The 230686-nt window shown below is 58.2% G+C and carries 201 protein-coding genes, 4 tRNA genes, 3 rRNA genes, 1 pseudogene and 1 riboswitch (2 of these 210 only partly in view); of the genes and pseudogenes, 85 read left to right on the top strand and 124 right to left on the bottom strand.

Going from position 1 to position 230686, the window contains the following annotated elements:
• The 3 genes from AC6I79_RS14850 to AC6I79_RS14860 form a co-directional block, all read left to right on the top strand.
• Positions 1-9: the 3' portion of a chemotaxis protein gene (locus tag AC6I79_RS14850; protein WP_021507259.1), read on the top strand. Its footprint begins 954 nt before the window's first position; the window shows 9 of its 963 coding nt (coding positions 955-963); its start codon lies off the left edge, out of view; it ends in the stop codon at positions 7-9.
• 738 nt (positions 10-747) lie between these two features.
• Positions 748-1875 (top strand): DDE-type integrase/transposase/recombinase, encoded by a 1128-nt coding sequence (locus AC6I79_RS14855; protein WP_159377460.1) that lies wholly within the window; start codon positions 748-750, stop codon positions 1873-1875.
• A 331-nt stretch (positions 1876-2206) separates the two neighbouring features.
• Positions 2207-3763: a methyl-accepting chemotaxis protein gene (locus AC6I79_RS14860; protein ID WP_136547420.1), complete on the top strand. Its 1557-nt coding sequence runs from the start codon at positions 2207-2209 to the stop codon at positions 3761-3763.
• Between the two features lie 99 nt (positions 3764-3862).
• Here AC6I79_RS14860 and AC6I79_RS14865 read toward each other — a convergent pair whose 3' ends face one another.
• The gene (locus tag AC6I79_RS14865) at positions 3863-5152 is read right to left on the bottom strand and encodes an HAAAP family serine/threonine permease (protein ID WP_021507261.1); all 1290 of its coding nucleotides are present in this window, start codon (positions 5150-5152) and stop codon (positions 3863-3865) included.
• Between AC6I79_RS14865 and AC6I79_RS14870 the strand changes: the two genes are divergently transcribed.
• Complete coding sequence (locus AC6I79_RS14870) at positions 5140-5385, top strand: hypothetical protein (protein ID WP_315655215.1); 246 nt, start codon at positions 5140-5142, stop codon at positions 5383-5385. The two genes, AC6I79_RS14865 and AC6I79_RS14870, sit on opposite strands and share 13 nt — an antisense overlap.
• A gap of 166 nt (positions 5386-5551) precedes the next feature.
• On the opposite strand, the gene AC6I79_RS14875 is transcribed toward AC6I79_RS14870, so the two are convergent.
• Genes AC6I79_RS14875 through AC6I79_RS14885 form a run of 3 tightly spaced genes read right to left on the bottom strand, consistent with a single transcriptional unit; the run spans position 5552 to position 8845 of the window.
• On the bottom strand, positions 5552-6547 hold the full coding sequence (locus AC6I79_RS14875) for a glycosyltransferase family 2 protein (RefSeq protein ID WP_241798724.1): 996 nt from the start codon (positions 6545-6547) through the stop codon (positions 5552-5554).
• Positions 6544-7851: an oligosaccharide flippase family protein gene (locus AC6I79_RS14880; protein ID WP_058775186.1), complete on the bottom strand. Its 1308-nt coding sequence runs from the start codon at positions 7849-7851 to the stop codon at positions 6544-6546. Before AC6I79_RS14880 ends, AC6I79_RS14875 begins: the two co-directional genes overlap by 4 nt.
• A 16-nt stretch (positions 7852-7867) precedes the next feature.
• Positions 7868-8845, bottom strand: coding sequence for a glycosyltransferase family 2 protein (locus AC6I79_RS14885; RefSeq protein ID WP_166709652.1), 978 nt, complete (start codon positions 8843-8845; stop codon positions 7868-7870).
• A 1203-nt stretch (positions 8846-10048) separates the two neighbouring features.
• Here AC6I79_RS14885 and AC6I79_RS14890 point away from each other — a divergent pair.
• Entirely contained in the window at positions 10049-11947 is a 1899-nt protein-coding gene (locus AC6I79_RS14890; RefSeq protein WP_498027357.1) for a flagellin N-terminal helical domain-containing protein, read from the top strand.
• A 9-nt stretch (positions 11948-11956) separates the two neighbouring features.
• Here AC6I79_RS14890 and AC6I79_RS14895 read toward each other — a convergent pair whose 3' ends face one another.
• On the bottom strand, positions 11957-12874 hold the full coding sequence (locus AC6I79_RS14895) for a LysR family transcriptional regulator (protein WP_498027358.1): 918 nt from the start codon (positions 12872-12874) through the stop codon (positions 11957-11959).
• Between the two features lie 104 nt (positions 12875-12978).
• Here AC6I79_RS14895 and AC6I79_RS14900 point away from each other — a divergent pair, with 104 nt between their 5' ends.
• A complete protein-coding gene (locus AC6I79_RS14900) occupies positions 12979-14397 on the top strand; it encodes an aldehyde dehydrogenase family protein (protein ID WP_159377465.1) in 1419 nt (472 codons plus the stop codon).
• A 205-nt stretch (positions 14398-14602) separates the two neighbouring features.
• On the opposite strand, the gene AC6I79_RS14905 is transcribed toward AC6I79_RS14900, so the two are convergent.
• From AC6I79_RS14905 to proB, 10 genes are all read right to left on the bottom strand, one after another.
• Positions 14603-14678: transfer RNA gene (locus tag AC6I79_RS14905), tRNA-Thr, on the bottom strand.
• A gap of 196 nt (positions 14679-14874) precedes the next feature.
• A complete protein-coding gene (locus AC6I79_RS14910; RefSeq protein ID WP_021507268.1) occupies positions 14875-16620 on the bottom strand; it encodes a putative phage tail protein in 1746 nt (581 codons plus the stop codon).
• Between the two features lie 50 nt (positions 16621-16670).
• Positions 16671-16874, bottom strand: a complete 204-nt coding sequence (locus AC6I79_RS14915; protein WP_125310414.1) for a hypothetical protein — start codon at positions 16872-16874, stop codon at positions 16671-16673.
• On the bottom strand, positions 16822-17115 hold the full coding sequence (locus tag AC6I79_RS14920; protein WP_058769339.1) for a hypothetical protein: 294 nt from the start codon (positions 17113-17115) through the stop codon (positions 16822-16824). The genes AC6I79_RS14915 and AC6I79_RS14920 overlap by 53 nt, the downstream gene beginning before the upstream one ends.
• On the bottom strand, positions 17112-17456 hold the full coding sequence (locus AC6I79_RS14925; RefSeq protein ID WP_031279668.1) for a DUF7940 domain-containing protein: 345 nt from the start codon (positions 17454-17456) through the stop codon (positions 17112-17114). Before AC6I79_RS14925 ends, AC6I79_RS14920 begins: the two co-directional genes overlap by 4 nt.
• A gap of 2 nt (positions 17457-17458) precedes the next feature.
• Positions 17459-17926 carry a lysozyme family protein gene (locus AC6I79_RS14930; protein WP_021507272.1) on the bottom strand — a complete coding sequence of 156 codons (468 nt, stop codon included), beginning with the start codon at positions 17924-17926 and terminating at the stop codon, positions 17459-17461.
• 178 nt (positions 17927-18104) lie between these two features.
• Entirely contained in the window at positions 18105-18383 is a 279-nt protein-coding gene (locus tag AC6I79_RS14935) for a transcriptional antitermination N peptide (RefSeq protein WP_021507273.1), read from the bottom strand.
• 413 nt (positions 18384-18796) lie between these two features.
• Complete coding sequence (locus tag AC6I79_RS14940) at positions 18797-19528, bottom strand: S24 family peptidase (protein ID WP_031279669.1); 732 nt, start codon at positions 19526-19528, stop codon at positions 18797-18799.
• A 353-nt stretch (positions 19529-19881) separates the two neighbouring features.
• On the bottom strand, positions 19882-21135 hold the full coding sequence (proA, locus tag AC6I79_RS14945) for a glutamate-5-semialdehyde dehydrogenase (protein WP_498027359.1): 1254 nt from the start codon (positions 21133-21135) through the stop codon (positions 19882-19884).
• A gap of 10 nt (positions 21136-21145) precedes the next feature.
• On the bottom strand, positions 21146-22249 hold the full coding sequence (gene proB, locus AC6I79_RS14950; protein WP_159377483.1) for a glutamate 5-kinase: 1104 nt from the start codon (positions 22247-22249) through the stop codon (positions 21146-21148).
• Positions 22250-22495: 246 nt separating this feature from the next.
• Here proB and ompC point away from each other — a divergent pair, with 246 nt between their 5' ends.
• Complete coding sequence (gene ompC, locus AC6I79_RS14955; protein ID WP_021507277.1) at positions 22496-23578, top strand: porin OmpC; 1083 nt, start codon at positions 22496-22498, stop codon at positions 23576-23578.
• 81 nt (positions 23579-23659) lie between these two features.
• On the opposite strand, the gene crl is transcribed toward ompC, so the two are convergent.
• From crl to gpt, 3 genes are all read right to left on the bottom strand, one after another.
• Positions 23660-24061, bottom strand: coding sequence for a sigma factor-binding protein Crl (gene crl, locus AC6I79_RS14960; protein WP_021313042.1), 402 nt, complete (start codon positions 24059-24061; stop codon positions 23660-23662).
• A gap of 109 nt (positions 24062-24170) precedes the next feature.
• A complete protein-coding gene (frsA, locus tag AC6I79_RS14965) occupies positions 24171-25418 on the bottom strand; it encodes an esterase FrsA (RefSeq protein ID WP_058781173.1) in 1248 nt (415 codons plus the stop codon).
• A gap of 120 nt (positions 25419-25538) precedes the next feature.
• Positions 25539-25997 carry a xanthine phosphoribosyltransferase gene (gpt, locus tag AC6I79_RS14970; protein WP_021507279.1) on the bottom strand — a complete coding sequence of 153 codons (459 nt, stop codon included), beginning with the start codon at positions 25995-25997 and terminating at the stop codon, positions 25539-25541.
• Between the two features lie 254 nt (positions 25998-26251).
• On the opposite strand from gpt, the gene pepD reads away from it, so the two are divergent.
• Positions 26252-27712 (top strand): beta-Ala-His dipeptidase, encoded by a 1461-nt coding sequence (gene pepD, locus AC6I79_RS14975; RefSeq protein WP_159377484.1) that lies wholly within the window; start codon positions 26252-26254, stop codon positions 27710-27712.
• Positions 27713-27821: 109 nt separating this feature from the next.
• Here pepD and dinB read toward each other — a convergent pair whose 3' ends face one another.
• On the bottom strand, positions 27822-28877 hold the full coding sequence (gene dinB, locus AC6I79_RS14980; protein ID WP_058758014.1) for a DNA polymerase IV: 1056 nt from the start codon (positions 28875-28877) through the stop codon (positions 27822-27824).
• A 244-nt stretch (positions 28878-29121) separates the two neighbouring features.
• Between dinB and dpaA the strand changes: the two genes are divergently transcribed.
• Complete coding sequence (gene dpaA / locus AC6I79_RS14985; RefSeq protein ID WP_021507282.1) at positions 29122-29865, top strand: peptidoglycan meso-diaminopimelic acid protein amidase; 744 nt, start codon at positions 29122-29124, stop codon at positions 29863-29865.
• Here the strand turns inward: dpaA and AC6I79_RS14990 are convergent.
• Together AC6I79_RS14990 and lpcA are read right to left on the bottom strand one after the other, a co-directional pair.
• Positions 29836-30603, bottom strand: coding sequence for a class II glutamine amidotransferase (locus AC6I79_RS14990; RefSeq protein ID WP_021507283.1), 768 nt, complete (start codon positions 30601-30603; stop codon positions 29836-29838). The genes dpaA and AC6I79_RS14990 overlap by 30 nt on opposite strands.
• Before the next feature lie 48 nt (positions 30604-30651).
• Entirely contained in the window at positions 30652-31230 is a 579-nt protein-coding gene (gene lpcA / locus AC6I79_RS14995) for a D-sedoheptulose 7-phosphate isomerase (protein WP_039333170.1), read from the bottom strand.
• A gap of 229 nt (positions 31231-31459) precedes the next feature.
• Here lpcA and fadE point away from each other — a divergent pair, with 229 nt between their 5' ends.
• From fadE to AC6I79_RS15015, 4 genes are all read left to right on the top strand, one after another.
• A complete protein-coding gene (fadE, locus tag AC6I79_RS15000; RefSeq protein ID WP_159377485.1) occupies positions 31460-33910 on the top strand; it encodes an acyl-CoA dehydrogenase FadE in 2451 nt (816 codons plus the stop codon).
• Positions 33911-34094: 184 nt separating this feature from the next.
• Complete coding sequence (locus AC6I79_RS15005) at positions 34095-35255, top strand: pyridoxal phosphate-dependent aminotransferase (protein ID WP_031279670.1); 1161 nt, start codon at positions 34095-34097, stop codon at positions 35253-35255.
• Positions 35243-36013 (top strand): amidohydrolase, encoded by a 771-nt coding sequence (locus AC6I79_RS15010; RefSeq protein WP_059010998.1) that lies wholly within the window; start codon positions 35243-35245, stop codon positions 36011-36013. Before AC6I79_RS15005 ends, AC6I79_RS15010 begins: the two co-directional genes overlap by 13 nt.
• A 118-nt stretch (positions 36014-36131) precedes the next feature.
• Entirely contained in the window at positions 36132-36572 is a 441-nt protein-coding gene (locus tag AC6I79_RS15015; RefSeq protein ID WP_236569448.1) for a helix-turn-helix domain-containing protein, read from the top strand.
• A 41-nt stretch (positions 36573-36613) separates the two neighbouring features.
• On the opposite strand, the gene katG is transcribed toward AC6I79_RS15015, so the two are convergent.
• The 10 genes from katG to hpxU form a co-directional block, all read right to left on the bottom strand.
• On the bottom strand, positions 36614-38812 hold the full coding sequence (gene katG / locus AC6I79_RS15020) for a catalase/peroxidase HPI (RefSeq protein WP_058776020.1): 2199 nt from the start codon (positions 38810-38812) through the stop codon (positions 36614-36616).
• Between the two features lie 294 nt (positions 38813-39106).
• Positions 39107-39442 (bottom strand): hydroxyisourate hydrolase, encoded by a 336-nt coding sequence (gene uraH, locus AC6I79_RS15025; protein WP_021507290.1) that lies wholly within the window; start codon positions 39440-39442, stop codon positions 39107-39109.
• The gene (gene uraD / locus AC6I79_RS15030; RefSeq protein ID WP_159377487.1) at positions 39439-39933 is read right to left on the bottom strand and encodes a 2-oxo-4-hydroxy-4-carboxy-5-ureidoimidazoline decarboxylase; all 495 of its coding nucleotides are present in this window, start codon (positions 39931-39933) and stop codon (positions 39439-39441) included. The genes uraH and uraD overlap by 4 nt, the downstream gene beginning before the upstream one ends.
• A gap of 12 nt (positions 39934-39945) precedes the next feature.
• Positions 39946-41205 carry an allantoate amidohydrolase gene (gene hpxK, locus AC6I79_RS15035; protein WP_058781167.1) on the bottom strand — a complete coding sequence of 420 codons (1260 nt, stop codon included), beginning with the start codon at positions 41203-41205 and terminating at the stop codon, positions 39946-39948.
• Complete coding sequence (locus AC6I79_RS15040; RefSeq protein WP_058781166.1) at positions 41202-42437, bottom strand: pyridoxal-phosphate-dependent aminotransferase family protein; 1236 nt, start codon at positions 42435-42437, stop codon at positions 41202-41204. Before AC6I79_RS15040 ends, hpxK begins: the two co-directional genes overlap by 4 nt.
• 21 nt (positions 42438-42458) lie before the next feature.
• A complete protein-coding gene (locus AC6I79_RS15045) occupies positions 42459-43190 on the bottom strand; it encodes an amino acid ABC transporter ATP-binding protein (protein WP_159377489.1) in 732 nt (243 codons plus the stop codon).
• Complete coding sequence (locus AC6I79_RS15050; protein ID WP_159377490.1) at positions 43171-43827, bottom strand: amino acid ABC transporter permease; 657 nt, start codon at positions 43825-43827, stop codon at positions 43171-43173. The genes AC6I79_RS15045 and AC6I79_RS15050 overlap by 20 nt, the downstream gene beginning before the upstream one ends.
• The gene (locus tag AC6I79_RS15055; RefSeq protein ID WP_498027360.1) at positions 43824-44492 is read right to left on the bottom strand and encodes an amino acid ABC transporter permease; all 669 of its coding nucleotides are present in this window, start codon (positions 44490-44492) and stop codon (positions 43824-43826) included. Before AC6I79_RS15055 ends, AC6I79_RS15050 begins: the two co-directional genes overlap by 4 nt.
• A 12-nt stretch (positions 44493-44504) precedes the next feature.
• The gene (locus AC6I79_RS15060) at positions 44505-45290 is read right to left on the bottom strand and encodes a transporter substrate-binding domain-containing protein (protein WP_031279673.1); all 786 of its coding nucleotides are present in this window, start codon (positions 45288-45290) and stop codon (positions 44505-44507) included.
• A gap of 194 nt (positions 45291-45484) precedes the next feature.
• Positions 45485-46324 carry a MurR/RpiR family transcriptional regulator HpxU gene (gene hpxU, locus AC6I79_RS15065; RefSeq protein WP_021507298.1) on the bottom strand — a complete coding sequence of 280 codons (840 nt, stop codon included), beginning with the start codon at positions 46322-46324 and terminating at the stop codon, positions 45485-45487.
• Between the two features lie 192 nt (positions 46325-46516).
• Here hpxU and AC6I79_RS15070 point away from each other — a divergent pair, with 192 nt between their 5' ends.
• The 4 genes from AC6I79_RS15070 to hpxZ are packed head-to-tail and all read left to right on the top strand — an operon-like array spanning position 46517 to position 50080.
• Complete coding sequence (locus tag AC6I79_RS15070) at positions 46517-48103, top strand: gamma-glutamyltransferase family protein (protein WP_159377491.1); 1587 nt, start codon at positions 46517-46519, stop codon at positions 48101-48103.
• Between the two features lie 11 nt (positions 48104-48114).
• Complete coding sequence (gene hpxX / locus AC6I79_RS15075; RefSeq protein ID WP_159377492.1) at positions 48115-48300, top strand: oxalurate catabolism protein HpxX; 186 nt, start codon at positions 48115-48117, stop codon at positions 48298-48300.
• Entirely contained in the window at positions 48297-49694 is a 1398-nt protein-coding gene (locus AC6I79_RS15080) for an AtzE family amidohydrolase (RefSeq protein WP_159377493.1), read from the top strand. Before hpxX ends, AC6I79_RS15080 begins: the two co-directional genes overlap by 4 nt.
• A 2-nt stretch (positions 49695-49696) precedes the next feature.
• Positions 49697-50080 (top strand): oxalurate catabolism protein HpxZ, encoded by a 384-nt coding sequence (gene hpxZ / locus AC6I79_RS15085; RefSeq protein WP_058769325.1) that lies wholly within the window; start codon positions 49697-49699, stop codon positions 50078-50080.
• A gap of 74 nt (positions 50081-50154) precedes the next feature.
• Here hpxZ and puuE read toward each other — a convergent pair whose 3' ends face one another.
• The 3 genes from puuE to AC6I79_RS15100 are packed head-to-tail and all read right to left on the bottom strand — an operon-like array spanning position 50155 to position 52594.
• Positions 50155-51108 (bottom strand): allantoinase PuuE, encoded by a 954-nt coding sequence (gene puuE, locus AC6I79_RS15090; RefSeq protein ID WP_021507302.1) that lies wholly within the window; start codon positions 51106-51108, stop codon positions 50155-50157.
• A 35-nt stretch (positions 51109-51143) separates the two neighbouring features.
• Positions 51144-51875, bottom strand: coding sequence for an allantoin racemase (gene hpxA / locus AC6I79_RS15095; RefSeq protein ID WP_021507303.1), 732 nt, complete (start codon positions 51873-51875; stop codon positions 51144-51146).
• On the bottom strand, positions 51872-52594 hold the full coding sequence (locus AC6I79_RS15100) for a GntR family transcriptional regulator (protein WP_058769324.1): 723 nt from the start codon (positions 52592-52594) through the stop codon (positions 51872-51874). Before AC6I79_RS15100 ends, hpxA begins: the two co-directional genes overlap by 4 nt.
• A gap of 144 nt (positions 52595-52738) precedes the next feature.
• Between AC6I79_RS15100 and AC6I79_RS15105 the strand changes: the two genes are divergently transcribed.
• On the top strand, positions 52739-54232 hold the full coding sequence (locus tag AC6I79_RS15105) for an NCS1 family nucleobase:cation symporter-1 (protein ID WP_459745897.1): 1494 nt from the start codon (positions 52739-52741) through the stop codon (positions 54230-54232).
• A 100-nt stretch (positions 54233-54332) separates the two neighbouring features.
• Here AC6I79_RS15105 and AC6I79_RS15110 read toward each other — a convergent pair.
• Both AC6I79_RS15110 and dnaQ read right to left on the bottom strand, forming a co-directional pair.
• Positions 54333-54409 (bottom strand) — tRNA-Asp (locus AC6I79_RS15110).
• Positions 54410-54543: 134 nt separating this feature from the next.
• Positions 54544-55275: a DNA polymerase III subunit epsilon gene (gene dnaQ, locus AC6I79_RS15115; RefSeq protein ID WP_498027361.1), complete on the bottom strand. Its 732-nt coding sequence runs from the start codon at positions 55273-55275 to the stop codon at positions 54544-54546.
• On the opposite strand from dnaQ, the pseudogene rnhA reads away from it, so the two are divergent.
• A pseudogene (rnhA, locus tag AC6I79_RS15120) lies at positions 55229-55796 on the top strand (ribonuclease HI). The gene dnaQ and the pseudogene rnhA overlap by 47 nt on opposite strands.
• Here the strand turns inward: rnhA and AC6I79_RS15125 are convergent.
• Positions 55781-56515 (bottom strand): class I SAM-dependent methyltransferase, encoded by a 735-nt coding sequence (locus AC6I79_RS15125; protein WP_021507307.1) that lies wholly within the window; start codon positions 56513-56515, stop codon positions 55781-55783. The pseudogene rnhA and the gene AC6I79_RS15125 sit on opposite strands and share 16 nt — an antisense overlap.
• A gap of 40 nt (positions 56516-56555) precedes the next feature.
• Here AC6I79_RS15125 and gloB point away from each other — a divergent pair, with 40 nt between their 5' ends.
• Positions 56556-57311, top strand: coding sequence for a hydroxyacylglutathione hydrolase (gene gloB / locus AC6I79_RS15130; RefSeq protein ID WP_211726394.1), 756 nt, complete (start codon positions 56556-56558; stop codon positions 57309-57311).
• A gap of 71 nt (positions 57312-57382) precedes the next feature.
• On the top strand, positions 57383-58759 hold the full coding sequence (gene mltD / locus AC6I79_RS15135; protein WP_031279674.1) for a murein transglycosylase D: 1377 nt from the start codon (positions 57383-57385) through the stop codon (positions 58757-58759).
• A gap of 192 nt (positions 58760-58951) precedes the next feature.
• Here the strand turns inward: mltD and AC6I79_RS15140 are convergent, their stop codons facing one another.
• Both AC6I79_RS15140 and AC6I79_RS15145 read right to left on the bottom strand, forming a co-directional pair.
• Positions 58952-59752: an endonuclease/exonuclease/phosphatase family protein gene (locus tag AC6I79_RS15140; protein ID WP_031279675.1), complete on the bottom strand. Its 801-nt coding sequence runs from the start codon at positions 59750-59752 to the stop codon at positions 58952-58954.
• Between the two features lie 148 nt (positions 59753-59900).
• Positions 59901-61079 (bottom strand): MFS transporter, encoded by a 1179-nt coding sequence (locus AC6I79_RS15145; protein ID WP_058758033.1) that lies wholly within the window; start codon positions 61077-61079, stop codon positions 59901-59903.
• A gap of 100 nt (positions 61080-61179) precedes the next feature.
• Between AC6I79_RS15145 and yafC the strand changes: the two genes are divergently transcribed.
• On the top strand, positions 61180-62088 hold the full coding sequence (gene yafC, locus AC6I79_RS15150; RefSeq protein ID WP_021507312.1) for a DNA-binding transcriptional regulator YafC: 909 nt from the start codon (positions 61180-61182) through the stop codon (positions 62086-62088).
• An 11-nt stretch (positions 62089-62099) separates the two neighbouring features.
• On the opposite strand, the gene dkgB is transcribed toward yafC, so the two are convergent.
• The 7 genes from dkgB to gmhB form a co-directional block, all read right to left on the bottom strand.
• Positions 62100-62903 (bottom strand): 2,5-didehydrogluconate reductase DkgB, encoded by an 804-nt coding sequence (gene dkgB, locus AC6I79_RS15155; protein ID WP_088516998.1) that lies wholly within the window; start codon positions 62901-62903, stop codon positions 62100-62102.
• 170 nt (positions 62904-63073) lie between these two features.
• Positions 63074-63150: transfer RNA gene (locus AC6I79_RS15160), tRNA-Asp, on the bottom strand.
• 100 nt (positions 63151-63250) lie between these two features.
• A 5S ribosomal RNA gene (gene rrf / locus AC6I79_RS15165) occupies positions 63251-63366 on the bottom strand.
• Between the two features lie 197 nt (positions 63367-63563).
• Positions 63564-66468 (bottom strand): 23S ribosomal RNA (locus AC6I79_RS15170).
• 214 nt (positions 66469-66682) lie between these two features.
• Positions 66683-66757, bottom strand: a tRNA-Glu gene (locus AC6I79_RS15175).
• 88 nt (positions 66758-66845) lie between these two features.
• Positions 66846-68387: ribosomal RNA gene (locus AC6I79_RS15180) — 16S ribosomal RNA — on the bottom strand.
• Together the 16S, 23S and 5S rRNA genes with 2 tRNA genes alongside form the textbook arrangement of a ribosomal RNA operon.
• A gap of 408 nt (positions 68388-68795) precedes the next feature.
• The gene (gmhB, locus tag AC6I79_RS15185; RefSeq protein ID WP_238561161.1) at positions 68796-69356 is read right to left on the bottom strand and encodes a D-glycero-beta-D-manno-heptose 1,7-bisphosphate 7-phosphatase; all 561 of its coding nucleotides are present in this window, start codon (positions 69354-69356) and stop codon (positions 68796-68798) included.
• Positions 69357-69544: 188 nt separating this feature from the next.
• Between gmhB and metN the strand changes: the two genes are divergently transcribed.
• From metN to proS, 6 genes are all read left to right on the top strand, one after another.
• Complete coding sequence (metN, locus tag AC6I79_RS15190; protein WP_159377282.1) at positions 69545-70576, top strand: methionine ABC transporter ATP-binding protein MetN; 1032 nt, start codon at positions 69545-69547, stop codon at positions 70574-70576.
• The gene (locus tag AC6I79_RS15195) at positions 70569-71222 is read left to right on the top strand and encodes a methionine ABC transporter permease MetI (RefSeq protein WP_021507464.1); all 654 of its coding nucleotides are present in this window, start codon (positions 70569-70571) and stop codon (positions 71220-71222) included. Before metN ends, AC6I79_RS15195 begins: the two co-directional genes overlap by 8 nt.
• Before the next feature lie 37 nt (positions 71223-71259).
• Positions 71260-72075: a MetQ/NlpA family lipoprotein gene (locus tag AC6I79_RS15200; RefSeq protein ID WP_021507465.1), complete on the top strand. Its 816-nt coding sequence runs from the start codon at positions 71260-71262 to the stop codon at positions 72073-72075.
• A gap of 127 nt (positions 72076-72202) precedes the next feature.
• Positions 72203-72604 carry an envelope stress sensor lipoprotein RcsF gene (gene rcsF, locus AC6I79_RS15205; protein ID WP_021507466.1) on the top strand — a complete coding sequence of 134 codons (402 nt, stop codon included), beginning with the start codon at positions 72203-72205 and terminating at the stop codon, positions 72602-72604.
• The gene (tsaA, locus tag AC6I79_RS15210; protein WP_282954705.1) at positions 72601-73308 is read left to right on the top strand and encodes a tRNA (N6-threonylcarbamoyladenosine(37)-N6)-methyltransferase TrmO; all 708 of its coding nucleotides are present in this window, start codon (positions 72601-72603) and stop codon (positions 73306-73308) included. The genes rcsF and tsaA overlap by 4 nt, the downstream gene beginning before the upstream one ends.
• A 91-nt stretch (positions 73309-73399) precedes the next feature.
• A complete protein-coding gene (gene proS, locus AC6I79_RS15215) occupies positions 73400-75118 on the top strand; it encodes a proline--tRNA ligase (protein ID WP_132466636.1) in 1719 nt (572 codons plus the stop codon).
• A gap of 32 nt (positions 75119-75150) precedes the next feature.
• On the opposite strand, the gene arfB is transcribed toward proS, so the two are convergent.
• Positions 75151-75561: an alternative ribosome rescue aminoacyl-tRNA hydrolase ArfB gene (gene arfB, locus AC6I79_RS15220; RefSeq protein ID WP_021507469.1), complete on the bottom strand. Its 411-nt coding sequence runs from the start codon at positions 75559-75561 to the stop codon at positions 75151-75153.
• A gap of 216 nt (positions 75562-75777) precedes the next feature.
• Here arfB and AC6I79_RS15225 point away from each other — a divergent pair, with 216 nt between their 5' ends.
• Complete coding sequence (locus AC6I79_RS15225) at positions 75778-75978, top strand: YaeP family protein (RefSeq protein WP_021507470.1); 201 nt, start codon at positions 75778-75780, stop codon at positions 75976-75978.
• Positions 75965-76228 (top strand): Rho-binding antiterminator, encoded by a 264-nt coding sequence (gene rof / locus AC6I79_RS15230; RefSeq protein WP_021507471.1) that lies wholly within the window; start codon positions 75965-75967, stop codon positions 76226-76228. Before AC6I79_RS15225 ends, rof begins: the two co-directional genes overlap by 14 nt.
• Positions 76229-76267: 39 nt before the next feature.
• Here rof and AC6I79_RS15235 read toward each other — a convergent pair whose 3' ends face one another.
• From AC6I79_RS15235 to rpsB, 21 genes are all read right to left on the bottom strand, one after another.
• Positions 76268-76576, bottom strand: a complete 309-nt coding sequence (locus tag AC6I79_RS15235) for a c-type cytochrome (protein WP_031279691.1) — start codon at positions 76574-76576, stop codon at positions 76268-76270.
• A 15-nt stretch (positions 76577-76591) separates the two neighbouring features.
• A complete protein-coding gene (tilS, locus tag AC6I79_RS15240; RefSeq protein WP_498027362.1) occupies positions 76592-77890 on the bottom strand; it encodes a tRNA lysidine(34) synthetase TilS in 1299 nt (432 codons plus the stop codon).
• Between the two features lie 54 nt (positions 77891-77944).
• Positions 77945-78334 carry a VOC family protein gene (locus tag AC6I79_RS15245; RefSeq protein ID WP_159377285.1) on the bottom strand — a complete coding sequence of 130 codons (390 nt, stop codon included), beginning with the start codon at positions 78332-78334 and terminating at the stop codon, positions 77945-77947.
• Positions 78335-78409: 75 nt separating this feature from the next.
• The gene (locus AC6I79_RS15250) at positions 78410-80560 is read right to left on the bottom strand and encodes a lysine decarboxylase LdcC (RefSeq protein ID WP_021507475.1); all 2151 of its coding nucleotides are present in this window, start codon (positions 80558-80560) and stop codon (positions 78410-78412) included.
• 231 nt (positions 80561-80791) lie between these two features.
• Positions 80792-81751, bottom strand: coding sequence for an acetyl-CoA carboxylase carboxyl transferase subunit alpha (gene accA, locus AC6I79_RS15255; RefSeq protein WP_021507476.1), 960 nt, complete (start codon positions 81749-81751; stop codon positions 80792-80794).
• A 12-nt stretch (positions 81752-81763) separates the two neighbouring features.
• The gene (dnaE, locus tag AC6I79_RS15260) at positions 81764-85246 is read right to left on the bottom strand and encodes a DNA polymerase III subunit alpha (protein WP_058780472.1); all 3483 of its coding nucleotides are present in this window, start codon (positions 85244-85246) and stop codon (positions 81764-81766) included.
• 31 nt (positions 85247-85277) lie between these two features.
• Entirely contained in the window at positions 85278-85904 is a 627-nt protein-coding gene (rnhB, locus tag AC6I79_RS15265; protein WP_159377286.1) for a ribonuclease HII, read from the bottom strand.
• Entirely contained in the window at positions 85897-87045 is a 1149-nt protein-coding gene (gene lpxB, locus AC6I79_RS15270; protein WP_058759532.1) for a lipid-A-disaccharide synthase, read from the bottom strand. Before lpxB ends, rnhB begins: the two co-directional genes overlap by 8 nt.
• Positions 87046-87048: 3 nt before the next feature.
• The gene (gene lpxA, locus AC6I79_RS15275) at positions 87049-87837 is read right to left on the bottom strand and encodes an acyl-ACP--UDP-N-acetylglucosamine O-acyltransferase (protein WP_021507480.1); all 789 of its coding nucleotides are present in this window, start codon (positions 87835-87837) and stop codon (positions 87049-87051) included.
• 3 nt (positions 87838-87840) lie between these two features.
• Entirely contained in the window at positions 87841-88296 is a 456-nt protein-coding gene (gene fabZ / locus AC6I79_RS15280) for a 3-hydroxyacyl-ACP dehydratase FabZ (RefSeq protein ID WP_013507953.1), read from the bottom strand.
• Positions 88297-88490: 194 nt separating this feature from the next.
• Entirely contained in the window at positions 88491-89516 is a 1026-nt protein-coding gene (gene lpxD / locus AC6I79_RS15285) for a UDP-3-O-(3-hydroxymyristoyl)glucosamine N-acyltransferase (RefSeq protein WP_021507481.1), read from the bottom strand.
• A 3-nt stretch (positions 89517-89519) separates the two neighbouring features.
• Positions 89520-90017 (bottom strand): molecular chaperone Skp, encoded by a 498-nt coding sequence (gene skp / locus AC6I79_RS15290; protein WP_021507482.1) that lies wholly within the window; start codon positions 90015-90017, stop codon positions 89520-89522.
• Positions 90018-90130: 113 nt separating this feature from the next.
• The gene (gene bamA, locus AC6I79_RS15295) at positions 90131-92542 is read right to left on the bottom strand and encodes an outer membrane protein assembly factor BamA (protein WP_021507483.1); all 2412 of its coding nucleotides are present in this window, start codon (positions 92540-92542) and stop codon (positions 90131-90133) included.
• A 51-nt stretch (positions 92543-92593) separates the two neighbouring features.
• The gene (gene rseP / locus AC6I79_RS15300; RefSeq protein WP_058759530.1) at positions 92594-93943 is read right to left on the bottom strand and encodes a sigma E protease regulator RseP; all 1350 of its coding nucleotides are present in this window, start codon (positions 93941-93943) and stop codon (positions 92594-92596) included.
• A gap of 12 nt (positions 93944-93955) precedes the next feature.
• On the bottom strand, positions 93956-94813 hold the full coding sequence (cdsA, locus tag AC6I79_RS15305) for a phosphatidate cytidylyltransferase (protein ID WP_010616187.1): 858 nt from the start codon (positions 94811-94813) through the stop codon (positions 93956-93958).
• A gap of 18 nt (positions 94814-94831) precedes the next feature.
• Entirely contained in the window at positions 94832-95584 is a 753-nt protein-coding gene (gene ispU, locus AC6I79_RS15310) for a (2E,6E)-farnesyl-diphosphate-specific ditrans,polycis-undecaprenyl-diphosphate synthase (protein ID WP_021507486.1), read from the bottom strand.
• A 165-nt stretch (positions 95585-95749) separates the two neighbouring features.
• Positions 95750-96952: a 1-deoxy-D-xylulose-5-phosphate reductoisomerase gene (gene ispC, locus AC6I79_RS15315; protein WP_058774798.1), complete on the bottom strand. Its 1203-nt coding sequence runs from the start codon at positions 96950-96952 to the stop codon at positions 95750-95752.
• A gap of 115 nt (positions 96953-97067) precedes the next feature.
• Entirely contained in the window at positions 97068-97625 is a 558-nt protein-coding gene (gene frr / locus AC6I79_RS15320) for a ribosome recycling factor (RefSeq protein ID WP_021507488.1), read from the bottom strand.
• Positions 97626-97773: 148 nt separating this feature from the next.
• Complete coding sequence (gene pyrH, locus AC6I79_RS15325) at positions 97774-98499, bottom strand: UMP kinase (RefSeq protein WP_010616191.1); 726 nt, start codon at positions 98497-98499, stop codon at positions 97774-97776.
• A 153-nt stretch (positions 98500-98652) separates the two neighbouring features.
• On the bottom strand, positions 98653-99504 hold the full coding sequence (gene tsf, locus AC6I79_RS15330; RefSeq protein WP_058780470.1) for a translation elongation factor Ts: 852 nt from the start codon (positions 99502-99504) through the stop codon (positions 98653-98655).
• A 180-nt stretch (positions 99505-99684) separates the two neighbouring features.
• Positions 99685-100404: a 30S ribosomal protein S2 gene (rpsB, locus tag AC6I79_RS15335; RefSeq protein ID WP_031279692.1), complete on the bottom strand. Its 720-nt coding sequence runs from the start codon at positions 100402-100404 to the stop codon at positions 99685-99687.
• Positions 100405-100721: 317 nt separating this feature from the next.
• Between rpsB and map the strand changes: the two genes are divergently transcribed.
• The 4 genes from map (at position 100722) to AC6I79_RS15355 (ending at position 106052) form a co-directional block, all read left to right on the top strand.
• Complete coding sequence (gene map, locus AC6I79_RS15340) at positions 100722-101516, top strand: type I methionyl aminopeptidase (protein WP_021507491.1); 795 nt, start codon at positions 100722-100724, stop codon at positions 101514-101516.
• A 197-nt stretch (positions 101517-101713) separates the two neighbouring features.
• The gene (glnD, locus tag AC6I79_RS15345) at positions 101714-104368 is read left to right on the top strand and encodes a bifunctional uridylyltransferase/uridylyl-removing protein GlnD (RefSeq protein ID WP_498027363.1); all 2655 of its coding nucleotides are present in this window, start codon (positions 101714-101716) and stop codon (positions 104366-104368) included.
• Between the two features lie 172 nt (positions 104369-104540).
• On the top strand, positions 104541-105365 hold the full coding sequence (gene dapD, locus AC6I79_RS15350) for a 2,3,4,5-tetrahydropyridine-2,6-dicarboxylate N-succinyltransferase (protein WP_021507493.1): 825 nt from the start codon (positions 104541-104543) through the stop codon (positions 105363-105365).
• A gap of 294 nt (positions 105366-105659) precedes the next feature.
• The gene (locus AC6I79_RS15355; protein ID WP_010616197.1) at positions 105660-106052 is read left to right on the top strand and encodes a DUF3461 family protein; all 393 of its coding nucleotides are present in this window, start codon (positions 105660-105662) and stop codon (positions 106050-106052) included.
• Between the two features lie 38 nt (positions 106053-106090).
• Here AC6I79_RS15355 and AC6I79_RS15360 read toward each other — a convergent pair whose 3' ends face one another.
• The 3 genes from AC6I79_RS15360 to dgt all read right to left on the bottom strand — a co-directional run bounded on the left by AC6I79_RS15360 (position 106091) and on the right by dgt (position 110518).
• The gene (locus AC6I79_RS15360; RefSeq protein WP_021507495.1) at positions 106091-107248 is read right to left on the bottom strand and encodes a CdaR family transcriptional regulator; all 1158 of its coding nucleotides are present in this window, start codon (positions 107246-107248) and stop codon (positions 106091-106093) included.
• Between the two features lie 200 nt (positions 107249-107448).
• Positions 107449-108888 (bottom strand): serine endoprotease DegP, encoded by a 1440-nt coding sequence (gene degP, locus AC6I79_RS15365; RefSeq protein WP_058759526.1) that lies wholly within the window; start codon positions 108886-108888, stop codon positions 107449-107451.
• 136 nt (positions 108889-109024) lie between these two features.
• The gene (gene dgt / locus AC6I79_RS15370; RefSeq protein WP_058770587.1) at positions 109025-110518 is read right to left on the bottom strand and encodes a dGTPase; all 1494 of its coding nucleotides are present in this window, start codon (positions 110516-110518) and stop codon (positions 109025-109027) included.
• Between the two features lie 98 nt (positions 110519-110616).
• Between dgt and mtnN the strand changes: the two genes are divergently transcribed.
• From mtnN to AC6I79_RS15385, 3 genes are all read left to right on the top strand, one after another.
• Positions 110617-111315, top strand: coding sequence for a 5'-methylthioadenosine/S-adenosylhomocysteine nucleosidase (mtnN, locus tag AC6I79_RS15375; protein WP_021507498.1), 699 nt, complete (start codon positions 110617-110619; stop codon positions 111313-111315).
• Positions 111308-112114, top strand: a complete 807-nt coding sequence (gene btuF, locus AC6I79_RS15380) for a vitamin B12 ABC transporter substrate-binding protein BtuF (protein WP_104094028.1) — start codon at positions 111308-111310, stop codon at positions 112112-112114. Before mtnN ends, btuF begins: the two co-directional genes overlap by 8 nt.
• A 106-nt stretch (positions 112115-112220) precedes the next feature.
• Positions 112221-112472, top strand: a complete 252-nt coding sequence (locus AC6I79_RS15385; protein WP_058780468.1) for a hypothetical protein — start codon at positions 112221-112223, stop codon at positions 112470-112472.
• A 33-nt stretch (positions 112473-112505) separates the two neighbouring features.
• Here AC6I79_RS15385 and erpA read toward each other — a convergent pair whose 3' ends face one another.
• A complete protein-coding gene (gene erpA / locus AC6I79_RS15390; RefSeq protein ID WP_021507501.1) occupies positions 112506-112853 on the bottom strand; it encodes an iron-sulfur cluster insertion protein ErpA in 348 nt (115 codons plus the stop codon).
• 221 nt (positions 112854-113074) lie between these two features.
• Here erpA and hemL point away from each other — a divergent pair, with 221 nt between their 5' ends.
• On the top strand, positions 113075-114355 hold the full coding sequence (gene hemL, locus AC6I79_RS15395) for a glutamate-1-semialdehyde 2,1-aminomutase (RefSeq protein ID WP_264240920.1): 1281 nt from the start codon (positions 113075-113077) through the stop codon (positions 114353-114355).
• Between the two features lie 35 nt (positions 114356-114390).
• Here hemL and fhuB read toward each other — a convergent pair whose 3' ends face one another.
• The 6 genes from fhuB to hrpB form a co-directional block, all read right to left on the bottom strand.
• Positions 114391-116367, bottom strand: coding sequence for a Fe(3+)-hydroxamate ABC transporter permease FhuB (fhuB, locus tag AC6I79_RS15400; RefSeq protein WP_159377290.1), 1977 nt, complete (start codon positions 116365-116367; stop codon positions 114391-114393).
• Complete coding sequence (fhuD, locus tag AC6I79_RS15405; protein WP_159377291.1) at positions 116367-117245, bottom strand: Fe(3+)-hydroxamate ABC transporter substrate-binding protein FhuD; 879 nt, start codon at positions 117243-117245, stop codon at positions 116367-116369. Before fhuD ends, fhuB begins: the two co-directional genes overlap by 1 nt.
• A gap of 9 nt (positions 117246-117254) precedes the next feature.
• On the bottom strand, positions 117255-118049 hold the full coding sequence (gene fhuC / locus AC6I79_RS15410) for a Fe3+-hydroxamate ABC transporter ATP-binding protein FhuC (RefSeq protein ID WP_088516628.1): 795 nt from the start codon (positions 118047-118049) through the stop codon (positions 117255-117257).
• A gap of 44 nt (positions 118050-118093) precedes the next feature.
• Positions 118094-120301, bottom strand: a complete 2208-nt coding sequence (gene fhuA, locus AC6I79_RS15415) for a ferrichrome porin FhuA (protein WP_159377292.1) — start codon at positions 120299-120301, stop codon at positions 118094-118096.
• Positions 120302-120629: 328 nt separating this feature from the next.
• Positions 120630-123170, bottom strand: a complete 2541-nt coding sequence (gene mrcB / locus AC6I79_RS15420) for a bifunctional glycosyl transferase/transpeptidase (RefSeq protein WP_498027364.1) — start codon at positions 123168-123170, stop codon at positions 120630-120632.
• A 98-nt stretch (positions 123171-123268) separates the two neighbouring features.
• Complete coding sequence (hrpB, locus tag AC6I79_RS15425; RefSeq protein WP_159377294.1) at positions 123269-125746, bottom strand: ATP-dependent helicase HrpB; 2478 nt, start codon at positions 125744-125746, stop codon at positions 123269-123271.
• Between the two features lie 35 nt (positions 125747-125781).
• On the opposite strand from hrpB, the gene thpR reads away from it, so the two are divergent.
• From thpR to panD, 9 genes are all read left to right on the top strand, one after another.
• Positions 125782-126321, top strand: a complete 540-nt coding sequence (gene thpR / locus AC6I79_RS15430; protein WP_159377295.1) for an RNA 2',3'-cyclic phosphodiesterase — start codon at positions 125782-125784, stop codon at positions 126319-126321.
• Positions 126322-127038 carry a DNA/RNA nuclease SfsA gene (gene sfsA / locus AC6I79_RS15435; RefSeq protein ID WP_159377296.1) on the top strand — a complete coding sequence of 239 codons (717 nt, stop codon included), beginning with the start codon at positions 126322-126324 and terminating at the stop codon, positions 127036-127038. It begins immediately after the preceding gene.
• Positions 127039-127277: 239 nt separating this feature from the next.
• Entirely contained in the window at positions 127278-127733 is a 456-nt protein-coding gene (gene dksA / locus AC6I79_RS15440; protein WP_021507512.1) for an RNA polymerase-binding protein DksA, read from the top strand.
• 70 nt (positions 127734-127803) lie between these two features.
• The gene (gene gluQRS, locus AC6I79_RS15445; protein ID WP_371815467.1) at positions 127804-128739 is read left to right on the top strand and encodes a tRNA glutamyl-Q(34) synthetase GluQRS; all 936 of its coding nucleotides are present in this window, start codon (positions 127804-127806) and stop codon (positions 128737-128739) included.
• Positions 128740-128777: 38 nt separating this feature from the next.
• The gene (gene pcnB, locus AC6I79_RS15450; RefSeq protein WP_206099480.1) at positions 128778-130193 is read left to right on the top strand and encodes a polynucleotide adenylyltransferase PcnB; all 1416 of its coding nucleotides are present in this window, start codon (positions 128778-128780) and stop codon (positions 130191-130193) included.
• The gene (gene folK, locus AC6I79_RS15455) at positions 130190-130675 is read left to right on the top strand and encodes a 2-amino-4-hydroxy-6-hydroxymethyldihydropteridine diphosphokinase (protein ID WP_058780459.1); all 486 of its coding nucleotides are present in this window, start codon (positions 130190-130192) and stop codon (positions 130673-130675) included. The genes pcnB and folK overlap by 4 nt, the downstream gene beginning before the upstream one ends.
• An 82-nt stretch (positions 130676-130757) precedes the next feature.
• A complete protein-coding gene (panB, locus tag AC6I79_RS15460) occupies positions 130758-131552 on the top strand; it encodes a 3-methyl-2-oxobutanoate hydroxymethyltransferase (RefSeq protein ID WP_088516660.1) in 795 nt (264 codons plus the stop codon).
• Between the two features lie 15 nt (positions 131553-131567).
• On the top strand, positions 131568-132422 hold the full coding sequence (gene panC / locus AC6I79_RS15465; RefSeq protein ID WP_021507517.1) for a pantoate--beta-alanine ligase: 855 nt from the start codon (positions 131568-131570) through the stop codon (positions 132420-132422).
• Between the two features lie 85 nt (positions 132423-132507).
• Positions 132508-132888: an aspartate 1-decarboxylase gene (gene panD / locus AC6I79_RS15470; protein ID WP_127833694.1), complete on the top strand. Its 381-nt coding sequence runs from the start codon at positions 132508-132510 to the stop codon at positions 132886-132888.
• Between the two features lie 36 nt (positions 132889-132924).
• On the opposite strand, the gene AC6I79_RS15475 is transcribed toward panD, so the two are convergent.
• The 4 genes from AC6I79_RS15475 to hpt form a co-directional block, all read right to left on the bottom strand.
• Positions 132925-133932: an acyltransferase family protein gene (locus tag AC6I79_RS15475; RefSeq protein ID WP_498027365.1), complete on the bottom strand. Its 1008-nt coding sequence runs from the start codon at positions 133930-133932 to the stop codon at positions 132925-132927.
• Between the two features lie 151 nt (positions 133933-134083).
• The gene (locus AC6I79_RS15480; RefSeq protein ID WP_021507520.1) at positions 134084-134854 is read right to left on the bottom strand and encodes an ABC transporter permease; all 771 of its coding nucleotides are present in this window, start codon (positions 134852-134854) and stop codon (positions 134084-134086) included.
• A complete protein-coding gene (locus tag AC6I79_RS15485) occupies positions 134851-135777 on the bottom strand; it encodes an ABC transporter ATP-binding protein (RefSeq protein ID WP_021507521.1) in 927 nt (308 codons plus the stop codon). Before AC6I79_RS15485 ends, AC6I79_RS15480 begins: the two co-directional genes overlap by 4 nt.
• A gap of 245 nt (positions 135778-136022) precedes the next feature.
• On the bottom strand, positions 136023-136559 hold the full coding sequence (gene hpt / locus AC6I79_RS15490; RefSeq protein WP_021507522.1) for a hypoxanthine phosphoribosyltransferase: 537 nt from the start codon (positions 136557-136559) through the stop codon (positions 136023-136025).
• A gap of 154 nt (positions 136560-136713) precedes the next feature.
• Here hpt and AC6I79_RS15495 point away from each other — a divergent pair, with 154 nt between their 5' ends.
• Positions 136714-138009 (top strand): cystathionine gamma-synthase family protein, encoded by a 1296-nt coding sequence (locus AC6I79_RS15495; protein ID WP_498027366.1) that lies wholly within the window; start codon positions 136714-136716, stop codon positions 138007-138009.
• Here AC6I79_RS15495 and cueO read toward each other — a convergent pair.
• Complete coding sequence (cueO, locus tag AC6I79_RS15500; protein WP_498027367.1) at positions 137996-139609, bottom strand: multicopper oxidase CueO; 1614 nt, start codon at positions 139607-139609, stop codon at positions 137996-137998. The genes AC6I79_RS15495 and cueO overlap by 14 nt on opposite strands.
• A gap of 177 nt (positions 139610-139786) precedes the next feature.
• Between cueO and AC6I79_RS15505 the strand changes: the two genes are divergently transcribed.
• The 3 genes from AC6I79_RS15505 (at position 139787) to speD (ending at position 141927) form a co-directional block, all read left to right on the top strand.
• Positions 139787-140134: a YacC family pilotin-like protein gene (locus AC6I79_RS15505; RefSeq protein WP_021507525.1), complete on the top strand. Its 348-nt coding sequence runs from the start codon at positions 139787-139789 to the stop codon at positions 140132-140134.
• 109 nt (positions 140135-140243) lie between these two features.
• The gene (gene speE / locus AC6I79_RS15510) at positions 140244-141098 is read left to right on the top strand and encodes a polyamine aminopropyltransferase (protein WP_141496261.1); all 855 of its coding nucleotides are present in this window, start codon (positions 140244-140246) and stop codon (positions 141096-141098) included.
• A gap of 19 nt (positions 141099-141117) precedes the next feature.
• Entirely contained in the window at positions 141118-141927 is an 810-nt protein-coding gene (speD, locus tag AC6I79_RS15515; RefSeq protein WP_058770602.1) for an adenosylmethionine decarboxylase, read from the top strand.
• A 78-nt stretch (positions 141928-142005) separates the two neighbouring features.
• Here speD and AC6I79_RS15520 read toward each other — a convergent pair whose 3' ends face one another.
• The 3 genes from AC6I79_RS15520 to dtnK are packed head-to-tail and all read right to left on the bottom strand — an operon-like array spanning position 142006 to position 145018.
• Positions 142006-142767, bottom strand: a complete 762-nt coding sequence (locus tag AC6I79_RS15520) for a DeoR/GlpR family DNA-binding transcription regulator (protein ID WP_022547144.1) — start codon at positions 142765-142767, stop codon at positions 142006-142008.
• A gap of 6 nt (positions 142768-142773) precedes the next feature.
• On the bottom strand, positions 142774-143802 hold the full coding sequence (locus AC6I79_RS15525; protein WP_220496590.1) for a D-threonate 4-phosphate dehydrogenase: 1029 nt from the start codon (positions 143800-143802) through the stop codon (positions 142774-142776).
• Positions 143747-145018 (bottom strand): D-threonate kinase, encoded by a 1272-nt coding sequence (gene dtnK, locus AC6I79_RS15530; protein WP_498027368.1) that lies wholly within the window; start codon positions 145016-145018, stop codon positions 143747-143749. The genes AC6I79_RS15525 and dtnK overlap by 56 nt, the downstream gene beginning before the upstream one ends.
• Positions 145019-145206: 188 nt before the next feature.
• Between dtnK and AC6I79_RS15535 the strand changes: the two genes are divergently transcribed.
• The 4 genes from AC6I79_RS15535 (at position 145207) to AC6I79_RS15550 (ending at position 149746) form a co-directional block, all read left to right on the top strand.
• Positions 145207-146361, top strand: a complete 1155-nt coding sequence (locus AC6I79_RS15535) for an iron-containing alcohol dehydrogenase (RefSeq protein WP_159377303.1) — start codon at positions 145207-145209, stop codon at positions 146359-146361.
• Between the two features lie 11 nt (positions 146362-146372).
• Positions 146373-147257 (top strand): dihydrodipicolinate synthase family protein, encoded by an 885-nt coding sequence (locus AC6I79_RS15540; protein WP_159377304.1) that lies wholly within the window; start codon positions 146373-146375, stop codon positions 147255-147257.
• A 174-nt stretch (positions 147258-147431) separates the two neighbouring features.
• Positions 147432-148385 carry a phosphoglycerate dehydrogenase gene (locus AC6I79_RS15545; protein WP_021507532.1) on the top strand — a complete coding sequence of 318 codons (954 nt, stop codon included), beginning with the start codon at positions 147432-147434 and terminating at the stop codon, positions 148383-148385.
• A 41-nt stretch (positions 148386-148426) separates the two neighbouring features.
• Positions 148427-149746: an MFS transporter gene (locus AC6I79_RS15550; protein WP_058780450.1), complete on the top strand. Its 1320-nt coding sequence runs from the start codon at positions 148427-148429 to the stop codon at positions 149744-149746.
• A 39-nt stretch (positions 149747-149785) separates the two neighbouring features.
• On the opposite strand, the gene yacL is transcribed toward AC6I79_RS15550, so the two are convergent.
• Together yacL and acnB are read right to left on the bottom strand one after the other, a co-directional pair.
• Positions 149786-150148 (bottom strand): protein YacL, encoded by a 363-nt coding sequence (yacL, locus tag AC6I79_RS15555; RefSeq protein WP_031279698.1) that lies wholly within the window; start codon positions 150146-150148, stop codon positions 149786-149788.
• Positions 150149-150316: 168 nt separating this feature from the next.
• Positions 150317-152914, bottom strand: a complete 2598-nt coding sequence (acnB, locus tag AC6I79_RS15560) for a bifunctional aconitate hydratase 2/2-methylisocitrate dehydratase (protein ID WP_159377305.1) — start codon at positions 152912-152914, stop codon at positions 150317-150319.
• Positions 152915-153681: 767 nt separating this feature from the next.
• Here acnB and AC6I79_RS15565 point away from each other — a divergent pair.
• Complete coding sequence (locus AC6I79_RS15565; RefSeq protein WP_021314460.1) at positions 153682-153828, top strand: Hok/Gef family protein; 147 nt, start codon at positions 153682-153684, stop codon at positions 153826-153828.
• Between the two features lie 149 nt (positions 153829-153977).
• Here AC6I79_RS15565 and lpdA read toward each other — a convergent pair whose 3' ends face one another.
• The 4 genes from lpdA to pdhR form a co-directional block, all read right to left on the bottom strand.
• A complete protein-coding gene (gene lpdA, locus AC6I79_RS15570) occupies positions 153978-155402 on the bottom strand; it encodes a dihydrolipoyl dehydrogenase (RefSeq protein ID WP_021507536.1) in 1425 nt (474 codons plus the stop codon).
• Between the two features lie 174 nt (positions 155403-155576).
• On the bottom strand, positions 155577-157469 hold the full coding sequence (gene aceF, locus AC6I79_RS15575) for a pyruvate dehydrogenase complex dihydrolipoyllysine-residue acetyltransferase (RefSeq protein ID WP_132466688.1): 1893 nt from the start codon (positions 157467-157469) through the stop codon (positions 155577-155579).
• 14 nt (positions 157470-157483) lie between these two features.
• Positions 157484-160150 carry a pyruvate dehydrogenase (acetyl-transferring), homodimeric type gene (aceE, locus tag AC6I79_RS15580; RefSeq protein ID WP_159377306.1) on the bottom strand — a complete coding sequence of 889 codons (2667 nt, stop codon included), beginning with the start codon at positions 160148-160150 and terminating at the stop codon, positions 157484-157486.
• Between the two features lie 126 nt (positions 160151-160276).
• Positions 160277-161041, bottom strand: coding sequence for a pyruvate dehydrogenase complex transcriptional repressor PdhR (pdhR, locus tag AC6I79_RS15585; RefSeq protein WP_021507539.1), 765 nt, complete (start codon positions 161039-161041; stop codon positions 160277-160279).
• A 512-nt stretch (positions 161042-161553) separates the two neighbouring features.
• Here pdhR and aroP point away from each other — a divergent pair.
• The 3 genes from aroP to AC6I79_RS15600 all read left to right on the top strand — a co-directional run bounded on the left by aroP (position 161554) and on the right by AC6I79_RS15600 (position 165420).
• Positions 161554-162909, top strand: coding sequence for an aromatic amino acid transporter AroP (aroP, locus tag AC6I79_RS15590; protein WP_058759500.1), 1356 nt, complete (start codon positions 161554-161556; stop codon positions 162907-162909).
• A gap of 154 nt (positions 162910-163063) precedes the next feature.
• Positions 163064-164470, top strand: coding sequence for a glycoside-pentoside-hexuronide (GPH):cation symporter (locus AC6I79_RS15595; RefSeq protein ID WP_031279699.1), 1407 nt, complete (start codon positions 163064-163066; stop codon positions 164468-164470).
• Positions 164467-165420, top strand: coding sequence for a glycoside hydrolase family 43 protein (locus AC6I79_RS15600; RefSeq protein WP_058770611.1), 954 nt, complete (start codon positions 164467-164469; stop codon positions 165418-165420). Before AC6I79_RS15595 ends, AC6I79_RS15600 begins: the two co-directional genes overlap by 4 nt.
• On the opposite strand, the gene ampE is transcribed toward AC6I79_RS15600, so the two are convergent.
• Positions 165402-166256 (bottom strand): beta-lactamase regulator AmpE, encoded by an 855-nt coding sequence (gene ampE, locus AC6I79_RS15605; protein ID WP_031279700.1) that lies wholly within the window; start codon positions 166254-166256, stop codon positions 165402-165404. The two genes, AC6I79_RS15600 and ampE, sit on opposite strands and share 19 nt — an antisense overlap.
• A 16-nt stretch (positions 166257-166272) precedes the next feature.
• Positions 166273-166824 carry a 1,6-anhydro-N-acetylmuramyl-L-alanine amidase AmpD gene (gene ampD, locus AC6I79_RS15610; protein WP_104094010.1) on the bottom strand — a complete coding sequence of 184 codons (552 nt, stop codon included), beginning with the start codon at positions 166822-166824 and terminating at the stop codon, positions 166273-166275.
• Between the two features lie 182 nt (positions 166825-167006).
• Between ampD and nadC the strand changes: the two genes are divergently transcribed.
• The 4 genes from nadC (at position 167007) to hofC (ending at position 171102) form a co-directional block, all read left to right on the top strand.
• Positions 167007-167903, top strand: a complete 897-nt coding sequence (gene nadC / locus AC6I79_RS15615; protein ID WP_498027369.1) for a carboxylating nicotinate-nucleotide diphosphorylase — start codon at positions 167007-167009, stop codon at positions 167901-167903.
• A gap of 176 nt (positions 167904-168079) precedes the next feature.
• Positions 168080-168529, top strand: a complete 450-nt coding sequence (gene ppdD, locus AC6I79_RS15620) for a prepilin peptidase-dependent pilin (protein ID WP_021507545.1) — start codon at positions 168080-168082, stop codon at positions 168527-168529.
• Entirely contained in the window at positions 168522-169910 is a 1389-nt protein-coding gene (gene gspE / locus AC6I79_RS15625; protein WP_159377307.1) for a type II secretion system protein GspE, read from the top strand. The genes ppdD and gspE overlap by 8 nt, the downstream gene beginning before the upstream one ends.
• Positions 169903-171102, top strand: a complete 1200-nt coding sequence (gene hofC / locus AC6I79_RS15630) for a protein transport protein HofC (RefSeq protein WP_159377308.1) — start codon at positions 169903-169905, stop codon at positions 171100-171102. The genes gspE and hofC overlap by 8 nt, the downstream gene beginning before the upstream one ends.
• A gap of 30 nt (positions 171103-171132) precedes the next feature.
• Here the strand turns inward: hofC and AC6I79_RS15635 are convergent, their stop codons facing one another.
• Positions 171133-172173 carry a GMP reductase gene (locus tag AC6I79_RS15635; protein ID WP_021507548.1) on the bottom strand — a complete coding sequence of 347 codons (1041 nt, stop codon included), beginning with the start codon at positions 172171-172173 and terminating at the stop codon, positions 171133-171135.
• Between the two features lie 208 nt (positions 172174-172381).
• Between AC6I79_RS15635 and coaE the strand changes: the two genes are divergently transcribed.
• The 3 genes from coaE to yacG are packed head-to-tail and all read left to right on the top strand — an operon-like array spanning position 172382 to position 173944.
• A complete protein-coding gene (coaE, locus tag AC6I79_RS15640) occupies positions 172382-172990 on the top strand; it encodes a dephospho-CoA kinase (protein ID WP_088516649.1) in 609 nt (202 codons plus the stop codon).
• 4 nt (positions 172991-172994) lie between these two features.
• Positions 172995-173738, top strand: coding sequence for a cell division protein ZapD (zapD, locus tag AC6I79_RS15645; protein WP_031279701.1), 744 nt, complete (start codon positions 172995-172997; stop codon positions 173736-173738).
• An 8-nt stretch (positions 173739-173746) separates the two neighbouring features.
• Entirely contained in the window at positions 173747-173944 is a 198-nt protein-coding gene (gene yacG, locus AC6I79_RS15650) for a DNA gyrase inhibitor YacG (RefSeq protein ID WP_058770616.1), read from the top strand.
• Positions 173945-173970: 26 nt separating this feature from the next.
• On the opposite strand, the gene mutT is transcribed toward yacG, so the two are convergent.
• Positions 173971-174366, bottom strand: coding sequence for an 8-oxo-dGTP diphosphatase MutT (gene mutT / locus AC6I79_RS15655; protein ID WP_058774821.1), 396 nt, complete (start codon positions 174364-174366; stop codon positions 173971-173973).
• 185 nt (positions 174367-174551) lie between these two features.
• On the opposite strand from mutT, the gene AC6I79_RS15660 reads away from it, so the two are divergent.
• Complete coding sequence (locus AC6I79_RS15660; RefSeq protein ID WP_021507552.1) at positions 174552-174938, top strand: winged helix-turn-helix domain-containing protein; 387 nt, start codon at positions 174552-174554, stop codon at positions 174936-174938.
• A 40-nt stretch (positions 174939-174978) separates the two neighbouring features.
• On the opposite strand, the gene secA is transcribed toward AC6I79_RS15660, so the two are convergent.
• The 22 genes from secA to AC6I79_RS15770 all read right to left on the bottom strand — a co-directional run bounded on the left by secA (position 174979) and on the right by AC6I79_RS15770 (position 200852).
• Positions 174979-177684, bottom strand: a complete 2706-nt coding sequence (secA, locus tag AC6I79_RS15665) for a preprotein translocase subunit SecA (protein ID WP_159377309.1) — start codon at positions 177682-177684, stop codon at positions 174979-174981.
• A 77-nt stretch (positions 177685-177761) separates the two neighbouring features.
• Positions 177762-178262: a secA translation cis-regulator SecM gene (gene secM / locus AC6I79_RS15670; protein WP_132466702.1), complete on the bottom strand. Its 501-nt coding sequence runs from the start codon at positions 178260-178262 to the stop codon at positions 177762-177764.
• Between the two features lie 272 nt (positions 178263-178534).
• The gene (lpxC, locus tag AC6I79_RS15675; protein WP_031279703.1) at positions 178535-179452 is read right to left on the bottom strand and encodes a UDP-3-O-acyl-N-acetylglucosamine deacetylase; all 918 of its coding nucleotides are present in this window, start codon (positions 179450-179452) and stop codon (positions 178535-178537) included.
• A gap of 101 nt (positions 179453-179553) precedes the next feature.
• Complete coding sequence (gene ftsZ / locus AC6I79_RS15680; RefSeq protein ID WP_021507556.1) at positions 179554-180708, bottom strand: cell division protein FtsZ; 1155 nt, start codon at positions 180706-180708, stop codon at positions 179554-179556.
• 71 nt (positions 180709-180779) lie between these two features.
• Complete coding sequence (gene ftsA / locus AC6I79_RS15685) at positions 180780-182036, bottom strand: cell division protein FtsA (protein ID WP_013507861.1); 1257 nt, start codon at positions 182034-182036, stop codon at positions 180780-180782.
• A complete protein-coding gene (gene ftsQ / locus AC6I79_RS15690) occupies positions 182033-182872 on the bottom strand; it encodes a cell division protein FtsQ (RefSeq protein WP_058770619.1) in 840 nt (279 codons plus the stop codon). The genes ftsA and ftsQ overlap by 4 nt, the downstream gene beginning before the upstream one ends.
• Position 182873: 1 nt before the next feature.
• Positions 182874-183794 carry a D-alanine--D-alanine ligase gene (locus AC6I79_RS15695; protein ID WP_104188113.1) on the bottom strand — a complete coding sequence of 307 codons (921 nt, stop codon included), beginning with the start codon at positions 183792-183794 and terminating at the stop codon, positions 182874-182876.
• Entirely contained in the window at positions 183787-185262 is a 1476-nt protein-coding gene (murC, locus tag AC6I79_RS15700; protein ID WP_031279704.1) for a UDP-N-acetylmuramate--L-alanine ligase, read from the bottom strand. The genes AC6I79_RS15695 and murC overlap by 8 nt, the downstream gene beginning before the upstream one ends.
• A 70-nt stretch (positions 185263-185332) precedes the next feature.
• Positions 185333-186391: an undecaprenyldiphospho-muramoylpentapeptide beta-N-acetylglucosaminyltransferase gene (murG, locus tag AC6I79_RS15705; protein WP_150360694.1), complete on the bottom strand. Its 1059-nt coding sequence runs from the start codon at positions 186389-186391 to the stop codon at positions 185333-185335.
• A complete protein-coding gene (gene ftsW / locus AC6I79_RS15710; protein ID WP_021507561.1) occupies positions 186388-187602 on the bottom strand; it encodes a cell division protein FtsW in 1215 nt (404 codons plus the stop codon). Before ftsW ends, murG begins: the two co-directional genes overlap by 4 nt.
• Positions 187602-188918: a UDP-N-acetylmuramoyl-L-alanine--D-glutamate ligase gene (gene murD, locus AC6I79_RS15715; RefSeq protein ID WP_104094004.1), complete on the bottom strand. Its 1317-nt coding sequence runs from the start codon at positions 188916-188918 to the stop codon at positions 187602-187604. Before murD ends, ftsW begins: the two co-directional genes overlap by 1 nt.
• A gap of 2 nt (positions 188919-188920) precedes the next feature.
• A complete protein-coding gene (gene mraY / locus AC6I79_RS15720) occupies positions 188921-190003 on the bottom strand; it encodes a phospho-N-acetylmuramoyl-pentapeptide-transferase (protein WP_021507563.1) in 1083 nt (360 codons plus the stop codon).
• The gene (gene murF, locus AC6I79_RS15725; RefSeq protein ID WP_498027370.1) at positions 189997-191358 is read right to left on the bottom strand and encodes a UDP-N-acetylmuramoyl-tripeptide--D-alanyl-D-alanine ligase; all 1362 of its coding nucleotides are present in this window, start codon (positions 191356-191358) and stop codon (positions 189997-189999) included. Before murF ends, mraY begins: the two co-directional genes overlap by 7 nt.
• Positions 191355-192842, bottom strand: a complete 1488-nt coding sequence (gene murE / locus AC6I79_RS15730; protein WP_021507565.1) for a UDP-N-acetylmuramoyl-L-alanyl-D-glutamate--2,6-diaminopimelate ligase — start codon at positions 192840-192842, stop codon at positions 191355-191357. Before murE ends, murF begins: the two co-directional genes overlap by 4 nt.
• The gene (locus tag AC6I79_RS15735) at positions 192829-194598 is read right to left on the bottom strand and encodes a peptidoglycan glycosyltransferase FtsI (protein ID WP_021507566.1); all 1770 of its coding nucleotides are present in this window, start codon (positions 194596-194598) and stop codon (positions 192829-192831) included. The genes murE and AC6I79_RS15735 overlap by 14 nt, the downstream gene beginning before the upstream one ends.
• A 16-nt stretch (positions 194599-194614) precedes the next feature.
• Positions 194615-194935 (bottom strand): cell division protein FtsL, encoded by a 321-nt coding sequence (gene ftsL, locus AC6I79_RS15740; protein WP_021507567.1) that lies wholly within the window; start codon positions 194933-194935, stop codon positions 194615-194617.
• A complete protein-coding gene (gene rsmH, locus AC6I79_RS15745) occupies positions 194932-195873 on the bottom strand; it encodes a 16S rRNA (cytosine(1402)-N(4))-methyltransferase RsmH (RefSeq protein WP_021507568.1) in 942 nt (313 codons plus the stop codon). Before rsmH ends, ftsL begins: the two co-directional genes overlap by 4 nt.
• Positions 195874-195875: 2 nt before the next feature.
• On the bottom strand, positions 195876-196334 hold the full coding sequence (mraZ, locus tag AC6I79_RS15750; protein WP_021507569.1) for a division/cell wall cluster transcriptional repressor MraZ: 459 nt from the start codon (positions 196332-196334) through the stop codon (positions 195876-195878).
• Between the two features lie 492 nt (positions 196335-196826).
• Positions 196827-197837, bottom strand: coding sequence for a catabolite repressor/activator (cra, locus tag AC6I79_RS15755; protein ID WP_010615604.1), 1011 nt, complete (start codon positions 197835-197837; stop codon positions 196827-196829).
• A gap of 197 nt (positions 197838-198034) precedes the next feature.
• Positions 198035-198526: an acetolactate synthase small subunit gene (gene ilvN, locus AC6I79_RS15760; protein WP_010615603.1), complete on the bottom strand. Its 492-nt coding sequence runs from the start codon at positions 198524-198526 to the stop codon at positions 198035-198037.
• Positions 198527-198528: 2 nt separating this feature from the next.
• Positions 198529-200253, bottom strand: coding sequence for an acetolactate synthase 3 large subunit (ilvI, locus tag AC6I79_RS15765; RefSeq protein WP_264249454.1), 1725 nt, complete (start codon positions 200251-200253; stop codon positions 198529-198531).
• A 419-nt stretch (positions 200254-200672) separates the two neighbouring features.
• Positions 200673-200852 carry a hypothetical protein gene (locus AC6I79_RS15770; protein ID WP_125308878.1) on the bottom strand — a complete coding sequence of 60 codons (180 nt, stop codon included), beginning with the start codon at positions 200850-200852 and terminating at the stop codon, positions 200673-200675.
• A 132-nt stretch (positions 200853-200984) separates the two neighbouring features.
• Here AC6I79_RS15770 and leuL point away from each other — a divergent pair, with 132 nt between their 5' ends.
• The 5 genes from leuL (at position 200985) to leuD (ending at position 205838) form a co-directional block, all read left to right on the top strand.
• Positions 200985-201068 (top strand): leu operon leader peptide, encoded by an 84-nt coding sequence (leuL, locus tag AC6I79_RS15775; protein WP_125308910.1) that lies wholly within the window; start codon positions 200985-200987, stop codon positions 201066-201068.
• A 93-nt stretch (positions 201069-201161) separates the two neighbouring features.
• Positions 201162-202724 (top strand): 2-isopropylmalate synthase, encoded by a 1563-nt coding sequence (leuA, locus tag AC6I79_RS15780; RefSeq protein ID WP_021507571.1) that lies wholly within the window; start codon positions 201162-201164, stop codon positions 202722-202724.
• A 2-nt stretch (positions 202725-202726) separates the two neighbouring features.
• Entirely contained in the window at positions 202727-203818 is a 1092-nt protein-coding gene (leuB, locus tag AC6I79_RS15785) for a 3-isopropylmalate dehydrogenase (protein WP_058759633.1), read from the top strand.
• Positions 203819-203822: 4 nt separating this feature from the next.
• The gene (gene leuC / locus AC6I79_RS15790; protein WP_275026361.1) at positions 203823-205229 is read left to right on the top strand and encodes a 3-isopropylmalate dehydratase large subunit; all 1407 of its coding nucleotides are present in this window, start codon (positions 203823-203825) and stop codon (positions 205227-205229) included.
• Positions 205230-205232: 3 nt separating this feature from the next.
• Positions 205233-205838 (top strand): 3-isopropylmalate dehydratase small subunit, encoded by a 606-nt coding sequence (leuD, locus tag AC6I79_RS15795; protein ID WP_058759635.1) that lies wholly within the window; start codon positions 205233-205235, stop codon positions 205836-205838.
• Between the two features lie 91 nt (positions 205839-205929).
• On the opposite strand, the gene AC6I79_RS15800 is transcribed toward leuD, so the two are convergent.
• Complete coding sequence (locus AC6I79_RS15800) at positions 205930-207111, bottom strand: MFS transporter (protein WP_058780435.1); 1182 nt, start codon at positions 207109-207111, stop codon at positions 205930-205932.
• Between the two features lie 253 nt (positions 207112-207364).
• Here AC6I79_RS15800 and sgrR point away from each other — a divergent pair, with 253 nt between their 5' ends.
• From sgrR to thiQ, 4 genes are all read left to right on the top strand, one after another.
• Complete coding sequence (gene sgrR / locus AC6I79_RS15805; protein WP_498027371.1) at positions 207365-209026, top strand: HTH-type transcriptional regulator SgrR; 1662 nt, start codon at positions 207365-207367, stop codon at positions 209024-209026.
• A gap of 70 nt (positions 209027-209096) precedes the next feature.
• Positions 209097-209190: riboswitch (TPP riboswitch) on the top strand.
• Between the two features lie 46 nt (positions 209191-209236).
• Complete coding sequence (thiB, locus tag AC6I79_RS15810) at positions 209237-210223, top strand: thiamine ABC transporter substrate binding subunit (RefSeq protein WP_159377314.1); 987 nt, start codon at positions 209237-209239, stop codon at positions 210221-210223.
• Positions 210199-211809 carry a thiamine/thiamine pyrophosphate ABC transporter permease ThiP gene (thiP, locus tag AC6I79_RS15815; RefSeq protein WP_498027372.1) on the top strand — a complete coding sequence of 537 codons (1611 nt, stop codon included), beginning with the start codon at positions 210199-210201 and terminating at the stop codon, positions 211807-211809. Before thiB ends, thiP begins: the two co-directional genes overlap by 25 nt.
• Positions 211793-212494, top strand: coding sequence for a thiamine ABC transporter ATP-binding protein ThiQ (gene thiQ / locus AC6I79_RS15820; RefSeq protein ID WP_125308886.1), 702 nt, complete (start codon positions 211793-211795; stop codon positions 212492-212494). The genes thiP and thiQ overlap by 17 nt, the downstream gene beginning before the upstream one ends.
• Here the strand turns inward: thiQ and AC6I79_RS15825 are convergent.
• Positions 212491-213255 carry a DedA family protein gene (locus AC6I79_RS15825; protein ID WP_021507580.1) on the bottom strand — a complete coding sequence of 255 codons (765 nt, stop codon included), beginning with the start codon at positions 213253-213255 and terminating at the stop codon, positions 212491-212493. The genes thiQ and AC6I79_RS15825 overlap by 4 nt on opposite strands.
• Positions 213256-213424: 169 nt before the next feature.
• Here AC6I79_RS15825 and polB point away from each other — a divergent pair, with 169 nt between their 5' ends.
• From polB to rluA, 3 genes are all read left to right on the top strand, one after another.
• Complete coding sequence (gene polB, locus AC6I79_RS15830) at positions 213425-215785, top strand: DNA polymerase II (RefSeq protein ID WP_498027373.1); 2361 nt, start codon at positions 213425-213427, stop codon at positions 215783-215785.
• Between the two features lie 151 nt (positions 215786-215936).
• On the top strand, positions 215937-218843 hold the full coding sequence (gene rapA / locus AC6I79_RS15835) for an RNA polymerase-associated protein RapA (RefSeq protein ID WP_498027374.1): 2907 nt from the start codon (positions 215937-215939) through the stop codon (positions 218841-218843).
• Between the two features lie 21 nt (positions 218844-218864).
• Complete coding sequence (gene rluA, locus AC6I79_RS15840) at positions 218865-219524, top strand: bifunctional tRNA pseudouridine(32) synthase/23S rRNA pseudouridine(746) synthase RluA (RefSeq protein ID WP_021507583.1); 660 nt, start codon at positions 218865-218867, stop codon at positions 219522-219524.
• 14 nt (positions 219525-219538) lie between these two features.
• Here rluA and djlA read toward each other — a convergent pair whose 3' ends face one another.
• Positions 219539-220351 carry a co-chaperone DjlA gene (djlA, locus tag AC6I79_RS15845; RefSeq protein WP_021312869.1) on the bottom strand — a complete coding sequence of 271 codons (813 nt, stop codon included), beginning with the start codon at positions 220349-220351 and terminating at the stop codon, positions 219539-219541.
• Positions 220352-220533: 182 nt separating this feature from the next.
• Here djlA and lptD point away from each other — a divergent pair, with 182 nt between their 5' ends.
• The 6 genes from lptD to apaH are packed head-to-tail and all read left to right on the top strand — an operon-like array spanning position 220534 to position 227359.
• Positions 220534-222906, top strand: a complete 2373-nt coding sequence (gene lptD, locus AC6I79_RS15850) for an LPS assembly protein LptD (protein ID WP_230857095.1) — start codon at positions 220534-220536, stop codon at positions 222904-222906.
• A gap of 54 nt (positions 222907-222960) precedes the next feature.
• Complete coding sequence (gene surA, locus AC6I79_RS15855; RefSeq protein ID WP_031279707.1) at positions 222961-224256, top strand: peptidylprolyl isomerase SurA; 1296 nt, start codon at positions 222961-222963, stop codon at positions 224254-224256.
• Entirely contained in the window at positions 224246-225238 is a 993-nt protein-coding gene (gene pdxA / locus AC6I79_RS15860) for a 4-hydroxythreonine-4-phosphate dehydrogenase PdxA (RefSeq protein ID WP_059010320.1), read from the top strand. Before surA ends, pdxA begins: the two co-directional genes overlap by 11 nt.
• Positions 225231-226055, top strand: a complete 825-nt coding sequence (gene rsmA / locus AC6I79_RS15865; RefSeq protein WP_021507587.1) for a 16S rRNA (adenine(1518)-N(6)/adenine(1519)-N(6))-dimethyltransferase RsmA — start codon at positions 225231-225233, stop codon at positions 226053-226055. Before pdxA ends, rsmA begins: the two co-directional genes overlap by 8 nt.
• 4 nt (positions 226056-226059) lie before the next feature.
• Complete coding sequence (gene apaG, locus AC6I79_RS15870; protein ID WP_021507588.1) at positions 226060-226437, top strand: Co2+/Mg2+ efflux facilitator ApaG/CorD; 378 nt, start codon at positions 226060-226062, stop codon at positions 226435-226437.
• Between the two features lie 52 nt (positions 226438-226489).
• Positions 226490-227359 carry a bis(5'-nucleosyl)-tetraphosphatase (symmetrical) ApaH gene (apaH, locus tag AC6I79_RS15875; protein WP_058780428.1) on the top strand — a complete coding sequence of 290 codons (870 nt, stop codon included), beginning with the start codon at positions 226490-226492 and terminating at the stop codon, positions 227357-227359.
• 176 nt (positions 227360-227535) lie between these two features.
• On the opposite strand, the gene folA is transcribed toward apaH, so the two are convergent.
• From folA to carB, 3 genes are all read right to left on the bottom strand, one after another.
• On the bottom strand, positions 227536-228018 hold the full coding sequence (gene folA, locus AC6I79_RS15880; protein WP_031279709.1) for a type 3 dihydrofolate reductase: 483 nt from the start codon (positions 228016-228018) through the stop codon (positions 227536-227538).
• 287 nt (positions 228019-228305) lie between these two features.
• Positions 228306-229448, bottom strand: a complete 1143-nt coding sequence (locus AC6I79_RS15885) for a porin (protein WP_058759645.1) — start codon at positions 229446-229448, stop codon at positions 228306-228308.
• Between the two features lie 234 nt (positions 229449-229682).
• On the bottom strand, positions 229683-230686 hold the 3' portion of the coding sequence (gene carB, locus AC6I79_RS15890) for a carbamoyl-phosphate synthase large subunit (protein WP_021507592.1). 2221 nt of this gene lie beyond the right edge of the window; 1004 of the gene's 3225 nt are visible here — the last part of the coding sequence; its start codon lies off the right edge, out of view; the stop codon is at positions 229683-229685.

Consider the following 230686-nt stretch of genomic DNA (forward strand, 5'->3'; position numbering starts at 1 on the left):
AAGCGCTAAGCGCTTGCCCCGATTATCCCCTCAGGCGCGATGTTCGCGCCTTTTTTGTGCCCGCTCGCCTGTCATCCGCTGCATTAGCGTAACGGCGTATTTATCCTGTCTTACTGATCTATTAATCGTCTAATGAAATGCGCGATGAATCGCGCCGCTACGGTTTGTGCGACGGGATAATGCAGATATCCCATCCGCAATGAATCATGATGGCGCGACGTGTCACGCAGATATCCCTTTCATAGGATGTCGCTGATAACCGCACGGGCGACTGATTTTCTTTTCGTGTGATGCCGCTGATAACCGCACGGATGGTAGCGGCGCAATTTATTGCGCATTCCGCCATGGTGCAGGAAATGAAATGCGCGATGAATCGCGCCGCTACGGTTTGTGCAACGGGATAATGCAGATATCGCATTCGCAATGAATCATGATGGCGCGACTTATCATGCAGATATTCCTTTCATAAGATGCCGCTGATAACCGCACGGGTAACTGATATTCCTTCCATGTGATGCCGCTGATAACCGCACGGGGAGTAGCGGCGCAATTTATTGCGCGATGCCTTTCAATTGCGCGTCTCAGGTCACCATGAAAGGTGAGCCTGCAGTCTCTGCGCGTTTTTGTAGGGTGCGCAATTTGGTACAAACCGGCCACATGGGTAACACTTTAGACCGGGCACATGGGTAACAGTTATAAACGGCATAGCAGAGGAGACTCACTATGCCCTGGACTGAGACTGTTACCATGCAACGCCTTGAATTCATCCTCGCCTGCCAGGTAGGCGGGGAATCCATGACGCAGCTGTGTCACCGCCACGGCATCAGCCGCAAAACCGGCTACAAGTGGCTCAGCCGCTTTAACCCCGGCGAGCTCTCCTCGCTTGAAAATCTCTCCCGCGCCCGCCATCTCCAGCCCGATAAAATCGCCCCCGACATCGCCGCGCGCCTTGTTCAGTTCCGCCAGCAGCACCCCGACTGGGGGCCAAAAAAAATCCGCCACTGGTTCCTCAGCAACGGCGCTGACTTCATCGTGCCCGCCGCCAGCACCATCGGCGACCTGCTGAAGGCGGCGGGAATGGTGCAGCCGCGGACGCCGCATAAGCGAACGCCGGGCAACCTGCGCAGTCTCACGACACCCGTGAGGAATAACCACGTCTGGAGCGCTGATTTTAAAGGGCGCTTCCGCCTGAAAGACGGCAGCTGGTGCCGCCCCTTCACGCTCACCGATAACCACAGCCGCTACCTGCTGTCCTGCGAGCCGGGCACGTCGGAGACCACGGTGTTCGTGCGCGGCTGCATGGAAAAGGCCTTCCTGGAAGGCGGGCTGCCCGACGTTATCCGCACCGACAACGGCTCGCCCTTCGTTGCGCCGGGCATCCTCGCGCTGACGCAGCTGAGCGTGTGGCTGATAAAACTGGGGATACAGCCGGAAAGAACCGCGCCGGGCTGTCCGGGGCAGAACGCCCGCCACGAGCGGATGCACCGGTCGCTGAAGGTCGCCATGAGCCATCACGACGTCTTTGGCTCGCTGCCGGAGCAGCAGGCGTGGTGCAGCGGATGGCGGAACGAGTTCAATCAGGAAAAGCCGCATGAGGCGCACGGGCAGCAGCCGCCCGCGAAAATATGGACGCCTTCACCGCGGAAATGGAACGGAAAAGTGCCGGAGGTGGGCTATCCGGAGGGGGCGAAGCTGTACAAAGTCGGTGAAAAAGGCGACCTGAGGCTGAACGGGCGGACCTTCCTGAGCGCAGCGTTACGGGGCGAGTACGTGCGGTTCCTGGAAGTGGACGACGGCATTGACGTCATCCTCTTCGACAGGCTCATCCTTGCGTATTATGACCGGGCAGAAAAGCGTATTATCCGGATCGACTGACCACAAAAAGTGTTACCTGTGTGCCCGGTCTGATCTGTTACCCATGTGCCCGGTCGTACCATTTTGCGCACCGGCACAGGCCTTGACGCCAGCTAATTACGACCAGTGATTAATCAACCTTAAGCCCCCTTAACCGTTTTGTGACAAATCCCTAAAAAATTAAAGTTAAAACATTAGCAACCGATAACTTTAGCGCCTGCGCAGGTGGCGCCAGACCCGTCTTGTCGCAACGGCAAAAAATCTTTCCTTTACACATCATCGACATATTGCAGACCCGTCGTCTGCGTTTCCGTTTTAATACAACAGCATTCTGGCATTGCGGGGAGATCCAATGTTGAGCTTAAAGAATATGAAGGTCGGCGTCCGCCTGGGCATCGCCTTTGGTTTAGTGGTGGCACTACTGGTGGTGATTGGTATTACCTCAATCATGAAGATCAACAACATCAAGAGCGGCATTACCTCGATTGTGGAAGATCGCTATGTAAAAGTGCGGCTCGGCTTTGACGTGCGCGATGGCGTCAACGATCAGATCAAATACCTGCGCGGCATCGTCATCGATACCACCCGACCGCAGTTCAACGTGCAGCGCTTTCAGCAGCTGGCAGACGCCACCGCCCGCACCAATGCGGCGATGAAGAAGATCGAAGCGATTCAGATTACCGCCGTAGGCAAAAAGAAAATTGCCAGCCTGCTGGCTGCCAGTCAGCAGTTTGAACAGCAGAAAAATGAGGTACTGGATCTGGTGCGGGCCGGTAAAGCCGATGACGCCAGCTACTACGTACTGAAAAAAATTACCGCCGTGCAGAATGCCTACCTCGACCTGGCGGTGGCGTTTGCGGATTCCCAGTCCTCGCAGCTCCAGCAGGAAGGCGCCGGCATTATTGATGATGGCACCACGGCGATTGAAGTCACGCTGGTGTTCTCCGCGCTCGCCATTCTCGCTGCCGTGGTGATGGGCTGGCTGCTGACCCGTTCGATTGTGCATCCGCTGAATGAAGCGGTGACCATCGCCAGCAAAGTGGCTGCCGGCGATCTCAGCTCGCGCATTGAAATACGCAGCAAAGATGAAACCGGCGCGCTGATGCAGGCGCTGCAGGCGATGAACGATAACCTGCTGACCATTGTTTCCGACGTACGCGCCGGATCCGACACCATCGCCGTAGCGTCCAGCCAGATCTCCAGCGGCAACATAGATCTCTCTTCGCGCACTGAACAGCAGGCCAGCTCGCTGGAAGAGACGGCGTCCGCGATGGAGCAGATGACCGCTACCGTGAAGCACAACGCCGACAATGCGCGCGAAGCCAACTCGCTGGTGGCGAAAACCTCCGGCGTCGCCAAAGAAGGCGGTGAAGTGATGGAGCAGGTGATTGTGAAGATGGAGGCGATTGCCCTCTCCTCGAAGAAGATTGTCGACATCATCAGCGTGATCGACTCTATCGCCTTCCAGACCAACATCCTGTCGCTTAACGCAGCGGTCGAAGCGGCGCGCGCCGGTGAACAGGGTCGCGGATTTGCCGTTGTCGCCACTGAAGTGCGTAACCTGGCGCAGCGTTCTGCCTCTGCGGCGAAAGAGATCAAAGTGCTGATTGAAGACTCGGTGGCGAAGGTGGATGAAGGCAGCCGTCTGGTGACGCACGCCGGTTCGACCATTGGTGAGGTGGTCAATAGCGTAAGCAGCGTGGCGGAGATCATGAGCGAAATCACCATTGCCAGCAGCGAACAGAGCAGCGGCATCAGTGAAATCAATCAGGCCATTACGCAGATGGAAGCGGTGACGCAGCAGAACGCCGCGCTGGTACAGGAAGCGTCCGCTGCGTCTCAGGCGCTGCAGGAGCAGGCCGATCGTCTGGCGCAGTCGATGAGCGTGTTTAAAACCGCTGCGGTTTAAAACAGACAGCCCCGTTCTGCATGCGTCAGACGGGGCCGTTCAGTGTCGCTGGCGTTGTCATGGCGGTGCGCATCGGGTCCGGCGCACCGCGCCCTGCTGTTAATTCATCAGCGAATAAGCGATGGACGAAATCGCCAGAATCCCCACCAGCACCACAAACAGGTTGCTGATTTTGCCGCTGTACTGGCGCATCGCCGGGACTTTATGAATAGCGTACATCGGCATCAGGAACAGAATCATCGCAATCACCGGCCCGCCCAGCGTCTCAATCATGCCGAGAATGCTCGGGTTCAGAGTGGCAACCAGCCAGGTGGTCAGCAGCATAAACAGCGTGGTCAGGCGATTCATTTTCTGCGGCGTGATGGTTTTGCCGCGGCTGCGCAGCGACTTCGCCACCATGCCGTTGAAGCCTTCACGCGCGCCCAGATAGTGGCCGAGGAACGATTTGGTGATCGCCACGATGGCGACAATCGGCCCCATCCAGGCAATCATCGGCACGTTAAAGTGGTTCGCCAGATAGGACAGAATGGTGATGTTCTGCGCCTTTGCTGCCTGTAAATCGGCGGGCGACAGGCTCAGCACGCAGCTGAACACAAAGAACATCACGGTCACCACCATCATCAGATGGGCGCTGGCCAGAATGCGTGAACACTTCTTCTCCGCGCCGGCGCCATACTCGGCGCGTTTCGCCACGGCAAAAGACGAGATAATCGGCGAATGGTTGAAGGAGAACACCATCACCGGAATCGCCAGCCACAGCGTCATCCAGATACTACTGTCGCTGCCGCTTTGCGCAAACGATAAGGTCTCCAGCGCCGCGCCGTGCCAGTGCGGCACCAGATACGCAGCCAGCAGCATCAGCACCGCCACAAATGGAAACACCAGCACGCTCATCGCTTTGACAATCATCTGCTCGCCGAAGCGCACCACCGTCATCATGCCAGCAATCAAAATCAGCGACAGCAGCGCACGCGGCGGCGATACCAGCCCGAGCTGGTGCACAATAAAGCTGTCCACGGTATTGGTGATCGCTACGCTGTACATCAGCAGGATCGGGTAGATGGCAAAGAAGTAAAGCAGCGTGATGATCTTACCGGCGCCGACACCGAAATGCTCTTCCACTACGTCCGTGATATCTGCACCGGGATTTTTGCCGGAGAGCACAAAGCGCGTCAGCGCACGGTGCGCAAAGAAGGTCATCGGGAAGGCGAGAATCGCCATGATGAGTAATGGAATCAACCCGCCCGCGCCGGCGTTAATCGGCAGAAACAGCACCCCTGCGCCAATTGCGGTGCCGTACAGGCCCAGCATCCACACCGTATCACTCTTGCGCCAGCCGGTAGCTGCCGCCTCCACCGTACCGAGGGTACCGGTTTGTGAGTTATCCATCTGTCTCTCCAAAATTGTCTCAAATGCAGCCGGAACGACGGCTAAAAATTCGCGGCGGCCTGCAGCGTGCGGTCGCTTCACAAAACGCGCCTATGCTACCCGTTTTTGCCCGGCGTGGATTGCCGCAACGCAAGACATGCATCACAAAGGCGGTAAAAATGCGCGAGATGGCGATAAAAGCAACAATTACGCACAAAACACGCACGCAATCGATTGCCTGGGGCGCTATTTGACCTGAGAAGCGTCAGGAGTGCAAGACACAGCGCGAAGTGGACGTGAGCGGGAGAATGAAGTGCGGGGATGTTGCCAGCAGCAGAGCGCTGTGAAGGAAACTCCCCCGGCAGCTAGCCTCGGGCAATGCTGTACTTCGCCAGAGGATAACGCCGGGAGAATTGAAAATCAGAACGCCCGCATTCTGTAGAGGGCGTAAAGGAAATAGTACGCTGTGATAGTATTCAAATTGATAATCATGTACTTCAGTTTTTCATTTTTATTCAGCAGCGTAAAAATACCTTTAGAATATTTTCCGCGCTTGATTTGATTAATTTCCTGCGCAATATCGGCAGGTGAAAACGAGGCGTGATACATGGCGGTGACAATCTGCATATCCAGTGCCAGCACGCGTTTCGAGATCGCTTTTAAAAAATGGTCGAGATTACCCGACGCGTACTTTTCCACAATCGAATCGTACAAATCGGTAAGCGACTGTTTACGCACTTTCAGTTCGCTGTACTGCACTTTACGTTTCGACAGCGATCCCGCCACATCCTCATAGTGATAAGCCGCGCCTGGGGTAATGAGAAAATTACTGACGCAGCTGAAAAACTTCAGGTTAAACAGCAGGTCCTCACTCATCGAGACGCCTTCCATGAAGCGCAGATGAAGATCGTCAATAATCTGGCGGCGATAACATTTATTATGCAGATAGCCAATGTTGTCGCTCATCTCCAGCTCGCCCAGCACGTAAGGAATATCCTGCTGGCTGAAGAATCCCGCCTGCGAGACTTTGCCGATACGGTTGTCGTTGAGATTGCCGACCATTAAGTCCACCGCTTCGGCCGGCCAGGCATTGAGATTGAGTTTGAAACTCATCAGAAAGTTATCGTCAACCCAGTCATCCGCATCGAGAAACAGGACATATTCCCCGCTGGCCTGCTGCAGCCCGCTATTGCGTGCCGCACTGACGCCTGCGTTAATTTGATTAAGCACCGTAACCTGCGGATAGTGAGCAAATTCCTGCAAAATTCTGGCACTGTTATCGCGACTGCCATCGTTGACAACAATTATTTCATAGCTACTGAAGGTTTGATTTAATACGCTTTGCAGCGTACGCCGGATAGTGTTTTGCGCGTTATAGACGGGAATGATAATACTAAATAGCGTTTTTTCATTCATGATAAACTCTCTTTACTGTCTGAGGTTTTGATAGTGCTAAAGAGCTGCCATAGTTTCCTGGGGTTGAAAAAGATCAGATGAATACGCATGACCGGCTGCGCCGGGAAAAAATAATTCAGCAGGGAGAACGATAAAAACTCGGTTAATACCACGCTCATGGCGGCACCGGTTAAGCCGAAATGCGGCACCAGCAGCAGCGACGACAGCACGCAAATCACTAATACCGCGAAGGTTTTTTTCACCAGATAGCGATAGCCGTTATATTTAATGATGAAACGATCCATGACGCTGCTCAGCACCGCGCACATCGCACCGAGGCTGAGTAATAACGTCGGCGCGACCGCATCAAGATATTGCTCACCGTAGAAGTCACGAATAAACCAGCCCGACAGCAGCCAGATCGCCACAATTACCGCAGCGGAAACGCCAATCACCAGCAGATGCAGTTTCTGCGCTTTGACGATCGCCTGCTGGTCATTCCGCTCGGCAAAAAATGCCGGATAAAACGACGCCAGCAGCGCGCTGGGTAAAAATACCCAGGCGGTTGACAACGTCAGCGCCACGGAAAAAATGCCCGCCTCTTTCACGCCGAGAAAATAAGAGACGCTGATTTGATTCACGCGGGTATAGAGCGCAACGGCAATCGCAGAGAAGATCAGCGACATGCCGGACACCAGCATGTAGCGCGAATACTTTTTCACGTGGCGCAGCGCCGGAAGCGGTGCACGCCGCTCATACAGCAGAAACAGCGTTAACTTGATGGTGAAAGGAATAAAGGTGGCGAGCACAATCGGAATCGCCAGCCAGGCCGGTTCCAGCTGGTAATAGGAGATCAGAAAGCGCACCGTCAGGCTGATAGCCAGGCCAATGACGTTGGCAATCACATTGAGACGCGCGTTGAGCCTCGCTTCGTTGTAAATATTGACCAGGTCAATGGATGAGAACAGGCAGGCAATGGCTGCCGCGCAGATAAAGACCAGCGCGTCGGCGCTCCACTCCTCTTCCATAATCGCCATGCCAACAATCGACAGCACGCAATACAGCACCAGTACCAGCAGGAAGGTCGCCATCATCAGGCGCAGGCCGGAGTGATGATTCTGCGCGATGCGTTTCAGCAAAATCACATCGCTGCCCATCAGTGCGATGGTCTGAATAAACTGAAATACCAGCATGGCGATGGAGATAATGCCGAAGGTGGTGGGCCCGACGTATTTCGCCACGTAGGAGGTGACAAAGATCAGGCCGAATACCGCAATCAGCTTTTCGGCAATCATCCACATGGAGTTTTTTAATTTGTCTTTCACAACGCCTCCGGTGCGATTATTTCTCTGCCAGCCGGCGCAGCCGTGAAACCAGGCGCGGGCTAATGAAAAACAGCGCAAAGTACAGGCTCCACGGATTAAGTAGCGGTCCGGCGGTGCACCAGCTGCGGAAACTGCGGCGATAGAGCGTGATGTATTCATCAATGAAGGCGCGGCTCAGGCTGTCGCTGTGCAGCCCTTTGTGGATGTAAGACGCCGTGACTTTTAAATAGAGGTGGTAATAGCAGCGATAATGCTGGCTCGATAAAAACGCCTTCATGCCGCTGAACGAGCGGGCAAAAGAGAAATGTTTTTCCCGCAGCGCCGAACGCGTGGCGGAGTGCGTGGATTTGACGTAGTGATAAACCACCCGCTGCGTCATCACTACCTGGCGATCCTGCTGCAGATGCAGGTAGTTCATGACAAACAGCAGGTCTTCGAAATTGGCGATCTCTTCGTTGAACCGCAGCCGGTGCTGACGAATGACATCGCCGCGAAACACCTTGTCGCAGATACCGTGGCGCGGATGGTAATAGAGCAGATCGTTAATCGCCGCCGATACCGACAGCGCGTGCGCCTGTTCACGGTTGGCGGGAAAATCCAGCGGGGCGCCGTCCGGGTTGAAGTGTTGTGACTCACCCACCACCATCGCCGTTTCATCACTCATCAGCCGCACATACGTCGAGAAGGCCTGGGGCGGCAGGAAGTCATCGGCGTCTAAAAAACACAGCAGCCGGCCGCGCGAGGCGCGAATGCCCCGGTTGCGCGCCGCCGAGACGCCCGCGTTGGCCTGGCTGATAAGGTGGAACTGCGGATAACCGGCGTAGCGCTGCAGGATCGCCAGCGAGTCATCGCTGGAGCCGTCATTAATAAAAATGGCCTCAAAGCGAACCTCATCCTGCTGCAGCAGGCTGTCGATGCATCTTTCCAGATAAGCTGCGGCGTTATACACCGGCACAATGACGCTAATCAGCACGTCGTTAACGGGAGTTTGCATATGACCTCAAAACATAATTTATTGGGGGTTGAACCCGCCGTGACAAAATAAAAATCGATACTGAACCGTTAATGCTTAACGTTTAACGGCCTATGCTTTCATCCGGCTTAACATTAATACACCGCTGTTTTCAGAGTTTCCTCAGCAAAATATGACCGCCAGAACACGTCTATTTTTTGCTGCAACAAGATAAGAATTTCGCTATATATTCAGGTCAGGTTTATCTGGCGATTTAAAGGATAAAAACCGCAGGCTACCGCCCCTGGCTTACAGCAACCAGCGTGCTGGAATTCTCTTTGGTGCATTTTCAGGCGTAAAGAAGGGGCGCTGCACTCCGCAGAGTTCAGTGATTTATCAGCCAGTTAGCCCCAACGTTTCCTGCACAGCAACGTATTTATTGCGTTGCTGCCGGGTAAAACATTTATCAGATAGAGGTTTATTCATTATCCTGATCGGCGCTACCTCTCCAGCTATTTTTTGCCGCATCAGGAGAACGGGAACTGCCGACCGCGGTTGAAAAGGTGCATCTTTCGACGGGCCTTCGCAACGAGCGTTACGACATTAACGATATTTGCTGTATGCCCTGCACTTTTATTACGCCGCGATGTGTGTTGCGCGGCGCGGGGTGCAAGTGGCGTTAATTCAGTCCGGCTATCGCAGCCGGACTGCAAATGGCACAAGGCCAAAAATTGCGATCTGATTCAAAACTTTTACCGCATTCTTACCAGGCGCAGTTATAAGGTCAATGCCTTCCAGACCAAAACGGAATTTACTCACCCGCCCCGCCGCCTTATTTCGCGCTGACTGATTAGCATGGATAAAGCGCAACCGCGGCGATTGATAAGGGCGGCGCGTGCTGCTGACCAGGAATAAGAGCAGGGAAACCGGCGGATAAGTCCAGTAGCGTCCTAAGCGGTTGTTATCGCAATGGGTTACGCCCTCGCCGTCCCGCTTAAGCAGTAATAATCTTTATTCATTGTGCTGACCTGCTATTTTTAGTAGTCGTCAAGCCCTGTCTCTATAAATTAGCGCCGCGCGAAAAAATACAGATCCTTACCGCATCACAAACTCAACTTAACGCGATTTCATGCTGCTTATTTTAACAATCAGCGCTTCGCTGACGTGACTTAGGCCAAATATTTTTTTAAAGAAAGCCGGTAAATGCCGATAACGCTATCAGTGTATTTATCAGTGAGCCCGGAAATGATCAGCCTGCAAACCAATCTCTCAGCCCTCAACGCCAGCAAGCAATCTGCCAGAAGTGGCGCGGCGCTGGGCGATGCGATCCGCCATTTATCGTCGGGTATGCGCATCACCAGCGCGCGTGACGATGCGGCAGGTCAGGCGATTGGTAACCGTTTTAGCAGCCAGCAGAACGGCCTGGCGGTGGCGCAGCGTAATACCGGTGACGGCCTGTCACTGGTCGAAACCGCGGAAAGCGCGCTGGATGAGATCAATAACCGCCTGCAGCGGATTCGCCAGCTGGCGGTTCAGGGATTAAACAGCACCAATTCGCAGAGCGACTCGGACGCCATTCAGGCGGAGATTAACCTCAATCTGAAAGAGATTGACCGGCTCAACACCACCAGCAGCTTTAACGGCATCAGGCTGCTGGATGGCAGCGCCGGTAAGCTGGGATTCCAGGTTGGCGCTAATGACAACGAGAAAATCAGTCTCGACCTGTCGGCGCCCGGCTTCAGCGTGGAGGCGCTGGGACTTAAGGATTTGGTGATCAGCGGCATCAGCGGCAAAGTGACTAATGTAACTACCCTCACCGGCCTCGCCACCAATATGGCGTTCAGCAACCCGGCAATTACCGTGAACTATCTGCCCGCCAGCGGCTCACCGCAGCTGGTGCGCAGCAGTGGTGATAACCGCCAGTACGTGCAGAGCAGCGACGCCGACGGCAAGCCGGTCTATTATCTGGCCGCCGTCAGTGCGCGCTGGGACACCGCCACGGCTGCCGGTAACGTCTCGATTAGCCGCAGCAATCCGGCGCCGCTGTACAGCAACGTCAGCAGCATTGCGTCGCGCACCATCCCGGCGGTTAATTTTCAGGACAGCAGTGGCAGCGCGCTGAGCACCACGCCCGCAGCCACGTTAACGCAGGATAATGGCCAGTATTATATTGAGCAGAACAACAGCTGGTATCCGGCCACGCTCAGCTTTGGCAGCAGCGGCGCAGTAACGGCACGCATGACCGGCGGTGCCGCCAAAACCGACAGCGATTTCGCGACCCTGCCGACCACGGTGACCGACACGCCGGCGATCGACACCAGCACCGCCAGCCTCAGCTTTAGCGATGCCAGCGGCAACGCGGTGAGCAATGGCCGTCTGCTGCGCACCAGCGGCGGGCAGTATGTAATGGAAGTGGATAACGGCGGCGGTAACTACCAGTATTACAACGCCGCCGTCAGCGCGACCTCGGATGGCACCAGTAATGCCCTGAGCATCGTCGCGACCAGCGCCAGCAGCATTAACAGCTTCAGTGCGGTAAACAGCGTGACCGGCACCTCCTACATCACGCTCGATCCGGCCAATGTGGATGTGCGCTATACCGATGTCGATGGCAACAGCAGTAATGATGTGCTGAAACTCGACGCCGACGGCAATTACTACATGGATGTGCCGAACGGCAATCTGGATAAAACCGCCACCTTCGTGCGCAGTGACAGCAGCGGCAACCTGATGCTGAAAACCCTGCAGGGCGTGGGTGACGTGCAGATTTACTTCCAGGCGGCTTTGTCGTCAGTGACCGATGCCTCCACCAACTTTACGACGCTGCGCGTGGCCGAGACCGGTTCAGAGATCCGCCTGAAGCATCCGGACGATCCGCTCGCCACGCTGGATCGCGCCATCGGGCAAATCGACAGTCAGCGCACCCGTCTGGGCGCCGTTGCTAACCGGCTGCTCTCGGCGCAAACGCTGCAGGGTAACGCCACCGCCGCGATTGCGGCATCGCGCTCCCGTATTGAGGATGCGGATTACGCCACGGAAGTCTCCAGCCTGTCGCGTCAGCAAATTCTGCAACAGGCCAGCAGCGCCCTGCTGGCGCAGGCTAATCAGCTGCCGCAGCAGGTGCTGAAGTTACTGAACGCCTGATAAAGGACGTCATCCGGCTTCAGATGAGGCAGAAGCATCACGCTGCTCACGCACAAATTCGGTGAGCGCCCGCAGTGCCGGCGGCACCAGCCGGTGTCCCGGATAGTAGAGGCAGAGCGCACCGAGGGGCACCTGCCAGCCCGGCAATAGGTGCACCAGTCGGCCCGCCTGCACATCCGCCGCAACCTGCTGTTCCGTCATGCAGGCAATGCCCAGACCCGCCAGCGCCGCCTGGTGGATGGCGCTCATGTCGCTGGCCGCCATACGCGGCTCGCCCTGCAGCCGATAACGCTGCTGCTGCTGGCTCAGCTCCCAGCGGTAAACGCTGCCGTCCGCCATGCGCATACACAGGGTTTGATGCTGATCGAGCGCCTCTGGCGTCTGCGGTGTGCCCGCGTGTGTGAGGTAGGCTGGCGCGGCCACCACAATCATGCGCATTTCCGGCGTCAGCCTGACGGCAATCATATCGCCCGGCACGTCCTCTGCCAGCCGAATGCCGGCATCAAAGCCGTCGGCCACGATATCCACCCGCTCTTTCTGGCTGTAAATATCGACGCGAATGCGCGGATAGCGCTGCAGGAACGGCAGCAATATCGATGCGTACCACAGCGCGCTGCTCTCCGGCGGCACGTTAAGACGCAGCATGCCGGCCGGATCGCCCGGATCGCTACCGGCTTCCTCAGCCGCGCTGCGGATCATCGCCAGCGCTGGCACAATTTTCTCGCTGAAACGCCGTCCGGCATCGGTCAGCGCGACGCTGCGCGTGGTGCGGTTGAAGAGCCGCACGCCCAGCCGTTTCTCCAGCGCGGCAACCGCATTGGTCACCGCCGAAGGCGACATCTCCAGCTCGCTGGCCGCCGCTTTAAAGGTGCCGCGGCGCGCGACCGCCAGCACAATTTCCAGTTCAGTCAGACCTGTCCGGTTCATCAATTATTCCGTTTCGCGCAATACCCTTTGCAGGCGGAGGCGGATTATCGCCGCCGGTGGTGCGTGCTACTTTGCCGCCACGCAACATGCAAAGGAGCATAGCCATGCACATGATTGAACACATCTATATCAACGGCCAGTTTGTCACTCCTGACGGCGATGAATGGCTGGATATTATCAAACCTGCCGACGGCAGCGTAATCGGTAAAGCGCGTCTGGCCAATGCGCAGGATGCTGAACGCGCAATTGCGGCAGCCGCGGCGGCGTTTCCCGCCCTGGCCGCGACCACGGTGGCGCAGCGCATCACCCTGCTGGAACAGATGTACCATGCGGTTAACCGTGCCGAAAGCGAGCTGCGCGCGGCGATCCTTGAGGAGTACGGCGCGCCCACCGCACGCTCCGAGTGGATGAGCCGCTATCCGGCTGATGTGATTCTGCAGGTGATTGAAGAGCTGAAACGCTATCCGTTTGTACAACAGGCAGGTCGCGCGCAGGTGCAAATGCTGCCGCTCGGCGTTGCCGGCCTGATCACGCCATGGAACAGCAACGCGGGCTTTATCTGCCACAAACTGGCGACCGCGATTGCCGCAGGCTGTACCGCCGTGATCAAACCCAGCGAGTTCAGCCTGTTGCAGACCCAGGTGATCACTAGGGCGCTGCACACCGCCGGTTTGCCTGCGGGAGTGTTTAATATCGTCACCGGACGCGGCGCCAGCGTCGGCGAAGCCCTGAGCCGCAGTCCGCAGGTGGCGAAAATTTCCTTTACCGGCTCGACCGCCACCGGCAAAGCGATTCTGCGCAGCGCCGCCGACACCTTTAAACGCGTCACGCTGGAACTGGGCGGTAAATCGCCGACGCTGATTTTGCCGGATGCCGATGCCGCGCAGGCAGCCGGGCTGGCGGTTCAGGCTGGCTTTATCAACAGCGGCCAGGCCTGTATTGCCGGCACGCGCATTCTGGTGCCGGAGCAGCGCAAGGCCGAGTTCGAACAAGCGCTGACGGCGGCAGTCGCTGCGGAGGTCTCCGGCGATCCGGCTGACGCGCGCACCACCATTGGGCCGATGGTCAACGAGAAACAGTGGCAGCGCGTGCAGCACTATATCGCGCTCGGCGAACAACAGGGCGCGCGCCTGCTGACCGGCGGCAGCGGCCGCCCGGACGGGCTGCACCACGGCTGGTATATCCGCCCGACGCTATTCAGCGATGTCACCAATGAAATGCCGCTGGCGCGCGAAGAGATTTTTGGCCCGGTGCTGAGCATCCTGACTTACCGCGATGAAGCCGAAGCCATCGCCATGGCCAACGACAGCGATTACGGCCTGTCGGCACTGGTGATCGGGGCGGATGAACAGCATGCACGCATCGTGGGAGAACAGCTGATCGCCGGCCGCGTGATGATCAACACGCTGGCACACGAACCGCGCGCGCCGTTCGGCGGTTTCCGCCACTCCGGCATCGGCCGGGAGATGGGTCAGGCGGGTATCAGCGCGTTTCTGGAACCACGGGCGCTGATTGCTGGTTAAGGATGAGGTGAGCGCTGCAGTGAATAGCACTGCGGCGCAGGGTGTCGCGCCAGAGCAATGCGCCTCTTTTAGATTGTGATTATCCTGACGCCCATCACCTTTCTGCGCACGCAAAAATCGCCATGTTTATAGGTGTTGAGGGCACAAATCTGTCACACAGGCTGAATCGGGACAGTAACAATATTAGATAAGGGATTGATTTAACTGGTGCCGGAAACAGGAGTCGAACCTGCGACCTTCGCATTACGAATGCGCTGCTCTACCAACTGAGCTATACCGGCATTGAGGCGGGAACTACGGGGAGTAAACATAGAAAAATCGGGGGGATGAGTCAAGATGGTGCCGGTTAAGTGCTGCGTTTTTCAGCATCAGCCGCGCTGGCCTTAGTTTTGACGCGGAAAAACCGCCGCGAACACTGCCCTCTCGCGCCAGGCACAAAAAAAGGCGAGGCCGCAGCCTCGCCAAAAGGTGCTGGCCTCAATCGTAATAAGGAAGCTTACGATCGACACCGTTGATATTGACCAGCACAAAGCCCGTCGGCGTGGTTTTATTGGTCGGCGTACCTGCTGCCGTCGCGACGGTAAGCACGCCTTTCTCGTTAGCCCCAATACCCGCGACGCCATTGTGCAGGCCAAAGCGCGCCGCCGGTTTGAGGGTGCCCATTTTGGTGGTATCCGTCACCACCGAGAAATCAGGCTGGAACAGCGAGCAGGAGCCAGCTTCAAAACGCGTCGGACCGGTGGTCTTCAGGTTAATCAGCGTGTCGCCGCTGTTGGCGCGCAGCTTCACCCATACCACGGCATAGGTGGTGCCGACGCGGCTGTAGCGAATATCCAGCACCGCCGGCTGCCCCATATGGCAGGCATCCGCCCATACCGTTTCCAGCCGCTGCAGGTTAATCCACGTTTTCCCGGTGCCCGCCAGATTGACCGGCGAGGCGGCCGTTCCGGTTGGCTGGGTGGCGTCGGCTTTACCAATCAGCTCCATCACCCACTGCTGATTCGCCGTCGGGAAGAACAGCTGGCCGAGGCGATACCAGTTATCGGTGTCGGTATTGTTGGTGACTTTGTGGCCGCTGTAGTAGCCCGCGCGGAATGAGCCGGTGATCAGCGTGCCGTGATGCTCTTCGCGACGATAGCCATAGTCAAAAGTCGACAGCCAGCGCGTGCCGGCCATATCGTTCGAGATTTTCGCCCCGGACTGCAGGCCAATCTGGCGCATGATGACGCGCGCATTATTGAGATTGAACGGCGTGCCGCAATCCTCAATGTTCAGCGTATCAATGCTCCAGGCACCGTCCGACAGATCGCCCGGATTACGCGTGTGCTCAATCCACACGTTACGCATGATGCCCTGCGTCACGCGCGGCATGTACAGCGTGGCGTCGCCGTAGCCGGTCTGGAAGTTACAGTTGCAGATCTCGATAGCCGTTGAGTGGTCCCACTTGCCGTTTGGCGAGTTCGACCAGCCAATGTCAAACACCCGGCCATAGGTCCACAGCGTGTAGATCTGGTCAAATTTACTGTCGAGCGTATCCAGCGCTTTAATCACCGTGCCGCCGCTGTTTTGCGCGCGGAAACAGTAAATATTTAACGTGGTGCCTTCGATGCAGGTGTTTTCGAAGAACGGCTGCACGTTGGTACACATCTCGGCGGTAATGGTACCTTTGTTGGTGGTGACGTCGGCCGATGCCTGACCGTGCCAGGTGATGCCTTTGATCGCGGTCCGCCGTGCCTTCACTTTGAACACCGTGTTGGCACTTTTGTCGGAGATGATGGTGGTGCGCGGCAGCGAACCCAGCTCCACGTCATCCCCCTGCAGACCAAAAAAGGCGATCTCGGTAGCGCTGATGTCGATCGGGTTAATCAGGAATTTACCGCCCGGGAAACGCACCGGCAGGTCACGGATATTACCGCTGTAACCCTGCGTCCACGCCAGCATGCGGTTAAAGGCGTCGGTATCGTTAGCGTAACCGTCACCTTTCGCACCGAAGTGGTAGACGTTGACGTCGGCCGGATCGTTGATCACGCGTTTCCAGTAAAAGCCATTGCCGACCGCCAGCGTACCGCCGTCATCGGCGGCCGTAGTGGTGCCGATAAAGCCGGTGAAATCCCCACCGCCACGGAAGGTGGAGTCCGGGTTGTAGCGGCGCAGGAACGCCAGATCGCCGTTTTTGGCCGGCACAGTGGTACGCAGTTCAGCAAAAGAGTTAACTTCGATCATCTTAGCCTCCTCGGCATTTCAGGTTTGCAATACAAAGCGAGAGAACAGCGTTAGTGCGCCGCCGGGCGGCAGTGCTGGTCCCAGAGATCGTTGTGGTTGTTGATGGCGCGCACGGTGCGAATGTCCATGCGTTCGGCGTCATTGCCGTGGGTGTAAATCGGGGAAAATAACGAACAGGCGGAGTCGATAACGACGGGCGCCTCAGGGTTGGTGGTATTTCGACTGCTGCAGCTTGTCACGAGCAGCAGCGTCATCAAGATTACCGTTACGGGTTTCCACACGTCTGGCCTCCTCACGCAGCTGTTGCTGCTGCTGATTAACTTCAACCGCCTGCGCGGCGGTCTTTTCGGCCTGCGCAACATCAGCTTTCGCCTGCTGCTGCACCTTGCCGATTTTTTTACCGCCGGCGTAGCTGGCAATCAGCGCGGCAATCACGCCGCCAATTGCCGCCAGCCAGTGCCAGCTGCCGGCAAGCTGAGAAAGAAGAAAGCTCATGGTTTGTCCTCCAGCGTTTTTCTCTGCTCCACCAGGTTCTTTTGACGCACGAACTGCGCCAGTACGCCCATCGCCACCATGAAGGCACCGATCAGGCCGAGATAGTTGTGCGGCAGGATCTCTTTGATATCCGCCGGCAGTGCGTTCCATGCATCCAGCGCTGACGAGGGAAACGACTGCACCCAGGCGCTGAGCATTGAACCCAGCGACGCCAGCCACACCGACCAGGTTTTAAACAACAGGCGCGCGTGTTTAACAAACTCCAGCGTGGTGAAGCGCTGCAGCAACAGCAAAAGAATGATGGCCGCCAGTACGGCGATAACGAACAACAACCAGCGCATGTTCATAACAGCCCCCGATAAATGTCGTAGGTGCCCGTGCGCATCACTTCGGCATGACGCCGGGCGCGCCCCGCAGTTTGCCGCGCCCACAGGCTGTCGAGCATGGCGTTCGCCGCCGCGTCGAAATCGCGTTGCGTCACCGCGGTGAGCATGCCGCGAAACAGCGCCAGACCGTCGACGCCCATCTGGTAGGCCATGCTGATCAGCACATCGCTGCGCGCCTCGTTGCATTGACTCAGTGCCTGCTGCACCAGTGCGCGCTGCTGCATCTCCTGCACCTTGCCCTCAACGATGCACTGCTTCCACACGTCACCAACGCGGCGCGGCACGCGGAAGATATAGTGGCTGAGCGACGCGCCTTTCGGCCCGATGCGAATACCGCCCGCAACGGTGGGAAACCCCTGCGTGTCGAGGTAAGGCGCTTCGCGGTATCCCTCTTCGAAATTCAAAATGGCAATGATTTGGCTCATAACGGTTCCTCTTTGACGGGCGCAACGGCATGAAAAGCTGCGCAAATAACCACAACACATAAACCTCGCTGATCGGTTGCGCCGGGCGACAGGCAGCCGTTAAGCGCAACGCTCAAGCGCAACTAAACAGTGAGGAAAGGTGAAACGTTCCGTTCAGAACTGGGAAAACAGCAGAGAATTAACGCACGGCGTACAAATGAACGTGGGGCAAACAGCAGTTATCAAAGCTGGGGTTGTCGTTGCAGGGCCGCGTGGGCGCCAGTACTGCGCGGTCTACCCGGGAGCGGATTTCCCGCTGGCAGATGCGCTCGGCGGTGCGCAGGGTGATCTCATCACACTCCAGGCCCAGAGCACTGTCGATGCTGCGCTTCAGGCGGCTGAGCGGCTGACGCCGCCGGTGGCGACGGGTGCGCGCGTTTCCGCTAAAGACTGATTTGCCATATTGAATAATCGCCATAACTCCTCCTGTGAATGAGTCTTTGGCGATGGGGTGGTGAGCACGGCGATTCGGCACAGACCGGGACGTCCGTGGCCCCTCTGCAATCACCCGCAACTGGCTTGCCCGGCCGTAAAAAACGGCCAGGTATAAGCAGAGGAGAGTGAAAGCAGAGGACAACTGACGACGCTGCTAAGTGCGTATCCACCCCATCCCAAAATTCACTGACTTTGGGTGGGTTGTCTCGCGCTTGTGCAGCGCCTCAATTGTTTAAGAGCGGGCTCATCCGGGAGCAGAGATGTCGTCCATCTATGGTCAAATTATTAACAGGTTCTAATGCATTGGCAAACACTGACAGTTAATTTTTTATTTACCGACAGTTAAATTTTTGATTTCAGCCGGATTATTTTTTTTGCCGGTTAACGCACTGCTGCTCAGCCCAGAATCTGATAGTCACGCGCCTGGCTCATGATGACGCGGGCAATCACCTGCAGCGACGCCGCTTCGTCCAGCGTCAGATACCAGGTCTCGTAGCGTTTGTTGTCGGAGATCACCGCCACCTTCTTGTGCTGTAACTGCAGTCGCTTGAGGTAGAGCTGGTTGTCGAGATTAAACAGGTAGATGCCGTCGCCGTCGAAGCGGTGCACGCTGATATCGACAAACAGCTGATCGCGCGGAGCAAAAGTACCGGCCATGGAGTCACTGTTCAGGGCAATCAGCCGGATATTTTCGGCCGGACGGCCGTTAAACAGCACGCGCGCCTCATCCAGACCGTATTCAATCGCCTGAATGGTCTCGACCAGTTCGTCGCGCGCGACAATACCCTGTGCGCTGCGTTGCCCGATATCCAGGCTTTCGACGCGGAACATGTGCTGCGGATCAATCAGGCGCTGACGGGCAAGCGCCACATCCGGTTTTTCCATGCCGAACTGCAGCCACTCCACGCGCACGCCTAACAGCTGGCTGAGCGCCAGCAGATTACTGTCATCCGGAATGGATTGCGCGTTAAACCATTTCCAGACCCCTGGAGTTGAGATCCTGCATCCCCGTTGTTGCAGTGCCTGAGCGACCTGTTTGTTCCGTCCATGTCCGACAATTCCCGCGCTCTCGCATGCGGCAATCAGCCTGGCAGTAAAAGCTTGTCTGGTACTCTCTTTTTTAACCATCAGTTAATAGTCTGCCATCAGTAAAAGACTGAATGTTATTTTCATTTTTGCTACCAGTTCATTTTATATTACCGCTAGTTTACTACCCAACCGCTTTTATCAATAAAGCTGGACGATCATTATCCTCTTCGCCCTGGTGGAAACCAGTAATGAATCTCTGACAGCTTGTTCTGACAGGGGTTTTCAGGATTGTTCTGTAACGCTGAGACCAGCACCCACAGCAAAAAATGGGCGAAAAGCCGCAGGCGCGCCACAGATGACAGGAATAAAACGAAAAGCTCTGAAAATAACTGGATCGAAAGCGATCAAAAAGGGCACCGCGTCAGGTGCCCATTATGATGCCGGAGAGAAAACTAACGGCGCAGGGTATCGTCGCCCCAGCCAATCCATTTGTAGGTGGTGAGTGCTTCGAGGCCCATCGGACCGCGCGCATGCAGTTTCTGCGTACTGACCGCCACTTCAGCGCCGAGACCGAACTGGCCGCCGTCGGTAAAGCGGGTGCTGGCGTTGACGTATACCGCCGATGAGTCGACCTGATTCACGAAGCGATTGGCATTGCCAATACTGCGCGTCAGAATGCCGTCGGAGTGCTGGGTGCCGTGCGCGCGGATGTGCGCGACCGCTTCATCGAGGTCCGCCACCAGCTTGACGTTCAGATCGTTCGACAGCCACTCATCGTCGTATTGGTGCATCTGCACCGCCACCACGCTGGCCGGGCCCTGCTGCAGCAGCGCCAGCGCGTTTTCGTCGGCGTGCAGCGCAATGTTCTCCTGCGCCATACGCTGCAGAAACGCCGGAATGAAGCGTTCGGCCTGATCGCGATGAATCAGCAGGGTTTCCAGCGAGTTACAAGCGCTGGGACGCTGCTTCTTGGCGTTGACGATCACCTCCAGCGCGGCGTCCGTCTCTATGGTTTCGTCGAGATAGAGATGGCATACGCCGATACCGCCGGTGATCACCGGAATGGTGGAATTTTCGCGACACAGCTTGTGCAGCCCGGCACCGCCGCGCGGGATCAGCATGTCAACGTAGCGATCGAGCTTCAGCAGCTGATTCACCAGTTCGCGATCCGGGTTCTCAATCGCCTGCACCGCTGCTGCCGGTAAATCATGCTCAATGAGCGCGTTCTGGATCACCCGCACCGTGGCGGCGTTGGTGCGCCAGGTCTCTTTGCCGCCGCGCAGAATCGCCGCGTTGCCGGTTTTCAGACACAGTGACGCCACATCGACCGTGACGTTCGGGCGCGCTTCGTAGATCACCCCAATCACGCCGAGCGGCACGCGACGTCGCTCAATGCGCAGGCCGCTGTCGAGCAGCCCGCCGTCGATCAGCTGGCCAACCGGATCGGCCAGACGGCACACCTGGCGCACGTCATCCGCGATGCCTTTCAGGCGCTGCGGGTTGAGCGTCAGACGATCGAGCAGCGCCGCACTCATGCCGTTAGTGTGCGCATCGGCCAGATCCTGCTGGTTAGCCGCCAGAATGTCGGCGCTTTCCGCTTCCAGCCGATCGGCGATAGTCAGCAGTACCTGATTTTTTTGTTCGGTGGAGAGCTCCGCCAGTTTGTACGACGCCTCACGCGCCGCTTTACCCATCTGTTCTAACATTATCCGCTCCTTAACTGACGATCATATCGTCGCGGTGCACCGCAACCGGGCCATATTCGTAACCGAGGATCTCACCAATCTCCTGACTGTGATGACCGGCGATCATGCGCATCGCATCGCTGTTGTAGCGCGTGACGCCGTGGGCGATATCGCGCCCCTGCAGGTTACGGATGCGGATCACTTCGCCGCGCGAGAAATTGCCCTGCACGTCACGGACGCCTTTCGGCAGCAGCGAACTGCCGCGCTCCAGCATCGCCGCCAGCGCGCCGTCGTCTATGGTGATCTCGCCCGCTGGTGGCGCGCCGAAGATCCAGCGCTTGCGGTTTTCCAGCGGTGACTGCTGCGCGTGGAAGCGCGTCCCCACCGGTTTGCCGTGCAGCACATCCCCGATTACATCCGGGCGGCTGCCGGCCGCAATGATCACGTCAATGCCGGCGCGGCAGGCGACATCCGCCGCCTGCAGTTTGGTGGCCATGCCGCCGGTGCCGAGACCGGAGACGCTGCCGCCAGCCAGCGTGCGCAGCGCATCATCAATCTGATGCACATCGCTGATCAGTTCTGCCTCGGGATTGGTGCGCGGATCGGCGGTAAACAGGCCAGGCTGATCGGTCAGCAGCAGCAGTTTATCGGCACCGCCGAGCATCGCCGCCAGCGCGGACAGGTTGTCATTATCGCCAACCTTGATTTCTGCGGTTGCCACCGCGTCGTTCTCGTTAATCACCGGCACGATATGGTTGTCGAGCAGCGCGCGCAGCATATCGCGCGCGTAGAGGAAGCGTTCACGGTCTTCCATGTCGGCGCGCGTCAGCAGCATCTGCCCGATATGGATACCGTAGATGGAGAACAGCTGCTCCCACAGCTGGATTAAACGACTCTGCCCCACCGCAGCCAGCAGCTGCTTTGAGGCGATGGTCGGTGGCAGTTCCGGGTAACCAAGGTGTTCGCGACCGGCGGCAATCGCGCCTGAGGTGACGATGATAATGCGATGACCGGCGGCGTGCAGTTGTGCACACTGCCGAACCAGCTCCACCATATGCGCCCGGTTCAGCCGGCGCGATCCGCCGGTGAGGACGCTGGTACCCAATTTGACCACCAGGGTCTGACTGCCACTCATGTTTTTCCTGCCATGTAAGAAAAAAATCTGCGAAGGGACGTTTTAACAGGAGTCAGCAAGGAAGCCAACAGCGGCAAGGGGAAAAGCACAAAAAACGCCTGACAAGCGGGTAGACCAAAAGTTCGCGATTAACAAGAAATCAGAAAAAATGTCATAAAACCTTCATTGCCAGTCGGTAAAACGTCCCGTGTTTTACAAACCTTTTCACGGGTACAACAAATTTTACTCATTGGGATTGATAGCAAAATGAAGAAAAGCACACTGGCACTCATCGTTTCCGCGCTGGCTCTGGCCTCAACCGCACAAGCCGCAGAAGTTTATAACAAAGACGGTAACAAACTGGATCTGTACGGTCGTGTGAAAGGCATGCACTACTTCAGCGACAACGCAGCCGCTGACGGCGACAAAACTTACATCCGTCTGGGCTTCAAAGGGCAGACGCAGATTAACGACCTGATGACCGGCTACGGTCAGTGGGAATATCAGTTCCAGGGTAACCGCGCGGAAACCAACACCGACGCTAACATCGGTAACAAAACCCGTCTGGGCTTTGCCGGTCTGAAGTTTGGTAACTACGGCTCTGTTGATTACGGTCGTAACTACGGCGTGGTTTACGATGTGCTGGCATGGACCGACGTGCTGCCAGAATTCGGTGGCGACAGCGCCTACACCGACACCTACATGCTGGGCCGTACTTCTGGCGTCGCCACTTACCGCAACAGCAATTTTTTCGGTCTGGTGGATGGCCTGCGTTTCGCGGTGCAGTATCAGGGCAAGAACGATTCCACCAGCGCCAACGGCCGTTCAGAGATTCCTAAGCAGAACGGCGACGGTTACGGTGCGTCACTGGGTTACACCCTCGGCGATAGCGGTGTCAGCCTGATGAGTGCGATCTCCTCTGCTGACCGTACCAACTCGCAGGACGTGGCGACCCGTCTGGGCCGTGGTGACAAAGCGGAAGCCTGGGGCGCGGGCATCAAATATGACGCGAACAGCATTTACCTGGCATCGACCTACTCTGAAACCCGTAACATGACGCCAATCACGGGCGGCGTGGCGAATAAAACGCAGAACTTTGAAGTGGTTGCACAGTATCAGTTCGACTTCGGTCTGCGTCCATCGCTGGGCTACGTGCAGAGCAAAGGCAAAGACATTGAAGGCATTGGCGATGCGGACATCGTGAAATATGTCGACGTGGCGATGACGTACTACTTCAACAAAAACATGTCGGCCATGGTTGACTACAAAATCAACCAGCTGGATGACAACAACCCGCTGGGCATCAACAGCGATGACGTGGTGGCGGTCGGTCTGACCTACCAGTTCTAAGCGTCAGCATTACCCTGTCTGTGTCTGCAAAAAAAGAGCCGGCTCATCACCGGCTCTTTCTTATTCAGGTCTGACTCAGGTTCAGGCGCTGAGTTTAACCGGCTCTTCTTTGAACCCCGCCGCGGGCCTGAGATCAAGCTTAAACTCATGCAGCGTGGCTTTCAGGCGCTCGTGGAAATTACGCAGCGTGCTCTCCACTTTCTCATTGTTCTCTTTGCCCTTGATCGCGGCCACGCTCCAGTCGCCGTCTTTATCAAACAGGCCGAAGTGGTATTCGTAGGTGAAGTGATCTTCATAGGCGTTCAGCGTCATCCACCAGCCCCAGAACTCGCGGCTTTCCGGCGCCGGTTTGACGTTGACGCACGCCGCCAGGCAATCAAAGAAGAAACGCGTCTCTTCACACTGTCCTTCACGGATGTACGGCCCCAATTCGGTGAAGCGCTTAAGCAGGCGACTACGGGGGTGACCACTCGGTAACGTCATGCTAACTCTCTCCCTCAAATAAACCGTATAAAACGCAGCGCGGCGGCAAAACGCCACCGCACGTATTTTCCCGAAGATAAGTTGTAGCAGAGTCTGCGTATTTCGCCAGTTAGCGCTGCAACTGTTTTGCCAGCCAGTCGCAAATTTGATTGAGCGCCTTGTCAAAGCTGGCAAACACTGGCGTGGCGGGAATCGCCAGCGCCTTGCCCTGCGCCGAGGAGTTGACGATCAGCTGCGCCTCCTCTTCCGGGCTGAACAGATCGTTGGGCCAGTAAGCGGCCAGCATCGGCACCGGCGTCCGGCGGCCCAGCAGGCCCTGAACTTTGAGCGAATAGCGGTTGAGCTCGATGCGCAGATTGCTGTCGGAGGTCGACGACATGCCCAGCCGGCTGGCCAGCATGTCCATATACATATCCGGCAGCTGCTGCTGGCGCTGCGCATCGACAAACACGTGATGCACCATCGGCCCGAGCGACGCCACCGCGCGCAGACGCGGCACCTCAAGGTAAGCCAGCCGCGTCGCCACGTTGGCGCCAAAGCGGTAACCGAACAGCGCCACGCGCGTGTGATCAATCCACGGCACGTTGCTCAGCTCGCGCAGCACCTGCTGATGCAGCTGGCTGGTGTCCTGATTGAGCATCCATTTGCTGCTGAAACCCACCGACGGCATATCCAGCGTCAGCATGGCGATGCCGCGCGGTGCCAGATAATCGTGAAACAGCCGGTAATGGTCGCTCTGCAGCGAGTCGAGACCGCCGCACAGCAGCACGGTCGGATACGGCGCGCTGGCCTGCGCCGGCATATGCAGGAAGCCGGTGACCGGACTGCCGCCGCTGATGGGAAAGGTCAGGGATTTCAGCTCGCCGGGCAGGCGCTGGGTGGCTTCTTCATAAGCGCGATTCGCCAGCACCTGCGCCTGATCCGCCAGCTCATCACCTTTAATGTAGGGATACGCGGCCAGGCTGTACAGACTGGCGGCATGCAGCCACTGCTGGCCGGCCTCATCGTGATCGGCGTTCTGCATTGCACGCTGCTGCCACAGCGCCGCCTGCTTCGACCACTCATAGTTCCAGTTGCCGCCGCGATAGCCAATCACCGTGTCCAGCAGCGTTTCGTCGGTGTGTTCAAATTTACTGACGGCAATGCGCGCCAGCACTTCGCTGATCTCCTGCGGCGCCAGGCCGCGCCACGTCCACAGCAGCTTATTCAGCATGCGATACCAGCCGCGCTGGGTATCGCCTTCCAGGGCATTGTGCACCTGCGCCGTCGGGTGGTGCTGGCGATGCACCAGCGAGGAGGTTTCCGGGTGTTTGAAGCGGGGTTTGAACAGTTCTTCGCTGAGATTTTTCTCGGCCATCTTAAGCTTCTCCTGCGGCAGTCGCATAGATGGCTAAGAGTGTACTGCACCCGCCGCACGGGCGCGAGGCGCAGAAAGCACAACGCCCGGCATAACCGGGCGTTGTTTGCGTTGCATCAATCAGCTTTTTACAATCGGCGGAATGTACACCACGCCCATGTCCCACGGCTGCTCGATCCAGGTGTTCTGCGGAATATCGACAATGTAGTCGTCCACCAGCGCGCGGCCAGCCGGCTTGGCGAAGATGGTGCAGAAACGCGCTTTTGGATACATATCACGAATCGCCTGCGCGGTACCGCCGGTATCCACCAGATCGTCGATGACCACAAAACCTTCACCGTCGCCTTCTGCGCGCTTCAGCACTTTCATTTCACGCTGGTGATCGTGATCGTAGCTGGAGATGCACACGGTATCGACGTAGCGAATCCCCAGTTCACGCGCCAGCAGCGATGCCGGAACCAGACCTCCGCGGCTGACCGCGATGATGCCTTTCCACTGTTCCACAGGAAGCAGGCGCTGGGCCAGTTTACGGGCATGAATCTGCAGCATGTCCCAGGTAACGACGTATTTTTCGCTCATAAAAGGAATCCCGGCCAATGAGATTGGCTTAAAAATATGCAAGGGGGAAAAGGTTGCGCGAGATTATAAGGATCTGACGCGTTAAAAACCAGCACCCGTCACATCGGTTGCAGGTTTTTAGCGCGCCCGATGGCGCACCCGGCAGGAAACAGTGATATTCTCTGGCCCATCACGTCAGATGTGCTGACGGCGATCTTTCACTGGAAACCCGCGTGCGAGCGGTATGTCCGCCGCGCTGACACAGGAGACGCGTTGTGTCTGAATTGTCTCAACTTTCCCCGCAGCCGCTGTGGGATATCTTCGCAAAAATCTGCTCGATTCCGCACCCTTCTTACCATGAAGAAGCGCTGGCCGAATACGTTGTTGGCTGGGCTAAAGAGCAAGGTTTCTGGGTTGAACGCGATCAGGTCGGCAATATCCTGATTCGTAAACCTGCTACCGCAGGCATGGAAAACCGTACTCCGGTGGCGCTGCAGGCGCACCTCGATATGGTGCCGCAGAAGAACAATGACACGGTACACGACTTCACCAAAGACCCGATTCAGCCGTACGTTGATGGCGAGTGGGTGAAAGCGCGCGGCACCACGCTGGGTGCGGATAACGGTATCGGTATGGCCTCTGCGCTGGCGGTGCTGGCGGACAACAGCCTGACCCACGGCCCGCTGGAAGTGCTGCTGACCATGACCGAAGAGTCGGGCATGGACGGCGCCTTTGGTCTGCAGCCAAACTGGCTGCAGGCGGACATCCTGATCAACACCGACTCGGAAGAGGAAGGTGAGATCTACATGGGCTGCGCCGGGGGTATCGACTTTATCACTACCCTGCCGCTGAGCCGCGAGGCCGTGCCTGCCGGTTTCGAAACCCTGAAGCTGACGCTGAAAGGTTTGAAAGGTGGTCACTCCGGGGCGGACATTCATCTTGGTCTCGGCAACGCCAACAAGCTGCTGGCGCGCTTCCTTGCCGTGCACGCGGCTGAGCTGGATATCCGTCTGATTGAGTTCACCGGCGGTACGCTGCGCAATGCGATTCCGCGCGAGGCGTTCGCTACGCTGGCCATCGACAGCCATAAAGTGGATGCGCTGAAGTCTGCTGCCGCCCACTTCCAGGCTACGCTGCAGAATGAGCTGGGCAGTAAAGAGAAGAACGTCGCCGTGCTGAGCGAGCCGCTGGCGAATCAGGGCCAGGCGCTGACCGCAGACAGCCGCGATCGCTTCATCAACCTGCTGAACAGCACGCCAAACGGCGTGATCCGCAACTCGGACGTGGCCAAAGGCGTGGTGGAAACCTCGCTTAACGTCGGTGTGGTCACCATGGAGCAGGACAGCGCCGAGATTATTTGCCTGATTCGCTCGCTGATCGACACCGGTAAAGACTGGGTGGTCGAAACCCTGACCTCGCTGGGTGCGCTGGCCGGGGCGAAAACTGCGCCGAAAGGCGGTTACCCGGGCTGGCAGCCGGATGCCGACTCGCCCATCATGGCGCTGACGCGTAAGACCTATGAAGCGCTGTTTGGCAAAACGCCAAACATTCAGGTGATTCACGCCGGTCTGGAGTGCGGTCTGTTCAAAAAACCGTACCCGAATATGGATATGGTATCGATTGGGCCAACCATCACCGGTCCGCATTCGCCGGACGAGCAGGTGCACATCGACAGCGTTGGTCTGTACTGGAAACTGCTGACCGCGCTGCTGAACGTGGTGCCGGAAAAAGCGTAAGGCTGTTGCGATAAAAAAAATCCTGCCCCCGGGCAGGATTTTTTATTTACGGTAACGGTGCCGCGTCAGGCGACCGCGCTGTAGCGCTCTTCCAGCGGCAGCTCAGCCATTACAACCCCAGCACCAGCTGGCGCTCCAGCTGCGGATTAACCAGCGTGACGTGCAGCCCCACCAGCCGCACACCGCGTCCGGCGCGGCGCTCGTCCCAGGCCTGACGCGCTACGGCGATCATGTCGTCTTTATTCAGCACCGGCCAGACATGCTCCTGGGTGGTGAGCTGAAAATCGTTGAATTTCAGCTTTACGCCCTGACGTGCAATCTGCTTATCCGGGCGGATCGCGCTGAGACGGCGATCGAGCTCGGCGTAAAGAAAATCAATAATCTCCAGGCACTGCTCCCAGTGATGGATGTCCTCGCCCAGCGTACGCTCGACGCCCAGCGATTTGCGCTCGCGCTCCACCACCACGTCGCGATCGTCGATGCCGTTGCTGCGCTCCCACAGCACGCGGCCAAATTTTCCAAAGCGCTTCAGCAGCTGCGCCAGATCGGCCTGTTGTACGTCAGCGCAGGTGCGCAGTCCCATCTCTTCCAGCTTTTTGGTGGCCACTTTACCGACGCCGGGAATCTTGCTCAGCGGCAGCGTCAGCAGAAAGTCCGGCATCGCCTGCGGCGTAATCACATACTGACCGTCTGGCTTGTTCATGTCTGAGGCGATTTTGGCGAGGAACTTGATCGGCGCAATGCCGGCGGACGCGGTCAGGCCGGTTTCGCGCAGGATATCGGCGCGAATCGCCTGCGCCATCAGCGTGGCCGATCCCTGGCAGTGTTCACTGTCGGTGACATCCAGGTAGGCTTCATCCAGCGACAATGGCTCAATCAGTGGCGTATAGCGGGTAAAGATGGCGCGAATCTGCTGCGAAGCTTCTTTATAGGCGTCAAAGCGGCCGGGCAGCAGTTTCAGATGGGGACAGAGGCGCAGCGCCGTGGCGGTCGGCATCGCGCTGCGCACGCCGTATTTCCGCGCCGGATAGTTGGCGGTGCTGATTACGCCGCGCTGCACGCGGCTGCCGCCGATGGCAATCGGGATATCACGTAATGAAGGATCGTCGCGCATTTCCACTGCCGCGAAAAAGCAGTCCATATCGACATGAATGATTTTGCGCATACGCCCCTCCGGATACTGGATAAGTATACAGCAGAGAAAAACAACGGCAATATTTGTGGCGCGTGCGATTAAAGTTTACAAATTTGTGGCCGTATTCCCTTTAGGATTGCACCATTTTCTCGGACTCCGGCTTGATTAAACGCCAGACAATGATAATGTTGCGCTGCGGTAGCGGATATTTCCGATAATGCAATATAGTGACGCACTGCGTCAGCGTTCCTCTTCACTTCAAGGTACACACAGAATGGGCAGAATCGCATTATTGTTTGCGATGATTCTTATGCCGCTCCTGAGCTGGGCAATGACGCCTGAGCCAATGCAGCCGCTGGCTCCGGTGAGCAAAGAGTTAAAGAAACAATTACTGGGTACACCAGTATTTATTCAGATCTTCAAGGAAGAGCGTACGCTGGAACTGTACGGCAAAATCGGTAATGAATATCGTCTGCTGGACAGCTATCGCATCTGTAACTTCTCCGGCGGCCTCGGGCCGAAACGTCGTCAGGGCGATTTTAAAAGTCCGGAAGGCTTTTATAACGTGAAGATGAATCAGCTCAAGCCGGACAGCCGTTTTTATCGCGCCATCAATACCGGATTCCCGAATCAGTACGATCGCGCCAAAGGCTATAACGGTAACTACCTGATGATTCACGGCGATTGCGTGTCCGTGGGCTGCTATGCCATGACCAACGCATCGATGGATGAGATCTTCACTTACGTGAACGCCGCGCTGCGTAACGGTCAGCAGGATGTGCAGGTCAACATCTTCCCGTTCCGCATGACCGACAGCAACATGCAGCGTCATCGTTACTCGACTTACATCAGCTTCTGGCGTGAACTGCAGCCGGGCTATGCTTACTTCGCCAAATACCACGTGCCGCCAACGGTCAACGTGACGGCAACCGGTCAGTATGCGGTGAACAACACGCCGGTCATGACCACGCCGGAAGCGGCGTCGAAATCATTCCTGGCGCTCACCCAGGTAAAATAATGCCCACTCACCTGGCACGATGCGGTGCCAGGTTTCATTACCGGTCAGCGGCTGCGTCGCAATCACCGTCACCACGTCTTTCGGCGTGGTCTGCTGCAGAAAGTCAATCTCCACATCCTGATCGAGCAGCTTCGCTTTGCCAAACGGCGCGCGGCGCGTAATCCAGTACAGATTGGTTGAGCAGAAGGCCATCAGATAGCGTCCGTCAGACAGCAGCATATTGAACACGCCCTTCTGGCGCAGCTCCGTCGCCAGTTCCGCCACATAGCGAAACACCGCCGGCCAGTTGCCCGGCGTGCGCGGATAGCGCTCAGCCAGCTTATGCAGAATCCAGCAAAACGCCTTTTCGCTGTCGGTTTCGCCTACCGGACGGAAATGCCCGGTCTCCAGCTGGCGATAGCCCTTTAGCTGGCCGTTATGCGCGTAAGTCCAGTTGCGCCCCCACAGTTCGCGGGTAAACGGATGGGTATTTTCCAGTGACACCTGGCCGCGATTGGCCTGACGAATATGCGCCACCACCGAGTGCGACTTGATCGGATACTCCTGCACCAGGCGGGCAATCGGCGAGTTGTAGCTCGGCAGCGGATCTTTAAACGTGCGGCAGCCTTTATCTTCGTAAAAGGTGATGCCCCAGCCATCTTTGTGCGGCCCGGTTGCACCGCCACGCTGCACCAGACCGGTAAAACTGAAACAGATATCCGTGGGGACATTGGCGCTCATCCCGAGCAATTCGCACATAGCAACCGCCTTATCAGAACCTCCCGCGGGCGCGGGAGGAGCACGTCATCACTTAACCATCTCTTTTTCGACTAACAGCATCAGGATGTGGATCACTTTGATGTGAATCTCCTGAATGCGATCGGCATATCCGAAGTGCGGCACGCGAATTTCGATATCGGCCGTACCGGCCATTTTGCCACCGTCTTTGCCGGTCAGGGTAATCACTTTCATGCCTTTGGCGCGCGCGGCTTCTACGGCTTTGATGATGTTGGCCGAGTTACCCGAAGTAGACAGCCCCAGCAGCACATCGCCCTCGCGCCCGACCGCCTCAATGTAGCGGGAGAACACATAGTCGTAGCCAAAATCGTTGCTGACGCAGGAGAGATGGCTGACATCCGAAATGGCGATGGCCGGATAGCCAGGACGATTTTCGCGGTAGCGCCCGGTCAGCTCCTCAGCGAAGTGCATGGCATCGCAGTGCGAGCCGCCGTTGCCGCAGGAGAGCACTTTGCCACCGGCTTTGAAGCTGTCGGCCAGCAGCACGGCTGCGCGCTGAATGGCGTGAATGTTGGCTTCATCACTCAGGAACTTATTGAGCGTATCGGCGGCTTCATTGAGTTCTGAGCGAATAATGTCCTGATACATAGGGATGTCCTTTAGAGGAAAATTGACCCAGCAAGTTTAACGGAATGGGCCAGAGCCGCAAAGCGCCCGCAGCAGGGAAAAGCGCGACGCCGCGCTGGCGTCCAATTGCCGGCGCGATTTTGTGAGTTCGGTTGTAATTGCGATGTAAACAGATTGATAAATTTCGTGCGCTGCTCTAAACCTTATCACTAACAGGTCAGACCTCTTACAACTTACGGAGCGGTTCATTATGTTGCTTGCCTCGATCATCGCGACGCTGGTGTTAATTAGCGCCCTCTTCTACCATCAGGTTTCACTGCGGCTCAGCAGTGCGATTGTGCTGCTGTGGACCGCGGCACTGGCCGCCACCGGCCTGTGGACGCCGTGGCTGCTGCTGCCGCTGGCCATTATTCTGCTGCCTTTCAACCTGCCGGCGATGCGCCGCAGCATGTTCTCTAAGCCGGCTCTGCACAGCTTCCAGAAGGTGATGCCGCCGATGTCGCGCACCGAAAAAGAGGCGATCGACGCCGGTACCACCTGGTGGGAAGGCGATCTGTTTCGCGGCAAACCGGACTGGCAGAAACTGCACAACTACCCGCAGCCGCGCCTGACCGAAGAGGAACAGGCGTTTCTGGATGGCCCGGTAGAAGAAGCCTGCCGCATGGCTAACGACTTCGAAATCACCCATGAAATGGCCGATCTGCCGCCGGAGCTGTGGGCTTACCTCAAGCAGCACCGCTTCTTTGCCATGATCATCAAAAAAGAGTACGGCGGTCTGGAGTTTTCCGCTTACGCGCAGGCGCGTGTGCTGCAAAAACTGGCAGGCGTGTCCGGGATCCTGGCGATCACCGTCGGCGTGCCGAACTCGCTGGGTCCGGGTGAACTGCTGCAGCATTACGGTACCGATGAGCAGAAAGATCACTACCTGCCACGCCTCGCGCGCGGCGATGAAATCCCCTGCTTTGCGCTGACCAGCCCGGAAGCGGGCTCCGACGCCGGCGCCATTCCGGATACCGGCGTGGTGTGCATGGGCGACTGGCAGGGCCAGCAGGTGCTGGGCATGCGCCTGACCTGGAACAAGCGCTACATTACCCTGGCGCCGATTGCCACCGTGCTCGGCCTCGCCTTTAAGCTCTCCGACCCCGATCATCTGCTGGGCGAAACCGAAGAGCTGGGTATTACCTGTGCGCTGATCCCGACCCATACGCCAGGCGTTGAGATTGGCAGACGTCACTTCCCGCTGAACGTGCCGTTCCAGAACGGGCCGACGCGCGGCAAAGATATCTTTGTGCCGATCGATTACATCATCGGCGGTCCGGCGATGGCCGGTCAGGGCTGGCGCATGCTGGTTGAGTGCCTGTCGGTAGGACGCGGCATTACTCTGCCGTCTAACGCTACCGGCAGCCTGAAAAGCCTGGCGCTGGCGACCGGTGCCTACGCGCACATTCGCCGCCAGTTCAAAGTCTCTATCGGTAAAATGGAAGGGATTGAGGAGCCGCTGGCGCGCATCGCCGGTAACGCTTACGTGATGGACGCGGCGGCGACGCTGATCACCAGCGGCATTATGCTGGGCGAAAAACCGGCGGTGCTGTCAGCGATTGTCAAATACCACTGCACCCATCGCGGCCAGCGCGCCATCATTGATGCAATGGATATCGCCGGCGGTAAAGGCATCATGCTTGGCGAGAACAACTTCCTGGCGCGTGCCTATCAGGGCGCCCCGATCGCCATCACCGTTGAGGGCGCGAACATCCTGACGCGCAGCATGATTATCTTTGGCCAGGGCGCAATCCGCTGCCACCCGTGGGTGCTGGAAGAGATGAACGCCGCCGCGAAGAACGATCTCGTCGCCTTTGACCGCGCGCTGTTCAGCCATATCGGCCACGTCGGCAGCAATAAAGTGCGCAGCCTGTGGCTTGGCCTGACCGGCGGCCGCACCAGCGCTACGCCAACCCGTGACGCGACCCGCCGCTACTATCAGCAGCTGAATCGCCTGAGCGCCAACCTTGCGCTGCTGTCGGATGTGTCGATGGCGGTGCTGGGCGGCAGCCTGAAACGTCGCGAACGTATTTCGGCACGCCTCGGCGATGTGCTGAGTCAGATGTATCTGGCATCCGCCACGCTGAAACGCTATGACGATGAAGGCCGCAACGAGGTGGATCTGCCGCTGGTGCACTGGGGCGTGCAGGATGCGCTGCATCAGGCGGAAGTGGCGATGGACGATCTGCTGCGCAACTTCCCGAATCGCCTGGTTGCGGGCGCGCTGCGGCTGGTGATTTTCGCCGGCGGCAAACACTGCCCGGCACCGTCCGATAAGCTGGATCATAAGCTGGCCAAAATGCTGCAGCTGCCGTCCGCAACCCGCACCCGTCTGGGCCGCGGCCAGTATCTGACGCCGAGTGAGCACAACCCGGCCGGTCAGCTGGAGCAGGCGCTGCAGGATGTGATGGCGGCGGAAGTGATTCACGATCGTCTGTGTCAGCAGCAGAAAAAACACTTCTCCTTCACCCGGCTGGATGCGCTGGCCCAGCGCGCGCTGAAAGAAGGCTGGATTGACGAGAGTGAAGCGAAGGTGCTGACGCGGGCCGAAGCCAGCCGGCTGAAGGCCATTAACGTGGATGATTTTGCGCCCGAGGCGCTGGCGGTGGCCAAACCGGACAGCAAACCCAAACCGAGCGCCCGCCCCAGCGAAGCGGCGTAATCGTAAAAAGCCTCCAGCCGGAGGCTTTTTTTATGGCCTGCGGCAGCGGATAAGCGCACTCAGCGTCTGTGCCAGCCACGTTTAGACGTCTAAGCGTCTCGATTGCCAAGTGTTAACATCCTGTTTATAGTGGCTGCAGCACAAGGTTACTCCGCAACGACATTCGCGCTTAAGGCACCCGATGATGACGCAGCCCAACCTGATCCCCGAGAGCAAACTACCGGCGCTCGGCACCACCATTTTTACCCAAATGAGCGCCCTCGCCGCCCAGCACAACGCCATCAATCTGTCACAGGGCTTTCCCGATTTTGACGGCCCGCGCTATTTGCAGCAGCGGCTGGCACATCACGTCAGCGAAGGCGCCAACCAGTACGCGCCGATGATTGGCACCCTGCCGCTGCGCGAGGCGATCGCCGATAAAACCGCAGACATGTACGGTCATCGGCCGGATATCAACAGCGACATCACCGTGACGGCGGGCGCGACCGAAGCGCTGTATGCTGCGATCACCGCGCTGGTGCGGCCGGGCGACGAGGTGATCTGCTTCGATCCCAGTTACGACAGCTATGCGCCGGCGGTTCAGCTGGCTGGCGGCGTGCTGAAACGCATCGCGCTGCAGCCGCCCGCTTTTCAGGTCGACTGGCAGGCCTTCAGCAGCCTGCTCGGCGCGCGCACCCGGCTGGTGATCGTCAACACGCCGCATAATCCGTCCGCCACCGTGTGGCACGCCAGCGACTACGCCGCGCTGTGGCAGGCGATCGCCGGTCAGGAAATTTATGTGCTCAGCGATGAAGTCTATGAGCACATCTGTTTTGATGAGCAGGGCCATGCCAGCGTGCTGGCACATGCCGACCTGCGTCAGCGCGCCATCGCAGTCTCATCCTTCGGCAAAACCTTTCATATGACCGGCTGGAAAGTGGGTTACTGCATCGCTCCGGCGGCGATCAGCGCCGAAATTCGCAAAGTGCATCAGTATCTCACCTTTTCAGTGAATACCCCGGCGCAGCTGGCGATTGCCGATATGCTGCGCCAGCAGCCGGACCATATTGATGCGCTGCCGGCATTCTATCGCGCCCGGCGTGACCGTCTGACGCAGGCGCTGGCCGCCAGCCGGTTTAAGGTGCTGCCCTGTGCCGGCACCTATTTCCTGCTGGTGGATTACAGCGCCATTTCCGATTTGGATGATGTCAGTTTCTGCCAGTGGTTAACCCGCGAAGTGGGCGTGGCGGCGATACCGCTGTCGGTGTTCTGCGCGGACCCTTTCCCGCACAAGCTCATTCGCCTGTGCTTTGCTAAACAGGAAGCGACGCTCGACGCCGCTGCGGAGCGTTTATGTCAGCTTTAAAACTTACCGTATTGCAGGAAACCCTGAGCTGGATGGATGGCGCAGCCAACCTGCGTCATTTCGATGAGGTGCTGCAGGGCTTGACGGGCCGCGATGTCATCCTGCTGCCGGAGATGTTTACCACCGGCTTCGCCATGGAGGCGGCGGCCAGTTCGCTGCCGCAGGATCAGGTGGTAGCGTGGCTGCACGGTCATGCCAAAGCCCTGAATGCCCTGGTCGGCGGCAGCGCGGCGATTCAGAGCGACCAGGGCGCGGTAAACCGTTTCCTGCTGGTGGAGCCCGACGGCACGCTGCACCAGTACGACAAACGCCACCTGTTCCGCATGGCCAGTGAGCACCAGCACTATGTACCCGGTGAAACGCGCGAGGTGTTCCACTGGCGCGGCTGGCGTATTCTGCCGCAGATTTGCTACGACCTGCGCTTCCCGGTGTTTTCGCGCAACCAGAATGATTACGATCTGGCGCTGTACGTTGCCAACTGGCCGGCACCGCGCGCGCTGCACTGGCAGGCGCTGCTGCTGGCGCGCGCCATTGAGAATCAGGCCTATGTAGCCGGGTGTAACCGCGTCGGCAGTGACGGCAATCAGCATCAATACAGCGGCGACAGCCGGATTATCTCGCCGCAGGGTGAGATCCTCGCGGCCGCTGAACCCTTCGCCCGCGCGCGCCTCGACGCCGAGTTATCACTGGAGGCGCTGCAGGACTATCGCGAGCGCTTCCCGGCCTGGCGCGACGCGGATGAATATACGCTGAAGTAATCTTTTAGCCGCATCCCTGCGATGCGGCTTCCACATATCCTCCTGCCCTGTTGTTTCCCGTGTGGAAACATTCTATGTTGTGCGTTACAATGTTTCCACCCTGGAACAGTTCGAGGGAATGATGCACATTATCTCAGGGAAAGTGTTTAACGAAGCGATTCAGGCCTCCAACAATCTGATTAAAGCCGTGCCGCTGCTGGGCGGAAGTCAGTCCAGAGCCGATTATGAACAGGCGCTTGAACTGGTGGAATACCTGGTTGAGCATCAGCCGGGGCATCCGCTGATCGAGATGCTGGCCGTTAAAGTCGCGAAGTATGAAGAAACCGCAGCGGAATTTGCCGCGTTTAATGCACGCACTCAGGCGCTGCCGGGTGGCGTGGCGCTGCTGCGGGTGCTGATGGACCAGCACGGTCTGAATCAATCCTCTTTCGTGGCAGAAATCGGTCAGCGTTCGTATGTGAATCGCATTCTGAAAGGCGAGCGCAGATTAACGGATAAGCATAAGGCGGCGCTGGCGCGACGCTTTAATCTGCCGTTTGAGGCATTTCGTGAGGCATAAGCAGGAATAAGCCGCAGCGCATGACGCTGCGGCTCAGGGGATTACAGATCGAACCGGTCGAGGTTCATCACTTTGGTCCAGGCGGCCACGAAGTCGTTAACGAACTTCTGCTTCGCATCGCTGCTGGCGTAAACTTCCGCCAGCGCGCGCAGGATGGCGTTAGAACCAAACACCAGATCGGCGCGGGTGGCGCTGTACTTCACTTCTCCGCTCTGACGATCGCGGCCTTCGAACAGCTCAGCGCTCTCATCGGTGGCGCGCCATGCGGTGCGCATATCCAGCAGATTGATGAAGAAGTCGTTGCTCAGCACGCCCACGCGATCGGTAAACACGCCGTGCGCGCTGCCGTCGAAGTTGGTGCCCAGCACGCGCAGACCACCCAGCAGTACCGTCAGCTCTGGCGCGCTCAGCGTCAGCTGTTGCGCTTTGTCCAGCAGCAGGGTTTCGGTGGAAGAACCGCCCTGCACGCGGCGATAGTTGCGGAAACCATCGGCCAGCGGCTGCAATACGTTGAATGACTCGACATCCGTCTGGTCCTGACGCGCATCCACGCGGCCCGGCGTGAACGGCACCTGCACCGCGACGCCTGCCGCTGCTGCCGCCTGCTCAATCCCGACGCTGCCCGCCAGCACAATCACATCCGCCAGCGACGCTTTACCTGACTCCTGCTGAATCTTTTGCAGCACCGGCAGCACATCACGGGTGACGCTGGCGTTGACCGCCCAGCCGTTCTGTGGCGCCAGCGCCAGACGGGCCCCGTTCGCGCCGCCGCGCTTGTCGCCGCCACGGAAGGTGGAAGCTGACGCCCAGGCCGCAGAGACCAGCTGGCTGACGCTCAGACCCGAAGCGGCAATTTTTGCTTTCAGATCGGTGATGTCATCCGGCGTCGGCTGATGCGTGGCCTGCGGTAACGGATCCTGCCACAGCAGATCTTCCTTCGGCACTTCCGGACCGAGGTAGCGCGCTTTTGGTCCCATATCGCGGTGCGTCAGTTTAAACCAGGCACGGGCGAAGGCTTCGTTGAACGCCTGCGGATCGTTGAGGAAACGACGCGAAATCTTCCCGAACTCCGGATCGAAACGCAGCGTCAGGTCGGTGACCAGCATGGTCGGCTTGCGTTTTTTCTCTGGATCGAACGGATCCGGGATAATCGCTTCGGCATCAACCGCTTCGAACTGAATCGCGCCCGCCGGGCTGTGCGTTTGTACCCACTCATATTTGAACAGGTTCTCGAAGAAGTAGTTGCTCCACTGCGTTGGGGTTTGCGTCCATACCACTTCCAGACCGGAAGTAATGGCATCTGCACCGGCACCGCTGCCGTAGCTGCTGTGCCAGCCCAGACCCTGCGCTTCCAGCGGCGAGGCTTCCGGATCGACGCCCACGTGGCTGGCCGCAGCGGCACCATGCGTTTTACCCAGCGTGTGACCGCCGGCAATCAGCGCGACGATCTCTTCATCGTTCATGCCCATGTTGCCAAAGGTAGCGCGAATCGCCGGGGCCGCCGAGCGCGGATCGCCGCTGGCTTCCGGACCTTCCGGGTTCACGTAGATCAGGCCCATTTCCGTCGCACCCAGCGGCGCGTTTGCCAGGCTTTCCGGATGGCGGTGTGCCAGCCATTCGGTCTCATGTCCCCAGTCCACGTCCATGTCCGGTTCCCAGACATCTTCACGACCGGCACCAAAGCCAAAGGTGCGGAAGCCGGCGTTTTCCAGCGACACGTTACCGGCAAGAATGTAGAGATCGGCCCAGGAGATTTTCTGGCCATACTTCTGTTTCACCGGCCACAGCAGACGACGCGCTTTGTCGAGGCTGACGTTATCCGGCCAGGAGTTGAGCGGCGCAAAGCGCTGCTGGCCACGTCCGGAGCCGCCGCGACCGTCGATGGTGCGGTAGGTGCCGGCGCTGTGCCATGCCATACGGATAAACAAGCCGATGTAGCTGCCCCAGTCGGCTGGCCACCAGGATTGCGAATCGGTCAGCAGCGCACGAATGTCGGCTTTCAGCGCGGCGTAATCCAGCTTGCTGAACTCTTCACGGTAGTTGAAATTGTCACTGAGGGGGTTAGAACGGCTGGAATGCTGGTTTAACAGATCGACGCGCAGCATGTTTGGCCACCAGTCGCGGTTGGTGGTCCCGCTTCCGGCGCCACGCGCTAAAACGCTTTTCTCTTCCGATGCTCCATGATGAAAGGGGCATTTTCCTGAGGCGGCTGCATTATCATTATTTTCGGGCGTGCTCATTTCTCGGCTCCATTGGCTTCACGTTGTCCGGTTAAGATAACCGCACCGTGTTGCAGAATATATTTGGATGGACCGAAGGTTTTGATAGTTACTGGCTTTCAAGCGCGAGGTTTGTGATAGAGAGCACGAATTTCAGCGGGCCTGAGAAGGTATGAAGCCGGTACTGCAAGTCGCACAAGATTCGTAGCGGCGCGATTCATCGCGCAATAAATTGCGCCGCTACCAAAACGCAACCGTTGTTAAGCGAATTTACAATTTAACAGACAAGCATTGCGCCATTTATGGCAACCAGGATCAACTCCCGCGGTAGGTCGACCACGACCACGGGGAAATGAGGAACGGCAGGTGATAATGGCTGCCGGCGGAGCCAATCACAAAATCAATCTGCGCGCTGACGTACAGCGCATCACGCCCGTCGGCGGCGAAATAGTCACCGATCTCCGCGGTTAAGCGATAGTGGCCCGGCGCCAGCGGTTCAGGCGTGAGATCTTTGATGCGCCCGTCGCTGTCGGTTTCGCCCTCGGCCACTGGCAGCCATCCCTCAGGGCTGTTCTGCTCCAGCGACATCGCGACGCCAATCGCCGGTTTGCCCAGCGCGGTGTCGAGAATATGGGTGGTGATGGTGCTCATGTAATGCTCTCCTTAAGCCGTAACAGGGTAATTTCCCGCAGCTGCGCCAGCGCTTCCTGCTGCTCAGTCTCTTCATCATTGTTGAGCCTGCGCTGCAATTCCGCCAGCATCTGTTCACCGCTGCGCCCTTTGGCGCGAATCAGAAACACCCAGCCGAAGCGCTGCTCATAGCGCTCATTACCGGCCAGCATCGCCAGCTGCAGCGCGCCGTTAGCCTGCTGCATCGCCGCCTGTTCCTGCTGCGACAGCGCGGCCTCTTTACCCGCGCCTTGCGCTTTTTCGCCGATGCGTGGATGGGCGCTCAGCGCCTGCTGCAAGGCGTCGCCCTGCCACGCCTGCGCCAGCTGTTGCGCCGTGGTGTACAGCGCCGTCAGGCTGGCGAACGGCCGTGCCGCCACCAGCGCCTGCTGCCAGGCGGGAATCGCTACGCAGTGGGCAATCGCCGCCTGCGCCTGCGCGGTGCTTGCCTGATTAAAATCGTTCAGATCCATTTCGCGGCTCCTTTAGCTGCGCGCCAGATCGCACACCGCCTGCAGATAGGCCTGCACGCCGAGCGCCACATCGGCCACCTGCACCGATTCCGCCGGATGATGGCTGATACCGCGATGGTTGCGCACAAACAGCATGCCCACCGGCCAGCGCTCAGCCATCGCGATCGCGTCGTGACCGGCTCCGCTCGGCAGCGCCAGACTGCGCCCCTGTACGGTTTCTACCGCATGGCTTAGCGCCTGCTGCAGCCGCGTATCACAGGCGGTGGCCGCGATGCGATAGTACTCGTTAGCGCTGAAGCTGAGCCCGCGCCGCAGCGCGATGGCTTCCGCCTGGGTCAGCAGGCTGGAGAGCAGACGCTCCAGCGGTTCATCCTGCGGTCCGCGCACGTCGAGCGACAGTTGCACTTCGCCGGGGATAACGTTAACGGCGCCCGGCAGACAGCTCAGCGTGCCCACTGTAGCCACCAGCTGCGCATCCTGATCCTGCGTGGCCTGTTCCACAAACACCATCCACTCTGCCGCTGCTGCCAGCGCGTCTTTGCGGTGCGTCATCGGCACCGTGCCGGCATGACCGGCCTCCCCGACAAAGCGGCAGTTAAGACGGCGCGCGCCGTTAATCGCCGTCACCACACCAAGCGCCAGATCGTCCTGTTCCAGGCACGGTCCCTGCTCAATGTGCAGTTCGAGATAAGCCACAATGTCGCTCACCTCACGTGCCGCCTGCGGGATCAGCGCCGCGTCCAGGCCGAGGTCCTGCATCGCCTGCGCCACCGTAATACCGTTACCGTCCGGATGTGACACCCAGCTCTCCGGCCAGCTGCCGGTGAGGCCGCGGCTGCCAAGCAGCGTGATGCCAAAGCGCGTGCCCTCTTCATCGCCGAAGCCGACAATTTCAATCGCCAGCGGCAGGCGCTGCTGATGGTCGTGCAGCCACTGCACGGTTTCGATGGCGCTGAGCACGCCCAGCATACCGTCGTAGCGTCCGGCGTTGCGCACGGTATCAAGGTGCGAGCCGAGCAGCAGCGCCGGTGCGCCCGGCTCCGCCGCTTCATAGCGACCGCAGATATTGCCGACCGCATCCTGCCAGGTGTGCATACCTGCCGCCTGCATCCACTCAGCAACGCGCGCGTTGGCGCGCACCTGCTCCGGCGACAGATAGACACGGGTCAGTCCCTCTTCGCTTTCACTGATTGCTGCCAGCGCGTCACAGCGCGCCATCACCCGCGCCGCCGCTGACTGCGCCTCACTGGCGCTCATCAGGCTATGACTCATGCGTGGCTCCCGTAGTGGTCCCAGGCAGCCTGCAGCGCCGCACCCTGAGTGGTGCGGAAACCGACGTGATTCAGCACGGACTCCAGCGCGCTCAGCGTTAGCATCACGCAATCTTTGCGCGCGTTGTAGCCCATGGTGCCGATGCGCCACACTTTGCCGTGCAGCGGACCGAACGAGGTGCCAATCTCAATGCCGAAATCGTCCAGCATCAATTTGCGTACCTGGTCGCCGTTGATGCCCTGCGGGATCACCACGCCAAGCACGTTATTCATCTTGTGTCTGAGATCGCCAAAGGTTTCCAGCCCCATGCCCTGAATGCCTTTCAGCAGCGCATCACCGTGCAGCTTGTGACGCGCGATGCCGTTATCCAGCCCTTCCTGCAGGATCAGACGGGCACATTCGCGTGCGCCAAACAGCGCCGAGGTGGCTTCGGTATGATGGTTGAGCCGCTCCGGTCCCCAGTAATCCATGATCATGCCGAGATCGAAGTAGTTGGAGTAAATCATCTCGTCGACGCCATCCTGATGTGCGTCGGTACGGATGCCCTGCTCAACGCACTTACGCTGGCGGATCACCGCTTCCATTTGCGGGCTGAGGGTGATCGGCGAGGTACCGGACGGACCGCCGAGGCACTTTTGCATGCCGGCAGAGACCGCATCCAGCCCCCAGGCATCGGTTTCCAGCGGGTTGCCGCCCAGCGATGCGGTGGCATCGGTGTACAACAGCACGCCGTACTGGCGACAAATCGCACCGAGCTGCTCCAGCGGTTGCAGCATAGTAGTCGAGGTATCGCCCTGCACCGTCAGCAGCAGGCGCGGTTTGACTTTTTTGATCGCATCTTCGATCTGATCCGGGGTAAATACCTCGCCCCACGGCACCTCGATGGTATGGACTTCCGCGCGGCAGCGACGGGCGATTTCGCACAGCAGATGGCCGAAGCGGCCGAACACCGGCACCAGCACTTTATCGCCCGGACGAATCGCCGACAGCAGGATGGCTTCGATACCGGCGCGTGAGGTGCCATCAATCAGCAGGGTCCAGCGGTTTTCAGTGCGGAATACGCCACGATACAGCGCCATCACCTCGTTCATATAGTGCGTCATCGCCGGATCGTACTGCCCAAGCAGCTGGCTCGACATGGCGCGCAGCACGCGCGGGTCGGCGTTGATCGGGCCCGGTCCCATCAGCAGACGCTGTGGCGGATTGATTTGCGAGAACTGGCTGATATCCATGAGGGGTTCCTTATTGTTCGGTTACAGACGCACGGTGGAAATAAACTGCTTCAGCTCGGCGGTTTGTGGATTTGCAAACAGCGTTTTGCTGTCGCCCTGCTCCCACACGCGTCCCTGATGCATAAACACCACGCGGTCGCCCACGTCGCGGGCGAAGTTCATTTCATGGGTGACGAGAATCAGCGTCATGCCTTCGGCGGCCAGCTGCTCCAGCACTTTCAGTACTTCACCCACCAGCTCCGGATCGAGCGCCGAGGTGATTTCGTCACAGAGTAAAACTTTTGGCTGCATCGCCAGCGCGCGGGCAATCGCCACGCGCTGCTGCTGACCGCCCGACAGGTTGGCCGGGTAGTAATGGAGGCGTTCGCCGAGCCCGACTTTTTCCAGCATCTGCGTAGCCAGCATGCGGCACTCCGCCTCGCTCTTTTTCAGCACGCGGCGCGGTGCCAGCATCACGTTTTCCAGCGCGGTCATGTGCGGAAACAGGTTAAAGTTCTGAAACACCATGCCTACCGAGCGGCTGATTTCACGCGCCTGCGATTCACGATCGGTAATCGTCATGCCGCCCAGTTTAATGCTGCCTTCCTGATAACCTTCCAGCCCGTTCATGCAGCGCAGCAGGGTACTTTTGCCAGATCCGCTGCGGCCAATGATGGAGATCACTTCGCCGTTGTCGATATCCAGATCGACCCCTTTCAGTACGTGGTTATCACCGTAGTACTTCTGGACCTGATTAATGGTTATGAGCGGCATTGAATTTTTTCTCCAGGTACTGGCTGTAACGCGACAGCGGATAACACATCAGGAAGTAACCGAGCGCCACCAGGCCAAACACCTTGAAGGGCTGATACGTCACATTGTTGAGAATGGTGCCGGCTTTGGTCAGCTCGACAAAGCCGATAATCGACGCCAGCGCGGTGCCCTTGATCACCTGCACGGCAAAGCCAACGGTCGGCGCGATGGCGATGCGGATCGCCTGCGGTGCCACCACGCGATACAGCGTCTGGCCAAAGTTCAGGCCGAGGCAGCGCGACGCTTCCCACTGCCCTTTTGGCAGCGCGCGAATGCTGCCGTACCAGATATCCAGTAAAAACGCGCTGGTATACAGCGTCAGTGCCAGCGACGCCGCGGTCCAGGGCGCGACGTCGATGCCGAACAGGCCGACGCCGAAGAAGGCGAGAAACAGCTGCATCAGCAGTGGCGTGCCCTGAAACAGCTCGGTATAACAGCGAATCAGGCGGGTGAGCCAGCGCCGCTGCAGCAGACGCAGAAACAGCAGCGGCAGTGTTACCAGCGTGCCGCCGAAAAAGGCCACCAGCGACAGCAAAATCGTCCAGCGCGCCGCCAGCAGCAGGTTGCGCAGGATGTCCCAGTCAGTAAACATCGTCATGCCGGCTGCGCTCCAAACCATTTGCGACCCAGCGCCAGCAGCAGCTGACGCATGGCAATCGACAACGCCAGATAGATCAGCGTGGTCACCAGATAAACTTCAAAACTCAAAAAGGTGCGCGACTGGATCAGGTTGGCGGCAAACGTCAGCTCTTCGTACGAGACCTGCGACACCACCGACGAGCCGAGCATCACAATGATGCACTGGCTGACCAGCGCCGGATAAATGCGCTGCAGCGAGGGCGGCAGCACCACGCGGATGAAGGTTTGCGTGCGGCTCAACCCGAGCACGCGCCCCGCTTCCCACTGCCCGCGCGGCGTGACCTGGATACCGGCACGGATGATTTCAGTGCTATAGGCGCCAAGGTTAATCAGCATCGCCAGCAGCGCCGCTTCACCGGCCGTCAGTTTCAGCCCGAGATTAGGCAGACCAAACACGATAAAAAACAGCTGTACCACAAACGGCGTGTTGCGAATCAACTCGACGTAGATGCCCCACAGGCGGCTGGCCCAGCCCAGTTTGCCGCTGCGCAGCGCCGCGCCGAGAATACCCAGTCCGACACCGCCCACCGTCGCCAGCACCGTAAGCTGCACCGTGACCCACAGTCCGGCCAGCAGCTCTGGCCAGTGCGGCCAGAGATCTGCAAAGTTAAGTTGCCCAATCATTGGCCGTTCCTGTTATGCGCCGAGGTTGGCAGGCAGCGGCGCTTTCAGCCACTCTTCCGACAGCTTGTTCAGCGTGCCGTCTTTAATACCCTGCTCAATCAGTGCGTTCACTTTCTCTTTCAGCGCTGGCTCATTCTTTTTCAGGCCGATAAAGCACGGTGAATCTTTCAGCATAAACTGCGGCACCGGGGCTTTTTCCGCGTTCTGCCGCGCAATCGCCGCGACCACCAGGTTTCCGGTGGCGACATACTGCACCTGACCGGAGAGATAGGCGGACAGCGTAGTGTTGTTATCTTCGTAGCGCTTCACCTGAGCATCTTTCGGGGCGACATCGCTCAGCACCATGTCCTCTACCGCACCGCGCGTCACGCCAATCGATTTACCGCTCAGCGCCGCCGCATCTTTCAGCGTCTCGCCTTTCGGGCCGAACACGCCGAGGAAGAACGGTGCGTAGGCGCGGCTGAAGTCGATCACTTTTTCGCGCTCGGCGTTTTTGCCCATGCTGGAGATCACCAGGTCGACCTTGTCGGTCTGCAGATACGGTACGCGGTTGGCGCTGGTCACCGGCACCAGCTGCAACTTCAGTTTCATCTGCTTCGCGAGGTATTTCGCCATGTCGATGTCATAGCCCTGCGGCTGCAGATCGGTACCGACCGAGCCAAACGGCGGGAAGTCCTGCGGCACCGCCACGCGAATCACGCCACGCTTTTGGATATCCTGCAGCTGATCGGCCATGGCGCTGCCTGCCTGCGCCAGCAGCAATGCTGCCCCTGCTACTGCCAGTAATACTTTGTTCATTATGCACCCCGGTGAGTTAATGGTGAAACAAAAGATTCTTGATAAATTGATTTGCAACTAATGTGCCAACCACAACGGGCAGCAAACGCAGCGGCTAAGCGGAGGATTTAAGGCGGTTAAGGGCGCATCATAACGGGGATCACCCCGTTAGCATACGCGATCAAAAAAGGTGCAAAGCACCAAAACGGTGCCCTTTAGCGGTGTTCCAGCTCGTCAAGCTGCTGGTAAAGATCGGCAATCTGATGAATGCGCTGACGCCCTTGCGACAGCATTTCGTGGAGTAGCGCGTTGGCCAGCAGGTTGATCAGGCTCATTGCCGAGGCGTAGCTGTCAAAGGCGGAAACGCTGTCGAGCGGTGCGCACAGCTGCCAGCGCGCCAGGGTGAGAATACCCTGCGCCTGCGGTTCGCACAGCACCAGCACCGGGATGCCGCTCTGCTGCAGCTGCTGCATCAGTGGACGGATGATGCGTGGCCGGCGGCGAAACGCCATCACCACCACCACATCTTCTGGCGTCATGTCCACCAGCTCTTCGCCCAGCGTCTGGCCTGGCTGCGGCAACACCTGCACCTGGGCTCGCGCCTGCAACAGCTGCTGACGCAGGTGCAGCGCCACCGGATAAGCGTTGCGCATCCCAATGATGAACACCCGCCGTGCAGCGCCCAGCGCAGCAATCACCTCGCTAAACTGCCGGGCGTCAATGCTGTTGACCCACTGCGTCAGGTTCGCCATCTCCTGCTTGTAATGGCGCGACAGCAGCGTGTTGCCCTGCACCGCGTCGCGGTTATCGGTCAGCGGCATTCCGCTCTGGCGCAGGGTGCGCAGCTCATCACGCATGTCTTTGTATTTTTCATAGCCGAGGCGTTTGAACAGCCGACTCACCGTGGCCTTTGATACGCCGCTGAGCCGCGCCAGCTCAGCGCTGTTATAGCTAATCAGATCATCAAAATGGTCAAACACAAAGTCAGCAATGCGCTGCTCCTGCGGCGACAGTTGCGGATAGTGACTGCGAAGGCGTTCATCGAGCTGTTTCATCATCGGTCCTGTAACTTTCGTTTCATCACAAGCTAGCATAAATCGATCCAGGCTGGCGTAACACCAAAACTGGAACGGCTCTTGCTTTACCATTGCTACAGACTGGTAGCGGCGCAATTTGTTGCGCTTGTTTTCCCTATCCAGCGCGCCAAATCGCGCCGCTACAAAAGAATAATCCGGGAACAGTTCACTATGATTCAAAGCAATATGGCCCCGATGGGCATGGCGGTGACGCCACATCACCTTGCCAGCGAAAGCGCACTGGCGGTTCTGCGTGAAGGCGGCAACGCGCTGGAAGCCATGGTGGCCGCCGCGGCGACCATTGCGGTGGTTTACCCACACATGAATGGCCTCGGCGGCGACGGCTTCTGGCTGGTGGTGCCGCCCGGCGGCGATCCGATTGCCATCGATGCCAGCGGCGCCGCCGGCTCGCTGGCGCACCCCGACTTCTATCACGGTGAGAGCCATATTCCGCATCGCGGCCCTAAAGCGGCACTGACGGTTGCCGGCACCGTCAGTGGCTGGCAGGAAGCGCTGACGCTGGCGCACGAACTGGGCGCGACGCCGCTGCCGCTGAGCCGTTTGCTGCGCGATGCGATTCGCTATGCGGCCGATGGCATTCCGGTCACCGCCTCGCAGGCGGCAGCGACGGCGGCAAAACAGCATGAGCTGCAACATCAGCCCGGTTTTGCTGCCACCTTTCTGCCTGATGGCGCACCGCCCGCCGCCGGCAGTCGTTTTACCCAGCCGGCACTGGCACAGACGCTGAGCGTGCTGAGCGAGCAAGGGCTGGAGAGCTTTTATCGCGGTGAGCTGGCGCACCATCTGGCGCGCGAAATGGGCGCGCTCGGCATGCCGATTACGCTGGACGATTTACACCGGCAGCGCGCCCGGCGCTGCACGCCGCTGCACCTCGCGCACAGCGAAGGCGATATCTGGAACATGACGCCGCCGACGCAGGGGCTGGTATCGCTGGCGATCCTCGGGATCACCGATCGTCTGGCGATGGCCGACGCCAGTGAAGCGCAGACGGTGCACCGCATCGTTGAAGCCACCAAACAGGCCTTTGCCCTGCGCGATCAACACATCACCGATCCGCGTCACATGGCGATTGATGTGCAGTCGCTGCTGAATGCCGATCATCTCGGCACGCTGGCCGCGCAGGTGCAGGACGATCGCGCCGCGCCCTGGGGCACCGGACGCGGACCGGGCGATACCGTGTGGATGGGAGTGATGGACAGCAGCGGCCTGGCGGTCTCCTTTATCCAGAGCATTTACCACGAATTTGGCAGCGGCGTCGTGCTGCCCGGCACCGGTATTACCTGGCAAAACCGTGGCGCGGCGTTCAGCCTGCAGCCGGATCACCTGCTGACGCTGGCACCGGGCAAACAGCCGTTCCATACGCTCAATCCAGCGGCTGCACGCCTGAAAGATGGCCGCACGCTGGTGTACGGCTCGATGGGGGGTGATGGCCAGCCGCAAACCCAGGCGGCGATCTTTACCCGCTATGTCATTCAGGGCCAGCCGCTGCAGCAGGCGGTCAGCGCACCGCGCTGGCTGCTTGGCCGCACCTGGGGCCAATCCTCAGACTCCCTCAAGCTGGAGGCGCGCATCGCGCCTGAAACCGTGCAGCAACTGCGCGCGCTCGGTCATGAGGTCGAACTGCTGGCTGAATACAGTGAAGTGGTGGGCCACGCCGGCGCCATCGTCAGACACAACAATGGCATGCTGGAAGGCGCGTTTGATCCGCGCAGCAACGGCAGCGCTGCCGGTTTTTAACGGAGATAATCATGAGTGCACAACCGGACTGGGCAACCTATATCGTCCAAATGGAACAGATTCTGGCGCTGGAGCTGGACGACACGCGCCGCGCCGAACTGCTGACGCAGTTTAACCGTATCGCCGCAATGGCGCAGCCGCTGATGGCGCTGCCGCTGGACGATCGCCTGGAAGTGGCGGGAGTGTTTCATCCATGACGCTGGCAGCCTTATCGATTAGCCAGCTGCAGCAGGCACTGGCGCAGGGCGATCTCAGCGCGCACGACATCGCACAGCAGACGCTGGCCGCCATTGAACAGCATAACCCGGCCATCAACGCCTGGACCGCCGTCACCGCGCAGCGCATGCTGCGGGAAGCCGATCGGCTGGATCAGCAGCGTCAGCGCGGTGAGCCGCTGCCGGCGCTGGCTGGCATTCCCTATGCGGTAAAAAACCTGTTTGACGTCGCCGGTCACAGCACGCTTGCCGGTGCCAGCCTGTTCAGCGAGCGGCCGGTGGCACAGCAGGATGCGTGGGCGGTCTCTAAGCTGCAGCAGAGCGGCGCACTGCTCTCCGGCATGCTGAATATGGATGCCTACGCTTACGGCTTTACCACCGAGAACACCCATTATGGTGCCACCCGCAACCCGCGCGATCTGTCACGCGTGGCCGGCGGCTCGTCCGGCGGTTCCGCAGCGGCCGTCGCCGCCGGGCTGGTGCATTTTTCACTCGGCACCGACACCAACGGCTCGATTCGCGTGCCTGCTTCGCTGTGCGGCATTTTCGGCCTGAAACCCACCTTTGGTCGTCTGTCGCGCAGCGGCAGCCATCCGTTTGTCGCCAGCCTCGACCACATCGGTCCGTTTGCCCGCTCGGTGGAAGATTTGAGTCTGGTCTACGATGCGCTGCAGGGCGGCGACGCCAGCGATGCGTTTCAGGCGGCGCGCCCTGCGGAATCGGTCAGTGACAGGCTCTCTGCTGGCAGCGAAAAGCTGCGCAGCGCGGTGCTGGGCGGCTTTTTTGCTGACTGGTGCAGCGATGAGGCGCGCGCGGCGGTGGCGGTAGCGGCCCGCGCGCTCGGCGCGACAGAAGAAGTGACGCTGCCCCAGGCCGAACTGGCGCGCTCGGCCGCGTTTATCATGACCGCCGCGGAAGGCGGCAATCACTATCTGCCGGCGCTGCGCACCCAGCCAGAACGCTTTGAGCCGAATTCACGTGAACGCCTGCTGGCTGGCGCGATGCTGCCCGCCGCGTGGTATGTGCAGGCCCAGCGTTTCCGCCGTCACTTCCAGCAGCAGGTGCTGCCGCTGTTCGACCATTACGACGTGCTGATCGCCCCGGCCACGCCCTGTACCGCCACCACCATCGGCCAGGAAACCATTCACATCAACGGTCAGGATTTGCCGACACGCGCCAGCATGGGCATGCTCACGCAGCCGATTTCGTTCCTCGGCCTGCCGGTGTGTAGCGTACCGCTGCTCACCGCCAGCGGCTTACCGATTGGCCTGCAACTGATTGCTGCGCCGTTTAACGAACAGCTGGCGCTGCGCGCCGCCTGGGCACTGCAGCAGCAGGGTGTGACGCTGCCACAAACCTCTTTTATGGATGCCTGAAGATGACACCTGAACATATCGATCGTCCGGCGATACTGGCTGAAGTCACCGCCGCGTTTTACCGCTACGAGCAGGCGCTGGTGAGCAATGATGTCGCCGTGCTGGACGAGTTGTTCTGGCACGATGCGCGTACGGTGCGACTCGGTGCGGGAGAGAATCTGTACGGGATTGACGAGATTCGCGCCTTTCGCGCGGCGCGTCCGTCAAAGGGGCTCGATCGCACCCTGCGCAATACGGTCATCACCACTTTTGGCGATGACTATGCAGTGTGCAGCACCGAGTTCACCCGCGAGGGCGTAGAGAAGATCGGCCGTCAGCAGCAGACCTGGGTACGGCTGCCGTGCGGCTGGCGCATCGTGGCAGCGCAGGTGAGTTTGATGAGCTGACGCAGGCGCGAGTGTTGCCCTCTCCTGGCAAGAGAGGGCAAAAACGACCTGATATCCGTGAAAGGTAAGGCCGCTTACGCAGCCGGATGCGTCTTCATCCAGTGATCGGCAATCTGCTGACGCGTGCACACCCACACCTTGTCGTGCTGCTGAATATGGTCGAGGAAACGCTGCAGCGCGCGGAATTTCCCCGGACGCCCCAGCAGACGGCAGTGCATGCCAATCGACATCATCTTCGGCGCCGTCGCGCCCTCTTCATACAGTACATCAAAGGTATCGCGCAGATAGGTATAGAACTGCTCGGCGGTGTTGAATCCCTGCGGCGTGGCGAAGCGCATGTCGTTGCACTCCAGCGTATAGGGAATGATCAGATGCGGCTTCACCGTGCCGTCCTGACAGGTGACCTGCGTCCAGAACGGCAGATCGTCACCGTAGTAATCGCTGTCGTAGCTGAAGCCGCCCTGCTCGACCACCAGCCGCCGCGTATTGGGGCTGTCGCGCCCGGTATACCAGCCGGTGGGCGCTTTACCGAATAACTCGGTGAGCACGTCCACTGCCTGCTGCATGTGCTGACGCTCGGTTTTGGCATCCATCCCCTGATAGTGAATCCAGCGCCAGCCGTGGCTGACCACATCGTAATCGGCGGCTTTGATGGCCTCGACAATCTGCGGATGCCGCGCCAGCGCCATCGCGACGCCAAAGATGGTCAGCGGCAGGCCGCGCTGCTGAAACTCCTGATGGATGCGCCAGAAACCGGCACGCGAACCGTACTCATACAGGGAATCCATCGACATGTGGCGATCGGCATAGCTGGCGGCTCCGATGATGTCGGAGAGAAACTGCTCAGAGCCCGCGTCACCGTGCAGCACATTGTTTTCAGCTCCCTCTTCATAATTGAGCACGAACTGCACCGCCACCCGCGCCTCACCCGGCCACTGCGCGTGCGGCGGCTGGCCCGCATAGCCAATCAGATCGCGCGGATAGTTTTTGTTGAAGCTGTACTCTTTCTTTTCAGATACATCACTCATTCTGCAAGTTCCTGTCATCAGTCCTCAACCAGCCCTTAGTTTAGGTGCTGAAATGCCGCGCTGAGCGGTTTTTTAATCGGGTAAGCCAGATCGCCGTGTTTGCTGGTACCAAAGCCCAGCGCCAGTAATGACTCGACCATTTTCACCGCCGCACTGACGCCATCAATCACCGGCAGGCCCAGCTCTTTAGTCAGATCCTGCGCCAGCGACGCCATGCCGCCGCAGCCCAGCACAATCGCCCCGCTGCCATCTTCACGTTTCGCCTGCAGGCAGCGCTCGCGCACTTTCTCCTGCGCGACGCCGCTGCCGTCTTCAAGCGCCAGCACCGGCAGATCAATAGCGTGCAGCGCGGCACAGTGATGGCTGAATCCGTACTGCTGCAGCAGATGGCGGGCGATCACCAGCGTGCGCGGCAGCGTGGTGACAATCGAAAAGCGCGTCGCCACCAGCGTCGCGGTGTGCATCGCCGCTTCGGCAATGCCAATCACCGGTCCGCTCGCCAGTTCGCGCGCCGCCAGCAGTCCCGGATCGCCAAAGCAGGCGATGATATGGCCGCTGACGCCCTGCTCTTTGCCGCGTTTTACCTGTTCCAGCACGCCCACCGCGGCAATCGCTTCATCAAAGTGTCCTTCAATAGAGGGCACGCCCTCGCTCGGGCACACCGCCACAATCTCCGTGCCAGGTGCGGCCACGGCGCGTGCCGCTGCACCGATGGTCGCCGTCATGGCGGCGCTGGTATTCGGGTTGATCACCTGGATCAGGCTCATGATGCCGCTCCTTTATGACCGGCAAATAACCGGGTGAAATCAGGCAGGGTTTCGCCGCTGCGTTCAAAGTGCAGGCTGGCGACGATATGTTCGAAGTGATGCTGCAGCGCCGTAGTTAACGCCGGCAGATCGTTTTGCCGCAGCAGATCCACCAGCCGATCGTGATGATCGCAACGACAGCCACGCTGCCACGGTGCACCGTAAGCGGCGATCACCAGTGAGGAGCGCTGCGTCAGGCGCGTCACCATGTCAGTCAGCACCTGGTTGCCGGAAATCGCCTGCAGCTGGATATGAAAAGCCGCAGACAGACGGATGGCGGCGGCTCCGTCGTGCTGCTGGTGCGCCTGCTGCTCGTCGGCAATTAAGCCACTGAGCGCGGCGAGATGCGGCGGCTGCAGATGCGCCAGCACCGCCGGCAGGTTGGCGCACTCCAGCAAGCTGCGCGTGGCGAAGATGTCGCGCGCTTCCTCCACGCCCGGCGTCGCCACCTGTGCACCACGTCTGGGCGACAGGGTGATCATTTGCACCGCCGCGAGGCGCTGCAGCACCTTACGAATGCCGGTGCGGCTGACGCCAAACACCTCCGACAGCGCCTCTTCCGGCAATTTGCTGCCCGGCGGCAGCTGGTGCTCCACGATGGCGTTCAGCAACGCCTGATAGATAGGTTCGTCTCTGTCATTCAGATCGGCAGCCGTTTTCAGGCCTGTTTCACTCTTCATTACCCGCTCCGGCAAGTGACTGTATGCAGACATCGTATACGTGAAATTCATTTTTTGTATACAAGAAATCAATTTTGGCCTGGATCCTGCAATACCGTTTCACGCTGTCATTATTTTTCCATGAAGTTAAGAGGAGCAGGTTTCATGCCAAATCATTCTGAAGTGACCTCTGCGGTGGCCTCTGAAGCCAACGCCCATTACAGCCCGCGTCTGTGTAACGACGACCTGGCGCCGACCCGCAACCAGAGCTGGTCGTGGTACAACATTTTTTCGTTCTGGATGTCGGACGTGCACAGCATGGGGGGTTATGTAGTGGCGGCCAGCTTCTTCACCCTCGGTCTGGCCAGCTGGCAGGTGCTGCTGTGTCTGCTGGTGGGAATTTGCATCGTGCAGCTGTGCGCTAACCTGGTGGCAAAGCCGAGCCAGATGGCCGGCGTGCCTTATGCGGTGATTTCGCGTCAGGCATTTGGCGTGTTCGGGGCCAACATCCCGGCGGTGATTCGCGGGCTGATCGCCTTCGCCTGGTACGGCATTCAGACCTATCTGGCGGCGAATGCGCTGATGCTGGTGCTGCTGAAGTTCTACCCGTCGTTAAGCAGCATGACGCAGAGCAGCTGGCTCGGCCTGTCGCAGCTTGGCTGGTGCTGCTTCGGCGTCATGTGGTTGCTGCAGGCGATGGTGTTCTGGCACGGCATGAGCGCGATCAAACGCTTTATTGATATCGCCGGTCCGGCGGTCTACGTGGTGATGGTGGCGCTGGCGGGCTGGATTGTATACAAAACCGGTTTTGACGGTATCTCCTTCACTCTCGCCAGTAAATCACTGAGCGCGGGCGAGCAAACCTGGCAGATGATTACCGCGACCGCGCTGGTGGTCTCTTATTTCTCCGGTCCGCTGCTCAACTTTGGTGACTTCTCGCGCTACGGCAAAAGCATGGGTGAGATTCGCCGCGGCAACCGCTGGGGCCTGCCGTTTAACTTCCTGCTGTTTTCGATTGTGACCGTGGTCATTGTCTCAGGTACTCAGTCGCTGTTTGGCAAAATGATCATCGATCCGATTGAAACCGTGAGCATGGTAGGCAACGATGTGGCGGTCGCTATCGGGCTGCTGACCATGATTACTGCCACCATCGGCATCAATATCGTGGCGAACTTCGTTTCACCAGCGTTTGATTTCTCTAACTGCTCACCGCAGAAGATCAGCTTCCGCGCCGGTGGCATGATTGCCGCCGTGGGTTCAGTGCTGTTGACGCCGTGGAATCTGTTCCAGTCGCCGGAGCTGATTCACTACACGCTGGATGTGCTGGGATCGTTTATCGGGCCGCTGTTTGGCATTCTGATCGCCGATTTCTACCTGATCAAACGCAGCAAGGTATACGTTGATGACCTGTTCAACGATACGCCAAAAGGCCGCTACTGGTACCGCGGCGGTTTCAATCCGAAAGCGATTGCTGCACTGCTGCCTTCCGTCGGCATTTGTCTGGTGATTAGCTTTATTCCGTCCCTGCACGCGGTGGCGAACTTCAGCTGGTTCATCGGCGTGGCGCTGGGCGCTGGCTGCTACCGCTGGCTGGCGCGTGCTGAACGTGAGGTGCCGCAAGCCACCTATCGTGCGGAAGTGGCGGTACAGAAGGATTAATGCGCTGGCGGTCGCCATGAATGGCGACCGTACACCAGATGGGTATGATTTAGAAAAGCAAAAAGCCGATGCATTGCTGCATCGGCTTCTTTAAAGAGATTGGCGGAACGGACGGGGCTCGAACCCGCGACCCCCTGCGTGACAGGCAGGTATTCTAACCAACTGAACTACCGCTCCGCGCTTTGTTCCCCGTCGGGAACGAGGCGCATATTAATGGCAGCCTCATCCCTCGTCAACGCTTTTTGCAGGGGAATCTCTCGTTTGCCGGTTTTTTCAGCTTAACGACGCTTTTCCACGCAAAATCAGCGGTTTCAGGCGCGCCACAGGCAGTTGCCGCCCTTCTTTTGCACCAGATCGAGCCGGCTCTCATGCGCCATTATCTCTTCATCGCTGGCGCTAACCACGCGCAGGCCGGCGCCCGGACGAACGATGCGCTGTATATGCTCACCTGCCAACTCATTGCTCTGCTCGCCTTCCATCGAAAACGCCAGCGAGGTCTGGCCGCCGGTCATGGTGAGGAACACTTCGGCCAGAATCTCGGCATCAAGCAAAGCGCCGTGCAGCGTACGTTTGCTGTTGTCGATCTCGAAACGGTTACACAGCGCATCCAGGCTGTTGCGCTTGCCCGGGAACATTTTACGCGCCATCGCCAGGCTATCGGTGATCTGACAGAAGGTTTCTGTCTTGCCGATGTCGCGCTGCAGCATGGAAAATTCGTAATCCATAAAGCCGATGTCGAACGAAGCGTTATGGATCACCAGCTCCGCGCCGCGAATATAATCGAGGAATTCGTCGGCGATTTGCGCAAAGGTCGGTTTATCGGCGAGGAATTCATCGGCAATACCGTGTACGCCGAACGCTTCCGGATCCACCAGCCGATCGGGCTTGAGATACATATGGAAGTTGTTGCCGGTCAGGCGACGGTTGATCACCTCAACCGCACCGATTTCAATGATGCGATGTCCTTCGTAATGCACCCCGATCATGTTCATGCCGGTGGTTTCGGTATCGAGGACGATCTGGCGGTTATTTGCAGTGCTCATAGGACTCGTTTTATGTCAGACTTGGCGTTTTGTCAGAAGGAAGTCTACCAGAGATGCGCAAACAGGTAGAAATATTCACCGATGGATCCTGCCTGGGCAATCCCGGTCCCGGCGGCTACGGCGCCATTCTTCGCTACCGCCAGCACGAGAAATTATTCAGCGCCGGCTATCGCCTTACTACCAATAATCGCATGGAGCTGATGGCGGCCATTGTGGCACTGGAAGCGCTGACCCAGCCGTGTGACGTGGTGCTCAGCACCGACAGCCAGTACGTGCGCCAGGGGATCACCAGCTGGATTCACAACTGGAAAAAGCGCGGCTGGAAAACCGCAGAAAAGAAGCCGGTGAAGAACGTTGATCTGTGGCAGCGACTCGACGCGGCGCTCAGCACTCATCAGATTCAGTGGGAGTGGGTAAAAGGCCATGCCGGTCATCCGGAGAACGAACGCTGTGATGAACTGGCACGCAGCGCTGCCGGCAATCCTTCCCTCGACGATATTGGCTATCAGGTTGAGTCCTGATCGCTGGCTTCACGAAACTGCCGCGTGGCATTGACCGCTGGCCGTAACTGGGTTTTGCCGGGCATCATCTTCACTTTGCCCGGCGTCAGCGGGAAGGTGCGCTTACGCGCAACCACGATATTCAGACAGCCCAGCGCCGGCAGGTGCGTGCTGATCATCTTGCCGCCCTGGCGGTGCCACGGCACCACCTGAAAGCGCGTACGATACACCACTTCATAATTGAGTAAGCTCAGCCAGTCGAGCAGGCGCACCTGGCTGAACATCCGTCCGCTCCACGGTGCGCGGCGCTGTAATCCGGGCAGGCCTTTACTGATGCCCAGCAGGCTAAACGGATTGAAGCCGCTGATAATCATCCAGCCGTCATCAATCAGTACACGATCCACTTCGCGCAGTACGCGGTGCGGATCCTGGCTCCAGGCCAGCGTGTGCGCCAGCAGACAGGCATCTATCGATTTGGCTTCAAACGGCAACTGCGTTGCGCTGGCGATGACGTGCAGCCCATCGCCCTCATCGCCCACATTAACCTGATGCGATATGGCACACTGTCGGGTATTGATTTCTGCGCTGAGGCTGCCAATTTTAAGCATATGAAAGCCGTACAGCTTGCCGAGATACGGTTGCAGTTGCTGGGTTAACGCGTCGCGGAAATAGTCGCCCCAGGGCATATCCTGCCAGGAGCGCGGCGCAGTCAGGATTTGGCGTGTTTTCGCTGGCTTCATGCTCTACCATTTTCCTTTTTCTACGACCTGAGAGGTGTTTATGAATCTTACCAGTATTCCCGCGTTGCAGGATAACTACATCTGGACACTGAGCGATGAACAGGGGCACTGTCTGATCGTCGATCCGGGTGAAGCCCGACCGGTGCTGGAAAAAATTCACGCCAATCACTGGCAGCCGCAGGCCATTCTGCTGACCCATCATCATCGCGATCACGTGGGCGGCGTTAGCGAACTGCTGGAGCACTATCCACAACTTGAGGTTTATGGTCCGCAGGAGACCGCCGATAAAGGCGCGCGAACTATTCTCAGTGACGGTGATGAATTTACGCTGCTCGGGCTAAATTTCCGCGTCATCGCAACGCCTGGACACACTTTAGGACATATCTCATATTTCAGCTCACCTTATCTTTTCTGTGGCGATACGATGTTTTCGGGTGGCTGCGGACGACTGTTCGAAGGCACTGCGCAGCAAATGTTTGAGTCGTTTCAGGCGCTTAATCAACTTCCTGCCGATACGCTTATCTGCTGTGCGCATGAATACACTTTATCCAATATGAAGTTTGCTGCGGCTATTCTGCCTCAGGACCCGAAAATTTTGGCAAGGTATCAGCAAATTAAGGACTTACGCGCAGAAAATCGCATTACTTTGCCAACAAAACTGGCGCTGGAGCGTGAAATAAATTTATTCCTGCGTACGCAAGATCCTGATTTGCAAAAGGCTTTAGGCATTAATGTGTCGTCGGCTCCGTTATGGCTGACTTTTGCCGATCTACGCGAGAAGAAAGACCGTTTTTGATATTTCTGGTTGTGTTGTGCCGGTCGCTAACGTATAGTTGCTCGTCTTTTAAGCGAACTATTGACACACACATGAAGGCTAAAGCGATATTACTCGCCTCGGTCTTGCTGGTTGGATGTCAGGCATCAAGGAATGACGCCAGTATCCCGGTACAGCATGCACAGAGTCTGTCTTCAGCTGGTCAAGGTGAAAATGGAAAGTACGGAGATCGCTTGTTGTCGCCGCGCTGGCAAGATGATGGAACCAGCCTCGCAGAAGACACTGATCTCTGGAATCACATTAGTGACGAGTTGAAGATGGGGATTCCGGAAAACCCGCGAATCCGCGAACAAAAAACAAAGTACTTAAAAAATAAGAGCTATCTCCACGATGTAACATTACGGGCAGAGCCGTACATGTACTGGATTGTCGAGCAGATACAGAAACGTAAAATGCCGATGGAACTGGTACTGCTACCCATAGTGGAGAGCGCTTTTGACCCACACGCAACCTCTTCTGCGAATGCCGCTGGCATCTGGCAGATCGTTGCGCAAACGGGCAAAAACTATGGTTTGAAACAGAACCAATGGTATGACGGACGCCGCGATGTGGTGGCCTCAACCAAAGTTGCGCTGGATATGATGCAACGTCTGAACGGCATGTTTGACGGTGACTGGTTACTGACCATCGCCGCCTATAACAGCGGTGAAGGGCGTGTGCTGAAGGCGATGAAACAGAACAAGGCGCGCGGTAAGCCGACCGACTTCTGGCATTTATCGCTGCCACGCGAGACTACGGTTTACGTACCTAAAATGCTGGCCCTGAGTGATATTCTCAAGAACAGCAAGCGTTACGGTATTAAGCTGCCAACCGCCAATGAGAGCCGTGCACTGGCTCGCGTTGAAGTGGGACAGCAGATTGAACTGACGCAGGCCGCAGATATGGCCGGTATGTCGCTCAGCAAGCTGAAGACATTCAATGCCGGGTATAAAAACGGCACCACCGCGCCAAACGGACCGCACTATATTATGGTGCCAAAGTCCAACGTGGCTCAGCTGCGCAATTCGCTGGCTTCCGGTGATATTGCTGCGGTACAGCCCGGCGAGCTGGCGAAAGTCAGCGCTGCAGGCAATAGCTATAAGGTCCGCAAAGGCGACACCTTATCGGGCATTGCCAGTAAGCTTGGTGTGAGCGTTAGTGCACTGAAGCAGCAGAATAACCTGCGCAGCGCGTCAGTACGCATCGGTCAGACACTGACCGTTGGCAGCAAAGCTGGTGCGTCGCAGCTGGCGGATAACGGCAACAGCATCACCTACCGTGTACGTAAGGGTGATTCTTTTGCCAGTATCGCCAAACGTCACGGTGTTAACACCAAAGACGTGATGCGCTGGAACAGTGACGCTAAAGACATTCAGCCCGGCGACAAGCTGACGCTGTTTGTGAAGAATAGCGCAACACCTGATACCTGATGCACCGAAAAGGCTGACTTTTGTCAGCCTTTTTCATTATTTACCTTTTCCCGTTGCCGCAGTCAGACAACTCCCGCGTAAACCTCGTTATTTTCGCCGCTGCGCCATGCCTTTAGCAGTCTGAAGTGGCTTATTGAGCAGGGTGCGGCATCAGCGCTGTGAATCATTCGCCTTTGGCGCGCCGCGCCTGGCTTAACGTTTAGCCGCGCCGGGACTGAATTCAACCAGCAGAGGATTATGGTCAGAGGCACGCGTCACCAGCACCGACGCCTCGCTGACTTTCATGTCGCGGTAAAAGACAAAGTCCAGCGGGCGGCCAAAGGCCTTGCGCCGATGATCATCAGTAAAGTTTACTTCGCGCAGCGCCATCTCACGGGCAAAGCGGTAGAGCGCGTTCATACGCTGGCGGCTCCAGGCATTGAAGTCGCCGGCCATGATCACCGGCCCGCGATGATGCTGGATTTGCTCGCCAATCGGCCCCAGCTGTTTGCTGTACACATCAACGCCGAGGCTGAAATTGACCGCATGAATGTTCACCACCATCAGCATTTCGCCGGTGGGAAGCGGATAGGCAGTGACCAGAGCAGATTTAGACAGCCTCAGTAGCGGCTCACGTTCACGCAGCGGACAGCAGTAGACCGGATGGGCAGAAGCCAGCGTCATGACGCCAGAGGGGTGTTGTGGCAGCACAAAGGCCGGTACCTGATCGGCCGCAAGATAATTGCTGGTGGCGAACTGCACCAGTTCCGGGGTGGTCTGCGCCTCCTGCAGCAGCACCAGATGGGCATCTTTACCGAAGCCCTGCAGTACTGACATCCAGTCTGCCCGCTGCTGTTTGAAGATATTCCACACCAGCACGCGCAGGGTTGGGTCGGCTGGCAGCGGTGCACCGGGCGGTAACGCCTGCCCAAGATGCAGCATCGCCCCTGGCGGAAAAATCCGCTCAGCAGGCTGACCTGCTACATACCGCATTGCATAAGTTTTTTTTCGCACTGTCCCGCCTGGCTGATTTACGACTACAACTTCACCTGACTGTTATAGGGATTTTAGCGCGGGGTTTCAATTGCTGTTATTGATTGTCGGAATTCGCCTCACAGCCAGCAACGGCAACAGCCCGCCATGCGGCAGGCTGTTGTGTGGCTTATTCAATGATGGCTGCCGCGCGTGGCTTATCCAGCTGGCCGCTGAGGCGGACCAGCAGCAGAGCCGCAAACACGATGACGGCACCCACCCATGGCGTCTGCGCCAGACCGTAATGTTCCACGATGTGACCGCCGACGGTTGAACCCAGTGCGATGCCAATATTAAAGGCCGCGATATTCAGCCCGGACGCGACATCAACTGCGCCTGGCGCATAGTGTTCGGCCTTTTGCACCACGTAAACCTGCAGGCCCGGTACGTTAGCAAAGGCAAAGACGCCCATCACCAGCACCGTGAGCAGCGCGGGGTAATGCATGCTGGCGGTGAACTGAAATACCACTAACAGAATGGCCAGCGCGATAAAAATCAGCGTCAGCGCCGGTACCGCCCCGCGGCGATCGGCGAGCCTGCCGCCCCAGATATTCCCGATCGCCACCGCAATACCGTACCCCAGCAGCACGCCGCTGACAGCGGTCGGTGAGAAACCGGCCAGTGACTGCATCATCGGTGCCAGGAAGGTAAAGGTGGTAAAGATGCCACCGTAGCCCAGCGCGGTAATCGCGTAAATCAGCAGCAGACGCGGATTGATCATCACCGCGGCCTGCTGTGCCAGGGAGGTGGCAGGCGGCTGTGCGATGTTACGCGGTACCAGTATCATGCTGCTGACCAGCGCAATCACGCCCAGCAGAGAGACCGCCAGAAAACTTTCACGCCAGCCAAAGTGCTGGCCAATCAGTGTGCCAAGCGGTACGCCGGTGACCAGCGCCACAGTTAAGCCGCCAAACATGATGGCTATCGCACTGGCGGCCTTCTCTTTGCTTACCAGGCTGGTCGCAATGGTTGAGCCGACGGAGAAGAAAACACCGTGCGCCAGACCGGTCAGCAGACGCGCCATTACCAGCGTTTCATAGTTGGGTGCCAGCCAGGCCACCAGATTACCGACGGTAAACAGCGCCATCAGCCCCATCAGCAACTGCTTGCGCGGCAGCTTGCCGGTTAAAGCGGTCAGCACTGGCGCGCCGACGGCCACGCCAAGCGCGTAGATGGATACCAGCATCCCGGCAGAAGGTAACGTAATGCTGAGCTGTTCAGCGATGGTCGGAATCAGCCCGACGATAACAAACTCGGTGGTTCCGATAGCGAAGGCGCTGATGGTCAGCGCCCAGAGTGCAAGTGGCATGGTTGACTCCCAATAATGTTTTGATGGGCGCCATTATCGACTCGTGCTTTAATAACAAAAAGAAGCAAAGTAACAATAAACTTTTGCCTGAGGAGGCATAATGAAGGCATCTTCAGAGGAGTTAAAAGTCTTTATCGCTGTGGTGGAAAGCGGCAGTTTTAGCCGTGCAGCGGAGCAGTTACAGATGGCCAATTCAGCGGTGAGCCGCACGGTGAAGAAGCTGGAGAACAAGCTTGGCGTGTCGCTGCTGACGCGTACCACCCGTCAGCTGGCGCTGACTTATGAAGGCGAACTCTATTTCCGGCGCGTGCAGAAGCTGATCCTTGAGATGGCGACAGCAGAGAATGAGCTGATTGAGCGCCAGCAGGCGCCACAGGGCGTGCTGCGCATCGACGCGGCAACACCGGTGATCCTTAACCTGCTGATGCCGATGATTAAACCCTTTCGCGAACGCTATCCGGCGGTCACGCTATCGCTAATCTCTTCCGAAAGCTTTATCAACCTGATTGATCGTAAAGTGGATGTCGCTATTCGTGCCGGGGATTTAACCGACTCCACGCTGCGTGCCCGGCTGCTGTTCACCAGCTATCGTAAAATGGTCGCTACGCCAGCTTATCTGGCGAAATATGGTACGCCGGCGTCGGTGGAGGCGCTGGCACAGCATCAGTGCCTCGGTTTTGTCGAGACGCCTCGTCTTAATCGCTGGCCCGTGTCGGCCAATGGCAGCGATCTGTATGAAATTGACGCGGCAATGTCATCAAACAGCGGAGAGACAATCAAGCAGCTGTGCCTGAACGATCAGGGTATCGCCTGCCTGTCGGACTTTATGGTGAATGCGGAAATTGCGGCGGGCACTTTTGTTGAGGTGCTGGCGCACCAGTCGGTACCGGTTGAGATGCCTTTTAATGCGGTGTATTACAGCGATTTAGGGGTGAGCCAGCGCGTGCGGGCCTTTATTGATTTTCTCAGCGAGTGGGTCAGAGATCAGCCCTGGCGTGTGCAGGGCTGATGCACGGAGAATTAATCCCAGTCTGGTGCCAGGCCTTCCGGGCTGACCAGACGCTGCTGACGATCCAGCGCGGCGATTTGCGCCATGTCGTCTGCATCCAGTGTCAGATCCTGCGCCGCCATATTGCTGGCCAGGTTCTCACGTTTGGTTGAGGAGGGGATCACGGCATAACCCAGTGCCAGTGCCCACGCCAGGACGACCTGCGCGGGTGTGGCCTGATGTTTCTGCGCAATCTGCTTTATCACCTGTTCTTTTAACGCTTCGCCATATGCCAGCGTCATGTATGAAGTGATGTGAATGCCCTGCTGTTTCGCGAACTCCACGACCTGGCGATTTTGCAGGAACGGGTGCAGCTCAATCTGGTTGGTCGCAATGTTCTCTGCGCCCACAGCGGCAATGGCCTCTTTCATCAGGGCAATCGGGAAGTTAGAGATACCAATCTGACGCGTCAGTCCCGCCTCTTTCGCCGCCATCAATGCCTGCATGCTCTCTTTGACCGATACCGCTGCACCCGGCGATGGCCAGTGAATTAGCGTCAAATCGACATAGTCGGTACGCAGTTTCGCCAGGCTCTGCTGTAGGCTGGGGATCAGTTTGTCGGCGGCGAGATTCTCAATCCAGATTTTAGTGGTGATAAACAGCTCATCACGTGCCACGCCGCTTTCGGCAATAGCCTGACCTACGGCAGCTTCGTTTTCATAAATTTGAGCGGTATCGATGGTGCGATAACCGAGTTCCAGTGCGGTTTTCACTGAATGAATAACGACATCGTCCTGCAGACGAAATGTTCCTAAACCAAAAGCGGGGATTGTCATGTTTTCCTCATCATTGCGTTGAATGTTGCGATGAGGCGTATTTTGGCAGGATTATTGTTGCTGAAAAATCCGCTTATGAGCAGAGGAATTTTGCGTTTTACTCAACAATGTCGGGTTTTTAGCGGACATGAAAAAGCCCTGACTTCACAGTCAGGGCTTCTCAATTTAAGTGGCGGAACGGACGGGGCTCGAACCCGCGACCCCCTGCGTGACAGGCAGGTATTCTAACCAACTGAACTACCGCTCCACCGATTCTGTACTGATATCAGACCGTCGCTGATTTCAGGTGTTTCGCCCTTTCCGCGTCACCGGGAAGGTCACGACCCGATTAGGGGTCTTAAATTGATGCCTGGCAGTTCCCTACTCTCGCATGGGGAGGCCCCACACTACCATCGGCGCTACGGCGTTTCACTTCTGAGTTCGGCATGGGGTCAGGTGGGACCACCGCGCTGTTGCCGCCAGGCAAATTCTGTTTTCGTCCGCGTCTTTCGCGCTCTGACTGCGTTGCCCCGCTCGCGCCGCTCAGTCACATACTCGTGTATGCTCCTTCACGTCGTCTCGCGTGCCGCCTTGTCACAGCACAAAATCCACTGGACGTAATCCGGTGAACAAAGCTGAAAATTCTTTCTGTCTCTCAGACCAAAACGCCTCTGGCGTTGTAAGGTTAAGCCTCACGGGTCATTAGTACCGGTTAGCTCAACGCATCGCTGCGCTTACACACCCGGCCTATCAACGTCGTCGTCTTCAACGTCCCTTCAGGACCCTTAAAGGGTCAGGGAGAACTCATCTCGGGGCAAGTTTCGTGCTTAGATGCTTTCAGCACTTATCTCTTCCGCACTTAGCTACCGGGCAGTGCCATTGGCATGACAACCCGAACACCAGCGGTGCGTTCACTCCGGTCCTCTCGTACTAGGAGCAACCCCCCTCAATTCTCCAGCGCCCACGGCAGATAGGGACCGAACTGTCTCACGACGTTCTAAACCCAGCTCGCGTACCACTTTAAACGGCGAACAGCCGTACCCTTGGGACCTACTTCAGCCCCAGGATGTGATGAGCCGACATCGAGGTGCCAAACACCGCCGTCGATATGAACTCTTGGGCGGTATCAGCCTGTTATCCCCGGAGTACCTTTTATCCGTTGAGCGATGGCCCTTCCATTCAGAACCACCGGATCACTATGACCTGCTTTCGCACCTGCTCGAGCCGTCACTCTCGCAGTCAAGCTGGCTTATGCCATTGCACTAACCTCCTGATGTCCGACCAGGATTAGCCAACCTTCGTGCTCCTCCGTTACGCTTTGGGAGGAGACCGCCCCAGTCAAACTACCCACCAGACACTGTCCGCAGCCCGGATTACGGGCCTACGTTAGAACATCAAACATTAAAGGGTGGTATTTCAAGGTTGGCTCCACGCAGACTGGCGTCCACGCTTCAAAGCCTCCCACCTATCCTACACATCAAGGCTCAATGTTCAGTGTCAAGCTATAGTAAAGGTTCACGGGGTCTTTCCGTCTTGCCGCGGGTACACTGCATCTTCACAGCGATTTCAATTTCACTGAGTCTCGGGTGGAGACAGCCTGGCCATCATTACGCCATTCGTGCAGGTCGGAACTTACCCGACAAGGAATTTCGCTACCTTAGGACCGTTATAGTTACGGCCGCCGTTTACCGGGGCTTCGATCAAGAGCTTCTCCTTGCGGATAACCCCATCAATTAACCTTCCGGCACCGGGCAGGCGTCACACCGTATACGTCCACTTTCGTGTTTGCACAGTGCTGTGTTTTTAATAAACAGTTGCAGCCAGCTGGTATCTTCGACTGGCCTCGGCTCCGGGAGCAAGTCCCTTCACCTACGCGCCAGCGTGCCTTCTCCCGAAGTTACGGCACCATTTTGCCTAGTTCCTTCACCCGAGTTCTCTCAAGCGCCTTGGTATTCTCTACCTGACCACCTGTGTCGGTTTGGGGTACGATTTCGTGTTACCTGGAGCTTAGAGGCTTTTCCTGGAAGCAGGGCATCAGTTACTTCACCGCCGTGGCGGCTCGTCGTCACGCCTCAGTGTTAAAGAAGACCGGATTTGCCTGGTCTTCACACCTGCACGCTTAAACCGGGACAACCGTCGCCCGGATAACCTAGCCTTCTCCGTCCCCCCTTCGCAGTAACACCAAGTACAGGAATATTAACCTGTTTCCCATCGACTACGCTTTTCAGCCTCGCCTTAGGGGTCGACTCACCCTGCCCCGATTAACGTTGGACAGGAACCCTTGGTCTTCCGGCGAGCGGGCTTTTCACCCGCTTTATCGTTACTTATGTCAGCATTCGCACTTCTGATACCTCCAGCATGCCTCACAGCACACCTTCAGCGGCTTACAGAACGCTCCCCTACCCAACAACACATAGTGTCGCTGCCGCAGCTTCGGTGCATGGTTTAGCCCCGTTACATCTTCCGCGCAGGCCGACTCGACCAGTGAGCTATTACGCTTTCTTTAAATGATGGCTGCTTCTAAGCCAACATCCTGGCTGTCTGTGCCTTCCCACATCGTTTCCCACTTAACCATGACTTTGGGACCTTAGCTGGCGGTCTGGGTTGTTTCCCTCTTCACGACGGACGTTAGCACCCGCCGTGTGTCTCCCGTGATAACATTCCTCGGTATTCGCAGTTTGCATCGGGTTGGTAAGCCGGGATGGCCCCCTAGCCGAAACAGTGCTCTACCCCCGAGGATGAGTTCACGAGGCGCTACCTAAATAGCTTTCGGGGAGAACCAGCTATCTCCCGGTTTGATTGGCCTTTCACCCCCAGCCACAAGTCATCCGCTAATTTTTCAACATTAGTCGGTTCGGTCCTCCAGTTAGTGTTACCCAACCTTCAACCTGCCCATGGCTAGATCACCGGGTTTCGGGTCTATACCCTGCAACTTAACGCCCAATTAAGACTCGGTTTCCCTTCGGCTCCCCTATGCGGTTAACCTTGCTACAGAATATAAGTCGCTGACCCATTATACAAAAGGTACGCAGTCACCTAACAGGTAGGCTCCCACTGCTTGTACGTACACGGTTTCAGGTTCTGTTTCACTCCCCTCGCCGGGGTTCTTTTCGCCTTTCCCTCACGGTACTGGTTCACTATCGGTCAGTCAGGAGTATTTAGCCTTGGAGGATGGTCCCCCCATGTTCAGACAGGATACCACGTGTCCCGCCCTACTCGTCGGACTCACAACTCATGCATCTTCGTGTACGGGGCTGTCACCCGGTATCGCGCGACTTTCCAGACGCTTCCACTGATGCATAAGCTGATTCAGGTCCTGGGCTGCTCCCCGTTCGCTCGCCGCTACTGGGGGAATCTCGGTTGATTTCTTTTCCTCGGGGTACTTAGATGTTTCAGTTCCCCCGGTTCGCCTCGTTTGACTATGTATTCATCAAACGATGATGCACAGAGTGCACCGGGTTTCCCCATTCGGACATCGACGGCTGTAGCGGTTCATATCACCTTACCGTCGCTTTTCGCAGATTAGCACGTCCTTCATCGCCTCTGACTGCCAGGGCATCCACCGTGTACGCTTAGTCGCTTAACCTCACAACCCACAGGCGTTTTGCAACGCTGCGGACTGCAAGCATTTGAGAGACCCGAACGCATCGTGATTCATTTCTTATTACGGAGAAATGAAGCGACGCGTCGTTTCAAATTTTCAGCTTGTTCCGGATTGTTAAAGAGCAATATCTCAAACACGACGTTACCGTCAGTTTTGAGATATTCTGTTGAGACACCTTTCACCTGTCACCAAGCAGTGGCGTCCCCTAGGGGATTCGAACCCCTGTTGCCGCCGTGAAAGGGCGGAGTCCTAACCGCTAGACGAAGGGGACACAAAGTGTCACGACTTCGCAGCCGTCCTGCTCGTTACTTTTCTATCAGACAATCTGTGTGAGCACTTCGCGGGAAGGTATCTTCAGGTAAGGAGGTGATCCAACCGCAGGTTCCCCTACGGTTACCTTGTTACGACTTCACCCCAGTCATGAATCACAAAGTGGTAAGCGCCCTCCCGAAGGTTAAGCTACCTACTTCTTTTGCAACCCACTCCCATGGTGTGACGGGCGGTGTGTACAAGGCCCGGGAACGTATTCACCGTAGCATTCTGATCTACGATTACTAGCGATTCCGACTTCATGGAGTCGAGTTGCAGACTCCAATCCGGACTACGACGCACTTTATGAGGTCCGCTTGCTCTCGCGAGGTCGCTTCTCTTTGTATGCGCCATTGTAGCACGTGTGTAGCCCTGGCCGTAAGGGCCATGATGACTTGACGTCATCCCCACCTTCCTCCGGTTTATCACCGGCAGTCTCCTTTGAGTTCCCGGCCGAGCCGCTGGCAACAAAGGATAAGGGTTGCGCTCGTTGCGGGACTTAACCCAACATTTCACAACACGAGCTGACGACAGCCATGCAGCACCTGTCTCAGAGTTCCCGAAGGCACCAAAGCATCTCTGCTAAGTTCTCTGGATGTCAAGGCCAGGTAAGGTTCTTCGCGTTGCATCGAATTAAACCACATGCTCCACCGCTTGTGCGGGCCCCCGTCAATTCATTTGAGTTTTAACCTTGCGGCCGTACTCCCCAGGCGGTCGACTTAACGCGTTAGCTCCGGAAGCCACGCCTCAAGGGCACAACCTCCAAGTCGACATCGTTTACGGCGTGGACTACCAGGGTATCTAATCCTGTTTGCTCCCCACGCTTTCGCACCTGAGCGTCAGTCTTCGTCCAGGGGGCCGCCTTCGCCACCGGTATTCCTCCAGATCTCTACGCATTTCACCGCTACACCTGGAATTCTACCCCCCTCTACGAGACTCAAGCCTGCCAGTTTCAAATGCAGTTCCCAGGTTAAGCCCGGGGATTTCACATCTGACTTAACAGACCGCCTGCGTGCGCTTTACGCCCAGTAATTCCGATTAACGCTTGCACCCTCCGTATTACCGCGGCTGCTGGCACGGAGTTAGCCGGTGCTTCTTCTGCGGGTAACGTCAATCGGCAAGGTTATTAACCTCACCGCCTTCCTCCCCGCTGAAAGTACTTTACAACCCGAAGGCCTTCTTCATACACGCGGCATGGCTGCATCAGGCTTGCGCCCATTGTGCAATATTCCCCACTGCTGCCTCCCGTAGGAGTCTGGACCGTGTCTCAGTTCCAGTGTGGCTGGTCATCCTCTCAGACCAGCTAGGGATCGTCGCCTAGGTGAGCCATTACCCCACCTACTAGCTAATCCCATCTGGGCACATCCGATGGTGTGAGGCCCGAAGGTCCCCCACTTTGGTCTTGCGACGTTATGCGGTATTAGCTACCGTTTCCAGTAGTTATCCCCCTCCATCGGGCAGTTTCCCAGACATTACTCACCCGTCCGCCACTCGCCACCCAAAGAGCAAGCTCTTCTGTGCTGCCGTTCGACTTGCATGTGTTAGGCCTGCCGCCAGCGTTCAATCTGAGCCATGATCAAACTCTTCAATTTAAAGTTTGATTTGCTGCAACGAGTGCAGCGATGCTCTGTGAATTAAACTTCGTAATGAATTACGTGTTCACTCAGCAAAGACTTGATATTTTTTAAAGCCCGTAGGCTTGTGATATCAATCCTGCGAGTGCCCACACAGATTGTCTGATAAATTGTTAAAGAGCGGTGCGACGCGGCGTTCGGCCTGCTGTCGCGAGGTGGCGTATATTACGCTTTCCTCCTTCAGAGTCAAACACTTTTTTTAGCGTTTTTCTCCGGCGGGGTGAATCGCTTCACGCCCTGCTGAGCCGCCTGCGTTGCCGCTTTGCCGTCTCAGTGGTGGCGCATTATAGGGCGAACTTATGGAAGCGCAAGTGCAAATTTCAACTTTTTTACTGTTCGCTTAAGATTTGTGCAGAAGGCCTGATTTCAGGCCTTTTTCATGCGCGCCGGCAGCTCTGCGAGACTATCAATCACCCAATCCGCAGCCGCTTCGCCTTCGGCGGTGACCGGCTTACCACTGCGCACCAGCACTTTGGTTCCCACACCTGCCGCCTGCGCTGCCAGCATATCTTCCAGCTTATCGCCCACCATATAAGAAGCCGCCATATCGATGTTCAGGTGTTTCTGTGCCGAAAGCAGCATGCCCGGTTGCGGCTTGCGGCAATCGCAAGTCTGGCGGTACTCCACGACCGTTGCATCTGGCAGATGCGGACAGAAATAGATGCTGTCGAGATCGACATCGCGATCGGCCAGCGACCAGTCCATCCACTCGGTGAGTTGCATAAACTGATCTTCGGTAAACATGCCGCGCGCGATGCCAGACTGGTTGGTCACCAGCACCAGCGCGTAGCCCATCTTCTTTAACGCCTGCAGCGCTTCAATGGTGCCATCAATAAACTGAAAATTATCGATCTCATGAACATAGCCGTGATCGACATTCAGGGTGCCATCACGATCGAGAAAAATAGCCGGGACTGGGTTCGCCACGTAGAAACTCCTGCTGCAAATAGTGCCGCGCAGTATCGCATGATTGCGCATACCGTGAGAATGGCAGATTGAATGACTTTGATTGATTTAGCCGTCTGGATGCCTTACCATCCATCCAGATTTCGCCTGCCCCGGCGGCGCGAAGACCGATACACCACGGACAACGCAACACGATAACAATTAAACTAATGATTAAACTCGAAAATATCACCAAAGTGTTCCAGCAGGGTTCACGCACTATTCAGGCGTTGTCAAACGTTAGCCTGCACGTGCCTGCCGGACAAATTTATGGCGTCATCGGTTCATCCGGTGCCGGTAAAAGTACGCTCATCCGCTGCGTCAATCTGCTGGAGCGCCCGACATCCGGTCGCGTGCTGGTTGACGGTCAGGAGCTCACCGCGCTCTCTTCCGGGCAGTTGACGCTGGCGCGCCGCCAGATTGGCATGATCTTCCAGCACTTCAACCTGATGAACTCCCGCACCGTGTCGGGCAACGTTGCGCTGCCGCTTGAGCTGGGTAACCTGTCACGCGAAGCGATCAAAAAGCGCGTCAGCGAGCTTCTGGAGCTGGTCGGTCTGGCGGACAAACACGACAGCTGGCCGGCGAATCTGTCCGGCGGTCAGAAACAGCGCGTCGCGATTGCCCGTGCGCTGGCCAGCAATCCGAAGGTCCTGCTGTGTGATGAAGCCACCAGCGCACTGGACCCGGCCACCACCCGTTCGATTCTGGAGCTGCTGAAAGACATCAACCGTCGTCTCGGTATCACCATTCTGCTGATCACCCACGAGATGGATGTGGTGAAACGCATCTGCGATCAGGTAGCGGTGATCAGCAACGGCGAACTGATTGAAAAAGACAGCGTCAGCGAAGTGTTCTCGCATCCGAAAACGCCCCTGGCCCAGCAGTTTATTCAGTCAACGCTGCATCTGGATATTCCGGATGATTACCAGCAGCGCATGCAGGAGAGCGTGGGCATCGACAGCGTGCCGCTGCTGCGGCTGGAGTTCACCGGTAAATCGGTGGATGCGCCGCTGCTGTCAGAAGCCGCGCGCCGTTTCAACGTCAATAACAACATTATCAGTGCCCAGATGGATTACGCCGGTGGCGTGAAGTTCGGCATCATGCTGGCCGAAATGGACGGCAGTGAAACAGATACACAAGCCGCTATTGCCTGGCTGAAAGAAAATCATGTGAAAGTAGAGGTGCTGGGTTATGTCTGAAGCGATGCTGTGGTTACTGACGCGTGGCGTCTGGGAAACGCTGATGATGACCTTCGTTTCTGGTTTCTTTGGCTTTGTGCTTGGCCTGCCGGTTGGCGTACTGCTGTACGTCACCCGTCCGGGACAGATTCTGGCCAACACTGCGCTGTATCGCGTGCTGTCAGCCATCGTCAATATTTTCCGTTCTATTCCTTTCATTATCCTGCTGGTGTGGATGATTCCGTTTACCCGCGCCATCGTCGGCACTTCCATTGGTCTGCAGGCGGCTATCGTTCCGCTGACCGTGGGCGCGGCGCCGTTTATCGCCCGTATGGTGGAGAACGCGCTGCTTGAGTTGCCGACCGGACTAATTGAAGCCTCGCGCGCCATGGGTGCCACACCGCTGCAGATCGTGCGTAAGGTGCTGCTGCCGGAAGCGCTGCCAGGGCTGGTGAATGCCGCTACAATTACCCTGATTACGCTGGTGGGCTACTCCGCCATGGGCGGTGCTGTGGGCGCAGGCGGTCTGGGCCAGATTGGCTATCAGTATGGTTACATCGGCTATAACGCCACCGTGATGAATACTGTGCTGATTTTGCTGGTGGTGCTGGTGTATTTAATTCAGTTCTGTGGTGACCGCATCGTGCGTGCGGTGTCACATAAATAAGCAAACAACATCAATAGTCCTCTATTAAGGAAAGGATATGTCTTTCACATTTAAAAAGATTGCCGCTGTGGGTGCTCTGATTGGCGCGATTGCGCTGGCAGGATGCGATCAGAAAGAGAAAGATCCCAACCACATTAAAGTGGGTGTGATTGTCGGGGCTGAGCAGCAGGTTGCGGAAACTGCCGTGAAAGTCGCGAAAGAGAAATACGGTCTCGATGTTGAACTGGTTACCTTTAACGATTACGTGCTGCCTAACGAAGCGCTGAGCAAAGGCGATATTGACGTTAACGCCTTCCAGCACAAGCCGTACCTCGATCAGCAGATCAAAGACCGCGGTTACAAACTGGTGCCGGTCGGCAACACCTTCGTTTATCCGATTGCCGGCTACTCGAAAAAAATCAAATCGCTGGATGAGCTGCAGAACGGTGCGCAGATCGCTATCCCGAACGATCCAACCAACCTCGGTCGTTCTCTGCTGCTGCTGCAGAAAGTGGGCCTGATCAAACTGAAAGATGGTGTGGGCCTGCTGCCAACCTCACTGGATATTACTGAGAATCCAAAGAACCTGAAGATTGTTGAGCTGGAAGCGCCACAGCTGCCACGTTCACTGGACGATCAGCAGATTGCGCTGGCGGTGATCAACACCACTTACGCCAGCCAGATTGGCCTGACCCCGGCGAAGGACGGCATCTTCGTAGAAGATAAAGACTCGCCGTACGTGAACCTGATCGTTAGCCGCGAAGACAACAAAGACGCGGAGAACGTGAAGAAGTTTGTTGAGGCTTATCAGTCAGACGAAGTGTCTGAAGCCGCCAACAAAATCTTCAACGGCGGCGCAGTGAAAGGCTGGTAATTATCCCTTTCATGCGGTGCAGGGCGGCTTCGGCCGCCCTTTCTATTTCAGCATGTGGCAGCTGACTTGTTATTTCTGGTCGTCCTTGTTTCAATAACGCCACTTTTTATTACATGAGGATGTTGCCATGCGTTTTTTACCGCTCTGCTTGTTGGCATTGATGCTGACCGGGTGCGTGCGTGAATATCACCCAATAAGCAGTGCTCCGTCTCGCCCGCAGCAATCAACCAGCGAACCTCAGCGCAAACCGGCTGCGCGTCCGGCCCCGGTGAAGATCTATACCGATGCGACCGATCTGGTCAGCAATCCGTTCCGCGATCTGGGCGAAGTGTCGGGTGATGATTGCCAGAGCAGCACCCAGGACTCGCCGCCGAACCTCAATACCGCGCGTAAACGCCTGCAGATTAAAGCGGCCGGCATGAAAGCCAACGCCGTGCTGCTGCACAAGTGTGAAATTGTCTCCAGCACGCCAGGCTGCTATCGCCAGGCCGTATGCCAGGGCTCCGCGCTGAAAGTCTCGAATCAATGAGTGAATTTGCCTTTGCGCAAATCGGCGTGATCCGTTCGCCGTGGAAAGAGAAATTTGCCGTACCGCGCCAGCCGGGTCTGGTGCAGGACGGCGGTGGCGAACTGCATCTGCTGGCACCGTACAATCAGCCTGAAGCGGTGCGTGGACTGGAGGCATTCAGTCATTTGTGGGTGTTGTTCGTCTTTCACCAGACCATGGCCGGCGGCTGGCGCCCAACTGTACGCCCGCCGCGCCTCGGCGGAAATGCCCGCATGGGCGTATTTGCCACCCGCTCGACCTTTCGCCCCAATCCTATCGGCATGTCGCTGGTTGAGCTCAAAGGCATCCGCTGCGAGCAGCAACAGGTGATTCTGCAATTGGGCAGCCTCGATTTGGTGGACGGCACCCCTGTGGTGGATATCAAGCCTTACCTGCCCTTCGCCGAAGCGCTGCCTGAGGCGCGCGCGGGTTTCGCCCAGAGCGCGCCCGACGCCAGCATGCCGGTGCGTTTCTCCGCGCAGGCGCAGCAGCAGCTGCAACAGCAGCAACGCGATTACCCGCAGCTGGCGCGCTTTATCACTGAAGTGCTGGCGCAGGATCCGCGTCCGGCTTATCGCAAAGGCGAAAGCCCTGGCCGTGAATATGCCGCGTGGCTGCTCGACTTTAATGTGCGCTGGCGCATTGACGCGGCGGGAACCGAGGTGATCGCGCTCGATCCGCGCTAAAACAAGCTTTTGAGTGACGGATCTCGCTGGTACACTAGCCGCCAGCAAATTTTTTGTTCGTATCCTTCCGTACAACTGGAATCGTAAATTAATGCGTACTACTCAATATCTGCTCTCCACCCTGAAGGAGACGCCTTCCGATGCTGAAGTGATCAGCCACCAGCTGATGCTGCGCGCCGGTATGATCCGCAAACTGGCTTCCGGTCTCTATACCTGGCTGCCGACCGGTATTCGCGTGCTGCGAAAAGTTGAAAACATCGTGCGCGAAGAGATGAACAACGCCGGTGCGATTGAGATCTCCATGCCGGTGGTTCAGCCAGCCGATCTGTGGGAAGAGAGCGGTCGCTGGGAGCAGTACGGCCCGGAGCTGCTGCGCATTAAAGACCGCCACGAACGTCCGTTTGTGCTGGGTCCGACCCATGAAGAAGTGGTCACCGACCTGATCCGCAACGAGCTCAGCTCCTATAAGCAGCTGCCGCTCAACGTCTATCAGATCCAGACCAAATTCCGTGATGAAGTACGCCCGCGTTTTGGCGTGATGCGTTCGCGCGAATTCATCATGAAGGATGCATACTCATTCCACACCTCGCAGGAGTCGCTGCAGGAAACTTACGATGCGATGTACCGCGCCTACAGCCAGAGCTTCAGCCGCATGGGGCTGGATTTCCGCGCCGTACAGGCCGATACCGGTTCGATTGGCGGCAGTGGCTCGCATGAGTTCCAGGTGCTGGCGCAGAGTGGTGAAGATGATGTGATCTTCTCCAGCGAGTCCGATTACGCGGCCAACATTGAGAAAGCCGAAGCGCTGGCACCTGCCGGTGAGCGCCCGGCGGCAACGCAGGCGCTGACGCAGTTCGCTACGCCAGACGCGAAAACCATCGCCGAGCTGGTCGAACAGCATCAGATCCCGGTAGAAAAAACGGTGAAAACGCTGATCGTGAAAGCCAGCGAAGAGAGCGGCCATTCGCTGGTTGCGCTGCTGTTACGCGGCGACCACGAGCTCAACGAAATCAAAGCCGAGCATCTGGACATCGTGGCCGCGCCACTGGAAATGGGCAGCGAGGAAGAGATTCGCGCCGCCATCGGTGCCGGTTTTGGTTCTCTCGGTCCGGTCGGTCTGACCATCCCGGTGATTGCTGACCGCACCGTAGCAAAAATGAGTGACTTCGCGGCAGGCGCCAACATTGATGGCCAGCACTATGCCGGCATCAACTGGGGTCGCGATCTGCCAGAAGCACGCGTAGAAGATATTCGTAACGTGGTAGAAGGCGATCCGAGCCCGGATGGCAAAGGCGTGCTGATGATTAAGCGCGGCATTGAAGTCGGCCACATCTTCCAGCTCGGCACCAAATATTCGGACGCGATGAAAGCAGCGGTACAGGGTGAAGATGGTCGCAATCAGATCATGACCATGGGCTGCTACGGTATCGGTATCACCCGCGTCGTGGCGGCGGCTATCGAACAGAACCACGACGAGCGCGGGATTATCTGGCCTGCAGCGCTGGCACCGTTCGAAGTGGCGATTCTGCCGATGAACATGCACAAATCCTTCCGCGTGAAAGAGCTGGCGGAACAGCTGTACAACGAGCTGCGCGCCAAAGGCATCGACGTCATTCTTGACGATCGTAAAGAGCGTCCGGGCGTGATGTTCGCCGATATGGAACTGATTGGCGTACCGCACACTATCGTGATTGGCGATCGCAACCTGGATAACCAGGAGATCGAGTACAAAGCCCGCGCCGCCAGCGAGAAGCAGATGATTAAGCAGCACGACATCGTCGACTTCCTCAGCCGCGCCCTCAACAAGTAATCCCCTGACGCCTCCTGCCGGAGGCGTTTTTTTTAGCGTAGCTTGCCGCGCAGCGCCTTCACATTGCTGCGTCGTGATTTACCTTCCAGCCGCCGCTCTCGGGACGCCCGCGTCGGGCGCGTCGCGCGGCGCACTTTCTCCACCGTCGTCAGCTCGCGTATCAGGTTGATCAGCCGCTGCAGCGCCGCTTCGCGGTTCATCTCCTGGCTGCGATACTCCTGCGCTTTGATAATCACCACGCCATCGGCGCTGATCAAATGGTGGTTCGCCTCCAGCAGCCGCTGTTTATAAAACGGCGGTAGCGACGAGGCGTGAATATCGAAACGCAGATGGATAGCGGTCGACGTCTTATTGACGTGCTGGCCGCCCGCGCCCTGAGCGCGAATGGCACTGAGCTCCACTTCATTGTCCGCAATTGAAACACTACGTGACAGCACAATCATCTGCCACCTGCCGTTATCAGCGCGGTTGTATCCGGAAATAACCTGTTCATCAACTTAACCTTTTGTGCGCCGCCAGGCTGGCTGAGACCAGTGCTGGCTGTCACTTTTTGCCCTTTCTTTGCCACCTTCCCTGCGCCCCCTGGCTGATTTCCAGCGAACCCCTGTGATATAGTCGCATATCAACCAGAGTATTGATGCTCTGCTGAGGAGGTGTATGTGCAAAAGTATTGTGAGTTAGTTCGCCAGAAGTATGCCGGGATTGGCAGCGGCGACCTGGGGTATGTGCCAGACGCGATCGGATGCGCACTGAAAGCACTCAATGATATTGCCGCTAATTCTGCGCTAAACTCTTCTGTCAGGGAACAGGCAGCGTATGCCGCTGCAAACTTATTGGTGAGCGACTATGTTGACGAATGAAGCCTACAAACCCATCAACTGTGATGACTACGACAACCTCGAGCTCGCCTGTACCAAACACTGGACGCTGTCGCTGGAGCTCAAAAACGGCGACCAGCTGAAAGCGAAAGCCGTGGACATGGTCTCACGTAAAAACGTCGAGTATCTTGCGGTCGACCTCTCCGGTGAAACGCGCGAGCTGCGTCTCGACCACATCGCCAGCTTCAGCCATCCTGAGCTGGGCACCGTTATCGTCAGCGAAGACGAATAATCTCTCCCCGGGCGGGAAAGCTGTTCCCGCCCACCTCGCTTAAGGCTGCAGCGAAGCGTAGTACGCCGCTAAATCATCCATATCCTGATCGCTCAACCCGGCAACAAAGGCTTTCATCACCTCTGCCTGACCGCCACTGCGCTCGCCTTTTTTGTAGGCCTGCAGCGAATGCAGCAGGTAGGGCGCATGCTGCCCGGCCAGATTAGGGTAAAGCGGCACCGCGCTCTTACCTTCTGCGCCATGGCACGCCATACAGCTGGCGGCTTTCTGCGCGCCAGCCTTGACGTCGCCCTGCGCAAACGCCGGCAGCGCAGCAGCCAGTAGCGCCGCGACAATCCACTGTTTCATCATTGCTGTTCCTTTTTAGGGTGTTGACCAGATCGCCTGCCAGCCTTGCGTCTCGCCCGCCGCGCCTGCGCGGGTGACAAACAGCCCGGGCGCAGCAATCAGCGTCTGGTTGTAGTAAATCAACGGAATGCGTTCGCGCTGCCACGGCGGGACGCCCAGCTCCTGCCACAGTTTTTTCATTTCGCGACCACCAGCCCGGCCGACAACATGGTGATAGCCGCGGGCCTGAAAGCGCACAATAACCTGCTCATCCGCCGCCGGCTGGCGCAGTTCCGCCTGCGCCGGGCTGGCGCGCAGTTCACCCAGCCCATCAGGCAAAATTAATGGCTGCGTCAGCGGCTGCCAGGTTAGCGAGTGCTGACTCAGTGAGTGCTGTCGCGGCAGCCAGTAAAGCCGTTCCCGGTAGCGCCGCAGTTCGTGCGCGCCAAAGCGCAGACACGGCTGCGCATCTTCACGGCTGTGCATCACCTCGTCGGTAATGCGCTGCAGCGCGTCGCGCGCGGGCATTGCACCACCGCGTTCGCCAATCCAGCGCCGCAGCAGCGCGTGCCGCCGCGCCTCGCTACAGGCCAGCAGCGGCGGAAAATGCAGTGCGCCCTGAGCATCGGTCAGTTGCGCCAGCTGCTCGCTGAGCAGCTCATCCAGCAGTTGCTCCTGCTCACCGCACAGCGCTGCGCTGCGGGCACTGGCCGCGCTGAAGTGCGGCCAGCGCGCCTGCAGCAGCGGCAGCACGTCCTGGCGCAGGAAATTGCGATCGTAGCGACGGTCAGCGTTGCTCTCATCGTCAATCCAGTCCAGCTGGTGCCCGACAGCGTAAGCTTCCAGCTGCTGACGGCTGAGGTTGAGCAACGGGCGCAGATGCCAGTGGCCGTTAACCTGCCGCTGCTGCGGCATCGCCGCCAGACCCGCCGGACCGCTGCCGCGTTTCAGCGCCAGCAGCAGCGTTTCAGACTGGTCATCGAGGTGCTGAGCAGTAAGTAAGTACTCACCGGGTTGCAAGTGAGTGAATAACGCCTGATAGCGCGCCGTGCGGGCTGCGGCTTCGATACCGCCGGCGCGAGCGTCCACCTGCACGCGCAGCACCTCGCAGGGAATGTGCCACTGCTGACACTGCTGCTGGCAGTGCGCCGCCCAGCGATCGGCGTTGGGGCTTAAACCATGATGCACGTGTAATGCGCGCACGCGCAGCTGCGGCTGCTGGCGTTGCCAGCTCACTAACTGATGCAGCAGGACGCTGGAATCGAGCCCGCCGCTGAATGCCAGCACGCAGCGGGCATCGGCTGGCAGCAGCGCAGCAAGATGAGAAAAGGACATGCACGCATTCCGTTGAGGTGAACCGCCGGATTGCGGCTCACTGCGCGCGCTATTTTACGCCTGATACAGCTCCAGCGGCAAACCGTCCGGATCGGGGAAGAAAGTACAGGCTTTACCGGTGAGAGCATCGATGCGGATCGGCTCGCACACCACGCCCTTGTCTGCCAGCGCGGCAACCGACTGTTCGACATCATTCACACAAAACGCCAGATGGCGCAGCCCGCACGCTTCCGGCCCGCTGACGCGCGGCGGCGGCGCAGGAAACGAGAACAGCTCAATGGTATAGACGCCATCAAGGCCAAGATCGCCTTTCCATGAGTCGCGCTCAGCGCGATAGTATTCACCCAGTAGCTCAAAGCCCAGCACGTCGCAGTAAAACGCCTTACTGCGCTGATAATCGGTGGCAATAATGGCGATGTGGTGGATCTGTTTTATCTGCAGCATAGCGGCTCCGAAAGTATTCTGAGCCGCTTAGCCTACGTGCCCGGCGCGGCGCTGAAAAGAGGCAATTATCTGAAGTTAGCGCACAGGCTCGTCACGCAGCACGCGCACCAGATAGCGACCGTCGTCGGTGAGCGTGGCACCGTGAATATCCGTTTCAAAGCCGGGATAGTGCCGCCCGATGGTACAGAGCATCAGCAGGAAATCCAGCACCGCCCGGCTCTGTTCGGTAATCATCTCGCCCGGCATCACCAGCGGCACGCCTGGCGGATAAGGCAGGATCATGTTGGCTGAAATCCGCCCAACCAGCTCGCGAATGTCCACGGTTTCCACCTGCCCCTGCACCTGCCGCTGAAACGCCTGGTGCGGCGTCATCTTCATCTCCGGCAGAACGTCGAATGCCCGCAGCATCAGACGCGGCAGATCGTGCTGCAGGATCAGCTGATGAATGCCCTGCGCCAGCGTCTGGATGCGCATGTTACGGTAGAAGTCAGGATCTTCAGCATACAGATCCGGCAGCATGTTTTTTACCCGCAGATTGAGATCGTAGGCGCGTTTAAACTCCGTCAGTCCGCGCAGCACGCTCATCGCTTTGGTTTTATCAATGCCAATGCTGAACAGGAACAACAGGTTATACGGTCCGGTCTTCTCCACCACGATGCCACGCTGGTCGAGGAATTTCGCCACCAGCGCGGCCGGAATGCCCTCTTCCGCCATCTGGCCCAGTTCGCTCATGCCCGGCGTAAGTATGGTGACTTTGATGGGATCAAGGTACATATGATCGCGATCGGCGTGGGTAAAGCCGTGCCACGCCTCGTCACCCGGCTGAATTGGCCAGCATTCGGCTTCATCGACCTGCTCCGGCTGCCAGATATCAAAGAACCAGCCGTCAGACTCTTCGCGCAGCCGCTGGATCTCGCGGCGAAAATGCAGCGCGCGCTCCACCGAGCGATTAATCAGCCGCCGGCCCGGATTACCGCGCAGCATCGCCGCCGCGGTCTCAATCGAAGAGACGATCGCGTAGCTCGGCGAGGTGGTGGTGTGCATCATGTAGGCTTCGTTGAAGGTGTCGTGATCGTAATCGCCCTTGATGTGAATCAGCGACGCCTGTGAGAACGCCGCCAGCAGTTTGTGGGTCGACTGGGTTTCATAGATCACTTTGCCGGGAATGCGCTCGCCGCTCATGCCACTTTTGCCGCTGTAGATAGGGTGAAAATTGGTGTATGGCACCCAGGCGGAATCGAAATGAATGGACGGCACGTCCAGCGTCTGTTTGATGTATTGCGTGTTATACAGCAGACCGTCGTAGGTTGAGTTGGTGATGACCGCATGCACCGGCCAGCGGGCGCGCGGTGTGTCGTTAACTTTCTGCTGGATGCTGTCGCGGGTGAATTCGCGCTTAGGGATGCCACCCAAAATGCCCAGCGCGTTGCGCGTTGGTTTGAGCCAGATGGGGATGATGTCGCTCATCATCAGCAGATGAGTCAGCGATTTGTGGCAGTTGCGGTCAATCAGCACCGTGCTGCCGGCCGGTGCGGCGTACATTCCGACGATTTTATTTGAAGTCGACGTGCCGTTGGTGACCATATAGCTCTGTTCAGCGCCAAAGGTGCGCGCCACATACTCTTCTGCTTCGAGGTGCGGACCAGTGTGATCGAGCAGCGAACCCAGCTCGGTGACCGAGATCGATACATCCGCTTTCAGCGTGTTGGCGCCGAAGAAATCATAGAACAGGCTGCCGACCGGGCTTTTCTGAAACGCCGTGCCGCCCATGTGGCCCGGCGTGCAGAAGGTGTATTTCCCCTCTTTGACGTAGGTGAACAGCGCTTTGGTCAGCGGCGGCATAATTTTGTCGATGTACTCATCGGTGTACTGCCGGATATGCAGTGCAATATCGTCAGCGGCGTTGAGCGCGTATTCGAAGAAGTGCAGCGCCATGCGCATTTCATTAATGCTGACATCCATCTGCGAATGGGTGTTGATGAAGGCATACAGCGGCAGTGATTCGTTAAGCTGATTGATGTCGCTGCACAGCGCCAGGCTGTAGTCGTCCCAGTCAAATATCACCCCGCAGACGCGCGGGTTGTGTTCAATCAGTTTCAGCAGGTCGCTGGCATTGTTGGGGTAAACGGTCTGGAAACCCTGCAGCTTCAGCGCCGCGTCCAGTTCACGAATCGGTTCATCTTTGTAGAACGCGCCGTGCGGTCCCATGATCGCAATAATATTCAATGCTCACCTCCTGTGGTGTTGTGGCACGGAATAAGGATAGCGAAAAGTGGCGGGTGAATGTTCCGGAATCGCGCCGTTGTTGGCCTGATGTTTGTCAGCGATGCATCTCAGGTCGCCATGAATGGCGACCCTACAGGATTACTACCCGGTTTTTCCCAGGGTGCGCATTGAGGTACAAACAGGCATAAAAAAAGCGGACCGGGGTCCGCTTCTGTGAAGGCTTTTAGGCGTTTACGCGTAGCCGTAGCTCATCAGGCGCTGATAGCGGCGGTTGAGCAGCTCTTCCGTGCTCAGCACATCGAGATCGGCCAGATCGGCCAGCAGCTGCTGCTTGAGCGCTGCCGCCATGTCCACCGGATGACGGTGCGCGCCGCCCAGCGGTTCCGGGATGATCGAATCGATCAGCTTCAGCTCTTTCAGACGCCCGGCGGTAATGCCCATCGCTTCTGCGGCCAGTGGCGCTTTGTCGGCGCTCTTCCACAGAATTGACGCACAGCCTTCCGGTGAGATCACCGAATAGGTGCTGTACTGCAGCATATTCACTTTATCGCCAACGCCAATCGCCAGCGCGCCGCCGGAGCCGCCTTCGCCGATCACGGTACAGATCACCGGGATCTTCAGGCCTGACATCTCGCGCAGGTTGCGGGCAATCGCTTCAGACTGACCGCGCTCTTCCGCGCCCACGCCCGGATAGGCACCCGGCGTGTCGATGAAGGTGATCAGTGGCATCTTAAAGCGCTCGGCCATCTCCATCAGACGCAGTGCTTTACGGTAGCCCTCGGGTGCTGGCATACCGAAGTTACGCCGGATTTTCTCTTTGGTTTCGCGGCCTTTCTGATGGCCAATGACCATCACCGGACGCCCATCCAGACGAGCGATGCCGCCGACAATGGCTTTATCATCGGCATAGGCGCGGTCACCGGCCAGCTCGTCAAAATCGTCAAACGCATTGCGGACATAGTCCAGCGTATAAGGACGCAGCGGATGGCGCGCCAGCTGCGCAACCTGCCATGCACCCAAATCGGAGAAGATTTTACGGGTCAGCTCGACGCTTTTCTCGCGCAGACGCTGCACTTCTTCATCCAGATTAATATCGTGTTTCTCATCCGAACGACCAATCGATTTCAGCGAGTCGATTTTCGCTTCCAGTTCAGCGATTGGCTGTTCAAAATCCAGGTAATTAAGACTCATAATGTTCCTGTTTTAGTCAAACTCCAGTTCCACCTGCTCCGACCCTACTAACGACCGCAAATCGTTGAGTAAACGATCGCTGGGCGAAATACGCCACGCTGCACCAAAGCGCAGCTTCGCCCGCGCATCTGCTCTCTGATAATAGAGATGCACCGGAATGGTCCCGGAGCGATGAGGCTCCAGAGACTGGCGGAGACGGTTTAAAAGCTGGTCATCAATTTGCCTGTCCGTCAGCGAGATAGCAAGTCCGCGCGCGTATTTTTCCCGCGCTTCGTCGATGTCCATGACTTCCCGGGCGGTCATTTTAAGCCCACCGCTAAAGTCATCAAAGCTGACCTGTCCACTGACGATCAGGATACGGTCCTTCTCCAGCAGCTGCTGGTATTTATCTAACGCATCGGTAAATAACATCACCTCAAGACGGCCAGAGCGGTCGTCAAGAGTACAGATACCAATTCGGTTGCCGCGCTTGGTGACCATGACGCGGGCGGCAATCACCAGCCCGGCCGCAACGGTCACTTTACCACGTTCTGTTGGATGCATGTCTTTCAGGCGCATGCCGCCAACGTAGCGCTCAATTTCTTTCAGATACTGATTGATCGGATGACCGGTGAGATACAGACCGAGCGTCTCACGCTCGCCGTCCAGCTGCACCTGTTCCGGCCACGGCGTAATGGCCGCGTAAGATTGCTCAACCTGCTCGGGCTCTTCCGCCAGCACGCCGAACATATCCGCCTGCCCCGTCGCTTCGGCTTTGGCATGCTGGTCCGCCGCCTTCAGGGCGTCCCCCAGCGCGCTCATCAGCGCCGCGCGGTGCGGGCCAAGGCGATCGAACGCGCCGGACATGATCAGTTTTTCCATCACGCGACGGTTGATCTTTTTAGTGTCGGTGCGCGCGCAGAGATCAAACAGCTCTTTAAAGTAGCCGCCCTGATTACGCGCTTCGAGGATCGCTTCGATCGGCCCCTCACCCACGCCTTTGATGGCGCCGATGCCGTACACGATCTCCCCGTCATCGTTGACGTGGAACGGATAGAGCCCGGAGTTAATGTCTGGCGGCAGCACTTTCAGCCCCATGCGCCAGCACTCATCCACCAGTCCAACCACCTTCTCGGTGTTATCCATATCGGCGGTCATCACCGCCGCCATGAACTCGGCCGGATAGTGCGCTTTCAGCCACAGCGTCTGATAGGAGACCAGCGCATAAGCAGCAGAGTGCGACTTGTTAAAGCCGTAGCCTGCGAACTTCTCCACCAGATCGAAGATTTTCATCGACAGTTCGCCGTTGATGCCCATCTTCTCAGCACCGTCCTGGAACACCGAACGCTGCTTGGCCATCTCCTCCGGCTTCTTTTTACCCATGGCACGACGCAGCATATCCGCGCCGCCCAGCGTATAGCCGGACAGCACCTGGGCAATCTGCATCACCTGTTCCTGATAGAGGATGATGCCGTAGGTCGGCTCCAGCACCGGCTTCAGGCTCTCATGCTGCCACTGAATGTCCGGGTAGGAGATGGCTTCACGGCCGTGCTTACGGTCAATAAAGTTATCGACCATGCCCGACTGCAGCGGCCCCGGACGGAACAGCGCCACCAGTGCGATCATATCTTCGAAGCAGTCCGGCTTCAGGCGCTTAATCAGATCTTTCATGCCGCGCGATTCAAGCTGGAACACCGCGGTGGTTTCCGAGCGTTGCAGCATGTCGAAGCTTTTTTTGTCATCCAGCGGGATGGCGGCGATATCGATCGGCGGTAAACCCTGCTTTTCACGCCGCGGGTTGATCATCTTCAGCGCCCAGTCGATGATGGTCAGCGTGCGCAGGCCGAGGAAGTCAAACTTCACCAGTCCGGCGTATTCCACGTCGTTTTTATCGAACTGGGTGACCGGGAACTGGCCGTTCTCATCGCAGTACAGCGGCGCAAAATCGGTGATTTTGGTCGGCGCAATGACCACGCCACCGGCGTGCTTGCCGGCGTTACGCGTGACCCCTTCCAGCTTGCGCGCCATGTCGATCAGCGCTTTGACCTCTTCGTCAGCTTCGTAGATCTCCGGCAGCTGCGGTTCCGCCTGGAACGCTTTTTCCAGCGTCATGCCCGGATCCGGCGGGATCAGTTTTGAGATGCGATCAACAAAGCCGTACGGATGCCCCAGCACCCGACCAACGTCGCGAATCACCGCTTTCGCCGCCATGGTACCGAAGGTGATAATCTGCGACACCGCATCGCGGCCGTACATCTCAGCCACGTGATCGATCACCTGGTCACGTTTTTCCATGCAGAAGTCGACGTCAAAGTCGGGCATCGAGACACGTTCCGGGTTAAGGAAACGTTCGAACAGCAGGTCAAACTCCAGCGGATCGAGATCGGTAATTTTCAGCGCGTAGGCCACCAGTGAACCGGCACCGGAACCACGCCCCGGCCCCACCGGAATGCCGTTGTCCTTCGACCACTGGATAAACTCCATCACGATCAGGAAGTAGCCGGGGAAACCCATCTGGTTAATGACGTTGAGCTCGATGTCGAGACGCTCGTCATACTCCGGCCGGCGTTCGGCACGCACCTGCTCATCCGGGAAGAGAAACGCCAGGCGCTCCTCCAGCCCTTCGCGCGACTTCATCACCAGGAAATCTTCGGTCGACATGTCGCCGGTCGGGAATTGCGGCAGGAAATATTCGCCGAGGCGCACCGTGACGTTACAACGCTTAGCAATCTCTACGCTGTTTTCCAGCGCTTCCGGGATGTCCGAGAACAGCTCGCACATCTCCTCTTCGCTGCGCATATATTGCTGAGGACTGTAGTTGCGCGGACGTTTAGGATCGTCCAGCGTGTAGCCGTCGTGAATCGCCACGCGGATTTCATGGGCATCAAAATCTTCTTCGTTGAGGAAGCAGACTTCATTGGTGGCCACCACCGGCACCGATTCAGCAATCGCCAGCTCAACCGCGGCGTGCAGATAGGCCTCTTCATCTGGCCGGCCGGTACGCGTCAGTTCCAGATAGTAGCGGTTCGGGAAATGCTGCTGATAGAAGCTCAGGCACTGCGTCACCAGCGCGTTATTGCCGCGCAGCAGGCTGCGACCGACGTCACCGCGCCGTCCGCCCGACAGCAGAATCAACCCTTCGCCCAGCTCCAGGAGCCAGTCGCGATCGATAATCGGTCCGGCGATACCGTAACCGCGCTGGTAAGCGCGCGAAATCAGCAGCGTCAGATTCTGGTAACCGGTGTTATTAGCCGCCAGCACGGTGAGCTGCGTCAGCTCATCGCCCATCAAATCGCTGGCCACCTGGAAGTCAGCCCCGACGATCGGTTTGATACCGGCGCTGTGCGCGCTGCCATAAAAGCGCACCAGCCCGCACAGGTTGGTGTAGTCGGTGATGGCAATGGCTGGCATGCCGAGCGCGGCCGCCTTTTTTACCAGCGGCCCGGTCTTGGCCAGACCATCGACCATGGAGTAATCGCTGTGTACGCGCAGATGTATAAAACGAGGTTCAGCCATATCAGTTTCCGGTTAAAACAGCGTCAGGCTATTAAAGCGTAGTCGGCTGGCGCGCGGCCAGCACATCAGCATCAATCAGGGCGTTACGCACCGGCGCAAAGCTGCGGCGGTGGTGAGGTATGGCACCAAACTGCGTCAGTTTTTCCATGTGCAGCGCGGTCGGATAGCCTTTGTGCTGGGCGAAACCGTACTGCGGAAACAGCAGGTCCAGCTCAGCCATTTCACGGTCGCGCGTGACTTTGGCGATGATCGAGGCGGCGCTGATTTCCCGCACCAGACTATCGCCCTTCACCACCGCCTGCGACGGCATCGGCAGCGCCGGACAGCGGTTGCCATCAATCAGGACAAAATCCGGTGCAATATGCAGACCGGCAACCGCGCGCTGCATCGCCAGCATGGTGGCGTGCAGGATGTTCAGCTGATCAATCTCTTCCGGTTCAGCGCGGCCCAGGCTCCACGCCAGCGCTTTCTCTTTGATTTCATCAAACAGCGCAAGGCGGCGCTTTTCAGACAGCTTTTTGGAATCCGCCAGGCCGGCAATCGGCCGCGCTGGATCGAGGATCACGGCGGCGGTCACCACGGCACCGACCAGCGGGCCACGTCCGACTTCATCAACGCCGGCAATCAGCCGGGCATCAGGATAGATAAATTCAGCCATTGGCAATCTCCAGTACCGCATCCGCCGCCTGTTCGTCGGCGTTCCAGCGAATCTGCTGATGCAATTGGGTGAAAGTGGCCAGCAGCGCGTCACGCTCCGGACCGGCATGCAGCAGCGGCTCCAGCGCCGCGGCTAACGCTGCAGGCTGGCACTCCTCCTGCAGCAGCTCCTGCACCAGCTCACGGCCGGCCAGCAGGTTAGGCAGCGAAACGTACGGGGTTTTCACCAGCCGCTTCGCCAGCCAGAAGGTGAACGGCTTCATACGATAGCCCACCACCATCGGGCATTTCGCCAGCATGCACTCCAGCGCTGCAGTGCCGGAAGCCAGAATCGCCGCGTCGCTGGCGATCATCGCCTGGCGCCCTTTGCCATCCAGCAGGTGCATCGGCAATTCCGGCGCGACGCTGGCTTTAATCTGCTCGAACTGCGCGCGCCGCTTCGCGTTAACCAGCGGCACCACGATCTCCAGCGCCGGATAGCGCTGGCGCAGCAGCTGTGCAGCGCGCAGGAAATCGGCGCTGAGCATCTCCACTTCCGCGCCACGGCTGCCCGGCAGCAGGCCAAGGCACAGCGCATCGTCAGCGATGCCTAATTCACGCCGCGCGGCCAGTTTGTCCGGCTGCAGCGGCATCGCATCGGCCATGGTGTGCCCGATAAAGCGGCACGGCACGTTGTAGCGATCGTAAAACGCTTTTTCAAAAGGCAGAAACGCCAGCACCAGATCGGTGTTGCGGCCAATTTTGAACACGCGCTTTTGTCGCCAGGCCCACACGGAGGGACTGACATAATGAATGGTGCGAATGCCGGCACGCTTGAGGTTGCCTTCCAGCGTGATGTTGAAATCCGGGGCATCGATGCCGACGAAGACATCCGGCCGCAGCTCGGTAAAGCGCTGGGTTAAATCCTTGCGGATGTGCAGCAAACGGCGCAGGCGGCCAAGCACCTCAACGATGCCCATTACCGCCAGCTCTTCCATCTCGTACCAGGCTTCGCAGCCTTCGGCCTGCATCAGCGGACCGGCAACGCCAACGAAGCGCGCGTCAGGATGGCGCGCTTTCAGCGCACGAATCAATCCGGCACCAAGAATATCGCCGGAGGTTTCTCCGGCGACCAGGGCAATCGTTAAGGGACGCACTGACATGAATTAACGAATCAATCCACGGGTAGAACGGGCAAAGAAGTCGTAGAAAGGCTGCACTTCGCTATGAAGTTTAGCCAGTTCTTCAATCTCCGGCTTCACTTCATCCAGCGTTTTACCGCTGCGGTACAGCAGCTTGTACGCGTTACGAATGGCGTGCAGTGCTTCTTTGCTGAAGCCACGACGCTTCAGGCCTTCGATATTGACACCGAACGGCGTGGCATGGTTGCCCTGCGCAATCACGTACGGCGGCACGTCCTGCGCGACGCCGGAACAACCGCCTACCATCACGTGGGCACCAATGGTGCACCACTGGTGCACCGCCGTCACGCCGCCGATGATGGCAAAATCATCCACGGTAACGTGGCCGCCCAGCGTTACGTTGTTGGCCAGAATACAGCGATTGCCGATCACGCAGTCATGGGCAATGTGCGCGTTGACCATCAGCAGGTTGTCGCTGCCGACTTTGGTCAGGCCGCCACCCTGCGTGGTGCCACGATGAATGGTGACGCTCTCGCGGATGCGGTTGCGATCGCCGACTTCAACGCGGGTCGGTTCACCGGCATATTTCAGATCCTGATTCACTTCGCCAATCGAAACGAACTGGTAGATCTGGTTATCTTTACCGATACGCGTGTGGCCATTCACCACCACGTGCGATTTCAGCACCGTGCCTTCGCCAATTTCCACGTTCGCTCCGACAACACAAAACGGACCGATTTGGACGTTGGCGCCGATCACCGCACCTTCTTCAATGATGGACGTTGGATGGATGCTGGCGGTTGAATCAATCACTAATTATGCCTCCCGGCTACGGGCACACATCATGGTCGCTTCACAGACAATCTTACCGTCTACGGTTGCCACGCCTTTGAAGCGCGTCAGGCCACGGCGGGTCTTCTCGAAGGTAACTTCCATGATCATCTGGTCGCCCGGCACTACCGGACGCTTGAAACGGGCTTCGTCGATACCGGCGAAATAGTACAGCTCGCCCGGTTCCAGTTTTCCAACGCTTTTAAACGCCAGAATACCGGTCGCCTGCGCCATCGCTTCCAGGATCAGAACGCCTGGGAAAATCGGTTTACCAGGGAAGTGTCCCTGGAAAAACGGTTCATTAACAGAAACGTTCTTTACCGCACGCAGATATTTATGCTCTTCAAATTCCAGCACGCGGTCAACCAGCAAAAACGGATAGCGGTGCGGCAGCAGTTCTAAAATCTCTTCAATTTTCAGAGTATGCGTTTCAGTTGTCAAAATACTCTTCCTGTCCTAAAAAATCTGATGGCAACAATAACACGGCCTGCACCGATCAAAATGATCTTTCGCAGGCCGCAAATCAGTTCAGTGGCGTTTCGCTTACCATGATACCTGCTGCCGCACTCTGGTTAACCCCGAGGTGAAAGAAGGTACGCTGCTTTATTATGAAAGCGGGTAGAGCCGGGATGTGCTCAGTCGTCTTTGCCGACCTTGCGTTCGATGGCTTTTAAGCGTTTGCTCATGTCATCGATGTTCATCACCAGCGCTGCCGTTTTACGCCAGGTTTTGTTGGGTTGCAGCGGGATACCCGATGAGTATACCCCAGGCTCTGTGATGGGACGCATGACCATGCCCATGCCGGTTACCGTCACTTTGTCACAGATTTCCATATGGCCGTTAATGACGCTGGCTCCGCCAATCATACAGTAACGCCCAATCTTCAGACTACCCGCCATGATCACACCACCGGCAACCGCGGTGTTATCACCAATCACGACGTTATGCGCAATCTGGCACTGGTTGTCTATGATAACACCATTGCCGATCAGAGTGTTATCCAGCGCACCGCGATCGATCGTGGTACAGGCGCCAATTTCTACCCGATCGCCAATCACCACGGTGCCCAGCTGAGGAATTTTCACCCAGTTGCCGCGGTCGTTAGCATAACCGAAACCATCGGCACCAATCACGGTGCCAGACTGAATCAGACAATCCTGACCAATCTGAATCTCATGATAAACCGTAACGTTGGCCCACAGACGGGAACCACGGCCAATGCGCGTGCGCTTGCCGACAAAGCAGCCGGCGCCAATCACCACGTCATCACCCAGCTCAACGCCGGACTCGATGACCGCGTTAGCGCCCACCGAGACATTGTTCCCCAGCTTCGCGCTCGGATCGATCACGGCGCTGGGCGCGATATTTTGCGCGGGCTGCGGCGTGGTGTCCAGCAGTTGTGCCATACGGGCATAAGTCAGGTAAGGGTTTTTCACCACCAGCGCGGCGGTTTTACACCACTCCAGATCCGCTTCCGTCAGCACCACGGCTGAGGCCTGAACCTGTGCGAGCTGCTCGCGGTAGCGGCTGTTGGCAAGAAAAGTGATTTGACCAGGGGTGGCGGATTGCATAGAAGCAATGCCGGAGATGGCGATATCGCCATCTCCGTGCAATTCTGCATCCAACTGCTGGGCTAAATCAGCCAGTCGAATTGATGACATCGATTATTTAACCTGTTTCAGCACGTCAGCAGTAATGTCTTTCGCGTTAGAAGCATAGGCAACGGCATTGGCGTCGATTACCACGTCATACCCTTCGCTGTCCGCCACTTTCTTCACTGCGTCCTGAATACGGCTCAGCAGTTTGTTACGCTCTTCCATCTGACGACGGCGGTTATCCTGATCGAAAGCCTGCGCTTTCGTCGAGAATGCTTCGCGCTGTGACATGATGTCTTTTTCCATGCGGCTGCGGTCGCTGGCCTTCATGGTTGAACCATCGCGCTGCAGTTTCTGCATTTTAGTCTGCAGATCGCGCTCCTGGCTCTGCAGCTCAGTGGCACGGCCCTTGAATTCGTTTTCCAGCTGTTTAGCAACGGTCGCACGTTGCGGTAACTGTTGGAAAATGCTGGACACGTTTACCACTGCAATTTTGTCAGCAGCCTGAACGCCCGCGGAAACCGCTAAAGCAAGACCCAGACCTGCGGCACACAACAACTTTTTCACTATAAACTCCTTACCATCAACGTTTGTGTCAGCGACACAGTGTTGGCATCGTCCGGCTCCCGTCTGGCGCCGGCGCGATGCCGTACTACGACTCTGCTTCCGTGCTCAGAACCTTACCAGGTTTTACCGATGTTAAACTGGAACTGTTCTGCTTTGTCTCCCTCGACTTTCTTCACTGGCTGTGCGTAGGAGAACACCAGTGGTCCAAGTGGCGACATCCACTGCAGCGCAAGACCGGCAGAGACGCGAATGTTGTTCGGGTCGCTGTAGTCCGGAATGCCCGCCGCGCGGGTTTCCGCGGTGTTCTGCCACTTGGTATCCCAGACGGTACCGGCATCCATAAATACCGAGGTACGTACTGAGTTTGCATATTTTTCGCTCAGGAACGGCGTTGGCGTAATCAGTTCAAGGCTGGCGATCGCCATGGCGTTACCGCCCACCGCATCGTCAGACTTACAGATGCCGTCCGGATCGGTCAGATTACAGCTCGACGAACGATCGTTCAGGTAAGCGGCTTTCGGACCAATGGTGTTGGACTGGAAGCCACGCACGGTGCTGGAACCGCCGGCGTAGAAGTTCTCATAGAACGGCATCTCTTTGCCACCGAGTCCGTCACCGTAGCCAACACGGCCACGACCCAGCACCACCCAGGTGCCATCACGGTTCAGCGGCACGTACTGCTGGGTGTCCAGCGTCGCTTTATAGAACGAGTTATCAGAGCCCGGAATGGTCACTTTACCGTTCAGGTTGGTACGGTTACCGCGCGTCGGGAAGAAACCACGATCGAGCGTGTTGTACGTCCAGCCGTAGTTGAAGGTGAAGTCATCCGCAGAGAAATCACCGTCATCATTCAGCCCCTGATGACGACCCACCGAGTCAAGGTAACGCCACATCGCCACCTGCGGACGCATGTTGGACAGGTCGTTGTGCACATAACCTAAGCCGACGCGCAGCGTGTTGTTTTCGTTAACCGGGAAGCCGAGCGTACCGTCCACACCGTAACTTTTGTTGGTGTAGTCGGAGAGATCAGCATCATCCGCTTTAAAGTCGTTGTAGAAGAGGCGACCGCCGAGGCTCACACCGTCCACCGTGAAGTATGGATCGGTGAGTGAGAATTCTGCGTAGGTCTGGTAGTCGTTCTTGGTACCGCTGATGCCGACGGTATTACCGGTGCCGAGCCAGTTCTCCTGGGTCACGCCGACCTGGAAGCTGACGCCACTCTCCGTACCGTAACCCACACCAAAGTTGAAGGTACCGGTGTTACGCTCTTTGACTTTGTAAACCACGTCAACCTGGTCTGGCGAGCCCGGAACGCGCTGGGTATCAACGTCCACGGTTTCGAAGTAACCGGTACGGTTCAGGCGCTCTTTGCCCTGATCGACGAGGTCGCTGCCCAGCCATGCGCCTTCCATCTGACGCATTTCGCGGCGCAGTACGGCATCTTTCGAGGTGTCGTTACCTTCAAAACGCACTTTACGCACGTAATAACGGTTACCGGCATCAACGTTGATGTGCAGCTTAACGGTTTTATCCGCATCGTTGATTTCCGGCTGCGTCACCACGCGAGGATAGGCGTAGCCATAACGGCCCAGCAGCTTCTTGATGTCATCTTCCATCTGGGTGACTTTGGTGCCGTTATACAGCTCACCGTTAGGAATCTGCGTCAGGTGCTCAATTTCCGCCGAGTGGCCCGCCATACTGCCGTTGACGATCACGCCGGCAATCTTGTACTGATCGCCTTCAGTGATGTTGACGGTGATGTAGATGCCTTTCTTGTCCGGCGTCAGGCTCACCTGCGTGGAATCAATATTGAAACGCGCATAACCGCGATCCAGATAGAAGCTGCGCAGGGTTTCGAGATCGCCCGCCAGTTTCTGCTTCTGGTATTTACGATCGCCCACCACGTTCCACCACGGCACTTCATCGCGCAGCTGGAAGCGGGAGATCAGTTCGTCTGAGCTGAACGCTTTGTTGCCGACAATGTTGATCTGCTGGATCTTGGCCGAGACGCCTTCCTGGAAGACGAATTTCAGATCGACACGGTTACGCGGCAGCGGCGTCGCGATGGCTTTGACGCTGGCGGTATATTTACCGACGCTGTAGTAAAAGTCCTCCAGCCCCTTCTCGATGGAAGAGAGCGTGGTGCGGTCAAGCGCTTCGCCAACGCGCACACCGGAGGCCTCAAGGTTCTCCTTCAGCTGATCCTCTTTCACCGCTTTGTTACCGGAGAAGGTGATGCTGGCAATGGTCGGACGTTCCTTCACCTGAACAATCAGGGTGGTGCCGTCACGCAGAACCTGGACATCTTCAAAGTTACCGGTAGCGAACAGTGAGCGAATGGTGTTTCTGATGTCATCATCATTCACCGTATCACCGACGCGTACCGGCATGCTGAGCAGAGCCGCGCCGACGGCGACTCGCTGTAGACCTTCGAAATGAATGTCCTTCACTACGAAATCGTCTGCACCGTAAACGGTGGCGCTGCTAAACAGCAGCGACGCTATGAGCAACTTTTTCATCGCCATCGTTGTTATGCGTTTTCCTAACACATCCCGCGCCTGTCTGCGTTCCAGCGATTACAGGCGAGAGAAATCATTGAAAAGTGCAAGCCCCATTAAAAGCACCAGCAAAATTGAGCCGATGCGATAACTGAAGTCCTGAACTCGCTCGGACACCGGTCCACCTTTGATCTTTTCGATCGCCAGAAAGAGCAGATGTCCACCATCTAAAACCGGCAGAGGGAACAGATTGATGATCCCTAAGTTGACGCTAATCAGCGCGAGGAACATCAGGTAATAAATCACCCCATATTCAGCTGATAATCCGGCACCCTGCGCAATCGAAATTGGCCCGCTCAGGTTATTCAGCTTGACGTCCCCGGTTATCAACTTGCCCAGCATCGAAACCGTCAGCTTCATCAGTTGCCAGGTTTTGACACCGGCTTCACCAATCGCGGCGAAAGGTCCGTACTGTTTTACCGTTTTGTACTCATCCGGCAGCGGGATCACACGCGGGATCACCCCGGCAAAACCTTCCGCTGCGTTACCCGGTTTCGCTTCCGGCGTTAGCGTCAGCGTTAACGGTTCACCGTTACGCTCAACCTCCAGCGCCATGTTTTTGCCGGGATTATCCCGAACCTGAGCCGCAAAAACCTGCCATTGCGTTAATGGCTGACCATCGACTTTAACGATCCTGTCGCCGGCTTGCAAACCGGCAGCACTTGCCGGTGAACGCGCCTGCACTTCTGCCAGCGTGGTTTCGATTTGCGGCCCGCGCGGTCGAATACCTAAAGCGACCACCGGGTCCTGTTTGTCCGGTTCAAATTGCCAGTCACGCAGATTGAGCTGCTTCTGCTGCGTCGCCTGCTGACCAAACTGTGACACGGTCAGCGTGGCACTGCTGTCGCCGATTTTACCGATCAGCGCCAGGCGCACAGCATCCCAGTCAGGCGTTTCGATACCGTCAACCGCTTTAAGTTCCATGCCGGAGGTAATTTGCGCTTCTGCCGCGACGGAACCGCTCATAATTTCGCCGACCACCGGGCGAACACCCGGCACCCCATGGATGAACACCACCCAGTAGGCAAACACGGCAAAAATGAAATTTGCGATGGGACCGGCGGCAATGATTGAGGCACGCTGCAGCACGGTTTTATTGTTGAAGGCCTGATGACGCAGCTCAGCGGGCACGCTCTCTACGCGCTCGTCGAGCATTTTGACGTAGCCACCGAGCGGAATCAGCGCGATCACGTATTCCGTGCCCTGGCGGTCAGTGCGACGCCACAGGGCTTTGCCGAAACCGATCGAGAAGCGTTCTACTTTGACACCGCAGCGACGCGCCACCCAGAAGTGGCCGAACTCGTGCACCGTAATCAGCACGCCGAGCGCCACGATAAAGGCGACAAAACTCCAGAGTATGCTCAACATCGTCGCTTATCCTCAGAGGGTGCGGAACACCAGCAGCAGCAGGCAGGCAAATACCGGCACCGCGGCTGTCAGGCTATCAATGCGATCGAGGATACCACCGTGCCCCGGAATCAGGTTACCGCTGTCTTTGATACCGGCTTCACGTTTGAACATACTTTCCGTGAGATCGCCCAGCACGGAGGCCAGCGTGGCAATCACGGCGCAGATAATCAGCGTGCCCGGCGCCACCGATAGCGGGGCCAGCAGCGCAAACAGCCAGGCGATAATCGCCGATGACAGCAGTCCGCCAAAGAAGCCTTCCCAGGTTTTGCCCGGCGAGACTTTCGGCGCCAGCTTATGCTTGCCGAACAGACGACCAAACATGTAAGCACCGGAATCCGCGCCCCAGACGAGGAACATCACGAACAGCAGCCACCAGGCGCCGGCGAAATGGTCGGTGTCATAGTGATACTGGCGCAGCGCCATCATGCCCCAGAAGAACGGCACCACGGTCAGCACGCCAAACAGCAGGCGCAGCGGACGCGATGCGCGCCACAGCGCAGCGGAGGCCGGATAAAACAGCACGAGAAACAGCGCGACAATCCACCAGCCCAGCGAGGCCCAGAGCGAGCTCTCCATCTGGAACTGGTGCAGATTACGTTGATAGGGTTGCAGGGTGAACAGCATCACCGCCAGCAGCAGGCCGCATAGCACCGCCAGCCAGATACGCTGCTGACGCGTTGCCATCCCCGCCAGCTGCCCCCACTCCCAGGCGGCAAGCATGCAGATGATGATGGTGGTAATCGCAAAACCGGACAGCGGCAACCAAAACAGAGCAGCGATCACCAGCGGAATCAGAATAAACGCGGTGATCAGACGAGACTTCAGCAAAGGTTACCCCCAGGTTGCTCAGGCGCCGCCTGGTGCAGCGCCGCCATAGCGTCGCTCCCGCAGAGAGAATGCATTCAGTGCACCTTCAAAAACGTGTTCATCAAAATCAGGCCAGAGAACATCGGTAAACCAAAACTCAGCATAGGCGATCTGCCACAGCAGGAAGTTGCTGATCCGATGCTCTCCCCCGGTCCTTATCACTAAATCCACCGGCGCTTGCTCCTGCATACACAGATGCGGAGCCAGACTTTCTTCAGTTATCTGGTCAGGACGTAGCAGTCCTTCCTGAACCTGTTCAGCCAGTTTTTTTACACCCTGGATAATATCCCAACGGCCGCCATAGTTGGCAGCAATGTTGAGGGTGAGTCCATCATTTTGCTGAGTCAGTTCCTCGGCGCGGCGAATGCGTTCCTGAATGCGGTTATTGAAACGGCTGATATCACCAATAATGCGCAGACGCACATTGTGCTTGTGCAGGCTTTTGACTTCGCTGTCGAGCGCCCAGACAAACAATTCCATTAAGGCCGTCACTTCCTGTACCGGTCGGCTCCAGTTTTCACTGCTGAACGCATAGAGCGTGAGCGCTTCCAGCTTGTTGCTGACCGCAAAGCTGACGGCCCGGCGTACTGATTTTACCCCGGCTTTGTGGCCTGAAATACGCAGTTTGCCCTGATTTTTTGCCCAGCGACCATTACCATCCATAATGATGGCCACGTGACGTGGCGTGCAGTACGACCCGTCATCGATTGTATTGTGATTGTTGGACGACATAACGCGTAATAATTCCTTTCATCAGAAATGCTGTGGTTTCTGAATACATTGCGCCTGCGGCAAACGCCGGAAACTTCACCGGATGACATCGAAACAATGTCGGGCCGTAAAACGCGAGCGAGCGACTATACCATTTTCACCCTGAGCGAACAAATAGCGCCACCATCAACCGGCTAAACGAAAGCGCGGCAGCAACGCCGTGGCCCGCACGCGTGCAATCCGATCAATCTCCATCACGTCATCCACGCTGCCCGGCTCCTGACACTGCAGGGTTGCCAGCACTTCACTGTTGATGGCCGCGATATCGGTAAAGCGAATCTGATGCTGCAGAAATGCCGCTACCGCGACTTCATTGGCTGCGTTCAGCGTGGTGGTGGCCGCCTGTCCGGTTGCGCATGCATCGATTGCCAGCTTCAGGCAGGGATAGCGTGCGTAGTCCGGCTCAGCAAACGTCAGCGCCTTCATTCGGGTGAAATCAAGCGGCGTTACGCCTGCGGTAATACGTGCCGGCCAGGCCATGCTGTGGGCGATTGGCGTGCGCATATCGGGTGAACCCAGCTGTGCCAGCACGCTACCGTCGCAGTATCGCACCATGGAGTGAATCACCGACTGCGGATGCAGGATGACCTCCATTTGTGCGTCGGTGGCGTTAAACAGCCAGCGGGCTTCAATGTATTCAAGACCTTTATTCATCATGGTGGCCGAATCAACGGAGATTTTACGCCCCATTGACCAGTTCGGATGCGCACAGGCCTGATCTGGCGACATAGCGGCCAGCTCGGCTAATGGCGTGTCACGAAAAGGACCACCCGATCCCGTAAGGAGAATCGACTCGATGCCATTCTCCCGCAGATCAGCGTACCCCAACTGATGCTGTATGGAAGCGGGCAAACTCTGAAAAATGGCGTTGTGCTCGCTGTCAACCGGCAGCAACTGCGCCTGATGCTGGCGCACCGCCTCCATAAACAAACGGCCGCATGTGACAAGCGATTCTTTATTGGCAAGCAGGACGGTTTTGCCGGCGCGAATGGCGGCCAGCGTCGGTTGTAAACCGGAAGCGCCCACAATGGCGGCCATCACCTGATCGACCTCATCCAGCGCGGCCAGTTCGCAGGCGGCCTGAACGCCGGAGAGCACTTCCGTATCTATGTTGAGTGCTTTCAGTCGTTCACGCAGCGCCGCAGCGGAAGCGTCATCGGACATCGCCGCGTAGCGCGGTTTAAATTGCTGACACTGTTCGGCCATCAGCGCCACATTCTGACCTGCCACCAGCGCAGTCACCTGATAGCGCTCAGGATGCGCCGCCACTACCGCCAGCGTGCTGGTGCCAATTGAGCCGGTCGAACCCAGCAGAGTTAATCGCTTCATGGTGCTGTCCCTGTGAAGTCGTGGTGCGCGCCCGCGCGTACGCCGGGCACAATGTAAAACGCCGCCAGAGTCGTACTACGTCTCTGAACGGCGTTTTGTCAGGCAAATGACGGAATCAGAATTCCATCAGTTCCTTCTCTTTCTCGGCCAGCGCCGCATCAACGTGCTTGATGCGAACGTCGGTCATTTTCTGGATCTCGTCCTGCGAGCGACGTTCGTCGTCTTCGCTGATCTCTTTGTCTTTCAGCAGCGCCTTGATCTTGTCGTTCGCGTCACGGCGCACGTTGCGCACGGAAACACGGCCCTGCTCGGCTTCGCCACGCACAACCTTGATCAGATCTTTACGACGCTCTTCGGTCAGCGCAGGCAGTGGAACACGAATGTCGCTACCGGCTGAGCTTGGGTTGAGGCCGAGGTCAGAAGCCATGATGGCTTTCTCGACTGCCGGACCCATTGAGCGATCGAACACGTTGATTTTCAGCGTGCGTGAATCTTCAACGGTGACGCTGGCCAGCTGACGCAGCGGCGTTGGCGTACCGTAATATTCCACAACGATGCCGTCGAGCAGTGAAGGCGAAGCACGACCGGTGCGCACTTTGCTGATGGTGTTTTTGAATGCTTCCACGCATTTGTCCATGCGCGTTTCAGCATCTTTTTTAATATCGTTAATCACGTTGAAACCCTTGGATTCGGTTTGACCTGGCCACTTCCGGACGCAGCGGAACGGAAACGGTATCGATAAACATCGATCATCCTGAATGCTGCGCGACAGCAGTGCAGCGCGCCAACAGAATATACCTTATTTTATCCTGCGTCGGGTATTAATGCGTAATCAGGGTGCCTTCTTTTTCACCCATCACCACGCGACGCAGCGCGCCAGGCTTGTTCATATTGAAGACGCGGATCGGCAGTTGATGGTCGCGCGCCAGCGTAAAGGCGGCCAGATCCATCACTTTCAGCTCTTTTTCCAGCACTTCACCGTAGGTCAGCTGTTCGTACAGCGTGGCATCCGGATTTTTCACCGGGTCGGCTGAGTAGACGCCGTCGACCTTGGTGGCTTTCAGTACCACGTCCGCTTCGATTTCGATGCCGCGCAGGCAGGCCGCTGAGTCGGTGGTAAAGAACGGGTTGCCGGTACCGGCAGAGAAGATCACCACGCGGTTATTGCGCAGCAGGCTGATGGCTTCTGCCCAGCTGTAGTTATCACACACGCCGTTCAGCGGAATCGCCGACATCAGGCGCGCGTTGACGTACGCACGATGCAGTGCGTCACGCATTGCCAGGCCGTTCATCACGGTCGCCAGCATCCCCATGTGGTCGCCGACCACGCGGTTCATACCTGCCTGCGCCAGACCCGCGCCACGGAACAGGTTACCGCCACCAATTACCACACCCACCTGAATGCCCAGCTCAACCAGCTCTTTCACCTCTTGCGCCATACGGTCAAGCACGCTCGCGTCGATACCAAAACCTTCGGCACCCTGCAGTGCTTCGCCGCTCAGTTTCAGTAAGATACGTTGATATACAGGTTTTGCGTTGGTCGCCATGGTCAATTCTTCCTGGAAGATAAGATGAATGAGAAGTTAAATCTGATCGATCATCCGCTTAGCGCGTGAGAAAAGCTATTGGGATGAGACTGAAAATTGCTGCGCCAAAACGCAGACAAAAAAGAACCGCCTCTCGGCGGTTCCTTCAAACCATTAAGACTGTTTGGACATGGCAGCAACTTCGGCTGCAAAGTCAGATTCGACTTTCTCAATGCCTTCGCCCACTTCGAAGCGGATGAAGTTGATCACGTCAGCGCCTTTCTCTTTCAGCGCCTGGCCAACAGTTTTGCTTGGGTCGATAACGAAAGCCTGACCGGTCAGAGAGACTTCGCCGGTGAATTTCTTCATACGGCCTTCAACCATCTTCTCTGCGATCTCTTTTGGCTTGCCAGACTGCATCGCGATGTCCAGCTGAACCTGGTACTCTTTCTCAACCACGTCAGCAGAAACGTCTTCTGGCTTCACGAACTCTGGCTTGCTGGCAGCAACGTGCATCGCAATCTGCTTGCTCAGCTCTTCATCAGCGCCGGTGGTAGAAACCAGTACGCCGATGCGCGCGCCGTGCAGATAGCCGTTCAGCTCAGCACCTTCGAGGACAGCAACACGACGGATGTTGATGTTCTCACCGATTTTCGCAACCAGTGCCACGCGCTCTTCTTCGAACTGCGCTTTCAGAACTTCCACATCAGTCACTTTACCGGCAGCAGCAGCGTCCAGCACTTTGTCAGCAAAGGCCTGGAAACCGGCATCTTTTGCCACGAAGTCAGTCTGGCAGTTCACTTCCAGAATCACGGCGTAGCCGTCAGCGATTTTGGTTTTGATCACGCCGTCAGCAGCCACGTTGCCTGCTTTCTTAGCAGCTTTGATCGCACCAGACTTGCGCATGTTCTCGATCGCCAGCTCAATGTCGCCGTTCGCTTCGGTCAGCGCTTTTTTGCAGTCCATCATGCCTGCGCCAGTACGCTCGCGCAGTTCTTTTACCAGTGCAGCGGTAATTTCAGCCATTCCAGAATCCTCGATTCGTCTCGCAGTGCTTTCACACTGTCAGAAACTTGTTGCGGAAAATTTACTTGCCCCGCCAGCCCGAACAGGGTGCGTGACTAAGTGAGATAAATAAAGGGGCCTTCACGGCCCCTTAACAGATCACATCTGATGTCTAAGGGCTCTCAGAAAGAGCGAACCTTATTAAGCTTCAGCAGCTTCTTCAGCCTGCTCAGCCAGGTCCTGTGAACGGCCTTCGCGCACGGTAGTGGCAACGGCAGTCAGGTACAGGCTTACAGCACGGATCGCATCGTCGTTACCTGGGATAACGAAATCAACGCCGTCTGGATCAGAGTTAGTATCAACGATAGCAAATACCGGGATACCCAGGTTATTTGCTTCTTTGATTGCGATGTGTTCGTGGTCAGCGTCAACAACGAACAGTGCATCCGGCAGACCGCCCATATCTTTGATACCGCCCAGGCTGTTTTCCAGCTTGGCCAGCTCACGAGCACGCATCAGTGCTTCTTTCTTGGTCAGTTTGTCGAAAGTACCGTCCTGAGACTGAGTTTCCAGATCTTTCAGGCGTTTGATTGACTGACGAACGGTTTTCCAGTTGGTCAGCATACCACCCAGCCAGCGGTGGTTAACGAAGAACTGGTCGCAGCTCAGTGCAGACTCTTTTACCGCTTCGGCAGCAGCGCGCTTGGTACCAACAAACAGGATCTTACCTTTACGGGAAGAGATCTTGTTCAGCTCAGCCAGAGCTTCGTTGAACATTGGTACGGTTTTCTCAAGGTTGATGATGTGAACTTTGTTACGTGCACCGAAAATGAATGGCTTCATTTTTGGGTTCCAGTAACGGGTCTGGTGACCGAAGTGAACACCAGCCTTGAGCATGTCGCGCATGGAAACAGTTGCCATGATTACCTCTAAAAGTTTGTTTGGGGTTGGGCCTCCATGTATCCCATACAACCGACCTCTTACGAGGCACCCCGGCGTACGTGTCGATACATGTGTGTTTTAGTACACATAATGAGATTTATGCGTTTCCTGCCCTCTCATACGAGGTGACAGAGAATCGTCGGCGCGCTTTATACCACAATGCGCAGGAATACGCCAACAGTTGTTAGCATGAGCGGCAGGCTGTAATCCCGATTTGGCAGCCCATTTGCTGACTGCTAACATGACTGCCACAGAACTCATTATTGTCGAAAATTGCGGCGATTGCGGATTATTTAATGGCCATTTCAATCAAAACCCCAGAAGAAATCGAAAAAATGCGCGTGGCGGGCCGTCTGGCTGCCGAAGTGCTGGAGATGATTGCTCCACACGTCGTGCCAGGCGTCACCACCGGCGAGCTTGACCGTCTGTGCCACCAGCACATCACCGAAAAGCAGCAGGCCATTTCAGCCTGTCTCGGCTACCACGGTTTCCCGAAATCAGTGTGTATTTCGGTCAACGAAGTGGTATGTCACGGTATTCCCAGCGACGATCGCGTGCTGAAAGACGGGGATATCGTTAACGTCGACGTCACGGTGATCAAAGATGAGTACCATGGCGATACGTCAAAGATGTTCATCGTCGGCAAACCGACGATTCAGGGCGAGCGCCTGTGCCGGGTTACGCAGGAGAGCCTGTACATTGCGCTGCGTCTGGTGAAGCCGGGCATTCGCCTGCGTGAACTGGGCCGGGCGATTCAGAAATACGTGGAAGCACAGGATTTTTCCGTGGTCCGCGAGTATTGCGGACACGGCATCGGTAAAGGCTTCCATGAAGAGCCGCAGGTGCTGCATTACGATGCCGACGACAGCGGCGTGGTGCTGCAGGCTGGCATGACGTTTACCGTCGAACCGATGGTAAACGCCGGTGATTATCGCATCCGCACCATGAAAGATGGCTGGACGGTGAAAACCAAAGATCGCAGCTTGTCCGCACAGTATGAGCATACTATTGTGGTGACGGAAAACGGCTGTGAGATCCTGACGCTGCGCGCCGACGACACTATTCCAGCGGTGCTGGAAAACAACGCGTAACGCTCGTCATCAGGATAACAGGCCGGCTCAAAACGAACGCCTGTCAGTTTAGGTTCACCCATCCCTGCACCTCCCGTAGCGGCGCCATCAGTTGCGCGTTAACCCGCGCCGCTACTGCGGTGATGTCACGGACGGTGGCTAACTGAACGGCATCACGGCGTTAAGCCCGCTTTTTATGGCGCAGAAGAGGCATGTTGATGAGTGGTAGCGTGACCGAAGCAGTACACAAAGGCCTGACCGATTCCCCCGCCAGCTGGCCAGACGACGCGCTGACGCGCGACAAACTCAAACAGTATCTTGAACAGTTCCAGCAGCATCTGGGCAGCGCTTTTGACGCCGGCAGCGATATTGAATCGCTGATTGATGCGCGCACGCTGTTTATCGATCGCCTGCTGCGCCGGCTGTGGCGGCTGTTTGGCTTTGACCAGATGAAAGAGATCGCGCTGGTGGCGGTGGGCGGCTATGGCCGCGGCGAGCTGCATCCGCTGTCGGACATCGACGTGCTGATCCTGAGCCGTCAGCCACTGGACGAAGCTGCCGCGCAGCGCACCTCAGAACTGCTGACGCTGATGTGGGATCTCAAGCTGGAGGTCGGCCACAGCGTACGTACGCTGGAAGAGTGTCTGCTGGAGGGCTTGTCGGATCTCACCGTCGCCACCAACCTGATTGAGTCTCGCATGCTGACCGGCGACGTGGCGCTGTTTCTCGAACTGCAAAAGAATATCTTCAGCGACGGTTTCTGGCCGTCGTCATGCTTCTTCGCCGCCAAAATTGAGGAGCAGCTGGAACGCCATCAGCGTTATCACGGCACCAGCTACAACCTCGAACCGGATATCAAAAGTAGCCCGGGCGGGCTGCGCGACATTCATACTCTGCAGTGGGTCGCGCGCCGCCACTTTGGCGCCACCACCATGGATGAGATGGTCGGTTTTGGCTTTCTCACTGAAGCAGAGCGCAATGAGATCAATGAGTGCCAGGAATTTCTCTGGCGCATCCGTTTCGCGCTGCACCTGACGCTGCCGCGCTACGATAACCGCTTACTGTTCGATCGCCAGCTCAACGTGGCACAGCGCCTCAACTATGGCGGCGAAGGCAATGAGCCGGTTGAGCGCATGATGAAGGATTTCTATCGCGTCACGCGCCGTATCGGCGAGCTGAACCAGATGCTGCTGCAGCTGTTTGACGAAGCCATTCTGGCGCTGTCGACCACCGAGAAGCCGCGCAGCATCGATGAGGATTTTCAGCTGCGCGGTAATCTGATCGACCTGCGCGATCCCACGCTGTTTGAGCGCGAGCCGCAGGCGATTCTGCGCATGTTTTACGTGATGGTGCGTAACGAAACCATCACCGGCATCTATTCCACCACGCTGCGCCAGCTGCGCTACGCCCGCCGTCATCTGCAACAGCCGCTGTGTCAGATCCCCGAAGCGCGCCGCACCTTTATGGCGATTCTGCGCCATCCAGGCGCGGTAAAGCGCGCGCTGCTGCCGATGCATCGCCACAGCGTACTGTGGGCCTATACGCCGCTGTGGGGCAACATTGTCGGCCAGATGCAGTTCGACCTGTTTCACGCCTACACCGTGGATGAGCACACCATCCGCGTGTTGCAGAAGCTGGAAAGTTTTGCCGACGAAGCCACGCGCCCGATGCACCCGCTGTGCGTCGAGCTGTGGCCGCGTCTGCCGCAGCCGGAGCTGCTGCTGATGGCCGCGCTGCTGCACGATATCGCCAAAGGGCGCGGTGGTGACCACTCGATTCTCGGCGCGCAGGATGCGCTGGACTTTGCTGAGCTGCATGGCCTCAATTCGCGCGAAATGCAGCTGGTGGCGTGGCTGGTGCGTCATCACCTGCTGATGTCGGTGACTGCTCAGCGTCGCGACATTCAGGATCCCACGGTGATTCAGCAGTTTGCTGAAGTGATGCAAAATGAAAACCGGCTGCGCTATCTGGCCTGCCTGACAGTTGCCGACATCTGCGCTACCAATGAAAGCCTGTGGAACAGCTGGAAACAGAGCCTGCTACGTGAACTGTTCTTCGCCACCGAAAAACAGCTGCGCCGCGGTATGGAGAACAGCCCGGATCTGCGCGAGCGCGTGCGTCATCACCGGCTGCAGGCGCTGGCGCTGCTGCGCATGGAAAATCTCAACGAAGAGCGCCTGCACCATATCTGGAGCCGCTGCCGTGCCGACTACTTCCTGCGCCATACGCCCAACCAGCTGGCGTGGCACGCGCGGCATCTGATCAATCATGACCTTAGCAAACCGCTGGTGCTGGTAAGCCCGCAGGCTACGCGCGGCGGCACCGAGATCTTCATCTGGAGCCCGGATCGCCCTTACCTGTTTGCCGCCGTAGCCGGAGAGCTCGACCGCCGTAATCTGAGCGTGCACGATGCGCAGATCTTTACCAGCCGCGACGGTATGGCCATGGACACCTTTATTGTGCTGGAGCCGGACGGCAGTCCGCTGGCAGCAGATCGCCATCCGCTGATTATCCAGGCGCTGGAGCAGGCGATCACGCAAACGCAGTGGGTGCCACCGCGTACGCGCCGGCCGTCGTCACGTCTGAAACACTTCAGCGTCGATACCGAAGTCAACTTTTTGCCCACCCATACCGACCGCCGCAGCTATCTGGAGCTGGTGGCGCTGGACCAGCCAGGTTTGCTGGCGCGCGTGGGCGAAGTGTTTGCTGACCTCGGCGTTTCGCTGCACGGCGCCCGCATCAGTACCATCGGCGAACGGGTGGAGGATTTGTTCATCCTTGCCAACAGCGAACGACGTGCGCTGGATGCCGAAATGCGCTCCGTGCTGCAACAACGGTTGACAGAGGTACTTAATCCAAACGATAAAATGTGACCCGGCTTCCATTCTTCACGTTGCCGATGCATTGGCCTGGTGACCCGGCCCATCCGTGGATCTCGCTCCGATAGGCGCGCCACCGTTCTGCAGCATGAAGGATGTTTGCCTGATAATTTTACTCTGCACGCCAGCTGGCGTGCATCCGCAATGACAGACTCAGGAATTAAATATGCAACAGTTACAGAGCGTTATCGAATCTGCCTTTGAACGCCGCGCCGACATTACGCCGACCAGCGTGGACAGCGCCACCCGTGAAGCGATCAACCAGGTGATTGGCCTGCTGGACAGCGGTGAACTGCGCGTGTCAGAAAAGATCAACGGCGAATGGGTAACGCATCAGTGGCTGAAAAAAGCGGTACTGCTGTCGTTCCGTATCAACGACAACCAGGTGATCGACGGGGCAGAGACCCGCTTCTACGACAAAGTGCCGATGAAATTTGCCGGCTGGGATGAAGCGCGCTTTAAAAGCGCCGGCTTCCGCGTCGTGCCACCGGCCGCAGTGCGTCAGGGTGCATTCATCGCGCGCAACACCGTGCTGATGCCGTCCTATGTCAACATCGGTGCGTATGTCGATGAAGGCACCATGGTTGACACCTGGGCCACCGTCGGCTCCTGTGCGCAGATTGGTAAAAACGTGCACCTGTCCGGCGGCGTCGGCATCGGCGGCGTACTGGAACCGCTGCAGGCCAATCCAACCATCATCGAAGATAACTGCTTTATCGGTGCCCGTTCCGAGATCGTTGAAGGCGTGATCGTCGAAGAAGGTTCGGTGATCTCTATGGGCGTTTACATCGGCCAGAGCACCAAAATTTATGACCGCGAAACCGGTGAAGTGCACTACGGCCGCGTACCGGCGGGTTCGGTGGTGGTTTCCGGTAACCTGCCGTCTAAAGACGGTAGCTACAGCCTGTACTGTGCGGTGATCGTGAAGAAAGTCGACGCGAAAACGCTGGCAAAAACCGGCATCAACGAACTGCTGCGTACCATCGATTAAGTTTTTTCTTCCCGCGTATTTTTATACCCACGGGCCTGTATTCAGGCCCGTCATTTTTTCTTTACACTCCTGCCGCTATTACCTGTTTCGCGCCGCGAATTAACAGGTGCGTTTGTTTTTCAAACAGGTCATAATCCGCGCCAGTTAACTCCGGTCGCGCACTGTTCATCCCGGTTTTTGTGTCTACAGTTGATTAAGTATGCCGTAAGCGTTCGGTTCGTTGCGCTTATTACGCAGCCGAATGATGATGATAATCCTGCGCGCTCACTCACTCTCAGATGGAATATAAACGCTATGTACGACAACCTGAAAAGCTTAGGTATCAGCAATCCTGAAGACATTGACCGCTACAGCCTGCGTCAGGAAGCCAACAACGACATCCTGAAAATCTACTTCCGCAAAGACAAGGGCGAGTTCTTCGCCAAAAGCGTGAAGTTTAAATACCCGCGTCAGCGCAAAACCGTGGTGGCCGATCACACCACCCAGGGTTATAAAGAGATTCAGGAAATCAGCCCTAACCTGCGTTACGTGATCGACGAACTGGATCAGATCTGCCAGCGCGATCAGGTAGAGGTGGATCTGAAGCGCAAAATCCTCGCCGATCTGCGCCATCTGGAGAACGTGGTGTCGAACAAAATCGCGGAAATCGAATCCGATCTCGATCAGCTGACCCGCAACGGTCGCTAATTCCCGCCGCTTCTCAGGCCAGCCGCTGCTGGCCTTTTTTATGCCTGCTCATCAAGCTGCAGCGCCACATACAGCAGCAGCCGATCGTCAAAGTTCGCCAGATTAAGGCCGGTCAGTTCCGAGATGCGGTTCAGGCGGTACTCCAGCGTATTGCGATGAATAAACAGCGCGCGCGCTGTGGCGCTCGGCTGCACGTTATGACTGAACCACGCAACCAGCGTGCGCCGCAGCAAACCGTTATTGTCCATGCTCTTCAGCTTAGCCAGCGGACGTGCCAGCTCGCTGGCCTGCCAGCCGCCGCGCAGGCTATCCAGCAGCACCGGCAGCACCAGATCCTGATAGAAGAAGCTCCGCTGCTGCGGCATGCGCTGTTTGCCCACCATCATGGTGGTGCGGGCGGTGCGGTAAGAGCGCGCAATGCTGCCGGGCCCGGTAAAGAAATTGCCGAGCGCGATGCGCATCCGCACCTGACCGCTCTCTTTCATGCGCTGCAGCAGTTGATCGACGCGGCGGCGATGATCGTCCTGATCGTAACGGCCATGGGCATTCAGCGCTGGCTTCAGCACCACCATTTCGGTGAGCGAAACAATGGCGATCAGGTTGTCGCGATCGGGCGTGGTCAGCAGCGTCTGTAATTGCTGCAGTTCCGACATCGCGCTGTCGACCCCCAGCTGTCCGCTGTCCACTTCCACCACCGCCACCACGCGCGGCTGATTGAGATCGATGCCCAGTCGCTGCGCCCATTCGTTCAGCGCTGGCGACAGCGTATCGCTGCGGATCAGGTTCAGCACCAGCTCCTCACGCAGGCGGCTGTCCTGCGCCAGCATATGCAGCAGGCGCGCCTGTTCCAGCATCATCTCTGCCGTCATGCACACCAGCTCGCCGTAATGGCGTAACGTGCTGGGCTGGCCGGTGAGGCCAATCACGCCGACGATGTCGCCGTCAATGCGCAGCGGTAAATTGATGCCCGGCCGCACGCCGTGCAGGTGTTTAGCCACCGCTTCGTCAATATCAACCACCCTGCCCTGTGACAGCACCAGCAGCGCGCCCTCGTGCAATTCGCCAATACGCTCGCGATCGCCACTGCCAATAATGCGGCCGCGCGCATCCATCACATTGACATTGCTGTCGATAATTTTCATGGTGCGGGCAACGATATCCTGAGCCAGTCGCGCATCAAGATGATAGGTGGCCATCAAACACTCCAGAATTCGGGACGAACCGACAGAATACGCATCCCGATTCCCCCTGGCATTGTGCAACTGCACATAGCCGCAGGGCGATTACCGGAATTGCGGCAGCGGTCACACTGGGAAGGCACAGATGACTGGGGGCGCAGCAGCATACAGGCAATAAAAAGGCGAGCCGAAGCTCGCCTGAGAGACCAATAAAAGGATTACTGCATCAGCAGATAGAGGCTGCTGTCGCCGCGCTTGACGTTGAGCGCCAGCACCGACGGTTTGGTGTCGAGGATTTTACGCAGCTCGCCAAGGTTGCTTACCGCCTGCTGGTTCACACCGAGGATCACATCGCCTTTCTTCAGGCCGATACGTGCCGCTGCGCTGCCGGCTTTCACGCTGTCAACGCGCACGCCCTTCTGGCCGTTGCTGTCGACGTTGCTGAGATCGGCGCCTTCAATGCCGGTGTAAATCGTCGCGGACTGCACTTTATCCTGTGAGCTCTGCTGCAGCTCAACCGTCACGTTGAGCGGTTTGCCGTCGCGCAGCAGGCCCAGCTGCAGTTTGGTGCCGACCGGCAGCGAGCCGACTTCCGCACGCAGCGCCGCAAAGCTGGTCAGCGCTTTACCGTTCATAGAGACCACCACATCGCCCGCTTTCACGCCGGCTTTCGCCGCCGCGGAGTTTGGCAGCACCTGGCTGACAAAGGCGCCGCGCTGCGCATCCACTTTCATCGCTTTAGCCAGCTCGGAGTTGAGCTCGGTGCCCATAATGCCCAGCTCGCCGCGTTTCACCTGGCCATACTCCACCATCTGCGCGGTCAGGTTTTTCACCATGGAACTCGGGATGGCAAAGCCGATACCGATGTTGCCACCGTCCGGTGCGAGGATCGCGGTGTTAATACCGATCAGCTCGCCGTTCAGGTTAACCAGCGCACCGCCGGAGTTGCCGCGGTTGATGGCGGCATCGGTCTGGATAAAGTTTTCGTAATTTTCGACGTTAAGGCCGCTGCGCCCCAGCGCCGAGACGATGCCGGACGTGACCGTTTCGCCCAGGCCGTACGGGTTACCGATGGCCACGGTGTAATCACCGACGCGCAGATTGTCGGAGTCTGCGATCTTAATTGCCGTCAGGTTTTTCGCATCCTGCAGCTGAATCAGCGCGATGTCAGACTGCGGATCTTTGCCGATGACCTTAGCATCGTAGCGACGGCCATCGCTCAGTTGTACCTGAATTTTGGTGGCGTTATCCACCACGTGGTTGTTGGTAACCACATAGCCTTTGTCGGCGTTGATGATTACGCCGGAACCGAGCGCGCGGAACTGCTGCTTCTGCGCGTTGGCGCCATCGTCGCTACCGTCACCGCCGCCGCCCTGGCACATGGGTGAACCCTGGAACGGCGATCCGTCCTGACAGAACGGGGAATTATCGCCAAAGAATTGCTGGAACTGCTGCGGCATGCGCGGGGTTTTCACCGTGGTGCTGCCTTCCACGCTGATACTGACCACGGAAGGCATCACTTTTTCCAGCATGGGTGCCAGGCTGGGCAGTTGCTGACTGGAGGAAGACGCTGTCTCCGCCGCGAAAACACTGACAGGGCTTAACGCCATGCCCAGACTAAGCGCCAGCGCACTTAACATTAATGTGCTTTTTTTCATTCGTCTGTGTCTCTCTGAAATTAACGTGCAGACCATTGCTGTGGTCGTGATGATGAGATTAAGTTTTTAGCGCGAAGTTCCTGATAAAGTATTGGGCAAAGGTAAAAATTTATTCTTCGTCTTTACAAAACTGCGCTTATTCCACCGCCATCAACCGACGATACTCATCCCAGGCGTAATTGTCCGTCATCCCGCTGATATAGTCCTGAATCAGCCGCGAGCGATAATAACGTTCCCATAACAATCGCTGATATTTATGCTGCACCACCAGGTTACGCATCTGTTGCTGATAAGCTTTACGATGTTTACCGGAAAGTTTATGAAACAGTCGGGTTTCGATCGGATGTTTCGCGAGAAAATCCTCATTCATTAACGTGGTAAACTGTTCATAATCGAGCTGCATCAGCGATTGATAAATTTCCAGTAATCCTTTAATGACCCGATAACCCTGTAATTCCAGCTGCTCAACTTCAGGGTGATTAAACACCTGCTGGCGCGCCACAGTTTTAAATAATTTTAACAGACGCCCTTCATCACCGTCATCTTCCAGCAGCGCATGGTTAAAGCTGCCGGCAAAAATGGCAGGTAAATTATCAACAAAGCGGCGCACCGCATGGCTGACCAGCACGCTCTGGACGTTGACCCGCAGCGACATGAAAAATTGATCGCTAATACTGCGGCGCTTTTTCTGATTGGCCTCTTTCCACGCTTCATTAATGGTGCGGCTGAACGCGTCGCCGGGTTTCACCGGACCCCAGGCGTTGAGCAAAGAATGATAGAGCGTATCGACGGTGAAGATGTCTTTTTCTACGGCGTCATCAAGGTCGGCAATACAATAGGAGATATCGTCAGCCGCTTCCATTATCCAGGTCAGCGGATAACGATGGTGCTCAGGTATATCCGTTGCCGCGCGAAGATCGGCCACATATTCACGTTCGGATAAATAGAAACCCGGCTTTTTCATTAATACGCTGAACTCCGCCGGCTTATCGCCCTGCCACCACGCCGGCGCGGTGTATTTTAAAATACACGCTACCTGCGCATAGCTAAGATTTAGCTGCAGCAGGGTATGCACCAGCCGAATGGCCTGCGCATTCCCTTCGAAATGGCACAAATCCTGACGAATCATTGCATTTAACCGGTCGAAATCGGCACGCTGCGCGTCATCCGCCACGCCCGCCACCAGCGGATCCACCAGTTCGGCCGGCAGGTTGTCATCAAACCAGTCATTGATCGCCGCTTCACCAAAATGGCCAAACGGCGGGTTGCCGACGTCGTGCAGCAGGCAGGCCATCTCCACCAGGCTCTCGACCGCGCCCTCAAAGCCATCGAGGCCGTAAGCCGCCAGCCCGCCGCCCTGGGTTTTCAGCGTATGCAGAATCTCTTTGGTGATGTAACGCCCGGTTTGCTGCACCTCAAGCGAATGGGTCAGGCGCGAGCGCACGGCCGCATTCCGCTCCAGCGGAAACACCTGGGTTTTTTGTTGCAGACGGCGAATCGCGGCAGAATTAATAATGCGTCCACGATCGCTTTCAAAGTGGCGGGTAATAAAGTATTCGCCTTCGGGATCTTTGCGACTGGTATAAGGGCGGGTGAAACTGATCTTCTTCCTGAAATTGATCGTCGCCATTGTTACCCCTTATTTTTTCCTGAATTGATCCCCATTGAGCCATGTTAGACTATGCCTCACTTTAGCCTTATACATCCATAACTACAGCGAGATTCTTTATGAAAGCAGGCATTATTGGCGCGATGGAGCAGGAAGTCACACTGCTGCGTGACAAAATTGAAAACCGTCAGACGCTGACGCTGGCCGGCTGCGAAATTTACACCGGTACGCTCAACGGCGTTGAGGTGGCTCTGCTGAAATCGGGCATCGGCAAAACCGCGGCGGCGCTGGGTACCACGCTGCTGCTGGAGCTGTGCAAACCGGATCTGGTGATCAACACCGGTTCCGCAGGCGGTCTGGCGCCAACATTGCAGGTGGGCGATATCGTGGTGTCCGATGAAGTGCGTTATCACGATGCCGATGTCACCGCTTTTGGCTATGAGCCTGGTCAGATGGCGGGCTGCCCGGCGGCGTTTGTCGCGGACAGCGCGCTGATTGCCGCCGCAGAGCAGGTGATCAAACAGCTGGATCTCAACGCGGTGCGCGGTCTGGTGGTCAGCGGTGACGCCTTTATTAATGGCGCCGCACCGCTGGAGCGTATCCGCAGCACCTTCCCGCAGGCGATTGCGGTAGAGATGGAAGCCACGGCGATTGGTCACGTTTGCCATCAATTTAAGGTGCCGTTCGTGGTGGTACGCGCTATTTCTGACGTGGCCGATAAAGCGTCGCATCTGAGTTTCGAAGAGTTCCTCAGCGTGGCGGCTAAACAGTCGTCGCTGATGGTGGAAAACCTGCTGGCTCAGCTGGCGCGTGGCTAAATATCTGCTGCTCGGGCTGTGGCTGCTGTGCCACAGCCTGCTGGCCGCACCGCGCGTCATTACCCTGTCGCCGCATCTCACTGAACTGGCGTTTGCCGCCGGCATCACGCCGGTGGCGGTGAGCGCCTGGTCAGACTATCCCGCCGCTGCTCGCCAGCTGGAGCAGGTGGCAAACTGGCAGGGCATTCGCGTTGAACGCATTGTGCAGCTCAGACCGGATGTGGTACTGGCCTGGCGCGGCGGCAATCCGCTGCGCCAGGTGGAGCAGCTGCAGCGTCTGGGCATCCATGTGGAATGGATCGATCCGCAATCACTCGACCAGATGATTGACGCGCTGGCGGCGCTGCAGCGCTGGAGCCCACAGCCCCAGCGGGCCAAAGCGGCCGCACAGGCGTTACACCAGCAGCTGCAGACGCTGCGTCAGCGCTATCAGCAGCAAACGCCGGTGCCGCTGTTTCTGCAGTTTGGCCAGCAGCCGCTGTTTACCGCCGCGCGCAGCACGCTGCAGAATGAGGTCATCACCCTGTGCGGCGGTCGCAATATCTTTGCTGACAGCAGCGTGAGCTGGCCTCAGGTGAGCCGGGAGCAGGTGCTGACGCGGCACCCGCAGGCGATTGTCACTGGCGGTGATGCCAGCCGCGCCGCCAGCGTCGCGCGCTTCTGGCAGCCGCAGCTTAACGTGCCGGTGATTGCGCTTAACGATGACTGGCTGAGCCGGCCGGGTCCGCGCCTGCTGCTGGCGGCAAAACAATTGTGCGAAGCTTTACATCCGACGAAAAATAAAGCATTACCAGACTAAAGATTCGACGATTCATGTCGAAAATCAAATAACAAGGCACAGCGGCCACGTATGCTCTGTGCCCTTTTAGCGCATAGCGCACTTTTGACATCACCAGGATTTCACCATGACCAGAGCGCTGCTGCTGGCCATAGGGCTGATCGTGGCTGCACCGATCGGTGCGGCAACCACCACGGGCTCTATCGCCGTCTCGCTAACGATTTTCTCCCGCTGCGATATTTCACGCCCGAGTGAGCAGACGCTGCCGTCTGTTGACTGCGGCCGGCATTTCAGCGCGCAGCCGCGCGTGACACAAAGCGTATTGAACCGCGATGCGATGCGCCGTGAAACGGCTCGCTTAGTGACGATTGAGTGGTAAATGATGGCTGCCAGAACGGCAGCCAGCCCAGCATCAGATGCTGAAAGAGGAGCCGCAGCCGCAGGTGGTTTTGGCGTTGGGATTGGTCACGATAAAGCGGGAACCTTCCAGACCTTCGGTGTAGTCAACCGATCCGCCCACCAGATACTGCAGGCTCATCGGGTCAACTACCAGCGCCACACCCTGCTTCTCGATGGTCATGTCGCCGTCATTCATTTGATCGTCAAAAGTAAAACCATACTGGAAGCCACTGCAGCCCCCGCCGGTGATATATACGCGCAGTTTCAGCGCCGGATTCTCTTCATCCGCAATCAGGTTTTTTACTTTTTTCGCTGCTGCATCGGTGAACTGCAGAGGCAGCGCGGCTACGTCGTCACTCATCTTTTACTCCGGGTAAACGTCCAGGTCAGAAAACGACCTCAATTACGCTATTATCTGCCAGCCGTCCAGTGCAATCAAGTAGCGCCCTTGACACTGTGTGCCGCCAGTTATGGCATAAAGTATAGCAATGTCGCAGGCGCAAGCGGCCGCGCGCCTTTCTTCACCGGCCGCTCTTCCGTAGAATGGCGCCAGATTTTTTCCAGAACAGCAGGAGCCGAACCATGAGTAAGTCAGAAAACCTGTATGCCGAAGCACAACGCCTGATCCCGGGCGGCGTGAACTCCCCGGTGCGTGCCTTTACCGGCGTGGGCGGCGTGCCGCTGTTCATCGAACGCGCCGACGGTGCCTATCTGTATGATGCCGATGGCAAAGCCTATATCGATTACGTCGGCTCCTGGGGACCGATGGTGCTGGGCCACAATAACGCCACCATTCGCAATGCGGTGATCGAAGCCGCCGCGCGCGGCCTGAGTTTTGGCGCGCCGACCGAGATGGAAGTGAAAATGGCCGAGCTGGTGTGCGAGCTGGTGCCGAGCATGGATATGGTGCGGATGGTTAACTCCGGCACCGAAGCCACCATGAGCGCCATCCGCCTGGCGCGCGGTTTCACCCAGCGTGACAAAATCATCAAATTTGAGGGCTGCTACCACGGCCACGCTGACTGCCTGCTGGTGAAAGCCGGTTCCGGTGCGCTGACGCTCGGCCAGCCCAACTCGCCGGGCGTGCCGGCGGATTTCGCCCGTCACACCCTGACCTGCACCTATAACGATCTCGACTCGGTGCGCGCGGCGTTTGAGCAGTATCCGCAAGAGATCGCCTGTATTATCGTCGAACCGGTGGCAGGCAACATGAACTGCATCCCGCCGCAGCCGGAATTCCTGCCGGGCCTGCGTGCGCTGTGCGATGAGTTTGGCGCGCTGCTGATTATCGATGAAGTGATGACCGGCTTCCGCGTGGCGCTGGGCGGTGCCCAGTCCTATTACGACGTTACGCCAGACCTGACCTGCCTCGGCAAGATCATCGGCGGCGGTATGCCGGTTGGTGCCTTTGGCGGCCGCCGCGAAGTGATGGCCGCGCTGGCGCCCACCGGCCCGGTATATCAGGCGGGTACGCTGTCCGGCAACCCGATTGCCATGGCTGCCGGTTTTGCCTGCCTGACGCAGATTGCGCAGCCTGGCACCCATGCGACCTTAACCGCGCTCACCGACCAGCTGTGTGCTGGCCTGCTGGCGGCGGCGGAGGCGGAAAATATCCCGCTGGTGGTGAACCACGTCGGTGGCATGTTCGGTATTTTCTTCACCGACGCCGACAGCGTGACCTGCTACGCCGACGTGACAAAGTGCGATGTGGAGCGCTTTAAGCGTTTCTTCCATCTGATGCTGCAGGAAGGTGTTTACCTCGCGCCATCGGCCTATGAGGCCGGCTTTATGTCACTGGCGCACAGCCAGGAAGATATTCAGCGCACCGTCGATGCCGCCCGCCGCTGCTTCGCGCAGCTGTAAACCTGCCGGGGCGCCATTCATAGCGCCCCGCTTCACTAAGCGCGCCTTAGCAGCCAGATAAAATACGGCGCGCCGAAGAAGGTCGCCATCAGGCCCGCCGGGATTTGATCCGGGAAGGCCAGCATGCGGCCGCACCAGTCGGCGAACACCAGCAGGCACCCGCCGAGCAGGCCAGCCATCAGCAATTGCGGCAGCGCGCGACGGAAGCCGAGCATGCGCACAATGTGCGGCGCCATCAGGCCAATAAAACTCAGCGGACCGATAGTGAGCGTCGCGGTGGCGGTCAGCGCAGCCGCCAGCAACAGCAGGCTGAAGCGCGATCGGTTCAGCGCCATGCCGGCTGAGCGCGCCGTGGCACTGCCGAGCGGCAGCAGCGTCAGCCAGCGGCTGGCCAGCGGTGCCAGCGCCACCAGTATCATGCCCACGACAGCACTCTGCAGCGCCTGCGTCATTGAGATGTTATACGTCGAACCGGAAATCCAGCTCAGCAGCCCGGCCATGCGCGGATCGCCGCTCGCCAGCAACACCATCAGTAACGTGACGAACGCACTGTTCAGCGCCATTCCGGCCAGCAGCATGCGTTCCGGTGCAAAACCGCCGCGGCTGGCCACCAGCATAATCACCAGCAGCGTCAGCGCGGCACCCAGCACGCCGGCAGGCAGCAGCCAGGCGACCGCGTTACCAGGCACAAAGAACAGCATAACCACCACCCCGCAGGCCGCTCCGGAGCTGATGCCCAGCACTTCCGGACTGGCCATTGGATTACCGGTCAGGCGCTGAATCAGCACCCCGGCGACGCCCAGCATCGTGCCGACCACCAGCGCCGCCAGCACGCGCGGCACGCGCCACGGCAGCAGCTGTTGCAGCATGTCGCCGCTGACCCACGTCCAGCCGTGTGCGTCGCGTCCAAACGCAATGCCTGCCAGACTGCACAGCGCCAGAATCATCACGCCCGCCAGGCACCAGCGCAGCACGGCCTGCCGCTCCTGCGGCACTGTGTCGCCGGCATTCATCGCCGGCGGCAGCGAGCCCGTGCGCAGACGCGGCAGCAGCCACAGCAGAATCGGCACGCCAATCAGCGCGGTAGCCGTTCCGGTTGACACTTCACGCCAGTGCGCGGTCAGCCACAGCACGCACTGATCGGCCAGCCACAGCAGCAGTGCGCCAATCAGCGGCGCCAGCAGCAAGCGGCTAAGCAGACGACGCGCCCCCAGCATCTTCGCCAGCAGCGGCGCGAACAGCCCGATAAAGCCGATGATGCCGGCGACGTTAACCAGCTGCGCACTGAGCAGGATCGCCAGCGCCAGCGCGGCAATGCGCGCCGCCGACAGCGCCAGACCGAGGTTTTTTGCCACGCCATCATCCAGCCCCATCAACGTCAGCGGACGCAACAGCGCCAGCGCCAGTGCGAACGCCAGCAGCAGGCGCGGCCACAGCAGCGCCACGTTGCGGCCGTCGAGCTGGTTCAGCGCGCCGGTGCTCCACAGAAACATGTTTTGCAGCTGATCGTGATTGAAGATGGCAAAGATTTGATTAACCGCGCCGGCATACAGGCTCAGTACCAGACCGGCGAGGATCAGCGTCACCGGCGACAGACGCTTGCCCCAGGCGATGCCAAACACCAGCACGCCGACCAGCACCGCCCCGCCCATCGCGGCAAACTGCTGCGTCAGCTCCCCGCCCGGCAGCTGCCACAGGGTGGCGACGGTCAGGCCAAGCTGCGCGCCGGACGAGACGCCCAGCGTGGTCGGCTCCGCCAGCGGATTGCGCAGCACCTGCTGAAACAGCAGGCCCGCGAGGCCAAGTCCGGCTCCGACCAGCAGCGCCAGCGCCAGCCGCGACAGCAGGCTGTAGTGGAACACCACCTGACGGATGTTATCGATATCCGGCGCGAACATCGCCTGCTGCCACTGCGCCAGCGGCAGCGCCTGGCGCAGGTTGATAAACGTGAGCGCCAGCGCCAGTAAACTGAGCACGCTGAGCAGCGCGACGGGAAACAGACGGTTGCGCATCAGTGCGACTCCAGCGCGTGTTCCAGCACGCGAATAAATTTGATGGCTGAGTAAGTGGCGCCGTAGTACCACACCGCCGGCACCCGCCGGAAACGGCCGGAACGGACAAACGGCAGCGCCTGCCACAGTGCGCTTTGCGTCACCTGCTGCATATCGCGTTCGTTATCGTGATCGAAGCAGATCACCTCAACGTCACCGACCTCCGCCAGCCGCTCCAGCCCGACCACCGCACTGCCCCAGAAGTTGGTTTCGCCCTGCCAGGCATTGCGCAGGCCAAGCTGCTCCATCACCTCGAGGAACAGGCTGCCTTTACCGAAGGTAATGGCGTGACGCGGATCCATCAGCGACATCAGCAGCAGCGGACGCTGCGCCCACGGACGTAACCGCTCACGCGCGGCAGCCACTTCACCATCCACCCAGTGCAAATGGGCCTGTGCCTGCGCTTCAAGGCCAAGCCGGGCACCCAGCGCATGCAGCGATGTGCGCGCGGTGGTGAACGGTTTGCCATCGCCGCTGTTGAGGTCAAAGCCCATCGTCGGCGCAATGCGCTCCAGCTTATCGACCGCCGGGCCGTAACCGTTGGAGTGCAGGATCAGCGACGGTGCCAGCTGGGTCATCAGTTCCAGATTGGGTTCGGTGCGTAAGCCGAGATCGAGGGTGCCGGCCGGCAAGACCGGGTCACCCACCCAGATGGCGTAGTTGTGCAGATCGGCCACGCCGAGCGGGGCGACGCCGAGCGCCATCAGCAGCTCCACCGGCAGCCACTCCAGCGCCAGGATGCGCTGGCTGTCCGGCGGCGCGGCGCGCAGCGGTGCAAGGTTCATCAGCGGTGAGAGCGCCAGCGCGGTCAGCAGACGGCGACGGGAAAGGTCGAACATCACGAGGCCTCAGTAGACAAAGCTGACGGGCGCGCCGCCCTGCGGATGCGGCAGAATGCCCATCGGAATGCCATAAATATCACCCAGCACCCCGGCCTGCATAATCGCTTCCGGTCCGCCTTGCGCGATCACTTCGCCCGCGCGCAGCGCCACCAGCCGGTCACAGTAGCGAGCCGCCATGTTGAGATCGTGCAGTACCGCTATCACCGTCAGGCCGCGTTCGTGGCTGAGGCGCTGAATCAGCGCCAGCACATCAACCTGATGGGCGATATCCAGCGCCGACGTGGGTTCGTCCAGCAGCAGACAGCGGCTGTTCTGCGCCACCAGCATCGCCAGCCACGCACGCTGCCGCTCGCCGCCGGACAGGCTGTCCACCAGCCGCCCGGCGAAGGGTTTCAGTCCAACCAGCGCAATCGCCTCGTCTACCCGATCGCGATCTTCCTGGCCGTAGCGCCCCAGCGCACCGTGCCACGGATAGCGCCCAATCGCCACCAGCTCGCGTACCGTCATGCCCTCCGCCGCGGGCAGCTGCTGCGGCAGATAGGCTACCTGACGTGCAAAAGCTTTACTGCTCCAGGTATCAACCGCCTCACCGTTCAGCATCACGCGCCCTTCGCTGGCGGCATGGTGACGACCGAGCATCTTCAGCAGCGTGGATTTACCGGAACCGTTATGCCCGATCAGCGCGGTAACTTTGCCCGGGGCGAAAGTCAGCGACAGCGGATGCAGCAGCGTGCGGCCGGGCACACGGAAGCTGACGTTTTCCAGTGAAAAGGTGGTTTCTGCGTGGTGCGGATGCTGCATGATAATCCCTGGTTAACGGGCGCCGCAGCGCCCTGTGTTCAGTATCAGAAGCGGAAGGTGGCGGTACCGACGATCTGGCGCTCTGCGCCCCAGTAGCAGGCGTAGTCGCGGTAGCAGCTGGCAACGTATTCGCGATCGAACAGGTTGTTGATGTTGACGCCGACGGTTGAGCCCGGCAAGCCGAAGCGGCCCAGATCGTACTTCAGTGCGGCATCTACAGTGGTGTAGGCGGCGACGTCAAAGTTCTGGTTGGCATTTGCGCCGCTGGCGTACAGGCCTTTGCTTTCACCCACGTAGCGCACTCCGGCGCCCACGGTGAAGCCCGACAGTGCGGTTTCGTGGAAGGTGTAATCGCCCCACAGCGAAGCCATGTGCTTCGGCACCTGCACCGGCGTACGGCCTTTCAGCAAGGTGTCTTCGGTGTACTCCGCATCGGTATAAGAGTAAGCCGCCGTCAGGTTGATGTTGGCGTTAAGCGCCGCTTTGGCTTCCAGCTCGACGCCGCGTGAGCGAATTTCACCGCTTTGCACGCTGGCAAATTGATGGCTTGCATCGGGATCGGCCGTCAGGTTCTTCGTTTTGGTCAGCTGATAGACCGCCGCCGTCATGACAATCGGACGATCTTTGGGAACGTATTTTACGCCCGCTTCATATTGTTTAGCGCGTGACGGATCAAACGCTTCGCCGCCCCATGTTGCGCCAGCATTAGGAATAAACGCTTCGCTGTAACTGAAATAAGGTGCAATGCCATTATCGAACACATAGTTAACACCTCCACGCCAGGTAAAGGCCTGATCGTTCTGGCGATCTACGCTCTGCGCTACGCGGTCGGTAACGGAATTCATCGCGTAGTCGTAGCGGCCACCGAGCGTCAGCACCCAGCGGTTCCACTCCATTTGATCCTGCGCGTACAGACCGGTCTGGCGTTGCTGGTTCAAACGCTGATAAGGATCGTCATAAGGGGTGTAGCTGTCGTTGCCATATTGCGGATTGAATGGACTCAGGCCGGTGGCGGTGCCGAACTGACCATCAATATCGTTACGGGTGCGCTGAAAATCGACGCCCAGCAGTAACGTATGGGCTAAATCACCGGTTGCGAATTTAGCCTGCGCTTGCGTATCCACGGCAAACTGGTTGAGTTTTTCTTTTGAGAATGCGGCATTGCGGGTAATCAGTTGATTCTCAGGGTCATAACCGAAGCCATAAATACTGCGATAATCGGTCTGCATTTCGGCATAGCGCAGATTCTGGCGCACCGTCCAGGTGTCGTTAAAGCTGTGCTCAAAGTTGTAGCCAACCATTTTGGTGTTGCGCGAGATCTTATTGCTGTCTTCGCCTTCATCGAAATTGGTGGGCAGCTTATAGCTGCTGCCGTCCGGCCGGGTGATGCCCACCACGGTGCCTTCGCGCGGCAGCCAGCCGTAATAGCCGGTTTCCGGTTCGTTCTGGAAGTAGGTCAGCAGGTCAAAGCGGGTATTGGCATCGGGACGCCAGCTGAACGAAGGCGCAAGGGTATAGCGCTTCTCTTTGTTCATCTCCTGTTGCGCATCGGCGCTGCGCGCCAGGCCGGTCAGGCGATAGCTGTAAACACCGTCATCATCCAGTGAGCCGCCAAAATCGAAGCCGGTGGAGAACAGGTTGTCGGTGCCCATCTGGAACTGGACTTCACGCAGCGTCTCCTGGGTCGGCCGCTTGCTCACCAGTGACACCACACCGCCCGGGTTGCTCTTACCGTACAGCACCGACACCGGGCCGCGCAGCAGCTCCGCGCGCTCAAGGAAGTAAGGATCGATAGCGAATTCGGAGTAGTTGTCACCCTGTAGCTTCAGGCCATCCAGATACTGGTTGGTGTTGGTTTCGCTGAAGCCGCGAATCGACAGCGCGTCGATAACGTCCGAGCTGCCGCGGTTACCGGTCAGCACGCCTGGCGTGTAATTGAACGCACCTTTGACGCTGGTCACCGCATGCATTGACATCTCTTCCTGCGTCACCACCGACACCGACTGCGGATTCTTCTCGATTGGCGTATCGGTTTTGGTGCCGGTCGCGCTGTGTTTAGCGGCGATGGTCGGCGATGGTCCCCATGCGCTCTCCTGCGCGACGCCGCTGCCGCCATCAGCCGTCACTACCACGGTATCTTCGGCCAGCGCCTGCATGCTGAGTGTGCCCAGAGTCAGGGAAATCAATAACGCGAGCGGTCGACGGGTGGTCACCGCGCGCAGAGAACAAGGAAAAGTGTTTCGCGCATTCATAGTGGGATCTCATGAAAATAGAACAATGCAGGCGAATGGAAACGAGAATGATTATTAGACGCACGGATTTTAGGCGAAACCCGGCAAGCACCGCAAGATGTAATGCCTGCTGGCGGTGAGTTTGCCAGCGGATCGCACATATCCATGATCGCGGCTAAAAAAATGGCGGGCAAAGAAAAAGGCGCCGCAGCGCCAGAGGGAGTTAAATTCAGCTTTTATGCAAGACTCAGGCTGGAGCGCCGCCATGTATCTGGCACCGCCACGTGGTGGTAAAACGCCGGCACTGCACAGGCTCTGAAGGTATAAAGCCGGTGCAGTGCCGGATGGCTTATTTACTGCCAAACATATCTTTAATCCAGCCCGCGACGCCGTCAGAGTCCTTCTGCTCGCCCTGCGGCTGCTGCTGTTGCTGTTGTTGCTGTTGTTGCTGTTGTTGCTGTTCTTGCTGTTGCTGTTGCTGAATCTGCTGCTGTTGCTGCTGGCACAGCGCGTTCGGATCCAGCGCCCACACCGGCAGCGAACGCCAGGTGCTGCTGCCGCTGCCGCAGACAAAGTTACCGGCCGAATCGATATTCATCTGAGTGATATCTTCCGGTGGCGTCAGGACCAGTGGCATCGGCGCCTGATTGTCGAGGTAGCGACGATAGATCTGCATCGCACCACTGGCACCGTACAGCTTCGAGGTCTGGTTGTTGTCGCGGCCAACCCAGGTGATCGCCACTTCTTTGCCATCAATACCGGCAAACCAGCTGTCGATCAGGTCATTGGTGGTACCGGTTTTCGCCGCCAGATGCGCACCCGGGAAGCGTGCGCCCAGCGCCCGCGCCGTACCGTGATCGGCCACCTGCTGCATGGTATACAGCGTCAGATACGCCGCCTGCGCCGGCTCAACGCGCTGCGCCTGCGGGAAGCTCTGATACAGCACCGTGCCATCTTCCGCGATCACCGAGCGCACCGCCGACAGCGCAGCGCGGTTACCGCCGCTGGCAATTGACTGGAACGCCTGCGCCACTTCAATCGGCGTCAGATTAAGCGCCCCCAGCAGCATGGCCGGTACCGGATGCAGCTGATCTTTTGGCACGCCCAGTTTAGTCCAGGTATCCACTACCGCATCGAGTCCCAGCGTCATACCGAGGTTAACGGTTGGCACGTTCATCGAGTTAGTCAGTGCATCCACCAGCATCACTTTACCGCTGAAGCGACGATCGTCGTTCATCGGCTTCCACACCGAACCGTTTGGCTGTTTCAGCGCGATCGGCTCGTCAGCGATCCAGCTGTTCAGGCGATAGCTGTTTGGCTGGCTGAGGGCGGTCAGATAGGTCGCCGGTTTTGCCAGTGAACCAATCGAGCGACGCGCCTGCAGCGCGCGGTTATAGCCGGCAAACTGCGGATCGGCACCGCCGACCATGGCGCGCACTTCACCACTGAAGCGGTCGACCACCACCATCGCGGTTTCCAGATCTTTCAGCCCGCGCTGTTTCTTCAGCGTGGGAATGCCATCTTCAACCGCTTTTTCCGCGGCATCCTGCGAAATCGGATCGAGCGTGGTGAAGATCTTCACGCCGGACAGATCTTTGACTTTATCGCCCAGCTTCGCCTGCAGCTCATTACGCACCATCTGCATAAACGCCGGCTGCGGCGTGATCACCCCACCTTTCGGCTGAACGCCAAGCGGCCGTGCCGACAGCATGTCGTATAGCTCCTGGTCGATCACTTTCTGCTGTTGCAGCAGACGCAGCACCAGGTTACGACGCTCCAGCGCCAGCTGCGGATTGCGCCACGGATTGTACAGTGACGCACCTTTAACCATGCCGACCAGCATCGCCTGCTGATCAAGGCTCAGTTCGTCCACCGGGCGGCCAAAGTAGTACAGGCTGGCCAGCGGGAAACCGCGGATTTGGTCGTTGCCCGCCTGGCCGAGATACACCTCGTTCAGGTAGAGCTCAAGAATGCGATCTTTGCTGTAGCGCGCATCCATGATCACCGCCATATAGGCTTCACGCGCTTTACGCCACAGCGAGCGTTCGTTGGTGAGGAACAGGTTTTTCACCAGCTGCTGCGTCAGCGTACTGCCGCCCTGCACCGCTTTACCGGCGGTGATATTGGCGAGGAAGGCGCGACCAATCGAGTACGGGCTGATGCCGTCATGCTCATAGAAGTGGCGGTCTTCGGTGGCGATCAGCGTATCGACCAGCAGATCCGGGAACCCGGCGCGCGGTACAAACAGACGCTGCTCGCCGTTTGGCGACTGCAACATGGTGATCAGCCGCGGATCGAGGCGGAAGAAGCCAAAGTCGCGTCCGGTATCGAGGTTTTTAATCTCTCTCAGCTCGTTGTTGCTGAAGGTGAGACGCGCGTTAATCTGGCCCTCTTTGCTGTCCGGAAAATCAAACGGACGGCGCAGCAGGTCGATGGTGTTGCCTTTCACGCTGAACTCACCCGGACGGGTAATGCGCGACACTTCGCGATACTGCGTGCCTTCCAGCAGCGCAATCATCTCTTTCTTGTCGTAAGCCATGCCCGGTTCGAGGCTGACCATGCGCCCGTACACGGCCGCTGGCAGCTGCCACACTTTACCGTCAATGCGGCTGCGGATTTCCGAATCGAGATAGACGCCCCAGGCGGCCATCACCACGACAAACACCAGGAAGAGTTTAATCAACCAGCCTAACCAGCGGCGTTTGCCACGCGCGGGTCGTTTTCCTTTACCTTTGGGTGGCACCGGCGCACTCTCCTCATCATCTTCGTCAAAATCGTCCTGATCGATATCATCTTCAGGCTCCCTGCGGCGACCCCGGCGCGCAACGTTACGCGGCGGCTTTGGCGCTTTTCCTTTGCGCCCAATAGGTTCGCGATCGTTCCCAGACATGCTTTGTTTTCTCCAGGCATAGCTACGGCAGCGCCGCTACTCTAACTGCTTTCTCGTGCCGCGCATGGCAGAACCCTCTGAATTCGATCCACTGCGGGCTACGAGGAATATTTTTTGGTGCGCCTCGTCGGCAAGGCGCTGGCCGGATCGTCCGGCCACGGATGTTTGGGATAGCGCCCTTTCATCTCTTTCTGCACTTCAGGATACGCACCGCGCCAGAACGCCGCGAGGTCACGGGTGATCTGCAGCGGACGGTGCGCCGGCGAAAGCAGCTCCAGCACCAGCGGAACGCGCCCATCGGCAACCGCCGGGTTCTGCGCCTCGCCAAACATCTCCTGCATACGTACCGCCAGCGCGGGGGGCTTTTCCGCGTCGTAGCGAATCGGCAGGCGACTTCCGGTCGGCACAGTGTAATGAGTTGGCAGCACAGTATCCAGCCGCTGCCGCTGTGACCATGTCAGCAAATGTAATAAAGCGCTGACAAGATTAACGCTCTGCAGCCCTTTCAAATCGCGTACTGCGCCCATCTCCGGCAGCAGCCAGTGCTCCAGCGAGGCCAGCAGCGTGTCATCATCCAGCGTCGGCCACGCCTCTTCCGGCAGCCACTGCGCGGCGCACTGCAGGCGCAGACGCAGCTGCTCTGCCTCTGGCGTCCAGCCGAGCACCGCCAGCCCTTTTTCGCGGATCCAGCGCAGCATCGCCGGATGCAGGATCTCCGGCTCGGGCCGCGCCTGCGGCTGGGCCCGCAGGATCAGCGCGCCAATCGCTTCCCGCCTCCACGCGCGCAGCGTGCCTTTGTCTTCATCCCAGTCCACATCGGTACGCTGCTCCACCAGCTGCGGGCACTGCTGGTGTAACGCATCCATCTCTACCGGCAGCGCCAGCAGCATGCGCGCATCAGCGCTGCTGGCCCCCTGCAGCAGGCTCGGGGCAATCAGCCACTCATAGCGGCTCAGGCCGTCGTGCTCATCCAGCATCGCGCCGATACCATTGGCGAGCTGATAGCGCGCGCTGTCACCGCGACGCTGCGCCAGCCGGTCAGCAAATCCGGCGGCCAGCAGCGCCGGGAAGCGATCGGCGTCAACGTGACCTTCGCGCGCGTTCAGCCGCTGCTGCCAGTGGCGCGCGCGCCGCAGCCACTGCGGCTGTGGCTGGTTGAGCGCATCACGCAGATCGACACTGCCGCTGCGCGGCGGATCCTCCAGAATCGCCACCAGCAGCGCCGCGCTGGCGATGGCGTGCACATCATCGCCGGCGGCGCACAGCATCGCCGTGAGACGCGGATCGCTGCCGAGCTGCGCCATTTTACGACCGCGCGCGCTGAGCCGTCCTTCGCTATCCAGCGCGCCGAGCCGCTGCAGCTGTTGACGTGCCGCCTGCAGGCTGCGCGCCGGTGGACTATCCAGCCATTGCAGCTGAGCCGCGTCCTGACAGCCCCACTGCAGTAAATCCAGCTGCAGCGAGGCCAGATCGCTGGTGAGTATCTCCGGCTCACTCTGCGCCGCCGCACGCAGCGCCTGCTCCTGCGGCAGCAGATGCAGACAGATCCCCGGCGCCAGGCGACCGGCGCGGCCAGCGCGCTGCGTCATCGATGCCTGGCTGATGCGCTGGGTCAGCAAACGCGTCACGCCGCTGCGCACGTCAAACTGCGCCGCGCGCTCCAGCGCGCTGTCAACCACCAGGCGGATGCCTTCAATCGTCAGGCTGGTCTCGGCGATATTGGTGGCGAGCACCACTTTACGCCGGCCCGGCGCGGCCGGCAGGATGGCCCGCCGCTGCGCCTCCAGCGACAGCGCACCATATAAAGGAGATAAATCCACCTCATCACTGACGCGCGACACCAGTTCACGCTTCACCCGTTCAATCTCCGCCACGCCGGGCAGAAACAGCAGCAGCGAACCGGGCTCATCCCGCAGCAACTGTGCCACCTCGCGCGCCACTGCCTCTTCAAACCGCTGCTGCGGATTGAGCGAAGCGTAACGTCTAATCACCGGAAAGCTGCGCCCCTGTGACGCAATAAACGGCGCGTCGGGCAATAGCGTGCGTAGCTGCTGATTATCCAGCGTTGCCGACATCAGCAGAATTTTCAGGTCGTCGCGCAATCCCTGCTGCACATCAAGCAGCAGCGCCAGCGCCAGGTCAGCCTGCAGGCTGCGCTCATGGAATTCGTCGAGGATCACCAGCGATACGCCCTCCAGCAGCGGATCGCGCTGCAGCATGCGCGTCAGAATGCCTTCGGTGACCACCAGCAGACGCGTCGCTGCGCTGCTGCAGTTTTCCCCGCGCAGCCGATAGCCTACCGTCCCGCCCGGCTGTTCGCCCAGCTGTTCCGCCAGCCGCTGTGCCACGTTGCGTGCCGCCAGCCGGCGCGGCTCCAGCATGATGATTTGCCCCGGCAGCTGCGCCTGTTGCAGCAGCTGTAGCGGCAGCCAGGTGGATTTCCCGGCGCCGGTCGGGGCCGCCAGCAGCACCTGTGGCGACTGCGCCAGCGCGGCCAGCAATGCAGGCAGTACCTCGCTTACCGGTAACTCACTCACACTCAACTCCCACTCTGCCTGTGCTAAGATGGCGCGCATTGTACACCACCCGGCGCCAATTACCGGAGTTCAGCATGGCCACGCAACGACTGTTTTTTGCCCTCGAATTGCCTGATGCCCTCCAGCAACAGCTGGTGCAATGGCGGGCCGATTGCTTCGCCGCAGACGCGGGTAAACCGGTGGCGGCGGCGAATCTGCACCTGACGCTGGCGTTTCTTGGTGAGGTCAGCACGGAAACAGCGGGCCAGCTGCAGCAGCTGGCGGCACGCATCCGCCAGCCGGGCTTTACGCTGGATCTCGATGACGCCGGTCACTGGCCGCGTCCCGGCGTGGTGTGGCTTGGCTGCCAGCGCGCGCCGCGCGGTTTACTGCAGCTGGCCAACCTGCTGCGCGCCCAGGCCGCGCGCCATGGCTGTGCGCAGAGTACGCAGCCGTTCCATCCGCACATCACCCTGCTGCGCCACGCTGCGCAGGCCGTGGCGCTGCCGCCGCGCGGTTTTCACTGGCGCGTTGAGGTGAATCATTTCGCGCTGTTTGCGTCCAGTTTCACGCAGGGACGCACGCGCTATCGCCGGCTGGCGCGCTGGCCACTGTTATCTGCCGCAGGAGCATAAATGCAGTTCGATCCGCCGTTACAATCAGCCCGCTTAATCACCCGCTATAAACGTTTTTTAGCCGATGTCATGACGCCGGAAGGTGACACCTTTACTCTGCACTGCGCTAATACCGGCGCGATGACCGGCTGCGCCACGCCAGGCGACACGGTGTGGTACTCCACTTCGGCCAGCGCGACGCGCAAATATCCGCACAGCTGGGAAATAACGCAAACCGCGCAGGGCCACTGGATTTGCGTCAACACCCTGCGCGCCAACCAACTGGTGCGCGAGGCGCTGCTGCGCGACGCAATTCCGGAATTATCCGCTTATAGCCACTGCCAGGCTGAGGTGAAATACGGCACGGAAAAAAGCCGAATTGACTTCCTGTTGCAAGCGGAGGGCAAAGCCAACTGCTATATTGAAGTCAAGTCCGTCACCCTTTTACAAAATGGTAAAGGCTATTTTCCGGATGCGGTGACGGCTCGTGGACAGAAACATCTGCGCGAATTAAGCACTATCGCGGCAGAAGGCCACCGGGCCGTTTTGTTGTTTGCTGTTCTGCACACGGGGATTGAGGACGTTTCCCCGGCGCACCATATCGATGCGCAATACGCAGAACTACTGGTACAGGCGCAGCGCTGCGGTGTGGAAGTGTTGGCGTATCAGGCTCAGATTTCACCGGCAGAAATGTTACTTACCCGGCCGTTAACGGTAACGATTAACGCACAGTTGTAATATTTAACGTTATTTGCTGTGATAAGAATGTTCTGAGCGGTGCGCTAAATACGCTGTTCCTCACAGGCTTGTCAAGGTGCGTTCATGAATAATTGCCAACCTTGATTGCTTCTGCTATTTATAGCGGCCTGTTTTTTTCCCTGATGGGAATCGATATGCCCCGCATGCGTCGGGTTGCAGGCAAAGGCTTTCGCAATCTGAAACAGAACGGGTAGTGCGTGTTATCCAGGAGAAACAACATGCAAGAAGGGCAAAACCGTAAAACATCGTCCCTGAGTATCCTCGCCATCGCTGGGGTGGAGCCGTATCAGGAGAAACCGGGCGAAGAGTATATGAATGACGCCCAGCTGAGCCATTTCCGCAAGATTCTGGAAGCCTGGCGCAACCAACTCAGGGATGAAGTAGACCGTACTGTGTCGCATATGCAGGACGAAGCTGCCAACTTCCCGGATCCGGTTGACCGTGCCGCCCAGGAAGAGGAGTTCAGCCTGGAGCTGCGTAACCGCGATCGTGAGCGCAAACTCATTAAAAAGATTGAGAAAACGCTCAAGAAAGTGGAAGACGACGACTTTGGCTACTGCGAATCCTGTGGGGTCGAAATTGGTATCCGCCGTCTCGAAGCGCGTCCGACCGCCGATCTCTGCATTGACTGCAAAACGCTGGCAGAAATCCGCGAGAAGCAGATGGCAGGCTAATGGCCGTTAACAGACTGTCGCCGCACAGCCGGGAAAACCACTGTTTTCCCGCCGTGCGGTGTACCACAGCATGATGTCCGCCACGCTTCCCTGCATCGGGCGTTTCGCCCCCTCTCCTTCCGGTGATCTTCATTTCGGTTCGCTGATAGCCGCATTAGGCAGCTACCTGAGCGCGCGCGCGCAGCAGGGCCGCTGGCTGGTGCGCATTGAAGATATCGATCCGCCGCGTGAAGTCGCCGGTGCCGCAACGCGCATCCTGCGTCAGCTGACGCATTATGGGCTGCACTGGGACGGCGACGTGCTGTGGCAGTCGCAGCGCCACGAGGCCTATCGCGCGGCGCTGAGCTGGCTGCGCGAACATCGTCAAAGCTACTTCTGTACCTGCCCGCGCAGCCGCATTCAGCAGCTGGGCGGCTTTTACGACGGTCACTGCCGCGATTTACATCTGCCGCCGGACGGCGCCGCGCTGCGGCTGCGTCAGCATGCGCCGGTGTACGGTTTTGACGATCGCCTGCGCGGCCATCTGCAGGCGGAGCCGCGTCTGGCGCAGGAAGACTTTATTATTCACCGTCGTGACGGCCTGTTCGCCTATAACCTTGCGGTGGTGGTCGATGACCATTTTCAGGGCGTGACGGAGATAGTGCGCGGTGCGGATTTGATTGAGCCAACGGTGCGCCAGATTGCGCTGTATCAGCAGTTTGGCTGGCCGGTGCCGGCTTATCTGCATCTGCCGCTGGCAATTAACCCGGACGGTAATAAATTGTCGAAGCAAAACCACGCGCCGGCTTTGCCGGACGGCGATCCGCGACCGGTGCTGGTGCAGGCGCTGAGCTTCCTGGGGCAGTCGGTTTTGCCTGGCTGGCAGGACCATGGGCTGGGGGCGCTGCTGGACCATGCCGTTACACACTGGGATAGCGCATTGATTCCGCGGCATGATGCGCAACAACCGGATGAGGCGACAACGCCATTCCTAAATGGTTCGCAACAGGCTATGATTAGCCGCTGATTTTATTCACACCCATTTTCTCACTGTCGAGGTGTCCCATTTTTACCCGAGTCGCTAATTTTTGCCGGAGAGTCCTCAAGCGTGATGAGGAGGCCCCTGAAGAGGTGGAAACCGTAAGTCTGATGACCGTTATCCCCCGGGAAAGCCACAATATCTCACGCAAAGATATCAGCGAAAACGCTCTCAAAGTGCTGTATCGCCTGAATAAAGCCGGATACGAGGCTTATCTGGTTGGCGGCGGCGTGCGCGATTTGCTGCTGGGTAAAAAGCCGAAGGACTTTGACGTGACCACCAACGCCACGCCGGAGCAGATGCGTAAGCTATTCCGCAACTGCCGCCTGGTCGGGCGTCGCTTCCGTCTGGCGCATGTGATGTTCGGTCCGGAAGTGATCGAAGTCGCCACGTTCCGCGGCCACCATCAGGAAGAGAGCGTCGACGATCGCAACGGTTCGCAGCGCGGTCAGAACGGCATGCTGCTGCGCGACAACATTTTTGGCAACATTGAAGATGATGCGCAGCGCCGCGATTTAACCATCAACAGCCTCTATTACAGCGTGGCTGATTTCACCGTGCGCGATTACGTCGGTGGCCTGCAGGATCTGCAGGAAGGCATCATCCGCATGATTGGCGATCCGGAAACGCGCTACCGCGAAGATCCGGTGCGTATGCTGCGCGTGGTGCGCTTCGCCGCCAAGCTGGACATGAGCATTGCGGCGGAAACCGCCGAGCCGATTCCCCGCCTCGCCACGCTGCTGAATGACATTCCGCCGGCGCGCCTGTTTGAAGAGTCGCTGAAGCTGCTGCAGGCCGGTTACGGTTATCGCACCTATCTGATGATGCGTGAATACCAGCTGTTCCAGCCGCTGTTCCCGACGCTGGCGCGCAACTTCACCGAACAGGGCGACAGCCCGATGGAGCGCATGCTGGCCCAGGTGCTGAAAAACACCGATACCCGCCTGCACAACGATATGCGCGTGAATCCGGCGTTCCTGTTTGCGGCGATGTTCTGGTATCCGCAGCTGGAGTCAGCCGAGCAGATTGCGCAGGAGAGCGGCCTGACCTATTTCGACGCCTTTGCGCTGTCCATGAACGAAACGCTGGATGAAGCCTGCCGTGCGCTGGCGATTCCGAAACGTATCACCACGCTGATTCGCGATATCTGGCAGCTGCAGCTGCGCATGTCGCGCCGTCACGGTAAGCGCGCATGGAAGCTGATGGAGCATCCTAAATTCCGTGCCGCCTACGACCTGCTGGCGCTGCGCGCAGAAGTCGAGAACAACGCCGAGCTGCTGCGCCTCAGCCAGTGGTGGGGCGAGTTCCAGTCGGCGGTGCCGACACAGCAGAAGACCATGCTCAACACTTTGGGTGACGATCCGGCCCCGCGCCGTAAACCACGCCGTCCGCGCCGTCGTCCAGCTGGCCCGCGCCGCGACAGCAACCACAGCGCGTCATGACGCGGGTCTATCTCGCCTTAGGCAGTAATCTCGCCGATCCGCTGCATCAGGTTGATGCAGCGCTGGCCGCGCTGGATGCCATTCCCGATACCCACCGCGTAGCCACCTCCGCGTTTTATCGCACGCCACCGTACGGCCCGCCGGATCAGCCGGATTACCTCAACGCCGTGGTGGCACTGGAGACCACACTGGCCGCGGAAACGCTGCTCGATCACACCCAGCGCATTGAGCTGGAGCATGGCCGGGTGCGCAAAGCTGAACGCTGGGGACCGCGCACGCTGGACCTCGATATCATGCTGTTCGGCAATGCAGTGATCCACACGCCGCGCCTGACGGTGCCGCACTACGATATGCACAACCGCGCCTTCATGCTGGTGCCACTGCTGGAAATCGCGCCGACGCTGCGCCTGCCGAACGGCCAGCCGCTGGCCGGCATTCTGGCGACGCTGGACCGCAGCAGCATCCGCTTGTGGTCCGCCTGACGCGGCAGAATCGCACGCCCGTCGTATCGCCTTTGCAATCAATCCAGTACACTGCGCGCATCAGAAAATGCTGGAGATTGCGATGAAACCCACCACCCTCTCTCATTTACGCCAGCTGAAAGCCAGCGGCCGCAAGTTCGCCACGCTGACCGCCTACGATTTCAGCTTCGCGCGCCTGTTTGCCGACCAGGGCATTCCGCTGCTGCTGATTGGCGATTCGCTCGGCATGACCGTGCAGGGCCATGATTCAACGCTGCCGGTGACGGTCGACGATATTGCTTATCACACAGCCGCGGTGCGGCGCGGTGCGCCCAACGCGCTGGTGATGGCCGACCTGCCGTTTATGAGTTACGCCACGCCGCAGCAAACCTTTGACAGTGCCGCGCAGCTGATGCGCGCCGGTGCCAACCTGGTAAAACTGGAAGGCGGCGCCTGGCTGGCAGAGACCGTGCGCATGCTGACCGAGCGCGCCGTGCCGGTATGTGGTCATCTGGGATTGACGCCGCAGTCGGTTAACATCTTCGGTGGCTACAAGGTGCAGGGGCGCGATGAAGCGGCAGCCGAGCGCCTGCTGGCGGATGCGCTGGCGCTGGAAGCGGCCGGCATGCAGCTGCTGGTGCTGGAGTGCGTGCCGGTCGCGCTGGCTGAGCGCGTCACAAAAGCGTTATCGGTACCGGTGATCGGCATCGGTGCCGGTAACGTCACCGACGGCCAGATTCTGGTGATGCACGACGCGTTTGGTATTACCGGCGGCCACATTCCAAAATTTGCCAAAAATTTCCTTGCGGAAACCGGCGACATTCGTGCGGCAATTCGCCAGTATATGGCCGACGTTGAGGCAGGCACCTACCCTGCTGCCGAACACAGTTTCCAGTAAATCAGGAGATTTGCAGTGCTGATCATTGAAACGCTGCCGCTGCTGCGCCGTGAGATTCGACGCTGGCGCCAGGCAGGTAAACGCATCGCGCTGGTGCCCACTATGGGTAACCTGCATGAGGGGCATCTGACGCTGGTGGATGAAGCACGCCAGCGCGCAGATATCGTGGTGGTATCGATCTTCGTTAACCCGATGCAGTTTGATCGCGCCGACGACCTGGCGCGCTATCCGCGCACGCTGCAGGACGATTGTGAAAAACTCAATCGCCACAGCGTCGACCTGGTCTTTGCCCCGGCGCCGGCCGATGTCTATCCGCAGGGTCTCGACAGCCAGACGTTTGTTGAAGTCCCGGGCCTCTCCTCGCTGCTGGAGGGCGCCAGCCGTCCCGGTCATTTCCGCGGCGTGGCCACCATCGTTAGCAAGCTGTTTAATCTGGTGCAGCCGGATATCGCCTGTTTTGGCGAGAAGGATTTTCAGCAGCTGGCGATCATCCGCAAGATGGTGGCGGACATGGGCTTTGACATTGACATCGTTGGCGTGCCGACGGTGCGCGCCAAAGACGGTCTCGCGCTCAGCTCACGTAACGGCTATCTTACTGCCGATGAACGCAAGCTGGCGCCGGTGCTCAGCCAGGTGATGAACAGCATGGCGCAGCGCCTCAGCAACGGCGAGCGGCACGTGGATGAGATTATTGAGCACGCCGAACAGACGCTGCGCGATCAGGGCCTGCGCCCCGACGGCCTGGCCATCTGCGATGCCGATACGCTGCAGCCGCTGACGGTCGACAGCCAGCGCGCAGTGATTCTGATGGCCGCCTGGCTCGGTAATGCGCGTTTGATTGATAATCAGCAAGTGGATCTGACGGTTTAACGCCGTCGTTTATGGGCAGCATGTACCCGCTACACACTGCGCGGTAGAAACCGGCCGCGCACGGGTATAACAAAGGTATCACGCTATGATTCGTACCGTATTACAAGGCAAATTGCACCGCGTAAAAGTGACGCAGGCGGATTTGCATTATGAAGGCTCCTGCGCCATCGATCAGGATTTTCTTGATGCCTCCGGCATTCTGCAATACGAAGCCATCGACATCTATAACGTCACCAACGGCCAGCGCTTCTCTACCTATGCCATTGCCGCCGAGCGTGGCTCGAAAATCATTTCGGTCAACGGTGCGGCCGCGCGCTGCGCCTGCGAGGGCGATCTGCTGATCATCTGTTCTTATGTGCAGGTGGAAGATGAAGTGGCACGCAGCTGGCAGCCCAAAGTGGCCTACTTCGACGGCGATAACGAGATGAAACGTATCGCTAAAGCGCTACCGGTGCAGGTGGCCTGATCATCCCGCGCGCTGTACTGACAGCGCGCCTTTCCCTTATACGCCCGCCAGCTGCGGCTGCCCTTTGCGCTTCAGCGTAAACAACCAGTCAAACCATCCTTTTGCCCGCAGTACGCACAGCGCCGTTGGCAACGCCAGCGCGACGCTGAACGCCAGCACAAAATGCAGGTCAGCCAGCCACGCAGAGTGGCCGTCGTGGCGCAGCAATTTACTGCACACCTGAATCGCCAGATAGTGCGACAGATAAAACACAATCGAATGGCGGCCAACGTAGTTAACCGCCCGCAGATTGATACGGCAGGCCAGCGCAACGAACAGCGGGATTGAGGGCAGCGCCAGCGGCAGCAGCCACGGAGAATGCTGACGCAGCCCGCCCCACAGGCTGAACGCCGCGAGCAACATAAAGGCGATCAGCGACAGCAGCAGCGGTGTACGACGCTGCGCGAACGCGGCAATATCAACATCCTTTCGCACCAGCCAGTCGGCGCTGTAGAAGAAGGCAAACAGCACCAGCGACTTGTTCAGATGCAGGTTATCGAAACTGGCAAACAGCGAGTCAGGCGGCACCGGCGGCAGCAGCACCGCACCGGTAACGCACAGTGTCAGCACCAGCGCCGCAGGCAGGCGGCGCGCCGGGATAATCAGCACAAAAAACAGAAACAGCGAGTGCAGAAACCAGGTGATATCGCCGCCGCTCAGATGACCGAGCACGATGGCCAGCGGCGACTGTGGGTGATTGGCCATCGCGCTGAAGGTCCACTTCAGCCCGCCGTAGATCAGCGCCCAGACGGCAAACGGATAGAGAATGCTGCTGACTTTGTTTCGCAGATAGCGCGCCTGCCCGTGGCGTAAACCGCTGGCGACGAACAGTCCGGAGACGAAGCACATCAGCCCCATACGCACCGGCGCCAGCAGCTGATTCACCAGCTCGTTAAAGGCAGTGAAGTGCCCGGCCTGCTGGTTCACTGCGATCATGCAGTGCAAAAAAATCACGGCCAGAATGCTCATGCCGCGTAAATTATCAATCCATGATACCCGATTCACTGTTTGCTTCCCCGCTGCTTTTTTGGTCAGCGGCCACTATGGGGAAAGCCACGAGCTGAAAGCACAAGACGCGTCTGGAACTGCAAAGAGTGGGTAAAAAAAAGCCGCCGCCGGACGACGCCGGCAGCGGCTTCTTATTCGGACTTGCGCCTCAGGTGCGCAAGCCGCGTCCGCGCTGAATCAGCGCATACACCAGCACGTAAAACACCACAATAAACGCCACCAGCACTGACAGCGTCAACACCAGCGGAACATCATTGATGCCAAGGAAGCCATAGCGGAACCCGCTGATCATGTACACCACCGGATTGAGCTTCGACACCGCCTGCCAGAACGGCGGCAGCAGCGCCAGCGAGTAGAATACGCCACCGAGGTAAGTTAACGGCGTCAGCACGAAGGTCGGGATCAGGCTGATATCGTCAAAGGTGCGCGCAAACACCGCATTCAGCAGGCCCGCCAGCGAGAACAGAATCGCCGTCAGCAGCAGCGTGATCGCCACCATCGGCCACGAGAATACGTGGAACGGCACGAAAAACAGCGACACCGCCGTCACCAGCACGCCCACGCACACGCCGCGCGCTACGCCGCCGCCGACATAACCGGCGATAATAATGTGCGTCGGCACCGGCGCCACCAGCAGCTCTTCAATGTTGCGCTGGAACTTAGCGCTGAAGAATGACGAGGCGACGTTGGCGTAAGCGTTGGTGATCACCGCCATCATAATCAGGCCCGGCACGATAAACTGCATATAGCTGAAGCCGTGCATATCGCCGATGCGTGAGCCGATCAGATTGCCAAAGATAATGAAGTACAGCGTCATGGTGATCACCGGCGGCACCAGCGTCTGAATCCAGATGCGGGCGAAACGGTTGATCTCTTTGCTCCAGATACTCTTGAGCGCCACCCAGTACAGATGCGTCATGCGGTTACTCCTGTTTTTCCCTGCGTCAGGCTGACGAACAGCTCTTCCAGACGATTCGCTTTATTGCGCATGCTGAGCACCTGCACGCCCTGCGCGCTCAGCTGGCTGAATACGCTATTCAGCCCCTGTTCACGCATCACTTCCACTTCCAGCGTTGAGGTATCAACCAGACGATACTGGAAGCCCTCCAGCTGCGGCAGCGGACTGCGCGGCGCCAGGTCGAGGATAAAGGTTTCCGACTGCAGCTTAGACAGCAGCCCTTTCATTGAGGTGTTCTCCACCAGCTCGCCGCTCTGGATGATGCCGATGTTACGGCACAGCATTTCCGCCTCTTCCAGATAGTGGGTGGTCAGGATGATGGTGGTGCCTTTGGCGTTCAGCTCTTTCAGGAACACCCACATCGAGCGGCGCAGTTCGATATCCACACCAGCCGTCGGTTCATCAAGAATCAGCAGTTTCGGTTCATGCATCAGCGCCCGGGCAATCATCAGCCGGCGCTTCATGCCGCCGGACAACATGCGCGCCCGTTCGTTACGCTTGCCCCACAGGTCGAGCTGATTAAGGTATTTTTCCGCGCGCTTGTTCGCTTCGGCACGTTCCACACCGTAATAGCCGGCCTGATTAACCACAATCTGCATTACGGTTTCAAACGGGTTAAAGTTGAATTCCTGTGGCACCAGCCCAAGCTGCCGCTTGGCGTTGACCACATCTTTCTGCAGGTCGTAGCCAAACACGCGCACGCTGCCGCTGGATTTGTTCACCAGCGAGCTGATAATGCCAATGGTGGTGGACTTACCGGCACCGTTAGGGCCCAGTAAGGCATAAAAGTCGCCTGCTTCCACGTTGAGATCGAGGCCTTTCAGCGCCTGTACGCCGCCGGGATAGGTCTTGGTCAGCCCGGAAAGTTCCAGTGCATAAGTCATTGCGAGTCCGTACCCTGTTGTAGTGACATCATAGCCATATGAAATGATAGTGCGCTCGCGTCGAGCGTGCGGGGTTATTCAGCGATAACGGTTGTGAAATCAAAGGAATTGCGCAGAGTGATAACCCACCACACTCTGCCACTCTGCGTGCCGCAGGAAAACGCGTGCCGAGCCCGTAAGTCATTGAGTTACGGGCTGCGCATCTTATCGCAGGCGGAGGGAATCAGCCTTGGAAGATTGTGCGGTTATTCGTCCAGCAGCGTAACTTTGCCGATATACGGCAAATGGCGGTAGCGCTGTGCGTAGTCGATACCGAAGCCGACCACGAACTCATCCGGAATGGTAAAGCCGACAAACTCGACCGGCACCTCAACTTCACGACGCTCCGGCTTATCCAGCAGCGTGCAGATCGCCAGCGATTTTGGCTCACGCAGCTGCAGAATTTCACGCACTTTGCTCAGGGTGTTACCGGAGTCGATGATGTCTTCGACGATCAGCACATCTTTGCCGCGAATGTCTTCATCGAGATCTTTAAGGATTTTCACGTCGCGCGTGGAGGACATGCCGCTGCCGTAGCTAGAGGCGGTCATGAAGTCGACTTCGTGCGCAACATCAATGGCGCGGCACAGGTCTGCCATAAACATGAAGGAGCCACGCAGCAGGCCGACCAGCACCATTTCGCTGCCGCTGTTGCGGTAGTGCTCGCTGATCTGCTTGCCCAATTCGGCAATACGGGTTGCGATCTCCTGCTCAGAGATCATCACGTCGACGGTGTGTTTCATTGCATTCGCCTAAGAAGGTTTTCAGAAAGCCGCGCATTCTATCATAGTCGACGCACAGGCTAACGCCGCGCACAGAACGCAAACGTTATCGTGGCGAAATTTATTGCGCTGGCGTTAACTGTAAGCATCCTGCCCGCTCTCTCTGGAGATCCCTATGGCCGCTTCATCAGGTAAAAAAACGCAGATCGGCACGCGTGAACTGCATCCGGAAACGCAGATGCTCAACTACGGTTACGATCCGCGCCTGTCAGAAGGTGCGGTGAAGCCGCCGGTGTTTCTGACGTCAACCTTTGTGTTTAACAGCGCCGAAGAGGGCAAAGAATTTTTTGATTTCGTTGCCGGCCGCCAGCAACCGCCGGCGGGCAAAAGCGGCGGGCTGGTCTATTCCCGCTTCAACCACCCTAACAGCGAGATCGTCGAAGATCGGCTGGCCATTTATGAAGGTGCCGAAAGCGCCGCGCTGTTCTCTTCCGGTATGTCGGCCATCGCCACCACGCTGCTGACCTTTGCCCGTCCCGGCGAAGTGATCCTGCACTCGCAGCCGCTGTACGGCGGCACCGAAACGCTGCTGAGCAAAACGCTGCACGATCTGGAGATCAAAGCGGTGGGATTCAGCGACGGCACCGACGAAGATAAAGTGTATGAAGCCGCGAAGCTGGCGTGGCAGCGCGGGCGCGTCGCGATGATTCTGATCGAAACGCCGGCCAACCCCACCAACAGTCTGGTGGACATCCAACTGATGCATCAGGTGGCGGAAGTGATCACACAGCAGCAGGGCTCCCGGCCGATTCTCGCCTGCGACAACACCCTGCTCGGCCCGCTGTTTCAGCGTCCGCTGCAGCACGGCGCGGATATCTCCCTCTACTCGCTGACCAAATATGTCGGTGGTCATTCCGATTTGATTGCCGGCGCCGCGCTGGGCAGCCGGGCATTAATCAACAAAGTGCGTTCGCTACGCAGCGCGATTGGCACCCAGCTCGATCCGCACTCCAGCTGGATGATTGGCCGCTCGCTGGAAACGCTGTCGCTGCGCATGGAGAAAGCCGCCAGCAATGCGGAAAAAGTGGCGGCATTTCTGCGCGAGAGCGCACAGGTGGCGAAACTGCACTGGCTGCCGTATCTCGACGCCAGCAGCCCGGCAGGAGAAACCTGGCAGCGCCAGTGCAGCGGCGCCGGTTCCACCTTCTCCTTTGATATCGAGGGCGGCCAGGCTGCGGCATTCCGCTTTCTCAACGCGCTGGCGCTGTTCAAACTGGCGGTGAGCCTCGGCGGCACCGAGTCGCTCGCCAGCCATCCCGCCAGCACCACCCATTCCGGCGTGCCGCAGGAGGTGCGGGAGCGCATCGGCATCACCGACGCGACGGTGCGCCTGTCGATCGGCATCGAACATGCCGATGATTTGATTGAGGATATCCGCCTGGCGCTGGAAGCGGCCGTCAGCTCACCGTAAAGCCCAGCATCATGCCGGTATCTTCATGCTCCAGCAGATGGCAGTGCGCCATATAGGCATTTTCAGTATCGGCGACGTAGTTGAAGCGCACCAGCACTTCACTGCGCCAGCCGTTGACGCTGACCATGTCTTTCCAGCCGGCGCGATGCGCCGCAGGCGGCTTGCCGTTTTCGGACAGAATGCGGAACTGCGTGCCGTGAATGTGGAACGGGTGCAGCATGGCGTCGCCTTCGCCGGAGATGGTCCATTTTTCATATTTGCCCAGCGGCACGGCAAACATGGGCTTTTCCATGTTGAAGGCCTGGCCGTTGATTTTGTTGCCGTTGTGGAAATCATATGCGGCGCTGCGGGCAGGGTTGCCCTGATCCATCGCCATATCGCCGTGATCCATGTTGCCATGATCCATCGCGCCATGGTCCATGTTCATGCTGCCGTGATCCATCGCTTTGCCCGCGCCGTGCTGGCTGCTCATCGCTTTGGCACCGTAGCGCTGCTGCAGCGCCTGCATGCCCTGCTGATCCAGCTGCGGATCCATCATCAGCTGCAGCCAGCGGCTCTGCAGCCCTTCCGTTGCCGGCAGCGGCGGCACATCCACCAGCTGGTCCGGCAGCGTACCGCTGGCCATCACGCGCAGCGGAAGAATCTGCACCAGCGGCAGCGGCTGATCGAACGGCGCCAGCGTCATGCCCATCTGCGTGACCGGCAGCGTTACGATATCGAAGGTTTTGCCGTCTGAGGTATCCACCAGCACTTCAAAGCGCTCGCCCGGCAGCAGCGGCAGGCTCTCCACCTTCACCGGTTCAGCCAGCAGGCCACCGTCGCTCGCCACCACGTACAGCGGACGTTTATCGCTGGCGGCGATGTGCAGCGAGCGCGCATTGCAGCCGTTGAGCAGGCGCAGGCGCAGCCAGCCGCGCGGCACCGCGTGCTGCGGATACGGCACGCCGTTGGTCAGCATCAAATCGCCAAACCAGCCCACGGCGGCGCGCATGATATCCAGCTGATAATCGATACGCGTGCCGTCCTGAGTGAGCTGCTTATCCTGGAAAATCAGCGGCACATCATCTTCGCCCCACTGCATCGGCAGCCGCAACTTGCCGGACGCCTCATCTTCCAGCAGTACCAGCCCTGCCAGCCCCTGCGCCACCTGATAGCCGGTTTTGCCGTGCTGATGCGGATGGAACCAGCAGGTCGCCGCCGGTTGATCGGGGGTAAAACTCACCTGACGCGTGGCGCCGGGCGCAATCAGCGCCTGCGGACCGCCATCCACCGCGCCGGGAATTTCCAGCCCGTGCCAGTGCAGCGTGGTGGCTTCCGGCAGGCGATTATGAATATTGACGGTGACGCTTTTCTCACGCTGCAGGCGCAGCGCCGGGCCGAGCAGGCTACCGTTGTAACCCCAGGTTGGGACGGATTTGCCGTTCCACTGGCTGCTGCCGGTCATGGCGGTCAGCGTGTACTGGCCGTGTGCATCGGGCTCCAGCAGCGACGGGATGGGCAACAGCGGGCGCGTAGCAGCCATCAGCGAGCGGCTCCAGAAGGGCAGCGCGCCGGCTGCACTGAGGGCGGCAGTCAGCTTGAGAAAATGACGACGTTGCATATTCATATCCTTATCGTGAATAGGGGCACAGCGTAAACCTTTCCCCTGCGGGAGGGTCAAGCGATGAAAGCGCCCGCCGGGATAAAAAGCGCGCCTGTGGCCCATTTAGCCAAATTTAGCGGAATCCCGGCAATAACTGTGCTAACGTCATTAAATTGTCCCTTGTTGAGAACGATTATGACGAAAAGCATCAAGATCCTGCTGCTGGCGGGACTCCTTGGCTTCTCCTCCACCAGTTTTGCCCTGAGCGAATCCGAAGCAGAAGATCTGGCTGACCTCACCGCGGTGTTTGTCTATCTGAAAAATGATTGCGGCTATCAGGATCTGCCCGACGCGCAGATTCGTAAAGCACTGGTGTTTTTTGCCCAGCAAAACCGCTGGGATCTGAGCAATTACAGCGCTTACAACATGAAATCCCTCGGTGAAGAGAGCTACAAAGATTTGAGCGGTATCGCCATCACCAACGACAAAAAGTGTAAGTCGCTGGCGCGCGATTCCCTCAGCCTGCTTGCCTACGTGAAATAATCCTCCGCCCTGCGCTGCTGTTAACGCCCTGACCGTGCAAGCACGGTCATAATTCGTTATGCTTTTTTCTGGCATTATTGCGCGTTAACAGCATAAGGAGCGCTCCGGCATGGCCGACAAAGAGACCTGGCATGAGACGCTGCATAGCGGCTTTGGCCAATATTTCAGCGTAGACAATCTGCTATACCGCGATAAAACCGCGCATCAGGATCTGGTGATCTTTGAGAACGCCGCGTTTGGCCGCGTGATGGCGCTGGACGGCGTGGTGCAAACCACCGAGCGCGATGAGTTTATCTATCACGAAATGATGACGCACGTGCCGATTCTGGCGCACGGCAACGCCCGGCGCGTATTGATTATCGGCGGCGGTGACGGCGCGATGCTGCGCGAGGTCGCCCGGCATCAAAGCGTTGAGCACATCACCATGGTGGAAATTGATGCCGGCGTGGTGAATTTCTGTCAAACCTATCTGCCTAACCACAGCGCCGGCGCTTACGACGATCCGCGTCTGCAGCTGGTGATCGACGATGGCGTTAACTTCGTCAGCCAGACGCAGGAACGGTTTGATGTGATCATCTCCGACTGTACCGATCCAATCGGTCCCGGCGAGAGTCTGTTCACCTCGGCGTTTTATGCCGGCTGCAAACAGGCGCTCAATCCCGGTGGCGTGTTTGTCGCGCAGAACGGCGTCTGCTTCCTGCAGCAGGATGAAGCGGTCAACAGCCACCGCAAACTTAGCCACTATTTCGCTGACGTCAGCTTTTATCAGGCGGCGATTCCGACCTACTACGGCGGCATCATGACCTTTGCCTGGGCGAGCGATAATCCGGCGCTGCGCCAGCCGGACCTTGCGACGCTGCAGTCACGTTTTGCCGCAGCCGGACTGCCCTGCCGTTACTACACGCCACAGCTGCATATCGGCAGCTTTGCCCTGCCGCAATACCTTTTAAACGCGCTCAGCTGACCTCAGGAGGTGAACCCAATTGCAAAAGCTAAAACTACATGGCTTCAATAATCTGACCAAAAGCCTGAGTTTTTGTATCTACGACATTTGCTATGCCAATAGCGAAGCCGAACGTGATGGCTATATCGCCTATATTGATGAGCAATATAACGCCAACCGCCTGACGGAAATCCTCACCGAGACCTGCTCGATTATCGGTGCTAACGTGCTGAATATCGCGCGCCAGGATTATGAGCCGCAGGGTGCCAGCGTGACGATTCTGGTCAGCGAAGAGCCGATCAATCCGCAGGATATCGATAATTCCGAGCATCCCGGCCCGCTGCCCAATTCGGTGGTCGCGCACCTCGACAAGAGTCACATCTGCGTGCACACCTATCCGGAGAGTCACCCGGAAGGCGGTTTATGTACCTTCCGCGCCGACATTGAAGTCTCGACCTGCGGCGTGATTTCGCCCCTGAAGGCGCTGAATTATCTCATCCACCAGCTGGAGTCGGATATCGTGACCGTGGATTACCGCGTGCGCGGCTTCACCCGCGACGTCAATGGCGTGAAGCATTTCATCGACCATGAGATCAATTCCATTCAGAACTTCATGTCCGAGGATATGAAAGCGATGTACGACATGGTGGACGTTAACGTTTATCAGGAAAACATCTTTCATACCAAGATGTTGCTGAAGGAATTTGATCTGAAGTATTACCTGTTCAACACCAAACCTGAAGAGCTGAGCCCGCAGGAGCACAAGCGCATTACCAATCTGCTGTGGAAGGAGATGCGTGAGATTTATTACGGGCGCAATATCCCGGCGACGGGATTGAAGTTGTTATAACTCAGTGCCAGCAGTGGGTGAAGGCTGCGCCGCGGTAGCGCAGCGCACGTCATTCACCCGCTGATGCGGGCGGCACATTTACGCGGTCAGCTGCAGGCCAATGCCGCGCTCGCGCAAATCACGGCATACCGCTTCATCAAGGCGGGAATCGGTCACCACATCGGTCAGGCTATCAATCGGTGCCGCGCAGTACAGCGACCATGAGCCATATTTACTGCTGTCGGCCAGCAGAATGCGCCGGCGCGCGTTGGCCAGCAGATCCATCTTCAGCCCGGCTTTGTCTTCCGTCGGCGTGGTAATACCGCGCTCAATACTCCATGAGTTACAGCTGACAAACGCAATGTCCGGATTGATGCTGCGCAGCAGGCGCCGGCCGTGCTCACCAATGCACGACTGGCTGGAGTCGTCGATGCGGCCGCCGATGATGGTGGTCTCAATCTGTTTAAACTCCGACAAAAACAGCGCAATGTGCAGATCGGCGGTGATCACCCGCAGCTGCAAATGGGTCAGCTGTCGTGCCAGTTCCAGCATGGTGGTGCCGGCATCCAGCACCACCGCATCGCCGGACTGCACATAGCTGGCGGCGAACTGGGCGATGGCCTGCTTCTCCGCCAGGTTACGCTGCATTTTCTCCAGCGTGGTCGGCTGCGTCGGGATAAAGCGGTTCAGCGTGACGCCGCCGTGGCTGCGGCTAATCACCCCTTCCTTGTCCAGCTTAATCAGATCGCGGCGAATGGTGGCTGGCGAAGCAGAAATGGCGCTCACCAGCTGTTCAACAGTGACCAGATTATGACTTTTGAGATAGTCCATAATCTGGTCGAGACGGCTTTGTCCCTTCATATTTCCCTATGCAAGCTGCATCGCGAGTTTTATTGAGATCGCCATGCTCGCAGAGTTCGCTTTACCTGTCCAGGCGATATCAAATGCCGTGCCGTGGTCGGCGGAAGTGCGGATAAACGGCAGTCCCGCCGTGATGTTGACGCCATCGTAAAATCCAAGCAGTTTCAATGGGATATGCCCCTGATCGTGGTACATCGCCACTACCATATCGTACTGCCCCTGCTGGCACTGTAAAAACACCGTATCCGGCGGGCACGGGCCATGGACATCAATGCCCTGCTGCTTCATTGCCTGGATCGCTGGCGTCACCGTGGTGATCTCTTCATCACCAAACAGGCCATTCTCGCCCGCGTGCGGATTGACCCCGGCGACCGCGATGCGCGGTTGGTCATAGCCCACGCGGCGCAGGAAGCTGTCAGCCATGCCGATCACCGTCTGAATACGTTCGCCGTTCAGCGTGTCGAGGAACTTACGCAGCGCGATGTGCGTGGTCACGTGGATCACTTTCAGATGGTCGGTATACAGCACCATGGCGTAATTTTTGGTTTGGGTCAGCTGTGCCAGCAGTTCAGTGTGGCCGGGATAAAGGTGGCCCGCCGCATGCAGCGCCTCTTTGTTCAGCGGAGCGGTGGCAATCGCCTGCACGTCGCCCGCCAGCGCCAGTTCGGTGGCGCGCTTCACGCAGCGCCAGGCCAGATCGCCGGCCTGCTTCTGCACCTTGCCCGGCTGCAGCGCGTCAGGATCGGCCAGCGGCTCATCGATGACGTTAATGATGCCCGGTGCGAAATGCGCATCCTGCACGCTGTCCAGCACGCGCAACTCAGCGTGCGGCGTAATGTTCAGCGCCAGCACCCGACGCAGCGTCGCGGCACAGCCGACCACCACCGCCGGAATGCCCGCCAGCTCCCCTTCTGCCAGCGCTTTAATGATGATTTCCGGGCTGATGCCCGCCGGATCGCCCATGGTCACCGCAATAGTGTTATTCACTCGACTTCTCCTCAATAAAACGAATGGCTTCTGCCAGGGTGTTTTCATCACCAAAGCCACCCGCTTTGGTCATCACCGGCAGGTGTAATTCACTGTTAAGCAGAACCCCGTGCGGCACACAGCCCGCCACCTGGCCCTGAATCTGAAAGCCGCTGGCCCCGAGCGCCTGCGCCACCGCGATGGCCACGTCACCGCCGGAAAGAAACAGGCCGGCAGGCTGAATGTGCGCGCAGACGGCGCGCGTGAGCTGTGCCAGAAACTGGCAGATGCGCTCGCCGAGCTGCTGGCGCGTAATCTGCTGCTGCTGACACAGCTGCGCAATCGCGTGGCGCTGGTCAGCCTGTTGCGTAGTGCGCACCACACAGTGCACGCCCTCGCGCAGCGCCTGGACCATCGCCTGCTGCCAGGCCGCCGCCTGCGGCCATGCCGGTGTGGCAAACAGCTGGCAAATATCAATATCAATCAAGCGAATGTCACGCTGGCTGGCGAGCCGGGCGATTTGCTGCTGCGCCATGGCGCTCATCGAACCGACAATCGCCAGCACCGGGCGAGAGGGCCGCGCAGCAAGATGCGCACCCAGCGCATCGCTTAACCCGGACGCGCCGACCAGCAGCGGACGTTCCGGCAGCGTCGCGGCAGCCGCGATAATGGCGTCGATATCCGCCTGCAGTTCCGCGTCCAGTACCAGCAGGCCCTGACTGGTCGCCAGCCGTGCGGCCAGCGTGCCGCTGCGTACCGTGGCAAGATCGATCTGCTCGCCCGGCAGGTCGTATTGCATCTGCAGCCGCGTCAGCACGTTACTGCTGGTCACCGGGGTTTTAGGATCGCTGGCAAATTCGGTGTCGATCAGGCGCTGCTGATGGATCCACACTTCCCCGCCGCGCGTGATGCGGCCCAGCTTAGGCACCGCCGGCACCACCAGCGCCAGCCGTTTCGCGCTGACCTGCAGCGCGGCGGCTACCTCAGCGCCTGGATTGCCGCGCAGCGTTGAGTCGATCTTCTTAAACAGCCAGCCGTGTTGCGCTATCTGCTGATGCGGCTGAATGGCGGCATGCGTGCGGCTGGCGGCTTCCGCTGCGCTGACCGCACGGCTATCGGTGCTGATCACCAGCACATCCGCTGCGCCGGCATCCGGGGGTGTCAGGTTATTGAACAGCACGTGGACGCGTGCGCCGGCCAGCGCGAAGCCGCTGCCTGCGTCATTGGCGCCGGTAAAATCGTCGGCAATCACCAGAACCGGCGTTTTCCATGGCGATGAAGTCATTTTCTCTCCTGTCACGGCCCCTTGCCGTGCTGCATTTGATTATATTCAATCATGATTGATTATATGTGAGCAAGATCAAATTAATTGAAATCGATATCGCCTATAAATTTAGCCTCAGAAAGGGATACACCCCGCACAGCATTGAGCAAACCTAATCATAATGTGCAAAACCGTTATAAGGGCATGACATGAATATCAACAGCACCGTGATCAGTGGCTATCAGGCTTTGAACGATCTCAGCTATTTACTGCAGGATAAGCAGAAGGCGTTGCTGGTCACGGATAAAAACATTCTGGGCATTCCGGCGGTGCAGGCGCTTATCGCCCGGCTGCAGCAGCAGATCGCCAGCCTGAGCCTGGTTGATACGGTGCCGCCCGAGCCGAGCCAGCATGATGTGGCGGCGATTGTTGCGGCGCTGCCGCACGGCGACGTCGATCTGGTGATCGGCATTGGCGGCGGCAGCGTACTGGATGTGGCGAAGCTGCTGTCCGTGTTGTGCGTGGCCGATGCGCCAACCCTGACGGCGCTGCTGGCCGGTGAGAAGCCGCACACGCGTACCGCTTCTTTACTGATCCCGACCACGGCCGGTACCGGCTCGGAAGCCACGCCCAACGCCATCCTTGCCATTCCAGAGAAAGAGACCAAGGTCGGTATCATTTCGCCGGTGATGCTGCCGGACTACGTGGCGCTGATTCCGGAACTGACCACCAGCATGCCGGCGCACATCGCCTCGTCGACCGGGATTGATGCACTGTGCCACCTGATTGAGTGCTTCACCGCCACCGTGGCCAATCCGGTGAGTGATAACTATGCGCTGATCGGCATGAAAAAGCTGTTCGCCAGCCTCGAAAAGACCATTGCCGAACCGGACAACCTGGAAGCACGGCTGAATATGTTGTGGGCGTCCTACTACGGCGGAGCGGCGATCGCCCATGCCGGGACGCACCTGGTGCACGCCATGTCGTATCCGCTGGGCGGCAAGTACCATCTGCCGCACGGCGTGGCCAACGCCATTCTGCTGGCGCCGTGCATGCAGTTTGTGCGTCCGGCGGCGGTGAGCAAGTTCGCGCAGGCCTACGATCTGCTGCCAGATGCCGATAGCTCACTGGATGAAGAGGCCAAATCGCACGCGCTGGTGGCCTATTTAGCCGCGCTGGTGCAGCGCCTTAAACTGCCGGCCAGCCTGGAAGCACTGGGCATCGGGCCGGATCATCTGCCGTATCTGGTCGAAGCCGCGCTGGACGTGCAGCGCCTGATGAAGAATGTACCGATGAAAGTCAGCGCCGACGATGTGCGCAACGTCTACCTGACGCTGTTTCCGGCGTTAAATCACTCAGCATGAGCGGGGAAATCATGAGCAACACCATTCAGGGCGTACTGACCGCCATCGTCACCACTTTTGATCGCGACGGAGCCTACAATCCTGCCGCGCAGCGTGAACAGATTCGGCGTCAGCTAAGCGCCGGTAACGGTATTTTCTGCGGCGGCACCAACGGGGAGTTTTTCGTGCTGAACGAGCAGGAGAAGCTGGCGGTGACCGAGACCTGCGTCGACGAAGTAAACGGCAGCGCACCGGTGGTGGCGCACATTGGCGAGATCTCGACGCGTGAGACTATCCGGCTGGGCAGGCAGGTGGCAAAGCTGGGCGTGGATGCCGTCTCGGTGATCACCCCTTACTTTGTGCCGCTCAAACAGGAAGAGCTGATTGATCACTACCGTGCCGTGGCCGACGCCCTCGACGTCCCGCTGTTTCTCTACAACATTCCGGCGCGCACCGGTAATACGCTGCTGCCGGAAACCGTGCGCACGCTGGCAGCGCATCCCAACATCATTGGCATCAAAGACAGCGCCGGCAGCTACGAAAGCCTGAGCGGCTTTCTGCAGGCAGCGGCAGGTATTGCGCATTTCAACGTGCTGAACGGGCCGGATTCACTGATTCATCAGGGCTTCGTCGATGGCTGTTCCGCCTGTATTTCCGGGCTGGCTAACGTGGCGCCGAAAGAGATTAACGCCATCTGGGCGCGCTTCCATGCCGGTGACATCGCCGGATCGCGCGCCGCTCAGGAGAACGTCACCGGCCTGCGTACCGATCTCTACAGCATTGGTTTTTCCCCGGCGGCGGTGAAAAAAGCCGTGGCGCTGCTGGGCTATGAGGTCGGCGACAGCCGCTATGCGGTGCGCTTCTCTGCGGAGGAAGAGCAGAAGATCCGCCAGATCGTGAATCAGTATTTGCAGTAAAGTCAGTAAATTCAAAGCACTTACCGCACGCAGCTGTGGTAGCGGCGCGATTCATCGCGCAATACAGGCGCCGCTACGCACCCCTGCCGCCATCAGGGTTAGGGTTAATCTGACGGTGGCGGGGCGGATTCAGGCAGCGATGGCTGCTGTTATTAACACCGGGACGCATTTGCTATGAAAGTCATCTGTACTTCACCTTCGTTCGCCCGCTACGACGCCGCGCCGATCGACACACTTCACCAGCAGGGCTTTGAGCTGATTACGCTGCCCGCCGACGCACCGCTCAGCGCGCTGGCGCCGCATCTCGCCGACACCGTCGCCCTGATCGTGGCCTTTACCGAGGTCAACGATGCGCTGCTGTCGCTGGCACCGCAGCTGAAAATTGTCTGCAAGCACGGCGTAGGCGTCGATAACATCGACCTCGACGCGACGCGTGCGCGCGGTATTTACGTGACAAACGTGCCGGACGCGAACAAACACGCGGTTGCCGATTTCGCCTTTGCGCTGATTCTCAATAGCGCGCGCCAGATCACCACCGCCGCAATAGAGACCCGCGCCGGCCACTGGCCACGCATTTTTGCCACCGACGTCTACGGCAAAACGCTCGGCATCATCGGCCTGGGCAATATAGGAAAGCAGGTGGCACTGCGCGCTAAAGGCTTCAATATGCGCATCCTCGCCTTCGATTTTTATCCCGATGACGCCTTCGCCGCCGAACACGGCGTGACGTTTGTCAGCCTCGATCAGCTGACGGAGCACAGCGACTTCATCACCTTACATATGCCGCTCACCGACCAGACGCAAAACCTGTTCGACGCTGCGCGCCTGAAGCGCATGAAGAAGAGCGCGTTTCTCATCAACGCGTCACGCGGTGGCGTGGTGAATGAGCAGGATCTCTACCAGGCATTGCAGGATAACGTGATTGCCGGTGCGGCGGCGGATGTCTTTGTGCAGGAGCCGCTGGCGCAGCATCCGCTGTTCACCCTGAGCAACTTTATCCCCACGGCGCACCTTGCCGGATATACCGACGGCGCCATCAGCGCCATCGGCGAACGCTGCGTGACGCAGATTGTGCAGTGTATAAAACAGGGCGAACGCCCGATGAATGTCATGAACGGGCTGGCCTGACGCCGCCCTCCTCTGTCACCCTTTTCGCGTGGATAATGATTATGACCAACACCGCACGCTCAACACGCATCAGATGGTGGATCGCCGGCCTGATGTGGCTGGCCATTGCCATTAACTATATTGATCGTACCGTACTCTCTGCCGCCGCACCGCACCTGATCACCGAGCTCGACATCAATCCGGAGATGATGGGCTTTATCATGGCGGCGTTTTTCTGGTCTTATGCGCTGTTGCAGATCCCGGCAGGCTGGTTTGCCGACCGCTTCGGCCAGAAAAAAGGCCTCGGCATCGCTGTCGGCTGGTGGTCGATCGCCACCATGGCAATGGGGCTCGCCACCGGCTTTAAATCGCTGCTGGCGCTGCGTCTGGCGCTCGGCGTGGGTGAAGCAGCGGCTTATCCCAGCAACGCCGGTATTACCGCGCGCTGGTTCCCGGATCGCGAGCGCGCCACCGTCTCCGGCCTGTTCGACAGCGCATCAAAATTTGGCGGGGCCGTCGCCATGCCGCTGATCGTCTTTATGATCGCGCTGTTCGACTGGCGTCTGACCTTTCTGGCGATTGGTGCCGTCGGGCTGATCTGGGTCATCGCCTGGTACTTCATTTATGCCGAGAACCCGGAAGACCACAAAGCGATTAGCACCGATGAAGTGCGCCTGATCCGCGATGGCCAGGCGCAGAAGCACGGCGATAAAAACGTGCGGCCGATGAAGTGGTACAAGTTGCTGCGCTACCGCAACATCTGGGCAATGTGTATTGGCTTCTTCACCATCAATTACACCTCCTACTTCTTTATCACCTGGCTGCCAACTTACCTGGTGAAAGACAAAGGGATGGATTTCCTGAAAATGGGCATGGTGGCGGCGCTGCCGCTGATCTGCGGCATGGTGATTGAGGTGCTGGCGGGCTGGGCGTCGGACCGTATGGTGCACAAAAAAGTGCTGTCGCTGACCGCCACACGCAAGCTGTTCCTGACGATTGGCCTGCTGATGGCGCTGTGCATCGGGTTCGCGCCGTTCACCGATTCCGTGTTCATGACGGTACTGCTGCTGTGTATTGCTAAGTCCGGCACCACCGTCGCGGCATCTCAGGTGTGGGCGCTGCCGGGCGATGTTGCGCCCACCAACAGCGTGTCAATTGTTGCCGGGCTGCAGAATACCGTCTCCAATATGGGCGGTGCGGTCGGGCCAATCATTACCGGCGCTATCGTCGGTGCCACCGGCCACTTTACCTGGGCGCTGGTGTTCTCGGCGGTGCTGGTGGTGATCGGAATCCTTAACTACCTGTTCCTGCTCGGTAAGGTCGAACCGATTGTGGATGAGGAACCTTTATCCCACGCCCGTTCCGCCATTAACGGCGTGTAACCAGCGCAACGGCAGTGGCGCCCCGGCTGCGGGCGCCCGTTAGCGGCCGGCCATAAACCGGCGATAAGCAGCAATCACCGCGAGAAAATCCTCCACGCCGCAGAACGACAGGCTCTCTTCATCGTAATAAGTCATGCCCTCTTCCAGGCCGTCATCCTCTAACGCCAGCTGATTGGCGCGGATCATCACCTCTTCCTCATCCAGCCACAGCGTATATTCGTGCCCGACGCGCTGCCACTGCTGCTGCGTGCCTTTGACTGCACGCACCGCGGCTTCGACTTCATCCAGCAGCGCAAAGTTCTCTTTCACCTCTTCATTGAACCAGTGCCCCACCGCTTCGTGGTCCATCGACATGCGCACCCGGACCTGACCGGTCACGTCACGCAGAAATTCATATTCCATGTTGGCCTCATACCAGTGGCGCGCCAGACGGCACGCTTTCGTGCATTTTGTGCGCAGCGCGCGCAAGAAAGTGGGATCGCGCTCGCATTATGCCTGGAGACGGCGAGGGAAAAAAGCGCATAAAAAAAGGGACGATGCGCTCGTCCCTTTTTCACTGGCAGGCGTATTTTACACCGCGGTCTGGAAAATCACTCCGTCCGCTTTTTCGGTGTACTGGCCCAGCTGATCGAAGTTCAGGTAGCGGTAGGTGTCGGCAGCGGTTTTATCCACCTGCAACATAAACTGCTGATACTCGTCCGGCGTAGGCAGTTTACCCAGCAGGGAAGCGACCGCGGCCAGCTCGGCTGATGCCAGGAACACATTGGCACCGGTACCCAGACGGTTCGGGAAGTTACGGGTCGAGGTGGAAACCACCGTCGCGCCGTCTTTCACGCGCGCCTGGTTACCCATGCACAGTGAACAGCCCGGAATCTCGATACGCGCACCGCTCTTACCAAAGACGCTGTAGTAGCCCTCTTCTGTCAGCTGCGCGGCATCCATCTTGGTTGGCGGCGCTACCCACAGGCGGGTTGGCAGCTGGCCTTTGTGTGCGTCCAGCAGTTTACCTGCCGCACGGAAGTGACCGATGTTGGTCATGCACGAACCGATGAACACTTCGTCGATCTTCTCGCCCTGCACGTCAGACAGCCAGCGCGCGTCGTCCGGATCGTTCGGCGCACACAGGATTGGCTCTTTGATTTCCGCCAGATCGATTTCGATTACCGCTGCGTATTCCGCATCGGCATCGGCTTCCAGCAGTTGCGGATCGGCCAGCCATTTTTCCATGCCCTGAATACGGCGCTCCAGCGTACGACGGTCGCCGTAGCCTTCGGAGATCATCCACTTCAGCAGTACGATGTTGGAGTTCAGATACTCGATGATCGGCTCTTTATCCAGCTTGATGGTACAACCCGCCGCAGAACGCTCGGCCGAGGCATCGGTCAGCTCAAATGCCTGCTCAACTTTCAGCTTCGGCAGACCTTCGATTTCCAGCACGCGACCGGAGAAGATGTTTTTCTTGCCTTTCTTCTCAACGGTCAGCAGGCCCTGCTTGATGGCGTACAGCGGAATCGCGTGCACCAGATCGCGCAGCGTGATGCCCGGCTGCATTTCGCCTTTGAAGCGCACCAGCACTGACTCCGGCATATCCAGAGGCATTACGCCCGTCGCTGCGGCAAACGCCACCAGACCAGAACCGGCCGGGAACGAGATGCCAATCGGGAAGCGGGTGTGTGAGTCACCGCCAGTGCCGACGGTATCCGGCAGCAGCATACGGTTCAGCCAGCTGTGAATCACGCCATCGCCCGGACGCAGCGAAACACCGCCACGGTTCATGATGAAGTCCGGCAGCGTGTGGTGTGTGGTGACATCGACCGGCTTCGGATAAGCGGCGGTGTGACAGAAGGACTGCATCACCAGATCGGAGGAGAAGCCCAGACACGCCAGATCTTTCAGTTCATCACGGGTCATTGGACCGGTGGTGTCCTGAGAGCCGACCGAGGTCATTTTCGGTTCGCAGTAGGCGCCAGGACGAATCCCTGCCACGCCGCAGGCACGGCCCACCATTTTCTGCGCCAGCGAGTAACCCCGGTTGCTTTCGGCCACATCTTTGGCTTTGGTGAACACATCGCTGTGCGGCAGACCCAGCGACTCACGCGCTTTGGTGGTCAGGCCGCGACCGATAATCAGCGGAATACGGCCACCGGCGCGCACTTCATCCAGCAGCACGTCGGTTTTCAGCGCAAAGGTCGCCAGCAGTTCATTGGTCTCGTGATTGCGTACTTCACCCTTGTAAGGGTAAACGTCAATCACATCGCCCATGTTCAGGCGCTCAACGTCGAGTTCGATCGGCAGCGCGCCGGCATCTTCCATGGTGTTGAAGAAGATCGGCGCGATTTTACCGCCGAGGCACAGACCGCCGCCTTTTTTGTTCGGCACATACGGAATGTCGTCACCCATGAACCACAGCACTGAGTTGGTCGCGGACTTACGTGAAGAACCGGTACCAACCACATCACCGACGTAGGTCAGCGGGAAGCCTTTCTGCTGCAGAGCTTCAATCTGTTTGATCGGGCCAACGTTGCCAACATCGTCGGGTTCGATGCCGTCACGTGGGTTTTTCAGCATCGCCAGCGCGTGCAGTGGAATATCCGGACGTGACCATGCATCCGGCGCCGGAGAGAGGTCGTCGGTGTTGGTTTCGCCGGTCACTTTGAACACGGTGGTGGTGATTTTTTCTGCCAGCTTAGGACGCTTAAGGAACCATTCTGCATCAGCCCAGGACTGGAGGATTTTCTTCGCGTGGGGATTACCCGCTTTGGCTTTCTCTTCGACGTCGTAGAAGTTATCGAACATCAGCAGCGTGTGGGACAGTGCTTCAGCGGCAATCGGTGCCAGAGCCTCATCGTCAAGCGCCTCGATCAGCGCATGGATGTTGTAGCCGCCCTGCATGGTGCCCAGCAGTTCGACTGCTTTTTCACGAGTGACCAGAGGAGAGTGGGCTTCGCCCTTTGCGATAGCTGCCAGGAATCCGGCTTTTACATACGCCGCTTCATCAACACCCGGCGGGACACGGTTGACCAGCAGGTCAGTCAGGAATTCTTCTTCACCCGCTGGCGGGTTTTTCAGCAGTTCAACCAGCGCGGCCATCTGGGAAGCATCTAACGGCTTAGGTACGATTCCCTGGGCAGCACGCTCGGCAACGTGCTTACGGTATTCTTCTAGCACGACGTTCTCCTCGCTCTCATTGTATAGCTTTCCGGTGCACCTGTTGATGCTGTCAAACAGTAGGGTGAGGTGCCCGGTTCTGCGTCGGCCAGCATAGCAGGATTTCGGCTGATTGTTAATCCGTTTACAAAAAAGCAACATCCGCGCGTTATTTAGCAGATTTGTCTGCGCTTTGCGCCAGAAGAGAAGCCAGAGCGGCTCTGGTAGTGCCTGTTCGCGCCTGTGCCGGTAGCCAGTGGAGCCAGGTTTTAGCGCGTAATTTGTCGCATCCGGCCTTCACACCGCGAATCCATAACCTGCAATCCCCTTTCATGCCGGTTCATTCACTTTTGGTTATGTGCTGATGCGCTTGCACTAAACGGCTACCGTTCAGCTTCCCACACACGTTTTCCTGAGGAAAAATTAATACTACATCACCTAATAAATATTGAATGTGATGCCTTGCGCGCATTTAATTAATTATCAACGCAGTGCCGATTTAAATGAATCTTTAAACTTAGTCATCCAATTAAAATACACCCTTAAAAAATAACTGCGATTCAAAAAAGAGATAAAAAATAAAAGAGGAAATGATAAATAAATAGCGTAGACTGCCTGCGGGCGCTTGAGGCTATCTGCCTTAAGATCTGCAAAAGAAATTGGGGTGGATGGTGGAAGGTGAACCGTGCGATTAATTTTCATTAACCGCACGGGTGAGCCACTACCCAAAACACCCAGACAGTGTCAGGGTAGTGGCTTGCTCGTGCTAATGCAAGGAGTAAGTGATTATGAAGGTGAAATTCAGCACGCTGATTATCAGCGGGCTCATCCTGTTAGGTTTATGCCTGGCAAATCGCAGTTCACTGTGTGAATTACGATTGCGGATATTCGCGGCTGAATTATCGGCTGTCATGGCTTACGAAGCACAACAGTAAACTTCAATAGCGGAGGGTTTCCTCCGCTATTCCGGCATCGTTTAACGTGTTGCTCCTGCGCCCGCTTTTATCTATTCAACTTACTTTTTCAATTAATAAAAAAACGGCTCCTTACAGGAGCCGTTAATTAACCTAAGCCTCAGGCGAAATTATTTCTTTTTCGCTTTTGGATTTGGCAGGTCAGTAATGCTACCTTCAAACACTTCCGCCGCCAGGCCAACCGATTCGTGCAGGGTTGGGTGCGCGTGGATGGTCAGCGCGATATCTTCGGCATCACAACCCATCTCGATAGCCAGACCGATTTCACCCAGCAGCTCGCCGCCGTTGGTACCGACAATCGCGCCACCAATAACACGGTGCGTCTCTTTGTCGAAGATCAGTTTGGTCATACCGTCTGCACAGTCAGACGCGATAGCACGGCCCGATGCCGCCCACGGGAAGGTGGACACTTCGTAGCTGATGCCTTTCTCTTTGGCTTCTTTCTCGGTCAGACCCACCCAGGCCACTTCTGGCTCGGTATAAGCGATAGAAGGGATCACTTTCGGGTCGAAGTAGTGCTTCAGACCGGAAATCACTTCTGCCGCCACGTGACCTTCGTGCACGCCTTTGTGCGCCAGCATTGGCTGACCGACGATGTCACCGATAGCATAGATGTGTGGCACGTTGGTGCGCATCTGTTTGTCGACGCGGATAAAGCCGCGATCGTCCACTTCCACGCCTGCTTTACCAGCATCCAGACCTTTACCGTTCGGTACACGGCCAATCGCCACCAGCACTGCGTCGTAACGCTGTGGTTCAGCCGGCGCTTTTTTACCTTCCATTGATACGTAGATACCGTCGTCTTTCGCTTCTACCGCGGTGACTTTGGTTTCCAGCATCAGGTTGAATTTCTTGCTGATACGCTTGGTGAACACTTTCACCACGTCTTTATCGGCGGCCGGGATCACCTGGTCAAACATCTCGACCACGTCGATCTCTGAACCCAGCGCATGGTAGACGGTACCCATCTCCAGACCGATGATGCCACCGCCCATAACCAGCAGACGCTTCGGAACTTCTTTCAGCTCCAGCGCATCGGTAGAGTCCCACACGCGCGGATCGTTATGTGGAATGAAAGGCAGTTCGATTGGACGCGAGCCTGCAGCGATGATGGCGTTGTCGAAGTTGATGGTGGTTGCGCCACCTTCCCCTTCTACCACCAGCGTATTGGCGCCGGTGAATTTACCCAGACCGTTGACCACTTTCACTTTGCGGCCTTTCGCCATGCCAGCCAGACCACCGGTCAGCTGAGTGATGACTTTCTCTTTCCAGGTACGGATTTTGTTGATGTCAGTCTGCGGCTGGCCAAACACGATACCGTGCTCTTCCAGAGCCTTAGCTTCTTCGATGACTTTCGCCACGTGCAGCAGCGCTTTTGACGGGATACAGCCGACGTTCAGACAGACACCGCCGAGGGTGCTGTAGCGCTCTACCAGTACGGTTTCCAGACCTAAATCAGCGCAACGGAAGGCTGCAGAGTAACCTGCAGGACCTGCCCCAAGTACCACGACTTGAGTTTTAATCTCTGTACTCATCATGACCTCTTGTTAGATTGCCGGCGGTCAAAAGCGACCCTTTCCCAGGCTCTTGATGCCCTATCTCCACCGGGACATTTCACCGCGAGAGTTTACAGAATTGTTAACAAACTGCCAACCGCGGCAACTCCGAATGCTTACAACAAGGCCGGCATTTGCCGGCCTTGATTAACGTCACATCACCAGACGGCGAATATCAGACAGCATATTGTTAATGATGGTGATGAAGCGCGCACCATCCGCACCGTCGATGACGCGGTGGTCGAACGACAGTGAAATCGGCATCATCAGGCGCGGAGCGAACTCTTTGCCGTTCCACACCGGCTCCATCGCCGACTTAGACACCCCGAGGATAGCCACTTCCGGCGCGTTAACAATTGGCGCGAAGTGCGTGGTGCCGAGGCCGCCAAGGCTGGAGATGGTGAAGCAGCCGCCCTGCATATCGCTGGCGGTCAGTTTGCCATCACGCGCTTTCTTCGACGTCGCCATCAGCTCACGCGACAGTTCAGTGATGCCTTTCTTGTTCACGTCTTTGAACACCGGAACCACCAGACCGTTTGGCGTATCCACCGCCACACCGATGTTGATGTACTTTTTCAGCGTCAGCTTCTGACCATCTTCCGACAGCGAGCTGTTGAAACGTGGCATCTGCTCCAGTGCCGCGGCGACCGCTTTCATGATGAACACCACCGGGGTGAACTTCACATCCAGCTTGCGCTTCTCGGCTTCCGCATTCTGCTGCTTACGGAACGCTTCCAGATCGGTGATGTCGGTTTTGTCGAAGTGAGTCACATGCGGAATCATTACCCAGTTACGGCTCAGGTTAGCGCCCGAGATTTTCTGGATACGACCCAGTTCCACTTCTTCGATTTCACCGAACTTGCTGAAGTCCACTTTCGGCCATGGCAGCATGCCCGGAATACCGCCGGCTGCGGCCGCAGCCGGTGCCGCTTCAGCGCGTTTCACCGCGTCTTTCACGTAAGCCTGCACGTCCTCTTTGAGGATGCGACCTTTACGGCCGGTGCCTTTGACTTTCGCCAGGTTAACACCGAACTCGCGCGCCAGGCGACGAATCACCGGCGTGGCGTGCACGTAAGCATCGTTTTCAGCAAATTCGCTCTTCGCATCGGCTTTCGCCGCTGCTGGCGCAGGTGCAGCAGCCGGTTTAGCTTCTGCAGCTGGTGCGGCTTCCTGTTTCGCTGCAGGTGCCGCAGCAGTCGGCGCAGCGCCTTCTACTTCGAACACCATGATAAGCGAACCGGTGCTGACTTTATCGCCGGTAGCTACTTTCAGCGCTTTAACCGTACCGGCAAACGGCGCCGGAACTTCCATTGACGCTTTATCGCCTTCCACCACGATCAGTGACTGCTCAGCCTCAACTTTATCGCCTACTTTGACCAGCACTTCGGTGACTTCCACTTCGTCGCCGCCGATATCCGGGACGTTAACGTCTTTGGCACCCGCAGCCGCGGCTGGCGCGGAGGCCGCCGCTTCTTTCACGGCAGGTTTGGCAGCCGCTGCTGGCGCCGCGCCTTCGGCTTCAAAGATCATGATCAGTGAACCGGTGTTCACCTTGTCGCCTGTGGCGATTTTGATCTCTTTCACCACACCGGCAAACGGTGCAGGCACTTCCATGGACGCTTTGTCGCCTTCGACGGTGATCAGCGATTGCTCAGCCGCCACTTTGTCGCCCACTTTAACCAGAATTTCGGTGACTTCGACTTCATCGCCGCCGATATCCGGTACGTTAACGTCTTTCGCTTCGCTGGCGGCAGCCGCAGCAGGTGCGGCTTCCGCTGGTTTCTCTTCGGCGGCCGGTGCCGCAGCAGCTGCACCTTCGGCGTCGAAAATCATGATCAGTGAACCGGTATTCACTTTGTCACCGGTCGCGATTTTGATCTCTTTGACCACGCCGGCCTGCGGCGAAGGCACTTCCATCGAGGCTTTATCGCCTTCCACGGTGATCAGCGACTGTTCGGCTTCAACCTTGTCGCCCACCTTGACCAGAATCTCGGTGACTTCAACTTCGTCTGACCCGATATCCGGTACGTTAATTTCGATAGCCATTACTCTCTTACCTCTTAAGCCAGACGCGGGTTAACTTTATCGGCATCGATGTTGAATTTCGCGATCGCATCCGCCACCACTTTCTTCTCGATTTCGCCGCGTTTAGCCAGTTCACCCAGGGCTGCAACCACTACGTATGACGCATCCACTTCGAAGTGGTGACGCAGGTTTTCGCGGCTGTCTGAACGGCCGAAACCATCGGTACCCAGCACGCGATAATCGCTGGCTGGCACGTAGCTGCGAACCTGCTCTGCGAACAGCTTCATGTAGTCGGTCGATGCCACCGCCGGCGCGTCGTTCATCACCTGAGCGATGTACGGTACGCGTGGAGTTTCCGTTGGGTGCAGCATGTTCCAGCGCTCACAATCCTGACCGTCGCGTGCCAGCTCGGTGAACGAGGTCACGCTGTAGACGTCAGAACCGATGCCGTAATCCTTCGCCAGGATCTGTGCCGCTTCGCGCACGTGACGCAGGATAGAACCTGAGCCCAGCAGCTGCACTTTGCCTTTGCTGCCTTCTACCGTCTCCAGCTTGTAGATACCCTTACGGATACCCTCTTCCGCACCCTGCGGCATCGCAGGCATGTGGTAGTTTTCGTTCAGCGTGGTGATGTAGTAGTAAATATTTTCCTGCGCTTCGCCGTACATACGTACCAGACCGTCATGCATGATGACTGCCACTTCGTACGCGTAAGACGGATCGTAAGAGATACAGTTCGGGATAGTCAGCGACTGAATGTGGCTGTGACCATCTTCGTGCTGCAGACCTTCGCCGTTCAGCGTGGTACGACCGGACGTGCCGCCCACCAGGAAGCCGCGCGCCTGCTGGTCGCCTGCCAGCCACATCAGATCGCCGATGCGCTGGAAACCAAACATCGAATAGTAGATGTAGAACGGAATCATCGGCAGGTTGTTGGTGCTGTAAGAGGTCGCCGCCGCCAGCCAGGAAGACCCTGCGCCCAGCTCGTTGATCCCTTCCTGCAGAATCTGGCCTTTCTCGTCTTCTTTATAGTAAGCAACCTGCTCACGGTCCTGCGGCGTATACTGCTGGCCGTTCGGGCTGTAGATACCAATCTGACGGAACAGACCTTCCATACCAAAGGTACGCGCTTCGTCCGCGAGGATCGGCACCAGACGATCTTTGATCGACTTGTTCTTCAGCATCACGTTGAGCGCACGCACGAAGGCGATGGTGGTAGAGATCTCTTTGCTCTGCTCTTCCAGCAGCGCACTGAACTCTTTTAGCGCCGGCATTTCCAGCTTTTCGCTGAACTCAGCCTGACGGGTTGGCAGATAGCCACCCAGCTTCTCGCGCTGGCCGTGCAGGTAGTTGTACTCTTCTGAGCCTTTTTCGAAGGTCACATACGGCAGTTGTTCGATCTTGTCGTCAGCCACTGGCACGTTGAAGCGATCGCGGATGTAGCGAACGCCATCCATGTTCATCTTCTTAACCTGGTGCGCGATGTTCTTACCTTCCGCGGTGTCACCCATACCATAGCCTTTGATGGTATGCGCCAGGATCAGCGTTGGCTGACCTTTGGTCTCCTGCGCTTTCTTCAGTGCCGCGTAGATTTTCTTCGGATCGTGACCACCACGGTTCAGGGCGAAGATCTCTTCGTCTGACCAGTCTTTCACCAGCGCTGCGGTCTCCGGGTATTTACCGAAGAAGTGCTCGCGCACGTACGCACCGTCGCGTGATTTGAAGGTCTGATAGTCGCCGTCAACGGTTTCGTTCATCAGCTGAATCAGCTTGCCGCTGGTATCTTTCTTCAGCAGCTCGTCCCAGCGTCCGCCCCAGATCACTTTGATCACGTTCCAGCCAGCACCGGCAAAGATGCCTTCCAGCTCGTTGATGATCTTACCGTTACCGGTGACCGGACCGTCGAGGCGCTGCAGGTTACAGTTGATGATGAACACCAGGTTATCCAGCTTCTCACGGGTAGCGATGGTGATCGCCCCTTTGGATTCTGGTTCGTCCATCTCGCCATCGCCAAGGAAGGCGTAAACGGTCTGCTTAGAGGTATCTTTCAGGCCGCGGTGTTCCAGATATTTCAGGAACTTCGCCTGATAGATGGCGTTCAGTGGGCCGAGACCCATCGACACGGTCGGGAACTGCCAGAAGTCCGGCATCAGTTTTGGATGCGGATAGGAAGAGAGACCGTTGCCGTGGACTTCCTGACGGAAGTTGTTCATCTGCTCTTCAGTCAGACGTCCTTCAAGGAACGCACGAGAGTAGATGCCCGGAGAAATGTGGCCCTGGAAATAGACCAGATCGCCGCCATCCTGCTCGCTACGCGCGCGGAAGAAGTGGTTGAAGCACACTTCATAAATGGTGGCAGAAGACTGGAAAGACGACAGGTGACCACCCAGCTCCAGATCTTTCTTCGACGCACGCAGAACCGACATAATGGCGTTCCAGCGGATTGCGGAACGGATACGACGTTCAAGAGAGGTGTTCCCCGGATATTCCGGCTCATCTTCGACCGCAATGGAGTTGATGTAGTTGCTGACGGCATTGCCGCCCGCTGCCACTTTCACACCGCCTTTGCGTGCAGCACTCAATACCTGATCAATCAGATACTGCGCGCGCTCAACACCTTCTTCACGGATGACCGATTCGATCGCCTGTAGCCAGTCACGAGTTTCGATCGGATCCACGTCATTCTGTAAACGTTCTGACATGGGGTGTATTCCTTATCTGTGTCTAATACGTTGAATTATCAGGAGCCTGTCTGCTTGTGCTTTGCTTCTGATTCACAGCACAAGAAGACAGGCCCGTCGTTTATGTCGCACGTTCATTGCCGTGCGTTATTCCTTACGTTGCTGTAAACGACGCAGGGAGCGTTCACGACGGCTCTGCTCCCGACTTCTGTCCAGCAAGATTTCCTCAATGAACGCCAGGTGACGATGGGATGCCTCGCGTGCTTGTTCTGGCTCACGAGCCACAATCGCCTCAAAGATACTGGCGCGGTGACCGCTCACTTTCGCCAGCATTTCGCGGCGAGCGTAGAGCAATTCGAAATTCTGACGGACGTTCTGTTCCAGCATAGGGCCCATCGAACGCAGCAAGTGCAGCAGCACCACATTATGGGCGGCTTCTGTGACAGCGATCTGATACTTCATGACCGCATCGGCCTCAGCATCTAAATCGCCGCTGTCCTGCGCCTGCTGGATGTTGACGTGACAGTCGCGAATACGCTGCAGGTCTTCATCGGTGCCGCGCAGCGCAGCGTAGTAGGCCGCAACGCCTTCCAGCGCGTGGCGGGTTTCCAGCAGGTCAAACTGGGATTCAGGATGTTCAGCAAGCAGGCCGACCAGCGGGTCGCTCAGGCTTTGCCAGAGGTTCTGCTGTACGAAGGTGCCACCACCCTGACGGCGCAGCAGCAGGCCTTTGGCTTCCAGACTCTGGATCGCTTCGCGCAGCGATGGACGTGAGACATCAAACTGTTTGGCCAGTTCACGCTCGGGAAGCAGTTTTTCACCCGGCTGGAGCGTCCCTTCCATAATCAGGGATTCCAGCTGCTGCTCGATTGCATCGGAGAGCTTGGGTTGGCGAATTTTACTGTAGGCCATCATCCCTTCTTATGAGCCAAACGTCCGGAGTAAATTGGTAATACCAATTGAAAAATGGTGCCCGTAAAGTAACAAAGTATTCACCTTGTGTCTATATGGCCCCCCGCACACTTTCACCGCAGACACCGGTTACCGTGCGCTAACTTACCGGGATCTGGCAGAAAAGCGTCTCAGCGCGGCAAATGTTAACAGATTTCACTTTTACCAAACCTTACACTGCATTAGCGCGCATCAGGCTGCGTAGCCATAAGCGAATGCTATTCGTGTTTAAGCCTTATTCATGGCAGAAATAGCGCAAGGGAAGCGCAGAGGATGCTGCTGCTTTTTCAGCCATCTCTCAGCACAAAAAGCAAAAGCAGGTGCAAAGCGGCGCGCTTATCACTATTCTGGTCGCCAGGGTAGCTCAGGCTTGCACACAGCCCGCCGGATACCGTAAAGAAAAACGTACACAGATAGAACAGCCTTACAGTGCGCGCACTGCAGGTGCACAATAACAACATCATGAGGTTTGTATGGAACAACAGCATGGCGAAACGCTGCATCGCGGCCTGAAAAATCGCCATATTCAGCTGATTGCGCTGGGCGGTGCCGTCGGTACCGGTCTGTTTCTGGGTAGCGCATCAGTGATTAAATCGGCCGGTCCGGCCGTGATTCTCGGCTATGCCATCGCCGGTTTTATTGCCTTCCTGATCATGCGCCAGCTCGGCGAAATGGTGGTGGAAGAGCCGGTGGCCGGCAGCTTTAGCCACTTCGCCTATAAATACTGGGGCAACTTTGCCGGCTTTGCCTCCGGCTGGAACTACTGGGTGCTGTATGTGCTGGTGGCGATGGCTGAACTCACCGCCGTCGGCAAATATATTCAGTTCTGGTGGCCGGAATTCCCCACCTGGGCCACTGCGGCTATCTTCTTTGTGGTGATCAACGCCATCAACCTGACCAACGTTAAAGTGTTCGGTGAGATGGAGTTCTGGTTCGCGATTATCAAAGTGGTGGCGGTCATCGGTATGATCCTGTTTGGCGGCTGGCTGCTGTTTAGCGGCAACGGCGGCCCACAGGCCAGCGTCAGCAACCTGTGGAACCAGGGCGGTTTCCTGCCGCACGGCGTCAGCGGGCTGGTGATGATGATGGCGATCATCATGTTCTCCTTTGGCGGCCTTGAACTGGTGGGTATCACCGCCGCAGAAGCCGACAATCCACAAGAGAGCATCCCTAAAGCCACCAACCAGGTGCTGTGGCGTATCCTGATTTTCTACATCGGCTCGCTGGCGGTATTGCTCTCGCTGCTGCCATGGACGCGCGTCACCGAAGAGACCAGCCCGTTTGTGCTGATCTTCCACGAACTGGGTGATGCGCTGGTGGCGAATGCGCTCAACGTGGTAATCCTGACCGCCGCGCTGTCGGTGTATAACAGCTGCGTTTACTGTAACAGCCGCATGCTGTTCGGCCTCGCGCAGCAGGGTAACGCGCCAAAAGCGCTGCTGAAAGTGGATCGTCGTGGTGTCCCGGTGGCGACCATTCTGGTCTCGGCGGTAGCCACTGCGCTGTGCGTGTTGATTAACTATCTGATGCCGGGCGAAGCCTTCGGCCTGCTGATGTCGCTGGTGGTCTCCGCGCTGGTCATCAACTGGGCGATGATCAGCCTCGCGCACCTGAAATTCCGCAAGAAGAAAGATCAGCAGGGCGTGACCACCCGTTTCAGGGCGGTGCTGTATCCGCTGGGTAACTGGATCTGCCTGCTGTTCCTGGCGGCCATTCTGGTGATCATGCTAATGACGCCGGGCATGGCGATTTCAGTGTGGCTGATTCCGGTGTGGCTGCTGGTGCTGGCCGTGGGTTATACCGTTAAAAATCGGGTACAGAAAGCCTGATGCTTCACCGGGCCCGGCACGCTGCTGCCGGGCCGATCCGCTTCACACTTTTCCCCGCCCGCGTATTTTGTCCATCATCCTGACCGATTGTTCCCCACCAGGTTACTGATTTAACGCTGATAATTTTTGCTCCACTTGTCGCAGGAGACGACTGATGAAAGGAGCAGCCCTCTCGTTCAGAGAAAAACTGGGATACGGCATGGGTGACGCCGGATGCAACATGATCGGCGGTGCCATCATGCTGTTCCTCAACTACTTCTACACCGACGTATTTGGCCTCGCCCCGGCGCTGGTCGGCACGCTGTTACTGTCGGTACGGGTGCTGGATGCGGTGACCGACCCGATAATGGGCGCGATCGCCGACCGCACGCAGAGCCGCTGGGGACGCTTTCGCCCGTGGCTGCTGTGGATATCGCTGCCCTACGTGCTGTTCAGCGTGCTGATGTTTACCACCCCGGACTGGAGCTACGACAACAAGGTGATTTGGGCATTTGTCACCTATTTCCTGATGTCGCTGACCTACACCGCCATCAATATTCCTTACTGCTCGCTGGGCGGCGTCATCACCAACGATCCCGGTGAACGCGTCTCCTGCCAGTCATACCGCTTTGTCATGGTGGGCATCGCCACGCTGATCCTCTCGCTGTCGCTGCTGCCGATGGCCGAGTGGTTTGGCGGCGACAACAAAGCACGCGGCTATCAGCTGGCGATGAGCGTGCTGGCGCTGATTGGCCTGGTGATGTTTCTGTTCTGTTTTGCCACGGTGCGCGAGCGTATTCGTCCGGCAGTACCGAGCAACGATGATCTGAAGAAAGATTTGCGCGATGTATGGAAGAACGATCAGTGGGTGCGCATTCTGCTGCTGACGTTCTGTAATGTCTGTCCCGGTTTTATTCGCATGGCCGCCACCATGTATTACGTCACCTGGGTGATGGGCCAGTCGACGCACTTTGCGACGCTGTTTATCAGCCTGGGCGTCATCGGCATGATGCTGGGCAGCACACTGGCGAAAGTCCTCACCGATCGCTGGTGTAAGCTGAAAGTGTTTTTCTGGACCAACATTGCGCTGGCGCTGTTCTCCAGCGGCTTTTACTGGATCGATCCGCACGCCACCGTCACCGTGGTGATCGCTTATTTCCTGCTGAATATCCTGCACCAAATCCCGTCACCGCTGCACTGGTCGCTGATGGCCGATGTCGATGACTACGGCGAATGGAAAACCGGTAAACGCATCACCGGAATCAGCTTCTCCGGCAACCTGTTTTTCCTCAAGGTCGGACTGGCGGTAGCGGGTGCCATGGTCGGGTTTTTATTGTCGATGTATGGCTATGACGCAGCGGCGAAGCAGCAGTCTGCCAGCGCGCTCAACGGTATTGTGCTGCTGTTTACCCTGATCCCCGGCGTCGGCTATCTGATCACCGCCGGCGTGGTGCGCCTGCTGAAAGTGGACCGCGCGCTGATGCGCACCATCCAGCAGGATCTCGCCCTGCGTCGCGCCAACTTCCATGACCTGTCCGCCCCCGTTCGCCGCGCGACTTCACAACCAGGAGAAATTAAATGAGCTGGCCTAACCCGTTTATTACGCAACGTGCCGATCCGTTTATATTGCGCCACGGCGATGGCTACTACTTTATCGCTTCGGTGCCCGAGTACGATCGGCTGGAGCTGCGCTATGCCAGCACGCTTAACGGCCTGATTACCGCCCCGGCCACAACCGTGTGGCGTAAACCGGACAGCGGTCCCTGCAGCGCCCTGATCTGGGCACCGGAACTGCACCTGATTAATGGCCAGTGGGTGATTTACTTCGCCGCCGCGCCGTCCCGCGAAATTAAAGAGGGGCTGTTTCAGCACCGTATGTACGCGCTGGTATGTGATGATGCCGATCCGCTCAGCGGTCACTGGCAGCCGTGCCGCCGCGTGCAAACCCACCTCGATACCTTCGCCCTCGACGCCACCCACTTCGTGCATCAGGGTAAAAACTGGTATCTGTGGGCGCAAAAAGACCCGGCGATTCCCGGTAACTCCAACCTGTATCTGGCGGAGTTACTGAATCCGTGGACGCTGAAAACCCAGCCGCTGATGCTCAGCCGGCCGGAGTATGAGTGGGAGTGTGCCGGCTTTAGCGTCAATGAGGGACCGGCGGTGATTCGCCATGGCGAGCGGCTGTTTGTCACCTACTCAGCCAGCGCCACAGACGAAAATTACTGCCTCGGCATACTGAGTATTGACGCGCAGGCCGATCCGCTCGACATCAGTGCATGGCACAAATCGGCGCGGCCGGTATTTGCCACCAGCTGGGATAATCACCAGTACGGTCCGGGGCATAACAGTTTTACCGTGGATGAAGCAGGACAGGATGTGCTGGTGTATCACGCGCGGAATTACACCGAAATTGAGGGCGATCCGCTGTGGGATCCCAACCGCCATACGCGGCTTAAATATTTTGCCTGGCGCGAAGACGGCACACCGGATTTCGGCGTGCCGCCTGCCGATCACACTAACGTGCCGTAGATGGTCAGCAGCGCCACTACCACGACCAGTACCAGCGAAACGCGTTTGGCCAGCGCCACGGCGACCCGTGGCGTTTCCACTTTATCCAGATGCGGATCGCGCGCCAGCGAGAACTGCGCCAGGCTGGTCAGCACCTGATACTGTGGACGATGCACATCGCTGAGCGCAGCAAACCATGCCGGCAGCGCACGCTCGCCGTGGCCGAGCAGCGCATAAGCCACACCGGCCAGCCGCACAGGAATCCAGTCCAGCACGTGCAGAATGCGATCGATGCCGGACTGTGCGCGTTCCAGCGGGGAACGGTGTTTTGCCAGCCAGCTCTGCCAGGCGCGCAGAAACGCATACCCCACCAGCAACACTGGCCCGTAGGGGCCACCGACCACAAACCAGAACAGCGGCGCAAGATAGAAGCGGAAATTAATCCAGATCAGCGCGTTTTGCAGCGCCTGCAGAAATTCGCGCTCGCTACAGTCAACCGGCACGCCGTGAATCAGCGTCAGCTCTGCCGCCATCGCCTGATGGGCCGCTTCATCATCGTGGCTCGCCGCTTTAAGATACTGATGATAATGCAGCCGCACCGAGCCGGCACCAATGCACAGCAAACCGACCACAATCCAGAACAGCAGCTGCGCCACGCCAAACAGAATGCCCTTCAGGCTCCACACCACCAGCCAGACCAGCAGCATGGCGATCACGGTCATCAGCAGCGTACGCAGCAACGAGAAGCGCTGGCGACCGCGAAACAGCGGCTCAAGCCGATGATCCAGCTGCCAGTGTTCACCTAATTTAAAAAGGCGTTCCCAACCCAAAACTAACAACAAACTAAACAACGTCATACCTGCTCCTGCGGTGTCAGGGGTGCTCCTGCCCGATAGCCTGTTTATAGCGTATCCAGTCAAATGCCGGACCGGGATCGGTCTTGCGTTCCGGCGCAACATCGCTGTGACCGGTGATACGCTGCGGCGTCAGCGGATAATGCTGCATCAGCAGGCGGGTAACCTGCTGCAGCGTAGCGTACTGGTCATCGGTGTAGGGCAGCGTGTCAGTGCCTTCCAGCTCAATGCCCATGGAAAAATCGTTGCAGTTTTCCCGTCCGGCAAACTGCGAAATGCCGGCATGCCAGGCGCGCTGGTCAAAGGAAACATACTGTACCAGCTCACCGTCACGGCGAATCAGACAGTGCGCCGCCACGCGTAACTGGGCGATATCCGCAAAATAGGGATGCGCATCAGCCGGTAGCGTACCGGTGAACAGCTGGTCGATCCACGGACCGCCAAATTCGCCCGGCGGCAGACTGATGTTATGAATGATCAGCAGCGACGGCGCTTCGTTATCCGGCCGCGCATTGAAGTGCGGCGACGGCACCTTGCGTGCGCTCGTGATCCAGCCGTGTTCCAGTTTCATGCCTGTTATCCTGAACAAAATCTGGCTGAGAATACCATGATTCCACCTCGCTGCTTGTGACTTAATGCGTTATGGCATCAGTAAGTTAAGGATACTAAACATTTCACCTGGCGTGTCTGGCAATAGCTGCAAAATCAGGCTAAGGTGAGCGCACGTAATCCGCAGGGTGGAGCCGCAAAATCATGGTGTCGCGTCGTTATAATCCCGAACATCGTCGTCAGGAATTGCTTAAACGTATTCAGCTGGATATCCCGGAAACCGTGGCGCGTGCGCTCCAGGAGGATTTAGGCGGTGACGTTGACGCTGACTGCGACATCACCGCCCAGCTGTTGCCGCAGGCGGCGCAGGCTGAAGCGCGCGTTATCACCCGCGAAGCCGGTGTTTTCTGTGGTAAACGCTGGGTGGAAGAAGTGTTTATCCAGCTGGGCAATAACGTTTCCATTACCTGGCACGTCGAAGACGGCCAACCGCTGGTGGCCGATCAGCTGCTGTTTGAATTAAAGGGACCGGCGCGGTTGCTGCTGACGGCAGAACGCACCGCGTTAAACTTTGTGCAGACGCTCTCCGGCGTGGCGACAGCCGTGAACCGCTATGTGGCGCTCTTGTCTGGCAGCAATACCCAGCTGCTGGATACGCGCAAAACCCTGCCCGGCCTGCGCACCGCGCTCAAGTATGCGGTGCTGTGCGGCGGCGGGCAGAATCATCGCCTGGGCCTGTCCGACGCTTTCCTGATCAAAGAAAACCACATCATTGCCAGCGGTTCGGTCAGTAAAGCGGTGGAGAAAGCCCTGTGGCTGCACCCGGATGTGCCGGTCGAGGTGGAAGTGGAAAGTCTCAGCGAACTGCAGCTGGCGCTGGCGGCCGGCGCCGACATCATCATGCTGGATAACTTCACGCTGGCAATGATGCAGCAGGCGGTTACGCTGACGGCGAAGCGCGCACTGCTGGAGGTGTCCGGCAACGTGACGGAGACGACGCTGCCGCAGATCGCCGCCACCGGAGTGGATTATGTCTCGGTAGGCGCGCTGACTAAGCATGTGCAGGCGCTGGATCTGTCGATGCGTTTTCGCGAAGTCTGACGTAAGGCCATGCCGCCGGCGCTGGCGGCAAATTGCGAGCCGGCTTCCATCATCATGTGGCTTCGCCTGTAACGCGCTACATTGTCTGCGCGCCCCTTTCCGGGATTGAAACGCGCCCCCTTCCGCTTTTCCCTGCCCTTTCTTACCGTTGTGGCTCCACAACAAGGAGCCTCATTATGGATAAACAACGCGGTTTTACCCTGATCGAGCTGATGATTGTCATCGGTATCGTCGCCATCCTCAGCGCTATTGGCCTGCCCGCTTACCAAAATTATCTGCAACGTGCCGCGCTGACCGACATGCTGCAAACCATGGTGCCCTATAAGACTGCCGTGGAGCTGTGCGCCATCGAGCGCGGCGGACCGGCGCAGTGTCAGGCCGGCGAGCGTGGTATTCCCGCCGCCAAAGGCTCGCGCTATGTGGCGAACCTGAGCGTGGTCAATGGTGCCATTACGCTGACCGGCCAGGAGAGCCTGACGGGGTTAACCGTTGCAATGTTGCCGATATGGAATGCGGCGGAAGGCGCACTCAGTTGGCAACGCAGCTGCACCAGCGACAACGCCAGCCTGCGCGACAGCTGCCTTGAGCAGTTCCGCTTTGCCGACAAGGAAGAAAACAATGGATAAGCCGGATAGCGCCCTGCAGGCGCTGTGTGCCCGCTATCAGGCCGTGATACTGCACCATGACGCCATGCACTTGCGCGTGGCGGTCGCGGACGCGCCAGACCCGCTGTTGTTAGAGGCGCTGCAGTTTGCCAGCCAGTGCGCAGTCGAGATCGAGTGCTGGCCCGCCGCACGGCTGGAGCAGCTGCTGCACCAGCCCGAAAGCAGTGCGGCACCGCGCGAACAGGCTAGCGCCGAGTCCGCCATTCACGCGGTGGATCAGATTCTGCGCCAGGCCATACAGCGACGCGCCTCCGATGTGCACTTTGAACCGCAGCGTCACGGGCTGCGCGTGCGGCTGCGGATTGACGGCGTGCTGCATCCGCTGCCGCAGTTACCGGATGCCCCACCCGCCGCCGTGCTGGCACGCTTGAAAATCCTCGGCGGTCTGGATATCGCGGAGCGTCGGCTGCCGCAGGATGGCCAGTTCAGTCTGGAGATGGATGACAAACCGGCGGCGTTCCGCCTGTCGACCCTGCCGGTCAGCCAGGGTGAAAAAGCGGTGGTACGCCTGCTGCAAAGCGAAAACAGCGCCATTGCGCTCGATAAGCTGGGCATGCCGCTACCACAGCTGCGCCTGCTGAAAAACGCGCTGGCCAAACCGCAGGGGCTGATTCTGGTCACCGGCCCAACCGGCAGCGGTAAAACCTTTACGCTGTACAGCAGCCTGAGCGCCCTCAACGTGCCGGAGAAAAACGTCTGCAGCGTGGAGGACCCGCTGGAAATTCCGCTACAGGGGATTAACCAGACGCAGGTACAGCCACGGAGCGGTCTCGACTTTAACCGCGTCCTGCGCGCGCTGCTGCGGCAGGATCCGGACGTCATAATGATCGGTGAAATCCGTGATGCTGAAACCGCCAGCATCGCCGTAAAAGCGGCGCAGACCGGACATCTGGTGCTCTCGACTTTGCACACCAACTCGACGGCCGAAACCCTGACCCGCCTACGGCAGATGGACATTCCCGGCTATCTGCTTGGCCCGGCGCTACAGCTGGTGGTGGCGCAGCGGCTGGTGCGCCGTTTGTGCGTGCACTGCCGTCAGCCGGGCCAGGCGATTGCCCACCTGCCCGGCGACATGTGGCCCGGCACGCTGCAAACCTGGCGTGCCCCCGGCTGCGATCACTGCTTCTCGGGTTATTACGGCCGCCTGGCGCTGTTTGAAATCCTGCCGATGAGCAGCAGGTTGCAGAACGCTATCTCGGCTGATATGCCGCTGGAGCACCTGCTGACGCTGGCTGCGGAGCAGGGAATGAAAACACTGCTGACCGCCGGGCTGGAGGCGGTGAGCCGCGGCGACACCTCTTTCGAGGAGATGCAGCGCGTGGTGGGCCTTGGCAATGGCTAATCGCTACCAGTTTCACTGGCAGGCACTGGACAGCATGGGCCTGCTGCAGGAGGGCGAGTCGCTGCAGCCCACGCAGGATGCCCTGCTCGGCCAGCTGGGCGATCGCGGCATGCTGGTGGTGAGCTGGCAGCGCGGGAAATGCTGGCGCGCGCGCGACTGGAAGTGGCAGCAGAAAATTGACCTGATGCGCCAGCTGGCGACGTTGCTGAAAGCCGGGCTGCCGCTGGCGGAGAGTCTGACATTGCTGGCCAGCGGCCATCCTCACGCAGGCTGGCGCGTGCTGCTGAGCCTTCTGCAACAGCGGGTCATGGCCGGAGAGCCGTTTTCTCAGGCGCTGCGTGCCTGGCCAGATATTTTCCCGCCGCTGTTTCCGGCGCTGATGCAGGTGGGTGAGCTGACCGGACAACTGGACGAGTGCTGCCGCCAGCTGGCACTACAGCAGAGCAGGCAACAGTTTCTGCGCCAGAAAGTGGTGAAAGCGTTGCGCTATCCGCTGTTCATCCTGCTGGTAGCGCTGGCGGTCAGCGCCGGGATGCTGCTGTTTGTACTGCCGGAATTTGTTGCGGTGTACGCCAGCTTTGACGCACCGCTGCCGGCCTTTACCGCCGGCGTGATGGCGCTGTCGGCACTGTTGCAGCAGGCGGCGCTGCCGCTGCTGTTGTGCGGTGTGGCGTCCGGGTGGCTGGCGCGTCTGACCTATCGACGATCCGTTGCGTGGCAAAAGCGCAGCCAGCAGTGGCTGCTGCGGCTTCCGCTGCTGGCCCCGTTGTGGCGCGGCGGTCAGCTCAGCCAGATATACGCGATTCTGCAACTGACGCAGCAGGCCGGACTGACGCTGCTGCAAAGCCTGCAGGCGGTGGAGGTGACGCTGGCCGCACGACTGTGGCGCGATGCCATCGTGGCGTTACAGCAACACATTGCTGCTGGCGCGCCGCTGTATCAGGCGCTACAGGGACATCCGCTGTTTACGCCGCTGTGCGCTCAGCTGATCCGCGTCGGTGAAGAGGCCGGTGCGCTGGATGTGATGCTGGCGCGGCTGGCGGAGTGGCACGAAGCGCAAACGCTGACGCGCGCAGACAGCCTCGCCGCTTCGCTGGAGCCGTTAATGATGGTAGTGATTGGCGGCATTGTCGGCACGCTGGTGATTGCCATGTATCTGCCGGTATTTGGTCTGGGAGACGCCATACGTTAAACGGGCGCACGCGGCGCCCGTTGCGGCACATCAACGGTTAAAGACGCGGTTTTCCTGCTCTGCCACACGAATAAAGGTCGTGCGTTTGGTCAGCTCTTTCAGGCGCTCTGCGCCGACGTAAGTACAGGCCGAACGCAGTCCGCCGAGGATATCTTTCACCGTCTCCGCGACCGGTCCACGCAGCGGCAGACGAACAGTTTTACCTTCTGCGGCGCGGTAGCCCGCCACACCGCCTACATGACGTTTCATCGCGGATTCGGAGCTCATGCCGTAGAACAGCATAAACTGCTCGCCCTGCTCTTCAACAAGAGTGCCTTCGCACTCATCGTGTGCCGCCAGCATGCCGCCGAGCATCACGAAGTCAGCGCCGCCGCCGAACGCCTTGGCGATATCGCCCGGCACGGCGCAACCGCCATCGCTGACAATCTGCCCACCGAGGCCGTGCGCCGCATCAGCACACTCAATCACCGCGGAGAGTTGCGGGTAGCCAACGCCGGTTTTGACGCGCGTGGTGCAGACCGATCCCGGGCCGATTCCCACCTTCACAATGTCGGCACCGGACAGAATCAGCTCTTCGACCATTTCACCGGTCACCACATTCCCGGCACAAATGGTTTTCCCCGGGAAGCTTTCCCGCGCGCGCTGCAGGAAGGCAACAAAGTGCTCGGAGTAGCCGTTTGCCACATCAATACAGATAAAATTGAGTTGGGGCGACAGCGCGAGAATCGCGCTTAACTTTGTGAAATCTGCTTCTGAGGTGCCGGTGGAGACCATCACGTGGCTGAGCACCGTGGCCGGTACGCGCTGGATAAAGGTCTGCCACGCTTCAACACTGTAGTGCTTGTGAACGGCGGTCAGCACGTTAAAGCCAGCCAGCGCTTCGGCCATGGTAAAGGTGCCGACGGTATCCATGTTGGCGGCAATCACCGGAACGCCGGACCAGGCGAGGCCTGAATGTTTGAAGGTGAACGTACGTTCCAGCTCAACCTCGGAACGGCTTTTCAGCGTGGAGCGTTTCGGGCGGATCAATACATCTTTAAAGCCCAGTTTTACATCTTCTTCGATACGCATAGCAGAGTGTCCTGGTTAGTGACGACGAACCGCAGTTCGGGTAGCGCTCACGGCTCCAGTGTCGTTATCATACGCGCCATTCGTTCCGCGACAAGACTGCGAATTTCACTTTATTTAAGCTACAATCCGTTAAATTTAGCTGAGAAAACCGATTGTGATCGGGCTCTCATCACGCTGCGGCAGATGAGAAAAATGTTGAGAGAACGCTATGCCTTTTACCGTTGCACTGACCGGCGGCATTGGTAGTGGTAAAAGCACCATTGCTAACGCTTTTGCCGCGCTGAACGTCGACATCATTGATGCCGATGTGATTGCCCGCGAGGTGGTTGAACCGGGCACACCTGCGCTCAATGCGATTGTGAAACGCCATGGAGAATCGATTCTGACCGCAGAAGGCACGCTTTATCGCGCGCGGCTGCGGGAAATTATTTTCCAGCAGCCGCAAGAGAAAAACTGGCTCAATCAACTGCTGCACCCGCTGATTAACGCCCGTACCCAGCAGCTGAAGGCGCAGGCAGCTTCGCCTTACGTCATGTGGGTAGTGCCGCTGCTGGTAGAAAATGGTCTGCAGCATCAGGCTGATCGGGTATTAGTCGTGGATGTCGATGAGGCCACGCAGCTGCAGCGCACCCGCCAGCGTGATGGTATCTCTCTCAGCCAGGCGCAACGGATTCTTGCCGCGCAGGCCAGCCGTCAGCAGCGTTTAGCCTGCGCGGATGACATCATAGATAACAGCGGCACGCCGGAACAGGCTTTGCCGCGCGTTGCTGAACTTCACCAGCGCTATTTACGCCTGGCAGCAACCGGACGGGATTAATATCATGAGCACAGTGGTTCTGTTTGAACACCCATTGAATGAGAAAATGCGCACCTGGCTGCGCGTGGAGTTTTTGATTAACCAGCTGGACGAAACGCTGCCGGTCAACAGCTCGGTTGCCGCACTGGGTGTATTTCGTATTATTGGCGACTTGCTGGATATCTTCGAACGCGGCGATATGCGCACCGAGCTGTTAAAAGAGCTGGAGCGTCAGCAGCAAAAACTGCGTGCCTGGCTGGATGTGCCGGGTGTCGATGAACACACCGTCAGCCAGCTGCGCGAACAGCTAAAGCAGCAGTCCAGCGAGCTGATGGCCGCGCCGCGCATGGGTCAGCAGCTGCGCGAAGACCGGCTGATTGCCTCCGTACGTCAGCGCCTGAGCATTCCCGGCGGCTGCTGCAGTTTTGATCTGCCGGGTTTACACATCTGGCTGCACCAGCCACAGGCGCTGCGCGATACCCTGGTGAATAGCTGGCTGGCCTCGCTCGATCCGCTGCGCAACAGCCTGACGATGATCCTCAACCTGATTCGTCAGTCAGGCGTGTTTCGCCATCAGACCAGCCTCAACGGCTTTTATCAGGATAACGCCGAAGGATCCGACCTGCTGCGCCTGCAGCTGACGCTGGAAGATGCGCTCTATCCGCAGGTCTCTGGTCATAAAAGCCGCTATGCCATCCGCTTTTTACCGCTCGATAGCGAACGCGGCGAAGTACCGGCGCGACTGAATTTTGAATTAGCCTGTTGTTAGAGGATGTTATGCAGGAAGAGATGATTACCGTACCTTGCCCCAACTGCGGTAAAGCCGTGATGTGGGATGAACTCAGCCCGTGGCGCCCGTTTTGCAGCAAACGCTGTCAGTTGATCGATCTGGGTGAGTGGGCCGCTGAAGAGAAACGCATTCCCAGCAGCGGAGACATGACGGAGAGTGACGACTGGAGTGAAGAGCAGCCGTAATCGGCAGGGGCACGCAGCCCCTGAGTTTAAATCTCGCCCGCCACTAAGCGGGCAATCAGGGCGTGGTTGGCAGGTGGAAATTCATCGGCCAGCAAATCACGCTGCTCGACCCAACGCTGCGGCTGACCTTCGCGTCCCCACGGCTCACCCTGCCAGCCCTCCACCAGGAAGAAATGCAGCGTAACACGCAGGTCATCGTAACTGTGGTCGGCCTGACCAATCGCTTTCGCCGCCGTCACTTCAATACCGGTTTCTTCCATCAGCTCACGTTTTAACGCCTGTTCTGCGCTTTCGTGCTGTTCAATTTTTCCGCCCGGGAACTCCCATTTGTTGGCCATGTGGGAGCTTGCTGCGCGCTGGGCAAGAAAGATCTGACGACTGGCATTGCGAATGATGCCCACCGCAACCTGCAGGTGTTTCATAAGCTGGATTCCGCTTGTAGTGAGTGAGCGCTGATTTTAAAGCAGACGCCGGACGATGTTAACTGCTGTCGGCTTCACCGCGATCCTGTCGCACAGATTCCAGTTATTAAGACAGGTCGTAATGATCGCACGGCGCCATGTTGGGAATACTCGCAGCCACTTTACTCTAGCCAGGCCGACTACACATGGAACGCAAACTAACAACGTTTCTGGCGCAAGACGCACAGAAACAGATGAATACCTTACGCCATTTGGTTTTTCACGACATCCTGACGCTCGACAGCGCGCAAAACACCTTAACCTGGTGGCCAGAACAGAAGACCATCCCGCTTAATGAAGCGCAGAAGCGCTTCTTCTCCTGCCTGCTGCTGCGCATCACCTCGAAACGGCAGATTATTGCCACGGTATGGAATGAGAGCTATCCGGGGATCAGCGACAACAACTATCACCAATTGCTGTTTCAGAGCCGGGCGTTGCTGAAACGCTATGGTTTGCCGGATGGGCTGCTGGTTACGCTGCCCTATCATGGCGTGCGGCTGAATGAGGAGAAGCTGATGGCGATTACCCGCTAATCAGCCAAAGAAAAAGGAGCCCGCGGGCTCCTTTTTGTTATCAGGCCAGACGACCGTGACACTGTTTGTATTTTTTACCTGAGCCGCATGGGCACGGATCGTTACGTCCCACTTTCCGCTCACCGCCCTGTGCCGCCAGTGCAGCGGCCGCTGCGGTGTCGTCATCGACGTGACTGAGCTGCTGCTGCTGTGCCAGACGCTCTGCTTCTTCACGACGCTGCTGCTCCATCGCTTCTACTTCTTCCGGCATCCGCACCTGCACTTTGCTCAGGGTGCTGATCACTTCGTACTTCAGCGACTCCAGCATCGCGGCAAACATGGCGAAAGATTCACGTTTGTACTCCTGCTTCGGATCCTTCTGCGCATAGCCACGCAGATGGATACCCTGACGCAGATAGTCCATCGCCGCCAGATGCTCTTTCCACAGCGAATCGAGCGTTTGCAGCATCACGCCTTTTTCGAAGTTGCGCATCATTTCTGCGCCGACCACTTCTTCTTTCGCCACATAGTTTTCACTGGCGCGGCTCATGATGCGCTCACGCAACGTCTCTTCATGCAGATCCGGCTCTTTATCCAGCCACTCGGCAATCGGCAGATCCAGATCGAAATCATTGCGCAGACGCTCTTCCAGCCCCGGGACGTCCCACATCTCTTCCAGCGACTGCGGCGGAATGTAAGTGTCGATAGTGGCTTTGAACACATCTTCACGGATGCTGTTGATGGTGTCCGAAACGTCAGAGACATCCAGCAGTTCGTTACGCTGGCTGTAAATGGCGCGGCGCTGATCGTTAGCGACGTCATCGTATTCCAGCAGCTGTTTACGGATATCGAAGTTGCGGCTTTCCACTTTGCGCTGCGCATTAGCAATCGCTTTGGTCACCCACGGATGCTCAATCGCTTCACCCGGCTTCATACCCAGCTTACGCATCATGTTGGACACACGATCGGAGGCAAAGATACGCATCAGCGCATCTTCCATCGACAGATAGAAGCGCGAAGAACCGGCGTCACCCTGACGACCCGCACGGCCGCGCAGCTGGTTATCGATACGGCGTGATTCGTGGCGTTCGGTACCGATAATGTGCAAACCGCCTGCCGCCAGCACCGCATCATGGCGCAGTTTCCACGCCGCCTTGATGGCTTCAATCTGCTCTTCCGTCGGGTTTTCCAGCGCGGCCACTTCCGCCTGCCAGCTACCGCCGAGCATGATGTCCGTACCACGACCGGCCATGTTGGTCGCGATGGTTACCGCGGCTGGCTGACCTGCCTGCGCCACGATATCCGCTTCGCTGGCGTGGAACTTGGCGTTCAGTACGCTGTGCTTAATACCCGCGCGCGTCAGCTCCTGAGATACCACTTCCGATTTTTCAATCGAGATGGTGCCCACCAGTACCGGCTGCCCGTTAGCCGTACAGGTGCGAATATCTTCGATAATGGCGTCGATCTTCTCTTTCTCGGTCATGTAGACCAGATCGGCCATATCTTTACGCACCATCGGACGGTTGGTCGGCACCACGATGGTATCGAGTTTATAGATGGAGCTGAATTCAAACGCTTCAGTATCAGCGGTACCGGTCATACCGGCCAGTTTCTCGTAGATACGGAAGTAGTTCTGGAAGGTGATGGAAGCCAGCGTCTGGTTTTCATTCTGGATCTCCACACCCTCTTTGGCTTCGACCGCCTGGTGCAGGCCATCAGACCAGCGACGTCCCTGCATGGTACGACCGGTGTGTTCATCAACGATGATCACCTCGCCATCCTTCACGATGTAGTCAACGTCGCGGGTGAACAGTGCATGGGCGCGCAGTGCTGCCGTCACGTGGTGCATCAGCATGATGTTGGTCGGCGAGTAGAGTGATTCGCCCTCATCCATGATGCCCTGACTGACCAGCAGCTCTTCCACTTTCACCAGACCGCGCTCGGTCATGTGCGCCTGACGGGCTTTTTCATCCACCCAGAAGTCACCTTCGCCCTGGAAGTTATCCGAGTCTTCTTTTTCCTGGCGCACCAGATGCGGAATGATTTTGTTGACCTTGATATAGAGATCGGAGCTGTCTTCGGCCGGACCCGAGATAATCAGCGGCGTACGCGCTTCATCGATCAGGATCGAGTCCACCTCATCCACCAGCGCATAGTGCAGTTTACGCTGTACGCGCTCTTCCGGACTGAAGGCCATGTTATCGCGCAGATAATCGAAGCCGTATTCGTTGTTGGTGCCGTAGGTGATATCGGCTGCATACGCAGCGCGCTTAGCCACCGCCGGCATGCCCGGCAGGTTGATACCGACTGTCAGACCAAGGAACTCAAACAGCGGACGGTTGTTTTCGGCGTCACGCTGCGCCAGATAGTCGTTGACGGTCACAACGTGCACGCCCTTACCGCTCAGCGCGTTCAGGTAGGCTGGCAGCGTCGCAGTCAGGGTTTTACCCTCACCGGTACGCATCTCCGCGATGCAGCGTTCGTTGAGCACCATGCCGCCGATCAGCTGCACGTCAAAGTGGCGCATGCCAAACACGCGCTTACTGGCTTCACGCACGGTGGCGAAGGCTTCAGGAATCAGGCTCTCCAGCGTTTCACCTTTTTTCAGGCGCTCGCGGAATTGATCGGTTTTCGCTTTCAGTTCGTCGTCAGACAGTTTGACGAACTCCGGCTCCATCTTATTGATGACATCGACCACTTTACGCATGCGGCGCAGAGTACGATCATTGCTGCTACCAAAAACTTTCGTTAACAATTTGATTAACATAATAAATTTATCTCAATTCAGCCGTAACAATACGGGCTGCAAAGGCAAAAAACAGAAAAAGGAAAATAACGTTAGCGTTAAGCAATGAAAGGTCCGGCGCGGATGCCATGAATAGCAGCCTGCCAGTCAGCAGAAGAGTGAACGTTGGGCGAAACATGATGCGCTCGCGACGGCGGTGCCATCGTGGCTAAAGGTTGCGCGGGTGAAGTCAGCAGCGCCTGCAGCGAGTCAATCAGAGCCAGCTTTTGCGCCGCCAGCGGCAATGCATGTTCCGCTTCCGCTGTTGCGGGCGGCGTCATGCTGAATGAGAGATGGCGAATGACGGTGCGGATGGCGTGCTGATGCCAGTAATCAACGTTGAAACTGGGGCGACGCGCGCTTTCCTGCAGGCGAATCAGGTGATCAAACCGCACCACCTTGCCGGTAAACAGGCTGCTGACCGGCGAATCGCTGCTGGTGGGCTCTGCGCTTTGTGCACAGGCAGGCAGGCCGAGACTGGCCGCCACCATTCCCAACAGGAGATGAGGCCAGAAATAGCGTCTGCCGAGTTGTCGCCAGCGTGAAAAAATCCCGATCACCTTTTGTCCATCATGCCAGTCATTAAGCGCTAAGCCAGAGTTACGTTACGCACCCTGCTTACATGAGCGCCAGATAATAGCACTTATGTGGGGCTTCGACATCAGGGATTAAAGGGCTTACGGCGGATTTCACGTTTTTTTGCGCAGGGTTTGATCACTGACAACAGGGTTTTGCGAGCGGGATTACAGCGCCAGCGGCGGGCAATAAAAAACGGCGGGTTCCACTGACCGGAGAGGGTGTCAGGGAAGCCCGCCGTTTGATGGCTGACTTATTAAGCCAGCACTAAATTTGGCGCTTTGAAGGCCAGTGGCAGTTCAGCTTCGTCTTCGAAGGTCGCCCATTCCCAGGCTTCCTGCTTCGCCAGTACCGCCTGCAACAGTTTGTTGTTCAGCGCATGGCCGGACTTGAACGCAGAGAATGCGCCAATCACGTTATGACCACACATGAACAGGTCGCCGATGGCGTCCAGCATTTTGTGACGCACGAACTCATCTTCAAAGCGCAGGCCATCTTCATTCAATACGCGGAAGTCATCGAGGCCAATCGCACAATCTAAACTACCGCCCAGGCACAGGCCTTTAGACTGCAGATATTCGATTTCACGCATAAAGCCGAAGGTGCGCGCACGGCTAATCTGACGCACAAAGGATTCAGCCGAGAAATTGAGCTGGTAACGCTGCGAGCTTGAGTCGATCGCCGGATGTTTGAAGTCGATGGTGAAGTCGAGTGAAAAACCGTTGTACGGTTTGATCTCGGCCCACTTATCGCCATCTTCAACCCGTACCGTTTGCTTCACGCGCACGAATTTCTTCGCACTGTTCAGCTCTTCGACACCGGCATCCATCAGCAAATAAACAAAAGGCGCGGCACTGCCATCCATAATCGGAATTTCTGGCGCATCGACTTCAACAATAATGTTGTCGATACCCAGACCTGCCAATGCAGCATTCAGGTGTTCAACCGTCGAAATACGCACGCCTTCATCATTCACCAGGCAGGTACTCAGCATGGTGTCGCGCACGTATTTTGCATCAGCCGGGAAATCAACCGGTGGATTCAAGTCAGTGCGACGATAGATGACCCCGGTATTAGCCGACGCAGGGCGTAAAGTCAGCGTGACTTTTTTGCCGGTATGCAAACCGACGCCAGTCGCCTGAACAATACGTTTTAATGTCCTTTGTTTGATCATCGCATTATCTCGCAATATTACCCATCCGACCGCCAGTATAAATTACCGGCGGGCGAATACTTTAGCACAAAGAGCGGAGAATCCCAATTCTCAGGATATTCTTAGTCTGCCTGTTTACGCAGGAAGGCTGGAATATCAAGATAGTCAGGCTCTTTGCTGGATGACGCTGGCTGGTCATTCACCACTTTCGCGGCCGGTTTCTGCTCCTGCGGCAGCGGCGCCATGCCGTGCTGCTGGTAGCGATGATCCATGACCGGCTGAGTCGCAGGCTTGTTAGTCACCAGAGTGATTTCCGGACGTTTGTCCATGCCGATACCGGTCGCCACCACGGTGACGCGCAGCTCGTCGTTCATCTCTGGATCCAGCGAGGTACCGATAACCACGGTCGCGTTGTCCGAGGCGAAGGCGCGGATGGTGTTACCCACGGTTTCGAACTCATCCAGGCGCAGGTCGAAGCCCGCCGTGATGTTGACCAGCACGCCACGCGCACCCGACAGATCGATATCTTCCAGCAGCGGGCTGGAGATCGCCATTTCGGCCGCTTCTTCAGCACGGTCTTCACCACAGGCAACGCCAGAACCCATCATCGCGTAACCCATTTCTGACATCACGGTACGCACGTCGGCGAAGTCGACGTTCATCAGACCCGGACGGGTAATCAGTTCTGCGATACCCTGCACCGCACCTTTCAGCACGTCGTTAGCCGCACCGAAGGCATCCAGCAGAGAGATACCACGGCCCAGCACTTTCAGCAGCTTGTCGTTAGGAATGGTGATCAGTGAATCAACATGCTTAGACAGCTCAGCGATACCCTGCTCAGCAAACGCCATGCGTTTTTTCCCTTCGAAGTTGAAGGGCTTCGTCACCACTGCAACCGTCAGGATACCTAAATCTTTGGCTACTTCAGCCACCACAGGAGCTGCACCGGTACCAGTACCGCCACCCATGCCCGCGGCGATAAACACCATGTCTGCCCCTTCCAGCGCAGAACGCAGTGCTTCGCGATCCTCTTCCGCCGAGGTACGGCCGACTTCCGGGTTAGCACCCGCACCGAGACCTTTGGTGATATTGGTCCCGATCTGAATCGTCTGGCCGACCGCCGTTTTACGCAACGCCTGTGCGTCGGTATTCACAGCGAAGAATTCCACACCTTCGATACGCTCGCGTACCATGTGCTCTACGGCGTTGCCACCGCCACCGCCGACGCCGATGACTTTAATCACCGCGTCATTGGTTAATTCCATAGGTTCAAACATGATTTCTCTCCGTTATGTGCCTGTCGCCTGGAGATCATAAACATTGCCTGATGATCTCCTTTTTCAAAAAATTAAAACTCTTTCTTCAGCCAGCTGTTGATGCGTTTAAACCAATTGCCCACTGAAGCACGTTTTTCCGTTTCTGCATCACCGTTCATGTGTGACTCTTTGCCGTAATGCAGCAGGCCAACCGCCGTCGAGTAGTACGGCTCCTGCGCATAATCCGTCAGGCCGGTGATGTTAAGCGGCTGACCGATGCGCACCTGGGTGTGGAACACCCGCTGTGCACAGGCCGCCAGACCTTCAATCTGCGCCGCACCGCCGGTCAGCACAATACCGGCTGCCAGATGATGCTTCACGCCCTGCTGGCGCAGTTGCTCCTGCAGTTGCAGAATCTCGTCGTTCACCAGATTCAGCAGTTCGGTGTAACGCGGCTCAATCACTTCTGCCAGCGTCTGGCGCTGCAGGCTGCGCGGCGGACGTCCACCCACGCTCGGCACCTCGACGTTTTCGTCTTTGCCGACAATCGAACCCAGCGCACAACCATGACGCACTTTAATCGCTTCGGCGTCGGTTGGCGGTGTGCCAAAGGCATAGGCGATGTCGCTGGTCACCACGTTCCCGGCATAGGGAATCACTTTGGTATGACGCAGCGCGCCGCCGGTGTACACCGCGATATCCATTGTACCGCCACCGATGTCAACAACACAGACTCCCAGCTCACGTTCATCTTCGGTCAGCACCGAAAAACTGGATGCCAGTCCGGCAAAAATCAGTTGGTCAACTTTCAGGCCACAACGTTCAACGGCTTTCACGATATTTTTTGCCATATCGTTGTGGCAGGTGATGAGATGCACCTTGGCCTGCATACGCACGCCGGAAAGGCCAACCGGATTTTTGATGCCTTCCTGATAATCGATGGCGTATTCCTGTGGAATCACATGCAGAATACGATGTTCGTCGCGCACGCGAACGGATTTCGCCGTATGCACCACGTTTTCCACATCATCCTGAGTGACTTCCTCTTCGGAAATCGGAACCATCCCGATTTCGTTCTGACAACTAATATGTTTGCCCGATAAAGCAAGGTATACCGACGAAATCTGGCAGTCTGCCATCAATTCCGCCTGGTCGATGGCGCGCTGAACGCACTTCACCACCGACTCCAGATCGTTCACGCCGCCTTTGTCCATACCGCGGGACGGGCAGCTGCCGACGCCAATAATGTTGACCATACCATCGGGCAGAATTTCCCCAACCAGGGCGGCGACCTTCGCAGTGCCGATTTCAAGTCCTACTACCAGTTTTCTGTCCGTTGCCTTGATCATTGTGGTTTAGCCTGTGCCTGGTTTTGTTGCTGATTACTGTCCTGTGGCTCAATCGGTGCCGGTACCCAGCCTACTGCGGCGCCGGAGTCATAGCGTAGATCAACATAGCTGATACGCTGGTTCTGATTCTGGCCCTGCTGCTGCAACTCCGGATAGAGCTCAATAAAACGGTTCAGACGCTTCATGGTGTCGCTGCGCCCCAGTTCGATGCGCACATCGTCGCTGGTCACCAGCTGCCACGAGCGCCGCGCCGTCATCGACGCGACCTTCAGGGTAAACTTACTGGCCCGCAGCACATCACTCATGGTGTGATAGCCGGCCAATACCTCTTTCTCACTGCCTTCCGGCCCATACAGCATCGGCAACGTCTCTTTGCCGATGTGGCTGGCCGGGACGCTGAAGGAGACGCCATCGGCGTCCACCATGTGCGAGTCATTCCAGCGTGCCACCGGGACGTACTCCACAAGGTTTATCTTCAGCTCATCAGGCCACTGCTTGCGCACGCTAACCTGTTTAATCCACGGTAAACGCTCGATCTGCTGCTGGATAATATCCACGTTCTGCGACATGAACGTTCCCGGCGCGCCGAGCGATAAAATCGCCTGACGAATATCATCGTGCGTGGTGTAGTGGGTTTCGCCCGTCACCACCAGCTTCGACAGCGGCAGACGCGACGCATCATTCATCCACTTCAGCACCACGAGGCCGCCAGCCACCATGATGCCCATCACCAGCAGCAGGAACACGATGCCAAACAGCCGTGCTCCGTTGCTCCGTCCGGAGCGCGCACGCTCCTGAGGTTCGCGATTTCTAACGCGCAGTGCCGCCTGAGACATATCAGTCAGCCAGCTCCAGAATGCGCGCCACCAGTTGCGGGAAGCTGTATCCCGCCTGCTTTGCCGCCATCGGCACCAGGCTGTGGCTGGTCATGCCTGGCGAGGTGTTCACTTCCAGCAGCTGGAAATTGCCGTCACCGTCGACCATCACATCAACCCGTCCCCAGCCGCTGCAGCCTAACGCGCGCCACGCGGCCAGCACTAATGTCTGCAGTTCCGCCTCTTTCTCCGCACTCAGGCCGCTCGGGCAGAAGTATTGAGTATCGTCAGAAATGTATTTTGCTTCATAGTCATAGAACTCGCTGGCGGTCTGAATTCTGATTGACGGCAGAATTTCGTCGCCGACGATGCCCACGGTGTATTCGGCGCCGCTGAGAAAAGCTTCCACCAGCACGTCATCATCATGGCGAAACGCCTCCTGCAGCGCGGCTGGCAGCGCTTCCGCCTGGTTCACGCGGCTGATGCCGACGCTGGAACCTTCACAGCTTGGCTTCACAAACAGCGGCAGTCCGAGCGCGGCAATCGACGCCTGCGCTGCAGCATCCAGCCCCTGCTCATACTGCTGGCGCGTCAGCCAGACAAATTTGCCCGCCGGCAATCCCCTGCCCTGCCACAGCAGTTTGCTGCGCAGTTTATCCATGGTGATGGCCGACGCCATGACGCCGCTGCCGGTATAGGGCAGTTGCAGAAACTCCAGCAGCGCCTGCAGCGTGCCATCTTCGCCACCGCGACCGTGCAGCGCGATAAACGCTTTGGCAAAGCCCTGCTGCCGGAGGTCCAGCACCGAGACGTCACGGGTGTCGACACCGTGCGCATCAATGCCCATCTCGCGCAGTCCCGCCAGCACCGCGCTGCCGGACATCAGTGACACCTCACGCTCGGCGGAGGTACCGCCCATCAATACCGCGACTTTCTCAGCCATGGCGCGCCTCCGTGTTCAGAGCCGGCTGCAGCTGAATCTCAGCCAGCTTGCGGGCAATTTTGCCGATGTTGCCGGCGCCCTGCACAATCACCAGATCGTCGCCGGACAGCAGCGGTGCCAGCGCATCCGGCAGCGCTTCGTGCTCGGAGACCAGAATCGGATCGACCTTGCCGCGATTGCGGATGGCACGGCACAGTGAACGACTGTCCGCGCCCGGAATGGCGGCTTCGCCCGCCGGGTAGACATCCAGCATCAGTAACACATCCACCTGCGACAGCACATTGGCGAAATCATCGAACAGGTCGCGGGTGCGCGTATAGCGATGCGGCTGAAACACCATCACCAGCTTTTTCTCTGGCCAGCCGGCGCGCGCCGCTTTGATGGTGACATCCACTTCGGTCGGATGATGACCATAATCGTCGACCAGCATCGCGCTGCCTGGCTTACCGTTAACGGCTGCAGTGTCAAACTCGCCCAACACGTCGAAACGTCGACCGGTGCCCTGGAAACTCTCCAGCGCCGCCAGAATAGCGTTGTCGTCAATGCCCTCTTCGCTGGCAACCGCTACGGCTGCCGCGGCATTCAGCGCGTTATGGCGACCCGGCGCATTCAGCGTCACGTGCAGCACCGGCTTGTCCTGACGAATCAGGGTGAAGTGGCCCTGCGCGCCGCGCTGTTCGTAGTTTTCGACCCGCACATCCGCATCGTCGCTGAAACCATAAGTGGTGACCTGACGGCCCACGCGCGGAATCAGATCGCGAATCACCACATCGTCCACGCACATCACCGCGCGCCCGTAGAACGGCAGGTTGTGCAGGAAGTTAATAAACGTCTGCTTCAGGTTCTCAAAATCGCCCTGATAGGTATCCATGTGATCCGCTTCGATGTTAGTGACAATCGCCACCATCGGTTGCAGATGCAGGAAAGACGCGTCGCTTTCGTCCGCTTCCGCAATCAGATAACGGCTGCTGCCGAGGCGCGCGTGCGTACCCGCCGCTTTGACCAGACCGCCATTGACGAACGTCGGATCGAGACCGCCTTCCGCATAAATACTGGTCACCATCGCGGTGGTGGTGGTTTTACCGTGCGTGCCGGCAATCGCGATGCCGTGCCGGAAACGCATCAGCTCAGCCAGCATCTCCGCCCGGCGGATCACCGGGATACGCTGCTCACGCGCCGCCACCAGCTCCGGGTTGTCCTGCGCCACGGCGGTAGAAACCACGACGACGCTGGCGTCGGTAACATTTTCCGGGCGATGGTTGAAGTAAATGGTCGCGCCCAGCGAGGCCAGATGCTGCGTAACCGGATTGGGCGCCAGATCGGAGCCGCTAATGTGATAGCCTTCGTTCGCCAACACCTCGGCAATACCGCCCATGCCGGCACCGCCGATGCCGACAAAGTGGATGTGCCGGACGCGACGCATCTCGGGCACAATAGAACGCAGTTTTGCCAATTGTTGTGTATTCATCTGTCTCTGTTACCTGTTTTCCCGTTTGCACCTGCATTCAGATGCAGGCCAGTCAAACTGACCGGTTAACTTACTTCGCGACGCGCGCAACCTCTTGTGCCACCCGTTCGGTCGCATCAGGAATCGCGACCTGGCGGGCTTTTTTCGCCATCGCCAGCAGCGTGGCGCGATCCCAGTGGCGCAGCGTGTCTGCGACGGCCGCAGCAGTAAACTGCGGCTGCTCGAAAATTTTGGCCGCGCCGGCTTTTTCCAGCGGCAGCGCATTCCAGTATTGCTGACGATCTTTGTGCTGGAACGGCACGAAAATCGCCGGTAAACCCGCCGCCGCCACTTCACTGACGGTCAGCGCGCCGGAGCGGCACACCACCACATCGGCCCACGCATAGGCTTGCGCCATGTCATCGATGAACTCGGTGACCTTGTGCTGCGGCTGGCCAGCGGCCTGATACGCCTGCTGCACGGTCTCCCGTGCGCCTTTGCCGGTCTGATGCCACAGCGTGATGGCGTCACCCAGTTCGGCGGCGACCTGCGGCACGATCTGATTGAGGATGCGCGCGCCCTGACTACCGCCAATCACCAGCACGCGAATCGGCCCGCTGCGGTGTGCCAGACGCTGCGCCGGCAGCGGCAGCGCCAGCACATCATTACGTACCGGGTTGCCCACCACCTCGGCAGTGGGGAACGCGCCCGGAAAGGCCTGCATCACTGTGGTGGCGATTTTCGCCAGCCACTTATTGGTCAGGCCGGCAATGCCGTTCTGCTCATGCAGCACCACCGGGATGCCGCAACTCCACGCCGCAAGGCCGCCCGGACCGGAAACATATCCGCCCATGCCCAGCACCACATCCGGCTGCCAGTTTTTCATGATGCGGCGCGCCTGGCGCCACGCATTGAAGATGCGCACCGGTGCCAGCAGCAGGGCCTTTACGCCTTTGCCGCGCAGTCCGCTGATGCGGATGAAGTCGATATCGATGCCATGCTTTGGCACCAGATCGGCTTCCATCCGGTCTGCCGTTCCCAGCCAGCGCACCTGCCAGCCTTGTTCGATCAGATGATGCGCCACGGCCAGTCCGGGGAACACATGTCCGCCGGTACCCCCTGCCATGACCATCAGCCGTTTACCACTCATCGGGCACCTCGGGTAAACGCCTGGGCTTTTGCCAGACGTGTTTCATAATCTATGCGCAATAAAAACACGATGGCGGTCGACATAATGATCAGACTCGATCCACCGTAACTGATCAGCGGCAGCGTCAGGCCCTTGGTCGGCAGCATACCCGCCGCCGCACCAACGTTAACCAGCGCCTGGAAGCTAAACCACACGCCAATGGAACAGGCGAGGAAGCCGGAAAAACGCTGGTCGATCTCCAGCGCGCGACGGCCAATCGACATTGCGCGAAAAGCGACGAAGAATACCATCAACAGCGCCAAAACCACACCGACATAACCCAACTCTTCACCGATAATTGAGAAGATAAAGTCGGTATGCGCTTCCGGCAGATACTCCAGTTTCTGCACCGAGTTGCCCAGGCCCTGCCCCCAGAACTCACCGCGGCCAAACGCCATCAGCGACTGGGTCAGCTGATAGCCGCTGCCGAACGGATCTTCCCACGGGTTCCAGAAGGAGGTCACGCGGCGCATACGGTAAGGTTCCGCGATAATCAGCAGCACCACGGCGAAAATGCCGGAGCCGATAATCGCCAGGAACTGCCACAGTTTGGCGCCCGCCAGGAACAGCATCGCCAGCGTGGTAACAAACAGCACCACCACGGTGCCGAGGTCCGGCTGGGCCAGCAGCAGCACCGCCAGCACCACCATCACGCCCATCGGCTTACAGAAGCCCCAGAAGTTGTTCCGCACCTCTTCCACTTTGCGCACCAGATAGCTGGCGAGATAGCAGAACAGCGACAGCTTGGATAACTCCGCCGGCTGAATACGCAGCGGCCCGAGCGCGATCCAGCGCGATGCGCCGTTAACCGAGCTACCGACCACCAGCACGATCAGCAGCATCGCCACCGAAGCCATCAGCATCGCGTTGCTGTAGCGCTGCCAGAAATCCATCGGTACGCGCAGCGTCACTAACGCCATACCCAGCGCCAGGGCGATATAAAAGGCATCACGCTTGGCAAAGTAGAACGGATCGTCGTTAAGACGCTGTCCAACCGGCATCGACGCCGAGGTGACCATGACAAAACCGATAATCGCCAGGCCAAATGTCAGCCACAGCAACGTGCGGTCATACAGCACCACCGGCGCGTCGTCGTTGTCGCGCGCGCCCATCACCCAATCACGCAGGCGCAGCGAAATAAAACTGGCGATACTGGCTCCGGGAATACGCATCAGCTCAGCTCCTTCGCCAGTTGCGCGAAGCGATCGCCGCGCTGTTCAAAATTACGGAACTGGTCGAGGCTGGCGCAAGCCGGTGACAGCAGCACCAGGTCGCCCGCCTGCACCTGAGCGGCAATCTGCGTCATCGCCTGTTCGAGCGTGTCGGTGCGCGTCGCCACCGCCGGACGCAGCGCGGCCAGCGCATCGCCGTCGCGGCCAAAGCAGAACAGCCTCACGTTGTCGCCCTGCAGATAGCGCGCCAGCGGCGTAAAGTCCGCCCCTTTGCCATCGCCACCCAGCAGCAGCCACAGCGTACCTTTCACCTGCAGGCCGTTAAGCGCGGCTTCGGTGCTGCCCACGTTGGTGGCTTTCGAATCATTAATCCAGCGCACGCCATGCGCTTCGTGCACCAGCTGGAAGCGATGCGGCAGGCCGCTGTAGGTGGTTAACGCTTTCAGGCTGGAAGCGCGCGGGATCTTCACCGCATCGGCCAGCGCCAGCGCGGCCAGCGCATTGGTGTAATTGTGCTGCCCGACCAGCTTCATCTCGTCGGTATTAAGGACTTTCTCGCCCTTCACCCGCAGCCAGGTACTGCCCTGCTGCTGGTTGAGGTGATAATCGCCAACGTCGATGCCAAAGCTGACGCAGCGGCGATCGGCGCCGCGCACCGGCATGGTCATGCCATCGTCGGCATTCACCACGCAGATATCCGCGTTTTCATAGATACGTAATTTAGCGGCGCGGTACTGCTGCATGCCGAGCGGATAGCGATCCATATGATCCTCAGTGACGTTGAGGATGGTTGCCGCCGCTGCTTTCAGGCTGTAGGTGGTTTCCAGCTGGAAGCTGGAGAGCTCCAGCACATACAGCTGCGCCGGCGATTTAAGCAGCGTCAGCGCTGGCAGCCCAATGTTGCCGCCTACGCCCACCTGCCAGCCCGCAGCGCGCGCCATTTCGCCCACCAGCGTGGTGACGGTACTTTTGCCATTGGAACCGGTGATCGCCACAATCGGCGCCTGCGCCTCACGGCAGAACAGTTCGATATCGCCGACAATTTCAATGCCGGCGTCGGCCGCTTCGCTCAGCGCCGGGTGCGCCAGCGCGATGCCCGGGCTGGCGATGATCAGATCGCATGCCAGCAGCCAGTCGCTGTTGATACCGCCAACGTGGCGCTCCACCTGCTCTGGCAGTTTGTCCAGCCCCGGCGGTGACACACGGGTATCCATCACGCGGGGCGTCACGCCCTGCGCGAGGAAGAAATCAACACAGGAGAGGCCGGTAATGCCTAATCCAATGATGACGACTTTTCTGCCCCGATAGTCAGCCATGATTAACGTACCTTGAGCGTTGCCAGGCCAATCAGCACCAGCATCAGCGAAATAATCCAGAAGCGCACGATCACGCGCGGCTCCGGCCAGCCTTTCAGTTCATAGTGGTGGTGAATCGGTGCCATGCGGAAAATACGCTGACCGCGCAGCTTGAACGAACCCACCTGCAGGATCACCGACAGCGTCTCAACCACAAATACGCCGCCCATAATCACCAGCAAAAATTCCTGACGCAGCAGCACTGCCAGCGTGCCCAGTGCGCCGCCCAGCGCCAGCGAACCCACGTCGCCCATAAAGACCTGCGCCGGATAGGTGTTGAACCACAGGAAGCCGAGACCGGCCCCGACAATCGCGGTACAGACAATCACCAGCTCACCGGCGTGGCGCAGATACGGGATGTGCAGATACTCGGCAAATTTCACGTTACCGGTCGCCCAGGCCACCAGCGCAAATCCCGCCGCGACAAACACCGTTGGCATGATGGCCAGACCATCCAGACCGTCTGTCAGGTTTACCGCATTACCGGTTCCGACAATCACAAAATAGGCCAGCACCACGTAGAACAGGCCGAGCTGCGGCATAACATCTTTGAAGAACGGCACCACCAGCTGTGTGGCAGGCGTATCTTTACCGGCGATGAACAGCGCGAACGCCACGCCGAGCGAAATCACCGACATCCAGAAATATTTCCAGCGCGCGATCAGGCCCTTAGTGTCTTTACGCACCACTTTGCGATAGTCATCAACAAAGCCAATTACGCCAAAACCGACCAGCACCACCAGCACGCACCAGACGTAAGGATTGGACGGATAAGCCCACATCAGCACCGAAACCGTGATGGAAGTCAGAATCATTATGCCGCCCATGGTCGGCGTGCCGCGCTTGCTGAAGTGCGACTCCGGACCATCGTTACGTACCACCTGGCCAATCTGCAGTTTCTGCAGCCAGGCGATCAGGCGCGGGCCCATCCATAAAGAGATGAACAGAGCGGTCAGCAGGCTGACAATGGCGCGAAACGTCAGATAGGAAAAGACGTTAAAGCCGGAATAAAATGCGACCAGATGTTCGGCCAGCCAGACTAGCATGTTCCTTTCTCCTGTAAGCTCTGTACTACCTGCTCCATGGCGGCACTACGTGAACCTTTAACCAAAATAGTGATGTCCGCATGTTGGGACAGCAGCGTGCGTAAACGTTCAGTCAGTTCGGCTTTACTGGCGAAATGTTCGCCTTTGCCGCTGCTTTCACTAATAAAATGGCTGAGCCTGCCAGTGCTCAGCACACAATCAATACCGGCGGCTTTCGCCGCTTCGCCCACCTGACGATGACAGGCTTCGGCCTCGTCGCCCAGCTCGCCCATGTCACCCACCACCATGACGCGGAAGCCCGGCATATCGCCCAGCACCTGCGCAGCGGCGGTCATCGAACCGACGTTGGCGTTGTAGCTGTCATCCAGCAGCAGTTGATTACCGGCGAGGCGAATCGGGAACAGGCGCCCAGGAACGGGCTGCAAAGTTTTAAGGCCAGACTGGATAGCGCTTAACGGCGCGTCAACCGACAGCGCCAGCGCGGCAGCGGCCAGCGCATTAGCGATATTGTGCCGGCCCGGCAGCGGCAGCTCGACGGCGATGTCACCGCGCGGCGTGTGCAGGGTAAACAGCGTGGCGTCAGCGCGCAGTACGATATCGCTGGCGCGGAACTCCGCGTCTGCCATCGGCTGCGGCGAAAAGCGCCACAGGGTTTTGTCAGCAAACTGCGGCTGCCAGTTGGGCAGATCGTTGCTGTCAGCGTTGATGATTGCGGTGCCGTGTACCGGTAAGCCGCCAAAGATTTCGCCTTTGGCTTTTGCCACGCCCGCCAGTGAACCGAAGCCTTCCAGATGCGCCGCCGCCAGATTGTTAACCAGCGCGGTTTCCGGACGCACCAGATTGGTGGTGTAGGCGATTTCACCCTGATGGTTCGCGCCCATTTCAATCACGGCATACGCGTGTTGCGGGGTAAGACGCAGCAGCGTCATCGGCACGCCGTAATCGTTGTTGAGATTGCCGGCGGTATACAGCGTTTCACCGCACTGGCGCAGAATCGCCGCGGTCATCTCTTTTACTGAGGTTTTACCGGAGGAGCCGGTCAGCCCCACCACGCGCGCTTTCGACTGCTGACGCACCCAGGCGCCGAGCTGACCAAAGGCGATACGCGTGTCAGCGACCACCACCTGCGGCACGTCAACCGCTAAACGACGATTTACCAGCAGCGCCTGTGCGCCACTGGCGATAGCGTCGGCGGCAAAATCGTGCGCATCAAAACGTTCGCCCACCAGCGCGACAAACAGGCTGCCTGGGGTGACTTTACGGGTATCCGTGGTGACATCCGCAATAGTGAGATCGCTGCCGTGCAGTTGCCCACCGCTAATCTCTGCCAGGGTTTTCAGCGTAACCGGAATCATGCCATTACCCCCAGCAAACGGGCGACGGTGTCGCGGTCAGAGTAGTCAAGGCGGCGGTTGCCGATGATTTGATAATCTTCATGGCCTTTACCGGCCACCAGCACGATGTCGTCGGCGCTGGCCTGCATCACCGCATGGGTAACCGCCTGCGCTCGTCCTGCAATAACGCGTGCCCGGCCCGGATCGAGCAGGCCGGTGAGAATGTCGTTAACAATCGCCGTCGGCTCTTCGCTCCGCGGATTGTCATCGGTGATCACCACGATATCGGCAAACTGTTCGGCAATCGCGCCCATCAGCGGGCGTTTGCCTTTGTCACGGTCGCCACCGCAGCCAAATACGCACCACAGCTGGCCCTTGCAGTGCAGCCGGGCCGCCTCCAGCGCTTTTTCCAGCGCGTCTGGCGTATGTGCGTAATCCACCACTACCGTCGGCTTGTGCGCGGCGGTGAACACTTCCATACGCCCGCACACCGGCTGCAGCTGGCTGGCACTGGCCACCAGCGTGTCGAGCGGATAATCCAGCGTCAGCAGTGTCGCCAGCGCCAGCAGCAGATTGCTGACGTTAAAGGCGCCCATCAGGCGGCTGTCAAACTCGCCGTTGCCCCAGCTTGAACTGAACTGCACGTGTGCGCCGCCGTCGTGATAATCGATCGCCGTCGCCTGCAGCCAGCGGCCACGACAGCCGGGCTGCAGATTGTTGCTCAGCGTAACGGCCACGGCATCCGGTAATTTTTCCAGCCAGCGGCGGCCCACTTCATCATCAGCGTTGATGATGGCCTCGCCTACCTGATGCTCAGAGAACAGCAGCCACTTGGCTGATTCGTAGCCCTGCATGTCACCGTGATAATCAAGGTGATCGCGGCTCAGATTGGTAAATACCGCGGCGGCAAACGGCAGCGCGGCCACGCGATGCTGCACCAGACCGTGCGAAGAAACCTCCATCGCGGCGACGCTAGCCCCCTGCCCGACCAGGTCGTGCAGAATATGCTGTACATCCACCGCTGAACCGGTGGTGTTTTCACTCGGCACCAGCTGACCGTACAGGCCATTGCCCACCGTGCCCATCACCGCACCGGTTTCGCCCAGCAGGTTGGCCCAATGCGCAATCAGCTGCGTGGTGGTGGTTTTACCGTTAGTGCCGGTCACACCAATCAGCTTTAATTTTTCAGCCGGCTGCTGGTAGAAACGCCCGGCCAGCGCGGAAAGGCGCTGCGGCAGCTGAGCCAGATAGATAACCGGGACGCCGTGCATCTCGCGGATATCCCCATCGCTGGCTTCGCCTTCAGCCTCGGCAATGACCGCCGCCACACCCTGGGCGATGGCCTGTGGAATAAATCGACGTCCATCAGCATGATGGCCCGCCACGGCGATAAACAGATCGCCAGCAGCCGCAGCGCGGCTGTCCAGTGTCATGTCACGGAGTGGACGCGCCGGCGCGCCAGGCACCCACGGGGCCAGCAAGTCGCGCAGGTTACGATCTGTCACTTGATTCCTCACTTCTCTTATTCTTCACCAACTCGTTTTTATCCACCGTTGGCAGCGCATCCGGTTCAATGTTCATGGTGCGCAGCACACCGCCCATGATGGCGCCAAACACCGGTGCAGAAACCGCACCACCATAATATTTACCGGCCTGGGGATCGTTGATCACTACCACCAGCGCAAAACGCGGGCGACTGGCAGGCGCAACGCCCGCGGTGTAAGCAATGTATTTATTGACGTAGCGTCCGTCCGGCCCGACTTTTTTCGCGGTACCGGTTTTGATCGCGATGCGATAGCCCTTGATGGCGGCTTTAACACCACCGCCACCCGGCAGCGCCACGCTTTCCATCATGTGCATCACGGTTTTCACCAGGTCTTCCGGGAAAACACGCTCGCCCGCCACCGGCGGGTCAACTTTGGTAATCGACAGCGGGCGATTGATGCCGTAGCTGCCAATGGTTGCGTAGACTCGCGCTAACTGTAACGGCGTTACCATTAGCCCGTAGCCGAAAGAGAAGGTGGCCCTCTCTATGTCAGACCACCGTTGTTTTTGAGGGTATAAGCCACTACTTTCCCCGACCAGCCCCAAATTGGTCGGTTTACCCAGGCCAAAGCGCGCGTAAGTTTCTACCAGCGCTGAGGAGGGCATCGCTAACGCGAGGCGCGAAACCCCGACGTTACTCGACTTCTGCAGAACCCCGGTAAGGGTCAATTCGTTATAGCGCGCTACGTCTTTGATCTCATGACCATTGACGCGATACGGCACGGTGTTCAGAACGCTGTTCTCTTTCACCACGCCGCGCTGCAGTGCGGTCATCACCACCATTGGCTTCACGGTGGAACCTGGCTCGAAGATGTCGGTAATAGCGCGGTTACGCATGACGTCTTTCGGCGTGTTGCTGAGATTATTGGGGTTGTAAGCCGGGCTGTTGGCCATCGCCAGCACTTCGCCGGTGTTCACGTCCACCAGCACCGCAGTGCCCGATTCGGCTTTGTTGAAGGCAACAGCATTGTTCAGTTCGCGGTACACCAGCGCCTGCAGGCGCTCGTCGATGCTCAGCGTCAGGTTGTGCGCGGCGCGGCTGTCGACCGAGGAGATATCCTCAATCACCCGCCCGTAGCGGTCTTTGCGCACGGTACGTTCGCCCGGCTCACCGGTCAGCCATTTATCAAAGCTCTTCTCGATGCCTTCAATGCCCTGGCCGTCAATGTTGGTGAAGCCAATCAGGTGGGCAGTGACCTGACCGGCCGGATAGTAGCGGCGCGACTCCTGACGCAGGTAAATACCGGGCAGCTTGAGCTTTTTCACGTATTCGCCAATCGCCGGGTTAACCTGACGGGCGAGGTAAATAAAGCGCCCTTTTGGGTTGGCGTTGACGCGCGCCGCCAGCTGATCCAGCGGGATCGACAGCGCATCCGACAGCGCTTTCCAGCGACTATCGACGGTGACGCCGCCGTGCTCGGTCAGCTCTTTGGGATCGGCCCAGATGGCGTTAACCGGCACGCTTACCGCCAGCGGGCGTCCGGCGCGATCGCTGATCATGCCGCGCGCGGTAGGCACTTCCTGCACGCGCAGCGAACGTAAATCGCCTTCCTTCACCAGCTTATCCGGGCTGATGACCTGCAGCCACGCCACGCGCGACAGCAATCCGCCCAGCGCCAGAAGAATACAGCCGCATAGCAACGCAAAACGCCAGCTTACAAAGCTGGCCTTATCTTCCTGTTTTCTTAACTTCAGCGTTTTGCCTGCGCCGCTCATTGAGGTCTGCGATTCCTTATTTCTGCACCACAATATTTTCCTGTGAAGGATCAACATGCTGCAACTGCAGCTTATCGGTTGCTATCCGTTCTACCCGGCTGTGATCGCCCAGCGCATTCTCTTCGAGGATCAGGTTGCGCCATTCGATATCCAGCGCATCACGCTCCAGCACCAGCTGCTCACGCTGCGCCGTCAGCAGACGGGTCTTATGCGTGGTGGTCACCACCAGCACCGAAGAAACCAGCACGGCGATCAGCAGCAGCAGCGGGATCTTGCCAAAACGCAGCAGATCGCCACCAATGACGCCGGGCAGGCTGTGACGCTCATTGCCAATCACGATGCGGTTCTCTCAGCGATACGCAGGACCGAACTGCGCGCGCGCGGGTTGTCTTTGACTTCGGCTTCGCCAGGAATCAGCTTGCCGAGGGTTTTTAGTTCACGTCCGCCCAGCGCTTTCAGCTGGCTCTCGGTCATCGGAATCCCGGCCGGCACCTGCGGTCCGCGGCTCTGGTCACGCATGAAGCGCTTCACCAGCCGATCCTCCAGCGAGTGGAAGCTGATGATGGATAAACGCCCGCCCGGTGCCAGCACCGTTAATGCCCCTTTCAGCGCGATATCGATCTCTTCCAGCTCACTGTTGATCCAGATGCGTATCGCCTGGAAGCTGCGCGTCGCCGGATGCTTAAACTTATCTTTTACCGGCGTTGCCGCCGCAATCAGATCGGCCAGCTCTTTGGTGCGCGTCATCGGCTGTTCCCGGTTGCGCTCGACAATGGCGCGGGCGATGCGTTTTGCGAAGCGCTCTTCACCGTAGGTTTTCAGCACAAACGCAATGTCTGCCTCTTCCGCGCTCTGCAACCACTCGGCTGCCGACTGACCGCGCGTCGGATCCATACGCATATCCAGCGGCCCGTCGCGCATAAAGGAGAAACCGCGCTCGGCGTCATCCAGCTGAGGCGAAGAGACGCCCAAATCCAGCAGTACGCCGTCGATTTTTCCGGTCAGCCCGCGCTCTTCGACATACTCAGCCAGCGCTGAAAACGGCCCGTGCACAATCGAGAAACGTGGATCTTTTATCTCAGCGGCTGCGGCTATGGCTTGCGGATCGCGATCGATCGCCAGTAACTGTCCGTGCGCGCCAAGCTGCGACAGGATCAGGCGTGAGTGACCGCCGCGACCAAAGGTGCCGTCAATATAAATGCCGTCTTCCCTGATATTAAGGCCGTTAACCGCCTCATCCAGCAGCACCGTGGTGTGTTTAAAATTTTCCTGCATAGCTATAGCGACAAGTCCTGCAACCGCTCAGATAAAGGCTCCTGAGCTGACTGTTCTGCGTCAATATCGTCCTTAACTTGTTGATACCAGGTCTGTTCATCCCACAGTTCAAACTTGTTGAACTGTCCAACCAGCATCACTTCTTTGGTCAGGCTCGCATGCTGGCGCAACGTATTCGCCAGCAGTAAACGGCCTGCATTATCCATCTGGCACTCGCTGGCATGACCTAACAGCAGACGCTGCACGCGACGCTCGTTCGGATTCATACTGGATAACCGGGCCAGTTTTTTCTCAATAATTTCCCATTCGGGCAGGGTATAAAGCAGCAGGCAGGGCTGATGGAGGTCAATGGTGCAAACCATTTGACCCTGAGACTCTGCGAGCAGCAATTCGCGATAACGCGTCGGCACCGCCAGGCGCCCTTTGCTGTCGAGATTGACTAACGTTGCTCCACGGAACATGCCAGCCCTACCCCTCAGTTACCCGTTTTCACCACTTTATCCCACTTTTTACCACGAAACGAGTTTACGGAGCCGATGAAATCCTTGTCAAGCCGCAACGGCAAGTGAATATCACTCTTTACACCGAATGAAATTAACCGGAGAGAAGAATAAGAGGAGAATGAATGGTCAATTTAAAATTAACCTGATGAATAACAGTATAAAAAAAATTTGCGTCAGATTTATCGGTGAAAATTAGCGCAATTTTACCGCTGCGATTATTCTGCCCCAATCTGCGACGGCGGCGGCATTTTAGGGGATTTCTGAAAGGAAGCCCAGCACCATCGCGTCAGCTCTGCTATGCGCGATTGCTGAAGATGTAAACAAATAAGAAAATCCAGCGCCGATAATTCGTTAGCCGGGGCGATGATAATTTACGCTTTTTTACGCCCGTGTGCGTCTGGTTAAATAGGGATGAGAGAAATTAGCGCGGGCGACGTCTCGCCCGACGCTTCATTTAGCGCGACGACTTAATTGTCCGCGGCGGAATAAATTACGGCGAATACGGGTTAAACCCGGCTTCGGTTTGCGTGGCTCATCCAGCGAAGCCAGCACCAGCTCCAGCACACGCTCAGCAACATCGCGATGGCGCTGCCCTACCGCCAGCACCGGGCACTCCAGAAAGTCTAATAATTCGTGGTCGCCGAAAGTTGCAATAGCCAGGTCTGTCGGCAAGCGGCCGTCACGCTTCAGCGTCACGTCCATCACCCCCTGCAGCAGGCCAAACGAGGTGGTAAACAGCGCTTCGGGCATCGCGTGGTCTTCAAGGTATTTTTCAAACAGCGTCGCCGCAGCGGCGCGGTCAAAGCTGTTGCAATAGATGAAATCGATCGGGCGCTCATCACCCTGCCACGCCTCGCGGAACCCCATTTCACGCAGGAAGCTGACCGACAGCTCCGGCAGCGCGCCGAGAAACAACACGTTTTTCACCGGCAGCTGACGCAATTCAGCCGCCAGCGCCTGCGCGTCATCCTGATCGGCACCGACCACGCTGGTAAAGTGTTCACGATCCAGCGCGCGGTCCAGCGCGATAATCGGCAGCGGATCGTTGACCCAGCGCTGATAGAACGGATGTTCCGGCGGCAGCGACGTGGAGACAATGATCGCATCCACCTGACGCTGCAGCAGGTGCTCAATGCAGCGCATTTCGTTATCCGGCTGATCTTCGGAACAGGCAATCAGCAGCTGATAGCCGCGCTGACGCGCCTGGCGTTCGAGATAGTTGGCGATGCGGGTATAACTGGTGTTTTCCAGATCGGGGATCACCAGACCAATCGAACGGGTGCGTCCGGCGCGCAGGCCCGCAGCCACCGCGTTGGGGTGATAGTTGTACTCACGCACCACCGCCATGACTTTCTCAACGGTTTTGTCGCTGACACGATACTGCCGCGCTTTGCCATTGATGACATAGCTCGCCGTGGTGCGCGACACGCCCGCCAGGCGCGCAATTTCATCCAGTTTCACGATGACACCTTAATTCTGATAAGCCAGGGCTGGCGAAAATGTCCGCAGAGTAGCTAAGGGTAAAACATTTGTAACATCTAACCGCAGAACAGTACGCTGAGCAACCGCTTTTCATGCACAAGCGGCCGAAGCGCATAAAATAAAAAAACCCGGCATTCCGCCGGGTTAGCTTGAAAACCGATGATAACTTTGCGGTATTAACGCATTACGCGATCGCCGCGTGATACCCCGACGATGCCGGAACGCGCCACTTCAACGATTTCCGCCACTTCGCGCACGGTGTTGAGGAACGCGTCGAGTTTATCGCTGGTGCCGGCCAGCTGAACCGTGTACAGCGTCGGCGTCACATCGATGATCTGCCCACGGAAAATTTCCGCGCTGCGTTTTACCTCTTCACGACCGTACCCGCTGGCCTGAATCTTCACCAGCATGATTTCACGCTCGACGTAAGCGCCCTGCCCCAGTTCGCTGACGCGCAACACGTCCACCAGCTTATGCAGCTGCTTTTCGATCTGCTCCAGCACTTTCTGGTCGCCCACGGTCTGAATGGTCATACGCGACAGGGTAGGATCGTCGGTCGGCGCGACGGTCAGGCTCTCAATGTTATAGCCGCGCTGGGAAAACAGCCCCACCACGCGCGACAATGCGCCGGATTCGTTCTCCAGCAGAACTGATAAAATACGACGCATAATTAAGTCCTCTCCGTTTTGCTCAACCACATCTCATCCATCGCGCCACCGCGAATCTGCATCGGGTAGACGTGCTCGCTGCCGTCCACCGTGACATCCACAAACACCAGACGCCCTTTCGCCAGCGTGTCGAGCGCCAGCTGCAGCTTCTCTTCCAGCTCAGCCGGATGCTGAATCGCGATGCCCACGTGGCCATAGGCTTCCGCCAGGCGCACGAAGTCCGGCAGCGATTCCATATAGGATTGTGAATGGCGGCCGGAGTAAATCATGTCCTGCCACTGTTTCACCATGCCGAGGAAGCGGTTGTTCAGGTTCAGCACCAGCACCGGCAGGTCATACTGCAGCGCGGTCGACAGCTCCTGAATGTTCATCTGGATACTGCCGTCGCCGGTCACGCAAATCACGGTTTCCTGCGGCAGCGCCATCTTCACGCCGAGTGCCGCCGGCAGGCCAAAGCCCATGGTGCCGAGGCCGCCGGAGTTGATCCAGCGGCGCGGTTTATCGAACTGATAGTAAAGCGCGGCGAACATCTGGTGCTGGCCGACGTCCGAGGTCACATACGCCTCGCCGTGCGTCAAACGACAAATAGTTTCGATTACCGCCTGCGGTTTGATTTTGTCGCTGGTACGGTCAAATTCCAGGCACTTGCGGCTGCGCCAGCCTTCAATGCTCTGCCACCAGTCACGCAGGCTGTCGAGCTCCTGCTTCGCCTCGCTCTGCGCCAGCAGCTCCAGCATCTGCGTCAGCGTCTGTCTGGCATCGCCGACAATCGGAATATCGGCGCTGACGGTCTTGGAAATCGAAGTCGGGTCGACGTCAATGTGCATCACGGTGGCATTCGGGCAATACTTCGCCAGATTGTTGGTGGTGCGGTCGTCAAAGCGTACGCCGATACCAAAGATCAGATCGGCATTGTGCATGGTCATGTTGGCTTCATAGGTGCCGTGCATACCGAGCATGCCCACACACTGGCGATGCGAGCCCGGGAACGCGCCCAGCCCCATCAGCGAGGTGGTGACCGGAATATTCAGCTGCTCTGCCAGCTGCAGCAGTTCCGCCTCGCAGCCTGAAGTAATGGCCCCGCCGCCGACGTAAATTACCGGCTTGTGCGCCGCCAGCAGCGTCTGCAGCGCGCGCTTAATCTGGCCTTTGTGGCCCTGCAGCGTCGGGTTGTAAGAGCGCATGCTGACAGTTTCCGGCCACACGTACGGCAGCTTGTTGGCCGGATTCAGAATATCTTTTGGCAGATCAATCACCACCGGTCCCGGACGACCGCTGGCCGCCAGCCAGAAGGCTTTTTTCAGCACCGTCGGGATCTCTTCGGTGCTTTTCACCAGGAAGCTGTGCTTCACCACCGGACGCGAAATCCCCACCATGTCGCACTCCTGGAAGGCGTCATAGCCAATCAGCGAGGACGGCACCTGACCGGAGAGGATCACCAGCGGAATGGAATCCATATAGGCGGTCGCAATACCGGTGATAGCGTTGGTGGCGCCAGGACCTGAGGTGACCAGCACCACGCCGACTTCGCCGGTCGCGCGCGCCAGGCCATCCGCCATATGTACGGCGCCCTGCTCGTGGCGCACCAGCACGTGGTCAATACCACCGACCGTTTGCAGCGCATCATAAATATCGAGCACCGCACCGCCCGGATAACCGAATACCTGCTTAACGCCCTGATCGATTAACGAACGGACGACCATTTCGGCTCCTGACAACATCTCCATTTTCTGCCTCCAGGCTTGAGAGCCAGCTGCGCCAGCAAACGCTATCCTGCGTGCCGCTCGCATCTGTCCCTTTATTGCCAATTAAGATCAAAACCTTATGTTTATGCTCAGAAGACGCCATTCATTTCGTCTTCCAGGTACAGGGAATCTACCTGCGTGGATTCTTTTGAGAGTAGGTCGATTACCATAACCGCAGAAAACCCGGCCTGCAAACGTCATAAGGCGGCACGGCGCTGTCAGTGGCAAAAAAGGCACTGACGCGTGATTATCGCCCGGGAGGAATAAACTAATGCGATGGCATATGGACAGAGGAAAATGCTGGTTTGCAGATTATTTACAGCGTGTTGTAAGAAATATGATTTTCATATTGCCAGCGTGTTTAGCCCACAATTTTTTCCGTTACCGCGTTTCTGGCGTGATTAACTCTTAAATCCCTCTTCCACATCACAATCTGCTAAGCAACAAGCTTTATCTTGTTTTTCCACCTGACGAATAAGCCTTACTAAAAACATATAATTCAGCAACTTAAAATTACCCGCCTTTTTTAAAAGATTTTTTAAAGTGGCATAACGCGCTAAGCCACCGTTAATTAATGGCAATGCTCTGTGATGACCGATAATCCCAGCACATCGCCCTTTTCCGGCCAGAGAAATACCCTTTCACTTAGGGTTGACATCGCCAGGCGAATCCAGTACCAATATGTGCAGCACTCATTTTACGAGGTTTGATTCATGTCACGTTCTTTTCGTCTACTCGGTCTACTACTTAACGCATCCAGTTTGCGCGGTAGACTCGTGGGCGAAATCAACAACTGATTCGAACCTGCTGAAAGTTAAAAAACCCGCGCCACTGCGCGGGTTTTTTTATGCTCGTAGCACCGGCGAAGTCAATGCAAAAGGAAGATGACCATGAGCCAGCAAGTAATAATTTTCGATACCACTCTGCGCGACGGCGAACAGGCATTACAGGCCAGCCTGAGTGTTAAAGAAAAACTGCAGATCGCCCTGGCGCTGGAAAGGATGGGCGTGGATGTAATGGAAGTCGGTTTTCCGGTCTCTTCGCCGGGTGATTTCGAATCCGTGCAGACTATTGCCCGGACCATCAAAAACAGCCGCGTGTGTGGTCTGGCGCGCTGTGTCGAGAAAGATATCGACGCGGCTTACGAATCGCTGCGCGTGGCCGACGCCTTCCGTATTCACACCTTTATCGCCACTTCGCCGATGCACATCGCCACTAAACTGCGCAGCACGCTGCCGGAAGTGATTGAACGCGCGGTGCACATGATTAAGCGGGCGCGCAACTATACCGATGACGTTGAGTTCTCCTGCGAAGACGGTGGTCGTACGCCGATTGACGACCTGTGCCGCATGGTAGAAGCCGCGATCAACGCGGGCGCCACCACCATCAATATTCCGGATACCGTGGGCTATACCCTGCCGGGAGAGTACGCCAACATTATTGGTCAGCTGGTACAGCGCGTACCCAACATCGACAAAGCGATTCTGTCCGTTCACACCCATGACGATCTGGGTATGGCGACCGGTAACGCCATTGCGGCAGTGCTGGCCGGTGCGCGTCAGGTCGAAGGCACGCTGAACGGCCTGGGCGAGCGCGCCGGTAACTGTGCGCTGGAAGAGGTGATCATGGCGATCAAAACCCGTCAGCAGATCATGAACGTGCACACCAATATCAATCATCAGGAAATCTACCGCACCAGCCAGATTGTCAGCCAGATCTGCAACATGCCGATCCCCGCCAACAAAGCGGTGGTCGGTTCCAACGCCTTCGCCCACTCCTCCGGCATTCATCAGGATGGCGTGCTGAAGAACCGCGAAAACTACGAAATCCTGACGCCAGAATCGATTGGCCTGCACAAAATTCAGCTGAACCTGACGTCCCGCTCCGGCCGTGCCGCCGTGAAGCACCGTATGGAAGAGATGGGTTATAAAGAGTCCGATTACAACCTGGATACGCTGTACGACGCCTTCCTCAAGCTGGCGGACAAAAAAGGCCAGGTGTTCGATTACGACCTGGAAGCGCTGGCCTTCATTAATAAGCAGAATGAAGAGCCGGAGTACTTCCAGCTGAACGAATTCAACGTGCAGACCGGCTCCAGCGTCACCGCAACGGCGTCAGTGCAGCTGGGCTGCGGCGAAGAGGCCAAAGCCGACGCCGCTACCGGTAACGGTCCGGTTGATGCCGTCTACCAGGCTATTAACCGTATCACCGGCTTCGATGCTGAGCTGGTGAACTACAAGCTGACCGCGAAAGGCCACGGCGAAAACGCGCTGGGTCAGGTCGATATCGTGGTCAACTACAACGGGCGTAAATTCCACGGCGTGGGCCTGGCGACCGATATCGTCGAATCCTCGGCGAAAGCGATGGTGAATGCCCTGAACAACATCTGGCGGGCAAAGCAGGTCGAAAAAGAATTGCAGCGTAAATTTAAAGATCAGAAGGAAACGGTGTAACTATGACTCAGTCTTATCATATTGCGGTAATGCCAGGCGACGGAATCGGTCCGGAAGTGATGGCGCAGGCCATGAAAGTTCTCGACGCGATTCGCGCGCGCTTCGATATGCGCATCACCACCAGCGAATATGATGTCGGCGGTATCGCCATCGATCGTCACGGTGAACCTTTACCCGCCGCCACCGTGGCCGGTGCTGAGCAGGCTGATGCCATTCTGTTCGGCTCGGTCGGCGGTCCAAAATGGGAACATCTGCCGCCGGCCGGCCAGCCTGAGCGCGGTGCGCTGCTGCCGCTGCGTAAACACTTCAAACTGTTCAGCAACCTGCGCCCGGCGGCGCTGTACAAAGGTCTGGAAGCATTTTGCCCGCTGCGCAGCGACATCGCTGCCCGCGGCTTTGATATCCTGTGCGTGCGTGAGCTGACCGGTGGCATCTATTTCGGCCAGCCGAAAGGCCGCGAAGGCAGCGGCGCGCATGAACGCGCTTTTGATACCGAGGTCTATCACCGTTTTGAAATCGAGCGTATTGCCCGCAACGCCTTTGAAGCTGCGCGCAAGCGCCGTAATAAAGTGACTTCTGTTGATAAAGCTAACGTGCTGGCGACCTCGGTGATGTGGCGTGAAATCGTCAACGAAGTGGCAAAAGATTATCCGGATGTGCAGCTGAGCCATATGTACATCGACAACGCCACCATGCAGCTGATTAAGGATCCGTCGCAGTTTGACGTTTTACTCTGCTCGAATCTGTTTGGTGACATTCTGTCGGACGAGTGCGCGATGATTACCGGCTCGATGGGCATGCTGCCTTCGGCCAGCCTGAATGAAGAGGGATTCGGCCTGTTCGAACCGGCGGGCGGTTCCGCACCGGATATTGCCGGCCAGAACATCGCCAACCCGATTGCGCAGATTCTGTCGCTGGCGATGCTGCTGCGTTTCAGCCTGAATGCTGATGCCGCTGCGGATAGCATTGAGCGCGCGGTAAGCCGTGCGCTGGAAGCGGGCCATCGCACCCGTGATTTGGCCGGTGACGGCCCTGCCGTGAGCACCGATGAAATGGGCAGTATCATTGCCGGTTACATCAGCGAGGAAAAATAACAAAATGAAAAGCTTATACCAGAAGTTATTTGATGCACATGTCGTTCACGAAGCGCCAGACGAAACGCCGTTGCTGTATATCGATCGTCACCTGATTCACGAAGTCACCTCGCCGCAGGCGTTTGACGGTCTGCGTGCGCACGGCCGTAAAGTGCGCCAGCCGTCGAAGACCTTTGCCACCATGGACCACAACGTTTCCACCCAGACCAAAGACATCAACGCCTCGGGTGAAATGGCACGTATCCAGATGCAGGAGCTGATGAAGAACTGTGCTGAGTTCGGCATTCAGCTGTATGACCTGAACCACCCGTTCCAGGGCATTGTGCACGTGATCGGTCCTGAGCAGGGCATGACGCTGCCGGGCATGACCATCGTTTGCGGCGACTCGCACACCGCAACGCACGGCGCCTTCGGTTCCCTGGCGTTCGGTATCGGCACCTCCGAAGTGGAGCACGTGTTCGCCACCCAGACCCTGAAACAGGGCCGGGCGAAAACCATGAAGATTGAAGTGCTGGGCGAAGCTGCGCCGGGTATCACCGCCAAAGACATCGTACTGGCGATCATCGGTAAAACCGGCAGCGCCGGCGGCACCGGTCACGTGGTTGAATTCTGTGGCCCGGCGATTGAAGCGCTGAGCATGGAAGGGCGCATGACGCTGTGCAACATGGCGATTGAGATGGGCGCCAAAGCGGGCCTGGTAGCACCGGATGACACCACGTTTGCCTATCTGAAAGACAAGCAGTTCGCGCCGAAGGGCGAGCAGTGGGAGCAGGCGGTGGCTTACTGGCGTACCCTGAAGTCCGACAGCGACGCGCAGTTTGACGCCGTCGTGACGCTGAATGCTGCCGATATCGCGCCGCAGGTCACCTGGGGCACCAATCCGGGCCAGGTGATGGCCGTGGATCAGGCCATCCCGAATCCGGCCTCGTTTACCGATCCGGTTGAACGCGCTTCTGCCGAGAAAGCGCTGGCCTATATGGATCTGCAGCCGGGCATCAAACTGACTGAGGTAGCGATCGATAAAGTGTTTATCGGTTCCTGCACCAACTCACGTATCGAAGATCTGCGCGCGGCTGCCGCGATCGCCAAAGGCCGCAAAGTGGCGCCGGGTGTGGTTGCGATGGTGGTGCCAGGTTCTGGTCCGGTGAAAGCGCAGGCTGAAGCCGAAGGCCTGGACAAAATCTTCCTCGAAGCCGGTTTTGAGTGGCGTCTGCCGGGCTGTTCAATGTGCCTGGCGATGAACAACGACCGTCTGAATCCGGGCGAGCGCTGTGCCTCAACCAGTAACCGTAACTTTGAAGGTCGCCAGGGTCGCGGCGGTCGCACCCATCTGGTGAGCCCGGCGATGGCTGCTGCGGCGGCGGTAACCGGTCGTTTTGCCGACATTCGTGAATTGACTCAGGGAGCTTAAGCCATGGCGAACAAATTTACCCAACACACCGGGATTGTGGCCCCGCTGGATGCCGCAAACGTCGACACCGATGCCATCATCCCGAAGCAGTTTTTGCAGAAAGTGACGCGCACCGGCTTTGGCGCGCACCTGTTCCACGACTGGCGTTTTGATGATGACGCCGGCACCCAGCCTACCGCCAGCTTCGTGCTGAATAAGCCGGAGTTCAAAGGCACCAGCATCCTGCTGGCGCGCGAGAACTTTGGCTGCGGCTCCTCGCGTGAACATGCGCCGTGGGCGCTGACCGACTTCGGTTTTCACGTGGTGATTGCGCCGAGTTTCGCCGACATCTTCTACGGTAACAGCTTTAACAACCAGCTGCTGCCGGTGAAGCTGAGCGAAGAGCAGGTCGATGAGATGTTCAAACTGGTGGCCGCGCAGCCGGGCATCCGCTTCACCGTGGATCTCGAAGCGCAGACCGTCACCGCCGGCGACAAGGTTTATAGCTTTGAAATCGACAGCTTCCGCCGTCACTGCATGATCAACGGCCTCGACAGCATTGGCCTGACGCTGCAGCATGAAGCGTCCATCGCCAGCTACGAATCCAGCCAGCCAGCGTTTCTGCGTTAAGGTTACCCGGTGCGCAGCAAGGCGCACCCTACAGCAAACGCGTCAGTAATTTGGTCGCCATTGATGGCGACCTTCAATCTCCACACCGCCCTCACCGCGCATCGCGCACCCGCGCCGCCAGCACCAGCGCCACCACCGCCATCACTAACGCCAGCCAGTACACCGACTCATGACCAAAGCGCTCACTCAGTATCCCCTGGATCAGGCCGGCGATAATCAACCCGGTTGAAATCGAGGTGGTGAACATGGTGGTCGCCGCACCGGCGCGCCCCGGCATCAAATCCTGAAACCACAGCATGCCAATACCGGCGATGATGCCGATAAACGCGGCGTTAAACAGCTGCAGCACCATCAGCGCGGTTTGAGAACGGAACAGCACCAGCCCGAGATAAAACACAATCGCCGCTACCAGCGCCAGCAGCATCAGCTTGCGCTTGCCGTAGCGCTTCGCGTAATGGCCGGCCAGCAGCATGATCGGAATCTCCAGCCCGGCGGCGGTGCCCATCAGCAGACCCGCCAGCTTCTCCGGCAGGCCAAGGGTTGCGCTGATATACAGCGGCATATCAATGATATACATGGTATTACACGCCCACATCACCACCGAGGCGATAAACAGCAGCCGCACCTGGCTGTCTTTCCACGGGCTGAGCTGCATCAGCACCTGCTCCGGCGTGGCGGCGATGCGCGGCACCGAGGGCAGCGTGCGCCAGATCAGCAGCATACTCAGCAGAAAAATCACCGCCGCCACGCAGAATAGCGTGACGAAGCCGTAGTTGAGCGCCAGCGCGAACGACAGCGGCGGCCCAATCACCCACGCCAGCGACAGCTGCGCGCGCATCACCGAACTGAACATCACTACTTCACGCGCCGACTGATCGGCATATTCACGCGCCAGCGCGAAGATCTGCGGAATCGCCACGCTGGCCAGCGCCGACAGCAGCACGCCGAGGGTGATGAGCGTCAGATAGTGACGGTTAAAGGCAAACAGTAACGCGTTGGCCACCGCCATCAGGCAGCAAAACAGGATCAGATGACGGCGATCGCCACGGTTATCCGAACGCTTCGCCATCAGCAGGCTGATCACGATCCCGGCGACGGCGTTGATGGTAAAGAACAGGCCGACCCAGAACGGCCGCACCTGCACCTCGCGCGTCAAAAACAGGCTGAGCGTCGGCGCCTGTAACGCCCCCGCCACGCCGACCATAAACGACACCGCCATAAAGGAGAGGTAAACCGGATTCAGGCGGCGCGGCCGCGATAACAGCGATTTCATGCAGAAATCCCTTTGAGGAAAAAGACCGGGAAAAAACAGCGTAGAAGATTCCACAGCAAAACGAAAAAAGCCAGCAGAGAAAAACTCCGCTGGCGGTGAAATTGCACCCTACTCAGAAAAGGTTCCACGTCGGCGGAACCGCTGGCAGAGCGCCATTCATTGCTGAATGCCTCCCGCTCTTCCATTGCCCGCCAGTATGCCTCTAATATGGGGCAGGAAAAACTGAGCGAAGTCGAGAAGGAGTTCCCCTTTTATGTCCTCTGCGCGTCTGCAACAGCAATTCATTCGCCTGTGGCAACACTGTCAGGGCCAGGATCAGGAAACCACGCTGAGCGAGCTTGCCGAACTGCTGCACTGCTCACGCCGCCACATGCGTAACCTGCTGAACGCCATGCAGGCGGCGGGCTGGCTGATCTGGCAGGCTGAAGCCGGTCGCGGTAAACGCTCGCTGCTGAGCTTCTGCTACACCGGACTGGCGCTACAGCAGCAGCGCGCCGAAGACCTGCTGGAGCAGGATCGCATCGACCAGCTGGTGCAGCTGGTGGGCGATAAAAACCAGGTGCGGCAGATGATTGCCGCGCACCTTGGCCGCAGCTTTCGCCAGGGCAAGCATATATTGCGCGTGCTCTACTACCGGCCCCTGCCTAACCTGCTGCCCGGCTCGCCGCTGCGCCGTTCAGAAACCCATCTGGCGCGACAGATATTCAGCGGCCTGACGCGTATAAATGAGGAAAAGGGGGAAATCGCCGCCGACATTGCCCATCACTGGCAGCAAACCTCTCCGCTGCACTGGCGCTTCTTCCTGCGGCCGGCAATCCGCTTTCATCATGGTCGCGAGCTGGAGATGGAGGATGTCATCGCCTCGCTGGAACGGGTGCGCAGCCAGCCGCTGTTTTCGCATATCGACCAACTGCACTCGCCGGCGCCGTGGACGCTGGATATCCATCTCAGCCAGCCGGACTGCTGGCTGCCGTGGCTGCTGGCCAGCGTCAGCGCCATGATTCTGCCGCGTGAATGGCCGACACTGCGCCACTTCGCCCGTCAGCCCATTGGCACCGGTCCGTACAGCGTGGTGCGCAATCAGCAAACCCAGCTGAAAATCGCCGCGTTTGATGACTACTTCGGCTACCGCGCGCTGATTGATGATGTCTCGATCTGGGTGCTGCCGGAGATCAGCGATGAGCTGGTCTACGCCGGTGTAAAACTGGAAGGCGAAAACGACGACGAAAAATCGGAAGAGAGTCGCCTCGAAGAGGGCTGCTATTTTCTGCTGTTCGATCAGCGCTCTGAACGCGGTCGCGATGCTGGTTTCCGCCGCTGGGTGAGCGATCTGCTTAACCCTATCGCGCTGCTCAATCATGCCAGCGTCGGCTATCAGCGCTACTGGTTCCCGGCTTATGGCCTGCTGCCGCGCTGGCACCATCGGCGCGATATCACCCCAGCCCACAAGCCCGACGGCGTGACCCAGCTGACGCTCAGCTGGTACAGCCACCATGTCGAACACGAGGGCATCGCCAATGCGCTGCGGCCGCTGCTGGCGCAGCAGGGCGTCGAGCTGATTACCCGCGAAGTGAGCTACGAAAGCTGGTTCGACGGCGCGGGTGAAAGTGATATCTGGCTGGGCAGCGTCAACTTTACCCTGCCGCTCGACTACGCCCTTTTCGCTCAGCTTTATGAGCTACCGCTGATGCATCACTGTATCCCGCTCGACTGGCAGGCCGACGCCGCGCGCTGGCGTGAGAAAGCGCTGCCGCTGGCGGAGTGGAGCAAACAGCTGGTAAACAGCGACTATCTGCATCCGCTGTTTCATCACTGGCTGCTGCTGGAGGGCCAGCGCAGCATGCGTGGCGTGCGGCTGAACACGCTCGGCTGGTTTGACTTCAAGTCCGCCTGGTTCGCCCCGCCGGAGCTGTAAGAAGGGCAGCATGAGACAACACGACCGGCAGGTGAACCTTTCGCGTTGTCCTGTAAATGTCTAGAATATGTCGTTCTCAACGGGGTGCCGGTTAACTGGCTGAGAGAGACCCGTCGAACCTGATCCGGCTCGTACCGGCGTAGGGATTTGAGATGCTCCGCCCTCAGATCCTTTGCGACGCAACCTTACCTTCTCCTTAAGGAACGCAAAGTGTTAAATAAAGTTCTGCCCCTATTGCTGCTGATCGCGGCGCCGGCTCTGGCGGCCAAACCCGTCCTCACCGTGTATACCTACGACTCGTTCGCCGCCGACTGGGGCCCCGGTCCGGCAGTGAAAAAAGCTTTTGAGGCCCGGTGCGGCTGTGAGCTGAACTATGTGGCGCTGGAGGATGGCGTATCGCTGCTCAATCGCCTGCGCATGGAAGGAAAGAACAGCAAGGCCGACGTGGTGCTGGGGCTGGACAATAACCTGATTCAGGCGGCGGAAAAAACCGGCCTGTTCAGCAAAAGTACAGTGGATACCCGCGGGCTACAACTGCCGGACGGCTGGCACAATGACACTTTTATCCCGTTTGATTACGGCTACTTCGCGTTCGTTTACGACAAAAACAAGCTGAAGAATCCGCCGCACAGCCTGAAGGAGCTGGTCGAAAGCCCGGAAAAATGGCGGGTGATTTATGAAGACCCGCGCACCAGCACGCCGGGGCTCGGTCTGTTGCTGTGGATGCAGAAAGTGTACGGCGATGACGCGCCGGCGGCCTGGCAGAAGCTGGCCAGCAAAACCGTGACCGTCACCAAAGGCTGGAGCGAAGCTTATGGTCTGTTCCTCAAAGGCGAAAGCGATCTGGTGCTGAGCTATACCACCTCGCCGGCTTACCACATCATTGAAGAGAAAAAGGATAACTACGCCGCCGCGCCGTTCAGCGAAGGCCACTATCTGCAGGTAGAGGTGGGCGCGCAGCTCGCCAGCAGCAAACAGCCGCAGCTGGCGCAGCAGTTCATGCAGTTTATGGTGTCGCCAGCGTTTCAGAGCACCATTCCCACCGGCAACTGGATGTATCCGGTAATTAAAAGCGATTTACCCGCCGGTTATCAGGCGTTGCCGGTGCCTGCTAATGCGCTGCAATACACCCCGACAGAGGTGGCTGACCATCGCGCGGCGTGGATTAGCGCGTGGCAGCGCGCCGTCAGCCGCTGATGCCCGGCTGGCTGCTGCCCGGAGCGCTTAGCGCGCTGCTATTGTGTGCGGTCGCGCTGCTGGCGCTCGGTGCCCTGATGCTCGCCGCGCCGGCCACCGACTGGCGCGCGCTGCTCACTGACAGCTATCTGCACCATGTGCTGGCGTTCTCCTTTGAGCAGGCGCTGCTGTCAGCGCTGCTTTCGGTGCTGCCGGCCATTCTGCTGGCCCGCGCGCTCTATCGCCGCCGCTTTACCGGCCGCACGCTGCTGCTGCGCCTGTGCGCCATGACGCTGGTGCTGCCGGTGCTGGTCGCCGTATTCGGTCTGCTGAGCGTCTATGGGCGCAGCGGCTGGCTGGCGCAGCTGTGCGCTGCCGTCGGTATCGACTATCACTTCTCGCCTTACGGCCTGCAGGGCATTTTGCTGGCGCACGTGTTCTTTAATCTGCCGCTGGCGACGCGCATGCTGCTGCAGGCGCTGGAGAGCATTCCCGGCGAGCAGCGCCAGCTGGCGGCGCAGCTCGGTCTGCGCGGCTGGTCGCTGTTTCGCCTGCTGGAGTGGCCGTGGCTGCGCCGTCCGCTGCTGCCAACGGCGGCGCTGATCTTTATGCTGTGCTTCGCCAGTTTTGCCACCGTGCTGGCACTGGGCGGCGGTCCGCAGGCCACCACGCTGGAGCTGGCCATTTATCAGGCGCTTAGCTTTGATTACGATCCCGGCCGCGCCGCGCTGCTGGCACTGTTGCAGCTCGGCTGCTGTCTGCTGCTGGTGCTGCTCAGCCAGCGCTTCAGTAAAGCGATTCCGGCCGGTAGCCAGACGGTGCGCGGCTGGCGCGATCCGCAGGATTCCTGGCGCGCACGCGTCGCGGATACGCTGCTGATTACGCTGGCGCTGCTGTTACTGCTGCCACCGCTGGCGGCGGTGCTGGTCGACGGCTTACGCGGCGGCATTGCCGGCGCGCTGCAACAGCCCGCGCTGTGGCAGGCCACGTGGACGTCGCTGCGTATCGCACTCGGTGCCGGTGTGCTGTGCGTGCTGCTGACCATGATGCTGCTGTGGAGCAGTCGCGAACTGCGCCAGCGTCAGCAGCGCTTCGCCGCGCAGGCCATGGAACTCAGCGGAATGCTGATTCTGGCGATGCCGGGCATCGTGCTGGCGAGCGGGTTCTTTCTGCTATTCAACGCCACCGTTGGCCTGCCGCAGCGTGCCGATGCGCTGGTGATCTTCACCAACGCGCTGATCGCCATCCCCTACGCCATGAAAGTGCTGGAAAATCCGATGCGCGATCTCAGCGCGCGCTACGCTCAGCTGTGCGCCTCGCTGGGCATCAGTGGGTTTACTCGCCTGCGGCTGATTGAACTGCGGGCGCTGAAACGTCCGCTGGCACAGGCGCTGGCCTTTGCCTGCGTGCTGTCGATTGGGGACTTCGGCGTGGTGGCGCTGTTCGGCAGCGCCGATTTCCGCACCCTGCCGTTTTATCTGTTCCAGCAGATTGGCGCCTATCGCGGTGCCGATGGCGCGGTGACCGCGCTGCTACTGCTGCTGTTATGCCTGCTGCTGTTTACGCTGATGGAAAAATTACCGGGTCGCCATGCTGACACTGAATAACCTTACTTATCTCTACCAGCATCTGCCGATGCGCTTCAGCTTTAGCGCACAGGCTGGTGAACGTCTCGCCATTCTCGGCCCGAGCGGCGCGGGCAAAAGTACCCTGCTGAGCCTGCTCGGCGGCTTTCTGCCGGTGAGTCAGGGCAGCCTGCTGATCGATGGCGTCGACCACACCCGCAGCGTGCCTTCCGCGCGACCGGTATCGATGCTGTTTCAGGAGAACAATCTGTTTCCGCACCTGACGGTGCAGCAAAATCTGGGGCTGGGCCTGCATCCCGGCCTGAAGCTGACGCGCCAACAGCAGCAGCAGGTACAGCAGATTGCGGAGCAAACCGGGCTGGAATCGATGCTGACGCGTCTGCCCGGCCAGCTCTCCGGCGGTCAGCGCCAGCGCGTGGCGCTGGCGCGCTGCCTGCTGCGTAATCAGCCGGTACTGCTGCTGGATGAACCGTTTTCGGCACTCGATCCGGCGCTGCGCAGCGAGATGCTGCAGCTGGTGCGCGCGGTGTGCGAGGCACGCACTATCACGCTGCTGATGGTGTCGCACAGTCTGGAGGATGCGCAGCAGATTGCGTCACGCAGCCTGGTGATTGTTGACGGTCGGGTGTACTGGGATGGCAGCACCGCCAGCCTGCTGCGCGGCGAGAGCCCAGCGGCCGCCATCCTTGGCGTATCACCGCGTTAAGCGAAGAATACCTTCCACAGCAGCTGCAGGAAAATCGGCATCATCGGGTGGAACAGCAGCGCAATAAAGGCACCCACGCCGATGAGCGCCATCAGCGGAGCCAGCCAGCGCAGCCGCGCCAGTGGCAGATAAGGCGTGGCCCAGTCGACGCTTTTGCCGCTGCGCCACCAGCGCCACAGCAGCCAGCCGCCGATCCACAGCAGCAGCGCCACCGCCAGCAGCAGCCATTTGAAGCTGTCGCCCTGCGCCGCCTGCGGCACGTCGATCGCCACGCCCGCCAGAATGCCCGGCATCAGGTAAGCCGGCGGCCACAGGATGCAGCCGATAATGTTCGGCGGCAGGAATTTACGCACCGGCAGCTCCAGCATGCCGGCCGCCAGCGGAATCAGCGGACGCGTCGGTCCGACAAAGCGCCCCACGAGGATGGTAAACATGCTGTGCTGATGCAGCGCGTGCTCGGTTTTATCCAGCAGCCCTTTGTATTTTTGCAGGTATTTCCAGCGGTGCAGCGGTCCCTGGAATTTCCAGCCAATGCCGTACGACACCCAGTCGCCAATCAGACACCCGGCCAGCCCAGCGGCCCACGCCGGATAGAGCCCGATTTGTCCGCTGCCCACCAGTGCGCCGAGGCTGGCCATCAGGACCGTTCCCGGCAGCAGCAGGCCGACAAACGCCAGCGACTCAAGAAAGGTCACCAGCGCCACGGCAATCAGCGCGTACTCCAGCGATTGCGTAAACAGGTGTTGGATCCAGGCTTCCATAACTATCCTCTGCGGAATATAGAGGCTGGATTGTCCTGAGACAGCCCCACAGCGTCAAGCAATTCCCCGCGCTGCCGCACGCCCGCGCCGCGCGGACGACGGCACCACCGGCAGTACACTGTATAAACATCCATGATATACTGAAATGAATTCATTCTCCGGAGTTAACGTGACCGAACCGCGCGCAGGATTTTTGCTGACTCGCCACTGGCGGGATACCCCGACCGGCAGCGAGGTGGTGCTGTGGCTGGCCACCGACCAGGGCCCGCAGCGCCTGGTCCTGCCTGTGCAGGAGTCAGTGGCGTTTATTCCCCGGGAGTTCCAGGCGCAAACCGAAGCGCTGATTCGTGACGAGCGCCATACGCGCCTGCAACCGCTGAATCTGAAAGATTTCCGGCGCCGACCGGTGCTGGGACTCTATTGCCGCAGCCACCGGCAGTTGCAAAGCATCGAAAAACGCCTGCGTGAAAACGGCATTGCGGTGTATGAAGCAGATATCCGCCCGCCGGAACGCTACCTGATGGAGCGCTTTATCACGGCACCGGTGTGGTTCAGCGGCGAGCCGCGTGGCGACAGCCTCGTCAACGCGCGCCTCAAGCCGCATCCCGATTACCGTCCGCAACTGAAATGGGTGTCGCTCGACATCGAAACCACCGAGCACGGCGAGCTGTACTGTATCGGGCTGGAGGGCTGCGGCCAGCGCCAGGTGTATATGCTCGGCCCGCCGAACGGTGATGCCAGCCAGCTGGATTTTGAACTGATTTACCTCGACAGCCGGCCACAGCTGCTGGAGCAGCTTAACGCCTGGTTCGCCCGTCACGATCCCGATGTCATCATCGGCTGGAACGTGGTGCAGTTTGACCTGCGCGTGCTGCAAAAACATGCCGACCGCTACGGTATTCCGCTGCGTCTTGGCCGTCAGCAGCAGCCGCTGGAGTGGCGCGAGCACGGCTTTAAGCCCGGCGTGTTCTTCGCTCAGGCCAGCGGCCGGCTGGTGATTGACGGGATCGAGGCGCTGAAATCGGCGTTCTGGGACTTCGCCTCATTTAGCCTGGAGGCGGTGTCGCGCGAGCTGCTGGGCGAAGGTAAAGCCATCAACAATCCGTGGCAGCGCATGGAAGAGATCAACTGGCGCTTTGCCCACGACAAACCGGCGCTGGCCACCTACAATCTGAAGGATTGCGAGCTGGTTACGCGTATTTTCCAGCACACCGCCATCATGCCGTTTTTGCTGGAGCGCGCCACCGTCAATGGCCTGGCGGTGGATCGCCACGGTGGATCGGTGGCGGCGTTCAGCCACCTGTATATTCCGCGAATGCACCGCGCCGGCTTTGTCGCGCCTAATCTCGGCGAAGTGGCACCGGAAGCCAGCCCTGGCGGCTACGTGATGGATTCGCGCCCCGGACTGTATGATTCGGTGCTGGTGCTGGATTACAAAAGCCTCTATCCGTCGATCATCCGCACCTTTCTGATTGATCCGGTCGGGCTGGTTGAAGGCCTGGCGCATCCGGACGACGCCGATTCGGTTCCCGGTTTTCGCCACGCGCGCTTTTCGCGCCGCACCCACTGTTTACCGGCGATTGTCGGGCAGATCTGGCAGGGGCGCGAGGCCGCCAAACGCGATGGCAACCAGCCGCTGTCGCAGGCGCTGAAGATCATCATGAACGCTTTTTATGGCGTACTCGGCACCAGCGCCTGTCGCTTTTTCGATCCGCGCCTTGCTTCGTCAATTACCCTGCGCGGTCACGCCATCATGCAGCAAACGCGTGAGCTGATTGAAGCCGAAGGTTTTGACGTGATTTACGGTGACACCGATTCTACTTTTGTCTGGCTGAAAAGCGCCCACAGCGAAGCCGATGCCGCCGCGATCGGCCAGCGGCTGGCCGGGCACGTGAATCGCTGGTGGCAACAGCATCTGCAGCAGACTTACGGTCTCGACAGCGCGCTGGAGCTGGAGTATGAAACCCACTTCAGCCGCTTCCTGATGCCAACCATTCGCGGCGCCGAACAGGGCAGTAAAAAGCGCTACGCCGGACTGATTCGCCGCGACGGCGACGAGCGGCTGGTGTTTAAGGGGCTGGAGTCGGTGCGCACCGACTGGACGCCGCTGGCGCAGCAGTTCCAGCAGACGCTGTATGGCCGCATCTTCCGCGGTGAACCCTGGCAGGACTACATTCGCGACACGGTGGCACAGCTGCTGGCCGGTGAGCTGGACGATCTGCTGGTGTATAAAAAGCGCCTGCGCCGGCCGCTGAAAGATTACGAACGCAACGTGCCGCCCCACGTGCGTGCCGCGCGCCTCGCCGATGAACATAACCGTAAACTGCAGCGTCCGCTGCAGTATCAGAACGGCGGATCGATCCGCTACGTCATGGCCACCGCGGGGCCGGAGCCGCTGGAAGCGCGCAGCACGCCGCTGGATTACGATCACTATGTCAGCAAACAGCTACAGCCGATCGCCGAAGGGATTTTACCGTTTGTCGGTGATGACTTTGCTACACTGATCACCGGGCAACTGGGGCTTTTTTGACAGGTGACGAATGCCCTGCCATCCAGTACCATAGCGCCCTTCCTGATTCTCACCGCGTGCACCAGCTGACCAGATAACTGTCTGGCGGTGGGGTATTGTCTGAGAGCAGGTGAACGTCTTTCTATCTTTTAGAGAATCGAGCAAAAAATATATGGTTTTTACACTGGGTCAACGCTGGATTAGTGATACGGAAAGTGAGCTGGGACTGGGGACAGTCGTGGCGCTGGATACGCGCATGGTCACACTGATGTTTCCCGCCACCGGCGAAAACCGCCTCTATGCCCGTAATGATTCTCCGGTCACCCGCGTGATTTTTAATCCGGGTGATACCGTCACCAGCCATGAAGGCTGGCAGATGCAGGTTGATGAAGTCCGCAACGAAAACGATTTAGTGACTTACATCGGCACGCGTCTTGATACCGACGAAAGCAACGTGGTGCTGCGCGAAGTGATGCTCGACAGCAAACTGGTGTTCAGCAAGCCACAGGATCGCCTGTTTGCCGGCCAGCTGGACCGCATGGATCGCTTCGCCCTGCGCTTCCGCGCACGCAAATACCAGAGCGAACAGTATCGCCTGCCGATTAGCGGCCTGCGCGGCATGCGCACCAACCTGATTCCGCACCAGCTGCACATCGCGCATGACGTCGGTCGCCGTCACGCGCCGCGCGTGCTGCTGGCCGATGAAGTCGGCCTCGGTAAAACCATTGAAGCCGGTATGATTATTCAGCAGCAGCTGCTGGCCGGACGCGCCGAGCGCGTGTTGATCGTGGTGCCGGAAACCCTGCAGCATCAGTGGCTGGTGGAAATGCTGCGCCGCTTCAACCTGCGCTTTGCCCTGTTCGACGACGATCGCTACACCGAAGCGCAGCACGACAGCGACAACCCATTTGATACCGAGCAGCTGATTATCTGCTCGCTGGATTTTGTCCGCCGCAATAAGCAGCGGCTGGAGCTGCTGGCCGAAGCTGACTGGGACCTGCTGGTGGTTGACGAAGCGCACCATCTGGCGTGGAGCGAAGCCGCGCCGAGCCGCGAATATCAGGTTATCGAACAGCTGGCGGAAAAGACCGCCGGCGTGCTGCTGCTGACCGCGACGCCGGAACAGCTCGGCATGGAGAGCCACTTTGCCCGTCTGCGTCTGCTGGACCCGAATCGTTTCCACGATTTCGCGCAGTTCGTGGCCGAGCAGCAGCACTACCGCCCGGTGGCAGACGCCGTCAGTACGCTGCTGGCCGATCACGCCATCAGCAAAGACGAGATGAACCTGATCAACGACCTGGTCGGCGAGCAGGATATTGAACCGCTGCTGCAGGTGGCGAACAGCGATCGCGACGGCAAAGACGACGCGCGCAAAGAGCTGATTTCGATGCTGATGGATCGCCACGGCACCAGCCGCGTGCTGTTCCGTAACACGCGTAACGGCGTGAAGGGTTTCCCGAAACGCGAACTGCATCAGATTCGCCTGCCGCTGCCGGCGCAGTATCAGACGGCGATTAAAGTCTCCGGCATTATGGCGGCGCGCAAAACGGCGGAAGAGCGCGCGCGCGACATGCTGTATCCCGAGCAGATTTATCAGGAATTTGAAGGCGACAGCGGCACCTGGTGGAACTTCGACCCGCGCGTTGAGTGGCTGATGGGCTACCTCACCAGCAACCGTAAAGAGAAAGTGCTGGTGATTTGCGCCAAAGCGGCCACTGCGCTGCAGCTGGAGCAGGTGCTGCGCGAGCGCGAAGGCATCCGCGCCGCGGTGTTCCATGAAGGGCTATCGATTATCGAACGCGACCGCGCGGCCGCCTTCTTCGCTTCGCAGGAAGATGGCGCCCAGGTGCTGCTGTGTTCGGAGATTGGCTCGGAAGGGCGTAACTTCCAGTTCGCCAGCCGGCTGGTGATGTTCGATTTACCGTTTAACCCGGATCTGCTCGAGCAGCGTATCGGCCGTCTCGATCGTATCGGCCAATTGCATGACATCCAGATTCTGGTGCCGTGGCTGGAGAAAACCGCCCAGGCGGTGCTGCTGCGCTGGTACCACGAAGGGCTGGACGCGTTTGAGCACACCTGCCCGACCGGCCGCACCATCTACGACAGCGCCTACCCGCAGCTGATTGAGTATCTGGCCGCGCCGGACAACCCGCAGGGGCTGGACGACTTTATCGCCCAGAGCCGCAAACAGCATGATACGCTGAAGGCGCAGCTGGAGCAGGGGCGCGACCGTCTGCTGGAGCTGAACTCGAACGGCGGCGAAGCCGCGCAGACGCTGGCCGATGCCATCGGCGAGCAGGATAACGACACCGAGCTGGTGAACTTTGCGCTCAACCTGTTTGATATCGTCGGTATCAACCAGGAAGATCGCAGCGATAACCTGATCGTCCTGACGCCGTCTGACCACATGCTGGTGCCGGATTTCCCCGGCCTGCCGGAAGATGGCTGCACCGTAACCTTTAACCGTAACCAGGCGCTGTCACGCGAAGATACCCAGTTCATTACCTGGGAACATCCGCTGATTCGCAACGGCCTCGACCTGATTCTCTCCGGCGACACCGGCAGCTGTGCGCTGTCGCTGCTGAAGAACAAGGCGCTGCCGGTGGGCACGCTGCTGGTAGAGATGATCTACGTGGTCGAAGCGCAGGCGCCGAAACACCTGCAGCTTACCCGCTTCCTGCCGCCCACGCCGGTCCGCCTGCTGATGGATCGCGCCGGAAATAACCTCGCCGGGAAGGTGGAGTTCGAAAGCTTTAACCGTCAGCTCAACGCAGTCAATCGCCATACCGGCAGCAAGCTGGTGAACGCGGTGCAGCAGGATGTGCATCACATTCTGACGCAGGCGGAAAAAGTCATCGTGCCGGAAGCGCAGGCGCTGATTGCGGCGGCCAAAGCCGAAGCCGATGAGAAGCTGAGCGCCGAGCTGTCGCGCCTCGAAGCGCTGAAAGCGGTCAACCCCAACATCCGTGATGATGAGGTTGATGCGCTGGAGAGCAACCGCGAGCAGGTGCTGGCCAGCCTCGGCGAGGCCGGCTGGCGGCTGGATGCGCTACGTCTGATCGTTGTGACACACCAATAATCGCTGAGGCCGCGCTGAATCATGCTGATGGAACCCTACAATCCGCCGCTCGACCCCTGGCTGCATATTCTGTATCAGGACGAGCACATCATGGTGGTTAACAAGCCGAGCGGTTTGCTGTCGGTGCCTGGCCGCCTTGAGGAGCACAAGGACAGCGTGATGACGCGCATCCAGCGTGATTTTCCGCAGGCGGAGTCGGTGCACCGGCTCGATATGGCCACCAGCGGTGTGATTGTGGTGGCGCTGACCAAGGCGGCCGAGCGCGAGCTGAAGCGGCAGTTTCGCGAGCGCGAGCCCGCGAAGCAGTACGTGGCGCGCGTCTGGGGACATCCGGCGGCGGAACAGGGCATGATCGATCTGCCGCTGATTTGCGACTGGCCTAACCGGCCGAAGCAGATGGTGAGTGTAGAGCTGGGTAAGCCGGCGCAGACGGAGTATCAGGTGCTGGCGTATGACGCCGATAACAGCGCGCGGGTGCAGCTGAAGCCGATCACCGGCCGTTCACATCAGCTGCGCGTGCATTTGCTGGCGCTGGGGCATCCGATTCTCGGCGATCGCTTCTATGCCCATCCCGAGGCGTTAGCCATGGCGCCACGCCTGCAGCTGCACGCCGAATCGCTGACCATTACCCATCCGGCGTTTGGCAACAGCATGACGTTTCGCCAGCCGGCCGATTTTTAAGGGGCCGCCGCCCCTTATTTAAAGCCCTTCTCTTTGCGAATCAGGTCGTACGCGGCCTGAATCTCCTGCGCTTTCTGCTTCGCCATCTCCATCATCTCCGGCGGCAGACCTTTCGCCACCAGCTTATCCGGATGGTGCTCGGCCATCAGCTTGCGGTAAGCGCGCTTGATGGTGGTGCTGTCGTCGCTGCTTTTCACCCCCAGCACGCTGCAGGCATCTTCCAGCGTCGGGCCACGTTTCGCCTGCTGATAAGCGCCGCCGCCGTACGACGAACCGCCACCAAACTGCTGACCGCCCTCCATCATGCGCAGGAACTGGTCGAACTGCGCGCGGGAAATCCCCAGCTCTTCCGCGATGACGTATAGCACCTGACGCTCGTTGGGATGCAGCGAACCATCAGCAAACGCCGCCTGGATTTGAATTTCCAGAAACATCCGAATCAGATCGAAACGGCCAAAGCAGGCGCTGCGCAGCTCGCGCAGTTTATTACGTAACGGATATTCGCTCTGCTTACCTTCACGAAACGCACGCTGCGCCGCGGTACGCGCCTCGCCATGCAGCTGCATGCGATCCATAAATAAAGAGGCAATCTGGATATCCGCTTCGGTGACGCGCCCTTTTGACTTGGTCAGATGGCCCATCACCTGGAACGTGGTGCTGAAGAACAGCGTCTGACGCGCCTGATTATTGGCGAAGTAGCCCTGTCCTTTTACGCTGCGCACTTTGTCAAACAGATGACCAATGATCAGACCCAGTACGATGCCCCAAAAGCCTGCTCCGGAAAGTAAGCCGAGAGCCAGACCAATAACTTTTCCCCAGTAGCGCATAAACTCCTCAATTCGCCATGCTTGCGGCTGAAAATTGCATTATCATACCTGTCATTTATCTCCGCGCCTAACGGCAACGCAGGCAGAGCAGGATTAACACTGGCGCAACGCCGGGCGGTACGTTAGTCTCTGTCCGGATTGTCGGCATGATGCCAGTTTTCATGGAATTATCGAAACCGCGTATGAAAAAACGTATACCTACCCTGCTGGCTACCATGATTGGTGCAGCGCTTTATAGTCAGCATGCACTGGCCGACGATCTGATGTCGCAGTGTATGCTGGGCGTGCCGAGCTACAACCGTCCGCTGGTCAGTGGCGACGCGAATTCGCTGCCGGTAACCATCAACTCTGACTCAGCAAAAGGGAACTATCCGAACGACGCGGTGTTCACCGGCAATGTTGATGTGCAGCAGGGGAACAGCCGTCTGGTTGCCGACGAGATGCAGCTGCATCAGCGTCAGCAGGACGGACAAACGACGCCGGTGCGTACCGTCGATGCGCTGGGTAATGTGCACTATGACGACAACCAGGTCATCCTGAAAGGTCCGAAAGCCTGGTCCAATCTGAACACCAAAGACACCAACGTGTGGAACGGTAATTATCAGATGGTCGGCCGTCAGGGTCGCGGTGATGCTGACCAGATGAAACTGCGCGGTAATAACCGCTATACCATTCTGGAAAACGGCAGCTTTACCTCCTGTCTGCCAGGTTCCAACAGCTGGAGCGTGGTCGGTTCGGAAGTGATTCAGGACCGTGAAGAAGAAGTGGCGGAGATCTGGAATGCGCGCTTCAAGCTCGGCAACGTGCCGGTATTCTACAGCCCGTATCTGCAGCTGCCGATTGGCGACCGCCGCCGCTCCGGCTTCCTGATCCCCAACGCGAAATACGGCAGCAACAACGGCTTCGAATTCATGCTGCCGTACTACTGGAACATCGCGCCTCAGGCCGATGCCACTATTACGCCGCACTACATGAGCAAGCGCGGTCTGCAGCTGCAGAACGAGTTCCGCTACCTGACGCAGTTTGGTGCCGGCCTGTTAGAGCTGGACTATCTGCCGTCTGACAATCAGTACAACAAAGATAAAGCCGCGCGACCGTCGGTGCAGAACGACAGCAACGACGACCGCTGGCTGTTCTACTGGCGTCACTCCGGCGTCTACGATCAGCACTGGCGCTTCAACGCCGACTACACCAAAGTCAGCGATCCTTATTACTTCAACGACCTGGATTCGAAGTACTACAGCTCGACTGACGGCTACGCCACGCAGAAATTCAGCGTAGGCTACGCTGACACCAACTGGGATGCGACGCTGTCCAGCAAAGACTTCCAGGTGTTTGGTAATACCAGCAGCCAGAACGTGTATCGGGCGATGCCGCAGCTGGATGTCAATCTGTACCAGAACGATATCGGGCCGTTTGACGGTCGCATCTATGCGCAGGCGGTGAAGTTCACTAACGTCAGTAACCGAATGCCGGAAGCGACGCGTTTGCACATCGAGCCAACGCTCAACCTGCCGCTGTCCAACGGCTGGGCCAGTCTGGATACCGAGGCAAAGCTGCTGGCAACGCATTACCAGCAGGATAACGTTAACTACTACAACGAAAATATCGATACCACCCGCACCAATCAGCTGAAAGAGTCAGTCAACCGCACCCTGCCGCAGTTCAAGGTAGATGGTCGCCTGGTATTTGACCGCAATATGGACTGGGCCGAAGGCTACACCCAGACGCTGGAACCGCGCGTGCAGTACCTGTATATCCCGTACCGCAACCAGAGCAACATCTATCCGTACGACTCCACGCTGCTGCAGACCGACTACACCGGCCTGTTCCGCGATCGCACCTACAGTGGCCTCGATCGTATCGCTTCGTCTAACGAAGTGGCGACCGGCGTGACCACGCGTATTTATGATAACGATCTGGTTGAACGTTTTAACGTTTCCGTGGGTCAAATCTACTCGTTTACCCCGTCTCGTACCGGCGTAAACCAGACGAATAAAGAAGATGATACCGGTAGCCTGGTGTGGGCGGGTGATACTTACTGGAAAGTCAGCGATCGCTGGGGCGTACGCGGTGGCCTGCAATACGATACGCGGCTGGACAACGTTTCCCAGGGCAATGCCATTGTGGAATATCGTCGTGATGCCGACCGTATGGTGCAGCTGAGCTACCGCTACAGCAGCCCGGAGTATGTGGCGCAGGCGTTGAATAACCCCAGCTATGTCACTAACCCGATCTACAAAAACGGTATCTCGCAGGTGGGCGCCACGGCAAGCTGGCCGATTGCCGATGCCTGGTCGCTGGTGGGGGGTTACTACTATGACACCCGCAACAGCCGTCCGGCCGAGCAGCTAGTCGGTCTGCAGTACAGCTCCTGCTGCTACGCCATTCGTCTGGGTTACGAACGCAAGATCAACGGTTGGGAAAACAACGACAGCAAGTATGACAACCAAATCTCATTCAACATTGAGCTGCGTGGTCTGAGTTCTAACTATGGCTTAGGCACCAATGAAATGCTGCGTCAGGGCATCATCCCTTATCAGCGCGCTTTCTGATGTTGTGATATTTGACAGGCTATCCCGCAGTGCGGAAACAACAATGGATAAAGTATGAAGAACTGGAGAATGCTGATTCTTGGTGTGGCGATCACCGCTAACACTGCGTTCGCAGCCCCACAGATGGTCGATAAAGTTGCCGCAGTCGTGAACAACGGCGTGGTGCTGGAAAGTGACGTAGACAACATGCTGCGCACGGTGAAGTCACAGGCGCAGCAGGCTGGTCAGCAGCTGCCGGATGACAAAACCCTGCGTCATCAGATCCTTGAACGCCAGGTCATGGACGCCATCATTCTGCAGATGGGCGAAAAAGCCGGTCTGCAGGTGAGCGATCAGCAACTGGATCAGGCGATCCAGAACATCGCCGCGCAGAACCGCATGAGCGTTGATCAGCTGCGCAGCCGTCTGGCCTATGACGGGATGAACTACAACGATTATCGCGCGCAGATCCGCAAAGAGATGCTGATCTCTGAAGTGCGTAACAATGAAGTGCGCCGTCGCGTCACCATTCTGCCGCAGGAAGTGGATACGCTGGCTAAGCAGATTGGCTCGCAGAATACCCAGGGCACCGAACTTAACATCAGTCAGATTCTGCTGCCGCTGCCGGAAAATCCAACTCAGCAGCAGGTTGACGACCAGGAAGCGCTGGCGCGTCAGCTGGTGGGTGAACTGAAAGGCGGTGCCGATTTCGGTAAACTGGCCGTGACCTACTCTGCCGATCCACAGGCGCTGAAAGGCGGCAACATGGGCTGGGGCAAAATTGAAGAGCTGCCAACGCTGTTCTCGCAGGCGCTGAGCAGCGCGAAGAAAGGCGACATCGTCGGCCCGATCCGCTCTGGCGTTGGCTTCCATATCCTGAAAGTGAACGACCTGCGCGGTGAGAGCAAAAACATTTCGGTCACCGAAGTGCATGCCCGCCACATTCTGCTGAAGCCGTCACCGATCCTTACCGACGATCAGGCACGTCAGAAGATTGAACAGATCGCCGCAGACATCAAGAGTGGCAAAACCACCTTCGCCGCTGCCGCGAAACAGTTCTCCGACGATCCGGGTTCCGCGAACCAGGGCGGCGACCTCGGCTGGGCGTCACCGGAAATCTACGATCCGGCGTTCCGTGATGCGCTGCTGAAGCTGCAGAAAGGCCAGGTCAGTGCGCCGGTGCACTCCTCCTTCGGCTGGCACCTGATTCAGCTGCTGGATACCCGCCAGGTGGATAAAACCGATGCCGCGCAGAAAGAGCGCGCGTACCGTCTGCTGTTCAACCGTAAGTTTGCCGAAGAAGCGCAAACCTGGATGCAGGAACAGCGCGCCAGTGCTTACGTGAAGATTCTGGATGGCAATGGTCAGTAATTATCGTGTGGCGATCACGCCCGGCGAACCCGCCGGGATTGGTCCCGATCTCGCCGTTGCGCTGGCTCAGCGTGACTGGCCGGTTGAGCTGGTGGTGTGCGCAGATGGCGACGTGCTGCGCCAGCGCGCGGCTCAACTGGGTTTGCCGCTGACGCTGCGTGACTATCAGCCCGGCGTGGCACCGCAGCCGCAGCAGGCCGGTACGCTGACGCTGCTGCCCATCGCGACGGCGCAGCCGGTGACTGCCGGCGAACTGACGGTCGCCAACGGTCATTACGTACTGGAGACGCTGGCCCGCGCCTGCGACGGCTGCCTCAGCGGCGAGTTTGCCGCGCTGGTGACCGGTCCGGTACACAAAGGCGTGATCAATGACGCCGGCATCCCCTTCACCGGCCACACCGAGTTCTTTGCTGAGCGCGCCGGTGGCGATCGCGTGGTGATGATGCTGGCGACCGAAGCGTTGCGCGTGGCGCTGGCCACCACGCATCTGCCGCTGAAAGATGTCGCGGACGCCATCACCCGTGACAGCCTGCATGAAGTGATCACCATTCTGCATCAGGATTTGCAGCGTAAGTTTGGCATTCCGCAGCCGCATATTTTTGTCTGCGGCCTCAACCCGCATGCTGGCGAAAGCGGTCATATGGGCCGTGAAGAGATCGATACCATCATCCCGGCGCTCGACGAACTGCGCCAGCAGGGCCTGCAGCTCACCGGTCCGTTACCGGCCGATACGCTGTTTCAGCCGAAATATCTGCAGCACGCTGATGCGGTGCTGGCGATGTATCACGACCAGGGCCTGCCGGTGCTAAAATTTCAGGGATTTGGTCGCGCGGTGAATATCACCCTCGGCCTGCCATTTATCCGTACATCTGTTGACCACGGCACCGCGCTGGAACTCGCCGGTCTGGGCAGCGCAGAGCCGGGCAGCTTTATTACGGCGCTTAACCTCGCCATCACTATGATCAAGAGCAGTAATGAATAATCGCGTCCATCAGGGGCACTACGCCCGTAAACGTTTCGGGCAGAACTTCCTGAACGATCAGTACATTATCGACAGCATCGTCTCCGCTATTCATCCGCAAAAGGGTGAAGCCATGGTGGAGATTGGCCCAGGGCTGGGTGCGTTAACCGAGCCGGTGGGCGAGCGTCTTGATGCGCTGACTGTCGTCGAGCTGGACCGCGACCTTGCCGCGCGTTTGCAGACGCACCCGTTCCTCGGTCCTAAGCTGACGATTTATCAGCAGGATGCGATGACCTTCGACTTCTCCGCGCTGTCAAAGGAGCAGGGTCAGCCGTTGCGCGTATTCGGCAACCTGCCGTACAACATCTCGACGCCGCTGATGTTCCACCTTTTCAGCTATACTGGTTCGATTAAAGATATGCACTTCATGCTGCAGAAAGAGGTGGTTAACCGTCTGGTAGCCGGCCCGGGCAGCAAAGCTTACGGGCGTCTCAGCGTGATGGCGCAATATTATTGTCAGGTGATTCCGGTGCTGGAAGTGCCACCACAATCGTTCACCCCGCCACCGAAAGTGGATTCGGCGGTAGTGCGTCTGGTGCCCTTTACCCAGCCACCGTATCCGGTCAGCGATGTGCGTTTACTGAGCCGTATCACCACCGAAGCGTTTGGTCAGCGACGCAAAACCCTGCGTAACAGCCTGGGACACCTGTTCACGGCCGGTGCGCTGGATGAACTCAACATCGACGCCTCGCTGCGGGCAGAAAATGTCACCGTGGCGCAGTATTGCCAGCTGGCAAACTGGCTGGGCAATCATCAGGCTGAATCTGCGGAGAACTGAGTGCATGAGTGAACTGGCCCGCGTTTGTGTTCAGGTACTGAGTCAGTATGTGGAATCGCAATCCTCTCCCGATGAGGATCGCTACGTGTTTGCCTACACCATCACTATTCGTAATCTCGGGCGCAACAGCGTGCAGCTGCGCAGCCGCTACTGGCTGATCACCAATGGCAACGGGCGCGAGACCGAAGTGCAGGGTGAAGGCGTGGTCGGTGAGCAGCCGCATATCGCGCCCGGCAATGAGTTTCAGTACACCAGCGGTGCGGTTCTGGAAACGCCGATGGGCACCATGCAGGGACACTATGTGATGATCGACGAAGAAGGCGAGACCTTCCACGTGGAGATTCCGGTGTTCCGCCTCGCGGTGCAAACCCACATTCACTAATTCCTCCTCCGCCCGGCCAGTCCGGGCGGCGCGTTTTCATCGGACTGACTTAATGAGTACATACCTGATTGGCGATATTCACGGCTGTTATGACGAATTACGTGCGCTGCTGGCGCAGGTCAATTTTGATGCGCAGCAGGACGAGCTCTGGCTGACCGGCGACCTGGTGGCGCGCGGTCCGGGTTCGCTTGAGGTACTGCGCTACGTCAGGTCGCTCGGAGACTGTGTGCGCATAGTGCTGGGCAACCATGACCTGCATTTGCTGGCAGTGTATGCCGGTATCAGCCGTAACAAGCCCAAGGATCGCCTGACGCCCCTGCTGGAAGCGGACGATGCCGACGAGCTGATTAACTGGCTGCGGCGCCAGCCGCTGCTGCAGGTGGATGAAGAGAAAAAGCTGCTGATGGCGCATGCTGGTATTACGCCGCAGTGGGATCTGGAGACGGCACAGCAGTGCGCGCGCGAAGTTGAGGCGGTCTTGTCCAGCGACAGCTATCCGCTGTTTCTCGATGCCATGTATGGCGACATGCCGAACAACTGGACACCGGAACTGAGCGGACTGGCGCGCCTGCGTTTCAGCACCAATGCGCTGACGCGCATGCGCTTCTGTTTCCCTAATGGTCAGCTCGATATGATCTGCAAAGAGGCGCCCGCCTCAGCGCCGCCGCCGCTGAAACCGTGGTTTCAGGTGCCCGGCAAAATCAGCAGCGATTATACGCAAATCTTTGGTCACTGGGCTTCGCTGGAAGGAAAAGGCACGCCAGAGCATGTGATCGGGCTCGACACCGGCTGCTGCTGGGGCGGAACGCTGACCCTGCTGCACTGGGAGAGCGGCCAGTATTACACCCAGGTCTCGAACCGTGATCAGGCCATGGCGGAAAGCGCGGTGAATGCACCCTCCCCCCTGAGCGATATGCAGTAAACAAAAAGCCCCGCGATGTTAGCGGGGCTTTTTTTCGGTCGCCATAAATGGCGACCCTACAAAGACAATCTGTACCGTGACAGCCATCAACCTGATATCGCACAGGTTTATCGCGTCATAAACAGCGATTAATCCCTGTCGTTGTAGGGTGCGCATTCATGCGCACCTGGCCACTCTCAACGGCGGCGATCCAGAATCTCAAAGCAGTAACTGTGCGAATTCTGCGCATCGGCATCGTGGAACTCACTGAACGTCGACTGCCACTCGTCCGGCTCGTAATCCGGGAACTGGGTGTCGCCTTCCACTTCCGCATCGATATGCGTCAGATAGAGACGATCGGCGCGCGCCAGCATCTGCGCATAAATCCGGCCACCGCCAATCACCATGATCTCTTCTGCCTCACCCGCTGCGGCAATCGCTTCTTCCGGCGACGTCACCCAGGTCACGCCGTCATGGTTGCCGGGCTGGCTGCTGACCACAATATTCAGGCGTCCCGGTAACGGGCGACCAATCGATTCAAAGGTCAGACGGCCCATAATCACCGGTTTGTTCAGCGTGTTGCGCTTGAACCACGCGAGGTCGGCAGGCAGGTGCCATGGCATGGCGTTTTCCATGCCAATAATACGATCTGCTGCCAGTGCCGCGATCAAACTAATCATGTTAAAAGACCTACAGGAAAAAAATTGGCGCAATGATACGTAAAGGTGAAACTTTCGTCGATAGGACGACCGTGCTATTTACGTAAAGCCCGCTTGGCTCGGCGTTTTGTCTGAGCGACAGAGTTTTACTCCGGCTTTGCGGCCGTTAGCGGAAAGAGCCGCCAGAATTCGCGGTGAAGGCGCTACAACTCAGGGTGATGCTCCGCGCTGACCGCGTGCTGTGTAAAGAAAAGCGCACTGTGCCCGCCCCAAAAAAACGGCTCCCGCAGGAGCCGTTGATTTATGCATCAGAAATCGTAGCGCAGGCGCACCAGATTAACGTTGCCCAGTGATTTATCGGTACTGGAGGTGATCACGTACTCGTAGTCAACGCGGAAACCGTAGTCGAGCTGCGCGCTGACGCCCACGCCGTTATCGATACGCTTGTAGTTACGTCCGTTGACGAACTCCAGGCGATCGCCCATGAAGTAAGGCTGGATGCTCTTCACAGCATACTGGCCGATCGGGAATTTATAACCGGCGAAGTATTCAACGCCCCACGCATCATCCGCGAAGTAGTTGTTGACGGTGTTGCGTTTGGTTGGCGAGAAGTTCTGATACCAGCCCGCACCGGCCGACAGCGTCCAGTTGTCCGGCGTCCAGCTCAGCGCGGTGCCGTAGATATTCTGGTCGTAACGCTTGCTGTCGCCATTGCCCGGATTGCGAATATCCGCGCGGGTGTAGTTCCACGCGGTGCCCCACGCCAGATCTTTGGTGATGTGATAATTCACACCCAGCGAACCGCCACCCTTACGCTTGTAGCGCAGGCCGTTGCCCGGCAGATAATCGTCATCTTCAAACAGATAAGCAGCATAGACATCCGCATCGCCAAAGGTGTTTTTATACTTCAGCATCTTGCGCGAGCGGTAAGATCCGTCGTAGTCACCGTTGATGCCGTTGCCCGGTGCCTGGGCCAGCATATCGTAGTCCCAGATATCGGTTTTAGCGCCGACGACATCGTAATAAACGCTGTTCTGCTGGCCAAAATAGAGCTCGCCCAGCGATGCGCTTTTGAAACCGGTATACAGCTGGCGACGCGTGGTGTTGTGGGCACCGTCCGCATAGTGGTTATCCCAGCCCCACCATGCCGGGAAGTTAACGCCCAGCTCGTAGTAACCCACCCAGCTGACATCGTCAAACAGGTAGTAGTTGGCGCTGAAGCGGAAACGTGAACCGCCGTCGTAGCCGTTACGCTTATACGATTTATCGTTAACCCCGTTCTGATGCAGATACTGCGGACGAATACTGCCGCCCACTTTGAAATCAAGACGGCTAAGCGGATCGCCGGCCTGCGGATCCTGCTTCAGCAGGGTGATTTCCGCCTGACTGGCGAGAGGTGCAGCAACAAGTAACGCAGCCACTGCGCTGAGAGTGAAAGCACGCATTTTCATTTTTATATCCCGTAAAGGTGAGCGCTCTATGATTGAGCAGCGGAATAGTACGGCGCGCTTAGCGGAGAGGTATTTATAATTTTGTGCGGATACGCCTGAATGTAACTGGTTTCGCATCAACTGATAAAAATCATGTCAAATCAATAGATTTGTAACGTATAACCTTATGCAGCACAGGCAAAACAGGCAAAAAAAACGGCCCGCGCGGGGCCGTTTAGTCACAGAGCAGGCGGTTTAGCCTTTGATCTGCGCGTGCATTTCCTGTACCGAAATCACTTTTTCGGTCGGATCCGCATTCAGCGCCATCGCGGTAGCAAAACCACCGTTCAGCGTGGTGTCGTAATGCACTTTGTACTGCAGTGCGCTGCGGCGAATCAGTTTCGAATCCTCAATCGCCTGACGTCCTGCGGTGGTGTTGACAATGTAGGTGTACTCACCGTTCTTCAGGCGATCCTGAATGTGCGGACGCCCTTCGTGCACCTTGTTCACCAGGCGCGGATTGATGCCGGCTTCACCCAGCACCACGGCGGTACCGTGCGTCGCATCCAGCTCGAAGCCAAACTTCTGCAGCTTCGCGGCCAGGTCAACAATACGTTTCTTGTCGCCTTCACGCACCGACAGCAGCGCACGCCCCTGCTTCTTCATATTGCTCTGCGCGCCCAGCATAGCTTTGCTGAATGCTTCCGCGAAGGTGCGGCCCACGCCCATCACTTCACCGGTCGAACGCATTTCCGGACCAAGAATCGGGTCCACGCCCGGGAATTTGTTGAACGGCAGCACCACTTCTTTCACCGAGTAGTACGGCGGAATCACCTCTTCGGTCACGCCCTGTTCAGCCAGGGTTTTACCAGCCATCACGCGCGCAGCCACTTTCGCCAGCGGCACGCCGGTGGCTTTGGAGACAAACGGCACGGTACGCGCGGCACGTGGGTTCACCTCAATCAGGTAAACTTCGTTGTCCTTGACCGCAAACTGCACGTTCATCAGGCCACGTACGTTGAGTTCGAACGCCAGCTTTTCCACCTGCTGGCGCATCACGTTCTGAATCTCAGTGCTCAGGGTGTACGCTGGCAGCGAACAGGCTGAGTCACCGGAGTGCACGCCCGCCTGCTCGATGTGTTCCATGATGCCGCCAATCAGCACGCGTTCGCCGTCGCAAATCGCATCGACGTCCACTTCCACCGCGTCATCAAGGAAGCGATCCAGCAGCACTGGCGCATCGTTGGACACGGACACCG

It is taken from the genome of gamma proteobacterium symbiont of Scutellera amethystina, assembly GCF_059730845.1.

Excerpts from the sequence above, each read along its gene's own strand:
- rapA (WP_498027374.1), top strand. The coding sequence starts at position 215,937 with ATGGTTTTTACACTGGGTCAACGCTGGATTAGTGATACGGAAAGTGAG.
- proB (WP_159377483.1), bottom strand. The coding sequence starts at position 22,249 with ATGAGTGGCAGTCAGACCCTGGTGGTCAAATTGGGTACCAGCGTCCTC.
- AC6I79_RS15495 (WP_498027366.1), top strand. The coding sequence starts at position 136,714 with ATGGCCGCTTCATCAGGTAAAAAAACGCAGATCGGCACGCGTGAACTG.
- proS (WP_132466636.1), top strand. The coding sequence starts at position 73,400 with ATGCGTACTACTCAATATCTGCTCTCCACCCTGAAGGAGACGCCTTCC.
- aroP (WP_058759500.1), top strand. The coding sequence starts at position 161,554 with ATGGAACAACAGCATGGCGAAACGCTGCATCGCGGCCTGAAAAATCGC.
- aceF (WP_132466688.1), bottom strand. The coding sequence starts at position 157,469 with ATGGCTATCGAAATTAACGTACCGGATATCGGGTCAGACGAAGTTGAA.
- dgt (WP_058770587.1), bottom strand. The coding sequence starts at position 110,518 with ATGGCGACGATCAATTTCAGGAAGAAGATCAGTTTCACCCGCCCTTAT.
- rof (WP_021507471.1), top strand. The coding sequence starts at position 75,965 with ATGTTGACGAATGAAGCCTACAAACCCATCAACTGTGATGACTACGAC.
- cueO (WP_498027367.1), bottom strand. The coding sequence starts at position 139,609 with ATGCAACGTCGTCATTTTCTCAAGCTGACTGCCGCCCTCAGTGCAGCC.
- AC6I79_RS15825 (WP_021507580.1), bottom strand. The coding sequence starts at position 213,255 with ATGGAAGCCTGGATCCAACACCTGTTTACGCAATCGCTGGAGTACGCG.
- AC6I79_RS15525 (WP_220496590.1), bottom strand. The coding sequence starts at position 143,802 with ATGAAAACACCCTGGCAGAAGCCATTCGTTTTATTGAGGAGAAGTCGA.
- rnhB (WP_159377286.1), bottom strand. The coding sequence starts at position 85,904 with ATGGCTGAATTTATCTATCCTGATGCCCGGCTGATTGCCGGCGTTGAT.
- metN (WP_159377282.1), top strand. The coding sequence starts at position 69,545 with ATGATTAAACTCGAAAATATCACCAAAGTGTTCCAGCAGGGTTCACGC.
- coaE (WP_088516649.1), top strand. The coding sequence starts at position 172,382 with ATGCCTTTTACCGTTGCACTGACCGGCGGCATTGGTAGTGGTAAAAGC.
- ppdD (WP_021507545.1), top strand. The coding sequence starts at position 168,080 with ATGGATAAACAACGCGGTTTTACCCTGATCGAGCTGATGATTGTCATC.
- AC6I79_RS14895 (WP_498027358.1), bottom strand. The coding sequence starts at position 12,874 with ATGAACCGGACAGGTCTGACTGAACTGGAAATTGTGCTGGCGGTCGCG.
- gluQRS (WP_371815467.1), top strand. The coding sequence starts at position 127,804 with ATGATGTCCGCCACGCTTCCCTGCATCGGGCGTTTCGCCCCCTCTCCT.
- pdhR (WP_021507539.1), bottom strand. The coding sequence starts at position 161,041 with ATGGCCTACAGTAAAATTCGCCAACCCAAGCTCTCCGATGCAATCGAG.
- AC6I79_RS15245 (WP_159377285.1), bottom strand. The coding sequence starts at position 78,334 with ATGCTGCAGATAAAACAGATCCACCACATCGCCATTATTGCCACCGAT.
- AC6I79_RS15360 (WP_021507495.1), bottom strand. The coding sequence starts at position 107,248 with ATGGCCACCTATCATCTTGATGCGCGACTGGCTCAGGATATCGTTGCC.
- fhuD (WP_159377291.1), bottom strand. The coding sequence starts at position 117,245 with ATGTTCGACCTTTCCCGTCGCCGTCTGCTGACCGCGCTGGCGCTCTCA.
- AC6I79_RS15100 (WP_058769324.1), bottom strand. The coding sequence starts at position 52,594 with ATGAAGAGTGAAACAGGCCTGAAAACGGCTGCCGATCTGAATGACAGA.
- AC6I79_RS15800 (WP_058780435.1), bottom strand. The coding sequence starts at position 207,111 with ATGAAATCGCTGTTATCGCGGCCGCGCCGCCTGAATCCGGTTTACCTC.
- AC6I79_RS15125 (WP_021507307.1), bottom strand. The coding sequence starts at position 56,515 with ATGAAGCCAGCGAAAACACGCCAAATCCTGACTGCGCCGCGCTCCTGG.
- degP (WP_058759526.1), bottom strand. The coding sequence starts at position 108,888 with ATGAAAAAAAGCACATTAATGTTAAGTGCGCTGGCGCTTAGTCTGGGC.
- AC6I79_RS15550 (WP_058780450.1), top strand. The coding sequence starts at position 148,427 with ATGACCAACACCGCACGCTCAACACGCATCAGATGGTGGATCGCCGGC.
- AC6I79_RS15045 (WP_159377489.1), bottom strand. The coding sequence starts at position 43,190 with ATGCCGCTCATAACCATTAATCAGGTCCAGAAGTACTACGGTGATAAC.
- djlA (WP_021312869.1), bottom strand. The coding sequence starts at position 220,351 with ATGCGCTACTGGGGAAAAGTTATTGGTCTGGCTCTCGGCTTACTTTCC.
- dnaQ (WP_498027361.1), bottom strand. The coding sequence starts at position 55,275 with ATGAGCACTGCAAATAACCGCCAGATCGTCCTCGATACCGAAACCACC.
- thiQ (WP_125308886.1), top strand. The coding sequence starts at position 211,793 with ATGCTGACACTGAATAACCTTACTTATCTCTACCAGCATCTGCCGATG.
- dtnK (WP_498027368.1), bottom strand. The coding sequence starts at position 145,018 with ATGACTTCATCGCCATGGAAAACGCCGGTTCTGGTGATTGCCGACGAT.
- map (WP_021507491.1), top strand. The coding sequence starts at position 100,722 with ATGGCCATTTCAATCAAAACCCCAGAAGAAATCGAAAAAATGCGCGTG.
- sgrR (WP_498027371.1), top strand. The coding sequence starts at position 207,365 with ATGTCCTCTGCGCGTCTGCAACAGCAATTCATTCGCCTGTGGCAACAC.
- mtnN (WP_021507498.1), top strand. The coding sequence starts at position 110,617 with ATGAAAGCAGGCATTATTGGCGCGATGGAGCAGGAAGTCACACTGCTG.
- AC6I79_RS15385 (WP_058780468.1), top strand. The coding sequence starts at position 112,221 with ATGACCAGAGCGCTGCTGCTGGCCATAGGGCTGATCGTGGCTGCACCG.
- AC6I79_RS15540 (WP_159377304.1), top strand. The coding sequence starts at position 146,373 with ATGAGCAACACCATTCAGGGCGTACTGACCGCCATCGTCACCACTTTT.
- folA (WP_031279709.1), bottom strand. The coding sequence starts at position 228,018 with ATGATTAGTTTGATCGCGGCACTGGCAGCAGATCGTATTATTGGCATG.
- AC6I79_RS15005 (WP_031279670.1), top strand. The coding sequence starts at position 34,095 with ATGACGCAGCCCAACCTGATCCCCGAGAGCAAACTACCGGCGCTCGGC.
- AC6I79_RS14900 (WP_159377465.1), top strand. The coding sequence starts at position 12,979 with ATGCACATGATTGAACACATCTATATCAACGGCCAGTTTGTCACTCCT.
- thpR (WP_159377295.1), top strand. The coding sequence starts at position 125,782 with ATGGCCACGCAACGACTGTTTTTTGCCCTCGAATTGCCTGATGCCCTC.
- rluA (WP_021507583.1), top strand. The coding sequence starts at position 218,865 with ATGCTGATGGAACCCTACAATCCGCCGCTCGACCCCTGGCTGCATATT.
- tsf (WP_058780470.1), bottom strand. The coding sequence starts at position 99,504 with ATGGCTGAAATTACCGCTGCACTGGTAAAAGAACTGCGCGAGCGTACT.
- hofC (WP_159377308.1), top strand. The coding sequence starts at position 169,903 with ATGGCTAATCGCTACCAGTTTCACTGGCAGGCACTGGACAGCATGGGC.
- AC6I79_RS15195 (WP_021507464.1), top strand. The coding sequence starts at position 70,569 with ATGTCTGAAGCGATGCTGTGGTTACTGACGCGTGGCGTCTGGGAAACG.
- AC6I79_RS15660 (WP_021507552.1), top strand. The coding sequence starts at position 174,552 with ATGGAACGCAAACTAACAACGTTTCTGGCGCAAGACGCACAGAAACAG.
- yafC (WP_021507312.1), top strand. The coding sequence starts at position 61,180 with ATGAAGGCATCTTCAGAGGAGTTAAAAGTCTTTATCGCTGTGGTGGAA.
- AC6I79_RS15695 (WP_104188113.1), bottom strand. The coding sequence starts at position 183,794 with ATGGCTGAGAAAGTCGCGGTATTGATGGGCGGTACCTCCGCCGAGCGT.
- leuL (WP_125308910.1), top strand. The coding sequence starts at position 200,985 with ATGTCACGTTCTTTTCGTCTACTCGGTCTACTACTTAACGCATCCAGT.
- apaG (WP_021507588.1), top strand. The coding sequence starts at position 226,060 with ATGAGTGAACTGGCCCGCGTTTGTGTTCAGGTACTGAGTCAGTATGTG.
- AC6I79_RS14855 (WP_159377460.1), top strand. The coding sequence starts at position 748 with ATGCAACGCCTTGAATTCATCCTCGCCTGCCAGGTAGGCGGGGAATCC.
- leuD (WP_058759635.1), top strand. The coding sequence starts at position 205,233 with ATGGCGAACAAATTTACCCAACACACCGGGATTGTGGCCCCGCTGGAT.
- hpxK (WP_058781167.1), bottom strand. The coding sequence starts at position 41,205 with ATGAGTCATAGCCTGATGAGCGCCAGTGAGGCGCAGTCAGCGGCGGCG.
- apaH (WP_058780428.1), top strand. The coding sequence starts at position 226,490 with ATGAGTACATACCTGATTGGCGATATTCACGGCTGTTATGACGAATTA.
- hrpB (WP_159377294.1), bottom strand. The coding sequence starts at position 125,746 with ATGCGCGCCATCTTAGCACAGGCAGAGTGGGAGTTGAGTGTGAGTGAG.
- dpaA (WP_021507282.1), top strand. The coding sequence starts at position 29,122 with ATGGGCAGAATCGCATTATTGTTTGCGATGATTCTTATGCCGCTCCTG.
- ilvI (WP_264249454.1), bottom strand. The coding sequence starts at position 200,253 with ATGGAGATGTTGTCAGGAGCCGAAATGGTCGTCCGTTCGTTAATCGAT.
- AC6I79_RS15535 (WP_159377303.1), top strand. The coding sequence starts at position 145,207 with ATGAATATCAACAGCACCGTGATCAGTGGCTATCAGGCTTTGAACGAT.
- AC6I79_RS15635 (WP_021507548.1), bottom strand. The coding sequence starts at position 172,173 with ATGCGTATCGAAGAAGATGTAAAACTGGGCTTTAAAGATGTATTGATC.
- AC6I79_RS14930 (WP_021507272.1), bottom strand. The coding sequence starts at position 17,926 with ATGAGCCAAATCATTGCCATTTTGAATTTCGAAGAGGGATACCGCGAA.
- mrcB (WP_498027364.1), bottom strand. The coding sequence starts at position 123,170 with ATGTCTGGGAACGATCGCGAACCTATTGGGCGCAAAGGAAAAGCGCCA.
- rpsB (WP_031279692.1), bottom strand. The coding sequence starts at position 100,404 with ATGGCAACTGTTTCCATGCGCGACATGCTCAAGGCTGGTGTTCACTTC.
- AC6I79_RS15145 (WP_058758033.1), bottom strand. The coding sequence starts at position 61,079 with ATGCCACTTGCACTCTGGGCGCTGACCATCAGCGCCTTCGCTATCGGA.
- ftsZ (WP_021507556.1), bottom strand. The coding sequence starts at position 180,708 with ATGTTTGAACCTATGGAATTAACCAATGACGCGGTGATTAAAGTCATC.
- dkgB (WP_088516998.1), bottom strand. The coding sequence starts at position 62,903 with ATGACAATCCCCGCTTTTGGTTTAGGAACATTTCGTCTGCAGGACGAT.
- proA (WP_498027359.1), bottom strand. The coding sequence starts at position 21,135 with ATGTTAGAACAGATGGGTAAAGCGGCGCGTGAGGCGTCGTACAAACTG.
- AC6I79_RS15010 (WP_059010998.1), top strand. The coding sequence starts at position 35,243 with ATGTCAGCTTTAAAACTTACCGTATTGCAGGAAACCCTGAGCTGGATG.
- ilvN (WP_010615603.1), bottom strand. The coding sequence starts at position 198,526 with ATGCGTCGTATTTTATCAGTTCTGCTGGAGAACGAATCCGGCGCATTG.
- AC6I79_RS14940 (WP_031279669.1), bottom strand. The coding sequence starts at position 19,528 with ATGGTTAAAAAAGAGAGTACCAGACAAGCTTTTACTGCCAGGCTGATT.
- AC6I79_RS15735 (WP_021507566.1), bottom strand. The coding sequence starts at position 194,598 with ATGAGCGGCGCAGGCAAAACGCTGAAGTTAAGAAAACAGGAAGATAAG.
- AC6I79_RS15520 (WP_022547144.1), bottom strand. The coding sequence starts at position 142,767 with ATGAAGGGACAAAGCCGTCTCGACCAGATTATGGACTATCTCAAAAGT.
- ftsA (WP_013507861.1), bottom strand. The coding sequence starts at position 182,036 with ATGATCAAGGCAACGGACAGAAAACTGGTAGTAGGACTTGAAATCGGC.
- AC6I79_RS14860 (WP_136547420.1), top strand. The coding sequence starts at position 2,207 with ATGTTGAGCTTAAAGAATATGAAGGTCGGCGTCCGCCTGGGCATCGCC.
- fhuC (WP_088516628.1), bottom strand. The coding sequence starts at position 118,049 with ATGCAGCATCCGCACCACGCAGAAACCACCTTTTCACTGGAAAACGTC.
- folK (WP_058780459.1), top strand. The coding sequence starts at position 130,190 with ATGACGCGGGTCTATCTCGCCTTAGGCAGTAATCTCGCCGATCCGCTG.
- AC6I79_RS14890 (WP_498027357.1), top strand. The coding sequence starts at position 10,049 with ATGATCAGCCTGCAAACCAATCTCTCAGCCCTCAACGCCAGCAAGCAA.
- ispC (WP_058774798.1), bottom strand. The coding sequence starts at position 96,952 with ATGAAGCGATTAACTCTGCTGGGTTCGACCGGCTCAATTGGCACCAGC.
- yacL (WP_031279698.1), bottom strand. The coding sequence starts at position 150,148 with ATGGAATATGAATTTCTGCGTGACGTGACCGGTCAGGTCCGGGTGCGC.
- dapD (WP_021507493.1), top strand. The coding sequence starts at position 104,541 with ATGCAACAGTTACAGAGCGTTATCGAATCTGCCTTTGAACGCCGCGCC.
- gspE (WP_159377307.1), top strand. The coding sequence starts at position 168,522 with ATGGATAAGCCGGATAGCGCCCTGCAGGCGCTGTGTGCCCGCTATCAG.
- gloB (WP_211726394.1), top strand. The coding sequence starts at position 56,556 with ATGAATCTTACCAGTATTCCCGCGTTGCAGGATAACTACATCTGGACA.
- tsaA (WP_282954705.1), top strand. The coding sequence starts at position 72,601 with ATGAGTGAATTTGCCTTTGCGCAAATCGGCGTGATCCGTTCGCCGTGG.
- uraH (WP_021507290.1), bottom strand. The coding sequence starts at position 39,442 with ATGAGCACCATCACCACCCATATTCTCGACACCGCGCTGGGCAAACCG.
- AC6I79_RS15070 (WP_159377491.1), top strand. The coding sequence starts at position 46,517 with ATGATTCAAAGCAATATGGCCCCGATGGGCATGGCGGTGACGCCACAT.
- surA (WP_031279707.1), top strand. The coding sequence starts at position 222,961 with ATGAAGAACTGGAGAATGCTGATTCTTGGTGTGGCGATCACCGCTAAC.
- AC6I79_RS15080 (WP_159377493.1), top strand. The coding sequence starts at position 48,297 with ATGACGCTGGCAGCCTTATCGATTAGCCAGCTGCAGCAGGCACTGGCG.
- AC6I79_RS15235 (WP_031279691.1), bottom strand. The coding sequence starts at position 76,576 with ATGAAACAGTGGATTGTCGCGGCGCTACTGGCTGCTGCGCTGCCGGCG.
- murG (WP_150360694.1), bottom strand. The coding sequence starts at position 186,391 with ATGAGTGGTAAACGGCTGATGGTCATGGCAGGGGGTACCGGCGGACAT.
- hpxU (WP_021507298.1), bottom strand. The coding sequence starts at position 46,324 with ATGAAACAGCTCGATGAACGCCTTCGCAGTCACTATCCGCAACTGTCG.
- AC6I79_RS15200 (WP_021507465.1), top strand. The coding sequence starts at position 71,260 with ATGTCTTTCACATTTAAAAAGATTGCCGCTGTGGGTGCTCTGATTGGC.
- rsmH (WP_021507568.1), bottom strand. The coding sequence starts at position 195,873 with ATGCAGGAAAATTTTAAACACACCACGGTGCTGCTGGATGAGGCGGTT.
- AC6I79_RS14925 (WP_031279668.1), bottom strand. The coding sequence starts at position 17,456 with ATGCGCTGGTTGTTGTTCGTTATCGCCGTACTGGCGGCCATCATTCTT.
- AC6I79_RS14885 (WP_166709652.1), bottom strand. The coding sequence starts at position 8,845 with ATGCAAACTCCCGTTAACGACGTGCTGATTAGCGTCATTGTGCCGGTG.
- dksA (WP_021507512.1), top strand. The coding sequence starts at position 127,278 with ATGCAAGAAGGGCAAAACCGTAAAACATCGTCCCTGAGTATCCTCGCC.
- hpxA (WP_021507303.1), bottom strand. The coding sequence starts at position 51,875 with ATGAGCCTGATCCAGGTGATCAACCCGAATACCAGCGCCGCCATGACG.
- dnaE (WP_058780472.1), bottom strand. The coding sequence starts at position 85,246 with ATGGCTGAACCTCGTTTTATACATCTGCGCGTACACAGCGATTACTCC.
- gpt (WP_021507279.1), bottom strand. The coding sequence starts at position 25,997 with ATGAGCGAAAAATACGTCGTTACCTGGGACATGCTGCAGATTCATGCC.
- ampE (WP_031279700.1), bottom strand. The coding sequence starts at position 166,256 with ATGACGTTGTTTAGTTTGTTGTTAGTTTTGGGTTGGGAACGCCTTTTT.
- AC6I79_RS15565 (WP_021314460.1), top strand. The coding sequence starts at position 153,682 with ATGAAGGTGAAATTCAGCACGCTGATTATCAGCGGGCTCATCCTGTTA.
- pyrH (WP_010616191.1), bottom strand. The coding sequence starts at position 98,499 with ATGGCGACCAACGCAAAACCTGTATATCAACGTATCTTACTGAAACTG.
- AC6I79_RS15885 (WP_058759645.1), bottom strand. The coding sequence starts at position 229,448 with ATGAAAATGCGTGCTTTCACTCTCAGCGCAGTGGCTGCGTTACTTGTT.
- AC6I79_RS15505 (WP_021507525.1), top strand. The coding sequence starts at position 139,787 with ATGACGAAAAGCATCAAGATCCTGCTGCTGGCGGGACTCCTTGGCTTC.
- murF (WP_498027370.1), bottom strand. The coding sequence starts at position 191,358 with ATGATTCCGGTTACGCTGAAAACCCTGGCAGAGATTAGCGGTGGGCAA.
- ispU (WP_021507486.1), bottom strand. The coding sequence starts at position 95,584 with ATGTCGTCCAACAATCACAATACAATCGATGACGGGTCGTACTGCACG.
- leuA (WP_021507571.1), top strand. The coding sequence starts at position 201,162 with ATGAGCCAGCAAGTAATAATTTTCGATACCACTCTGCGCGACGGCGAA.
- AC6I79_RS15480 (WP_021507520.1), bottom strand. The coding sequence starts at position 134,854 with ATGACGCATCTGTACTGGGTGGCGCTCAAGAGTATCTGGAGCAAAGAG.
- bamA (WP_021507483.1), bottom strand. The coding sequence starts at position 92,542 with ATGGCGATGAAAAAGTTGCTCATAGCGTCGCTGCTGTTTAGCAGCGCC.
- fhuB (WP_159377290.1), bottom strand. The coding sequence starts at position 116,367 with ATGCGCAACCGTCTGTTTCCCGTCGCGCTGCTCAGCGTGCTCAGTTTA.
- AC6I79_RS15355 (WP_010616197.1), top strand. The coding sequence starts at position 105,660 with ATGTACGACAACCTGAAAAGCTTAGGTATCAGCAATCCTGAAGACATT.
- katG (WP_058776020.1), bottom strand. The coding sequence starts at position 38,812 with ATGAGCACGCCCGAAAATAATGATAATGCAGCCGCCTCAGGAAAATGC.
- hemL (WP_264240920.1), top strand. The coding sequence starts at position 113,075 with ATGAGTAAGTCAGAAAACCTGTATGCCGAAGCACAACGCCTGATCCCG.
- uraD (WP_159377487.1), bottom strand. The coding sequence starts at position 39,933 with ATGGATCTGAACGATTTTAATCAGGCAAGCACCGCGCAGGCGCAGGCG.
- lpdA (WP_021507536.1), bottom strand. The coding sequence starts at position 155,402 with ATGAGTACAGAGATTAAAACTCAAGTCGTGGTACTTGGGGCAGGTCCT.
- rseP (WP_058759530.1), bottom strand. The coding sequence starts at position 93,943 with ATGTTGAGCATACTCTGGAGTTTTGTCGCCTTTATCGTGGCGCTCGGC.
- AC6I79_RS14920 (WP_058769339.1), bottom strand. The coding sequence starts at position 17,115 with ATGAGCTTTCTTCTTTCTCAGCTTGCCGGCAGCTGGCACTGGCTGGCG.
- sfsA (WP_159377296.1), top strand. The coding sequence starts at position 126,322 with ATGCAGTTCGATCCGCCGTTACAATCAGCCCGCTTAATCACCCGCTAT.
- erpA (WP_021507501.1), bottom strand. The coding sequence starts at position 112,853 with ATGAGTGACGACGTAGCCGCGCTGCCTCTGCAGTTCACCGATGCAGCA.
- pdxA (WP_059010320.1), top strand. The coding sequence starts at position 224,246 with ATGGTCAGTAATTATCGTGTGGCGATCACGCCCGGCGAACCCGCCGGG.
- aceE (WP_159377306.1), bottom strand. The coding sequence starts at position 160,150 with ATGTCAGAACGTTTACAGAATGACGTGGATCCGATCGAAACTCGTGAC.
- ampD (WP_104094010.1), bottom strand. The coding sequence starts at position 166,824 with ATGAAACTGGAACACGGCTGGATCACGAGCGCACGCAAGGTGCCGTCG.
- rcsF (WP_021507466.1), top strand. The coding sequence starts at position 72,203 with ATGCGTTTTTTACCGCTCTGCTTGTTGGCATTGATGCTGACCGGGTGC.
- AC6I79_RS15485 (WP_021507521.1), bottom strand. The coding sequence starts at position 135,777 with ATGACTTATGCACTGGAACTTTCCGGGCTGACCAAGACCTATCCCGGC.
- crl (WP_021313042.1), bottom strand. The coding sequence starts at position 24,061 with ATGACGTTACCGAGTGGTCACCCCCGTAGTCGCCTGCTTAAGCGCTTC.
- ftsQ (WP_058770619.1), bottom strand. The coding sequence starts at position 182,872 with ATGTCTCAGGCGGCACTGCGCGTTAGAAATCGCGAACCTCAGGAGCGT.
- yacG (WP_058770616.1), top strand. The coding sequence starts at position 173,747 with ATGCAGGAAGAGATGATTACCGTACCTTGCCCCAACTGCGGTAAAGCC.
- AC6I79_RS15050 (WP_159377490.1), bottom strand. The coding sequence starts at position 43,827 with ATGACGATGTTTACTGACTGGGACATCCTGCGCAACCTGCTGCTGGCG.
- mraZ (WP_021507569.1), bottom strand. The coding sequence starts at position 196,334 with ATGTTCCGTGGAGCAACGTTAGTCAATCTCGACAGCAAAGGGCGCCTG.
- AC6I79_RS15595 (WP_031279699.1), top strand. The coding sequence starts at position 163,064 with ATGAAAGGAGCAGCCCTCTCGTTCAGAGAAAAACTGGGATACGGCATG.
- fadE (WP_159377485.1), top strand. The coding sequence starts at position 31,460 with ATGTTGCTTGCCTCGATCATCGCGACGCTGGTGTTAATTAGCGCCCTC.
- accA (WP_021507476.1), bottom strand. The coding sequence starts at position 81,751 with ATGAGTCTTAATTACCTGGATTTTGAACAGCCAATCGCTGAACTGGAA.
- leuB (WP_058759633.1), top strand. The coding sequence starts at position 202,727 with ATGACTCAGTCTTATCATATTGCGGTAATGCCAGGCGACGGAATCGGT.
- zapD (WP_031279701.1), top strand. The coding sequence starts at position 172,995 with ATGAGCACAGTGGTTCTGTTTGAACACCCATTGAATGAGAAAATGCGC.
- AC6I79_RS15055 (WP_498027360.1), bottom strand. The coding sequence starts at position 44,492 with ATGATTGGGCAACTTAACTTTGCAGATCTCTGGCCGCACTGGCCAGAG.
- fhuA (WP_159377292.1), bottom strand. The coding sequence starts at position 120,301 with ATGAATGCGCGAAACACTTTTCCTTGTTCTCTGCGCGCGGTGACCACC.
- lpxD (WP_021507481.1), bottom strand. The coding sequence starts at position 89,516 with ATGTCATCAATTCGACTGGCTGATTTAGCCCAGCAGTTGGATGCAGAA.
- AC6I79_RS15015 (WP_236569448.1), top strand. The coding sequence starts at position 36,132 with ATGATGCACATTATCTCAGGGAAAGTGTTTAACGAAGCGATTCAGGCC.
- nadC (WP_498027369.1), top strand. The coding sequence starts at position 167,007 with ATGGTGTCGCGTCGTTATAATCCCGAACATCGTCGTCAGGAATTGCTT.
- lpxB (WP_058759532.1), bottom strand. The coding sequence starts at position 87,045 with ATGTCAGTGCGTCCCTTAACGATTGCCCTGGTCGCCGGAGAAACCTCC.
- AC6I79_RS15105 (WP_459745897.1), top strand. The coding sequence starts at position 52,739 with ATGCCAAATCATTCTGAAGTGACCTCTGCGGTGGCCTCTGAAGCCAAC.
- AC6I79_RS15060 (WP_031279673.1), bottom strand. The coding sequence starts at position 45,290 with ATGAACAAAGTATTACTGGCAGTAGCAGGGGCAGCATTGCTGCTGGCG.
- AC6I79_RS15545 (WP_021507532.1), top strand. The coding sequence starts at position 147,432 with ATGAAAGTCATCTGTACTTCACCTTCGTTCGCCCGCTACGACGCCGCG.
- lptD (WP_230857095.1), top strand. The coding sequence starts at position 220,534 with ATGAAAAAACGTATACCTACCCTGCTGGCTACCATGATTGGTGCAGCG.
- murC (WP_031279704.1), bottom strand. The coding sequence starts at position 185,262 with ATGAATACACAACAATTGGCAAAACTGCGTTCTATTGTGCCCGAGATG.
- AC6I79_RS15600 (WP_058770611.1), top strand. The coding sequence starts at position 164,467 with ATGAGCTGGCCTAACCCGTTTATTACGCAACGTGCCGATCCGTTTATA.
- puuE (WP_021507302.1), bottom strand. The coding sequence starts at position 51,108 with ATGAGTGATGTATCTGAAAAGAAAGAGTACAGCTTCAACAAAAACTAT.
- AC6I79_RS14990 (WP_021507283.1), bottom strand. The coding sequence starts at position 30,603 with ATGTGCGAATTGCTCGGGATGAGCGCCAATGTCCCCACGGATATCTGT.
- rsmA (WP_021507587.1), top strand. The coding sequence starts at position 225,231 with ATGAATAATCGCGTCCATCAGGGGCACTACGCCCGTAAACGTTTCGGG.
- AC6I79_RS14915 (WP_125310414.1), bottom strand. The coding sequence starts at position 16,874 with ATGACGCTGCTGCTCGTGACAAGCTGCAGCAGTCGAAATACCACCAAC.
- lpxC (WP_031279703.1), bottom strand. The coding sequence starts at position 179,452 with ATGATCAAACAAAGGACATTAAAACGTATTGTTCAGGCGACTGGCGTC.
- AC6I79_RS14935 (WP_021507273.1), bottom strand. The coding sequence starts at position 18,383 with ATGGCGATTATTCAATATGGCAAATCAGTCTTTAGCGGAAACGCGCGC.
- panD (WP_127833694.1), top strand. The coding sequence starts at position 132,508 with ATGATTCGTACCGTATTACAAGGCAAATTGCACCGCGTAAAAGTGACG.
- ompC (WP_021507277.1), top strand. The coding sequence starts at position 22,496 with ATGAAGAAAAGCACACTGGCACTCATCGTTTCCGCGCTGGCTCTGGCC.
- murD (WP_104094004.1), bottom strand. The coding sequence starts at position 188,918 with ATGGCTGACTATCGGGGCAGAAAAGTCGTCATCATTGGATTAGGCATT.
- dinB (WP_058758014.1), bottom strand. The coding sequence starts at position 28,877 with ATGCGCAAAATCATTCATGTCGATATGGACTGCTTTTTCGCGGCAGTG.
- mutT (WP_058774821.1), bottom strand. The coding sequence starts at position 174,366 with ATGAAACACCTGCAGGTTGCGGTGGGCATCATTCGCAATGCCAGTCGT.
- mltD (WP_031279674.1), top strand. The coding sequence starts at position 57,383 with ATGAAGGCTAAAGCGATATTACTCGCCTCGGTCTTGCTGGTTGGATGT.
- AC6I79_RS14865 (WP_021507261.1), bottom strand. The coding sequence starts at position 5,152 with ATGGATAACTCACAAACCGGTACCCTCGGTACGGTGGAGGCGGCAGCT.
- hpxX (WP_159377492.1), top strand. The coding sequence starts at position 48,115 with ATGAGTGCACAACCGGACTGGGCAACCTATATCGTCCAAATGGAACAG.
- speE (WP_141496261.1), top strand. The coding sequence starts at position 140,244 with ATGGCCGACAAAGAGACCTGGCATGAGACGCTGCATAGCGGCTTTGGC.
- AC6I79_RS14875 (WP_241798724.1), bottom strand. The coding sequence starts at position 6,547 with ATGAATGAAAAAACGCTATTTAGTATTATCATTCCCGTCTATAACGCG.
- ftsW (WP_021507561.1), bottom strand. The coding sequence starts at position 187,602 with ATGCGTATTCCCGGAGCCAGTATCGCCAGTTTTATTTCGCTGCGCCTG.
- mraY (WP_021507563.1), bottom strand. The coding sequence starts at position 190,003 with ATGCTAGTCTGGCTGGCCGAACATCTGGTCGCATTTTATTCCGGCTTT.
- tilS (WP_498027362.1), bottom strand. The coding sequence starts at position 77,890 with ATGTCCTTTTCTCATCTTGCTGCGCTGCTGCCAGCCGATGCCCGCTGC.
- secA (WP_159377309.1), bottom strand. The coding sequence starts at position 177,684 with ATGTTAATCAAATTGTTAACGAAAGTTTTTGGTAGCAGCAATGATCGT.
- leuC (WP_275026361.1), top strand. The coding sequence starts at position 203,823 with ATGAAAAGCTTATACCAGAAGTTATTTGATGCACATGTCGTTCACGAA.
- glnD (WP_498027363.1), top strand. The coding sequence starts at position 101,714 with ATGAGTGGTAGCGTGACCGAAGCAGTACACAAAGGCCTGACCGATTCC.
- lpcA (WP_039333170.1), bottom strand. The coding sequence starts at position 31,230 with ATGTATCAGGACATTATTCGCTCAGAACTCAATGAAGCCGCCGATACG.
- AC6I79_RS15040 (WP_058781166.1), bottom strand. The coding sequence starts at position 42,437 with ATGGATATCAGCCAGTTCTCGCAAATCAATCCGCCACAGCGTCTGCTG.
- arfB (WP_021507469.1), bottom strand. The coding sequence starts at position 75,561 with ATGATTGTGCTGTCACGTAGTGTTTCAATTGCGGACAATGAAGTGGAG.
- panB (WP_088516660.1), top strand. The coding sequence starts at position 130,758 with ATGAAACCCACCACCCTCTCTCATTTACGCCAGCTGAAAGCCAGCGGC.
- hpxZ (WP_058769325.1), top strand. The coding sequence starts at position 49,697 with ATGACACCTGAACATATCGATCGTCCGGCGATACTGGCTGAAGTCACC.
- AC6I79_RS14910 (WP_021507268.1), bottom strand. The coding sequence starts at position 16,620 with ATGATCGAAGTTAACTCTTTTGCTGAACTGCGTACCACTGTGCCGGCC.
- hpt (WP_021507522.1), bottom strand. The coding sequence starts at position 136,559 with ATGAAACACACCGTCGACGTGATGATCTCTGAGCAGGAGATCGCAACC.
- frsA (WP_058781173.1), bottom strand. The coding sequence starts at position 25,418 with ATGGCCGAGAAAAATCTCAGCGAAGAACTGTTCAAACCCCGCTTCAAA.